Here is a 210,708-nt window from a genome sequence, read left to right on the forward strand (position 1 = left end):
GCCTGCGATAGCATCACCTCGGTGTACCTGATGTACCGAGGTGTCTGCATCGCAGGCAAGCCAGCTCCCACATTTTAATAGCCGGGGCGGGCCTTGAGCTGTTCGGCAGCGGCTTTGGCCAGGTCCGGCGGCAGGAAGTCTTTGTCCGGGTTGTAGTCAGCCTTGAGATAGCGCGCCAGATCCTGCAAATCCCCCGGGTTGAGCGTGCCGGCCGCCTGCTTCAAGCGCAGGCTGTCGAGGATGTAGTCGTAGCGGCTGTTGTTGTAGTTGCGCACCGACGCGTACAGCTGGCGCTGTGAGTCCAGCACGTCGACGATGTTGCGCGTGCCCACCTGATAGCCGATTTCCGTGGCTTCCACTGCGCTCTGGTTGGAGATGATCGACTGGCGGCGCGCTTGCACCTGCTCCACATCGGTGTTGACTGCACGGTGCAGATTGCGGGTGTTTTCCACCACTTGGCGGCGCAGGCCTTCACGTTGTTGCTCGGTCTGATCGAGGCGCGAATAGGATTCGCGCACTTGCGAGCTGGTGAGGCCGCCGCTATAGATCGGGATGTTCAAGCGCAGGCCGACGGTGCGTTGCGACACATCGCCACCGTACGGGATGGGCAACTGATTCGGGTTGCTGAAACCCAGGGCGTCGTTGTCGCCTTTTTCGTATTGCGCAACCGCATCGAGGGTCGGCAAGTGGCCGGCCTTGCGCTGCCGAAGGGTTTCTTCGGCGGCGGTTACCGCGTAATTGCTGGCGAGCAGGTTGAGATTCTGGCGCCCGGCGGTTTCGACCCAGGCCTTGGCGTCGTTCGGCGCCGGCGGCAGCACCGGCAGCGTATGAACGATGCCCTGGATCGAATTGTATTGGCGGTTGGTCAGGGTGATCAGCGCTTCGAAAGCGTCGTCCACCTGACGCTGGGCCAGGATGCGGTTGGCCCGGGCAGTGTCGTAGCTGGCCTGGGATTGCAGCACATCGGTCTTGTCCGACAGGCCCACATCGAAGCGTTCGTTGGACTGGTCGAGCTGGCGCTTGAAGGCATTTTCTTCGGCTTTGGTCGACGCCAGGTTGTCCTGGGCGCGCAGCACGGCGAAGTAGCTCTCGGCACTTTGCAAAATCAGGTTCTGCTCGGAGGCCGACAGTTGCAGCGAGGCTTGCTCGTTGACCGCTTGGGCGGCTTGCAGCTGGAACCAGCGGTCGGCGCGAAACAGCGGCTGGCTCAGGGTGGCGCGCCAGGAGTGGGCGTCGCGGTTGGCCGTGGCGGCCGGTTGATCGATCTGGGTGCGCACGTTATTGCTATCGGCACCGGCCGACAGATTCGGCAGCAAACCTGCGCGGGCCTGGGGCACCACTTCTTTTTGCGCGCCGTACTGCGCACGGGCAGCGGCCAGGTCGGCGTTGTTGTGCGCCGCTTCCTGATAGACGCTGACCAGGTCGGTATTGGCGGACAAGGGCGCTTCAGCTGCCCAGACCAGTCCGTTGGTCGCACAAGACACGGCAACAGCCAGTGAGAGTTTGCGCAGCATGAGGCGATCCCTAATTTTAATATTACGACTATAATTTAGCGCTCAAGGCTAAGGCTGGCCATTCCTGGCGTCAAGCCTTGAAGCAGTGCCCGAGTGTAGTGGCCGGACCTGCGCACAACAATCCCACGATCGCGCCATTCATCACGCTGAATGCACCGCTATTGGCAATTTGCCCACGCCATGGTCTAGACTGGCCGCGTTCTTGTCGGGGTGCCTTGTTGGAAGGCTGAGATCGGTAAATACCGGATCCCGTTGAACCTGATCAGGTTAGCGCCTGCGTAGGGAACAAGATTTCTCGTCACCCGGCGAGTCCTCTTGTGCTTCGTCCGGGATGTTGTTCGACAATCGAACAGCCCTCGTGCGCCAAGCACAGCACTGGTTACAGTGCGTCCGTCCGTCACAGGTTCGCTCCGACAAAAATCCACCGCCTGGATAAGTTGGAGAGCCCGTGATGAGTACAAAACTAAAAAATACCGTGCACCTGAGTGAATCGGCCAAGGTCGACTCCGGCTCCGTGCAGCCGTTTACCCGCTCGCAAAAAATCTACGTGCAGGGCTCCCGCCCGGATATTCGCGTGCCGATGCGCGAGATCAGCCTGGACGTGACGCCCACTGAGTTTGGTGGCGAAATCAACGCCCCTGTAGTGGTCTACGATACCTCCGGCCCCTATACCGACCCCAATGTCATCATCGACGTGCGCAAAGGCTTGGCCGATGTGCGCTCGCCGTGGATCGAAGAGCGTGGTGACACCGAGCGGCTGGCCTGCTTGAGCTCACGCTACGGCCAGGAACGTCTGGATAACCCCGACCTGGCCTACCTGCGCTTTGCCCACCTGCAAAACCCGCGTCGGGCCAAGGCCGGCGCCAACGTCAGCCAGATGCACTACGCGCGCAAAGGCATCATCACGCCAGAAATGGAATACGTGGCCATCCGCGAAAACATGAAGCTTGAGGAAGCCCGCGCCAGCGGCCTGCTTAAGCAACAACATGCCGGGCACAGCTTCGGCGCCAGTATTCCGAAAATCATCACGCCCGAGTTCGTGCGCGAAGAAATCGCCCGCGGCCGCGCAATCATCCCGGCCAACATCAACCACACTGAGCTGGAGCCGATGATTATCGGCCGTAACTTCCTGGTGAAGATCAACGGCAACATCGGCAACAGCGCCTTGGGTTCGTCCATTGAAGAAGAAGTGGCGAAGATGACCTGGGGCATTCGCTGGGGCTCGGACAACATCATGGACCTGTCCACCGGCAAACATATCCATGAAACCCGCGAGTGGATCATCCGTAACTCGCCCGTGCCGATCGGCACCGTGCCTATCTACCAGGCCCTGGAAAAAGTCGACGGTGTTGCCGAAGACCTGACCTGGGAGCTGTTCCGCGACACCCTGATCGAACAGGCCGAGCAAGGCGTGGACTACTTCACCATTCACGCCGGCGTATTGCTGCGCTACGTGCCGCTGACCGCCAATCGCGTCACCGGCATTGTCAGCCGTGGCGGCGCGATCATGGCCAAGTGGTGCTTGGCCCATCACAAGGAAAACTTCGCCTACACGCACTTCGAAGAGATCTGCGAAATCATGAAGGCCTATGACGTCAGCTTCTCCCTGGGGGATGGTCTGCGTCCGGGGTCGGTGGCCGATGCCAACGACGCTGCGCAATTCGGTGAACTGGAGACTCTGGGCGAGCTGACCAAGATCGCCTGGAAGCACGACGTACAAACCATGATCGAAGGCCCCGGCCATGTGCCGATGCAACTGATCAAAGAGAACATGGACAAGCAGTTGGAGTGCTGCGACGAGGCGCCGTTCTACACCCTCGGCCCGCTGACCACTGATATTGCGCCGGGCTACGACCACATCACCTCAGGCATTGGCGCGGCGATGATCGGCTGGTTCGGTTGCGCCATGCTCTGCTACGTCACCCCCAAGGAGCACTTGGGCCTGCCGAACAAGGATGACGTGAAGACCGGGATCATCACCTACAAGATCGCGGCCCACGCGGCCGACCTTGCCAAAGGCCACCCTGGCGCGCAGATTCGCGATAACGCCCTGAGCAAGGCGCGCTTCGAATTCCGCTGGGAAGACCAGTTCAACCTCGGCCTGGACCCGGATACCGCACGGGCATTCCACGACGAGACGTTGCCCAAGGAATCTGCCAAGGTCGCGCATTTCTGCTCCATGTGTGGGCCTAAATTCTGCTCGATGAAGGTCACCCATGAGGTGCGTGAGTACGCGGCCAACCAGCGCATCGATGCGGTGGATGTGGACGTGGCCAAGGGCTTGGCCGAGCAGGCTGAGCGGTTCAAACAGGAAGGTAGCCAGCTCTACAAAAAGGTCTGATCCATAGGCGGCGGTGCCTGCACCGCCGTCATCGCGGGCAAGCCCGGCTCCCACAGTTGGCCTAAGTGGACACAGATTTTGTGTTCACAGCCGGTCCCCTGTGGGAGTCGGGCTTGCCCGCGATAGCGATCTGACAAACACCCAATCTCTCCCTGCAATAACAACCGATCAGCGGCGTGCCGGCACCAGCTCAGGCTTGATCACGCCGGTTAGGCGCGTATAGGGCAGGGTGATTTCGATCAGCCCCTGTGCGTAAGGGGCGATGGTGCTGACGTTGTACTTGAGCACCACGCCGCCGCTGGTCAGGGCCACGTTCGGGGTTTTCTGGAACGGCCAGCTCTTCACGAACTCCGGATCGCGATCCATCTTGGTGCTGATCAACCAGCTGTTGTGGGCAACTTTAGCGGTATTCCAGAAGGCCTGCTCCTGGCCGGGCAACAGCATGTCGGCCAGGGTCAGTTCCTTATGCAGAATCCGTGAATAGTTGATAAACCCACGGCCTGGCTCGCCGTGGGCGACGCCGGTGTCCAGGTAACTGGACACTTCAACGATCACCAGTCCGTCATGCTGGTCACGTACCTTGGCTTGCAAGTACATGCCATGGCGGTCCGGCGACTCACGCAGGAAGGTGTTCCGGTAGGCGTTCAGGCTCGCCGGGACGCTGGCGTCAGGCGTGGTGCGGGTCATTTGCAGCAAACGCTGTTCCACCAGGCTGTCGAGTTGTGGCTCGGTGGGGAAATGCACGGTGTCGATGTTCACCAGCGGGCAGGCCGGGCTGTCACAGCCGGGCTTGATCTGCTCGGATTTGTCGGTGGTAACGTCCAGCGGCTTGAGATAGGCCGGTTGGAACAGGCTCTGGCAAGCACCCAGGGTCAAGGCAATACAGGCCACGGAGGCGATTTTTAAAAGCGACATGTGTGTCCTTCGTAAATCGATGGAAAGCGAAAAGAGTAGCGCTTGGACTGCCAACGTGGCCGCCAGTTCGCCACTAAACTGATTGCAGTGAGTTTGACGCTCGCCGCCTCTCCCGGCAACCGCAAAGGGGCTGCATCAACGGGCGTCGGCGCGTTAGGATGGCGCCCATTGCACGAGCTTAACGAGGGACACCATGACGGACATCGCGAAGTCGACGCCGAACAAAATCGAGATTGTTCAGCGTGACAATGCCTATAAAGGCTTCTACAAGCTCGATCGCGTGCAACTGCGCCACGAAAAATTCGACGGCGGCATGAGCCGGGTGATCAACCGCGAGGTGTTCGTGCGTCATGACGCCGTATGCGTGCTGCCCTATGACCCGCTGCGCGATGAGGTGGTGCTGATCGAACAGTTCCGCGTCGGCGCCATGGGCCGCGCCGATAACCCCTGGCTGGTGGAGATGGTCGCCGGCCTGATTGACAAGGATGAGCAACCCGAGGAGGTTGCACACCGCGAGGCCGAGGAGGAAGCTGGGCTGACATTCTCCGCGCTATGGCCGATCACCAAGTATTTTCCATCGCCGGGCGGCAGCACCGAATTTGTCCACCTGTACCTGGGCCGTTGCGACAGCTCGGGCGCGGGTGGCGTCCATGGATTGGAAGAAGAAGCAGAAGATATCCGCGTCACCGCCTGGGCCTTCGAAGATGCCTTGCAGGCAGTGCGCGATGGCAAGATTTCCAACGCAGCCAGCATTATCGCCCTGCAATGGCTTGCGCTTAATCGCGCGGAAGTGAGGGGGTTATGGCAGTAAAGGCACGGGAACGTTATCGAGTAGACCTGATCGGGCTGCAAGCGGCCTGCGAGGCCAACTATGCGCGGCTGATGCGCCTGCTCCCGGACATGCGCCACGCCCCCCAGGCGCGGCGCATTGCTGTCACCCATGGCGACCAGATGCTCGGCGTGCTGACCCTGGAAGTCATTCTCACCTGCCCGTACACCACCACCCTGCGGGTGCGCCAGGAACACAGCCTGCCGTGGTTGCCGGTGCCGCAACTGGAAGTACAGGTCTACCACGACGCCCGTATGGCCGAAGTGATCAGCGCCGAGCACGCACGACGCTTTCGCAGCATCTATCCTTACCCGAATGTGTTCATGCACCAGCCCGATGAGAAAGCACAGCTCAATGTGTTCCTCGGTGAATGGCTCAGCCACTGCCTGGCCTTGGGCCATGAGTTTGAAGTGGTGCGGTAGAGGTGAACTGCGTCTGCTTCCTTGGGTTTCCTCTTTGTGTCCTGCCCCAGCATAATCGCGCCAAATGTCCATTCCTGTAGTTGCCAGGGAGAGCGCCTTGCCGAGCGTATCCGCCGTGAATCCTGATGCCGTGTTGCTGGTGCAGTTGTCCGACAGCCATCTGTTTGCCGACGCTGACGCCACGCTGCTGGGCATGAACACCCGTGAAAGCCTGCAGCGGGTGGTCGAGCTGGTGCGTGCGCAACAGCCGGCCATCGACCTGATACTGGCGACCGGCGACTTGTCCCAGGACGGCACGCTGGCGTCCTATCAACAGTTTCGCGATTTGACCGCTCCCCTTGGCGCCCCGGCGCGCTGGATTCCCGGCAACCACGACGAACCGCAGGTCATGGCCCAGGCTGCCATGCACAGTGATTTGCTCGAACCGGTGGTGGATATCGGCAACTGGCGTATCACCCTGCTGGATTCGGCGGTACCCGGGTCGGTGCCGGGTTACTTGCAAGACGAGCAACTGCAACGGCTGGCGCAGGCCTTGAGCGAAGCGCCGGATCGCCATCACCTGGTGTGTTTCCACCATCATCCGGTGCCCATCGGCAGTGCATGGATGGAGCCGATTGGCCTGCGCAACCCCGAGGCGCTGTTTGCCGTGCTTGAGCGCTTCCCGCAGACAAAGGCATTGCTTTGGGGCCATGTGCATCAGGAAATCGACGGCGAGCGCAACGGTGTGCGACTGCTGGCTTCGCCGTCCACCTGTATCCAGTTTGCGCCAGGGAGTGAGGATTTCCAGGTCAGCGAGCAGGCACCGGGTTATCGCTGGTTGCGCTTGCATGGCGACGGACGGTTGGAAACGGGGGTGGAGCGGGTCAAAGGCTTCGCTTTTACGGTCGATTACGGCAGCAACGGCTATTAAGGCCTGCAAACACTGAGCAAAAGGTGGGAGCTGGCTTGCCTGCGATGACGGTGTACCTGGCGCTGGCTCGTTGACTCAATCGCCGCCATCGCAGGCAAGCCAGCTCCTACATTGGGTCCGCTTCTGCCTGCATTCCCTGTAAACTGCGCCTCTTTGGCCCCAGCACGGAGAGCCCGGCATGTCCGCTTCGATCCTGTATATCCACGGCTTCAACAGTGCGCCGGCTTCCAACAAGGCCAGCCAGTTGACCACCGTGATGGGCACCCTCGGCCTGTCCGACCAGTTACGCGTACCGGCGCTGCATCACCACCCTCGTCAGGCAATTCTTCAATTGGAGCAAGCGATTGCGCAACTGGGCCGGCCACTGCTGGTCGGCAGCTCACTCGGCGGCTACTATGCAACCCATCTTGCCGAACGCCATGGTCTCAAGGCGTTGCTGGTCAACCCGGCGGTCAGTCCCCATCGGATGTTCGACGGTTACCTGGGCACCCAGAAGAACCTCTACACCGATGAGACCTGGGAGTTGACACAGGACCACGTCACGGCCTTGGCCGAGCTGGAAGTACCGGCGCCCCAGGATGCCGCGCGTTATCAGGTGTGGTTGCAGACCGGGGACGAAACCCTGGATTATCGCCTGGCCCAACAGTATTACCGGGCCTGCGCCTTGCGCATCCAGGCCGGTGGCGACCATGGTTACCAGGGGTTCGCCCAGCAATTGCCGGCACTGTTGTGCTTTGCCGGCATTGGCGCAGATCAGTTTCAATCCTTCGATTTTTCGTCACTGTAGAAAATCGCAGGTCACTTTTTAATCGAACGACTCACGACGAGACCCCATGGCCACTCCCAGCGCTAGCTCTTATAACGCCGACGCCATCGAAGTCCTCTCGGGCCTCGACCCGGTGCGCAAACGCCCCGGCATGTACACCGACACCAGTCGGCCGAACCACCTTGCCCAGGAAGTCATCGACAACAGCGTCGACGAAGCCTTGGCCGGGCACGCCAAGTCGGTGCAAGTCATCCTTCACGCCGACCATTCCCTGGAAGTGTCCGACGACGGTCGTGGCATGCCGGTGGACATTCACCCCGAAGAGGGTGTGCCGGGCGTCGAGCTGATCCTTACCAAGCTGCATGCCGGCGGCAAGTTCTCCAACAAGAACTACCAGTTCTCCGGCGGTTTGCACGGCGTGGGTATTTCCGTGGTCAACGCGCTGTCGACCCTGGTGCGGGTCAAGGTCAAGCGCGATGGCAACGAGTACCAGATGACTTTCGCCGATGGCTACAAAGCCACCGACCTGGAAGTGATCGGCACCGTGGGCAAGCGCAACACCGGCACCAGCGTGTACTTTGCGCCGGACCCCAAGTATTTCGATTCGCCCAAATTCTCCATCAGCCGCCTCAAGCACGTGCTCAAGGCCAAGGCTGTGTTGTGCCCGGGGCTGCTGGTCAGCTTTGAAGACAAAGGCACCGGCGAGAAGGTCGAATGGCACTACGAAGACGGCCTGCGCTCTTACCTGGAAGACTCGGTCAGCGACTTCGAGCGCCTGCCCAACGAGCCGTTCTGCGGCAGCCTGTCGGGTAATAAAGAAGCGGTGGACTGGGCGCTGCTGTGGTTGCCCGAAGGTGGCGACAGCGTGCAGGAAAGCTACGTCAACCTGATCCCCACGGCCCAGGGCGGCACCCACGTCAACGGTTTGCGCCAAGGCTTGCTGGATGCCATGCGTGAGTTCTGCGAATACCGCAGCCTGTTGCCGCGCGGCGTCAAACTGGCGCCGGAAGACGTGTGGGAGCGCATCGCGTTCGTGCTGTCGATGAAGATGCAGGAACCGCAATTCTCCGGGCAGACCAAGGAGCGCCTGTCGTCCCGCGAGGCAGCGGCGTTTGTCTCTGGCGTGGTCAAGGACGCCTTCAGCCTGTGGCTCAACGAGCATCCGGAACTGGGCCTGGCCCTGGCGGAGCTGGCGATCAACAACGCCGGCCGGCGCTTGAAGGCGAGCAAAAAGGTCGAGCGCAAGCGCATCACCCAGGGCCCGGCACTGCCGGGCAAACTGGCCGATTGCGCCGGGCAAGACCCGATGCGTTCCGAGCTGTTCCTGGTGGAAGGTGACTCCGCCGGCGGTTCCGCCAAGCAAGCGCGGGACAAGGAGTTCCAGGCGATCCTGCCGTTGCGCGGCAAGATCCTCAACACCTGGGAAGTCGATGGCAGCGAAGTGCTCGCCAGCCAGGAAGTGCATAACATCGCGGTCGCCATCGGCGTCGATCCGGGCGCGGCAGACATGAGCCAGCTGCGCTACGGCAAGATCTGTATCCTCGCCGACGCCGACTCGGACGGCCTGCACATTGCTACCTTGCTGTGCGCGTTGTTCGTCCAGCATTTCCGCCCGTTGGTGGATGCCGGTCACGTCTACGTCGCCATGCCGCCGCTGTACCGCATCGACCTGGGCAAGGAAATCTTCTACGCCCTGGACGAAGCCGAGCGCGATGGCATCCTTGACCGCCTGGTGGCCGAGAAGAAACGCGGCAAGCCACAGGTCACGCGATTCAAGGGCCTGGGTGAAATGAACCCGCCGCAACTGCGCGAAACCACCATGGACCCGAACACCCGGCGCCTGGTGCAGTTGACCCTGGAAGACTTCGCCGCCACCTCGGAAATGATGGACATGCTGCTGGCGAAGAAACGCGCTGGCGACCGCAAGACCTGGCTTGAATCCAAAGGCAACCTGGCCGAGGTACTGGGCTGATGCGCACAGGCTTCGCCCTGGCGATCCTGATGTTGAGCGGGCTAGCGGTCACCCAGGCGGCCGCAGCCAGCGTGGCAGAGCTCAAGCTGGTCTCGGAACACCCGGTTGACGGCATGCGCGGTGGGAACCTGTCGGGCCTGGCGTTGTGTGGCAACGAGCTGTGGACGGTTTCGGACCGCGATGACGACCAGATCTACCGCCTGGATACCCGTGCGCCGACCTGGAGCGCGCAAGCGCTGACGATCGACGTGCCGCCCGTGCCCGAGTCCGGCCTGCCTTGGGGCTTGCGTTCGCGCACCAAGGCCGCTTCGTTCATACGCGGCGGTGACCTGGACTTTGAAGGCATCAGCTGTGATGCCGCAGGCAACCGCTACATTGTCAGCGAAGCCCATGCCGCGGTGTTGCAGGTACCCGCAACGGGCGCCCCGGAGTGGTTGAAAATCGCACCGGGCATGGTGCGTGAAGCCAGGGCTAGTGGCATGTTGCTGCACTTTAATGCCTTGTTCGAAGGCCTGGCGGTAAACCCTGAAGGCAATCAGATCTGGCTGGCTGCCGAGCGCGAACGCCGTGGCCTGGTCTCGATCAAGCGTGGGCAGAGCGTATGGGATTGCGATGGCCGTTGTGTATTGTTGAGCGAGGCCGGCCAGGAAGTGCAACCGGCGCAGTTCCCCAACGCCAAGGCCGTGTCCAAGGACTTTGCCGACTTGTCGCTGTTCAACGGCAAGCTGTTTACCCTGGAGCGCAATGCGTTCCAGATCTGCCGGCGCGACCCGCTCACGGCCAAGGTTGAGCTGTGCTGGTCGTTTGCCGACGAAGCCCTGACGCCGCAGCGACGTTACCCACAGTCGTATGGCCTGGCTGAAGCCCTGTTGGTGGATGCCGACGGTGCCTGGGTCGGGATCGACAACAATTTCGGCCCGCGTGCCGATGGTGAAAAACGTCCGATGGTCTATCGTTTTGCCGCTCCGGATGGCGGCTGGAGTGCCCAGCCATGAGTCGAGATTTTTTTGAATTGAATCAGCGCAGCGGCAGTTCCGCTGCGCCTTACCCCATGATGAGGCCCGCATGAGTGACATCCTCGCAGACAGCTTAGATGGCGTAGAGCGCCGGTCGCTGGCTGAATTCACCGAAAATGCCTATCTCAACTACTCCATGTACGTGATCATGGACCGTGCCTTGCCGCATATCGGCGACGGCCTGAAGCCCGTGCAACGGCGCATCATCTACGCCATGAGTGAGTTGGGCCTGGACGCCGATTCCAAGCACAAGAAATCGGCGCGTACCGTCGGTGACGTGCTGGGTAAATTCCACCCCCACGGCGACTCGGCGTGCTATGAAGCCATGGTGCTGATGGCCCAGCCGTTCAGCTACCGCTATACCCTGGTGGACGGCCAGGGTAACTGGGGTGCACCGGATGACCCCAAATCCTTCGCCGCCATGCGTTACACCGAGGCGCGGCTGTCGCGTTATTCCGAAGTGCTGCTCAGCGAGCTGGGCCAGGGCACTGCCGACTGGGGGCCGAACTTTGACGGCACCCTCGACGAACCCCTGGTGTTGCCGGCGCGTTTGCCGAATATCCTGCTCAACGGCACCACCGGTATTGCGGTCGGCATGGCCACCGATGTGCCGCCGCACAACCTGCGCGAAGTCGCCACTGCCTGCGTGCGCTTGCTGGATGAGCCCAAAGCTACGGTCGAGCAGCTCTGCGAGCATATCCAGGGCCCGGATTACCCGACCGAAGCAGAAATCATCACGCCGCGCGCGGACCTGCTGAAGATGTACGAAACGGGCAAGGGCTCGGTGCGTATGCGCGCGGTGTACCACATCGAGGACGGCGACATTATTGTGACCGCGCTGCCGCACCAGGTATCGGGTGCCAAGGTGCTGGAGCAGATCGCCGCGTTGATGCAGGCCAAGCCGTCGAAATTGCCGCAAGTGGCCGACCTGCGTGACGAGTCCGACCATGAGAACCCATGCCGCATCGTGATCATCCCGACTAACAGCCGGGTGGATCACGAAGTGCTGATGCAGCACTTGTTCGCCAGCACCGACCTGGAGTCCAGCTACCGGGTCAACGTCAACATCATCGGCCTGGACGGCAAGCCGCAGTTGAAGAACCTGCGCAATCTGCTGGTGGAATGGCTGGAGTTCCGCGTACAAACCGTGCGTCGCCGCCTGCAATTTCGCCTCGACAAGGTCGAGCGCCGCTTGCATCTGTTGGACGGCTTGCTGATCGCCTACCTCAACCTGGATGAAGTGATCCATATCATCCGTACCGCCGAGCATCCGAAAGCCGAGCTGATCGCGCGTTTCGAGCTGAGCGAAATCCAGGCGGACTACATTCTAGACACCCGCTTGCGCCAGTTGGCACGCCTGGAAGAAATGAAGCTGCGCGACGAGCAGGATGCACTGCTCAAGGAACAAGCCAAGCTGCAAGCCCTGCTGGGCAGCGAAGCCAAGCTCAAGAAGCTGGTGCGCAGCGAACTGATCAAAGACGCCGAAACCTATGGCGATGACCGTCGCTCGCCTATCGTCGAGCGCGCTGAAGCCAAGGCGCTGACCGAAACCGAGCTGTTGCCCAACGAGAAAATTACCGTCGTTCTGTCGGAAAAGGGTTGGGTTCGCTCCGCCAAAGGGCATGATATTGACGCCACCGGCCTTTCGTACAAAGCCGGTGATGGCTTCAAGACCGCTGCCGCCGGACGTTCCAATCAATTCGCGGTGTTTATCGACTCGACCGGGCGCAGTTATTCGGTGCCGGCCCACACCCTGCCGTCTGCACGGGGGCAGGGCGAGCCGTTGACCGGGCGCCTCACGCCGCCACCGGGGGCGAATTTCGAGTGCGTGCTGTTGCCGGACGATGATTCGCTGTATGTCATCGCCTCCGACGCCGGTTACGGTTTCGTGGTCAAGGGTGAAGACCTGCAGGCCAAGAACAAGGCGGGCAAGGCGCTGTTGAGCCTGCCGAACAATGCCAAGGTGATCCTGCCAAGGCCGGTGGAGGATCGGGAGAGTAACTGGCTGGCGTCGGTGACCACCGAAGGGCGCTTGCTGGTGTTCAAGATCAGCGACTTGCCGCAGCTGGGCAAGGGTAAAGGCAACAAGATAATCGGGATTCCCGGTGACCGGGTGGCCAGTCGCGAGGAGTATGTGACTGACATCGCCGTGGTCCCGGAAGGTTCTACCCTGGTGCTCCAGGCCGGCAAGCGCACGTTGTCATTGCGCCCTGACGACCTTGAACACTACAAGGGTGAGCGTGGCCGGCGAGGTAACAAACTGCCACGAGGCTTCCAGCGAGTGGATGCCTTGCTGGTCGAAACGCCGGTTTAAGCGGTACTAGAGGCCTCGATCTACGATTTAACGCGTAGATCGATGCTTTCGCGCTGGAGTCATGGCGCATATTCACGGATGATATGGCCTTTCCAGCGCCGGCGTGGCCGAGCGTGTTCAGGTTATTTTTAGTATTACATTGTGGTTCGCCTTGTGGCAGCCACTTGGATGGGATGATGACTGCTCCACGCCTTCCTCTATTTTTGATGCTCGCTGGCCTTTTGGGGTTGGCGGGTTGCAGCACACATCAACCGGTGTCGCTGTACCAGCTGGACAGCGGAAGTCCGGCTCAGCCAGCCCAAACCGCTGGCATGGCCGTATTGCTGGGGCCGGTAGTCGTTGCCGATTACCTGCAACGCGAAACCCTGCTTCAACGTCAGAACGACGGCAGCCTGCAAGGTTCCACAGATGGTCGTTGGGCCGGTAGCCTGTCGTCGGATATCAACCAGTTGATGTTGCGTCAGGTCGCCGGCCAGCTGGACAGCCAGCGTGTGGTCCTGGCACCGGGACCCTCCGGGTTCACCCCGGATGTACAGGTGTTGCTGACCATTACGCGGCTGGATTCCGGCAAGTCGCAACCGGCGATCCTGGATGCACAGTGGCGCCTGATCGACCGTCGCGGGCAGGTGCGGGACAACCGCATTGTGCATCTGCAGGAAGAGCACGCCGGCACCACTGCGTCCCAGGTCCAGGCTCAGGGTGTGCTGTTGCAGCACTTGGCACAGCAGTTGTCGGTGGCGCTCAAACCATTGGCCAACCAGCCGCCGATTGCCGAAGCGCAGCCGCGTAAGCAGGCCCCCGCCCAGGCCAAGCCTGCGGCCCCGGAAAAACCGAAGATGCCGATGGCCACGCCGATTCGTACGGACTTGGAAGTGTTCAGATTCTGATCTGAATGGCGCACAAACAAAAGGCCCGCTGAATAAGCGGGCCTTTTTGTTGGGCTGCGATTTAAGCTGCACCACAACCCAAATGGGGGGCGGGCTTGTGTGTGAGCGAGCTTGCTCGCGAATCAGGTGTGTCAGGGGCGCATCAGCTGAGTGACACGCCGCCTTCGCGAGCAAGCCCGCTCCCACATAAGCCCAGCTCCACAGTAGGTATAACGCTATGCCTCAGGGCTTACGGGTCTCATGCATCCGCGCCAACTGACGCTCCAGCATCGACGGATACGGCTCCATCAACCGCTCCACACAACTGGCCCCTTCAGGGCTGGCAATCGGGCGGATACGTGCGCGTTGGCGGATCAGCGTGTCTTCGCTGATCTTGCGCTCCACCAGCAGGAGGTTACGGCTGTGCTGGGACAAGGCCAGAGCATCCTGGGCGATTTCGGTCAGCAGCAGGTCGATCTGGCTGATGCCAAACAGGTCGTCACCCACGGTTAGACCCAGCTGCAGTTGCAGGGTAATGCCGCTGTCGGCTACTTCGATCTGCAGGGCATGGCCCAGGGCGCGCAACAGCTCGCCGCAGCAGATGGCATTGGTCAGGTAGTCCTCGCCGCTGTCTTCGCTGTGGAACAGCATCAGCGTGCTGCCATCGTTCAGGGTGTGCAGTTCGCTCTGGTAGAGCGAAGCGGCCTGGTCGAGGCAGTCACGGTAGCGTTCGAGCAGTTCGGTCAGGCGGGCGCGGGGCAGGCGGCGCAGTTGCTCCTGGGCACCCAGTTGCACGGCGAGTACAGCACTGTGCTGTGGCTCGGCGTTCTTGACCGCAACCGGTTTGGGCGCAGCGACTGGGGCGGCTGCCGAGGTGTCGCGCAGGTCGGCGAACGGGTCTTCGTCGTCCAGCTCGTCTTCCTCGGCCTTGATCACATGGCGCGGCGCAGGCTTGAGGCCGGCCACCGGGGCGCTTTCGTCGAAGCCTGGGTCGCGCAGGTCGCGCACTTCAAACTCAGGCTCGTCGTTGTAGTCCTCGGTGTCGTCGTACTCAGGCTCGGGCTCGACTTCAGGCGCTTTCGGCTCCGGGGCAAAGCTGGTGTGGAGCTGGCGCGCGAGGTCGCCGATTTCGTCCTGGCGATCGGTGGCCGGAGTGTGTTCGTCGATATCCCGCAGCCAGATGCGCAGTTGCATCAACGGCGTGGAGATATGCCGGCCCAGGCGCAGGCTCAAGGCCAGGGCCAAGGCCAGCAGGATCGCGCTCAGGATGCCCATGCTTTGCAGGCTGATGGTCATCGGCTGCTGGAACTGTTGCATATCAAGGCTGATACGCAGTTGGCCGGCCTTCACGTCCTGGAACGTGATATTGCTCTGATACAGGCCTTCGGCCTCACCGAGCAGGCCGTTTTTCGGGCGCTGCCCGGCCTCGGCCATGATCCGGTTGTCCACGCTATAGATGGCGGCGTGGGCCACCAGCGGGTTCTTGGTCAGGTTGTTGAGCAATACGTTGAGGCTGAGGATGTCGTTGGACACCAGCAACTCAGTCGCCGAAGTGGCAGTCTGGGTTGTCAGGCTCGCGCCCAGGGCGTCAGCTTGCTCGTGCATGGCCTGCTTGAACTGCAAACCCATCACGCAGGCGTAGATCACCAGGGCCAGAGCGACCAGGATCACGTTATGGCTGGCGATGCGCAATGCAATCGGTACACGGCGATGGCGCAGTGCCCGGAAGATCAGCAGGAAGAAGTTATCGGTTTTTACTGGCGTGGGCCGGTTCACTTGCGCTCGGCTCTTGGTCCGTGAAGTTGACGCGCAGTATAGCGACAGGCCCCTGGCCGGCAAAGCGCTGCCTGTGCCCGATGGTCACTGAAAGTGGGTAGAATGCGGTTTTTTTCCAGCCTGGGGGTGCGCTTTGCGCGAAATTGTCCTGATCAACATCACGGGTGAAGACCGACCGGGTCTCACCGCAGCCATTACCGGCGTCCTGGCCCAGGGTGGTGTGAACATTCTCGACATCGGCCAGGCAGTGATCCACGACACCTTGTCGTTCGGCATCCTGGTGGAGATCCCCAGTACCGAACAGGCCTCCTCGGTACTCAAGGACATCCTGTTTACGGCGTATAAGCTTGATCAACAGGTACGTTTCACCCCGGTGTCCGAAGCTGACTACCAGCACTGGGTCGAAGGCCAGGGTAAAAAGCGCCATATCGTCACCCTGTTGACCCGCAAGGTAACGGCTGAGCAGCTGCAGCGCGTCAGTTCGATCACCGCGCAATACGGATTGAATATCGACCATATTGACCGTCTGTCGGGTCGCATGCCATTGGACACCCCGGCTGACAAAGGCAAGGGCTGCATCGAGTTCTCCGTGCGCGGTGAACCGGCTGACGCGCAAGCGCTGCGCGCCGACTTCCTGAGCGTGGCCCAGGAACTGAATGTCGATATCGCCTTCCAGGAAGACTCCCTGTTCCGTCGCAACCGCCGCTTGGCGGTGTTCGACATGGACTCCACCTTGATCGAAGCCGAAGTCATCGACGAGCTGGCCAAGGCGGCCGGTGTGGGCGAGCAAGTTTCTGAGATTACTGAGCGCGCGATGGCCGGCGAGCTGGATTTTCGTGCCAGCTTCAAGGAGCGTCTGGCGCTGCTCAAAGGCTTGGACGTGGGCGTGCTGGACTCGATCGGCGCGTCGCTGCGCCTGACTGAAGGCGCCGAAACCCTGTTCGCCGAACTCAAGCGACTGGGCTACAAGACCGCCATCCTGTCCGGCGGCTTCACGTACTTCGCCAAGCAGTTGCAGGCCAAGCTGGGCATTGACTATGTATTCGCCAACGAGCTGGAAGTGGTGGATGGCAAAGTGACTGGCGTCGCGGTGGAGCCGATTGTCGACGCCCAGCGCAAGGCCGACCTGCTCAAGGAATTGGCCCATAAGGAAGGCTTGCGTCTGGAGCAGACCATTGCGGTCGGCGACGGCGCCAATGACTTGCCGATGCTGGCGATTGCCGGGTTGGGCGTGGCGTTCCGTGCCAAACCGTTGGTCAAGCAGTCGGCCAAGCAGGCGATTTCGACACTGGGGCTGGATGGCGTGCTGTATCTGCTGGGCTTGCGTGACCGCGACGGTCAGCTATAAGCCGATCTCACTGTCACTGATCATTCCCACGCTCCGCGTGGGAACGCCTCCAGTGACGCTCTGCGTCACGCTTTGGGCGCAGAGCGCCTCGGGCTGCATTCCCACGCGGAGCGTGGGAACGATCAATCTCACCAGCAATGTCAGGCTTTAGCTGCGGCGATACCCTGGCCCATCTGCACCGGCGTACCCGCTGCCAGTTCTTCAGCCCACTTCACCTGGTCCGGCCCGAACAGCACGATGGCAGTGGAGCCCAGTTTGAAACGACCCAGTTCCGCACCCTTCTCCAGATGAATCGGCGCGCGGGCCGCTTCGTCGTAGCGGAAGGTTTTCAGCTCGCGTTTCGGCGGCGTTACCAAACCGGCCCACACGGTTTCAATCGACGCAACGATCATCGCACCTACCAACACCACGGCCATCGGGCCGCGTTCGGTGTCGAACAAGCAGACAACGCGCTCGTTACGGGCGAACAGTTCCGGCACGTTTTCGGCGGTGGTCTGGTTGACCGAGAAAATCCGCCCTGGCACATACACCATCTCGCGCAGGGTACCGGCCAGTGGCATGTGCACCCGGTGGTAGTCCTTGGGCGACAGGTAAATTGTCGCGAACTCGCCGCCCATGAACGGCGCAGCCATTGCCGCATCGCCACCGAGCAGTTCCAGCACGCTGAAGCTGTGGCCCTTGGCCTGGAAGATACGGCCATGTTCGATCGGGCCTAGCTGGCTGACCGCGCCATCGGCGGGGCTCAGGACTGCGCCAGGGGTTGGATCCAACGGGCGGGCGCCGTCTTTCAACGCACGGGTGAAGAAGGCGTTGAAGTGCTCGTAGGCGGTCAGGTCTTCCACCAGGGCCTGGGACATGTCCACCTGGTAGCGCTTGGCGAACCAGGCAGTGAAGGCGTTCTTGAACCAGCGCACGCGGCACTCGGCGATACAACCGGCCAGGCGCGACAGCAAGTGGTGCGGCAGCAAGTACTGGCTGAGGATAAACAACTGCTTTTTCATAACTGTCCTTAAACCTTAAATCTCAACGGGGGTGTCGGGGTGATTGCCCCATTCGCCCCAGGAACCGGCATAACCTTTGACTCGCGGATAACCGAGCGCCTTGGCCACCAGGTAGGTGAAGCCAGAGCGGTGGTGAGTCTGGCAGTGGGTGATGATTTCTTTGTCTTTGGTCAGCCCGAGGTCTTCGAGGATTTGCGGCATGTCACGGCGGATACGCAGGTTGCGCGCCTTGTCCATGCCGGCAGTCCATTCGAAGTTCACCGCGCCGGGAATGTGGCCGCCCTTGGCTGCGAGCACTTTCTCGCCGGAATACTCCAGCGGGCCACGAGCGTCCCAGATCCCCAGGTCGGCCGCGCCGAGACGGCTTTGCAGGTATTCACGGGTGGCGGTAGGGCCGTCGTGCAGCGTAAGGCTGACCGGGCCGCCGGCTGCTGCGGGCACATCGGTGGAAAGCGGGTGCCCTTCCTCCAGCCAAGCCAGCAGGCCGCCGTCGAGGTAGTGATATTTCTGGTGGCCGATCACGTCGAGCATCCAGATAAAACGCCCGGCCCAACCGCCGCCTTCGTCGTCGTAGACCACATAGGTGGCGTCCGGGGTGTGGCCCAGTTCGCCGAACAGTTTTTCCAGGTCGGCCTTGCTTGGTAGCAGGCCGGGTGCCGGTGGCTGTCCCAGTTGGGTGCGCTTGGGGTCAACGAAATGCGCGCCGGGGATATGCCCTTCGGCGTAGCGGGCGACACTGGTGAGGTCTACCAGTATCAAGTGCTTGGAATCGAGGCGACCCAACAGGTCGGCGGATTCGATCACCAGCGGCAAGCCAGAGAAGTCAGGCATGTGAGGTCTCCTGGGCACAAATGTTGGCGATAAAGGCCGGTGATTGTAGCGCAAGCATCAGGCGCTGCGGTTGGTAAAGCTGTGCAGGGCTTTCTCGATGCATTGGGCGGTTTTGCCGAACGCTTGCACGGTGGTTTCCGAGAACGGCCCGCCGCCCTGGTCCGCCACGATCAGCATGACCACACGGCCGTTGCAGCTCAGTGAGCGCAGTAGCAGATGCTCGCCAATAAACAGACGACGCAGGATCGGTGGCAGCAATGCGGAAAACTGCGCATGGTTGTCGGGGTTCAGGCGTACCTGGGCGGACTTTTCCAGCAGGCGTTGCAGCAGTGTGCTGTTCACCACATCCAGACTTAGGTGAGCCGCGTCCTTGGGCAGGCCGTCGGCCTGGTGTACACGCAAGGTGCTCAAGGCGCGATCTGCCATGAATATCAGTACCCGCTGCATGCCACTGGCGACCAGGGCTTCCTTGGCGCAAGTGGTCAGGTGCATGGCGTTGGCAAAGCGGCTCGGCTCCACCAGCAACTCGGTGCAGCGCGTGCGCCACACGGCCAAGGCTTCGGCCGTGGGCGGTGGTGCAGGCAGCAAGCCGCGATGGACTTTCTGCACATGCCACGGCCATATCAGCGATAGCGCCGGGTGCCAGAGGTCGGGCATCAAGGTGGTACGCGCGCTGGTCACCGCTTGCTGGTGGGCTTGCTGTTGCACATCGCTCAATGGCGTTTGCAGGTACAGCGCCGTCAGGTATTGCCAGCGCTCTGTGTGCGGGCAGGTCCAGGATTCCTGGGCCGACATCGCCAGGCCATTGGCCAGCAACACGGTATTGGCCGGCTGGTTCAGCCAGCGTCGCAGGTTGGGCTCGGCATCGAGCAATTGCTGGTGACGCAGGGCATCGTCTTGACGGGCAATGTGCAGCGCCTTGACCAGCAGGCGTTGCTCGGCCAACAGCAACTTGTAGCCCTGTGAAACCCAGATCGGCAGGTGCCAGGCTTCGGTCAGGCCCAGGCACAGGTCGAGCAAGCGCACGCCGAACAGCTGTTGCTCGACCTGGCGTGCCGATTGGCCTTTATGGATCACCCGCAACTCCCACTCTTCCAAAAGCTTGGGGTAGGCGACGGCCATCGGCCACAGTGGCGACAAAAACAGCAGGCTGCCCCAGTGGATGTCCTGCCACAACCGCGCCAGGCGACTGCCGAACAAACCGTTAGCTTGCTGGGATGCGTGCTGGCTGATCAGCAACAGCTGACGCAAGGCTACGGGGATTTCCTGGGCGGGTACCGAAGGCAGGCGCGCCAACAGCTCTTCGGCACGTTTGAGGCCAAGACGGTTAAGTGCGACTTCAAGGTTTTCCGCAGGTTCGGCCAGGCTGCCGTGGGCTTGGCTGTTGGCTTCGCGCATCACACTCAGCACCAGGGCCGGACTGTTTTGCATCAACTCAGCAATATCTCGCAATGAACTGCGGCTATCGCGAATAGCTTTGCACACGCGTTCATGGCTGGCCTGGGGCACGGGCAGCAGCACGTCGTCCAGGCACTTGATCCAAGCGGCGAGGGTAGTGGGGCGGTTTGTTGGGGTTGTCGTTTCAATTGCCATGATTGGGGCGCGATCATCACTTGCGTTCAACACGCCCGGAACGGGCCGAATTGGCTTTTCGCCTTAACGGGCTATAGTCTGGCGCAGTTTTGCCGATAAGTAGAACAAGAGTTTTCTGCTGCACCCAATATGTCCATGAACCCGACGGCGCAAGTACCCCTCTCCTATGGCTAAAATTATCGGCATCATTGTCGTCATCGCAAGTGTGCTCGGAGGGTACGTCCTCTCCCACGGTAAAATCGCCGCACTGATCCAGCCTTTCGAAGTGCTGATTATCGGCGGTGCCGCGTTCGGCGCATTTTTGCAGGCCAACCCAGGCTATATGACCATGCACGTGGTCAAGAAGTCCCTGGGCATGTTCAGCTCGCGCTTCTCCCACACGTTTTATCTGGAAGTGCTGGGGCTGATCTACGAGATCCTCAACAAAAGCCGCCGCGAAGGCATGATGGCGATCGAAGGCGATATCGAAGACGCCGCGGCCAGCCCGATTTTTGCCAAGTACCCGGCCGTGCTCAAAGACGAGCGCATGACCGCGTATATCTGTGATTACCTGCGCATCATGTCCTCCGGCAACATGGCGCCCCACGAGCTGGAAGGCCTGTTCGACATGGAGTTGTTCAGCCTCAAGGAAGAGCTGGAGCATCCTTCCCACGCCGTGACCGGCATCGCCGACGGCATGCCCGGTTTCGGTATTGTCGCGGCGGTACTGGGTATCGTGGTGACCATGGCGTCCCTGGGCGAAGGCGATCAGGCGGCCATCGGCATGCACGTAGGTGCGGCGCTGGTGGGGACCTTCTTCGGTATTCTCGCCGCCTATGGTTTCTTCGGGCCGCTCGCCACCTCCCTGGCCCACGATGCCAAGGAAGAAATCAACCTCTACGAAGCGATCAAGGCGTGCCTGGTGGCATCGGCCTCGGGCATGCCGCCGTCGCTGGCTGTGGAGTTCGGGCGCAAGGTGCTGTACCCGAAACATCGCCCAAGCTTCTCCGAGCTGGAACAAGCGGTTCGCGGTCGCTAAGCCATGGAAAACAACCAGCCGATCATCATCAAGCGCGTCAAGCGCTTCGCTGCGGGGCACCATGGCGGCGCCTGGAAAATTGCCTTCGCCGACTTTGCCACGGCGATGATGGCGTTCTTCCTGGTGTTGTGGCTGATGTCCACCGCTACGCCAGAACAGAAAATCGCCATCGCCGGCTACTTCAAAGACCCGATTGGCTTTTCGGAAAGCGGTACGCCGTTTGTCATTGACCTGGGCGGCTCGCCGGAACTGGCGCCCGAGCGCACCATCAACCCGGAAGTGCAAACTGAATCGCCTCAGGAAAAAATCCCGATCGAGCGCGACACTGTCGAATCCATGGCCGAGCAGGTCGAACAGGAGCGACTGGAACTGTTGCTGCAGGAATTGCAGAACAAGGTTGAAGAAAACCCACAGTTGCTGAAGTTCAAGGACCAGATTTCCTTCGAGATCACCCCCGAGGGGCTGCGCATCCAGATTACCGATGCCGCCAACCGGCCGATGTTCGACTCGGGCAGTGCGCGCTTGAAGCCGTACTTTGAAGACATCCTGCTGGCCATGGCTGACACCATCAAGGCGGTGCCCAACAAGATCAGCATCAGCGGGCACACCGACGCCAAGCCCTACGCGGGCCAGGGTGATTTCGGCAACTGGGAACTCTCGGCCAACCGCGCCAATGCTGCCCGGCGTGCGCTAGTGGCCGGCAGCTACCCGGACCCGCAAGTGGCGCGGGTGGTGGGCTTTGCCTCCTCGCAGCTGTTTGATCCCAAAGACCCGTACAACCCAGTCAACCGCCGTATCGACATCGTGGTGCTGACCAAAAAAGCCCAGCGTGCGATTGAGGGCGATCAACCACCGCTACCGGCACCGACCCAGGGCGACGGTGCGCCAGGCGAAGTGCCGGCCGACCCGAACGCGCTGCCTCCGGAGCAGGAACCGCTGCCAGCCCATGAGCTGCGCCAGAAGCTGAACCTGTTTGATGACGGGGGCGTCAAGGATCCTACGGCGCCTGCACCGGGGTCGTAAGCTCCAGATACAACAAGGCCGCGATGATCGCGGCCTTGTTGTATCTCGCTGAGTGGCTCAATAACTGCTCTCAGGCAAGCTCGCAATAATCGACCGATAGCTGTTCATCCGCTGCTGCTGCACGCGCCCATCTTCCAGTGCCTTGAGCAACGCACAACCCGGCTCGCGGTCGTGTTTGCAGTCGCGGAAGCGGCAGGTGCCGATCAGGTCGTTGAACTCGATGAAGCCCGCTTCCACATCGCTGCGGCTGACGTGGCCCAAGCCGAATTCACGGATACCCGGTGAGTCGATCAACTCGCCGCCGCCCGGGAAGTGGAACAACCGCGCGGTGGTGGTGGTGTGGGTGCCCTGGCCGGACAGTTCCGACAGCGGGCCCACGCGGGTTTCGACTTCCGGCAACAGGCTGTTGACCAGCGACGACTTGCCCACGCCTGACTGGCCGACGAACACGCTGATCCGCCCGTCCAACTGCTGTTGCAGCTGTTCCATGCCGTTGCCGTGGTGAGCCGACACTTCCAGCACCGGGTAGCCCAGGGTGCGATAGACCGCCAGCAGCGCATTGAGCGCCGGGGCGTTCTGCTCGTCGATCAGGTCGAATTTGTTCAGCAGCAGCAACGGGCGGATGCCAGCATGCTCGGCCGCGACCAGGTAACGGTCGATCAGGTTGGCATGGGGCTCGGGCAGCGGCGCGAACACGATCACGATCATGTCGACGTTGGCCGCCACCGGCTTGAGCTGCCCACGGCTGTCGGGGCGGCGCAGCTCGGTACTGCGCGGCAACTGGGCGACGATGACGCCGATGCCCTGGTTGCCGGCACGCCACACCACCTTGTCGCCGGTGACCAGCGCGGGCAGGTTGGCGCGCAAGTGGCAACGGAACACCTGGCCCGCGAGTTCGCCTTCGAGCGCCTCGACTTCGACCTGCACACCAAAGTGCGCGATCACCAAGCCGGTTTGTTCGGGCCCCAGGTCGCCGCCCTCGAGCGCTTCCACGGCGGAGGATTCACGTTTGGCGGCGCGGGCGGCGCGTTCACCTTGAATCTTTTCGATGCGCCAGTTTTGGCGACGGTTGAGCTGGCGTTTGGCCATTGGTGTTCCGTGTCGATAATGCAAAAGTTGGGTAAAACGGTCGCGAGTCTAGCACGCCCCCGCCTGCTAAACTGCCCGGCTACGCCAAGGTGCCAAGAGAATCAAGCCATGCAAAACCCACAGAACCTGATTTGGATCGATCTGGAAATGACCGGTCTGAACCCCGACACCGACGTCATCATCGAGATGGCGACCATTGTCACCGACAGCAACCTCAACACCTTGGCCGAAGGCCCGGTGATCGCCATCCACCACAGCGACGCCGTACTCGCCACCATGGACGAGTGGAACACCCGCACCCATGGTAACTCCGGGCTGACCCAGCGCGTGCGCGACAGCCGCATCAGCATGGCCGAAGCCGAGGCCGAAACCATCGCCTTCCTGGAAAAATGGGTGCCCAAGGGCAAATCGCCGATCTGCGGCAACAGCATCTGCCAGGACCGTCGCTTCCTTTATACGCACATGAAGGGGCTGGAAAGTTACTTCCACTACCGCAACCTGGACGTGTCGACCTTGAAGGAACTGGCTGCGCGTTGGGCGCCGGAAGTCAAAGACAGCTTCCATAAAGGCAGCACGCACCTGGCGCTGGATGATATTCGCGAGTCGATTGCCGAGTTGCAGCATTACCGCAAGCATTTCATCAAGGCTTGATTCTGCGGCGCCAGTGAGTGCGCTATCGCAGGCGACGCGGTTTATCGCCAAGCGCCCCCTTTTGGTGCCCTCGGCAAATGATTAGACTGCCGGCCTCTCTGTCAGGATCGCCATCATGTTGCTGATGCTCTACCTCGTCGCCATCACCGCCGAAGCCATGACTGGCGCCCTGTCCGCGGGTCGGCGTGGCATGGACTGGTTTGGCGTGGTACTGATCGCTTGCGTGACAGCCCTGGGCGGCGGTTCGGTGCGCGATGTGTTGCTCGGCCACTACCCGCTGACCTGGGTCAAACACCCGGAATACTTGGTGCTGACCTCTGTTGCGGCGCTGGTGACGATCTTTATCGCACCGCTGATGCGCCACCTGCGCTCGCTGTTCCTGGCGCTGGATGCGGTGGGGTTGGTGGCCTTCACCCTGATCGGCTGCATGACCGCCCTGGAAATGGGCCACGGCATGTTGGTGGCGTCGGTCAGCGGAGTCATCACCGGGGTATTCGGCGGCATCCTGCGGGATATCTTCTGTAACGACATCCCGCTGATCTTCCGCCGCGAGCTGTATGCCAGCGTGTCGTTCCTGGCTGCCTGGTTCTACTTGCTGTGCCTGTACCTGGAGCTGCCCAGCGAGCAAGCGATTCTGCTGACGCTGTTCAGTGGCTTCCTGTTACGCCTGCTGGCGATCCGGTTTCACTGGGAAATGCCCAAGTTCGTCTACAACGACGATGTGCACTAGCGCGCAGCGTGTTGCTCCAGCGCCCATTCCACGTGTTCGCGTACCAACTCCGACGGGTAGTCCCGCCGCGCCTTCAAGGCTTCCAGCACTGGAATGCTGGAGGGCGCATTACCCAGGCCCACCGCCAGGTTGCGTAACCAGCGCTCGTAACCGGCGCGGCGCAGGGGCGAGCCCTCGGTGCTGCTGAGGAATTTATCCTCGTCCCACATAAACAATTCGGCCAGTTCTGCGTTATCCAGATTGTGCCGTGGCTTGAAATCGCTTTCGGCGGTAGGTCGAGCGAAACGATTCCACGGGCAAACGATCTGACAGTCATCGCAGCCAAATACCCGGTTACCAATCAGTGGGCGCAGATCTTCGGGGATGGCACTCTTGAGTTCGATGGTCAGGTACGAAATGCAGCGTCGCGCGTCCAGCACGTAAGGGCCAACGAAGGCGTTGGTGGGGCAGATGTCCAGGCACGCCGTGCAGCGGCCGCAGTGTTCTGTGGCGTGGGGTGGGTCTACCGGCAACGGTAGATCGACAAACAGTTCGCTCAGGAAGAAATAACTGCCGGCCTTGCGGTTGAGAACCAGGGTGTTTTTACCGATCCAGCCCAGGCCCGCTTGCTCGGCAATGGCTTTTTCCAGGACGGGCGCGCTGTCGACGAAGGCGCGAAAGCCGAACGGCCCGATCTGCGCCTGGATGCGGTCGGCCAGTTGCTGCACGCGCTTGCGGATCAGCTTGTGGTAATCGCGGCCCAGGGCGTAGCGCGAGATGTAGGCTTTTTCCGGCTGGCCGAGCAGTTGCGCCATCTGGGTGTCGCCGGGCAGGTAGTCCATGCGCAGTGACACCACGCGCAAGGTACCGGGCACCAGCTCGTCCGGGTGGGAGCGTTTGCTGCCGTGGGCGCCCATGTACTCCATCTCGCCGTGGTAACCCGCGTCGAGCCAGCGTTGAAGGTGCTGTTCATGCTCAGCCAGGTCGAGGCCGCTGATGCCCACTTGTTGAAAGCCCAGCTCGCGACCCCAGTCTTTGATCGATTGGGCGAGAGCGGGCAGATCGGAGGTAATAGCAGGCATGAGACACGGGAAACCACAGGTTAGATGCGTATAATTCTGCCAGACATCGGAGCTTGAAGACGCATGCCTCAGACAAAACACCCAATTACCGACGTGCAGCTGTTGTTGCCCGGCCATTTGCCGCAACTTGCTGCGCGTTCCCCGGACGCCCATAAGGGCCAGTTCGGCCACCTGCTGGTCATCGGTGGTGACCGTGGCGTTGGCGGCGCGGCGTTGCTGAGCAGCGAAAGTGCCTTGCGCAGCGGCGCCGGCATGGTCTCGCTGGCGACGCGGCCGGAACACGTGCCGGCCGCTCTGGCTCGGCTGCCGGAGGTCATGGCCGTCGGCGTGAGCTCGGCTAACCAGTTGATGGGCCTGCTGGAAAAAATCTCGGTGATCGTCATTGGCCCAGGCCTGGGCGATGACGCCTGGGGCAAGAGCCTGTTGTCGGTCGCGGCCAATGCCAGCGTGCCGCAGGTGTGGGATGCCGACGCGCTCAATCAACTGGCCACTGGCAGCGTCGAGCTGCCGGCCAACTGTGTGATTACCCCTCATCCGGGCGAAGCTGCGCGTTTGTTGGGGCTATCGACAGCCGAGGTTCAGGCAGATCGCCGTAAGGTGGCGCGCGCGTTGAGTCAGAAATTCAATGCAGTGGCTATCCTCAAGGGTGCTGGCAGTTTGATTGCCAGCCCGGATGGACGGCTTGCCCGTTGTGATCAAGGCCACCCGGCAATGGCGGCGGCGGGGCTCGGTGATGTCTTGGCCGGCCTGGTCGGGGCACTATTGGCTCAGGGTATGCCCGCGTACGAAGCGAGCTGCCTGGCCGTGTGGTTGCACGCGACCGCCGGAGACCGCCAGGGTAGTTTTGGTCGCGGCTTGGCTGCCAGCGACCTGATCCCCGCCATTCGTCAATTGCTGGAGGAGCAGTCGCCGTGCCTGAAGTAATTCTTTTCCTGGCAGATGAAGAGGCCATGGTCGCGTTGGGCCAGCGTATTTCGCAGGTCACGCAAGGGGCCGGGTTGATCTTTCTCGAGGGTGATCTGGGCGCAGGCAAAACCACACTGTCCCGGGGGATTATTCGCGGCCTGGGCCATACCGGCGCGGTAAAAAGCCCGACCTTCACGTTGGTCGAGCCCTACGAAATCGGCGACGTGCGTGCTTTCCACTTCGACCTCTATCGCCTGGTCGATCCTGAAGAGTTGGAGTTCATGGGCATCCGTGATTACTTCGACGATGATGCGCTGTGCCTGATCGAGTGGCCAAATAAAGGCACAGGCTTTTTGCCAAAGCCGGACCTGACCATTACCATTACGCCGCATGAGCACGGACGTCAGCTGAAGTTGTTGCCCCAGAGCCCACGCGCTGAGTCGTGGTGTGCTGCTCTGGCATTGGAATTCAAATAATTGGTGGGGTTAGGTATGCGCTTTCGCGCGTTGGTTGCTGTCGTGGGGGTGTTGCTTGCGGCAATGACTGTCAATGCTCTGGCTGCTTCACAGGTGAAAAGTGTTCGCCTGTGGCGAGCGCCGGATAACACGCGACTGGTGTTCGACCTGTCTGGCCCGGTCCAGCACAGCGTCTTTACCTTGACGGCGCCTGATCGCCTGGTGATCGACATCAACGGTGCCAGCTTGGCCGCGCCGCTGAAAGTCTCTACCGCCAACACGCCCATCACCGCCATGCGCTCGGCCCAGCGTACGCCGACCGACCTGCGTGTGGTCATCGACCTGAAAAAGGCCGTGACCCCCAAAAGCTTCTCCCTGGCCCCCAACGCCCAGTACGGCAACCGCCTGGTGGTCGACCTGTTCGACAACCCCGCCGACGCCGCACCGCCGCCTGCGCCAACGCCGAGCGTGGCGACGGTGCCTGCGGTGCCGGTCAACCCTTCGCAACCCCAGGTCAAGCTGCCACCGCCGCCGCCTGCACCGGCAGGCAAGCGCGACATTATCGTGGTGATCGATGCCGGCCACGGTGGCGAAGACCCGGGGGCTTCCGGCTCACGCGGCCAGCATGAGAAAGACGTGGTGCTTGCCATCGCGCGTGAACTGCAGCGCCAGGTCAACGGCATGAAAGGCTACCGCGCCGAGCTGACCCGTACCGGTGACTACTTCATTCCGTTGCGTGGCCGTACCGAAATTGCCCGTAAGAAGGGCGCTGACCTGTTCGTGTCCATTCACGCCGACGCCGCGCCTTCAACCGCTGCCTTTGGCGCCTCGGTATTTGCCCTGTCGGATCGCGGCGCTACCTCCGAGACTGCGCGCTGGCTGGCCGACAGTGAAAACCGTTCCGACTTGATCGGCGGGGCCGGCAACGTGTCCCTTGATGACAAGGACAAGATGCTCGCAGGCGTACTGCTCGACCTGTCGATGACCGCCTCGCTGACCTCCAGCCTCAACGTGGGCCAGAAAGTCCTGAGCAATATCGGCCGCGTGACCTCGCTGCACAAGCAGCGCGTAGAACAAGCCGGGTTCATGGTGTTGAAATCGCCGGATATCCCGTCGATCCTGGTGGAAACCGGGTTTATCTCCAACGCCAACGAAGCGTCGAAACTGGCCAGCGCCAGCCACCAGCAAGCGCTGGCGCGCTCGATCAGCGCCGGCGTGCGCCAGTTCTTCCAGCAGAACCCGCCGCCGGGCACCTACATCGCCTGGCTGCGTGACTCCGGCAAAATCGCCCAGGGCCCGCGTGACCATCGTGTGCAACCCGGTGATACCGTTGCCATGCTGGCGGTCCGTTTCCAGGTCACGCCTGCAGCCTTGCGCAGCGCCAATAACCTGAAAACCGACGAGTTGAAGATCGGCCAGGTGTTGACCATCCCCGGCACCTCATTGGCGGCGCAGTGATGAGCGAATCCACCTTGAACAGCGGCTCGCGCATTGAATTGCTCAGCCCGCGCCTTGCCAACCAGATCGCTGCGGGTGAGGTGGTTGAGCGCCCGGCGTCGGTAATCAAGGAGTTGCTGGAAAACAGCATCGACTCCGGCGCCAAACGCATTGATGTCGATGTGGAGCAGGGCGGCGTCAAGCTGCTGCGGGTACGTGACGATGGCAGTGGCATCTCTTCGGATGACCTGCCCCTGGCCCTGGCCCGTCACGCCACCAGCAAAATCCGCGACCTGGAAGACCTGGAGCGGGTCATGAGCCTGGGCTTTCGTGGTGAGGCCCTGGCCTCCATCAGCTCCGTGGCCCGCCTGACCCTGACCTCCCGCACCCGCAGCGCCGAGCAGGCCTGGCAGGTGGAAACCGAAGGCCGCGACATGGCGCCTCGGGTCCAGCCTGCGGCGCATCCGGTGGGCACCTCGGTGGAAGTGCGCGACCTGTTCTTCAATACCCCGGCGCGGCGCAAATTCCTAAAGGCCGAGAAAACCGAATTCGATCACCTGCAAGAAGTCATCAAGCGCCTGGCCCTGGCCCGTTTCGACGTGGCCTTTCACCTGCGCCACAATGGCAAGACCATCCTCAGCCTGCACGAAGCCAACGACGACGCCGCGCGTGCTCGGCGGGTGGCAGCGGTGTGTGGCAGCGGGTTCCTGGAACAGGCGCTGCCGATTGAGATCGAGCGCAATGGCTTGAGGTTGTGGGGCTGGGTCGGGTTGCCGACGTTCTCCCGCAGCCAGGCCGACTTGCAGTATTTTTTTGTGAACGGCCGGGCGGTCCGCGACAAACTGGTGGCCCATGCGGTACGCCAGGCTTATCGCGATGTGCTGTTCAACGGGCGACACCCGACCTTTGTACTGTTCTTTGAGGTTGACCCTTCGGTGGTCGACGTCAATGTGCACCCGACCAAGCATGAGGTGCGCTTCCGTGACGGGCGCATGGTGCATGACTTCCTGTATGGCACGCTGCACCGTGCCCTGGGTGATGTGCGCCCGGATGATCAATTGTCGGCGCCGATCGTCACCGCGGTGGTGCGCCCGAGCGGTCCCGAGGCCGGTGAGTTCGGGCCGCAAGGTGAAATGAGCCTGGCGGCCAACCTGCTGCAATCGCCGCAGGCGCAGCCAGCCTACACGGCGCCGAATTCGGGTGCCGGTGCGGGTTATCAGTATCAGTACACGCCACGTCCGCAATCGACGGTGCCGGTGGCCGAGGCCCAGGCGGCGTACCGTGAGTTTTTCGCGCCGTTGCCGGGTGCCGAGCCGGGTGCTGCTGTGGCGTTGCCCGAAGGCGGCGGTGATATTCCGCCGCTGGGCTATGCCCTGGCGCAGCTCAAAGGCATTTATATCCTCGCCGAAAACGCCCATGGCCTGGTGCTGGTGGACATGCACGCTGCCCATGAACGGATCATGTACGAGCGCCTGAAGATCGCCATGGCCAGCGAAGGCCTCAGCGGCCAGCCGCTGCTGGTGCCCGAATCCCTGGCGGTGAGCCAGCGTGAAGCCGACTGCGCAGAAGAACATCACAGTGTGTTCCAGAAGCTGGGCTTCGAACTGCAACGCCTGGGCCCGGAAACCCTGGCGATCCGCCAGATTCCCGCGCTGCTCAAGCAGGCCGAGGCCAACCGCCTGGTGGCCGACGTACTGGCAGACCTGATGGAGTACGGCACCAGTGACCGTATCCAGGCGCATATCAACGAATTGCTCGGCACCATGGCCTGCCACGGCGCCATCCGCGCCAACCGCCGCCTGGCCCTGCCGGAAATGAACGGCCTGCTGCGCGACATGGAAAACACCGAGCGCAGCGGCCAATGCAACCATGGCCGACCGACCTGGACCCAGATGGGCCTGGATGATCTGGACAAACTGTTCTTGCGCGGCCGCTGATGAGTGCCTTGCCCCCCGCCATTTTCCTGATGGGCCCCACGGCCGCCGGCAAGACCGACCTGGCCATCGAGCTGACCAAGGTGCTGCCCTGCGAATTGATCAGCGTCGACTCTGCCCTGGTTTACCGGGACATGGATATCGGTACGGCCAAGCCGTCGAAGGCGCTGTTGGCCCAGTATCCGCACAAGTTGATCGACATCATCGATCCGGCGCAGAGCTATTCGGCGGCGGATTTTCGCACCGACGCCCTGGCGGCCATGGCCGAGATCACCGCGCGCGGCAATATCCCGCTGCTGGTGGGCGGCACCATGCTCTACTACAAGGCGTTGCAGGAAGGCCTGGCCGATATGCCGCCTGCCGATACCCAGGTGCGCGCCGAACTTGAAGAAGAGGCTGCGCGCCTTGGCTGGCAGGCCCTTCATGACCAGTTGGCGGCGGTAGATCCGGTGTCTGCGGCACGTATTCACCCCAATGACCCCCAGCGGCTCACACGCGCCCTGGAAGTCTGGCGCGTCAGTGGCCAGACCATGACTGAACATCGGCTGAAACAAAGTGCGCAAAGTACTGATGCAGGCGCATCTGGACAGTCACAATTGCCCTATACTGTGGCGAATCTGGCCATCGCTCCGGCAGATCGCCAGGTGCTGCATGAACGAATTGCACAAAGATTCACAATTATGTTGGAACAGGGGTTTGTGGACGAGGTCGTAGCACTGCGTTCAAGAGGTGACCTGCATGCAGGGCTGCCTTCGATACGTGCTGTAGGCTACCGCCAAGTCTGGGATCATCTGGATGGCAAGCTGACGTCAGCCGAAATGCAGGAGCGCGGCATCATCGCCACGCGCCAGTTGGCGAAGCGCCAGTTCACCTGGCTGCGCAGCTGGAGCGATTTGCACTGGTTGGACAGCCTGGACAGCGACAATCTGTCACGCGCCTTGAAATACTTGGGAACGGTCTCCATATTGAGCTGAGTCCTTGCAATTGCCGTCTATCCTTGGGGGTGTGACGGCCATAAGCTATCTATTTTCCGATTTTTTATTATTGATCCTTAAAGGAGTGCGGCACATGTCAAAAGGGCATTCGCTACAAGACCCTTACTTGAATACTTTACGTAAAGAGAAAGTTGGGGTTTCCATCTATCTGGTCAACGGCATCAAGCTGCAAGGTACGATCGAGTCGTTCGACCAATTCGTTATCCTGCTGAAAAACACCGTCAGCCAGATGGTTTACAAGCACGCTATCTCGACAGTCGTTCCAGTTCGTCCAATCCGTCTGCCTAGCGCAGCAGGTGATGAACAGGGTGACGCTGAGCCAGGTAACGCCTGATAGGAGTCTCCTTTGTTCTTTGAGCGCCACGGTGGTGGTGAGCGAGTAATCCTCGTTCACTTGGATGGACAGGACCCTGAGGCGCGCGAAGATCCGCAGGAGTTTCAGGAGTTGGCAAATTCGGCCGGCGCCGAGACCGTTGCGTTTTTTAACGTACCGCGTCATCGGCCAACCGCCAAATACCTGATTGGCAGCGGCAAGGTCGAGGAACTGCGCGACCTGGTTCATGCCGAAGAAGCCGATCTGGTGATCTTCAATCACACCCTCACGCCCAGTCAGGAACGTAACCTCGAACGTGTTTTCGAGTGTCGCGTGATCGACCGTACCGGCCTGATTCTCGACATTTTCGCCCAGCGCGCCCGTACCCATGAAGGCAAGCTCCAGGTCGAACTGGCCCAGCTTGATCACATGAGCACCCGCCTGGTTCGCGGCTGGACTCACCTTGAGCGTCAGGGTGGCGGTATCGGCATGCGTGGCCCGGGTGAAACCCAGTTGGAAACCGACCGGCGTCTGCTGCGGGTTCGCCTGCGCCAGATCAAGGGCCGCCTGGAAAAAGTGCGCAGCCAGCGCGAGCAGTCGCGACGTGGCCGTTCCCGTGCGGATATCCCTACGGTGTCGTTGGTGGGCTACACCAACGCCGGCAAATCCACGCTGTTCAATAACGTGACCAAGTCGGATGTGTACGCGGCCGACCAACTGTTCGCCACCCTCGATCCGACCCTGCGGCGTCTGGACATCGACGACCTGGGGCCGATTGTGCTGGCCGATACCGTGGGTTTCATTCGTCACCTGCCCCACAAGCTCGTCGAGGCATTTCGGTCTACGCTCGAAGAGTCGAGCAATTCCGACCTGCTGTTGCACGTGATCGATGCGGCCGAACCGGATCGCATGTTGCAGATTGAACAGGTCATGGTGGTGCTGGGCGAGATTGGTGCCCAGGACTTGCCGATCCTCGAGGTCTATAACAAACTCGATTTGCTTGAAGGCGTTGAGCCACAGATCCAGCGCGACGAGAACGGCAAGCCCCAGCGGGTCTGGTTGTCGGCGCGAGATGGCAGTGGCTTGGAGTTGCTGGAACAAGCCATTGCCGAATTGCTCGGCAGCGATTTGTTCGTCGGCACCTTGCGCTTGCCGCAGCGTTTTGCTCGACTGCGTGCACAGTTTTTCGAGTTGGGCGCGGTACAGAAAGAAGAACACGACGAAGAAGGTGTCAGCTTGCTGGCCGTTCGATTGCCACGCTCGGAACTCAATCGGCTGGTCAGCCGAGAGGGTGTTGTACCGGCAGAGTTTATCGAACAACACACTTTGCAATAAAAGCCTGAGAAAGCGGTTGTGCCGCAGTAGCAGGCATTCTGTAGCATTGGTCGGCGCGCCGTGGGCGCGTCTTTGCTTTATCAGATGGAGAGCGCTATGGCTTGGAATGAGCCGGGTGGCAACTCGAATAATCAGGATCCTTGGGGTGGTAAGCGCCGCAATAACGGCGACCGCAAGGGGCCACCGGATCTCGACGAGGCCTTCCGAAAGCTGCAGGAAAGCCTGAATGGGTTGTTCGGTGGTGGAAAAAAACGTGGTGGTGACGACGGCGGTCGCACAAGCAAGGGCGGTGGCTATGGCCTGCTGGGCCTGGGTCTTGTCGTGCTCGCGGCCGTATGGCTGTACAGCGCGGTCTACGTGGTGGACGAGCAGGAGCAAGCCGTGGTGCTGCGCTTCGGCAAGTACTACGAGACTGTCGGGCCAGGCCTGAACATCTATTTCCCGCCGATCGACAAGAAGTACATGGAGAACGTGACGCGTGAGCGTGCGTACACCAAGCAGGGCCAGATGCTGACCGAAGACGAGAACATCGTCGAAGTGCCGCTGACCGTGCAGTACAAGATCAGCAACCTGCAGGACTTCGTGCTGAACGTTGATCAGCCGGAAATCAGTCTGCAACACGCAACCGAAAGTGCCCTGCGCCACGTGGTGGGTTCCACCGCCATGGACCAGGTGCTGACCGAAGGTCGTGAATTGATGGCCAGCGAAATCAAGGAGCGCCTGCAACGGTTCCTCGATACCTATCGCACTGGTATTACCGTCACTCAGGTGAACGTACAGAGCGCAGCGGCACCGCGTGAAGTGCAGGAAGCCTTTGACGACGTGATCCGTGCCCGTGAAGACGAGCAGCGTTCGCGCAACCAGGCTGAAACCTACGCCAACGGCGTTGTGCCGGAAGCCCGTGGTCAGGCCCAGCGCATCCTTGAAGATGCCAACGGTTACCGCGATGAAGTGGTCTCCCGCGCCAAGGGTGAGGCAGATCGTTTCACCAAGCTGGTCGCCGAGTACCGCAAGGCTCCTGAAGTGACCCGCGAGCGTCTGTACCTGGACACCATGCAGGAAGTCTTCAGCAACACCAGCAAGGTTCTCGTGACCGGCAGCAAAGGTGGGCAGAACAACCTGCTGTACCTGCCGCTGGACAAGATGATCGAAGGTGGTCGTAGCGGCGCCAGTGCACCGTCCACCGGTTCGAATGCCGCTGCCAATGAAGCGAGCGCCCGTGCGGCCGCTGACTTGCTGCAACAGCAAACACGTACCAGGGAGAGCCGTTGATGAGCAATAAATCGCTGACCGCCCTGATTGTGGGCGTCGTCGTGGTCATCGCTGCCTGGAACTGCTTCTACATCGTCGCTCAGACCGAGCGTGCGGTGCTGCTGCAATTCGGTCGCGTGGTCCAGGCGGATGTCCAGCCGGGCCTGCATGTGAAAGTCCCCTACGTCAACCAGGTGCGCAAGTTCGACGCCCGCCTGATGACCCTGGATGCACCGACACAGCGCTTCCTGACCCTGGAAAAGAAAGCCGTGATGGTTGACGCCTACGCCAAGTGGCGCGTCAAGGATGCCGAGCGCTTCTACACCGCGACTTCCGGCCTCAAGCAGATTGCCGACGAGCGTTTGTCCCGTCGTCTGGAATCGGGCCTGCGTGACCAGTTTGGTAAGCGCACCCTGCACGAGGTGGTATCCGGTGAGCGTGATGCGTTGATGGCTGACATCACCCGTTCGCTGAACACCATGGCGGAAAAAGAGCTGGGTATTGAAGTGGTCGACGTTCGCGTCAAGGCCATTGACCTGCCCAAGGAAGTGAACCGCAGCGTGTTCGAGCGTATGAGCACCGAGCGTGAGCGTGAAGCGCGTGAGCACCGCGCCAAGGGTAACGAGTTGGCTGAAGGTATCCGTGCCGATGCCGACCGTCAGCGTCGTGTACTGCTGGCAGAAGCCTATCGTGAGTCTGAAGAGGCTCGTGGTGACGGTGATGCTCAAGCCGCGGCGATCTACGCCAAGGCCTATGGCCAGGATCAGGAGTTCTACGCGTTCTACCGTAGCCTGCGTGCCTACCGTGAAAGCTTCGCGAACAAAACCGACGTACTGGTGCTGGACCCAAGCAGCGACTTCTTCCGCTACCTGGAAAAGTCCAAGTAACCAGCCCGTGATTCTGTAAGGCGCACTCCGTCGGGCGGCTAAAATGCCTGGCGGGGTGATCCTTTCAGAAAACGGGTGTATGATGCGGCAGCCGGGAAATTCCCGGCTTTTTTGCGTCTGCATGTTTGATTCGGCAGGCGTGACAGGTTTTTCGAGGAAAGTGCCCGACGAGGCCGTTTGCAGGCCGTTCGTCACGTTGCTCTTGCGCGTGGTTTATGCAAGGGGCGGGTATTTTCTGCTTCACTCAAGGCTCGGCCGAGGGCTGGCCGCCCGGATCAAAGGGGAATGGCGTAATGGCAACGGTAGACCGCTGGCTGCTGCCAGATGGCATCGAAGAAGTACTGCCACCAGAAGCTGCGCGCATTGAAGTAGCGCGTCGCCAGGTGTTGGATCTGTTCCAGAGCTGGGGTTACGAGTTTGTCGTGACTCCCCATATCGAGTACCTGGAATCCCTGCTGACCGGCGCGGGCCAGGACCTGGATCTGCGCACCTTCAAGGTCATCGACCCGCAATCGGGCCGGCAAATGGGGTTCCGTGCCGACATCACGCCGCAAGTGGCGCGCATCGATGCGCACACCCTGCGGCGCGAAGGCCCGAGTCGCCTGTGCTACGCCGGTAGCGTACTGCATGCCCAGCCGCGTGCGTTGTCGTCTTCCCGTAGCCCGATCCAGTTGGGCGCCGAGTTGTACGGCGATGCCAGCCCGAGCAGCGATGTTGAAGTGATCAGCCTGATGCTGGCCATGCTGCAACTGGCGGATGTGCCGGATGTGCACATGGACCTGGGCCATGTCGGTATCTACCGTGGCTTGGCGCGCGCTGCCGGGTTGTCCGGTGAAGTGGAGCAGCAGTTGTTCGATGCCCTGCAGCGCAAGGCGATCGATGAAGTGATCGCTCTCACCGAGGGTGTGCCTGCTGAGCTGGCTGGCATGCTGCGGGCGCTGGTAGACCTGTGCGGCGGCCGTGAAGTGCTGGTGGCTGCGCGTGAGCGCCTGGCCAATGCGCCGGCACCGGTATTGGCAGCACTGGACGATGTGCTGGCAATTGCCGAGCGCCTGTCGGCACGGTTCCCGGAGCTGCCGCTGTATTTTGATCTGGGTGAATTGCGCGGCTACCACTACCACACCGGTGTGGTGTTCGCGGTATTCGTCCCGGGTGTTGGCCAGGCCATCGCCCAAGGTGGTCGCTATGACGATATCGGCGCCGACTTCGGTCGTGCGCGTCCGGCCACTGGTTTTTCCACCGATTTGAAAACCCTGGTGACCCTGGGGCGTGCTGAGGTCGAGCTGCCGTCTGGTGGCATCTGGATGCCCGACAGTACGGACGCAGCGCTCTGGCAGCAGGTTTGCCAGTTACGCCGTGAGGGTCAGCGTGTAGTCCAGGCCTTGCCTGGGCAGCCATTGGCCGCCGCCCGTGAAGCGGACTGCGACCGGCAATTGATTCAGCAGAACGGGCTTTGGCAAGTATCGCCACTGGCTTCTTGAGTTTTCCTGCCGGCCATCGCCGGCACCAAGTTTGCGCGAATGAGGACAAGTGTTATGGGTAAGAATGTCGTAGTCCTGGGCACCCAATGGGGTGATGAGGGCAAAGGCAAGATCGTTGATCTGCTGACCGAACATGCTGCCGCCGTAGTGCGCTACCAAGGTGGCCACAACGCTGGCCACACCCTGGTCATCGATGGCGAAAAAACCGTCTTGCACCTGATCCCGTCGGGTGTTCTGCGCGAAGGCGTGCAGTGCCTGATCGGCAACGGCGTGGTGGTTGCGCCTGACGCCCTGCTGCGCGAGATCACCAAGCTGGAAGAAAAAGGCGTACCGGTGCGCGAGCGCCTGCGTATCAGCCCGTCCTGCCCGCTGATCCTGTCCTTCCACGTTGCGCTGGACCAGGCCCGTGAAAAGGCGCGTGGCGAGCTGAAGATCGGCACCACCGGTCGCGGCATCGGCCCGGCCTACGAAGACAAGGTTGCACGTCGTGGCCTGCGTGTGGGCGACCTGCTCAACATGCCGCGCTTTGAAGACAAGCTGCGTGAACTTGTGGATTACCACAACTTCATGCTGGTCGGTTACTACAAAGAGCCAGCCATCGAGTTTGAAAAGACCCTGGCCGAGTGCAAGGAATACGCTGAGCTGCTCAAGCCGCTGATGCTGGACGTGACGGCCGAGCTGCACGACCTGCGTCGCGCTGGCAAGGACATCATGTTCGAAGGTGCCCAGGGTTCGTTGCTGGACATCGACCACGGTACCTACCCGTACGTGACCAGCTCCAACACTACTGCTGGCGGCGTTGCCACCGGCTCGGGCGTTGGCCCGATGTTCCTGGACTACATCCTGGGCATCACCAAGGCTTACACCACCCGTGTAGGTTCGGGCCCGTTCCCGACTGAGCTGTTCGACGACGTCGGCGCGCACCTGGCCAAGCAAGGCCACGAATTCGGCGCCACCACTGGCCGTGCTCGTCGTTGCGGCTGGTTCGATGCCGTTATCCTGCGTCGCGCTATCGATGTGAACAGCATCTCGGGCATCTGCCTGACCAAGCTGGACGTACTCGACGGTCTGGAAGCCATCAATATCTGCGTCGGCTACAAAGACGCCCAAGGCAACGATGTTGCCCCGACTGACGCTGACAGCTACGTGGGCCTGCAGCCTGTGTACGAAGAAGTGCCAGGCTGGACCGAATCGACCGTGGGCGCCAAGACCCTGGAAGAACTGCCAGCCAACGCCCGCGCCTACATCAAGCGTGTGGAAGAGCTGATCGGTGCACCGATCGACATTATTTCGACCGGCCCGGACCGCAACGAGACCATCGTTCTGCGTCACCCGTTCGCGTAATAAGCTATTGATGTAAAAAGCAAAGGGCTCCTTCGGGAGCCCTTTGTCGTTTCTGCATGGCAAGCGGCACGACCCTTGCTGTGTTTCCCTCTTTCGAGGTGCTATCAAATTAATGGCACCCGTGGTGGAGGGATTTCCAGTGTCTGCCGTTCTCTCGTTGTTACAAAGCCGTCTGTTGCGGCCGGTGTTCGTTACCCTTGGTATCGCTCTTTTGGTGCAAGTGCTGGTGGCCGTCGCGCTGACGCGGAGCACGGTGACGGCGCTGGAAGCCGATTTGGGCAATCGCCTGGGCATAGATAGCCAGAAGTTGTCTGGTGAACTGGCCCAGGCTGGCAAGGAAGTCACGTCCAGCCTGGACAGCCTCTCCGCCAGCACGCGCCAGCGCCTCACAGCCGGGCTTTCCACGCGCTTGCAGGAAGAGCAAAAGCAGTTGCGTGCGACGCTGGAAAAAGACCTGCAGGACTCCGCCAATGACATGGCGCAACTGCTGGCCTCGGTCGCGCCCCGTGCCATGTGGGACAGTGACGTGCCGACCCTTTCTGAGTTTGCCCGCCGGGCCCAGCGCAACCCCAATGTGCTGTTTGTGGTGTATGACGACGCCGCAGGCGAGCACCTGACCCGATACCTGAACCGCGAAAACCCGATCAACCAGGCCCTGCTGGCAAAGGGCGCAGGGGAACGTGCCCTGGACAAGGTGCTGGACGCGGCCAAGACAGACCCCTCCGTGTATTACGTCGAAGCCTCCATCAGCCCCAACGGTGTGGAAATCGGCAAGGTGCGCATGGGCGTGTCGACCGCGACGGTTGAAGCCGACCTGCAAGCCTTGGATAAGCGCTTTGCCGCGCTGATCGCCAGCGGTGATCAACTGGTGGGTGACAGCCTCAAGGGAGCCGCCGCTGACAGCGCCAACGCCATGGGCGCCCGGCTGCAATCGGCGCAAGCCACTGCCACGCAAATGACGGCCAATACCGCCAGCGCCGTGCAAGACGCGGCGGGCACCCTGCGCTGGCGCATCGGCATGGGGCTGGCACTGGTGGGGCTTGGGGTATTGCTGCTGATCGCCATTGTGCTGGGGCGACGCGTGGTCAATCGCCTGAAGTTGCTGATTGCCGCGATGGATGATCTGGCGGCCGGCGAGGGCGACCTCACCAAGCGCGTGCAGATCAACAGCAAGGATGAAATCGGCGATATGGCCTCGGCGGTCAATCGCTTTGTGGATAAGTTGCAGCCCATCGTGCGGGAGGCAGGCGACGTGGCCCAGCGTACTGGCGTGGAAATCGGCGCCATGACGTTGCGCAATGCTGGCGCCGATGCGGCGGCGGGCTTGCAGCGTGATGAAGTGGCCGAGAGTTTGCGCGCTTTGTCGCAAATGGCCGATGAGGCCCAGGCCGAAAGCCACGCCATGCAGGCGGCCCTGCAGCAGGTGGTGGATATTCGCCAGGCCACGGATGAGAACTCACGGACCTCGGCCGAAGTTGGCAGCTTGATCGAGGCGTTGGCGGGGCAGGTGCAGGCCGGTTCCCAGGTGATCGAACGGCTGGCGCAGCAAAGCGAACAAATTGAAGTGGTGTTGACCGTGATTCACGGTATCGCCGAGCAAACCAACCTGCTCGCTCTCAACGCGGCCATTGAAGCGGCACGGGCTGGCGAGACTGGGCGCGGCTTTGCGGTGGTGGCCGATGAAGTGCGTGCGCTGGCCAGCAAGACTCAAAGCTCCACTGGCGATATCCAGGCGCATATTGTTGCGTTGCAGCAGGGCGCGCGTGAGGCCGTAGAAACCATCGGCAAGGCGGGGCGCCAGGCCAGTGAGGGCTTGCTGGTGCTGCGCGACAGCGTGCGCTTGCAGCAGACGGTGCAGGCTTCTGTGGAGCAGGTGCATGCGGCGATTGGCCTGGCGACGCGTGCGGCCGAGCATCAAGCCCAGGGCGCGCATGCGGTGCGTGGGCGCGTGGAGGTGATCCATGCCCAGGCCGAGCGTGCGGCGCAAGCGGTGGTGGAGACGACGGCCAGTGGCAAGGTGCTGGATGGGTTGGCGGCGCAGTTGAAGGCGAGCTTGGGGCAGTTCAGGGCTTGAGGTTGTCTGGACGGGCCTCATCGCAGGCAAGCCAGCTCCCACGTTCAACTGCATTCCAAAGTTGGAACTCGGTCACTGTGGGAGCTGGCTTGCCTGCGATAACTGTTTCAGCGACTCAGATACATCCGAGTCGTGAGCAGATACACCGGCAACCCCGACACCAATATCAACAACGCCGCATACGGTGCCGCCGCCGCAAATTCCACATTCGAGGTATGCGCCCAGACGGCCGTCGCCAAGGTATTCAGCCCGGTCGGGCTCAACAGCAATGTCGCCGTCAATTCCTTCATCGCATCCAGGAACACCAAGGCAAACGCCGCCCCCAGCGCCGGAAAGATAATTGGCAGCGTCACCCGGCAAAACGCACTGAAGGACGATGCGCCTAACGTGCGCGCAGCCTCTTCCAACTGAGGCGCCGCCTTGTTCAGCGCTGTACGAATCGGCGCCTGTGCCAACGGCAAAAACAGCAGCGCATAAGCAATCAGCAATAACGCCGAGGTCTGGTACAGCGCAGGCACGTAATGCAGGGCGAAATACACCAGGGTCAGCGCAATCACCAGGCCGGGCAGGGCATGCAGTAGATACGGCAAGCGTTCGGCCCAGATTGCCAACTGTCCTTTGTAGCGCACCACCAGCAGCCCAACCGGCACTGCCAGTACCAGGCACAGTGCGGCGCCGCCCAGGGAGAGCGCCAGGGATGACAGCAGCGCCTCGCTGATCTCGGCCATCGGAAACGCCGCTGACGAACCGACGGCCAACCAATAGCCGAGCATGCCCAGCGGGATGCCGCTGCCGATGATCGCCAATGCCAGGCAATACACCTGGCCCAATGGCGCCCACTTGCCGAGTCGAACCTGCTCGGCGTGCCGCGCCGCGCCCTGGCCGATGCGCACGTGCCGGCCTTTGCCGCGTACGCGCAGTTCCAGCCATAGCAGGGTCAGGCACATCACCAGCAGCACTGCCGAGAGCATTGCCGCATTGGCATTGCTGAATTCCAGTTCGAACTGCTGGTAGATCGCGGTGGTGAAGGTCTGCAGCCCAATGATCGACAGCGCGCCGAATTCCACCAGCATGTGCAGTGCGATCAATAGTGAGCCGGCCAGCAGCGATGGCCACAGCAGCGGGAGTGTGATGCGAAAGAATACGCCCCAGCGGTTGAGTCCCAGGGTGCGGGCCGATTCTTCCAGGGAGGGGTCCAGATTGCGCAGCGTTGCCGCCACCGGCAGAAACACCAGTGGGTATTTGGACAGGCTCATCACCAGGATCGCGCCGCCGAGCCCCTCGAACTGAGCGCTCAGCGACACCCAGGTAAAACTGCTGACAAACGCCGGCACCGCAAACGGCAGGCACAGGATCACGCCCCAGATGCGCCGTCCTGGCAGGTTGCTGCGTTCCAGCAGCCAGGCCAGGGACAGGCCGATCACGCCGCAGGTCAGGGTCACGCCGACCATCAATGCCAGCGTGTTGCGCAGCAGCCCGAACACGTAAGGCCGCCACAGGAGATGCACCGCCTCCGTCCAGCCTGCCTGCCAGGCTTTGAGCCCCACATAGGCGAGCGGCAACAGGCTCAGGCCAACCAGCAACAGCACAGGTAGCAGCAGCCAGATCGACGGGCGTTTGCGACGGGGGGTGAACCCCGCGACGGAAAGCGATGGGTTCATCAGTTCAGGCCAACGTCACGTTCCAGTTCCAGGGCTTCTTCGGCGTTGCCCAGGTCTGCGGGGGTGACCGTTGGTGGCTGCAGCTCGCTAAATGGCTTGAGGCCGCGGTTCGATTCCATGCCCTTGCGCAGCGGGTACTCGGCCGACGTGTTGGTGATCACGCGCTGGCCCTCTTCGCTGGCCATGAATGCCAGCAATTGCTGAGCTTCTTTGGGATGCTTGCTGGATTTGAGTGCGGCAGCGGAGGACACGGTGATCAGACCGCCAGCATCACCATCGGTGAAGTAATGCAGCTGGGAATCCAGGTTGGTTTTTTCCTTTTTCAGGGCGAACCAGTAGTAGTTGTTTACCAGCACGGTGGCCACTTCGCCGTTTTCCACGGCTTTGAGGGCGACCATATTGTTGCTGTACACCTTGCCGAAGGCGCGCAGGCCGGTCAGCCATTCTTCCGCGGCTTCGCGACCGTGCAGCTTGATGATTGCCACGGCTTGTTCCTGGAACGCGCCGCTGGTGGGCACGAAACCGACCTTGCCTTGCCATTCGGGGCCGGCGAAATCCAGTACCGATTTGGGCAAGTCTTTTTCCGCAATCAATTTGGGGTTGAAGGCTACGACGCGGGTGCGTGCGGTCACGCCCATCCAGTTGCCGTTTTTGCCCACGTAATCCTTGGGCAGGACATCGAGGGTGCTGGCATCGATTTTTGCCAACAGGCCTTGCTCGCCGAGTTTGTTCAGGGGCGGTGATTCTTCGGTGTAGATGACGTCGGCAGGGGAGCGCTCACCTTCTTCGACGACTTGGCTGGCCAACTGGTTGCTGCTGCCTTTGCGCACGTTGACGTGGATGCCGGTCTTGGCTTCGAAGGCCTTGGCGAGTTCATCGCCGACTTCTTTGTGTTGGCCGTTGTATAAGGTCAGGGAGACCTTGTCGGCAGAATGGGCGGCGGGCGAGAGCAGGGTCAGGCTGAGTAGGGTGAGGGTCAGGCCGCGCAGAAGGGATGTCTTGAGTCGGTTGTCACGGATCATCATCCGAAGTGTTCCTCGCTTATATGCAACAAATCATTGCAAGGATAAACGATAAATCTTCTCAAGTGCGGATGAGGGGGAAATCACTGGGGAAGTTTTCAAACCCCGGAAACGAAAAAACCCGCTTTCGCGGGTTTGATCTGAATTTGGTGCCCAGGGAGAAGACTCGAACTTCCACGACCTTGCGATCACCAGCACCTGAAGCTGGCGTGTCTACCAATTTCACCACCTGGGCATTATCTAACAACGTTGCCGCTGTTGATGGGGCGAACTATACGGCGGGGCTTTTGATCTGTAAACCCCTGATTCGAAAAATATAAATCAATTTTTCCGTTAAAAATCAGATGCCTGAAACGAAAAAACCCGCTTTCGCGGGTTTGATCTGAATTTGGTGCCCAGGAGAAGACTCGAACTTCCACGACCTTGCGATCACCAGCACCTGAAGCTGGCGTGTCTACCAATTTCACCACCTGGGCAGCATCAACAACGTTGCCGTCGTCGATGGCGCGCACTATACGGAGCGATATTTGAGCTGTAAACCCCTGCCATGAAAAAAGCCTGGAAAATTTCCCCAGTGGTCGTGCAAGGTGCGCGCCGGGGGTCGCAAAGGGCTTTTAAACGCTTGTTGATACCTGAAATTTCCCGTTTCAATACGCGTATGCCAAACTAACCCGCATATAGACAAGGTGAAAACTCTCTAATGGCCGATTGGCAGTCCCTCGATCCCGAGGCCGCTCGTGAAGCGGAAAAATATGAAAACCCTATTCCTAGCCGCGAACTGATCCTGGCGCACCTCGCCGATCGTGGTTCGCCTGCTAGCCGTGAGCAACTGGTTGAAGAGTTCGGTCTGACCACCGAAGACCAGCTCGAAGCCCTGCGCCGCCGTCTGCGTGCGATGGAGCGCGATGCTCAATTGATCTACACCCGTCGTGGCACTTATGCGCCGGTCGACAAGCTGGACCTGATCCTGGGTCGCATTGCCGGCCACCGTGACGGCTTCGGCTTCCTGATCCCGGACGATGGCAGCGACGACCTGTTCATGAGCCCGGCGCAAATGCGTCTGGTGTTCGATGGCGACCGTGCCCTGGCGCGGGTTTCTGGCCTCGACCGCCGTGGTCGTCGTGAAGGCGTGATCGTCGAAGTGGTGTCCCGCGCCCACGAATCCATCGTCGGCCGTTACTTCGAAGAAGGCGGCATCGGCTTCGTTGTGCCGGATAACCCGAAGGTCCAGCAGGAAGTGCTGATCACCCCGGGCCGCAATGGCGCCGCCAAGGTCGGCCAGTTCGTCGAGGTGAAAATCACCCACTGGCCTACTGCACGCTTCCAGCCCCAGGGCGATATCGTGGAGGTGGTCGGCAACTATATGGCGCCGGGCATGGAAATCGACGTTGCCTTGCGCACCTACGATATTCCTCACGTCTGGCCTGATGCCGTGCTCAAGGAAGCCGCCAAGCTCAAGCCGGAAGTCGAAGAGAAAGACAAAGAAAAACGTATCGACCTGCGCCATCTGCCGTTCGTCACTATTGACGGCGAAGATGCCCGCGACTTCGACGATGCGGTCTACTGCGAAGCCAAGCCTGGCAAGCTGCGCCTGTTCTCCGGCGGTTGGAAGTTGTACGTCGCGATTGCCGACGTCTCCAGCTACGTGAAGATCGGTTCGGCCCTGGATAACGAAGCCCAGGTGCGCGGCAACTCCGTGTACTTCCCAGAGCGCGTGATCCCGATGCTGCCCGAGCAGCTGTCCAACGGCCTGTGCTCCCTGAACCCGAAAGTCGACCGTTTGGCCATGGTGTGCGAGATGACCATCTCCAAAACCGGCGAAATGACCGACTACCAGTTCTACGAAGCGGTGATCCACTCCCAGGCACGCCTGACCTACAACAAGGTCAGCACCATCCTGGAAACGCCGAAGACCAGCGAAGCCAAGGCCCTGCGTACCGAGTACGCTGGCGTGGTGCCGCACCTCAAGCAGCTGTACTCGCTGTACAAGGTGTTGCTGGGTGCCCGTCATACCCGTGGCGCGATCGATTTCGAAACCCAGGAAACCCGCATTGTCTTCGGCTCCGAGCGCAAGATTGCGGCGATCACCCCGACCACCCGTAACGACGCGCACAAGCTGATCGAGGAGTGCATGCTGGCGGCCAACGTGGCCACTGCCGAGTTCCTCAAGAAGCACGAAATTCCTGCGTTGTACCGTGTGCACGACGGCCCGCCGCCGGAGCGCCTGGAAAAACTTCGCGCCTTCCTCGGCGAACTCGGCCTGTCCCTGCACAAAGGCAAGGACGGCCCGACGCCGAAGGATTACCAGGCCCTGCTGGCCAGCATCAAGGACCGTCCGGATTACCACGTGATCCAGACCGTGATGCTGCGCTCGCTGAGCCAGGCGGTGTACAGCGCCGATAACCAGGGCCACTTCGGCCTGAATTACGAGGCGTACACCCACTTCACTTCGCCGATTCGCCGCTACCCGGACTTGCTCACGCACCGGGCGATCCGCAGCGTGATCCATTCCAAGCAGAACACCCCGCATGTCAAGCGCGCCGGTGCCATGACCATTCCGAAAGCACGGATCTACCCGTACGACGAAGCGGCCCTGGAACAGCTGGGCGAGCAGTGCTCCATGAGCGAACGCCGCGCCGACGAAGCCACCCGCGACGTGGTGAACTGGCTCAAGTGCGAGTTCATGAAGGATCGCGTGGGCGAGTCGTTCCCGGGTGTGATCACCGCCGTGACCGGCTTTGGCCTGTTCGTCGAGCTGACCGACATCTACGTCGAGGGCCTGGTGCACGTCACCGCCTTGCCGGGTGATTACTACCACTTCGATCCTGTGCATCACCGCCTGGCGGGCGAGCGCACCGGTCGCAGCTTCCGCTTGGGCGATACCGTTGAAGTGCAGGTCATGCGTGTCGATCTCGACGAGCGCAAGATCGACTTCGGCATGCCTGACAAGCCGGCTGAGCCTGCGGGTCGTAAAAAGCGTGGTGAAACCACAGCGCCTGGGTCCAAAGGCAAAGCGGCCACCGCAAAAGCCACGGCCGAGCCTGCGCCTGCCAAGGCTGGTCGTCGTTCTTCCGCCAAGGACAAGGCCCCTGAAGCTTACCGCCCAAGCGACGCGGCGGCGAAAAACGCCGAGCTGCGCAAGAGCCGCGAGTTGAAGCAGCAGTTGCTCAACGAAGCCAAAAGCGGTGGTAAAGCGGCGTCTGGGGGAAAGTCCCACGGGGCGGAAAAGCCGTCGAGCAAGCCAAGTAAACACCGTAAAGGCCCGCCAAAAGCGGGTTCGACTCCCGCAAAAAGCGGCGGGTCGCGCAAACCTAAGGCCAAGTCATGAGTCTGGAAAAAATCTACGGCGTGCACGCCGTAGAAGCACTGCTGCGTCACCATCCCAAGCGCGTCAAGCAGGTGTGGTTGGCCGAAGGTCGCAGCGAGCCGCGCGTACAGGCGCTGGTCGAGTTGGCTACGCAGAATAAGGTTGCCATCGGCCAGGCCGAGCGTCGTGAAATGGACGTGTGGGTCGAAGGCGTTCACCAAGGTGTGGTGGCTGACGTCAGTCCGAGCCAGGTGTGGGGCGAGGCGATGCTCGACGAGCTGCTCGACCGTACCGAAGGTGCACCGTTGCTCTTGGTGCTGGACGGCGTGACCGACCCGCACAACCTCGGCGCCTGCCTACGCTCGGCAGATGCTGCCGGCGCGCTGGCGGTGATCGTGCCTAAAGATAAGTCGGCGACCCTGACGCCGGTGGTGCGCAAGGTCGCCTGCGGTGCGGCGGAAGTGATTCCGCTGGTGGCCGTGACCAACCTTGCGCGTACCCTGGAGAAGCTCCAGCAGCGCGGCCTGTGGGTCGTGGGCACGGCGGGGGAGGCTGAGGTCAGCATTTATGACCAGGACCTCACTGGCCCGACCATCTTGATCATGGGCGCCGAAGGCAAGGGCATGCGTCGCCTTACCCGTGAGCATTGCGATTACCTGGTGCACCTGCCGATGGCCGGTAGCGTCAGCAGCCTCAATGTGTCGGTGGCGACGGGCGTGTGCCTGTTTGAAGCCCAGCGTCAGCGTGGCGCGAAAGCCAAGGCCAAGCCCAAGAAGTGATCAAGATGTGGGAGCGGGCTTGCCCGCGATGACGGAGCGTCAGGTGGCAGAGATGTTGCCGGTGCCAGGGTCATCGCAGGCAAGCCCGCTCCCACATTGGTTTTGTGGTGTTTATTCAGGATTGTTCAAATAATCACCAATTACCTTGCGCCGCTTCTCCCCCTTCTCTACAATTGCGCCCCTTGCCTTCCTGGCAGGCACCGATGTGCCTCCCCTGCGGCAAGATCCATAAGTGTCATTCACTCCTTGTCTGACCGTTTTTGAGCGGCAGGCTACAACCCGTAAGGAGCATTCATGCGTCATTACGAAATCATCTTTTTGGTCCACCCGGATCAAAGCGAGCAAGTCGGCGGCATGGTTGAGCGTTACACCAAGCTGATCGAAGAAGACGGCGGCAAAATCCACCGTCTGGAAGATTGGGGCCGTCGTCAACTGGCCTACGCAATCAACAATGTTCACAAGGCTCACTACGTGATGCTGAACGTTGAGTGCACTGGCAAGGCCCTGGCCGAGCTGGAAGACAACTTCCGCTACAACGATGCTGTGATCCGTAACCTGGTCATCCGTCGCGAAGAAGCCGTTACTGGCCAATCCGAGATGCTCAAGGCTGAAGAAAACCGCAGTGAGCGCCGTGAGCGTCGCGACCGTCCTGAGCACGAAGGCGCTGATAGCGCTGATAGTGATGACAGCGACAACAGCGATAACGCTGACGAGTAATCCACGGACCTTTTAAGGAGCCTATCAAATGGCACGTTTCTTCCGTCGTCGTAAATTCTGCCGCTTCACCGCTGAAGACGTGAAAGAGATCGATTACAAAGATCTCAACACTCTGAAAGCCTACGTATCCGAGACCGGCAAAATCGTTCCAAGCCGTATCACCGGTACCAAAGCACGTTATCAGCGTCAGCTGGCCACCGCTATCAAGCGCGCCCGCTTCCTGGCCCTGCTGGCCTACACCGACAGCCACGGCCGCTGAGACCGGGCAGTCGACAAGTAGTAAGGGATTGAATGCATGCGCGCCTTAGCTGAGTTCATCATGCGCGGTCGCGTGCAGGCCACTCTGGTAGTGGCTGGATGTGCGGCATTGCCGTTGCTTTATTGGTTGGGTGCTGCCGCAGGTTGCCTTGTGCTGCTGCGGCGCGGTTTGAAGGACGCCGTTGGCGTTCTTGCCCTGGGTTTGTTGCCGGCCTTGATCTGGTGGCTGCAAATGGGTGATCCACGGGTACTTCTGGTACTGCTGGGGTCATCGAGCCTTGCGTTGGTTTTGCGCGCAAGTGAGTCCTGGGTCCGTACGCTGCTGGTCAGCGTGGCATTGGGGTTGGTGTACTCAGTGATGCTTGGCGCGGCTTTCCGCCCGCAAATCGAGGCGCTGGCGCAGGAGATCGTCAAGATCCTGCCGTTGGCCCTCGGGGATCTCTACCAGCAGTTGTCGGTAGATGAGCGAGCGCGGTTTGCGTCACTGATTGCCCCGGTCCTGACTGGCCTGATTGCGGCTTTGTTGCAGGTCGTCAGCGTGCTGAGCCTGATTCTTGGGCGTTATTGGCAGGCGTTGTTGTACAACCCGGGTGGTTTTGGTCGCGAGTTTCGCAGTATCAGAATCCCAGCGGGGCCGGCGATGTTGCTGCTGGCGTGCATGGTTGTCGGGCCGAACTTCGGCCCACAGATGGCCTTGCTGGCGCCGATTTGCAGTGTACCGCTGGTGTTTGCCGGGCTGGCCCTGATTCATGGGCTGGTTGCGCGAAAGCGCCTGGCCAGGTTCTGGCTGGTGGGGTTGTACGTCACGCTGTTGCTGTTCATGCAGCTGATCTATCCGTTACTCGTGGTCTTGGCCATTGTTGACAGCCTGATTGATTTTCGCGGTCGTCTGGCGTCGAAAGACGCCGATAACGCGAACGGTGAAGGTTAAAAGTTAGAGGATTTTCACATGCAACTGATCCTTCTGGAAAAAGTCGCCAACCTGGGCAACCTGGGCGACAAAGTGAACGTTAAGGCCGGCTACGGTCGTAACTACCTGCTGCCATACGGCAAAGCCACCGCTGCAACCGCTGCCAACCTGGCTGCGTTTGAAGAGCGTCGTGCTGAGCTGGAAAAAGCCGCAGCAGACAAAAAAGCGTCGGCCGAAACTCGCGCTGCCCAACTGGCTGAGCTGGAAGTGACTATCACTGCCACCGCTGGTGACGAAGGCAAGCTGTTCGGTTCGATCGGTACCCACGACATCGCTGATGCACTGACCGCCTCCGGCGTTGAAGTGCAGAAGAGCGAAGTTCGTCTGCCGAACGGCACCATCCGCAACGTAGGCGAATTCGACGTAGCCGTGCACCTGCACGCCGAAGTTGAAGCCACCGTACGCGTTGTCGTGGTAGCAGCTTAAGTCGCACCTAACTGACTGGCACCTCGCGTGCCAGCCGGTTAACATCGGGCACGATCCTGTTTACAGGTCGTGCCTTTTGTTTTTCTACACACCCCAAATTCCAAGTGGCCATGAACGAAATCTCCGCTCCTGAGCAATACGATCTGCAAACCGCTGCCCTGAAGGTGCCGCCGCATTCCATCGAGGCCGAACAGGCCGTGCTCGGTGGCTTGATGCTGGACAACAACGCCTGGGAACGCGTGCTGGATCAAGTCTCGGACGGTGACTTCTACCGACATGACCACCGCCTGATCTTCCGCGCCATCGCCAAGCTGGCCGACCAGAACTCACCGATCGACGTGGTCACTCTGGCCGAGCAGTTGGACAAGGAAGGCCAGACCTCCCAAGTGGGTGGCCTGGGCTACCTCGGTGAGCTGGCAAAAAACACGCCGTCCGTCGCCAACATCAAGGCCTATGCCCAGATCGTCCGCGAGCGGGCCACGCTGCGCCAGTTGATCGGCATCAGCACTGAAATCGCCGACAGCGCCTTCAACCCCGAAGGCCGCACTGCTGCCGAGATCCTTGACGAAGCCGAGCGGCAGATCTTCCAGATTGCAGAAGCACGGCCCAAGACCGGCGGCCCGGTCAGCGTCAACGACCTGTTGACCAAAGCCATCGACCGCATCGACACCCTGTTCAACACCGACGCGGCTATTACCGGTATTTCCACCGGCTACACCGACCTCGACGAAAAGACCAGCGGCCTGCAGCCGTCCGACTTGATCATCGTCGCCGGCCGTCCGTCGATGGGTAAGACCACCTTTGCGATGAATCTGGTGGAAAACGCCGTTCTGCGCAGCGACAAGGCGGTGCTGGTGTACTCCCTCGAGATGCCAGGCGAATCGTTGATCATGCGTATGCTCTCGTCGCTGGGGCGTATCGACCAGACCAAGGTGCGTTCCGGTCAACTTGAGGATGACGACTGGCCGCGCCTGACCTCGGCGGTCAACCTGCTCAACGACCGCAAGCTGTTTATCGATGACACCGCCGGTATCAGCCCGTCCGAAATGCGCGCGCGTACCCGGCGCCTGGTGCGTGAGCATGGCGACATCGCCCTGATCATGATCGACTACCTGCAGTTGATGCAGATCCCCGGTTCCAGTGGTGACAACCGTACCAACGAGATTTCTGAAATCTCTCGTTCCTTGAAGGCGCTGGCCAAGGAATTCAACTGCCCGGTGGTAGCGTTGTCGCAGCTCAACCGCTCCCTGGAGCAACGTCCCAACAAGCGTCCGGTGAACTCCGACTTGCGGGAATCCGGAGCGATCGAGCAGGACGCCGACGTGATCATGTTCGTGTACCGCGACGAGGTGTACCACCCCGAGACGGAACACAAGGGCATTGCCGAAATCATCATCGGCAAGCAGCGGAACGGCCCGATCGGGTTTATCCGGTTGGCGTTCATCGGCAAGTACACGCGTTTCGAGAACCTGGCGCCGGGTAGCTACAACTTCGACGACGACGAGTAGTTTCAAGCACCTGTAAGGGCCTCATCGCAGGCAAGCCAGCTCCCACATGTGGAATGCGTTCTCCTGTGGGAGCTGGCTTGCCTGCGATGGGGTCACCACAATTCCGACTACTACCGTCGGAATTGGTTAAAATTTGTGCTATATTCCGCGCCCGCGATTTTTCATCTTCACACCGGTCACCGTCATGCAAACAGCCAAGCCGTTATTTGACTATCCCAAGTACTGGGCCGAATGTTTCGGTCCTGCGCCATTCCTGCCGATGAGCAGGGAGGAGATGGATCAGCTTGGCTGGGATTCGTGCGACATCATCATCGTCACCGGTGATGCCTATGTTGACCACCCATCGTTCGGCATGGCGATCATCGGCCGGCTGCTGGAGTCCCAGGGCTTTCGCGTCGGGATCATTGCGCAGCCGAACTGGCAGTCCAAAGACGACTTCATGAAGCTCGGCGAGCCGAACCTGTTCTTCGGCGTCGCGGCCGGCAACATGGACTCGATGATCAACCGCTACACCGCCGACAAGAAAATCCGCTCTGACGACGCCTACACCCCCGGCGGCATGGCTGGCAAACGCCCCGACCGTGCGAGCCTGGTGTACAGCCAGCGTTGCAAGGAAGCCTACAAGAACGTGCCGATCGTACTCGGCGGCATCGAAGCTTCCCTGCGCCGCATCGCCCACTACGACTACTGGCAAGACCGTGTGCGCAACTCGATCCTGATCGACGCCACTGCCGACATCCTGCTGTACGGCAACGCCGAGCGGGCCATCGTCGAAGTTGCCCAGCGTTTGTCGTGGGGCCACAAGATCGAAGACATCACCGATGTGCGCGGCACCGCGTTCATCCGCCGTGATACGCCAGCCGGTTGGTACGAAGTGGATTCCACGCGCATCGACCGTCCGGGCAAGATCGACAAGATCATCAACCCGTACGTCAACACCCAGGACACCCAGGCCTGCGCCATCGAGCAGGAAAAAGGTCCAGTCGACGATCCGGAAGAAGCCAAGGTTGTGCAGATCCTCGCCAGCCCGCGTATGACCCGTGACAAAACCGTGATCCGCCTGCCATCGGTGGAAAAGGTCCGCGGCGACGCGGTGCTCTATGCCCACGCCAACCGCGTGTTGCACCTGGAAACCAACCCAGGCAACGCCCGTGCCTTGGTGCAGAAGCACGGTGAAGTGGACGTGTGGTTCAACCCGCCGCCCATTCCCATGACTACCGAAGAAATGGACTACGTGTTCGGTATGCCTTACGCCCGCGTGCCGCACCCGGCATACGGCAAGGAAAAGATTCCGGCCTACGACATGATCCGCTTCTCGGTGAACATCATGCGTGGCTGCTTCGGCGGCTGCACCTTCTGCTCAATCACCGAGCACGAAGGCCGCATCATCCAGAACCGTTCCGAAGAGTCGATCATTCGCGAAATCGAAGAGATCCGCGACAAGGTGCCGGGCTTTACCGGGGTGATCTCCGACCTCGGCGGCCCGACTGCGAACATGTACCGCATTGCCTGCAAGAGCCCGGAAATCGAATCCGCGTGCCGCAAGCCGTCGTGCGTGTTCCCTGGCATCTGCCCGAACCTGAACACCGACCACTCGTCGTTGATCCAGCTGTACCGCAGTGCCCGTGCGTTGCCGGGTGTGAAGAAGATCCTGATCGCTTCCGGCCTGCGCTACGACCTGGCCGTCGAGTCGCCGGAATACGTCAAAGAGCTGGTCACCCACCACGTCGGTGGCTACCTCAAGATCGCCCCGGAACATACCGAGGAAGGTCCGCTCAACCAGATGATGAAGCCGGGCATTGGCAGCTATGACAAGTTCAAGCGCATGTTCGAGAAGTACACCAAGGAAGCGGGCAAGGAGCAGTACCTGATCCCGTACTTCATCGCCGCCCACCCCGGCACCACCGATGAAGACATGATGAACCTGGCCCTGTGGCTCAAGGGCAATGGCTTCCGTGCCGATCAGGTGCAGGCGTTCTACCCGTCGCCGATGGCCACCGCCACCGCGATGTACCACTCGGGCAAGAACCCGCTGCGCAAGGTCACCTACAAGAGCGACGCGGTGACCATCGTCAAGAGCGAGGAGCAGCGCCGCCTGCACAAGGCGTTCCTGCGTTACCACGACCCGAAGGGCTGGCCAATGCTGCGTGAAGCATTGACCCGCATGGGCCGTGCCGACCTGATCGGGTCGGGCAAGGACCAGTTGATCCCGCTGCACCAGCCGTCCACCGACAGCTACCAGAGCGCCCGGCGTAAGAACTCGACGCCGGCCGGCAGCCATAAGGTCGCCAAGGAAACCACCACCAAGATCCTCACCCAGCACACCGGCCTGCCACCCCGTGGCAGCGACGGCAGCAACCCGTGGGACAAGCGCGAGCAAGCCAAGGCTGCGGCCCAGGCGCGCAATAAGCAGGCGGCCAAAGAGCGCAGCGATGCGGCCAAGGGCAAGGGCGGCAAGCCTACGCGCAAGCCGGTTGTGCCGCGTTGATCGACGCCTGAAATGCAAAACGCCAGCCTCGTGCTGGCGTTTTGCTTTCTGGTCGGTGGTGAGTCTGTTTGGTAAGGTGGCGCCCATTAGATTGCTATCGCAGGCAAGCCAGCTCCCACACTTGGAATGCATTCCCCTGTGGGAGCTGGCTTGCCTGCGATGAGGCCGGTCTGGGCACTCTCGATTTCAAGGAAGAACACTTATGGGCAACCCCTTGCTCAACATCGGCATGGACTCCAACCGCTCCCAATTCATGGCGCGCCAGCGCATTGAGAGCCAGATCAACCTGCCGCGGCTGTTCGCCGTCATTGACGCCGACCCCAGCATCGTCGGCGCTGGCGTGGTGTACATCGACGCCGACTTCAACGTGATCACCCTGCGCGAATTCAAGCCCATCTGCAGCATCAAACCCAAGCGCGTCATTTTGCGCGAGGCGCAGAAGTACATCTCGCCGGCGCAGTTTGTCGAGCAGGTGAAGACCGACCCCCGTGAAGGGCGACTCCAGAAGGAGGCCTTTGATATGGGGCTTTCCTGTGGGGCGGCGGTGATCGGTTGGATCGTGGTGTTCAGTGGCAGCGTCGCCGTACCCTTCACCGCCGGCGCCAGTGCTTTTGTGGTGGGTATTGGTGTCACAGCGGCGCTGGCCAGCAGTGCTCAGTGCGGGTTTGGCGTGGCCCGTACCTATAACGAGATCCTTGACCCGCAAGCCAACGACCGTATGGACGACGCCCAGTGGTACGGCGCGGTGTCACCGATTCTCGATGCCGCGTCGTTGGTCGGGATCGGAACGGGAGCCTTCACCACATTAAGGCTGCTCAAGGCCAAAAAAGCCGCTGCGTTGGGCAAGAGCTGGTATGAATTGCTCAAGGGCTTGAATCGCCAGGAGCGCAAGAAGTTGACCCAGGAATTGCTCAGTCTCAAAGACCCAAGCCTGACCCCCAAGCTGCTCAAGTTGCAGCAGCGCGCCGGCACATTGCCCAAGCGCTACAGCTCCACGGAAATTCGTCATGCCACGCTCACCCAGCTCAAGGACGCCTTGGGCGGCATGTTGGGTATCTGGGGCAGCTATCGAACCGGTCACGTCGGCTCGGCGTCGACGCTTGCCATTGGCCTGTATGAGGAACTGACGGAATGAAGGGGTTTCCCGATAGGCGCAGTTTCCTTGCGCGTTATTTTCCGGTGTTCATGGGCACCATCTTCATGGCGATTTTCTCTGGTTCGGTGGCTGTCTCCACGGCGGGCGTAACCTATTTGCGCGGGGTTGAACCGGCGCTCAAGGCCAACTACTCCGGGGCTGCAATCCTGGTGCTGGTGGCAGTGTTGGTGTTTGGCAATGTGATGATTGCACGCGGGTATCCCTGGGCGACCCGGCTGGTGGCGGGCTACCTGGTGTGTTGCCTGCTGTTCGTGTTGCCGATGATTCAATACGGCCTCAATACCCTGGTGTACGGCTCGGCGGTGCTGTTTCCGCTGCTGGGCTTGCTGCTGCTCAACAGTAAGCGCCATCGTGAAATGCGCCAGCGGTTACTCGAAATACGTCACCTGCGTCGGGCGGTGATTGCGCAACGCAAGGCCCGTTGATTAGGTAGGTTTATTGGCGGTAGGTGGCCTGTTTGTTAGGGTGGCGCCCATCAGATTGCTATCGCAGGCAAGCCAGCTCCCACAGGGGAATGCATTTCAAGTGTGGGAGCTGGCTTGCCTGCGATGAGGCCGGTCTGGGCACTTTCAATGTCAAGGAAGAACACTTATGGGCAACTCCTTGTTCAACATCGGCATGGATTCCAACCGCTCTCAATTTATGGCGCGCCAGCGCATCGAGAGCCTGATCAATCTGCCACGGCTGTTTGCGGCCATCGATGCTGACCCCGGCGTTGTCGGTGCTGGCGTGGTGTATATCGATGCCGATTTTAATATCGTCACTCTGCGCGAATTCAAGCCCATCTGCAGCATCAAGCCAAAGCGTGTCATCCTGCGCGAGGCGCAGAAATACATCGCGCCGACACAATTCGCTGATCACGTAGTAAACAATCCACGGGAATCCAGGCTGATCGGCGAGGCCGTAAATACCGGAATCTCTTGCCTGGGTGCTGTCATCAGTTGGGCTGCGATTGCCAGCGGTACTATTCTGGTTCCTTTCAGTGCCGGCGCGAGCTCAGTCATTGTGGTGGTGGGGTACGCGGCCGCAGGCGCGAGTTCGCTCCAGTGCTTCAATGGCATTGCCCGAACGACCCTTGAGGTGGCCAAGCCTGAGGTAAACGATTGGCTCGACAGTGAAGGCTGGTACCAGAATGCATCCATTGTGCTGGACGCGGCATCGTTGGCCGGTGTGGGCGCTTCAGCCCTGACGACGGTCAAGCTGGTCAAGGTCGCTAAGGCATCGACGGGCAAGAGCCTGCGGGAAGTGCTACGCGGCTTGAACCGTCAGGAGAGGGCCAAGCTGACCAAGGAACTACTGAGCATCAATGATCCCAGCCTGACCTCGAAGATGCTCAAGCTCAGGCAGGCATCGGGTGAGCTCTCCAAGCGTTTCACCCCGACGCAACTCAAGCAAAGCACCAGTACTCAGATCAAAGATATCCTGGGAGCGACCGTCGGGTTCGGAGGCAGCGCCTACTCTGGGAACGTCAATACCATTGCGATAGGCTTGTACGAGGAAATAAACGAATGAGTGAGCTGATGACGCTGCGCGACTTCTTCAGGCGTCACTTCTTGACGTTTCTGGGCGGGGTATTTGCTGCGTACTTTTCGCTGGCACTTGCAGTGGCGCTGGCTTTCGTTACCTATTTTCGTGATGCGCCCCTTGCTCAAGTCGGGCTCAAGATCCTGGTCGCAGGTGCATTGCTTATCTTGTTGACGGTCCATAGCAACTTTATGATCCTGCGGGGCAAACCTTCATGGGCATGGGTGATGGTCGCCATCTACGCTGCCTGTCTGTTGTTTGTGCTCCCAATGATTCAGTACAACCCACACAGGGTTCTCTATAGCCTGTCGCTGATTTTCCCGCTGTTCGGCCTGCTGGTGCTCAACAGCAGCGGGCAGCGAGAGATGCGGGCAAAACTTGTGCAAATCCGTCAACTGCGCCAAGCCCTGAATACCAGGCGTACTACGCCTTAACTGGGTAGATTCACCACCTGCACTCAGCCCGGCGCTACAAATGTGTGCAGCGCCTGCACCATAGCCGCAACGTTGGCGCTGTTTTGGTGCTGTACTGCACCGGGCCTTACGTTTTAGTGCAATGACTGCTGCTGTGGCATAAGTCTTGCGCGCGTTGTGCTTATGCCCTGGCTCGCAGGAGGCCGCCGTGTCGATTCATGTCGCGTTGCACCACGTTACGCATTACCGCTACGACCGTGCAGTTGAACTCGGCCCGCAGATCGTGCGGCTACGCCCGGCGGCCCATAGCCGTACGCGGATACTGTCCTACGCGTTGAAGGTGTTGCCCGAGCAGCATTTCATCAACTGGCAGCAAGACCCCCAGGGCAATTACCTGGCGCGCCTGGTGTTCCCGGAAAAGACTGACGAGTTGCGCATTGAAGTCGACCTGGTCGCCGAGATGGCGGTGTTCAATCCGTTCGATTTTTTCCTGGAGCCCTACGCCGAAAATATCCCGTTCAGCTACGCCGCCGATGAGCAGCGCGAGCTGGCGCCGTATCTGGAAACCTTGCCGCTGACGCCAAGGTTGGCTGCGTACCTGGCCGGTATCGACCGCACGCCGCTGCCTGCTGTGGATTTCTTGGTCGGCCTCAACCAGCGCCTGGCCGCCGATATCGGTTACCTGATTCGCATGGAGCCGGGCGTGCAAACTCCGGAATTTACCCTGGAAAACGCATCCGGCTCCTGCCGCGACTCGGCCTGGTTGTTGGTGCAATTGCTGCGCAACCTCGGGTTGGCGGCGCGATTTGTCTCTGGTTATCTGATTCAACTGACCGCCGACGTCAAAGCCCTCGACGGCCCGTCCGGTACCGAGGTGGACTTCACCGACCTGCACGCCTGGTGCGAAGTGTATCTGCCCGGCGCTGGCTGGATTGGCCTGGATGCCACGTCCGGGTTGTTCGCCGGTGAAGGGCATATCCCCTTGGCCTGTAGCCCCGATCCATCGTCCGCCGCGCCGATCAGCGGGTTGGTGGAGCCGTGCGAATGCGAATTTACCCACGAGATGTCGGTGGAGCGCATCTGGGAAGCGCCACGGGTGACCAAGCCCTATACCGAAGCACAATGGTTGGCGATCCAGGCCCTGGGCCGGCAGATCGACGGCGACCTGCTCAAGGACGACGTACGCCTGACCATGGGCGGCGAGCCGACCTTCGTCTCTATCGACGACCCAGACGGCGCCGAATGGAACACCGCAGCCCTGGGCCCGGACAAGCGACGCCTGTCGGCCGAGCTGTTCCAGCGCCTGCGCCAGCACTATGCGCCCAAGGGCCTGGTGCATTTCGGCCAAGGCAAGTGGTACCCCGGGGAGCAATTACCACGTTGGTCGCTCAACTGTTATTGGCGCCGCGATGGCGTGCCGATCTGGCACAACAGCGCGCTGATCGCCGATGAGCAAGAGGACTACGGTGCCGACGGGGTGATGGCCGGGCGTTTCCTGGCCAGCGTCGCCGAATGCCTGAAACTGCCGGCGCGCTTTGTGTTCCCGGCGTTCGAGGACAATTTCTACTACCTGTGGCGCGAAGGGGCGCTGCCCCAGAACGTCACCGCTCAGGACCCGCGTCTGAGCGACGACCTGGAGCGTGAACGCCTGCGTAAAGTGTTCAGCCAGGGCCTGGATAAAGTCATCGGCCAAGTGCTGCCGCTGGCACGGACTGCGGCCAATGACCGCTGGCAGAGTGGGCGTTGGTACCTGCGCGACAACCATTGCCGCCTGGTGCCGGGGGATTCGCCGCTGGGCTATCGTCTGCCGCTCGCTTCGCAGCCCTGGGTGACGGCGGCGGAGTATCCGTTTGTGCATCCGACCGACCCTAACCAGGATCAGCCGGATCTGCCGACCAGCGCCCAGTTGCAAAACCATGGCGAGCCCGCGCCGGGTGATGAGCGTGTGCCCAAGGTCGACGAGTCCGCCGACTGGCTGACCCGTACCGCGCTGTGCGCCGAAGCACGGGGAGGGCGCCTCTACCTGTTTATGCCGCCGCTGGAGCGCGTCGCGGATTACCTGGAGCTGGTGGCTGCCATTGAGGCCACCGCCGAAGAGCTGCATTGCCCGGTACTGCTGGAGGGCTACGAGCCGCCAGCGGATACGCGCCTGAGCAATTTCCGCGTCACGCCAGATCCCGGTGTCATCGAGGTCAACGTACAGCCGTCCGCCACCTGGGACGAGTTGGTAGAACGCACCGAATTCCTCTACGAAGAAGCCCGGCAAACCCGCCTGACCACCGAGAAGTTCATGATCGATGGGCGCCATACCGGCACCGGTGGCGGTAACCACTTCGTACTGGGCGGTGCGACGCCCAAGGATTCGCCCTTCCTGCGCCGACCGGACCTGCTGCGCAGCCTGATCAGCTACTGGCATAACCACCCGTCGTTGTCCTATTTGTTCTCCGGCCTGTTTATCGGCCCCACCTCCCAGGCACCCCGGGTGGATGAGGCGCGCAACGATGCGCTGTATGAACTGGAAATCGCCTTCGCGCAGATGCCGGCACCGGGCGAGGACTGCCCGCCATGGTTGGTGGATCGCCTGTTGCGCAACCTGCTGATCGACGTGACGGGTAATACCCATCGCGCCGAATTCTGTATCGACAAACTTTACTCACCCGACGGCGCCACTGGCCGCCTGGGGCTGCTGGAATTGCGCGCCTTTGAAATGCCGCCCCATGCGCGCATGAGCCTGACCCAGCAGTTGTTGCTGCGGGCGCTGGTCGCGCGGTTCTGGCGCGAGCCCTATGCGCCGCCGAAGCTGGCGCGCTGGGGCACTGAGCTGCATGACCGCTTCCTGTTGCCGCACTTTATCGAGCAGGACTTTGCCGACGTGATCGTCGAGCTGAACGCGGCTGGTTACCCGCTGCGTGCCGAATGGTTCGCGGCGCATCTGGAGTTCCGCTTCCCCAAGGTGGGCGACTACGCCGTCAGCGGTATCGAACTGGAACTGCGCCAGGCCTTGGAGCCTTGGCACGTGCTGGGCGAGGAGGGCGCAGTGGGGGGCACGGTGCGCTATGTGGATTCGTCCCTGGAGCGCCTGCAAGTGAAGTTGAGCGGGTTGCCGCCGCAACGTTACCTGCTGACCTGCAATGGCGTGCCGGTGCCGCTGCAACCAACCGGCCGCGTCGGCGAGTTCGTGGCGGGGGTGCGTTACCGCGCCTGGCAACCGGCCAACTGCCTGCAACCGACCATCCCCGTGCATGCGCCGCTGGTATTCGACCTGCTCGACACCTGGATGCAGCGTTCGTTGGGTGGTTGCCAATACCATGTGGCGCACCCGGGCGGGCGCAATTACGACAGCCTGCCGGTGAATGCCAATGAGGCGGAGAGCCGGCGCATGGCGCGGTTTTTCCGCTTGGGGCATAGCCCGGGCAAGCTTGTGGTGCCGACTGTAACGGTAAACGATGAGTTGCCAATGACCCTGGATTTGCGGCGTTTCACAAAAAATAAGGAATGAACATGATCCAAGTGTGGGAGGGCTTTTGTGGCGAGGGAGCTTGCTCCCGCTGGGGTGCGAAGCGCCCCCAATAGCAGGCGACTGCTGCGCAGTCGAGCGGGAGCAAGCTCCCTCGCCACAACAAGCCAGCCCCCCACATTGGATCGTAGTGAATTTGAGTTAACCTGACTTCCCTTGCCTCTGCCGAGCGTTCCATGTCCGACTTGCTCGACCGTTACCCGCTCACCGCGGGCACCTATCACGAACTGCTGGACGCCAGCGGCGCGGTGCGTGCCCATTGGCGACGCTTGTTCGATCACCTGCAACGCAGCACGCCCGCACAACTGGCCCAGCGCCAGGCGTTGTTGACGCGCCAGATCCAGGAAAACGGCGTGACCTACAACGTCTACGCCGACCCCAAGGGCGCCGACCGCCCCTGGGAGCTGGACTTATTGCCCCATGTGCTGGCCGCTGACGAATGGCAGCAACTGTCGGCCGGCATCGCCCAGCGTGCGCGCCTGCTCAATGCGGTGCTGGCCGACCTGTATGGCCCGCAGCGCCTGATCAAGGAAGGCTTGCTGCCGGCCGAACTGGTGTTCGGGCATAACAATTTTCTGTGGCCGTGCCAGGGCATCCATCCGCCCGACGGTGCGTTCCTGCATCTGTACGCGGTCGACCTGGCGCGCACGCCGGACGGCCGCTGGTGGGTCACCGCCGACCGTACCCAAGCCCCATCGGGCGCCGGCTACGCCCTGGAAAACCGCACCATCGTGTCCCGCGCTTTCCCGGACCTGTACCGGGATATGCAGGTGCAGCACCTCACCGGTTTCTTTCGCACGCTGCAGGAGACCCTGGCGCGCCAGGCCCCTGGCGATGACCAGCCGCCACTGATCGTGTTGCTCACGCCGGGGCGTTTCAACGAAAGCTATTTCGAACACCTGTACCTGGCGCGCCAGCTCGGCTACCCCTTGGTAGAGGGCGGCGACCTCACCGTGCGTGACAGCACTGTGTTCCTGAAAACGCTCAGCGGCCTGCGCCGGGTGCACGCGATCATGCGTCGCCTCGACGATGATTTCTGCGACCCGCTGGAACTGCGCACTGACTCGGCGCTCGGCGTGCCGGGCCTGCTCGACGCCGTGCGTCAAGGCAATGTGCTGGTGGCCAATGCCTTGGGCAGTGGTGTGCTGGAGTCCCCGGGGCTGCTGGGCTTTTTACCCAGGATCAATGAGTTTTTGTTCGGTGAAGCCTTGATCCTGCCGTCGATTGCCACCTGGTGGTGCGGTGAAGCGCCGGTGCTTGCCGAAGCCTTGGAAAAACTCCCGGAACTGCTGATCAAGCCGGCATTTCCCTCACAAAGTTTCGCTCCGGTGTTTGGTCGCGACCTTGACGACGAACAGCGCCAGGCCCTGGCCGAACGCATGCGTGCGCGGCCCTATGCCTATGTCGCCCAAGAGCTGGCGCAACTGTCTCAGGCGCCGGTATGGCACACCGTGGATGACCACTTGCAACACCGTGCCATTGGTATGCGTGTCTACGCCGTGGCCAGTGAAGACGGTTATCGGGTACTGCCCGGCGGCCTGACTCGCGTGGCGGCCGACGCCGATGCCGAGGTGGTGTCGATGCAGCGCGGCGGGGCGAGCAAGGACACCTGGGTACTCGGTGAACGCGTGCCGGGTGGCGAGCAATGGCGCGCCCAACGCACCATTGGCGCCTATGACCTGGTGCGCCGCGATCCCTATTTGCCCTCGCGCGTGGTGGAAAACCTGTTCTGGTTCGGTCGTTACTGCGAGCGCTGCGACGACAGTGCGCGCTGGCTGCGCATTGTGCTGGCGCGGTATGTCGATGGCGACGATCCGCTGGCGTTGCAGGCCGCCGTCGAACTCGGCGAAAGCCTGCGCCTGTTGCCGGAGGAGGGCGAGCTGCCGGAGCGTCTGCTCGCCGCCTTGCTGGGTGATGACTGGCCTTCAAGCCTGCGCGCCAATTTGCAGCGCTTGCAGTGGGCGGCGTCCCAGGTGCGCGGCAAGTTGTCCAGGGAAAACTGGCAGGCCCTGGTGGAGCTGCAACGCGAAGCCATGGAACTGGAAAGCGACACTGCAGACTTTGGCGAGCTGCTCGACTTTCTCAACCGCCTGGTGATGTCCCTGGCGGCACTGTCCGGGTTTGCCCTGGACGACATGACCCGCGATGAAGGCTGGCGCTTCTTGATGATGGGCCGGCGCATCGAGCGTCTGCAATTTCTGAGCAGCAGCCTTGCGGCGTTCCTGCGTGGCGTGGCGGTGTTTGATCAGGCCGGGTTGGAATGGCTGCTGGAGCTGGGCAACAGCAGCATCACCTACCGCTCGCGCTACCTGGCGGTGCCGCAGTTGATCCCGGTGCTCGACTTGCTGCTGCTCGACGAGCAGAACCCCCATGCGGTGCTGTTCCAGCTCAAGCTGGTGAGCCGCACCCTGCGCCGTCTCAATGATGATTTTGGCGTGCCCCGTGAAACCGGGCTGGCGCCGTTGGTCGAGCGCCTGGCGCGTTTTGACCTGGGCTGCCTGGAGGACGGCCTGTTTGGCGAAACCAGCGTGCGTGCCGCGCTGGACGGCCTGGCCGACCTGTTGCAAGCGGTGGCCGATGAAAGCGGGCAGGTGTCGGATCGCCTGGCGCTGCGCCATTTTGCCCACGTGGATGATGTCAGCCAGCAAACGGTGTCGGTGTAATGAGCGCGCGCTACCAGATTTTCCACGATACCCATTACCACTATGACAGCCCGGTGTCCCTGGCCCAGCAACTGGCGCACCTGTGGCCAAGGCCGTGCGCCTGGCAGAAGTGCACCTGGCAGCAGTTGGATATCAGCCCGGAACCCACCTCGCGCCGCGACGAACTGGACGTATTCGGCAACCCGATCACTCGCCTGGCGTTCGAACGGCCCCATGATGAATTGCTGGTGAACGCCGGGCTCACCGTGGAAGTGCTGGCGCGACCCGCTCTGGACTTCCAGCGGTCGCCGCCCTGGGACCACACCCGCGACAGCCTGATTTACAGCAGCCAGGCATTGAGCGCCGAACTGATCGAAGCCTGTCGTTATCGCTTCGAGTCGCCCTATGTCCATCTGAAGAAAACTTTCGTCGAGTTCTCCGAAAGCTGCTTCCCGCCCGGCGAGCCTTTACTGCTGGGCACGCAGGCATTGATGGAGAAGATCTTCAGCGAATTTACCTTCGATGCCGAAGCCACCCAGGTCGCCACGCCGCTGGTTGAAGTGCTGGAGCGCCGTCGCGGCGTGTGCCAGGACTTCGCTCACCTGATGCTTGCCTGCCTGCGTTCCCGTGGCCTGGCGGCGCGCTATATCAGCGGCTACCTGCTCACCCAGCCACCGCCCGGCCAGCCACGGCTGATTGGCGCGGATGCTTCCCATGCGTGGGTTTCGGTGTTTTGCCCGGTATCAGGCTGGGTGGATTTTGACCCGACCAACAATGTGCAGCCGGCGCTGGAGCACATCACCCTGGCCTGGGGCCGGGACTTTTCTGATGTGTCGCCATTGCGGGGGGTGATTCTGGGGGGAGGCAGCCACGACCCGGAGGTGCGGGTGACGGTGATGCCGCTGGAATGAAAAACGATCATTCCCACGCTCTGCGTGGGAATGCCTGCTGTGACGCTCTGCGTCACCCTTGCGCTGGCTTCAAGCCTGGTGCGGGACGCGGAGCGTCCGGGGCTGCATTCCCACGCGGAGCGTGGGAACGATCATTCTGCTGGGTCTTTCGGGGTTTCGGTCTCGTCAGTTGCCGCTTCACCTTCGGCATCCGGGTTCAGCGCGCCGGCTTCTTCCTCTGCAGCGGCTTTCTTGCGTTGCAGCTTTTCCTCTTTCTTCTGTTCCTTGGCCAAGTCTCTCTGACGTTTGGCGAAGGAGTAATTAGGTTTGGCCATGGGCGATCCTCTAGGGTCGAAGGTGAGGGTGGGCGGCGCGCAGCTGCCTCGGGTCGTCATGGTAGCAGCTTCAGGGGGCCCTTTGCTTTCACTTACCGCAGGCGTAGGCAGCCAGAAGGCCGTTGAACAGGTGATTGAGGTGCATGGCATGAACTCCCGTGAGTGATGGGCCGATCATAATCAGGGTGCGGCAGTTTGGCTGGTTGATTGTGTTGATGAAGCTGATAGCCTAAAGTTGTATACAATCTGTTGATTCAGATCATAAGAACTCAAGCCTGATTGAGGCACCCTTACCGCAATCCGCGTTTTTAAAACCCTGCCTTGGAGATTCACATGTTTGCCAAACTCGTTGCTGTTTCCCTGCTGACTCTGGCGAGCGGCCAGTTGCTTGCTGCAGAGTGCAAGGTCACTGTCGACTCCACCGACCAAATGTCGTTCAACACCAAAGCGATTGAAATCGACAAGAGCTGCAAGCAGTTCACCGTTGAGCTGACTCACTCGGGTAACCTGCCCAAGAACGTGATGGGCCATAACTGGGTGCTGACTACCGAAGCCAATATGCAACCGGTGGCAACCGACGGCATGGCTGCGGGGATCGACAAGGATTACCTGAAAGCCGGTGATGAGCGCATCATCGCCCACACCAAGATCATCGGTGCCGGCGAGAAAGACTCGGTGACCTTCGACGTCTCCAAGCTGAAGGCCGATGAGAAATACAGCTTCTTCTGCTCGTTCCCAGGCCACATCTCGATGATGAAAGGTGCTGTGGTTCTGAAGTAAGACCGCGTTATCGTTCATCGCAGACAAGCCAGCTCCCACATTCGACCGCATTCCCATGTTGGAATCCGGTCAAGTGTGGGAGCTGGCTTGCCTGCGATGGCGATGTGACAATCAATGCAAAACCATCGGGTTCACCTCAAGGCGCAAACGGCATCACCCGCTTGTGCTCAGTCTTGCGATAGGTCTCGCAGATAATCCTGAACGCCTCCTCACGCACCGGCTCTCCCTGCAGGAACGCATCAATCTCGGCATAGGTCACGCCATGTGACGCCTCGTCCGGCTTGCCCGGCGACAGGTCTTCCAGGTCGGCGGTCGGCACCTTCTCCACCAGCGATTCCGGCGCGCCAAAGTGACGGGCAATGGCCCGCACCTGATGCTTCACCAGCCCGCTCAACGGTGCCAGATCGCACGCGCCATCACCGAACTTGGTGTAGAAGCCCATCACCGCTTCCGCCGCATGGTCGGTGCCGATCACCAGCCCACCGGCCGCGCCGGCGATGGTGTACTGCGCCACCATACGCATGCGCGCCTTGGTGTTGCCCAGCACGAAGTCACGGGACGCCGCGGCCTTGCCTTCAAAGGCGGCCACTTCATTGGCCAGGGCTTTAACCGCCGGGCCGATGTTCACGGTGTGACGTTCATCCGGCTCGATAAAGTCCACCGAGGCCTGGGCGTCGTGCTCGTCGAACTGGGTTTCGTAGGGCAGGCGCACGGCGATAAAGCGGTACGCCTCATCGCCGGTGCTGGCGCGCAGTTCCTGCACCGCACGTTGGGCCAACAGGCCTGCGGTCAGGGAGTCGACACCACCACTGATGCCGAGCACCAGGGTCTTGAGCCCGGAATTGCGCAGGCAGTCCTGGATAAAGGCCACGCGCCGGGCAACCTCGGCTTCGAGTGCGGCCTGGTCCTTGAACGGGGCTTGCACCTTGAGCTGTTGTGCAATCTCACGCTGTACGGCTTGCATGATTCACTCCTTGCTGGATAGGGCAGGTACTTTGAAAACGTGACGCAAATAGGCGACAAAATTCGGGTCGGTGCAATGGGTTTTTCCCGCTTCATCGGAAATCTTCGCGACGGGCTGGCCATTGCAGGCGGTCATTTTAAGCACGATGCTCATCGGTTCCACCCCTGGAATATCACAGGTCAGGTTGGTGCCGATGCCAAAGCTCACATTAATGCGACCGCGCAACGCCCGGAATATTTCCAAGGCTTTGGGCAATGTCAGACTGTCGGAGAACACCAGGGTCTTGCTCATCGGTTCGATGCCCAGCTTGTGGTAGTGAGCGATGGCTTTTTCTGCCCACTGGATCGGATCACCGGAGTCATGGCGCAGGCCGTCGAACAGCTTGGCGAAGTACAAGTCGAAGTCGTCCAGGAACGCGTCGGTGGTGATGCAATCGGTGAGGGCGATACCCAACAGGCCACGGTACTCGCGCACCCAGCAATCAAGGGCGGCGATCTGGCTGTCGATCAGGCGCGGGCCGAGTTGCTGGTGGGCCATGATCCACTCGTGGGCCATGGTGCCCAGCGGCTTCATATCGAATTCGCGCGCCAGGTGCACGTTGCTGGTGCCGACAAAACGGCCAGGGAAATCGTGCTTGAGCACGCTGACCACTTCCTTTTGCACCCGGTAGGAAAAACGCCGGCGCGTGCCGAAGTCTGCCACTTGCAGCTCCGACAGCTCATCGCTGCTGGCGTTGGCGGTCAACCAGTCGAACTTGCGATACAGCTGCTCGCGGGCCTGCTCGAGGATCACGGTCTGGTAGCGGTAGCGGTTACGCACCTCGCTGACGATGGCCAGCATTGGCACTTCAAACAGGATCACATGCAGCCACGGTCCGCGCAGGCGGATAAACAACTCGCCGTTCTCGATGCCGGTTTGCACATACCGCAGGTTGAAGCGAAACAGCCCGAGGAAACGCAGAAAATCCGGCTTCATAAAGCTGATGCGTTCCAGGAACCCCAGTTGATCGGGGCTCAGGCTCAGCTCGGCGAGGCGCTCGATCTGGTAACGAATCTCCGCCAGGTAAGGGCGCAGGTCTTCGCTGTTACGGCAACGAAACTCCCATTCAACTTCCACGTTCGGGTAGTTGTGCAGCACCGCCTGCATCATGGTCAGCTTGTAGAAGTCGGTGTCGAGCAGGTTCTGCACGATGCGATCGGCAAACACACTCTCGCTCATAACGGGAATCTCCAGACGGGTCGGCGATGGAGGCCGGCCTTTACGCACAATTGAGGAAGGGGGTTAGTGGCGCATAGACCTGTGGGGGATTGCCAGTGATTTTTTCAGTAAGGCCACTGGCGCCATCGCAGGCAAGCCAGCTCCCACATTTGAAGTGCATTCCAAACGGTGGGAGCTGGCTTGCCTGCGATGGCGATTCTCCAGGCGCTAAAGCACCTGCTCCATCATCCACTTCACAAACTCGCGCACCTTGGGCACCTCCGCCGAATGCTCGGGATACGCCAGGTAGTAAGCATCCTGGCTCGGCATCGCATGTTGCCAGGGGATCACCAACTTGCCCTCGGCCAATTCCTCCTCCACCAGAAAGCGCGGCAATAACGCCACGCCGCATCCCACCTGCGCCGCACGGATACACATATAAAACGTGTCGAACCGCGGGCCATGGTAGCTGTGCTCGGTATGGAAGCCCTGGCTGGCGAACCAGTCATGCCAGCCCTGGGGCCGCGAGGCGTTTTGCAGTAGCACCAGGTCGCTCAGTTGCGTGGGGTCGGTGAAAGGCTGGGCGGGCAGGCTGTCGGGCGAACACACCGGTACCAGCTCTTCACTGAACAGTTTCAGGCTCTCGGTGCCGGGACGTGCGCCCTGGCCGAAATAGAACGCCATGTCGGCCTTGCCTTGCAGTAACTCGTCCGGGTCCTGTTCGTTGCACAGGTCCAGGTGGATCTGCGGGTGGCGCAAACGCCAGCCTTTGAGGCGCGGCACCAGCCAGCGTGCTCCGAAGGTGTAGGGCGTGGACACGCGCAGCACTTCGGTTTCGCCCCCGTAGGAGCGCAGGTAGTGGGTGGACATTTCCACCTGGGTGAGGATCTTGCGCACCTCCACCAGGTACAGGTCGCCCGCCGGGGTCATCTGCAAGCGGCGGCGCACGCGGCGAAACAGCAGGTGTTGCAACAGTTCTTCCAGCTGCGCTACTTGTTTGCTCACCGCGCTTTGGGTGAGGTTCAGTTCCTCGGCGGCGCGGGTGAAGCTCAGGTGGCGGGTGGCCGCTTCGAAACACTGCAGGGCGGTGATCGAGGGCAAATATCTTTTGTTCAGCACGGCATGCCTCTTTTTATTCTTTGCATGAATAAAGGGAATGATATCTCGCCTAATCGTCGTTTGTTGGCAAGTCTTGGGCCAGCTACAAATAGGCTCAGGATCGCCGTGCAAGCAGCGGCGCGATTTTTCTACGCAGATTTGAAGGAGTGACCCATGGTTGCCGCATTGCTTGATCGTCTCGGGGTAAACCCGGCGCTGTACCAGGCCGGGAAACAACCCGTGCATTCACCGATTGATGGCAGCCGTATCGGCAGTGTCCATTGGGAAGGCGCCGCCGAGGTGGAGCAACAGGTCAGTCGCGCCGAGCATGCATTCGAAGCCTGGCGCAAGGTGCCGGCGCCGCGGCGTGGCGAGCTGGTGCGCCAGTTCGGCGACGTATTGCGCGAGTACAAGGCCGACCTGGGCGAACTCGTTTCCTGGGAAGCGGGCAAGATTACCCAGGAAGGCTTGGGTGAAGTGCAGGAAATGATCGACATCTGCGACTTCGCCGTCGGCCTGTCGCGCCAGTTGTACGGCTTGACCATCGCCTCCGAGCGCCCAGGCCACCATATGCGTGAAACCTGGCACCCGCTGGGCGTGGTCGGCGTGATCAGCGCCTTCAACTTCCCGGTGGCTGTGTGGGCGTGGAACACTGCGCTGGCCTTGGTGTGCGGCAACGCGGTGATCTGGAAACCGTCGGAAAAGACCCCGCTCACCGCACTGGCCTGCCAGGCCTTGTTCGAGCGCGTACTGAAAAAATTCGACGGTGCCCCCGAGTACCTCAGCCAAGTGATCATCGGCGGCCGCGACGCCGGCGCTGCGCTGGTGGATGACCCGCGCGTCGTCCTGATCAGCGCCACCGGCAGCACGCGTATGGGCCGTGAAGTGGCACCCAAAGTCGCCGCACGTTTCGCCCGCAGCATCCTTGAACTGGGCGGCAACAACGCGATGATTCTCGGTCCAAGCGCCGACCTGGACATGGCCGTGCGCGCCATCCTCTTCAGCGCGGTGGGCACCGCCGGCCAACGCTGCACCACCCTGCGCCGGCTGATCGCCCATGAGTCGGTCAAGGAAGAAATCGTCACCCGCCTCAAGGCCGCCTATTCCAAAGTGCGCATCGGCCACCCACTGGAAGGCAACCTGATCGGCCCGCTGATCGACAAGCACAGTTTCGACAACATGCAGGACGCCCTTGAGCAAGCCTTGAGCGAAGGCGGCAAGGTGTTCGGCGGCAAGCGCCAACTGCAAGACAAATTCCCCAACGCCTACTACGTATCGCCGGCCATCGTGGAAATGCCCGAGCAAAGCGACGTAGTGTGCAGCGAAACCTTCGCGCCGATTCTTTACGTGATCGGCTACACCGACTTCGCCGAAGCCCTGCGCCTGAACAACGCCGTGCCACAAGGCTTGTCATCCTGCATCTTCACCACTGACGTGCGTGAAGCCGAGCAGTTCATGTCGGCGGTGGGCAGCGACTGTGGCATTGCCAACGTCAACATCGGCCCGAGCGGCGCGGAGATCGGTGGCGCGTTCGGGGGTGAAAAAGAAACCGGCGGCGGGCGTGAATCGGGCTCGGATGCGTGGCGCGGGTATATGCGCAGGCAGACCAATACCGTGAACTACTCGCTGGAGTTGCCGTTGGCACAAGGCATCACGTTCGACTGAGCTGGCACAGTCAATGTGGGAGCTGGCTTGCCTGCGATAGCGGTGGTTCAGTCGATAGTTTCGGTGACTGATACACCGCTATCGCAGGCAAGCCAGCTCCCACAGGTGATTGGGTTTCCCATTCAAAAGAGTATTTGTTTGTTAGGTCTCATCGGAGTCTGGCAATGGCACTGCGCGAAACATGTTTATGGGAACACCTCACCCCAGGCCGTCCCGACCGAGCCGCGCTCAAGGGCGCGGTCAAGGTGGATGTGTGCGTGATCGGCGCCGGCATCACCGGTTTGTCGGCGGCCATTCATTTGCTGGAACAGGGTAAAAGCGTCGCCGTACTGGAAGCCCATCGCACCGGCCACGGTGGTTCGGGGCGCAACGTCGGGCTGGTTAACGCCGGCCTGTGGATTCCACCGGACGAGATCGAGGCCGGTTTCGGCACGGCGGTGGGCAGCCAGCTCAACCGCATGTTGGGTGCGGCGCCGTCCCTGGTGTTCAGTCTGATCGACAAGTACAACATCGACTGCCAATTGCGCCGTGAAGGCACCTTGCACATGGCGCACAACGCCCGTGGCGAGGCGGATTTGCGCAGCCGTGAGCAGCAGTGGAAACGCCGTGGCGCACCGGTTGAGTTACTCACCGGCCAGGCTTGCGAGCAAGCCACCGGTACTCGGAAAATCGCCGCCGCATTGCTGGATCGGCGCGCCGGCACCTTGAACCCCATGGCCTACACCACTGGGTTGGCGAATGCCGCCGCAGCGTTGGGCGGGCAGTTGTTCGATCATTCGCCGGTCACCCAGCTTGAACGCCAAGGCGCCGATTGGTCGGTGCAGACCGCCGAGGGCGCGGTGCAGGCCGCGCAGGTGGTGATCGCCTCCAACGCCTACACCGAAGGCGAATGGACCGAACTGCGGCGTAACTTCTTCCCCGGCTATTACTATCAGGTGGCCTCGGCGCCGCTGACCGATGACGCGGCCAAGCAGATCCTGCCCGGCGGCCAGGGTTCGTGGGACACGCGCCAGGTCCTGAGCAGTATTCGCCGCGATGCCGACGGGCGCCTGTTGCTGGGCAGCCTGGGTAACGGCAACCAGAAACCGGCATGGTTTCTCAAAGCGTGGGCCGATCGGGTGCAGCAACACTACTTCCCGTACCTCAAACCGTTGCAATGGGAATTCACCTGGACCGGCTGCATCGCGTTCACCCCCGACCACTTGATGCGCCTGTTCGAACCGGCCCCCGGCCTTGTGGCGGTTACCGGTTATAACGGGCGCGGGGTGACCACCGGCAGCGTAGTGGGCAAGGCGTTTGCCGACTACCTGTGTCACCAGGACCCCCAAGCCTTACCGATCCCTTTTGCCCCTATGCAACCTCTGGCCGCTGTGGGCCTGCGCAGTTGCCTGTATGAAGCCGGCTTCTCGCTCTATCACGCCGGGCAATGCCTGAGGATCGTGATCTGATCAGCGAAATACCCCTCAGAAGCCTGCGTTTTCTTAGCAGGCTACCCATCTGTATTGGTGCAAGTCGTAGCAATCACGCACTGTAAATGTGCAGTTCCGTTACGCACGTTGTTACAGCTGTAGGAACTGTCGTTTATGCCTGTGGTTGCAGGTGCGACCTACCAGGGTTGTACTTTTTTGCAGTGCTGGTTGCACCCGTAGACGCTAGACGGTTGCACGTCCTGGCAAAAGGCGTCGAAACGCCTGTAATAACAATGACACCGTGTCTTTTTGAAGAATAAAAAAGTAATGGCACGCGGCTTGCTCTGAGCTTTCAGTGAAAAGTTTGAATGCAAGTTGTCGTGCCAAAAATCAAAAATATCGGAGCACCACTCATGTCCCAGACGTTTTACAAGAAAGGTTTTCTGGCCCTCGCCGTTGCTGCGGCGCTGGGTGTTTCTACGTTTGTTCAAGCTGATGTGAAAATTGGTGTGGCAGGCCCGATGACGGGTGCCAACGCCGCTTTCGGTGAGCAGTACATGAAGGGTGCCCAGGCGGCAGCCGACGTTATCAACAAGGCCGGCGGCATCAACGGCGAGCAGATCAAGCTGGTAGCGGGCGATGACGCCTGTGAACCCAAGCAGGCCGTGGCCGTGGCCAACCGCCTGGCCGACCAGGACAAGGTGATCGGCGTGGTCGGGCACTTCTGCTCCTCCAACACCATCCCGGCGTCTGAGGTTTACGACGAAGCGGGCATCATCGCCATCACCCCAGGCTCCACCAACCCACAAGTGACCGAACGCGGCCTGGGCGCCATGTTCCGTATGTGCGGGCGTGACGACCAGCAAGGCATCGTCGCCGGCGACTACATCGTCGACGTGCTCAAGGGCAAGAAAGTCGCGGTGATCAACGACAAGGACACCTACGGCAAAGGCCTGGCCGACGCCACCGCCGCCCAGTTGACCAAGCGCGGCGTCAAGCCGGTGCTGGAAGAGGGCCTGACCCGAGGTGAGAAAGACTTCAGCGCCCTGGTTACCAAGATCCGTTCCCTGGGCGCTGACGTCGTGTACTTCGGCGGCCTGCATCCGGAAGCCGGCCCACTGGTGCGCCAGATCCGCGAAGCGGGCTTGAAAGACGTCAAGTTCATGTCCGATGACGGCGTGGTCACCGACGAGTTGGTAGCCACCGCCGGCGGCGCGCAGTACGTCGATGGCGTGTACATGACCTTCGGCGCCGACCCACGCCTGCTGCCGGACAGCAAGACGGTCGTGGAAGAGTTCCGCAAGAACGGCACCGAGCCTGAAGGCTACACCCTGTACGCCTACGCCTCGATCCAGGCCCTGGCCGCCGGCTTCAACGGTGCCAAGTCCAACAAGGGCGAAGACGCTGCCAAGTGGCTCAAGGCCAACCCGGTTAAAACCGTCATGGGCGAAAAAGCCTGGGATGCCAAGGGCGACCTGAAAGTCTCTGACTACGTGGTTTACCAGTGGGACAAAGACGGCAAATACCATCAGTTGGAAAAGCAGAAGTAAGTACAAGCACCACGGCCCTAAGGTTAGGGGGGGCTTGTTGTGGCGAGGGAGCTTGCTCCCGCTGGAGTGCGTAGCACTCCCAACCGCTTACCGAAATACATCTGATGTATCTCGATTGCCCAGTTTGGGGCTGCTTCGCAGCCCAGCGGGAGCAAGCTCCCTCGCCACATAAGCCAGCTCCCACAGAGGGCCTGGTTGCCTGCTCTATTGCAACAAACCTGTCTTTTCCTCCAGAAGCGCCGCACACCCACAGGTGTGCAGGTGCTCACCGCGTGAGATTGCGTTATGGATGGTATTTTCCTGCAGCAACTGGTCAACGGCCTGACCCTCGGGTCGGTCTATGGCCTGATCGCCATCGGCTACACAATGGTCTATGGCATCATTGGCATGATCAACTTCGCCCACGGCGAGGTTTATATGATTTCCGCTTACCTCGCGGCGATCAGTCTGGCACTGCTGGCTTACTTCGGCATCGAATCCTTCCCTCTGCTCATTCTCGGTACTTTGATCTTCACCGTAGTCGTCACCGGCGTGTACGGTTGGGTGATTGAGCGTGTCGCCTACAAACCCTTGCGTAACTCCACCCGCCTGGCACCGCTGATCAGCGCCATCGGTATCTCGCTGATCCTGCAGAACTACGCGCAGATCGCCCAGGGCGCCAAGCAACAAGGCATTCCCACCCTGCTGGCCGGCGCCTGGCGCGTCGATATCGGCACCGGGTTCGTGCAACTGACCTACACCAAAGTGTTCATCCTGGTCGCCGCTTTTGCCGGCATGGCCTTGCTCACCTACATCATCAAATACACCAAGCTCGGCCGCATGTGCCGTGCTACCCAGCAAGACCGCAAGATGGCCTCGATCCTGGGCATCAACACCGACCGCGTGATCTCCTACGTGTTTGTCATCGGTGCCGCCATGGCCGCCCTGGCCGGCGTGCTGATCACCCTCAATTACGGCACCTTCGACTTCTATGCCGGCTTCATCATCGGCATCAAGGCGTTTACCGCAGCGGTACTCGGCGGCATCGGCTCCCTGCCTGGGGCGATGCTGGGCGGGATCATCCTCGGTATCTCCGAGTCGCTGTTCTCGGGGTTGATCAACTCTGACTACAAAGACGTGTTCAGTTTCTCCCTGCTGGTGGTGATTCTGATTTTCCGTCCCCAGGGCCTGCTTGGTCGCCCACTTGTGGCGAAGGTGTAAACATGTCTGCTGCCAAATCCATTGATATCAAGAAAAGTGTGGTCGATACGGTCCTCGCGGGGCTGATTTCGCTGATCGTGTTCGGCCCGATTGTCGGCGTGGTGCTCGACGGCTACAGCTTCAACCTGGAACCTGCGCGGGTTGCCGTGCTGGTCGCCATCGTGATGGCCGGGCGCTTTGCCCTCAGCCTGTTCCTGCAAACACCCAAGGGCGTGAAGATCCTGCAGGGGTTCGAGAGCAGCGGCTCCGGCGTGCACGTGCTGCCACCGGATTACAAGTCGCGGCTGCGCTGGATCATCCCGGCGCTGATCGTGATCGCCATCGTGTTCCCGATCTTTGCCAACAAGTACCTGCTCACCGTGGTGATCCTCGGGCTGATCTACGTATTGCTCGGCCTGGGGCTGAACATCGTGGTGGGCCTGGCGGGCCTGCTCGACCTGGGTTACGTGGCGTTCTATGCCATCGGTGCCTACGGCCTGGCGCTGGGTTATCAATACCTGGGCCTGGGCTTCTGGACGGTGCTACCACTGGCGGCCATCGCGGCGGCGTTGGCGGGGTGCATACTCGGCTTCCCGGTGCTGCGAATGCACGGTGACTACCTGGCCATCGTGACCCTGGGTTTTGGTGAAATCATACGCCTGGTGCTCAACAACTGGCTGTCGTTCACCGGCGGCCCGAACGGGATGCCGGTGCCGTCACCGACCTTCCTGGGCCTGGAGTTCGGCAAGCGTGCGAAGGATGGCGGCATTCCGTTTCACGAGTTTTTCGGCATCGATTACAACCCCAACATCAAGTTCATGTTCATCTACATCGTGCTGTTTCTGGTGGTGCTGGCCGTGCTGTACATCAAGCATCGCCTGACGCGCATGCCGGTCGGTCGCGCCTGGGAAGCCCTGCGCGAAGATGAAATCGCCTGCCGTTCCATGGGCCTGAACCATGTGCTGGTCAAACTCTCAGCCTTCACCATCGGCGCGTCCACCGCCGGTTTGGCCGGGGTGTTCTTTGCCAGCTACCAGGGCTTCGTCAACCCGTCGTCGTTTACCTTCTTCGAGTCGGCGTTGATCCTCGCCATTGTGGTATTGGGCGGCATGGGCTCGACGGTTGGCGTGGTGATCGCAGCGTTCGTGTTGACCGTGGCGCCGGAACTGCTGCGTAGTTTTTCCGAGTACCGCGTGCTGCTGTTTGGGGTGTTGATGGTGGTGATGATGATCTGGCGACCGCGTGGCTTGATTCGGATTAGCCGTACCGGTGTGACGCCACGCAAAGGGGTAGCGCCATGAGCAAGGAAGTCGTGCTGTCCGTCGAACACCTGATGATGCACTTCGGTGGTATCAAAGCCTTGAGCGATGTAAGCCTCAAGGTTGAACGCAACTCGATCTTCGCCCTGATCGGCCCCAACGGCGCCGGCAAGACCACGGTGTTCAACTGCCTCACCGGCTTCTACAAAGCCAGTGGCGGCAAGATCGAGCTCAACGTGCGCGGCAAGCAAACCAACGTGATCCAACTGCTCGGCGAGCGCTTTGAGGCCACCGACTTCGTGTCGCCCAAAAGCTTCCTCAGCCGCGTGTACTACAAGATGTTCGGCGGCACCCACCTGGTAAACCGTGCCGGGCTGGCTCGCACCTTTCAGAACATTCGCCTGTTCAAGGAAATGTCGGTGCTGGAAAACCTGCTGGTGGCCCAGCACATGTGGGTCAACCGCAACATGCTTGCCGGCATCCTCAACACCAAGGGCTACCGCAAGGCCGAAAGCGATGCGCTGGACTGCGCGTTCTACTGGCTGGAAGTGGTCGACCTGGTGGACTGCGCCAACCGTCTGGCCGGCGAGCTCTCCTACGGCCAGCAGCGCCGCCTGGAGATCGCCCGCGCCATGTGCACGCGGCCGCAGATCATCTGCCTGGACGAACCGGCAGCCGGCCTCAACCCGCAGGAAACCGAAGCCCTCAGCGCGATGATTCGCCTGCTGCGCGACGAACACGACCTTACGGTGGTGCTGATCGAACACGACATGGGCATGGTGATGAGTATTTCCGACCACATTGTGGTGCTGGACCACGGCAACGTGATCGCCGAAGGCGGCCCGGATGCGATCCGCAACGACCCGAAAGTGATCGCCGCCTACCTGGGCGCGGACGAAGAGGAGCTGGTATGAGCGCACCTATCCTCGAAATGAAGGACCTGGACGTGTTCTACGGCCCGATCCAGGCCCTGAAAAAAGTCTCGCTGCACATCAACGAAGGCGAAACCGTCAGCCTGATCGGCTCCAATGGCGCGGGTAAGTCCACGTTGCTGATGTCGATCTTCGGTCAGCCTCGGGCCGAGTCGGGGCAGATCCTCTACAACGGCGTCGACATTACCCACAAGTCGTCCCACTACATCGCTTCCAACGGCATTGCGCAGTCGCCGGAAGGGCGGCGGGTGTTCCCCGACATGACCGTCGAGGAAAACCTGCTGATGGGCACCATCCCCATTGGCGACAAGTTCGCCAGCGAGGACATGCAACGCATGTTCGAGCTGTTCCCCAGGCTCAAGGAGCGACGCAACCAGCGGGCGATGACCATGTCCGGTGGTGAGCAACAAATGCTCGCCATCGCACGTGCGCTGATGAGCCGGCCCAAGCTGTTGTTGCTCGATGAGCCAAGCCTGGGGTTGGCGCCGATTGTGGTGAAGCAGATCTTTTCCACCCTGCGCGAGCTGGCGTCCACCGGTATGACCATCTTCCTGGTGGAGCAGAACGCCAACCATGCGCTGCGCTTGTCGGATCGGGCGTATGTGATGGTCAATGGTGAGATTCGCCTGACCGGCACCGGCAAGGAGTTGCTGGTGAACGAGGACGTGCGTAACGCCTACCTGGGCGGTCACTGACCTAAGATCCAGGCGCATCAACCCTGTGGGAACCGGGCCTTATGTGGGAGCCGGGCTTGCCCGCGATAGCATCACCTCGGTCTAGCTGACATACCCAGGTGGCCGCATCGCAGGCAAGCCAGCTCCCACCCAAAGCCGGTTCCCACATTTGTTTTTGCGGTGTCAACAAGCCCTCCACCAAATTGTGGAAAACAAATCCAGCCCACCTCAAAAGCGCGACATATAGCCGCCGCAAATCCCTGTTTTGTCACAGTTTTGACTTGTCCCCATCCACTGTGGAACCGGCTGTGGGTAACGTGGGAGTAGCTGGCTGAAAGCCTTTAACCACGTGGCTTGTAGCGTGTTGGTTGTTTTTCGATCAGGGTGTTTTTCGCGACCGTATCAAGGGTTTGTCAACCTGTTTAAAGACACAGGTATATGAACGAAATAAGTCCTTTCAGCCTGTGGATAAGTCTGTGACTAAACTCTGGAAAGACTTGCGCAGGGGCCGGAATGACTGGCCTGGAGCCATCGTTGTGTTTTTCCGCCTTTGTCAGCGGCTACATAGGCGCTCGCCCAGGTCAAGCAAAAAACTTTATAAAATCGCCTGCAACCCTTGTACACAGCGGCTTTGAGCCGTTTGCACTTGCCCCCAAAGACTGTGGGCGCAGTTGTGGATAACCTGCGCGCATATGGCTGCAAGCTACGGTTTATAAGGCTTTGCGAGGATTGGTTAAAAAGTGATCAGCCAAGCATGCGTGTGTGTGCACAGCGGTTGCCGCAAACGCGGCGTAAGGGCATTCTGCTGGCTGTTTTTTTCCCGATGCCCGCAAGGAGAACCCCATGTCTGACACGCTGTTTATCACTGGCGCTACTTCAGGTTTCGGCGAAGCCTGTGCCCGTCGCTTTGCCGAGGCCGGTTGGAAACTGGTGCTCACTGGTCGTCGTGCCGAGCGCTTGAACGCCTTGGCCGAAGAGCTTTCCAAGCAGACCGAAGTGCATGGCCTGGTGGTGGATGTGCGCGACCGCAAAGGCATGGAGGAGGCCATCGCCAACCTGCCGGCGTCGTTCGCCACGCTGCGCGGCCTGATCAACAACGCCGGCCTGGCCGTGGGCACCGACCCTGCGCCCAAGTGCGACCTCGACGATTGGGAAACCATGGTCGATACCAACATCAAGGGCCTGCTGACCACCACTAACCTGCTGTTGCCGCGCCTGATTGCCCATGGCCGCGGTGCCGGGATCATCAACCTGGGTTCCATCGCCGGTAACTACCCGTACCCGGGCAGCCACGTATACGGCGGTTCCAAGGCGTTCGTGAAGCAGTTTTCGCTGAACCTGCGCTGCGACTTGCAAGGCACCGGCGTGCGTGTGACCAATATCGAGCCGGGCTTGTGTGAAAGCGAGTTCTCCCTTGTGCGCTTCGGCGGTGACCAGGCGCGTTATGACGCCACCTACGCAGGTGCCGAGCCGATCCAGCCGCAGGACATTGCCGATACGATTTTCTGGGTGATGAACACCCCGGCCCACGTGAACATCAACCGCCTGGAGCTGATGCCGGTGAGCCAGACCTGGGCTGGGTTTGCGATTGAGCGTGGGGCCAAAGGCTAAGACCGCGTCGCTGCCATCGCAGGCAAGCCAGCTCCCACATTTGACGGTATTCACACATCCAAGTGTGGGAGGGGGCTTGCCTGCGATGGCGGCAAATCGGCCAAAATGCGGCATAAGGTACACTGCCCGCCTGAAAACCCCACCGCACCCAGCGGTTTAAAGGTTTTGACAGGAGGCAATGTGAGTAACCGAGGTGAGCAGGCACTGCTCAAACAATCGACTATCCTGATGTTCGCAGTCGCGATCGCCGGGATTGTCACGGGTGTGATATCCGGCGCCCAATCCATTCTGTTCGACGGCTTTTTTTCGCTGATCGCCACCGCCATCAAGGTGTTGATGCTGATCACGGCCAAGCTGATCGCCAAGAAAAGCAACGAGCGTTTCCAGTTCGGCTATTGGCACCTGGAGCCAATGGTGCTGTTGATCGAAGGCAGTTTCCTGCTGCTGATCGCCATCTACGCGTTCCTCAATGGCGTGTTCGGCATTATCAATGGCGGGCGCGAAATCGAGTTGGGGCTGGTGATCATTTATGCGGCGGTGTTTACCGTCGTGGAGTTCGCCTACTTCTTCTATGTGCGCTACCGCAATCGCACACTCAAATCGTCATTGATCCAGTTCGACAACATCAGTTGGCTGGTGGACGCGATGCTGTCGGTGGGCTTGCTGATCAGCTTCCTGGCCGCGCTGTTGCTCAAGTCCCAGGGCTATGGCGAGTGGGCGGTCTACGTGGACCCGTTGATCCTGATCCTGCTGGCCCTGAGCATGCTGGCGCCGGCCTTCAAGATCCTGCGCCCGGCGCTGCGCGAAGTGTTGGGGATCGCGCCGGATCACTTGGACGACAAGGTCCGCGAAGTGATGGACGCGGCTCAGGCCAAGCATGGTTTCGACGACTACGTGTCCTATGTGCAGAAGCACGGGCGTGCACGGTTTATCGAGATTCATGTGGTGCTGCCAGCGGATTACCCGGTGGATAACGTCGCCACCCTCGATGGGCTGCGTGAAGAGATATCCACAGGGCTGGGGGCGGCGGATGCGGCGCGGTGGTTGACGATCAGTTTTACCGGTGACCGCAAGTGGATTGCCTAAAGTCTGTTAGAGCGAGGTGAGGCTATCGCAGGCAAGCCAGCTCCCACATTTAAATGTGCGAACACTATCAACTGTGGGAGCTGGCTTGCCTGCGATGAGGCCCTGCAGGTCAGCCCAGATGCCGAACCAAACCCTGATAGCAAGTCGCCAAATGATAAGGCGTAGTCGAAGGCATATCCCGTCGGCTCACCTTACCCTCGGCATCCAGGCATTCATGCCAACCCTTGGCATGCAAAAAGCGCTGTTGCAGCGCCTGCAACTGACGCTGCAGCACCGCTTCGCTGCCTGGCCGCAAGGTCAGTGCCCGTAGGTACTCCGCCTGCGCCCAGATCCGTTGGGTACCGTCGCGCACCGTGCCATCCAGCGCGAGCATGCCGCTGACCGCCCCGCTTAACTTATCCACACCCTTTTGCTCGGCATAGGCAAATGCCCGTGTCAGCGAGCCATGCAGCGCGGTGCCGCGCAGCACAGCTGAAGACTCGAGCAAAAAGAACCATTCGAACTGGTGCCCCGGCTCAAACCAGTTATCCACAGCGCCCACAGGTTTTTCCATCATCACGCCGTGCTTGCGGTCGATGAAGCGTTGCTGCATGGCCGTCGCCAGTGCCAGCAGGGCCGCTTGTACCTGGGCGTCCTCACGCACCGCGAGGGTGGCGAGGAAGCCTTCAGCCAGGTGCATCAACGGGTTTTGCAACGGGCCGGAGTCGAGCGAGGCCCAGTTGCGCTCCAGTACGGCCTCGTACAAGCCGTCACCGGTGGCAAAGCGTTGGGCGACGACTTCCAGGGCAGCGTTGAGCACCGATTCCACCAACGGCTCACGCACCTTGGCCCAGTAATGGGCGCAGGCAAAGATAATGAAGGCGTGGGTGTAGAGGTCTTTGCGCTTGTCCAGCGGCTGGCCGGCGGGGTCGATGCTGTAGAACCAGCCACCGTGTTCGGCATCATGAAAGTGCCGTTGCAGGGAGCGAAACAGCGCCGCCGCACGTTCTTCGGCGAACGCCGCGCCGGGTTCGCCGATCAGGCTGGCGAACAGGTACAACTGCCGGGCGCAGGCCATGGCGCGATAGCGCTGGGGGGGCAGTGGCTGGTGGTCGGCGTCCAGGGCCTCAAAGGGCAGTGCCAGGTCGGCATTCCAGCCCGGGCCTTGCCAGAGAGGCACGATCAGGTCATGGAAGTGCGTGAGCACAGGCGTCAGGGAAGAGGGGGAAGCGATGGGCATTGGCTGGCGTCGTCACGGCAGGGGTGTAGGCGCGCATGGTAGCAGGCTGATCGTTCCCACGCTCTGCGTGGGAATGCATTTTATGACGCTCTGCATCATGCTTTGGGACGCAGAGCGTCCTCGGCTGCGTTCCCACGCGGAGCGTGGGAACGATCTTTTCCTCAGCCCGCCAACAACCACACCCCAGTCGCCGCCGAAGCCGCCCCGGCCACGCGCACCAAGGGTGCCGCAGTTGCCGGCAAAAAGCGCACCACTGCATAACCGGCTGCATGCAACACGGCAGTCGCCCCCACAAACCCAGCGGCATACGCCCAAGGGCTGGTCATATCCGGCAGTTCCAGGCCATGGGCCACGCCGTGAAACAGCGCAAACAACGCCGTGGCGCCCACGGCCACGAACAGTGGCGGCCGCACCGCCAACGCTACCGCCAGGCCCAAGGCCAGCACCGATGCAGCAATCCCGCTTTCCAGCGCCGGCAATTGCAGCCCTTCGAAACCCAACACCCCGCCGATCAGCATGGTGCCGACAAAGGTGCATGGCAGCGCCCAGCGCGCGGCGCCTTTTTGTTGGGCCGCCCAGAGGCCTACCGCAAGCATGGCCAGCAAGTGATCGAGGCCGCCCAGGGGATGGCTGATACCGGCCACCAGGCCATTGTCGCCATGGCCAGGATGGGCGAAGGCCAGGGCAGGCGCGAGCAGCAGCACGGCGGCGGCGAAAAGTCTGTTGAGTCTCATGGACAGGTTCCTTATGGGTTGATCAGGCGGCGGTCAGCAGGCCCTGGCGTTCGATGAAGGCGACGATGTCGTCCAGGCCGACCCCGGTTTTCTGGTTGCTGAACACAAAGGGTTTGCCGTTGCGCATGCGTTGAGTGTCGCTGTTCATCAGGTCCAGCGACGCGCCGACCAGCGGGGCCAGGTCGATTTTGTTGATCACCAGCAGGTCGGATTTGCAAATACCAGGCCCGCCCTTGCGCGGCAGCTTGTCGCCCGCAGACACATCGATCACATAGATGGTCAGGTCCGACAGTTCCGGGCTGAAGGTGGCCGACAGGTTGTCGCCGCCGGACTCCACCAGAATCAGGTCCAGGCCCGGAAAACGGCGGTTGAGTTGGTCCACGGCCTCCAGGTTGATCGAGGCGTCTTCGCGAATCGCGGTGTGCGGGCAGCCACCGGTTTCCACGCCGATGATGCGCTCCGGCGCCAGGGCCTGGTTACGCACCAGGAAGTCGGCGTCTTCGCGGGTATAGATATCGTTGGTCACCACCGCCAGGTTGTAGCGATCGCGCAGCGCCAGGCACAGGGCCAGGGTCAGGGCGGTCTTGCCCGAGCCTACAGGGCCGCCGATACCTACGCGCAGGGGTTGTGTGTTCATGTGCTTCTCCAGAATCAGGAACGGAACAGGCGGCTGTACTGGCGCTCGTGGGCCATGCACGCCAGGGACAGGCCAAAAGCAGCGCTGCCCAAATGGTTAGGGTTAATGCGCTCGGCATCCTGCTGGGCTTGTTGCAGCAGCGGCAGCAGTTCACTGGTTAGACGCTGGGCGGCTTGCTGGCCCAGTGGCAGGGTTTTCATCAGCACGGCCAATTGGTTTTCCAGCCAGCTCCACAGCCAGGCGGCGAGGGCGTCGTCGGCGTTGATGTGCCAGGCGCGCGCGGCCAAGGCCCAGCCAAGGGCCAGGTGCGGTTCGTCGCGTTGAGCGAGAAAGTCACGGGCGCTGTCGTCCAGTTCCGGCAAGCCGCTGAGCAACTGTTGCAGGGAGTAGCCCATCTGGCGGCTTTCCTGATGCAGCTCCCGGGTCTCACGGCTGGCGCGATGCTCGTCGCACCACTGCGCCAGTTGTGCCCAGTCCTGCTCAGCAGCGGCGCGGCAATGGGCGAGCAACAGCGGCGCTTCGAAACGCGCCAGGTTGAGCAGCAACTGGTCACTGATCCAGCGTCGGGCGCTCGCGGCATCCTGCACGCGGCCGTTGTCCACCGCCATTTCCAGGCCCTGGGAATAGCTGTAGCCGCCAATCGGCAATTGCGGACTGGCCAGGCGTAGAAGCGCCCAGGCTGGGTTCATAGACGCACGCCGAACTGATGCAGCTTGGGCGCGTAGTTGAAGTCTTCATCACCATGCCGTGAATGATGATGGCCGCCGCCATAGGCGCCGTGCTCGGGTTGAAACGGCGCCTCGAGGGTCTGCGCATCGGCACCCAGTTGTTCGAGCATGGCCTTGAGCACGTAGTCATCGAGCAGGCGCAGCCAGCCGTCACCGACTTGCAGGGCCACATGGCGGTTGCCCAGGTGATAGGCGGCACGGGTGAGCTCGAAGGCGTTGCGGCAGGTGACGTGCAGCAGTTGTTCAGGGCGGGCGCACACCCGTACGACGCGTCCGTCTTCTGCCTGCAGGAATTCACCATCGTGCAAGGGCGGCTGGCCCCGCTCCAAAAACAGGCCGACGTCTTCACCGTCAGCACTGAAACAGCGCAGGCGACTTTTGCTGCGGGCTTCGAAGTTGAGCAGCAACTCGGCGGCCCAGAGGGCTTGGGGGGCGATTCGGCGGTGTATCACCAGCATCAGAGAGCTTCCAACTGTGAGCGATGAAAGACCTAGAGCAAGGGGCTTGCCAATCACGGAATTGAGTCGGAATTCCCTGTAGTCAGGCAGGCATGCTGCTCAATAGGGCGTAGGACGATTCGGTGTGTGTATCAATTTGGTGCGTGTCGATGTTTATAGCACCGGCGAAGGGCGTTTTGCGTTGACGGTTGTGCTCAGCTTGATGAAATTTCTTTCATCTTTTTCTCTGCAGGTATTTTTTAGGATTTTTCCTACGATTCATCAGGATTTGGAGCTCATGACATTACTTGCGGGTTCTTTAGGCTATGCGCCGTGTTTAATCCACCGCGACGTTCATCATGCTTCGATCAATTTTTTGTGTATGCCTTGTCAGCCTGACCTGCTTTATTTCATCGGCAAAGGCCACTTTCCAACCCCGCGCCACCTTCAGCTCTTCGCTGCAAAGCATCAAGCCGGCCTCTATCGACGATGTCATTGACCGCGCCCATGAGTTGCTGGGTACGCCCTATAAGTGGGGCGGCACGTCGGCAGAGCAGGGCTTCGATTGCAGTAGCTTCCTGGTTTACTTGTTCAAGACCCAAGCCAATATCCAGCTACCCCGCACCACTGCCGCCATGCACCGTTCATCGGCGGCGACCATCAAACGCAGTGCTTTAAAGCCAGGGGATGCAGTGTTTTTCAAAGGCAACGGGCGGGGCCAGGTCAGCCATGTCGGCCTTTATATCGGCCAGGGCAAATTCATCCATTCGCCGCGCACCGGCAAAACCATCCGTATCGATTCATTGAGCAATAGCTACTGGAACAAGCACTACACCACCGCCAAACGGTTCCACACGGCGGGTTGATTGACTTACTCGGTGCTGCCCAGCCCTTGCCAATGTTTGAGGCCAATAAAGATAAAACGCAGTTGCTGGGTGATTTTCGCCTGGGGCGTAAGGTGGGCCGGCAAGGCGTGGGCCGGTGGGTCGATGATATCGGGCAGGGTGGCGAACACACTCTTGACGATCAGGTCGGCCATCACATGCAAACCTTCGGCATCCAAGTGCTGAAGTTTGGGCATCAGTGTCAGGTCGGCGGCCAGGTCGCGAGTGATGTCTTCGCGCAGGGCGGCGATGGCTTGGCGCACGGCCAGGCAGCCGCCGTACTGTTCGCGAGCCAGGAACAGGAACTGAGAGCGGTTAGCCGAAACCACATCGAGAAAGATGCGCACCGAGGCATCAATGATGCCGCCCATCACGAATTCGTTGTGGCGCACCAGGCGGATCGTGGCGCGAAAGGTCTGGCCGACCTCGCTTACCAGTACCAGCCCAAGTTGGTCCATGTCGGCGAAATGGCGATAGAAACCGGTGGGCACGATACCCGCAGTCTTGGCGACTTCGCGCAAACTCAGGCTGCCAAACCCGCGGCCACACTCCATCAGATGGCGGGCTGCGTCCATCAGGGCGAGGCGGGTCTGTTGCTTCTGTTCGGCGCGGGGCAGCATGAGCGGATGAGCTTTGTCGGCAAGTACAGCGACGCACTCTAGCAAAAGCGCTTTGCCGGCGTCGAACTTGGCAGGGGCGGGGCGTGACGCGTTCTATATAAAAGCAAAAGCCCGATCGGCAGATCGGGCTTTTTTCTGGGCCACCACAGGCTTAGCTCTGTGCTTGATGCAGTTCTTGCAGACGGTCGGCACCGCCTTCAGCAACGCCTTCGGTGTAGGCGCGTTTGTTGGCTTGTTCAGCACCGCCTTCGACCAGACCTTTCTCTTGCAGGCGGTTGTAACCATTTTCAGCTACGGCGCCTTTGGCGTAATCACGGTTTTCGTCTTCTTGCGAACCGCTGCGAGCCACGGTTTGGCTGGTTTGCACGGCTTGAGCTTTGTTCTGCGGGGTGGCCTGTTCGGCAGCTGGCAGGGCAAAAGCGCTGGAAGCCAGGACAGATAACAGAACGGTAGCGAGTAATTGGCGTTTCATGTTGGTTGCTCCTAGGGAGGGCGATAAAGTGGGTACAGGGCTAATGTTACCCTTGATAAGTCGATATAAAAGTTCATAAACACAATGGTAATAATCAACAGAATTGATTGTTCTCGCCGGAGGCTCTAGATCGAGCCTCTCAAGCCCGCGGCTTTGCACCGATGTGGGTATTTTCGACACGAACCTGGGTAACAATGGTGCGTCGTCGATGGGGAAAATTGTCTGGTTGATCAGGAAAATCGCTTTTTTCGGCTAAATCCGCCGTTGCGTTAAACCCCCAGGCACTTTGCCAGTCGTAGTCCTATAAGCTGTTTAAAAGGCTGTTGCCCAGCCAGTCGTATTCAGGAGCCCTGTGCAATGACGCGCACTCGTAAAATTCTCGCTTGGAGCTGCGCCAGCTTCGTTCTGTTAATGGCCATCGTGGTACTGGTGTTGGTGTTCTTCGACTGGAACCGCATCAAGCCGCCCCTCAATGCCAAGGTCTCCGAAGAACTGCATCGTCCGTTCGCCATCAACGGCAACCTCGCAGTGGTGTGGCAGCGTGAGCCTGATGAAGGCGGCTGGCGCGCCTGGGTGCCGTGGCCCCATGTGATTGCCGAAGACCTGACCCTGGGTAACCCCGATTGGTCGCAACAACCGCAGATGGTCACGCTCAAGAAGGTTGAGCTGCGCATTTCGCCCCTGGCCTTGCTGGTGCAGCGTGTGGTGATCCCCCGCATCGACCTCACCGAACCCAGTGCCCAGTTGCAGCGCCTGGCGGATGGCCGCGCCAACTGGACGTTCAAGTTCGACCCCAAGGACCCCAACGCCGAACCGTCCAACTGGGTGGTGGATATTGGCGCCATCGGCTTCGACAAAGGCCATGTGACCCTTGACGATCAAAGCCTCAAGACCCAGCTGGATGTGATCATCGACCCGCTGGGCAAGCCGATCCCCTTCGGTGAAATCGTCGGCGACGCCGATGCCAAAAAGGCCCTGGAAAAAGGCTCGGCGCCTCAGGACTACGCGTTCGGCCTCAAGGTCAAAGGCCAATATCATGGTCAGAAGCTCGCGGGCACGGGCAAGATCGGTGGCTTGCTGGCCTTGCAGGACGCGGCCAAGCCGTTCCCGCTGCAAGCCCAGGTCAAGATCGCGGACACCAGCATCGCCCTGGCCGGCACCCTGACCGACCCGCTGAACCTCGGCGCCCTGGACCTGCGCCTGAAGCTTTCAGGCAGCAGTCTGGGCAACCTGTATCCGCTGACCGGCGTGACCCTGCCGGATTCGCCGGCCTATTCCACCGACGGCCACCTGATAGCCAAACTGCATGAGCCCAGCGGCGCCTCCTTCCGCTACGAGAACTTCAACGGCAAGATCGGCAACAGCGACATCCACGGCGACCTGGCCTATGTGGCCAGCCAGCCACGCCCCAAGCTCAGTGGCGCGCTGGTGTCCAACCAACTGCTGATGGATGACCTGGCGCCTTTGATTGGCGCGGACTCCAACGCCAAGCAAAAAGCCCGTGGCGGTGAAAGCAAGCAACCGGCGACCAAAGTGCTGCCGGTTGAGGAGTTCCGCACCGAGCGTTGGCGCGATATGGATGCCGACGTCGAGTTCACCGGCAAGCGCATCGTGCACAGCGCCGATTTGCCCTTTACCGATCTTTATACGCACCTGGTGCTCAACGACGGCCAACTGAGCCTCGAACCCCTGCGTTTTGGCGTGGCCGGTGGCAAGCTCGATGCGCAGATTCGTTTGAACGGCCGCACCACCCCGATGGAAGGCCGCGCCAAACTCACGGCGCGTAACTTCAAGCTCAAGCAGTTGTTTCCGACTTTCGAACCGATGAAAACCAGCTTCGGTGAACTCAACGGCGATGCCGATATTACCGGGCGCGGTAACTCGGTGGCGGCACTGTTGGGCACATCCAACGGTGACCTGAAGATGCTCATCAACGATGGTGCCATCAGCCGAAGCCTGATGGAAATCGCCGGGCTCAACGTGGGCAACTACGTGGTCGGCCGCCTGTTCGGCGACGAGGAAGTGAAAATCAACTGCGCGGCGGCGGACTTCGGCATCAAGACGGGCCTGGCGACCACACGGTTGTTTGTGTTCGATACCGAGAACGCGATCATCTACATCGACGGCACCGCGAATATGGCCACCGAGCAACTGGACCTGACCATCACGCCGGAATCCAAGGGCTTTCGCCTGTTTTCCCTGCGTTCACCGCTGTACGTCAATGGACCTTTCATCAAGCCCAATGCTGGGGTGAAAGCCATTCCGTTGGCGCTACGTGGTGCAGGCATGGTCGCCCTGGGCGTGATCGCCGGGCCGGCCGCCGGCTTGCTCGCCTTGGTTGCCCCAAGCGGTGGCGAGCCCAATGAGTGCGCACCGTTGCTGCAACAGATGAAGGAAGGCAAGGCGCCCAAGACCGTGAAGTAATTGTGGGAGCGGGCTTGCCCGCGATAGCGGGGTATCAGTCAATGATTTATCAACTGATCCAACGCTATCGCGAGCAAGCCCGCTCCCACAGGGGGATGTTGCGGTGTTAGTTATTACAGATCCTGCAGAATATCCGCCATATCGTCCGCGTGTTCTTCTTCCTGAGCCAGGATGTCTTCGAAGATGCGGCGGGTAGTCGGGTCTTTGTCACCGATGTACTGGATGATCTCGCGGTAGCTGTCTACTGCGATCCGCTCGGCCACCAGGTCTTCGTAGACCATTTCCTTCAAGGTGTTACCCGCCACGTATTGCGCATGGGAGTTTTTCGACAGCAGGTCGGGGTTGAACTCCGGCTCGCCGCCCAGTTGCACGATACGCTCGGCCAGTTTGTCAGCGTGCTCGGCTTCCTGGGTCGCATGTTCCAGGAACTCATCGGCAGCCACGCTGGCCTTGAGGCCGTTGGCCATGAAGTAGTGACGCTTGTAGCGCAACACGCAGACCAGTTCAGTGGCCAGCGACTCGTTGAGCAGTCGGATGATTTCCTGACGGTCGGCGTCGTAGCCTTCGGTCACGGCACCGTTTTCGACGTTCTGGCGGGCGCGGCTGCGCAGGGTCGCAACGTCAGTCAGTTGTGCTTGAGTCATTTCAATCTCCTGGGGCTAATCCGGTTGTACGCCACGCTCTGCCGGCGTGATCGCTATTGGTTGTGAGTCCCGGGCCAGGCGAAAAGTTTTATCGGATTTAACAGGATGTGTCCTGAGGGCGTCTGACCGGTGTGGTCCAGCGCTCCGACAGGATCACTCCACCCAGGGTCAGCAAGCCACCCACCAGGTGATACCGCGCCAACTCTTCCTTCAACACCACCGCCGCAATCAGCGCGGTAATCAAAGGCAGCAGGTTGAAAAACAGTGTGGTACGGCTTGGCCCCAGGGTCTTGACCGAGTGCATCCACGCCAGCGGTGCCAGCATCGAAGCCAGCAGGCAGGCATATAGCACCAGCGGAATATTCGCCCAGCCCAAACCGGCCTTGGCCGAGAACAGATACAGCGGCAGCAGCACCATCACCGCGACCAGCACCTGCAAATACAGCAGCACCAACGGCGGCAGGCGCAGCTGCCATTTTTTCAGCAGGGTGCTGTAGACCGCATAAGCCAATGTTGCCACCAGCATCATGCCGTCGCCCAGGTTGACCCCATGTTGCAGCAACGCGCCCAGGCTGCCGGCCGACACCACCACGACCACGCCTGCGAACGACAGCACCGCGCCGGTCAGCGCACCGAAGGTCAGGCGTTGGCCAAGGCTGATGATCGCGGCGGTCAGCGCCATCAACGGCATCAGAGACAGGATGATGCCCATATTGGTGGCGCTGGTCAGCGTTGCGGCGTAATAGGCCAGGCTCTGATACACCGCCATGCCGAGCACGCCGAGGATAAAGATCTTGCCCAGGTTGGGACGGATCTGCGGCCAGTGGGCGACCACCGGTTTGAGCATGAACGGCGTGAACAGCAACGCAGCGAACAGCCAGCGGTAGAAGCCGATTTCAGCCGGGAAGATCGAGCCCACGGCCAATTTGTTGACCACGGTGTTGCCGGCCCAGATAAAGATAGCCAGCAGCGGATACGCGTATTGCATTGAAAAGAAACCCAGTGTGTTGACGAGGCAGGATTATCCTCTGTCTGGATCGAAGCCTATACTGCGATCCAGACAACTGAGCGTTGAATCCAGACAATATGTCCCGACACACCGTACGCCTGCCCGATTTCGCCCGCCTGCCAAGCCCGGTGTACTTTCGGTATTCCGATTTTGCCCCGGACACCGAATGCACCCCCCACCAGCACACATGGGGCTCGCTGGATTACTCGGCCAGCGGTGTGATGCGCATGGAAGTGGCGGGCAATCGCTTCATGTCGCCACCGCAATACGCCGTGTGGGTGCCGCCGCTTACCGAGCACAGCTCCTACAATGCCGAGGCGATTGTCTACCACTCCGTAGGGCTGGCGCCGCAGCTGTGCGAGCAGTTGCCGCAGCAGCCTTGCACCCTGGCGATCAGCGACATTCTCAAGGCGATCCTCAAGGATTTCGCCCTGCGCGATGTCAATGCACCGCGCACCGATGCCGACATCCGCCTGGCCCAGGTGCTGGTGGACCAGCTCAGGCAGGCGCCGGTCCACGACTGCTTCCTGCCCTACGCCCGCCACCCGGGATTGCTTGGGGTCTTGGAGGGCATGCAGGCAGAACCGGGAGACAACCGCCCTCTGGCGCAATGGGCCGAGCAGGTGCATGTGAGCGAGCGCACCCTGGCGCGCCAGTTTGTGCGCGAGCTGGGCATGAGCTTTGGCGAATGGCGCCAGCGCCTGCGCTACCTGGCGGCCATCGAGGCGCTGGACAGCGACCGCAGTGTGCAACACGTGGCGTTTGATCTGGGCTACAGCACCGCCTCGGCGTTTATCGCCATGTTCCAACGCCACGCCGGCTGTACGCCGGAGCAATACCGGCGGGCGAATATTCGTGGCCGGTGAAGTTGTAACAGGTTTTGACTACACTGCGCTGTAGGCCGTGCCCGTCGGCACGGTAACAGGGAGAAAACTCCATGAAGATGCTGCGTATTCCGTTGTTGATGATGGGCCTGCTGATGTGTGCCCAGGGTTTTGCCGCCACTGCCCAGCAGAACAAAATGACCACCTGCAATGCCGAGGCCACCACCAAGACGCTCAAGGGCGATGACCGTAAGGCCTTCATGAAGACCTGCCTGTCGGCACCTGCCGCCAACGACGCCAAGACCCTGACCCCGCAGCAGCAGAAGATGAAAGACTGCAATGCGTCGGCGAAAACCCAAGCCTTGGCCGGTGATGCGCGCAAAACCTTCATGAGCACTTGCCTGAAGAAATAATAGCCCCGGGCCATAGAAGGCTGCGACACTCGCACACAGCCCCTTTGTAGGAGCGAGCAAGTGTGGCGAGGGAGCTTGCTCCCGCTGGAGCGCGAAGCGCTCCCAAACCGAACAGACGAGTATGCCTGGTGCACACCGGCTCAATGGTTTGGGGCTGCTTCGCAGCCCAGCGGGAGCAAGCTCCCTCGCCACAGTAAGCTCGCTCCTACAACATCCTTCAACGCCGTTTGTTTTGAGGCTGTATGCCAACGTTTTCTCAGCGTCATGTGTTGTTGCTGTCCAGCTACATCATCATTTTCGGCGGGTTGCTGCTGGTACTGCCGCTGAAATTGCTGCCCAGCCTGCTGGCCGGCCTGTTGGTCTATGAACTGGTCAACATGCTCACCCCTCAACTGCAACGCCTGATCGAAGGCCGGCGCGCGCGTTGGCTGGCGGTGGCCTTGCTGGGCACCCTGATCGTCAGCGTGTTGGCCTTGATCTTCGCCGGCGCCATCAGCTTCCTGCTCCACGAAGCGGAAAACCCCGGGGCTTCCCTGGACAAATTCATGGGCGTGGTCGACCGCGCGCGCGGGCAATTGCCGCCGTCCATCGATGCTTACCTGCCCGCCAGCGCCGCGGAGTTTCGCGTGGCCATCGGTGATTGGCTAAGCAAGCACCTGAGCGAACTGCAACTGGTTGGCAAAGACGCCGCCCACATGTTCGTCACCTTGCTGATCGGTATGGTGCTGGGTGCGATCATCGCCTTGCAGCGCGTGCCCGACTTGACCAAGCGCAAACCCTTGGCCGCCGCGCTGTTCGACCGCCTGCACCTGTTGGTCCAGGCGTTTCGCAACATCGTCTTCGCCCAGATCAAGATCGCCGCGCTCAACACCGCCTTCACCGCGGTGTTCCTGGCAGTAGTGCTGCCGCTGTGTGGCATTCACCTGCCGTTGACCAAGACGCTGATCGTGCTGACCTTCCTGCTCGGTCTGCTGCCCGTGATCGGCAACCTGATCTCCAACACGCTGATCACCATCGTGGCGCTGTCGCTGTCGATCTGGGTGGCGGTGGCGGCGCTGGGGTATTTGATCGTGATCCACAAGGTCGAGTACTTCCTCAACGCGCGAATCGTCGGCGGGCAGATCAGTGCCAAGTCATGGGAGTTGTTGTTGGCGATGCTGGTGTTTGAGGCAGCGTTCGGCCTGCCGGGGGTGGTGGCGGGGCCGATTTACTATGCCTATCTGAAGAGCGAGCTGAAGCTGGGTGGGATGGTTTAAAGACAGGTTCGGTGCCTGAACTGGCCTCTTCGCGAGCAAGCCCGCTCCCACATTCGGCTGCATTCCAAAGATGGAACGTGGTCAAGTGTGGGAGCGGGCTTGCTCGCGAAGGGCGCGCCACGGTTTCAGCTGAAACTCAGCTGCCGTAACGCTTGCTCGCCTCAATCGCCAAACCACTGCCAATGCTGCCGAAGATATTGCCTTCCACATGCCGCGCATTTGGCAGCATTGCCGAGATGCTGTGGCGCAGCGCCGGGATGCCGCTGGAACCACCGGTAAAGAACACCGTGTCCACCTGGGCCACGCTCACCGAGGCGTCATTGAGCAACTGTGTGACACTGCCGCGCACGCGTTCGAGCAGGTTGTCGATCGACGATTCGAACAGTGCGCGACTCAGGTCGACGCTCAAGCCCGCTTCGATACGGTCCAACGGCACATGGCGGCTGTCTGCCTGGGTCAGATGGATCTTGGTTTCCTCCACCTCCATCGCGAGCCAGTGCCCAGCACGCTGTTCGATCAGCTTGAACAGGCGGTCGATGCCGCCGGTGTCTTCGATGTCGTAGCGCATGCTGCCCAGGGCCAGCTGGGATTTTTGCGAGTACACCGAGTTGATGGTGTGCCAGGTCGCCAGGTTCATGTGGTGGCTGGTGGGCATGTAGGCGCCGCTCTTCATGCGGCTGCCGTAGCCGAACAGCGGCATCATGCCAGCCAGCGAGAGTTGTTTGTCGAAGTCGGTGCCGCCGATGTGCACGCCGCCGGTGGCGAGGATGTCGCTCTGGCGGTTGTCGTTGTGACGACGATCCGGCGACAGGCGCACCAAGGAGAAGTCGGAGGTACCACCGCCGATATCGACGATCAACACCAGCTCTTCTTTCTCGATGGTGGACTCGTAGTCGAACGCCGCTGCAATCGGTTCGTACTGGAACGAGATGTCCTTGAAGCCGATCTTGCGCGCCACATCCACCAGGGTGTTTTCCGCTTCCTGGTCGGCCATCGGGTCGTCATCGACGAAGAATACCGGGCGGCCCAGTACCACTTCTTCGAATTCACGACCGGCGTTGGCTTCGGCGCGACTCTTGAGTTGGCCGATAAACAGTGCCAGCAGGTCGGTGAAGGGCATGGCAGTGCCGAGCACGCTGGTGTCGTGCTTGATCAGCTTGGAACCCAGCAGGCTCTTGAGCGAGCGCATCAGGCGGCCTTCGTAGTTCTCCAGGTATTCGTGCAGCGCCAGGCGACCGTACACCGGGCGGCGTTCCTCGAAGTTGAAGAAGACCACTGACGGCAAGGTGATTTTTCCGTCCTCCAGCGCGATCAGCGTCTCCTCGCCGGGGCGGATCCAGCCGACGGTGGAGTTGGACGTGCCGAAGTCAATGCCGCAGGCACGGGCTGGAGATTCGTTTTTCATGTCTAACAGGTTCCGGTCAAAAAACGGCCGCGCAGTGTATGTCACTCGCGAGCGGATGCGTAGACCGGTGATCCGTAAATCAGTGCGTAATCGCGCTACATAGCTACGTCTTGAACCGGCGGGGGCTTGGTTAGGCTGCGGTTTTACTGCCCTCACGGACGAACTGCTATGCCTGATGCAACCTTCAATGCCGACCTGCGCGGCGTGCATTACGACTTTCTCAAACAACGTGTGCCGAACTGGTTCAAGGAAGGTACGCCGCAACGCCAGGAAGAACTGGGCAAGCACGAGATGGATATTCCTGCCTGGTACCTGGCCGCCACCCACACGGACAAAACCACCCTGGCGGCGCAGCATTCACGCTTTCGTGAAACGCTTAATTCGATTGAGGCGCACCTGGGCCAGATTGAAGACGTCCTGACATTCGCCGAGCAACCGCTGAAAGATGCGATCAAAAACGAGTTCAATCTGGAGCTGGATGTACGCAATGTGTTCTTCGTGCGCAAGTATGGCTCCAAAGGCGCTCGCGATGACTTCTACGGTGCCTTTGTTTTCGAACAACAAAATGACTCATCGCTGACCTACACATACCGCGGCATTTCATTGCTGGAAGCCGCCCTGGCCAATTTCGAGGCCGATGAAGAACAGCCCAGCGCATGCACCGATTGCCAACTGATCACCACCTTCAACCCGCAAAACCCCAACATCATTGCGACCTTCGCGGCGGTCAATGCCCAAGCTGTAGCAATCGCCCCCCACGCGTTCGCCAAGCTCTGCCGCACACTGGACCTGGGCGCGCTGTACCAGGCGCATATCAAGGCGGTGGTTGAACCTGCAGACGCCAGCGAGCGCCAGGCACTGCAGCAGCTACTCGAGGAGCACCAGCGCCAGCAGCTAGCAGTGTGCATCGAGATCGCCAGACTGCAGTTGAACGGAGCGCTGAGTGCCGATGCCTATCGAATGCTCAAGCAGGTGGTGACCGGTTCTGATATCCCCAGGCTTGGTGGGAAACCGGTAACTTATGCCGCACTTAAGGTATTCGATAGCGTGCTGGTAGGGCCGCTGTTGATCGGGCCCGATCGTCAGAATACGAGCCGCTCCGAGCCGCTGGTGGTGTACATCCCCGGAGACCCCCAGCAGCCCGTCAAGGAATATGCGTCAAGTAGCGAGTTCATGGCTGACTTGCGCACACGCCTGCATAGCGCATCGTATCGACGCTTTTTCAGCCGCTTTGTGCCGGTGCGCGACCAAGGCGGTTTTTTCGCCCGGTTCAATCGGTTGTACCAGCCTGCCAACAACGGAAATGGCGGGGCAGACTATCCGCTGCGCACACCGTTGGCGCGGTTGCCGATGCAAGACTGGGTCGTTGCCGGTGACCTGTGGCAGCGCAGTCGCCAAGCACATATCAGCAAGATTTTGAGTGATGCACGTGCCGTGGCCGTGCCCACTGAAGATGAAGACCGCAAGGCTCGGCTCGAACGTTTGGAGCGCTTTTTCGACGCGGCTGTCAGCGTGTTCAACCTGGCCGCTTTTGTAGTGCCGGGGCTCGGGCCGATCATGCTCGCGGTGGGTGCTTCGCAAATGTGCTACGAAGTGTTCGAGGGCATTGAGGCCTACGAACAGGGCGAGCCGCGCCAGATGTGGGCGCATTTCGCTTCCGTGGCGCTGAACGTTGCCTTCATCGCCGCCGGTTCCAAGGTGTTGCCTGCCGTCAAATGGCAGAGTGCGGTGGATCATCTCAAACCGGTGACGCTGCCAACAGGCAAGCAGGTGCTGTGGAACCCTGATCTTGCGCCCTATGCATCGCCACTCAAACCCGCGCCCGAGGCCAAGCCCGATGCGTTGGGCCTGTACGAGCACGAAGGCCAACAGTTGGTGCCGTTCGACGACTCCCATTATCAGGTCAAGCAAGACCCACACACAGGTCAATACCGCATCCAGCATCCGAGCCGTCCCAATGCCTATGCGCCGGAACTGGAGCACAACCATAACGGGGTCTGGAGCCATGAACTGGAGCAACCGCTGACATGGGACGAGCCCACGCTGCACAAGCGCCTGGGCATCGCCGGACAGTCCGAACCGCTGCGTATCAGCGGCGTCGAGACCGATGCGTTGCGCCAGACCATGGTCGATCATGAGCCGCTGCCGCTCTTGCTGGACGACACCATCAAGCGCCTCGAACTGCACCGGCAACTCAGCACCTTTGTCGAACAAATCAAAAGCAGCGACCCGCTGGTGTATCAGAAAGCCGATCCTGTGCTGCAATTTGACATGCTCCAGCGCCGCGGTTTGCTGCCCGATAACGTACCGCTCAAAGTCATTGGCCCCACCGGCGACGTGCTGTGGGAAACCGCCGATGCGCCGACTTCAGTGCGCAAGCGTGTGATAGTGCTGACCGAAAGCACCGTGGCTCAGGGCCGCTTGCTCAGGGAGTTGCTGTACACCTTGCAGGGGGTCGACCCGCAGCTCAAGGAGTTCCCGGGTAGCCCCGATCAATCCCTGGACGTTCGCTGCGGCCAACTGCGCCAGTACCTCGGCGATGCCGTGCAGAGCCTCAAGGGTCCGTTGCTGGAAGAACGCTACCGAGCGCTGAACCCTGCGCCCGATGCGGATGTACAACGTGTGCTGGACGCATTCCCGGCCTTGCCGACCCTGGCGGCCGAGCGGCTGTTGCAAGGGGCTGCGGCAAACGAACTGGAGGCCTTGCGCAGCAGCGGTCGTCTGCCTGAGCGATTGGCCGAGCAGGCGAAATGGTGTGCCCAGCAAACCCGTGTGGCGCGTGCCTACGAGGGCCTGCACCTTGACACTCAGACCGGGCTCGACAGTCACCGCTTGGCCTTGCGCACCCTGGAAACGTTGCCAGGATGGCACCGAGGTTCGCGGCTGGAGTTACGCCAGTATTCCCCAGAGGGCACGGTGCTCGATGCCATCGGCTCACCCGATTTTCCGCACAAGCGAACCTTGGTGCTGCTCGAGAGCGGCGAATTCCAGGCTTCCATGCCCGGCGATTTCTACAGTGCCATCTGGGAGCAACTGGCGCTCGACGAGCGTCAGCGCCTGGGCCTGGGCAGCGCCGCTGAGCTCAAGCAGGCGATTCAGCGCAGCCCTTTACCACGCACGGAGCTGCTTACGGTGCTGGAGGCCAACCCACTGCGCAAACCGGACTATGACCCGATGGTTCGTCTGTTGGGTGGCGGGCCGGGGTTTCGTCTGTTCAGGAAAATTGGCAACGCGTTGCGCACGGACAGAGGGCGCGTACGGCAGTTGTTTCCCAGCTTCAACGAGGAGCAAATCACCGCGTTTATCCAATCCCTGGGTGATGACGTGACTGGGGGACTAGCGCGGCGGGAGGAAGAGTTTCGGGCACTGAAAAAAACCTTGAAGGTATGGTGGCGCGCCCAAGGGCCGCAAGCCATGAATGCCTACAGCGTTCAGACAGAGCTGGTCAATCAAGTCGTGCGTTGCTGGCGGCGGGAAACCGGGTCGTCACTGAAGCTGCATTACGGCAGGGGGGAACGGTTTGATTTGCCGCCAGTGAGTGCAGATTTCAGTCATGTGCAACACCTTGAGCTGTCCGACATCAGTTGGTCGAGCAACGCGGGCAAGTTTTTCGACAACTTCAGGCATCTGGAGAGTTTGAAGATCTTCAATGGCGACGTTGCCGAATTTCCGCCTGTGATCGGGGAAATGAAAAATCTGACCTCGTTGAACATCACCTTCAGCGGGCTTCGATTGACACCGCACAGTGCGCACTTGTTAAGCCGGCTCAGCGCGCTTGAAAACCTGGACCTGATGCATAACCCGTTAGGTACATTGCCCGACTTCAGCGGTATGCCAAACCTCACGGAGTTGAACTTGCGCGGTACGCAGATTGACCAGTGGCCTTCTGGATTAACCAGCCTGACCGGATTGAAGCGTGTCGACCTGTCGAATAACCGACTGCAGGAGGTCCCTGCGCAACACTTGACGCCGCCGGCGGATCAGCTCGAAGCGGTCGTGCGCACGAATAACGTCACCATTGTGCATGGCAACCCCTTTGCGGCCGACTATTGGCAGAAGTTCGACCAGTATTGGAAGAACCTGACGCAAAACCATCCGCGCCTCCTGCGAGGCGCCCTTGATGACGCCTTTGATAGCGGAAATCCAAGGCTTCGGGTCATGCAGAAAATATACCCGAACAACAGCGTGCAGTTTTCCAGGGGGATGATTTGGGCGTTGGGCGAGGCCGCCGAGGCAGAGCTGGCGTCGCGTGAGCAAGCATTTGACACGCTGCTGCGTCAGTTGGAGGGCTGGCGGTTCTCCGGCGGCGGTGAGCGCCAGCGCTATGTGCGGGTTGGGCAACGTTCCACCGAGGTGGCGGCACTGAGTGATCGCGCAACGGCCCAGCAACGTATCTTGAGTTGCTGGCGCAGGGAAACCCCGCAGCAACTCACCCACGCGGGTGACCCCTTCGGTCTGGAGCTGGACCTCAGTGGCCTGAACCTGCCGAGCCTGCCTGATCTGGATGCGGATTTCAGCCATGTCGGTTCACTCAAATTGAGCAACATGAACCTCAATACGTCGCCTGAGGGGTTTCTCTCTGGCTTTCGAGGCGTGCGCTGGCTGGACCTGTCGAGTAACCGGTTGCGCGAATTGCCACCGGCGCTGGGGCAGATGCAGGACTTGACCCGGCTGTCCCTGCAAAACAACCGGATACGCCTGACCCCCGATTCTGCAGCGACGCTGTCGTCACGCACCACGCTCAGGGCGTTGCTGCTCAATTCAAACCCACTGGGTATCACGCCGGATTTCAGTCAAATGTCGGATCTGCGTTCATTGGGCATGGGGGCAACCGGCATTGATAGCTGGCCGACGGGCTTGGGTGGCCAACCAAGCCTGGATGCGGTGTACCTCAGAGGTAACAATATTTCCACATTGCCCGATTCGCTGATAGCCCCGCCGGACGAGCAACTGGCACAGACCCTGCGCGTCACCCGTGTGACCGATCTGGATTTGAACCCGTTGTCGGTCGAGACGCGACAACGCATAGTCGCTTACGGCAACCGGCTAAGTGCGGGAGAACGAGCCACTAACAGGCTGGTCGCCAGCGTCATGCGGGTGGCTGATCGTCCTGTGGTGTTGGCTGCCACTGATGCTCCGTTCCGGCGCTGGTCCATCGGGTTCTCCACGCAACAGGTTGCGCAGCGCAGACTTCAATGGGCCGCCCTGCAGGCCCTGCCCGGTGCGCAAGGTTTCTTCGAAGTGCTGCGTGACCTGGAAGTCGCACCAGCAGGCCATGCAGACTTGCAGCGGCGCGTGTGGGACGTGATCGATGGCATCACGCAAAACAGCTCCGAGTCCGAGCAGTTGCGCAAGGAAATGTTTGAATGGGCGGGCCGGGCGGCCTGTTGTGATCGTGCGGCCCTGACCTTCAGCAACCTTGAGATCCTGCTGATGACCCACAACGCCAGGACCCTCGCACTGGACGCGTCCCAGGGAGCGGCGCTGCTGAAACTGTCCAGGGGGCTGTTGCGCCTGGAGGAGCTGGAGAAGATCGCACTGCAAGATATCGACCGGCGTAGAACTGCGATCCGCAAGCGCGACGACTTGACCCCCGCTCAGCGCGAGGTGGAGTTCAGCCGCTTGGAAGAGGTGGAGATTCGGCTGGCGTATCGTCATGGCCTGAAGGATCGCCTTGAGTTGCCGGGCCAGCCGCAACAGCCACGGTTCGCTCGTCTGGGTAATGTCTCCTTGGAGATGCTTAATGATGCCTATCAGCGAGTCATCAGCCTGGATAACTCCGCACAGGAGTTTCAAGCCGTGCTTTCAAGGGACTTCTGGAAAGATTATGTGGCGAACAAATACCGCGCACGGTTTGAAGTACAGAACGAGCCCCACCACGAAAAAATGGATACGTTGCGGCGTGATTTCGAGGCTGGGACATTATCGCGCGCAGCCTACGATGCCAAGGCCGAGGAGTTGCAGGCACAGTTTGCGATTGAAGAAGCGCAGTTGATTGAAACCTTGACCCGCGATGAAGTGGCGCAGGCGCTGGTACCCACGGCAACTCTCGAAGCGCTGGGGGAAAGCACCTCCGTGAACCTGCAACTTTCCCAGGCGCAAGCCATTGAATTCAATGGCAAGCAATATTTTGTCGCGAGCATGCCCGATGCGGGCGACGGTGAGCACTACGTGCTGTGGGTACAGGCGGTGGACAATCCGTTGCTGTTGACCAGCAGCGGCGTAATTGCCAAGCCTGATGTCAGCGGGGTATGGAAGCGTCGGGGTCTGGTGGGCGGGATGGCGCCGCAAGGTTCGGACGATGAGTTTGTGGAGGCCTCGGAGTCCATGCCGGTGCGGCCATACACGGCGGGCGAACTCAGCTATATGCGCCGTGAAATCCATTTCACGGCCAATCCCAATCCGGCCGGCAGCTACATCCGTGCCAACAACGGCAAGTATCCGCTGAGGGATTATCAGGGACGGCCTATTCGAATCAGGTCTCTGGAGAAGCAGGTGATCCAGGACTCGGGCGCCCACTACACCTCGGCGCAGATCAAGCCTTACATCCAGTTCGAGGGATATGAACAGGTCGGCGCGCGCTATGAAGCGCAACTGCAACTGCGCACGTTCACCGAACAAGACGTGAAAGTGCCGGGCGAGAAAGCGTTGATCGGCCAGTCGATGGTGGTGGCCAACCGCCGAATCGCCAAAGGCGAAATCGTCGGTGTGTACGGCGGTACCGTGCTGCCGTTCGGTATCTTCGGGCCTGGCGAACAGACCTATACCATGAAGGTGGGCAGCCAGATGGTTGCCCACGGGAACACGCTGGTGGAAGAACCGATTCACATATCGGGGGACAACATCCTGTCGCGAATCAACACCCACTTTGAGTACGACGCCAACGGCACACCCCTGCGCCAGGCGTTGGGAGGCTACAACGTTGAGACCGTGGCTTTCGACGTCGAGGCCGACATGTGGCTGGGCGTGGGGCCTGACGCGCAGATCAAGCGCAAGCCATTTTTACTCAATGCCATTTTCGCTACCGAAGATATCGCCGCTGGCACCGAGTTGCGTTTGGACTACCAGTACACCGAAGACATGATAAGAGGCCGATTTGCCTGATTCTTGCGTTGCGGGTAACGCGTCTGTCGTCGTAAATAGACGCGTCCTATCTTGAAAGTCCATGTTTTGCCCCAATCTTGTGGGCATATCCAGGCGGTACACCGCGTTTGCATTGATGCCGTGTATCGCCGCTTAACTTAGACGCGCCCTGACATCAATTCCCAGGCTGCCAGCCATGGCGTGCCGTGTGGCGGGCTGCGCGATATCGATAACGGATGGTGATGCCCCCATGGATTTCAAAGACTACTACAAGATTCTCGGTGTCGAGCCAACGGCTGACGACAAGGAGATCAAGTCGGCTTATCGCAAGCTGGCGCGTAAATATCACCCGGACGTGAGCAAGGAAAAGGATGCCGAAGCCAAGTTCAAGGACGCGTCCGAAGCCTATGAAGCGCTGAAAAGCGCCGACAAGCGCGCCGAGTACGACGAGCTGCGTAAATACGGCCAGCATGGTCAGCCGTTCCAGGGCCCGCCTGGCTGGCAGAGCCGTGGCGGCTTTGGCGGTGGCCAGGATGCGGGCGATTTCTCGGACTTCTTCAGTTCGATCTTCGGCTCGCGCGGTGATGCCTTCGGTGGCGGCCAGCGCCGTCCTGCCGGGCGCAAGGGCCAGGATGTGGAGATGCAGTTGACGGTGTCGCTGGAAGAAACCCTGTCGACCGAGTCCAAGCAGATCAGCTTCCAGGTGCCCCAGTACGATGCCTCCGGCCGGCACGTCAGCAATACCGTCAAGAGCCTGAACGTGAAGATCCCGGCCGGTGTGGCCGATGGCGAGCGCATCCGCCTCAAGGCCCAGGGTGCGCCTGGCATTGGTGGCGGGGCCAATGGCGACTTGTACCTGATCATCAAGTTTGCACCACACGCCAAGTTCGAGGTGGACGGTGAAAACCTGATCATCAACCTACCGCTGGCGCCGTGGGAGTTGGCGCTGGGCACGGAAGTGGCCGTGCCGACCCTCACCGGCAAGATCAACCTCAAGGTGCCTGCCGGTAGCCAGAACGGCCAGCGTATGCGTGCCAAGGGCCATGGTTTGCTGAACAAGGCCGGGCAACGCGGCTATCTGTTCATCCAGCTCAAGGCCGTCATGCCCAAGGCGGCGGATGATGAGGTCAAGGCATTGTGGGAGGCCCTGGCGCAAAAGGCTGCGTTCAATCCGCGCGAGCAGTTCTGAACGGGTCATTGATTTAGTTAGCGCCAGCCGCAAAAACGGCGTGCCTAGGATGACAACCTCTTCCAAGAAAAGGTTGTCATCCCATGCCGGACCTTCAAGTCACCGACCCCGCCACCCCGCCTCCTGGTGAGCAGGGCCAGCATTACGAACTGATCAAGCAGGCGATCCCCACTTGCCTGGTCAACAGTTCGCCCTCCCGTCGCAAGGCCCTCAAGGACACGCCGCCGGCTATTCCCCGCTGGTATGACGCCGCTTCCCAGGCACGCAAAGATCAGCTCAAAGTGCTGCTGGACGCCCGTTGCGAGTCGCTCAACGAACTGGAGAAAACTTTCAGTCACATACGCTCGGAGCAAGCGTTTGCCCAACCCTTGCTGGAAGCCGAGCTAAAGGCTATCGGCCACGAGCTGGACGTCAATCAAACCTGGTTGCGCCTGTATGTACCGGTCGAAGATGCCTTTGGCGTGAAGACCGGTGGCTTCAGGGTCAAAACGTTCTCCCTGCTGCACGCTGCCCTCGGCAACTTTGAGCAACGGGAGACTCGAGAGGGCTATTTCAACAGCGCCTCAGGTTTCATTACCCAACCGGACGTGCGCGATCATTTCGAGCGCCACACCACGACCCTGAAGATTCATGCGTTCACCCAGCTGTGCCGAGACCTGGACCTGGGCAAGCAGTACCAGGCTCACCTCAAGGCACAGTTGAAACCTGACGACGCCAAATCCCAAGCCGAACTGCGCGAACGTTACGTCCGGCATCAGAAAGCCGCCTTCAAGGCGGCGGCGTACCTGGCGTTGCTCAAAGGCGACATTGGCGACAGCGACCACGCGCTGCTGATGCGGGTGGCGGCCGGGGAAAAACATATTCTCAGCGACGGTAAGCCCATCGGGTATCGCAGCCTGAGCCTGATGAACCTGCATGTGCACGATTGCCTGGTCATCGACACTTGCGCCAAGCCTGGCTACACCTGCTGGGTCATCGTCTATATTCCCGATGACCCCGACCATCCCATCAAGCGTTATGAAAGCTTCAATGACTTTCGCAATGATTTGACCGAGCGCCTGAGCGCGAAAACCACCCAGCAAGCTGACCGCTCCCAAGGCTGGAAGGCTACGCCGAACCAGCATTTTTTTGCCCGGTTCGTTGCCGACAAAGACCGCGCCTACTACTACAAACGACTGACCGAACTGGTGCTGGACGCACCTCCCCAGCCGTTTGGTGCACAGGCCTTGCGATCGGAGTGGGGGCGCTTGCTGACTTCTCCGTCCTTTGCCACGCCTTCGGCACTGGGCGAACCCCAGCCCTACGTGCGCGTGCATGCCACTGCCCCTGAATTCAACATTCGCGCCCACACCCTGACGGACCTATGGCAAGTTGCAGACCTGTGGACCTATCGCCTGGGCAGCCTGCGTACGCGGCTGTTCGAGAACGCCCGGCATCGTGCGGTGAGCACCGCCGATGTCGATGAGGCCTCGCGTTCACTGCGCGCTGCGCATTACCTGAGTATCGGCCTGTTCGGCCTGAACCTGGTGGCCATGGCGGTGCCGCCGCTGGGTGTGGTGATGGCTGTGGCGATGGCCGGGCAATTACTTTACGAAGTCATCGACGGTGTTATCGAGCTGAGCGAAGGCGACCGCGAAGCGGGCTGGGCGCACATCACCGACGTGGTGGAAAACCTGGCGGCGCTGGCGGTACAGGCAGCCGTGGTGCACTTCACCGTGTCGCCGTTTATCGAGCAGCTCAAGGCCGTTACCCTGCCCAGTGGCAAGACTCGGCTCTGGAAACCCGACTTGTCGGCCTATGAGCACACCGCGTCCCTCCCTTCAGTGGCGGCGGATGAGCAAGGCCTGCACCGGCACAACGGCCAGACCGTGCTGCCGTTGGAGGGCAAACGCTATGCCGTGCAACAAGACCCGCTGACCGAGCAATATCGCATCCTGCACCCCACACGTGCCGAGGCCTATCAACCGATATTGAAGAGCAACGGCACTGGCCTCTGGAACCATGAAGTGGAACGCCCGCACACCTGGGAAGGCGCCACGTTGATGCGGCGATTGGGCCCGGTGACGGAGGGCTTCAGCGATGCCGAGTTGGAGCAGGCGCGCAGCGTGGCGGCTGTGAGTGAGGACGTGCTGCGCCGCGTGCATGTGGAAGGCGAGCCGGTACCGGCGATCCTGCTCGACACCCTGCGCCAGTTCAGGGCGTATCGCGATGCGGTGAACGTCGCCGAGGGCATTCGCCAGGGCTCGCTCAGCAGCGCACTGTGCAGCTATGCCGCATCCCTGGCGGTGGAGTTGCGGGGATGGCCAGCGAGCAAGGCGATCGAGGCATTTGCCGGCACCGAGTTGAGCGGACCGTCGATCAAATACGGTAATCAGCAGGCCGCGGCGGCGGACACCGTGCAGGTCCACCGCGCCGATTTGATGAGCGGCCAGTTGCCCATACGCATTATCGAAGCGCTCAGCGAACCTCAGCGAGATGCTCTGGTGGGCAGTTACACCGCCCGCACACCCGAGGCGAGAACCGAGGCCCTGAGATTGAAACTCGAACAAAGGGCCATCGAGGTGCGCGAGCGGTTGATGAAGAGTATCTACGTCGAGCAGCAGCCACCCTCCGACACCGCGATTATGCTGATCCAGCGCGACTTCAGTGGCGTGCCGACGATTTTGGCGCGCGAAGTGCTGGCGGACGCGACGCCGAGCGAGCGCGACACGATGAACCGCGCCAAGCGCATTCCCCTGCGGCTCGCTGAAAAGGCGCGCCGGGCGCAGCAGCAAATGCGCCTGACCCTCGCGTATGAAGGCTTGTACCTCGACGCGTTGGCCGGTCCAGACACCGAAACCCTGGCCCTCCACACACTGCCGGCACTGCCCGGCTGGTCGGACAATTTGCGCCTGGAAGTTCGCGAAGGCCGGTTTGAAGGCCCAGTGCGCGCCAGCTTCGGCCCCCTGGAGGCGAGTAGTCGCAAGGTGTTGGCACGCATGGAGGATGGGCGTTACCAAGCCTTCGATGAGCGCGGCCAGCACCTGCATGGGCTCAATGGTTTCTATGGTGCTTTGCAGCATGCGTTGACCGATGCCCATCGCAACGCGATTGGCGTGCCCCACGTCGGCCAGGGTGAGCAATTGAAGGGGTTGATCAAGCAGCATGCAATAGGCCGAGTACCGTTGCGCAAAGCCTTGGGCATGTCGCCGGAAAAACTGCCTTTTTTTCGACCGCCCAGCGTGTTGCCGGGTGAGCGTCGCGGCTATCCATTGAGCGGGCGGGGTGGCACTGAGTGGGAAAAAATCACGCGCGAGCGGGTCCGCAGCCTGTACCCGCAAATCACCCGGGACGAAATGCTCGCCCTGATCAACGAGCGCGGCGCGCTGGATCTGAGCTGGCTGCGTGCGTTGGAGCAAGAGTACAAGACCCTGCAGGCCGCCTTGCACAACTGGTTGAGCACACCGCCCCGGGGCATGGAGGCGTTCGGTGACCAGCAACGCCAGGTGCTGAGGGCCAGGCGCAAGATTTATACGGCGCTGGATGACGCCTGGAGAAAGGTCGGCCCACGGCACTACGATCGAAATGGGCGCCTTTTGGGGCAGAAAATCGAATGGTTGGAAGACGACCTGGCGCAGCAGCTCAGAACCTTGCCCGCACTGACTGCAAACTTCGACCATGTCAGCTACTTGGGCATTGTGGGAACCGAAGGCACGCAGTTGACGGATGCGGATGTGCAGCCACTGCTCGCCAACTTTCGCGGTCTGCGTCGATTAGGGATCGAGGCTGCTCAACTGACAAGCGTGCCGTCAGCCATCGAACAGATGCCGCATTTGCAGCGGTTGCATTTGGGCGGCAACGATATTGTCCTGACGCCTGAAGACGTCCTGCGCTTGAAAGATCGGGTGCGTCTCAAGGAGTTGTTTTTGGACATGAACCCACTCGGCTTGCCACCCGATGTCGGGCGCATGCCGCGCTTACAGACCTTGCTGCTCAATGACACAAGCCTGGAGGAGTGGCCTGCCAGTGTGTTCCGTGTGCCCAGGCCGGAAAATTTCATTCTGGATATGCGGCAGAACCCAATAGCGCGGATTCCCGAGTTCGCGCCGGGCTCGGATAAGGCACTGATTGTGGCGAAAACCTTCCTCACCCGTGAAGAGCTGACGCCTGAGCTGCTTGCTCAATTCAAGCGGTACATCGAGGCCGCTGGCCGCGATCCGGATCGCCAATTGCCGAAAAGGGGGGCGCTCGACAGCGAGCAGTGGAAAACCGGTTATTCGGCGCAGGAATGGCCCTCCAGGCAAGTGTTATGGGACATGCTTGAAGGCTCGTTTGGCTCTGAGGGCTTTTTCAATCTTCTTCGTGCCGTCAGGCACTCCGGGGACTCGACAGGCAGGGGCGGCGTATGGTTGCCGGAATTGACCGCCAAAGTCTGGCGCATGCTTGAGGCGATGGGCGAAGACGCCGAATTACGCGAACACTTGTTCCTGATGGCCCGGGACCCAGCGGCCTGCGTGGACGCCGGGGCGCAGTTGTTCAATTCGATGGGCGTTGCCGTGCTGCATTGGTCAGCCTACTTCAGCGAGGATGTCGACGCCGTGCGCAGGGCCGTGTTCAACCTGGCCAGGAGGAAATGGCGCCTTGATGAGCTGGGGCGTATTGCCCATGCTCGCGTCGCCGAGTTGCAGGAGCAGGGCGCCAGGTTTCCCGAGTATGATGCCCAGGGCCTGCGCATTGAGCATTACGATGGCGCCGGTAATGTGATCGCCGATATCGACGAAGTCGAAATCTATCTGGCGTATACGGTGCCGCTGGCCACCCGGCTGGACTTGCCCTGGCAATCCAGAAGCATGATGTTCCGCGAGGACTATGTCACGGCGCCGATGGTGGAGGCGGCATTCCAGCGCGTACAGCTGCAGGATCAGGGCGCGCAGTTGCGTGACAATCTGCTGGAGCAGCCGATGTGGACTGACTTCCTGCAGCGTGCGCATCAAACTGATTACGCGCTGATTGCCGAAAAATTCGACGCCCTGATCGACTATGAGGCCGCGCAGGCACAATGGGCCGCCGCTGCCCACCTCCCCGAGAGAGCGAGGCAGGCCCTGCGTCAAACCATCAGCCAGACGGCCCGGCGCCTGGGCCGATCGGCTTCGGAAAGTGAACCGGGGCAACTGATGCCCCAGCAAGACTACGATGACACCTTTGGCCGCATCAATGCCGAGCTGATCACCTTGAACCAGACACTGACCGATCAAGCGATCAGCGCCATTCTCTAGAACAGGAAGTACCGCTGGGCCATCGGCAACACCTCGGCCGGTTCGCACCACAGCAACTGACCGTCAGCCTTGACCTGATAGGTTTGCGGGTCAACCTCGATATCCGGCAGGTAATCGTTGTGGATCAGGTCGGTTTTCTGCACATCGCGGCAACCCTTGACCACCGCGATCTGCTTCTTCAGGCCCAGGGCCTCGGGCAGTCCGGCCGCCTGCGCGGCCTGGCTGATAAACGTCAGGCTGGTGGCGTGCAGGGAGCTGCCGAAGCTGGCGAACATGGGGCGGTAATGCACCGGCTGCGGCGTCGGGATCGAGGCGTTGGCGTCGCCCATCAGGCTCGAAGCAATGGCGCCGCCCTTGAGGATCAGCGTGGGCTTGATGCCGAAAAAAGCCGGCCGCCACAGCACCAGGTCGGCCCATTTGCCGACTTCGATGGAGCCGACGATATGGCTGATACCGTGGGTGATCGCCGGGTTGATGGTGTATTTGGCGATGTAGCGCTTGGCGCGGAAATTGTCGTTGCCGGGGCCGTCGCCGGGCAGCGGGCCACGCTGTTTTTTCATCTTGTCGGCGGTCTGCCAGGTGCGCGTGATCACTTCGCCGACACGGCCCATGGCCTGGCTGTCGGAGCTGATCATCGAGAACGCGCCGAGGTCGTGCAGGATGTCTTCGGCGGCGATGGTTTCGCGGCGGATGCGGCTTTCGGCGAAGGCCACGTCTTCGGCAATGCTCGGGTCCAGGTGGTGACACACCATCAACATGTCCAGGTGTTCGTCGATGGTGTTACGCGTGAACGGCCGCGTCGGGTTGGTGGAGCTGGGCAGCACATTGGGGAAACCGCAGGCCTTGATGATGTCCGGTGCATGGCCGCCACCGGCACCTTCGGTGTGGTACGTGTGGATGGTGCGGCCCTTGAGCGCGGCGAGGGTGGTTTCGACAAAGCCCGACTCATTGAGGGTGTCACTGTGGATGGCCACCTGCACGTCGTAGGCATCGGCGACGCTCAGGCAGTTGTCGATGCTCGCCGGCGTGGTGCCCCAGTCTTCGTGCAGCTTCAAGCCGATCGCACCGGCCTTGACCTGCTCGATCAGCGGCTCGGGCAAACTGGCGTTGCCCTTGCCGGTAAAGCCAATGTTCATCGGGAACGAATCGCTGGCCTGCAGCATCCGCGCAAGGTGCCACGGGCCGGAGGTGCAGGTGGTGGCGTTGGTGCCGGTAGCCGGCCCCGTGCCGCCGCCGATCATGGTGGTGACGCCGCTGGTCAGGGCCTCTTCGATCTGCTGCGGGCAGATGAAGTGCACATGGGAGTCGATGCCGCCCGCCGTGAGGATCATGCCTTCCCCGGCGATCACTTCGGTGCTGGCGCCGATGGCCATGGTCACACCGGGCTGAATGTCCGGGTTGCCAGCCTTGCCGATAGCGTGGATGCGGCCGTTCTTGAGGCCCACGTCAGCCTTGACGATGCCCCAGTGGTCGATGATCAGCGCGTTGGTGATCAGCGTGTCGACCACTTCATGGGCGAGCAATTGGCTCTGGCCCTGGCCGTCACGGATCACCTTGCCGCCGCCGAATTTGACCTCTTCGCCGTAGACGGTGAAGTCCTGTTCCACTTCGACGAACAGTTCGGTGTCGGCCAGGCGCACCTTGTCACCGACGGTGGGGCCGTACATGTCGGCGTAGGCTTGTCTAGATATCTTCATGGGTGTGTCCTCGATCGTTCCCACGCTCTGCGTGGGAATGCATCCTGTGACGCTTTGCGTCACGACGTAAAGAGCGGACGCAGAGCGTCCCTGGCGGCGTTCCCACGCGGAGCGTGGGAACGCTCTATGCATTTCAACGTGGGAGCTGGCTTGCCTGCGATGAGGCTCTAAAGGTCGCCCATGACTCGCCCTGCAAACCCAAATACCCGCCGCCCACCACCCAAATCCACCAACTCCACCTCCCGACGCTGCCCCGGCTCAAACCGCACCGCCGTGCCCGCCGGAATATTCAGGCGCATGCCACGGCTGGCCGCTCGGTCGAATTCCAGCGCGTCATTGGTCTCGAAAAAGTGGTAATGCGAGCCCACCTGGATCGGCCGGTCGCCGCTGTTGGCCACGCCGAGGGTGAGGGTGCGGCGGCCGACATTCAGTTCGATCTCGCCAGGCTGGATCTGATATTCACCAGGAATCATGCAGGTTGCCCCAGGGTCTTGAAGTAGATGGCGGTCGGGCTGTAGCGCCCGTCCGGGCTTTGGCAATAGTCGGGCAGCTCACCGATTTTGGTGTAGCGCAGCGACTGGTAAAAGGCTTCGGCGCCGGAGCCGGCCTCGGTGTCCAGGTACAGCAGGCCACGCTTGTGCTGGCGCGCGGCGAGTTCCAGGGTATTCATCAATTGCTGGCCCAGACCATGGCGACGGGCGCTGCTGTGCACCAGCAACTTTTGCACCTCGGCGCGGTTCAGACCGTTGGCTTTCTGGCACAACGCCAATTGCACGCTGGCGATCACCTGCTCGTCGCGCACCACCACCCACAGCAGCAGGCTGGTGTCCTCGACACCGGCTTGCACGCCGCTCAGGTAGTCCCGGGCCTGGGCCTCATCGAAGTCGGCCATGAAGCCCACCGACGCGCCGTGCTGCACCGCGTCCAGCAACAGCTCGATCAAGCCCCGGCGGTAGTGGGCAAAACTTTCCGCATTGACTCGACGCAGTTGTGCAGCGCTCATCGATGTCACTCCTTGGGCGGTTGTGCGCCCGGGTTCAAGGTCAGTTGCATAAAGGTCAGGTCCAGCCAGCGGCCGAACTTGATGCCCACTTGCGGCATTTGCCCGGTAGTCACGAAGCCCAGGCGCTCATGCAGGCGGATCGAGGCCAGGTTGCCGCTTTCGATGGCGGCGACCATGACGTGCTTGCCGCAGCTGCGGGCGCGCTCGATCAGGGCCTGCATCAGGTGTGGGCCGAGGCCTTTGCCACGCTGGTCATTGCGCACGTATACCGAGTGTTCGACGCTGTAGCGGAAGCCTTCGAAGGGGCGCCAGTCGCCGAATGAGGCGTAGCCGGTGACTTCGTCGTTGTCCACCGCTACCAGGATCGGGTATTGCTGCGCCTGGCGCGCACTGAACCAGGCCTGGCGGTTGGCCAGGTCCACCGGTTGCTCGTTCCAGATCGCCGTGGTGTTCAACACCGCGTCGTTGTAAATGGCGCGGATTGCCGGCAGGTCGTGTTCGGTTGCATCACGAATCATGGCTGCGCCTCAGGCAATGGGCTGGTGGACGGTGACCAGCTTGGTGCCGTCGGGGAACGTGGCTTCCACCTGGATATCCGGGATCATTTCCGGGATGCCTTCCATAACCTGTTCGCGGCTGAGCAGGGTGGTGCCGTAGTGCATCAGGTCGGCCACCGTGCGGCCATCGCGGGCGCCTTCCATCAGGGCGGCGGAGATATAGGCGATGGTCTCCGGGTAGTTGAGCTTCACTCCGCGTGCCAGGCGCCGTTCGGCGACCAGGCCTGCGGTGAAGATCAGCAGTTTGTCTTTTTCCCGAGGGGTCAGGTCCATGGTTCAGGGTCCTTCATAAAATTCATTCTTAAATACATAGAAGATCCCATGTGAAGCTGATTTATGTGGGAGCTGGCTCCACAGTTTGATCTTCATGTGCTCCAGATTCTTGGTGATATCGCTTCCCTGCCGAGTACGGCCGGTCGCAAAAGCCGCCATAAATCAATCAACCACCCCCGCGCCAGCAGCGCTTCACTGGCCAGGCACCGCGCCACCAGCAAACCGGGCAGTTGGGTCAGGTCACCGCGCACCGCGTGGGGCAGTGAGCGGCATTGTTCCAATAATTCAGGTTCGATCTCACCGGTCACCAACAATGTGGCAAACACCGGCTGCCCATCCAGCCCGATAGGCGAATCCAGCAACCCATCGGCGCCCACAATGCGCTGGCGCTCATGCCAGAGCAACTGGCCGTCGCGGCGAATGTCCAGGTGCGATTGAAAGTGGCCAAGGTCGAACCGTTCGCCACTGGCCGGGCGGCCCAGAGCGACCACATCCCAATAGAACAACCGCGCATCGCCCGACAGCTCCACTCGCGTGGTCAGTTCGGCCTGGGCGGCGCTGAATACGATGGTTTCCTGGGGCAGCCATTCCAGCGTCGCGCCGGCCTCGACGGTCAACTTGACGTGTTGAAACGCCGGGCCGCTGGCGCGGTACCACTTGGCGGCGCCGGGGCTGGTCAGTTGTGCCCAGGCACCCGTGCCCACATGGGCGCTGATGTCCAGGCGATCGCCACCGGCAATCCCGCCGGGTGGGTGCACGATGATGTGCTGGCACACCTCGGGGCCTTCGGCGTACAGGTGTTTTTGCACCCGCAGCGGGCCAAGGTGGCGGCGCAATACCGGGCGTGTGGTGTCTTTGACACGCGCGTAGCCGAGTTCCAGCTCGGCGTGCCAGCTGGGCGTGAACAGGGCAGGGGTAATGGGCAGGTTCATGGCGTGTGCTTATCGTTAGGAGGCTACAGATTAGATGGTTACCAGCCCACGCACACCCTCGCTTTCCATATTTTCACCACGGCCCTGCTGCACGATTTCGCCACGGGACATCACCAGGTACTGGTCAGCCAGTTCAGCGGCAAAGTCATAGAACTGCTCCACCAACAGGATCGCCATGTCGCCGCGCTCCGCGAGCTTCTTGATCACCGCGCCGATTTCCTTGATGACCGACGGCTGGATGCCTTCGGTGGGCTCATCGAGAATCAACAGGCGCGGGCGGCTCGCCAGGGCGCGGCCAATCGCCAACTGTTGTTGTTGGCCCCCGGATAAATCGCCGCCGCGGCGGTGCTTCATTTGCAGCAATACCGGGAACAGTTCGTAGATGAAGGCTGGCACCTCTTTGGCTTCGGAACCGGGGAAACGCGATAGTCCCATCAGCAGGTTTTCTTCTACGGTCAGCCGCCCGAATATCTCCCGGCCCTGGGGCACGTAGGCGATGCCGGCATGTACGCGCTGGTGCGGCTTGAAGCCGGTGATGGCCTTGCCTTCCCAGTTCACCGCGCCTTCCTTGGCTGGCAGCAGACCCATCACGCACTTGAGCAGGGTGGTCTTGCCCACGCCGTTACGCCCGAGCAGGCAGGTGACTTCGCCGACCTTCACGTCGAAGGACAGCCCGCGCAGAATGTGGCTACCGCCGTAATACTGGTGCAGCTTGTCGACTTGCAGCATGTTCGATTCTCCTCAATGATCGTTCCCACGCTCTGCGTGGGAATGCATACCGTGACGCTCTGCGTCACCGTTGCTCAGCGGGACGCGGAGCGTCCAACTTGGCATTCCCACGCGGAGCGTGGGAACGATCAGCCGTTCGTGTCAGCGTTAGCGGCCGAGGTAAACCTCGATCACCCGCTCATTTTCCTGCACCTGTTCCAGCGACCCTTCGGCCAGCACGCTGCCCTGGTGCAACACAGTCACATGGTCGGCAATCGAGCCGACAAACCCCATGTCGTGTTCCACCACCATCAACGAGTGCTTGCCGGCCAGGCGCTTGAACAGTTCGGCGGTGAACTCGGTCTCGGCGTCGGTCATGCCCGCCACTGGTTCATCGAGCAGCAACAGTTGCGGGTCTTGCATCAGCAACATACCGATTTCCAGGAACTGCTTCTGGCCGTGGGACAGCAAGCCGGCGGGGCGATGCACCGAGGCGGTGAGGCGGATGGTGTCGAGCACTTCCTCGATGCGGTCCTTCTGCTCACCGTTCAGGCGCGCACGCAGGCTGGCCCACACCGACTTGTCGGTCTTCTGCGCCAGCTCCAGGTTTTCGAACACGCTGAGGGCTTCGAACACCGTGGGCTTCTGGAATTTGCGCCCGATGCCGGCCTGGGCGATTTGCACTTCGCTCATGCGCGTCAGGTCCAGGGTTTCGCCAAACCAGGCCTTGCCGTGGCTGGGTCGGGTCTTGCCGGTGATCACGTCCATCAGCGTGGTCTTGCCCGCGCCGTTGGGGCCGATGATGCAGCGCAATTCGCCAACGCCGATGTACAGGTTCAGGTCGTTGAGGGCCTTGAAACCGTCGAAGCTGACGCTGATATCTTCCAGGGTCAGAATGGTGCCGTGGCGGGTGTTGAGCCCTTTGCCCGCGACCTGGCCGATGCCAATCGCATCGCGGCCGCTGCCTGCGTCGAAAATAGGTTCAAGCATGACGTTCCTCATTTCTTCAGCAGGCCGATAACGCCCTTGGGCAGGTACAGGGTGACGATGATGAACAGCGCGCCCAGGAAGAACAGCCAGTACTCGGGGAAGGCCACGGTAAACCAGCTCTTCATGCCATTGACCACACCAGCGCCGAGCAACGGCCCGATCAACGTGCCACGCCCGCCCAGCGCTACCCACACAGCGGCTTCGATGGAGTTGGTCGGTGACATTTCACTGGGGTTGATGATGCCCACCTGCGGCACATACAGCGCACCGGCAAGGCCGCACAACACTGCGCTCAACACCCACACGAACAGCTTGAAACCGCGTGGGTCGTAACCGCAGAACATCAGGCGGTTCTCGGCATCGCGCAGGGCGGTGAGCACACGCCCGAACTTGCTCTTCGCCAGGCGCCAGCCGATGTAGAGGCTCGCCACCAGCAACAGCACCGTGGCGATAAACAACACCGCCCGCGTGCCCGGTTCAGTGATGCCAAAGCCGAGGATGCTGCGGAAATTGGTAAAGCCGTTGTTGCCACCGAACCCGGTCTCGTTGCGAAAGAACAACAGCATCCCCGCGAACGTCAGGGCCTGGGTCATGATCGAGAAATACACGCCCTTGATCCGCGAGCGGAAGGCGAAGAAACCGAACACCAATGCCAGCACACCGGGGGCCAGTACCACCAGGCACAACGCCCAGAGGAAGTGGTCGGTGCCGGCCCAGTACCAGGGCAATTCGGTCCAGGACAAAAAGGTCATGAACGCCGGCAACTCGCTGCCTGCCGCCTGGCGCATCAAGTACATGCCCATGGCGTAGCCGCCCAGGGCGAAGAACAAACCGTGGCCCAGGGACAACATCCCGGCGTAACCCCACACCAGGTCCAGCGCGAGGGCGACGATGGCGTAACAGAGAATTTTGCCCACCAGGGTCAAGGTGTAGGCCGACACATGCAGCGGGTTGTCGGCAGACAAGAGTGAACACAGGGGCAAGGCCAGCAGCAGGAGCAGGATGACTGCACCGACTGCAATCGTGACTTTGGGGCCGGCCTTTTGCGTGGCCGTAAGCATCAATGGCTGGTTCATCAGTCGATCACCCGTCCTTTCAGTGCGAAGAGTCCTTGCGGGCGTTTCTGGATAAACAGAATGATCAGCGCGAGGATCAGGATCTTGCCGAGCACGGCGCCGATCTGGGGTTCGAGGATTTTGTTGGCTATTCCTAAGCCAAAGGCGGCCATGACACTGCCGGCCAACTGGCCGACGCCGCCGAGCACCACCACCAGGAACGAGTCGATGATGTAGCTCTGGCCCAGGTCCGGGCCGACGTTGCCGATCTGGCTCAGCGCCACGCCGCCCAAACCTGCGATACCGGAGCCGAGGCCAAAGGCGAGCATGTCCACGCGCCCGGTGGGCACGCCGCAGCAGGCGGCCATGTTGCGGTTCTGGGTGACGGCGCGCACGTTCAGACCCAGGCGCGTCTTGTTCAGCAGCAGCCAAGTGAGCACCACCACGAACAGCGCAAAGGCGATGATCACGATGCGGTTGTACGGCAGCACCAGATTGGGCAGTACCTGGATGCCGCCAGACAGCCAGGCCGGGTTCGACACTTCGACGTTCTGCGCACCGAACACCAGGCGCACCAGCTGGATCAGCATCAGGCTGATGCCCCAGGTGGCGAGCAGGGTTTCCAGTGGGCGGCCATACAAGTGACGGATGACTGTGCGTTCCAGCGCCATGCCGATGGCCGCGGTGACAAAAAACGCCACCGGCAACGCGATCAACGGGTAGAACTCGATGGCCTGGGGCACATAGCGCTGCATCATCAACTGCACCACATAGGTGGAGTAGGCGCCGAGCATCAGCATCTCGCCGTGGGCCATGTTGATCACGCCGAGCAGGCCGAAGGTGATCGCCAGGCCCAGGGCCGCCAGCAGCAGGATCGAGCCCAGGGACATGCCGCTGAACGCCTGGCCGAGGATCTCACCCATCATCAGTTTGCGTTTGACCTGGGCCAGGCTGGTTTCAGCGGCGGTGTGCACGGCGGCGTCGGCTTCCACGCCTGGCGCCAGCAGCGCTTCAAGGCGCGTGCGGGCCAGCGGGTCGCCGGTGCTGCCGAGCAAGCGCACGGCCGCCAGGCGCACTACCGGGTCGGGGTCGACCAATTGCAGGTTGGCCAGGGCCAGGCTCAGGGCGCTGTGCACCTGCTCATCCGTTTCGGCGGCGACCTGCTGGTCGAGGAATTTAAGTTGTGCAGGCACCGCGCTTTTTTGCAGGGTGCGCGCTGCGTCCAGGCGCACCTTGGGGTCGGCGGCGAGCAGTTGCTGGCTGGCTTGCACGTTATTGATCAAACCGCGCAGGCGGTTATTCAGGCGCACGGTCTTGGTTTCACCGTTGAGCGTGAGTTGGCCTTGCTCAAGGGCATCCACCAACTCGATACGCGTTGGGTCGGGGTGGGCGGCCCAGTCCTGCAGGAGTTTGGCTTGCTGCACCGGGTTGGCGGCAAGGAAGTCTTCGGCGTCGCTGGCGTGTGCGCCAAAGGGCAGCACCAGCAGCACGGCGAGGATGAGGCGGTGGAGGGCAGTGGGCATAGCAAAATGTCCTGATCATGCGGGGACAGTGTGGGAGCAGGCTGTGTGGGGGCTGGCTTGCCTGCGATGGCATCGCTGCGGTGTGTCAGGCACACCGAGTTGTTTGCATCGCAGGCAAGCCAGCTCCCACAGTGACCATGTCCCACATTCGAGCTGTGGGGGCGTTAGTTGCTCTTCACGGCATAGTCCGGCTTTTTGTCATTGCCCGGAATGTAAGGGCTCCATGGCTGCGCACGAATCGGCGCTTCGGTCTGCCACACCACCGAGAACTGCCCGTCGGCCTGGATCTCACCGATCATCACCGGCTTGTGCAGGTGGTGGTTGGTCTTGTCCATGGTCAGGGTGAAGCCCGACGGCGCGGCGAAGGTCTGGCCGCCCAGGGCTTCACGCACTTTGTCGACGTCGGTGGACTTGGCTTTTTCCGCCGCCTGCGCCCACATATGGATGCCCACATAGGTGGCTTCCATCGGGTCGTTGGTCACGGCTTTGTCGGCGCCCGGCAGGTTGTGTTTCTTGGCGTAGGCTTTCCAGTCGGCCACGAACTTCTGGTTCACCGGGTTTTCCACCGACTGGAAGTAGTTCCAGGCCGCGAGGTTGCCCACCAACGGCTTGGTGTCGATGCCACGCAGTTCTTCTTCACCCACCGAGAACGCCACCACCGGTACCTCGGTGGCTTTCAAGCCTTGGTTGGCCAGTTCTTTGTAGAACGGCACGTTGGAGTCGCCATTGACGGTGGAGACCACAGCCGTCTTGCCACCGGCGGAGAACTTCTTGATGTTGGCGACGATGGTCTGGTAATCGGCGTGGCCGAACGGGGTGTAGACCTCTTCGATGTCTTTATCCGCCACGCCTTTGGAATGCAGGAACGAGCGCAGGATCTTGTTGGTGGTGCGCGGGTACACATAGTCGGTGCCGAGCAGGAAGAAACGCTTGGCGCTGCCGCCTTCTTCGCTCATCAGGTATTCCACCGCCGGGATCGCCTGCTGGTTCGGCGCCGCACCGGTATAGAACACGTTGGGCGACATCTCTTCACCTTCGTACTGCACCGGGTAGAACAGCAAACCGTTGAGTTCTTCAAACACCGGCAACACCGATTTACGCGACACTGAGGTCCAGCAGCCGAACACCACGGCGACCTTGTCCTGGGTCAGCAGTTGGCGGCCTTTCTCGGCGAACAGCGGCCAGTTGGACGCTGGGTCTACCACCACCGGTTCGAGCATCTTGCCGTTCACCCCGCCTTTGGCGTTGATCTCGTCGATGGTCATCAGCGCCATGTCTTTGAGCGAGGTTTCGGAGATCGCCATGGTCCCGGACAACGAGTGCAGGATGCCGACCTTGATGGTCTCGGCGGCCTGGACGGTCCAGGTCAAACCCATGGCGGCAATGGATGCCGACAAAGTGAAAGCCTTGATCAAGCTGCGACGCTTCATGGTGCGATCTCCGTGTACCGATAATTGTTGTGGGGCAGATACACAGGGCTTTGCAAGGGCTGTGCCTGCTACGCCAGACACGGGTTTACCGGCGGGTTCGGGAGGTAAAGCCGCTCCGTGGCGCACCAGGTTGGCGCCACGGAGGCCGTTGGGTGCACGGCAGGCTTCAAAAGAGGGCGTTGGGCGACAATGCTTCAGGCGTTTGCGCTAATGCGTGACAGCAGCAAGCGATCCAGCGCCCACACCAGGACCAACGAAGCCCCTACCAACGGGAAAATGATCGCCAGCCCGAGCATGATCGCCATCGCGGTTTTCCACTTGGGCAGGTCGTGGCGCAGCGGCGGTACACCCAGTCCACCCTGGGGCCGGCGCTTCCACCAGATCACCACGCCGCTGACCGCACTGAGCAGAATCATCAGGCAGATCACCAGCACGATCAGTTGGTTGACCCAGCCGAACATCTTGCCTTCGTGCAGCATCACGCCGGTCTCGGTGGCGCGTGCGACCAGGTTGTAATGATCCCAGCGTACATCGGCCAGGACCTTGCCGGTGTACTGGTCCACGTGCAGGGTGGCGTCGTTGCGCGGGTCGTCGGCGAACACCGCGACGGTGAATACACCGGAGGCGGTGGTGGGGAAGGTAATGCTGTAGCCGGGCTCGACCTTGCGTGTGTTGGCCAGGTCGACCACCTGTTGCAGGCGCACCGTGGGTGCGGCCGGGCCTGCGTGCATTGCGCCGTGATTCATATGCTCGGCGTGGTCGCCGGACATTGGCATCGGCGTGTTTTCCAGGGCCCAGGGCACGGTTTGCTGGGTGGCCGTGTTGAGCACACGGGCCTGCTGGTCGGACTGCGGCACGCTGTTCCACATCGCGGCTGGGAAGGTGTTCCACAGGTCGGCGTATTGCTTGCCCCAGAAGCCGGTCCAGGTCATGCCGCTGAGCAACATCACCAGCAGGAACGCTGCGCCCCAGAAGCCGGCGACAGCGTGCAGGTCACGCCAGAACAAGCGGCCACGGCTGCCGATGCGCGGCCATAACACGCCGCCCGAGGACTTGCCCCGCGGCCACCACAGGTACAGGCCGGACACCACCAGCATCACGCCCCAGCCAGCGGCGAGTTCGATCAGGCGATCGCCGACGGTGCCGATCATCAGTTCGCCGTGCAGGGCGCGGACGATGGCTTGCAGGTTGTTGTTTGCGTCCTGCTCACCGAGGACGGTGCCGCGATAGGGGTCGATGAACACCGTCACTTCGTGGGCATCGTTGCGCATCACGAACTGCGCGCTGCGAGTGGCGTCGGCAGGGGGCAGGTATTTGCTGATCGCGGCGTGGGGGTAGGCGGCCTGGACGCGCTGCAGTTGCTCGTCGGCGCTCAGCGCGTGTTCGGCGGCGGGCACGGTGAGCAGATGGCCGTACATCAGCGGGTCGAGCTGGGGTTTGAACAGGTAGATGATGCCGGTGAGGGCCAGCAGCACCATGAAGGGGGCGACGAAGAGGCCGGCGTAAAAGTGCCAGCGCCAGGCCAGGTTGTAGAAGGAAGTTTTTTGTGTGGTCATCGGGTGCTCCGCATAAGGCTTTTGATTTTTCTTGGTCTGTTACACCGCCATCGCAGGCAAGCCAGCTCCCACAGGGGACTGTAATCCACCTGTGGGCGCAGGCTTGCCTGCGACGCTTTTAGAAGCTCATGTCCACCTTGGTCCAGAGCGTACGCCCCGGCTCCTTGATGGCCTGCGGGTCGTTGGCTGGGTAACCGAAGCCTGCGTTACCGGCCAGATTCAGATGCTCGGCATAAGCCTTGCCGAACAGGTTGTCGACCCCGGTACTGACCTTGAAGTGCTTGTTGATGCGGTAGGCCGCGTTCAGCGAGAACACGCCGAAGCCGCCGCTCTTGTCGTAGTCCTTGCCGACCACGTTGCCTTTGTTTGGATCGATACGGTGTTGCGCCGCGACCACCCTCCACAACGCACCAGCGCTCCAATCGTCTTCGCTGTAGGTCAGGCCCAGGCGCGTGTCCAGCGGTGGCATTTGTGGCAGGGCCTTGCCGTCGCTGCTGTTCTTGCCCCAGGCATAGGCGAGGCTGGCGTCGGCTTTCCAGTGTTGGCTCAGCTTGTACGCTGCGCCCACTTCGCCGCCCATGATGCGTGCGTCCACATTGCGCGCCTGGGAGGTGGTGCCCATCATGCCGGGCCTGTAGTCGAACAGGATGAAGTCGCGCACCTGGCCGACATAGCCCGACACCCAGGCTTCCAGGTCGGCGCTCTTGTACTGGGCACCGAAGTCGAGCTGAGTGGTTTTCTCCGGCTTCACGCCGTCGAAGGCATTCACCGAGCCGGCCGCGCCGGTGTTGGGGGAGAACAGTTCCCAGTAATCCGGGAAACGTTCCGCGTGGCCCAGGCCGGCATACAGCGTGGTGGGGCTGTCCGCCAGGTCGTGCTCATAACGCACAAAGCCCGAGGGCAATGTATCGGCGCGGGTGTCGCCGGCGGTCGGGTTCGGGCGCGACATCATTCCCGAGCCGGTGCGTTGACGGAAGTCCTTGGCCGAGGCGCGGTCCAAGCGCGCGCCGGTGATCAGGCGATCGTTGTCGGCGGCGTACCAGGTCAGTTCGCCGAACACACCGTAGTTGTGGAAATTGGCGTCCTTGTTGCGCGGCAAATCCTTATACGTGTCGATGCCCATGCTGCTGCGCGCACGGTGTTCATTGGTCTGCGCATCCAGGCCGCTGATCAATTGCACATCCGCCCAGCGCCAGGTGGCCTTGATGCGTGCGCCAAGGGTGCGGCGGTCGACGTTGGACGCCATGGGGCCCGCCATCATGCCGGTGCCCGAAGGGACACGCAGGCTGTAGTTGTCCATCACATGGTCGGCGTAGTTGTAGTAGACCTGGGCCTCGACCTTATCCAGCACCTCGCCGATATTGGATTTCTCGAAACGCAGCCCCAGGCTTTCGCGCAGGAACTGCGAGCCGTCCATGCCGCGACCGGCGTAGCGCGCTTCACCATCGCCACGCCCGGCGGTGAGTTCCAGCAGGGTGTCGGCATCGGGCGTGAAGCCCACAGCGACGTCACCGTTCCACTTGTCATAGCGCGAGGCGACGGTGTCGTTGTTGCCGTCCTTGTAGTCGTCGGCATGGGCCTGGTTGCCGATCACGCGCACATAGCCCAATGGGCCGCCAGCAGCAGCATCGATGACCTTGTCGAAACGCCCGTTGGAACCGGCCAATACGCTGGCGTTGACCCGCGTGCCCAGCTCGCCGAATTGCTCGGGTTCACGGTCGAACAGGATGGTGCCCGCTGACGCGCCCGGGCCCCAGAGCACGGTTTGCGGGCCTTTGATCACGGTGAGCTTGTCGTAGGTTTCCGGCGAAATATACGAAGTTGGCGCATCCATGCGGCCCGGGCAGGCGCCGAGCATCATGCCGCCGTTGGTGAGGATATTCAGGCGCGAGCCGAACATGCCGCGCAGCACCGGGTCGCCGTTGGTGCCGCCGTTGCGCACCAGGGCGAAGCCGGGGATGGTCTTGAGGTAGTCGCCGCCATCGCTGGCGGGCACCGGTTGGCGCGGGTCTTTGGGGTTGGTGACCACGGTCAGCGGTGAGCTGGGGGCAATAGCGGTGATGACCGTGGGGCTCAGCTCATGCTCGTCGGCGTGAGCGTGGGCAGCCAATAGTGCACCGCATAACGCGGTGAGCAGGGCAGTACTTCCCAAACGGGTGTCAGCAGAAAACCTGGACATGACAAATTCCATCAATCAATCGTAAACAACACGGCCAGCAGCCTGCGGCTGTCTGTCTAAAGTCGGCCGGGGTGAAGTAACGCTGTGAAGGGCTTACGAAACGATGGGCGGCGCACGGCTACGGGCGCCGGGGAAGATGCTCTGCCGGGCATGGCCCAGGCGCGTGGCGGGTGTGAGGGCGTTGGCGGGCGGCGGGGTGCCGAGGGTTACGTAGGAGACGCTGCCGGGCAGGGCCGGGCAACTGAACAGCAAGCTGCAATAGCCGCATTTTTCCCAGAGAACATGATGCTCGTCGGGGGCTTTGCTGTGCTGCGCAGGTTCACCATGGCAGTTGGGCATGTCCATGGTCATGGACATGCTGGCGTGATGATCCATTGGCATCGCTTGGGAAATCAGCGGACCGATAAAGATCATCAGCATGGCGAACAGGCTGATCCAACTGCCGCGCATCAGGCGGCGGTGGGGAGACAACCTGGCGCGAGGGGCGCCCATCGAGGTTGGCTTACTGGGCGTGCATGTGCTCGTGGCCGGCCATCGGTGGCATTCTCTGTACCGACACTTGCACCTCGACCTTGCCGGCTTTTTCGAAGGTCAGGGTCAGCGGGAATTGCTTGCCGTCGGCCAGCAGGCTGCGGTCTTTGAGGCCAAGCAGCATGACGTGATAGGCCATCGGCGCGAAGGTCAGTTCACCCTTGGCCGGTACGGCGACGCTGGGCACTTGTTGCATCTTCATCAAATCGCCTTGCATTACGTGCTCATGCAATTCGGCTTTCTCCGCCAAGGGCGTCTCGGCACTGAGCAGGCGATCCGGCGTCTCGCCAGTGTTATGAATCACAAAGTACGCCGCGACGGTTGGCGCATTCGGCGGCAATTCCTGGGACCAGGGATTGCTGACCTCCAAGTCTCCGGCCTTGTAGTCTTCGGCATTGGCAGCACTGAACACCGGCAGCAGCAACGCAGCCAGAAGCAGGGAAGATTTAAGCATGGCAGTTCTCCAGAACGGTTCTAAACGCAGTTCACTTGCGAAGAAGATCAGACCGTTGGAGAAGCGCGGGGGTTAAGGCTCGGCCATTGCTGGCGCGGGGTTGGATTGCGCAATAAGCGCGGCGGCAAGTTCTGCACCGCCTCGAAGCGCGTCACATACAACTGCGGCACATGCCCCGGCAGCGCCACCAACGGCGCCGAACCCGAGCAACACCAGCAATGCTGCATGGCGGAGTGATCGTCCGGCGGTGCGGGAATTTCCAGCTTGCCCAGGGCAATCGCCTTGAGGCTCGCGCCATTGGACGAACAGAACCCGCCCCACATCAGACGCTTGACCGGGTCATCGGTCTGCTGCATCGCACTGGCCAACGGCATGGCAAACGCATTGAACAGCACTGCAAGGCAGGCGATCCAGGCAATTGCAAAGCGTTGACGGGCCATGGCGGATAATCCGTAGGGTTAAACGATCAGGCGGGTATTTAGCCTGATCGGGGGGGATAAGTAAAAAGGGCGGGTGTGGTTTGGTGTCGCAGTGTTGGGTTTGAGGATAGACGAGAACGGCCGCTTGCCAATTTTGCAGAAAGGACGCGGCGCACCAGGCGGGCTGATCGTTCCCACGCTCTGCGTGGGAATGCCGCGTTGGACGCTCTGCGTCCGCTTTTAAAGCCGTGACGCGGAGCGTCACAGGATGCATTCCCACGCGGAGCGTGGGAACGATCAAGTCAGGTATAGGGCTTTTTCCAGCCAATGGTTGCGCAGTTGATTGAGCTAGCGCCTTGGCTGGCTGATCTACTACCGTCATTTGATAACGCAATTCCAAAGTGTGTGCGGGCTTGCTCGCGAAAGCGGTGTGTCAGTCGCTGGATGTTTTGGCCGACACACTGCCTTCGCGAGCGAGCCCGCACACATTGGATAGGTGGTGTTTAGAGAACAGCGATTGCCTGTAGCAACGCTGGCACTGCCGTAAATTCTCGATGCACCGCCGCCAACACCGGCCGCTTCAACACCAATACCGGCACCCCACGCTCACGCGCCACTTCCAGCTTCGGCTCGGTGGCGGTGCTGCCGCTGTTCTTGCTGATCAGCACATCAATTCGCCGTTCTTCGAATAACGCCCGCTCGTCCTCGATGAGGAACGGCCCGCGTGCGCCGATCACTTCACAGCGCTTGTTGCCCGGATACACATCCAGCGCGCGCAATGTCCAGAACTGCTCGGCGGGGATTTCGTCGAGGTGCTGCAAAGGTTCGCGACCCAAGGTGAACAGCGGGCGCTTGAAGGGTTTGAGCGCTTCGACCAGTTCGGCCCAGTCGGCGACCTCTCGCCAGTCATCCCCCGGCTGCGGCTGCCAGGCCGGGCGGCGTAATGCCCAGCAAGGTACGCCGCATGCCCTTGCAGCCTCGGCCGCGTTGCGGCTGATCTGCGCCGCATACGGGTGCGTAGCATCAAGGATCAGGCTGATGCGTTCGGCACGTACAAACTGCGCCAGGCCTTCACTACCGCCGTAGCCGCCGACCCGCACCTGGCAGGTGAGGTCGGTGGGTACGCGGCCCACGCCGGCCAGGCTGTAGACGTGTTCAGGCCCCAAGGTGCGGGCGATGGCCAGCGCTTCCGTGACGCCGCCCAGCAGCAGAATTCTTTTCATAGCGGCTTGATCACTTCCAGCAACGTGATCGGCAGCGCCTGGCGCCAGGTATCGAACTCGCCCAAGGGCTGCGCCTGGGCCACATGGATGCGGGTCAGTTCGCCGCCATGCTCGGCACGCCAGTTCATCAAGGTCATTTCGCTTTGCAGGGTCACGGCATTGGCAACCAGGCGGCCACCGGGGCGCAGGTGTTGCCAGCAGGTATCGAGCACGCCGTCGCGGGTGACGCCGCCGCCGATGAAGATGGCGTCTGGTGTTTCCAGGCCGCTTAACGCCTCCGGCGCCTTGCCGCGAATCAGTTGCAGACCGGGCACCCCGAGGGCGTCGCGGTTGTGTTCGATCAGGCCTTGGCGGCCGGTGTCGGCTTCAATCGCCAAGGCACGACAGCTGGGATGGGTGCGCATCCATTCAATACCGATGGAGCCACTGCCCGCGCCCACGTCCCATAACAGTTCGCCCGGCATGGGCGCGAGGCGGGCGAGGGTCATGGCGCGCACATCGCGCTTGGTCAGTTGGCCATCGTGTTTGAAGGCTGAGTCCGGCAAGCCGGCAAGACGCGACAGACGCGGTGCGTTCGCATCCGCCAGGCAGTCGATGGCGACCAGGTTCAAATCGGCAACCGTAATGTGCTCCCACGCTTGCGCGTGCCCGTCGATACGCCGTTCAGCCGGGCCGCCCAGGTGTTCAAACACACTGATGCGGCTGGGGCCAAAACCGCGCTCGGTTAACAACGCAGCAATCAAGGCGGGACTGCTGCCGTCATTGCTCAATACCAACAAGCGCACGCCACTGGCCAAATGCGCGTTGATTGCCGCCAATGGCCGCGCCACTACCGACAATGTCACCACCTCCTGCAACGGCCAGCCCAAGCGCGCCGCCGCCAGGGATACCGACGAGGGCGCTGGCAAAATCGTCAACTCCTCAGCCGCCACTTGCCGGGCCAGGCTGGCGCCGACGCCATAGAGCATCGGGTCGCCACTGGCCAATACGCACACAGGCTCTCCACGCCGCGACAACACCGGCTCCAGGGAAAACGGGCTCGGCCACAGCTGGCGCTCGCCACCAATACACTGCGGCAGCAGGTCCAACTGGCGCTGAGCACCTATAATCCGCTTGGCGCGCAGCAAGGCATGCCGGGCATTCCTGCCCAGGCCTTTGAAGCCGTCTTCACCGATGCCTACAACCGTCAGCCAGGGCGACATATCAATTCCTTGAACGACATCCGACGGGCAGGCTTTTCATGCCGCCGGACAAAGCAGGCATAATACCGCGCCTTTACCCGTCAACCGGTAGCCCCGTGAACCCAACGCCCGCTGTGAATACCTTGCGCCCCTCGGCTTGTCCGGGGTTGCTGCGTATTGTGCAGGCGTTGGACGGCGGCATTTGCCGAGTCAAATTGGCGGGCGGCGCGATCACTGCCGCCCAGGCCCACGCCGTGGCGGACGCGGCCCAGGCGTATGCGGGCGGGGTGATCGAGGCGACCAACCGCGCCAACCTGCAGATCCGCGGCATCGGCGCCGAGCAGGAGGCGTTGATCGCCCGGCTGCTGGCGGCGGGCCTGGGCCCTAGCAACGCGGGCGGTGACGACGTGCGCAACCTGATGCTCAGCCCCAGCGCCGGCATCGACCCGCAGATGTTGTTCGACACCCGCCCTCTGGCCGCGCAGATCCTCGCCACCCTGGAGAACCATCCGCGTTTCCATGAGCTGTCGGCCAAGTTCGCGGTGCAACTCGATGGCGGCGAAGACCTGGCGATGCTCGAGCATCACCACGACCTGTGGTTGTCGGCCTTCATACGCCATGGCGAAACCCTGCTCGCGTTTGGCCTGGCCGGCTGTCCGGGCCTGGATGCGCCCCTGGCCGCCGTGCCATTGGGCCAAGGCCTTGAGTTGGTAGTGGCAGTGCTGGAAGCCTTTCTGGACCTCGCCACCCCAGAGCAAACGCGCATGCGCCATTTGCCGGTGGATAACGTGCTGAACCATTTGCGCTTGCCGTTGCTGCCAGCCGACGGCTTCACACGCCCGCCCAGCGACGCGTCGCTCCAGGTGGGCACTTATCCACAAGTGCAAAAGAATCAGTTCTACGTCGCCGCCCTCGCGCCCTTGGGCCGCCTGGCCCCGGCAATGCTCAAGGGCGCCGCACAACTGGCCAGTGACTATGGGGACGGCACCTTGCGCTTCACCCCTTGGCAAGGCGTGCTGGTGCCCAACGTCGAAAAGCCTCACGCCGTGACCGAGCGCCTGGCGCAACTGGGCTTTATCTGCTCGCTCGGCCACCCGCTGGCGCGCATGATTGCCTGCACCGGTTCCAGCGGCTGCGCAAAAGGCCTGGCCGACACCAAGGCCGACGCCGTGCAACTGGCCGCTCTGCAACCGGGCGTTGAGGTGCATCTGTCCGGCTGTCCGCGCTCCTGCGCTGCCGCGCACACCGCGCCAGTCACCTTGCTGGCGGTGAGCCCCGGCCACTACGACCTCTATTTTCGCGATGCAGCCCAGCCTGGTTTTGGCCGGCTGCACGCGCGCACTCTTTCCATTGAAGCGGCGGGCGCCCTGTTGCGCGCTCGTCCACGGAGCAACACCGATGATTGATTACATCCGCGACGGTCAGGAGATCTATCGCAACTCCTTCGCCATTATTCGCGCGGAAGCCAAGTTGGACCGCATCCCGGCTGATTTGGAAAAACTCGCGGTGCGGGTGATTCATGCGTGCGGCATGGTCGAAGCCATCGACGGCCTGCAATTCTCCGAAGGGGCCGGCAAGGCCGGGCGTGACGCGTTGGCCGCTGGCGCGCCGATTCTGTGCGATGCGCGGATGGTCTCCGAAGGCGTGACCCGCGCACGCCTGCCAGCCAATAACCCAGTGATCTGCACCCTGCGCGACGACAGCGTGCCGGAGCTGGCGCGGGAGTTGGGCAACACCCGTTCGGCCGCCGCCCTTGAACTGTGGCGCCCGCACCTGGAAGGCAGTGTGGTGGTGATCGGCAACGCGCCGACCGCGTTGTTCTATCTGTTGGAAATGCTCGACGCCGGCGCGCCGAAACCGGCGTTGATCCTGGGTTTCCCGGTGGGCTTTGTCGGCGCCGCCGAATCCAAGGCCATGCTCGCCGCTGACAGCCGTGGGGTGCCGTACGTGATCATGCAAGGTCGCCTGGGCGGCAGCGCCATGGCTGCTGCCGCCGTCAATGCCCTGGCCACGGAGGTCGAATAATGCAGGTGCGCGGACGTTTGCTTGGCCTGGGCGTAGGCCCCGGCGACCCGGAACTGATCACCGTCAAGGCTCTGCGCTTGCTGCGCGAATCGCCGGTGGTGGCGTACTTCGTGGCCAAGGGCAAGAAGGGCAACGCCTTCGGCATCATCGAGGACCACCTGGTGCCACAACAGACCCTGATGCCGCTGGTGTACCCGGTGACCACCGAAGTGCTGCCCGCGCCGCTGTCCTACGAGCAAGTGATCAGCGACTTCTACGACAACGCCAGCCTCGACGTGGCCGCGCACCTGGACGCGGGCCGCGACGTGGCGGTGATCTGCGAAGGTGACCCGTTTTTCTACGGCTCCTACATGTACCTGCATGACCGCCTGGCCGAGCGCTACGACGCCGAGGTGATTCCAGGCGTGTGCTCGATGCTCGGTGGTGCCTCGGTACTCGGCGCGCCGTTGGTGTATCGCAACCAGAGCTTGTCGGTGCTTTCGGGCGTATTGCCCCACGACGAACTCAAGCGTCGCTTGGCCGATGCCGATGCCGCCGTGGTCATGAAGCTGGGGCGCAACTTTCCGAAAGTGCGCCAGGTGCTGGAAGAACTGGGTCTGGCCGAGCGGGCGCTGTATGTGGAGCGCGCGACCATGGCCAACCAGAAGATTGTGCCGCTGGACCAGGTGGACCCGGCGTCTTCGCCGTACTTCTCACTGATCATCGTGCCCGGTGAACGGTGGCAAGGTTGATGACCCCGGCGATTGTGATTCTGGGCCAGGGCAGCCTGGCGACTGCGCGCAAGCTCCAGCAGGTTTACCCCGGCGCGTTGATCCACGGTTTGGCCACACGGGTTGAAGGTGCAGACCGTACCTACAGCGAATTCGGCGCGACCTTGCGTCAGCTCTATCAGCAGGGCACACCACTGATTGCCCTGTGTGCTGCGGGCATTGTGATCCGCACCCTGGCGCCGTTGCTGCTGGAAAAGGGCGAAGAGCCCGCCGTGCTGGCCGTGGCTGAAGACGGCAGCGCCGTGGTGCCATTGCTCGGTGGCCTGGGTGGCGTGAACCTGATGGCGCGCGACATTGCCGCAGCGCTCGGCGTGCCTGCCGCCATCACCACCAGCGGCGAGTTGCGCTTTGGCACCTGCCTGCTCAACCCACCAGCGGGCTATCAATTGGCCGATATCGAGTTGGGCAAACGCTTTGTCTCCGACCTTCTGGCCGGCGAAAGCGTGCGTATCGAAGGCACGGCGCCATGGCTGGAGGACGCTAACCTGCCTCAGGATCAACAAGCGCGCCTGGCGATTCATGTAGGCAGTGCCGAGCGCACACCGACAGCCAACGAGTTGCTGATTTACCCGCAGAATGTCTACGTTACCTGCCGGCCGGGTGCGCAGTTGGCCGAGCGTGTGCGCACGGCGTTGCAGAAGGCGGGCGTGGCCGTGCAATCTCTGGCCTGCCTGCTGGCCAGCGACCTGCAGATGGCTGACGCGTCCTTGCATGAGGCCGCGTCGGCCTTGGGTGTACCGTTGCGCTTTGCCGCGCTGACACCCGTTGCGGACATCAGTATTACCGTGGCCGAGCAGCCCTTGGACCTGTCACAGGTTGGGCGCCCTCGCGGGCGTCTGGCGGTGATCGGCCTGGGCCCCGGTGCCGCTGAACTGATGGTTCCGGCGGTGAAGGCGGAACTGGCGCGTTGCACCGATGTGCTGGGCTATGAAACCTACGTGCGCATGGCCGGGCCGTTCCGTGACGATCAAGTGCAACACTGCACCGACAACCGCGAAGAAATGCAGCGCGCCCGCCACGCCTTCGAGCTAGCTGCGCAAGGCCGCTCGGTGGTGGTGGTGTCCTCTGGTGACCCGGGTGTATTCGCCATGGCCGCGGCGGTGATCGAGGCGCTGCACGAGTCCAGCGAGCCGGCCTGGCATCAGGTCGACCTGGAAATCCTGCCAGGGGTCTCCGCCTCGCTGGCCACCGCCGCCCAGGCAGGCGCGCCGCTTGGGCATGACTTCTGTGTGATGTCGCTGTCGGATAACCTCAAGCCTTGGTCGATCATCGAAAAACGCCTGGACCTGGCTGCCCAGGCCGACCTGGCCTTGGCGTTCTACAACCCGATCTCGCGGTCGCGGCCTTGGCAACTGGGGCGCGCCCTGGAGATCGTCGCGCTGCATCGCACGCCGCAGACGCCGGTAGTGCTGGGCCGTGACATCGGCCGTCCAGGCCAGACGCTGCGCGTCACTACCTTGGGGCAACTGACGCCCGAGCAGGTGGACATGCGCACCATGGTGCTGATCGGTTCATCCACCACCTGTGTGTTCCCGCGCGCGGGTGGCGGCGAGTGGGTTTACACACCACGTTGGTATGGCGATAAACCCAACTCCTGAAAACAGCCCCGTTGGCTGCCGGAAAGCTCCGAATAACCCAGGGATTCCCCTGGCGTTGTTCGGAGCTTTTTCTTTTTTATGCGATGAAAACCGCACGCCTGCCCGCTGCGCCTTGTCATTGCTGGACGCTGGTTTTGGGCGGGGCAGGCCAAGGGATGTTTGTCGCATGGAAACCCCGCCGCTCCCTGGACTAGTGTGGAAGCAAGCCCCATGTGGGGTGCTTGTGGAGAACAGAAAATGGAGCGACGTCACAAAAGGATCAACAGCAAAAAAAGGCGCAAGTTGATTGCCGCCTACAAGTTGCCGGGCGCACCTGCCAGGCAGGCCACGGCAGTGTTGGATAGCGAGGATGATTGCAATGCGGCCGTGGTCAACAACGGCGTGATTTCGTTTGCCGAAGGCTTGTCGGCGTTGAATCGGGAATACGTGCGCAAAAGCTATCTGCTGGCCAGCAGTTATGTGAGCGATGTGCTGAACGTCCAGCGAGGCAGCGAGGCGTGGTACGAGGAATTTATCAAGGTGATGGTCAGCCTGGGGTGGCTGCCGCTGCGCAGTCGCTTTGAGCGAGTCTCGCGTGCGGGCAAGGGCCTGACGGTGCAACTGGCGGCGCTGAGTATCATCGCCTCGATGCTGACGTCTACCGCGCTGTCCGGGCCATTGCTCAGCGCATTGCCAAAGCTGGCCGCCGATGCGCTGGACGCTCTGAAGCGCCAGCCAGCGTCTTTCGAGCTGTTCAAGCGCAATTGCGCGGTGCGTGAAGGCGGCGATTTCGGCCTGGCCTCCTGCGCTGAAACAGACGGCGAGTTGATCATGGTGCTGGTGACTTACAGCACCCATGGTGTGGATAAACAGGTGGGCCTGCCCTTTCTGGAGTGGGACAGCTCCTCGTTCGAGGCCTTCAGCGGGCAGACTTGCCTGGTGCTCAATACCTCGATGGTCAACGAGAAAACCATCCAACTGATGCGCGAAAGCGCCGGTGACAAAGTGGAAATGGCTATCGCCAAATACCGGATCTAGGGCACCAGGTAGCCGCGTACCCCGGTAAAAATGATTTGCGCGGCCAGGGCGCAGACGAACAGGCCCATCAACCGGCTGACAATCTGCAAGCCCTGGTCGCCGAGAATGCGTTCGATACGGTTGGACAGGTACAGCACCACGCCCACCGTCAGGCTGGCCAGGGCAATACTGAGGATGGCGGTGAGCTTGTCGTCCCAGTGCGGTTGGCTGACGCCCATCACCAGCAAGGCGCCAATGGTGCCGGGGCCGACGGTGAGGGGGATGGTCAGCGGCACGATGGTCACGTCCTGCTGCACGTTGTCGGTCTGCACCGCCGACTTGCCCTGGGCCATGCCTAATGCGGAGATAAACAACACGCTGCCGGCGCCGATACGGAACGCGTCGACGGTAATGCCGAACACACTGAAAATCACCCGTCCAAACAGGTAGAGCAGCACGCTCGATACCAGGGTGGCCAGTGCAACTTTCCACGCCAGGCGCCGACGCTCCTTGCTGGAATAGCCACGGGTCAGGCTGATAAAGCAGGACAGCACAAAGAACGGGCTGTAGAGCACCAGCATCTTCAGGTAAACGCTGAACAACACATGGAGCATGTGGGGCGGCTCGCGGGCGGGGAAAGTGTGGAGGAGTCTATCCGACACAGATCAAATGTGGGAGCTGGCTGATCGTTCCCACGCTCTGCTGATCGTTCCCACGCTCTGCGTGGGAATGCATCCAGTGACGCTCTGCGTCGCGTTCAAGCAGGACGCGGAGCGTCCCGGGCGGCGTTCCCACGCGGAGCGTGGGAACGATGATCAGGAAAGGGTGCTGTGCTCAGGGCGCTCTTGGCGCTGCGCCACCCAGTAGTCCACCAGCTCGCGCAGTTGCGACAGTTCCACCGGCTTGGCCATATGCCCGTCCATGCCCGCCTGGCGTGCGCGTTCTTTGTGTTCCGACAGGATATGCGCGGTAAGCGCCACCACCGGCGTGCGCACGCGTTGATGGCTGATTTCCCACGCCCGCAGTTGCTGCGTGGCGGAGAAACCATCGAGGATCGGCATCTCACAGTCCATCAATACCAGGTCATAACGCTGGGCTTTCATTGCCTGCAGCGCTTCTTCGCCGTTGCTGGCGGTGTCCGGGTTGAGGTTGAGCTTGCCGAGCATGCCGCGAATCACTTTGGTGGAGATACTGTTGTCTTCGGCTACCAGGATGCGGAAATCGCTGGGCACGGTAATGGTTGCCGGTGCGCTGGGGGCCGGGCGTGCAACGAGGGCGCCTTTGCTGCGCTGGGTCAGCTCATCGGCCAAGGTGGTCTTGAGGGTATAACCCGCCACTGGCTTGGCGAGAATGCGTTTGATCCCACAGTTGCGCGCAATGATCTTGCTCGGCGCGTTACTGATGCCGGTGAGCATGATCAGCAGTATGTCGTGGTTCAGGCTCGGATCTTCCTTGATCTTCGCCGCCAGTTGCATGCCGGTCATGCCGGGCATGTTCTGGTCCAGCAGCACCACGTCAAAGTAATCACGCAGGTGCGCCTTGGTACGCAGCAGCGCCAGGGCCTCCTTGCCCGAAGGCGCGGCGCTGACGTTCAGGCCCCAGGCCGTGCACTGCTGCACCAGCACTTTGCGGCAGGTGTCGTTATCGTCCACCACCAGTACGCGGGCGTCCTTGAGCGGGCCGTCGAGGTCGCTGGTCGGATGCTCCAGGCGCTCCGGGTCCAGGGGCAGGGTCAGCCACAGGGTGCTGCCCTGGTGACTGCCGCTTTTGATGCCGAACTCGCCGTTCATCAACAGGATCAATTGGCGGGCAATGACCAGGCCCAGGTGGCCGCTCAAACGCGTCGCCGAGAGGAAGTTCTTGCTGTGCAGTTCGCTGTGCAGCAGGGCGTCGCGTTCGGCGGCTTCCATGGGCACGCCGCTGTCTTGCACGGCAATGCGCAGGCGTGGCTTGGGGCTGCGCTCATCCAGGGCGACGACGATCAGCACTTCGCCTTCATCGGTTTTGTGCAGGGCGTTTTCCAAAAGGCTCAGCAGCGCCTGGCGCAGCCGCGTCGGATCACCGCTGATCACCCGTGGCACCTGAGGCTGGATAAAGCTGATCAGCTCGACATTCTGCTGCTCGGCCTTGGCGCGGAAGATGCTCAGGCAGTCGTCGATCAATGCATTGAGGTCGAACTGCACATCATCGAGTTCGATCTGACCGGATTCGAGCTTGGAAATGTCGAGAATTTCGTTGATCAGGGTGAGCAACTCATTACCGGCGCTGTGGATGGTCTGCACATAGTCGCGTTGCTTCACCGACAATGGCGTGCCCAGCAGTAACTCGGTCATGCCCAGCACACCGTTCATGGGCGTGCGGATTTCGTGGCTGATCTTCGCCAGGAACTCGGCCTTGGCGGCGATTTCGGCGTTGCTGGCCGCCAGGTCGCGGCTCAGGCTGAAGCGGGTTTCGACAATGGCGCGCTGGCGCTCGCCGAGGGCCAGGCTCATCAGCAGGCCGCTGAGGCAGATAAAGCTCAGCAGGGTGACGATCAGGCCTTGTGGCGCCACCAGGGTGAGGCCGAGCAGGGCGGGCAGGATGATCAGCGTGCCGATGTTGAACACCACCATGGCCGCCACGAACAAGCGCGCCGGGCGGTAGCCTTTTTGCCAATGATAGGCCGAGACGAACAGCATGCTCAGGCCCGCCAGCGCGACCAGGGCATAGGTGATGATGTTCAGCGGCAAGGTGTTGACGAACAACAACAGCAAGCCGCACAGGACGATCAGCAGGATGTCCGCCATCAACACTTTGTTCAGCGGATGCGGGCCCAGTGGCATGAAAAAGCGGTAGGCAAACATCAACCCGCAGGGTGCGGTCAGCAGTAGGGCCAGGTAGGCGCCAGGGGTCTGGATCGCGTGCCAGTTCGGCAGCCACGGCCCCACCAGGTTGAGCAGTAGCGCCAGGCTGAGCATCAACAGGAATTCGCACGCGGCCAGCCACAGGCTACTGCGCGAGCGGTGGTAGGCGAAGCGCGTGAGGTTGTGCAGGATCAGCATCGACAGCACGCCGAACAGCAGACCGTAGATCAATGTCTGGTTCTGGTTGGCAGCGGCCAGCACCGCCGGTTCCAGGGTGATGTAAGGGCGCAGTTCGTGCTCCGAGACCAGGCGCAAATACACCTCCAGGGGCCGCGGGCTCTGGGGCATCGGTAACATGAAGTCACTGCTGGGCAACGGGCGCTCAGCCTGGGGTTGGCGAGTGCCGGTGATTTGCTGCTCCACCAGGGTGTCGCCGTCCAGCACGTACAGGCTCAGGCTGGACAGGTCCGGGGCAAACACCCGCAGCACTTGTTCGTGCTTGCCGGGTTGCAGTCTGAAGCGCACCCACAACGCACCGTCCGGCTGCGCGGCAGTGATCCGGTCCAGTTCGATGGGGCTGAATTGATTGGTATAGCGGGCGGAACGGATGTCGCTCAGTTGCAGGTCGGCCTGTTCATCAAGCAATACCGCCCAGCCACTGCCTTGTGCGGCGGCCTGGGCCGGTAGCAAGCAGAGCAGGGTCAGTAGACTGATTGTGAAACCTATGGCGATCCTGAGCCAGCGCACGGCGAAATCCCTTCGGTAGGTGAATGCACGGGTTAACTATGCGCGGGGCGACAGGGTACGGCAAGGGCCAAAGGCCCTTACCTAACCGAACGGATAGCTACTGCAAGTGTAGCTGCTCAGTTGTTCTCACCACGTTCGCGGGCAATGGCACGGTAGCCAATGTCGGTGCGGTAGAAGCAGCCTTTCCAGTCGATTTTCGCCGCCAGTTTGTAGGCCTGTTGTTGCGCGGCATCGACACTGGCACCCATCGCGGTTGCGCACAATACGCGGCCACCGGCGGTTACAACTTTGCCGTCCTTGAGCGCGGTGCCCGCATGGAACACCTTGCCTTCCAGCGCAGCGGCGGCGTCGAGGCCTTCGATCACATCGCCCTTGGCGTAGTCGGCAGGGTAGCCACCGGCCGCCAGTACAATGCCGACGCTCGGGCGTGGGTCCCACTGCGCTTCGACCTTGTCCAGGGCCTGGGCGAGGGCGGCTTCCACCAGCAGCACCAGGCTCGATTGCAGGCGCAGCATCACCGGTTGGGTTTCCGGATCGCCGAAGCGGCAGTTGAACTCGATGACTTTGGGGTTACCTGCTTTGTCGATCATCAGGCCGGCATAGAGGAAACCGGTGTATACGTTGCCTTCATCCGCCATGCCGCGAACGGTTGGCCAGATCACCAGGTCCATGACGCGCTGGTGCACGTCGGCGGTTACGACGGGTGCCGGGGAGTAGGCACCCATGCCGCCGGTGTTCGGGCCGCTGTCGCCGTTGCCGACGCGCTTGTGGTCCTGGCTGGTGGCCATCGGCAATACGTTCTTGCCGTCGACCATCACGATAAAGCTGGCTTCTTCGCCATCGAGGAATTCCTCGATGACCACCCGCGAGCCGGCGTCACCAAAGGCATTGCCGGCGAGCATGTCGCGCACGGCGTCTTCGGCTTCCTGCAGGGTCATGGCGACTATCACGCCTTTACCGGCAGCCAGGCCATCGGCCTTGATCACGATCGGTGCACCTTTCTCACGCAGGTAAGCCAGGGCCGGCTCGATCTCGGTGAAGTTCTGGTAGTCGGCCGTGGGGATCTTGTGGCGAGCCAGGAAGTCCTTGGTGAAGGCTTTCGAGCCTTCCAGCTGGGCGGCGCCCGCGGTAGGCCCGAAGCAGTCCAGGCCACGGCTGCGAAACAGATCGACGACGCCTGCCACCAGTGGCACTTCCGGGCCGACGATGGTCAAGGAAACATTCTTCTCGGCAAAATCTGCCAACTGCTCCAGGGCCAGCACGTCGATGGCGACGTTTTCGCACTTGGCTTCGATGGCGGTGCCGGCGTTGCCGGGGGCCACGAAGACTTTCTGCACGCGTGGGTCCTGGGCTACTTTCCAGGCCAGGGCGTGTTCACGGCCACCGCTGCCAATGATCAAAACATTCATTTCAAAAACCTCGTTAGGATGATCGTTCCCACGCTCTGCGTGGGAATGCCTCTACGGACGCTCTGCGTCCGAGGGACGCGGAGCGTCCCTGGCTGCGTTCCCACGCGGAGCGTGGGAACGATCAATCAGTGGCGGAAGTGGCGCATGCCGGTGAAGACCATCGCAATGCCAGCTTCATCAGCGGCGGCGATGACTTCTGCATCACGCATCGAACCGCCCGGTTGGATCACGGCGGTCACGCCGGCTTTTGCAGCGTTGTCCAGGCCGTCACGGAACGGGAAGAATGCATCGGAAGCCATCACCGAACCCACCACCTGCAAACCGGCGTGCTCAGCCTTGATCGCGGCGATACGCGCCGAGTTCACGCGGCTCATCTGACCAGCGCCGACACCGATGGTCTGGCGGTTCTTGGCGTAGACGATGGCGTTGGACTTGACGTATTTGGCCACTTTCCAGGCGAAGATCAGGTCGTTGATCTCTTGCTCGGTCGGTGCGCGCTTGGTCACGACTTTCAGGTCCTGGCTGCCGATCATGCCGATGTCGCGGCTCTGTATCAGCAGGCCGCCATTGACGCGTTTGTAGTCCCAGGCTGCTGCACGGTCTGCCGACCACTCGCCACAGGCCAGCAGGCGCACGTTGGCTTTGGCGGCGACGATGGCGCGGGCTTCTTCGCTGACGCTTGGGGCGATGATGACTTCGACGAACTGGCGCTCGACGATGGCCTTGGCGGTCTCGGCATCCAGTTCGCGGTTGAAGGCAATGATGCCGCCGAATGCGGATTCGGTGTCGGTGGCGTAGGCCAGTTCGTACGCCTGGCGGATACCGCCTTCAGCGTCCGGGCTGACGGCCACGCCGCACGGGTTGGCGTGCTTGACGATCACGCAGGCCGGTTTGACGAAGCTCTTCACGCATTCCAGCGCGGCATCGGTATCGGCCACGTTGTTGTAGGAAAGTTCTTTGCCTTGCAGTTGGGTCGCGGTGGCAATGCCCACTTCGGCAGGCTTGGCTTCCACGTAGAACGCCGCGCTCTGGTGCGGGTTCTCGCCGTAGCGCATTTCCTGGGCCTTGATGAACTGGCTGTTGAAGGTGCGCGGGAACTGGCTGCGGCCTTCGGTGCTGAGGGTGTCAGCCGCCTGGTTCACGGTGCCCATGTAGTTGGCGATCATGCCGTCGTAGGCGGCGGTGTGTTCGAACGCCTTGAGCATCAGGTCGAAGCGCTGGGCGTAGGTCAGGCCACCGGCCTTGAGGTTTTCCAGGACGTTGGCGTAGTCACTGGCGTTGACCACGATGGCCACGTCTTTATGGTTCTTGGCCGCCGAGCGCACCATGGTCGGGCCGCCGATATCGATGTTTTCGATGGCGGTCGGCAGATCGCAGCCTGGCTTGTTGATGGTGGCTTCGAACGGGTACAGGTTGACGGCCACCAGGTCGATCGGCTTGATGCCGTGCTCGGTCATGATGGCGTCGTCGATGCCGCGACGGCCAAGGATGCCGCCGTGGATTTTCGGGTGCAGGGTCTTGACGCGACCGTCCATCATTTCTGCGAAACCGGTGTAGTCCGCGACTTCCACTGCGGCCACGCCGTTGTCCTGCAGTAGTTTGAAGGTCCCGCCCGTGGAGAGGATTTCCACACCCAGGGCTTCCAGCTCCCGGGCAAATTCAAGGATCCCGGTCTTGTCGGAAACACTGATCAAGGCACGGCGGATCGGCAGGCGGGTGGTCTGGTCGGTCATCTCAATTTCCATCAAAAGCAAAGGAAGTCAGCAAAAAAGGCGACCGGTTTTACGCGGGCGCCTTTCTGGTTTGATTGAATGCTTACAGCAAATCGTACTGCTTGAGCTTTTTGCGCAAGGTGCCACGGTTGAGGCCCAGCAGCTCACTGGCTTTGGTCTGGTTGCCCTTGACGTAGTTCATCACGCTTTCGAGCAAGGGCGCCTCGACTTCGGAGAGCACCAGGTTGTACACATCCGTGACGGAAGCGCCCTCAAGGTGGGCGAAATAATTGTGCAGCGCCTTCTCGACACTCCCGCGAAGGGTCTGGCCTTCTTCGCTGGGCGTGTTGAGGTGCTGTTTCAAATTGACGTTGTCGCTCACGGGTGTTGTTCCACTCACTAAAGTCTCGGTCATCATCGTCATGCGGCCACCCCTTCTCCATCCCCTGTTCCCAGGCTCTTGTCGCGTCCGGCGAAGAACTCACGAACGGTGGCGACCTGTGCCTGCGTTTCATCCAAACGATTGAACTGAGCGCGGAATTCCTTGGCGCCCGGCAAGGTGGCGAGATACCAGCCGACATGCTTGCGAGCAATGCGTACTCCCATCACGTCCCCATAGAAGGCGTGCAGGGCGGTCAGATGCTCTAGCAGAATACGTTCCACCTCGACCAACTCTGGTGCCGGCAAGACTTCACCAGTACGCAGGAAATGCTCGATTTCACGAAAAATCCACGGCCGCCCCTGGGCGGCCCGGCCAATCAACAAGCCATCGGCACCGGTCGCGTGCAGCACGCGCCGGGCTTTCTCGGCACTGTCGATGTCGCCATTGGCAAAGACGGGCATCGACACGGCCTGCTTGATCGCGGCAATGGTGTCGTACTCGGCTTCACCGGTGTAAAGGTCGGCGCGGGTACGGCCATGCACCGCCAGCGCTGTAATTCCTGCCTGTTCAGCGATCTTCGCCACCGTCAGGCCATTCTTGTTGTCCCGGTCCCAACCGGTACGAATCTTCAGGGTCACCGGTACATCCACTGCGCCAACAACGGCCTGCAGGATCTCGGCGACCAACTGCTCATCTTTCAACAGCGCGGAACCGGCGGCCTTGTTGCAGACCTTTTTGGCCGGGCAGCCCATGTTGATATCGATGATCTGTGCACCCAGCTCCACATTGGCCCGGGCTGCATCCGCCAGCATCTGCGCATCGCCACCGGCGATCTGCACCGAGCGTGGCTCGGGATCACCTTCGTGGATCATGCGCATCCGCGACTTGCGGGTGTTCCACAAACTCATGTCGCTGGTAACCATTTCAGAGACTACTAGACCCGCGCCCAAACGCTTGCACAGCTGACGAAAGGGCTGGTCGGTGACACCCGCCATCGGGGCGAGGATCAAGCCGTTCTGCAATGTGTATGGGCCGATGCGTACCGCCGACATAGGACTTCCCTGTTGTGGGGCCGGATCATTAGAGTTCGAAAAAGGGTTGGCATGATACCCGCTCTCGATGACTGGTTAAAGGCTGAATTGGATAAAATCTGAACAGTTACTTTTTTATCGCCATCGGTTTGGTCGACGGCGGCCAAGTCAATAATCCGCCGTCAAACCTCGGTGGGCACGCCGTTTTACTCGGGCGAATGGAAGCTCAGGCTGTAGTTCACGGCTCTATTGCCCGGATCAAGAATGTCCAGGGAGATGTGGATAGGCGTTTGCGAGGGCATTTCGCTCACGCCGGCCAACTCGCCGCTGAGGTATTCGGCGGGCTTGAAGCGACGACTGGCAATCAGGCTGCCGTTCAAGTCCGCAAAGCGCAGCTCCAGCAGCGGGAAGGGCTGGGAGAAGGTCGCGCGGTTATAGAGGATGGCATCCACCACCAGTGCCCCGGCGAACTCGGGGTGGCTGCGCACCACCAGGTTGCTGCTCTTTATGTGGGTAATGTCGACCCGCGATGGCACGGTGCACCCCAGTTTCGGGCATAGCGTCTGGAACCAGGGACGGTAGGCGTCCTGGCGGGCCAGGTCGTCGAACTGGTAGGCGATGTATTGGCCGGCCAGACCTGCGGCGGCGAATACTACCAACAGTATCCAGACCAGACGGCGGCCCCAGCCTGACGGACGCTTCTGCGCATACAGGTGCAGGGGGTCGTCTTCCAGGTCCTGGAGTAACTCGTCGTGTACACCAGCCTCCGTTCGCGGGCGCTTGCGGCGCGCGAACGCGCGGTCTTCGGGTTCAGGTTCATCGTGCTCGTCGCGAGTGGGTGTCAGCGGCGGGTCGAGGTCGTCATCCACGGTAGTGGCGTGCAGAGCTGGTTCGTCATCGAGTTCGTCGACGTGGGCGGACATGGACGGTTCGGTGCGCTGTTTGGACGCAGGTGCCTTAACCGGCTCGGGCTCTTCTTCTGGTGCCTGGGCGCGCTCTTCGGGTGGCTCACTGAACAGGCTGGCCGCCCATTTTTCTTCCTCGGCCTTGACCGTGTCGCGGCTGGCACTGAAGGACTCTTCCTTTTGCCGACGGTCGGCGCCTGGCTGGCGACGTTCTGCGCCCACTGCCTGGGTGTGCTGGATCTCGCGACGTTCCAGCCTGGCCAGTTCCTTGTCCAGGTTATCCAGGTCCAGCTCTTCGGCCGTCCACTGCTTCTGGCTGATGGCCCGCGGTGGCTCGGGAGACGTTTCGACAGTCGGTTCGGCGGCCGGCTCGGCGGTGGTCGGCACTTCAGACTCCGGCGCAGACGCCTGGGCCCGTTGCTCCAGCAACTGGCGAGCGGCGTTGAACACTTGCAGGCACGAGCCGCAACGCACCACGCCGCGGGCAACGCTCAACTGAGCGTGGTTGACGCGAAAACGCGATTGGCAATGTGGGCACTGGGTGACGAAACTGTCGGTCATGCGGTCATCCGATTCAGGCAAGCGCTCATTCTAGCGCCGACGACCGCTAATGCGTACCCAGCCATCACGGTTGGCGATCGGGTCCAGCTCGAAGTCCTTGGCGTAGGCCGCAGCCACGTCTTCACCTTGCTCGGCCAGGATGCCCGAGAGCGCCAGGCGCCCGCCCGGCTTGACCAGGCTCGACAGTTGCGGCGCCAGCGACACCAGTGGCCCGGCGAGGATATTGGCGACCAGTACGTCGGCCTGAACCTGGGGAAGGTCCTCAGGCAGGTAGAGTGGGAATTTGCCTTCGGCAATGTTGTTGCGCCCAGCGTTATCGCGGGAGGCTTCCAGGGCCTGCACGTCGATATCGGTGCCCACGGCCTCCTTGGCGCCCAGCAGCAGGGCGGCGATTGCCAAAATCCCCGAGCCGCAGCCGAAGTCCAGTACGTTGCTGTCGGTCAGGTCCTGGCCGTCCAGCCATTCCAGGCACAGGGCGGTGGTCGGGTGCGTGCCGGTACCGAACGCAAGGCCCGGGTCCAGCAGCAGGTTGACGGCGTCTGGCTCGGGAGCGGCGTGCCAGCTTGGCACGATCCACAGGCGCTGGCCGAAGCGCATGGGCTGGAAGTTATCCATCCAGCTGCGTTCCCAGTCCTGGTCTTCGATGACTTCGCTGTGATGCTCGGGCAGCGGGCTGCCGGTGAGCAGTTCCATATGGGCCAGCACGGCAGCGGCGTCGGTGCCGTCCTCGAACAGGGCCAGCAAGTGGGTGTGGGACCACAGCGGCGTGGTGTTGAGTTCCGGCTCGAAAATCGGCTGGTCTTCGGCGTCCATGAAGGTCACCGACACGGCACCCACTTCGAGGAACGCGTCTTCGTAGGTTTCGGCTTGTTCTGGGCTGATGGCGAGACGGACTTGCAGCCAAGGCATGGCGGGCACCTTTGAAAAAATGAATGTGCGGCGGGCAGGCCGCGAAAGCGCGCAAGTTTACGCGAGAGCAAGCCAGAAGACGACTGCGCCGACGATCGTTCCCACGCTCGGCGTGGGAATGCCGCCTCGGACGCTCCGCGTCCGTTGTTAAGGCGTGGCGCGGAGCGCCACAAGAGGCGTTCCCACGCCGAGAGTGGGAACGATCAGGGGCCGGTGGCCCATAAACAACAAAACCGCCCGAAGGCGGCTTTGTTGGGTGGAGCACTTACTGGTTGGCCAGCTTGTGTTCCAGGTAGTGAATGTTCACACCACCTTCGCAGAAGCCTTCATCACGAACCAGATCCCGATGCAGCGGGATGTTGGTCTTGATGCCGTCGACCACGATTTCGTCCAGGGCGTTGCGCATACGGGCCATGGCCTCGTCGCGAGTGGCACCCCAGGTGATCAGCTTGCCGATCAGCGAGTCGTAGTTGGACGGAACCTTGTAGCCGCTGTACAGGTGCGAATCCACACGTACGCCGTTGCCGCCGGGCGCGTGGAAATGCTTGACCAGGCCAGGGCTTGGGATAAAGGTTTTCGGGTCTTCGGCGTTGATGCGGCACTCCAGGGAGTGGCCGTGCATCTTCACGTCGTCCTGGGTGAAGGACAGCACGTTACCGGCGGCGATGCTCAGCATCTCCTTGACGATGTCGATACCGGTGACCATCTCCGATACCGGGTGCTCTACCTGCACACGAGTGTTCATCTCGATGAAGTAGAAACGGCCGTTCTCGTAGAGGAACTCGAAGGTGCCGGCACCACGGTAGTTGATATCGATGCAAGCCTTGACGCAGCGTGCCAGGACTTCCTGACGCGCCTTTTCATCCAGGCCCGGAGCCGGAGCTTCTTCCAGGACTTTCTGGTGGCGACGTTGCAGCGAGCAATCGCGGTCGCCCAGGTGGATAGCGTGGCCCTGGCCATCGGACAGTACCTGGACTTCCACGTGACGTGGGTTGGTCAGGTACTTCTCCAGGTAGACCATCGGGTTGCCGAACCAGGCGCCCGCTTCGGAGCGGGTCTGCTTGGCGGCTTCGATCAGGTCTTCTTCCTTGTGCACCACGCGCATGCCGCGACCACCACCGCCACCGGCGGCCTTGATGATCACCGGGTAGCCGACTTCGCGACCAATGCGCAGAGCGGTTTCCTCGTCTTCAGGCAGTGGGCCGTCGGAGCCTGGAACGGTTGGCACACCGGCCGCGATCATGGCGTCCTTGGCCGAGACCTTGTCGCCCATCAGGCGAATGGTTTCGGCTTTCGGGCCGATGAAGGCAAACCCCGATTTTTCCACTTGTTCGGCGAAGTCGGCGTTTTCCGCGAGGAAGCCGTAGCCCGGGTGGATGCCATCGGCGCCGGTCACTTCTGCCGCGGCGATGATATTCGAGACTTTCAGGTACGAGTTCGTGGCCAGTGGCGGGCCGATGCAGATGCTTTCGTCCGCCAGTTTCACGTGCATCAATTCGGTATCGGCCGTCGAGTAAACAGCGACGGTCTTGATGCCCTCTTCCTTACAGGCGCGCAGGATACGCAGCGCGATCTCGCCGCGGTTGGCGATCAGGACTTTTTGCAGTTTCTTCGCAGGTTTCAACATCGAAGGCGCTCCGCGGTTCAAACGATGGTGAACAGCGGCTGGTCGTACTCAACCGGCTGACCGTTTTCTACCAGGATGGATTCAATGACGCCGGCTTTTTCCGCGGTGATGTGGTTCATCATTTTCATCGCTTCAACGATGCAGATGGTGTCGCCCACTTTCACGGTCTTGCCCACTTCAACGAAGGCGGGCGAGGTCGGTGCCGGGGTGCGGTAGAAAGTACCGACCATTGGCGACTTGACCACGAAGCCGTTCAGCGCAGGAGCGGCTGGGGCGGCAGGTGCAGCGGCGGCGGCAGGTGCGGCAGCTGGAGCTGCAGCGGCTGGAGCCGGTGCTTGCATCTGTGGCGCGTAGAACTGTTGGGCCGGGGTCTTGCTGTGACGGCTGATCCGTACGGACTCTTCGCCTTCCTTGATTTCCAGCTCGTCGATACCGGATTCTTCCAGCAGTTCGATCAGTTTCTTAACTTTACGGATATCCATGAATCATCAACTCCCAAGGGTCGGTCAGGGGCGTTTAGCCTGTTCTTCAATGTGTTCCAGGGCGGCCTCCAGGGCCAGTCGGTAACCGCTGGCGCCAAGGCCGCAGATCACTCCTACCGCTACGTCGGAGAAGTAAGAGTGATGGCGGAAAGCTTCGCGTTTGTGCACGTTCGATAAATGCACTTCGATGAATGGGATGCTCACCGCCAGCAGCGCGTCACGTAATGCAACGCTTGTGTGCGTAAAAGCGGCGGGATTGATCAGAATAAAGTCCACGCCTTCGCCACGCGCGGCGTGGATGCGATCAATCAATTCATACTCGGCATTGCTTTGCAGGTAGAGCAAATGGTGGCCGGCTTCACGTGCCCGTCGTTCCAGGTCGAGGTTGATCTGATCGAGGGTTACTGCCCCGTAGACGCCCGGTTCGCGGGTGCCAAGCAGGTTCAGGTTGGGTCCGTGAAGAACCAGTAAGGTCGCCATTGGCTGTTCCTTGTTATTGGTGTGGGTACGTCAGAACCCGGCGACTATGCCGCAAAGCCTTTGTGACTGTCCAGTTCTACGCAGTAGCCGGCACGATTAGCGAGGATTGCGCAAAATTTGTGACCAAGACCCTGCATCTGGTCAGTGTGGGAGCTGATCGTGCCCACGCTCCGCGTGGGCACGCATCCAGTGATGCTCTGCGTCACGGCTTTAAAGCGGGATGCGGAGCGTCTGGGGCGACATTCCCACGCGGAGCGTGGGAACGATCAGCCAGCTCCCACATTAGATCGGGTCAGACGCGGAAGGCTTGCACGGCGGTAGTCAGTTGCCCGCCCAGTACCAGCAGGTGTTCGCCCTGGCTACGGCCCTGGCCAATGCGCAGTAAATTATCCTCACCCAATTGATGTATCCGTTCACTGTTGTCGCGAATCTCGCTCACGGCTCCACTTTGCTGCGCGGTCACATCGGCAATGCGCACGGCAGTGTCGGAGATGGTCTGGATCGCGCCGACGATTTCATCCAGCGCGCCATCCGCCGCCTGGGCCTGCTGGGCGGTGGCTTCGGCGTGTTCGACCTGGGCGCGCATGCCTTCTACCGACTGGTGCGCGGCGCTTTGCAGGCCGGCGATCAGGCCCTGGATTTCGGCGGTGGCGCCGGCGGTACGCTGGGCCAGGGAACGCACTTCGTCGGCTACCACGGCGAAACCACGTCCGGCTTCACCGGCGCGGGCGGCTTCGATAGCGGCGTTGAGCGCAAGCAGGTTGGTCTGGTCGGCAATCGAGCGAATCACCGTGAGCACGCCGCCGATGGTGGCGGACTCTTCGGCAAGTTTCTCGATCATCTGCGCATTTTGCTGCACTTCGCCCACCAGCGCATGCAGCCCGGTGAGGCTCAGGCCGATCACACGCTGGCCTTGCTCCACGGCCTGGCCCGCACTGCGGCTGGCGCCGGCCGCCTGGCTGGCATCCCCGGCAACTTGCTGGATGGTGGCTTCCAACTCACCCAGGGAATCACGGATTTGCGCGGTGTCGCCGGCCTGGCGTTCGGCACCGTCGTGCAGGCCGCTGCTCAGTTCGGCCAGGGCGCGGCTGCTGCCCGCCACTTCTTCGGCATTGCCGCGGATGGTGCTTACCAAGTCCACCAGGTAGGCGCGCAGGCGGTTGAGAGAGGCCTCGATATCGTGCAGTTCACGGTTGGTCTTGCCCAGGGCAATCGGTTGGCTGAAGTCGCCTTCGGCCCAGGTCGACAAGGCGGGTGCCAGGTTGGTCAGTACGCGCGCCAGGCGCCGTTGCAGGGTGTCGATCAGCAATGCGATCAGCAGGATCAGGCCAATCATCACGCCCTGCATCACGCGTACTTCGCCCTGGATCCTGGCATGTTGCGCGCGCACCACGGGTTCCAGGCCGGCGATGGCTTGTTGCACGTTAGTGATTTTAAGGTGGGTGCTGGCGGCGAGATCGGCGCGTTGCTGGATCTGTTCACGGGTGCGCTGCAGCTCGGCGGGGTAGCGGGTCAGCAGGCTGTTGAGTTCGCGCTTGAGGTCGACGCCGGTGTCCTGAGCTTCGGTTTTTTCGGTGTTTTCCAGTCCCATCAGCGCGGAAAAATCGTCGGTGTTGGATTCTGCGCTGGCCTTTATTCCCAATAAGGGCAGTTGCGCGAGCAGGTCGGCCTGGGTTCGCAGGTTAGTCACTTCGCGCTCGACATCCGTAGCCAACTCGGCGCGCCCGCTGCTCACCAGTTTGTCGCGGGCCAGGGACAGTTTGCCCAGGTGCTGTGAGCCGGCGAGCAATGGCGGCATATAGCGCGCAGCCTCCGGGGAATTGACACCGCTGGCGTACTGGCTCAATTGCTCCAGGTTCGCGCCCAGCTCACGCTCGGCTTGCAGCAACAGGGCTTGCGGGTCGCCAGCCAATTTACCGGCGGCCAACAGGTCGGTCTTGCTGAAAGTCTCCAGGTCCATGAGGCTGGGGCGCAGGTTTTTCGCCAGGTCGGGCGGCAGTTCGCCCAGCTGAAGCTGCAGGCTTTCCAGGCTCTGGGTGGCACTGCTCAGGCGCAGGGCATCGCCGCTGGCCAAGTAGTCCTCGATGTTACGGGCAGCCTGGTTTTGAAAGACCTGGGACAACCCGAGGTAGCGCTCCATCAACAAGTACGGGCGCTCCAGCGCCCGTTGCGACCACCACAGTGTCGCCCCGAGGGCCAGGCACACAGCCACCAGCAGAAGGGTATTGAGATTGGTCAGCAGCTTCAGGCGCATGCGGGGTTTCAACCGACGGCAAGAGATAAGCGCCTGAATTTATTGCGTTTGTATTACAGCGTTATGACCGAATCGGTGGATTCTGGTGAAAAGATGGCACTTTGCTTTGATGTGCGAGCGGCTTGCACGCGGTTGCGTCCGGCGTCCTTGGCGCGGTACAGCGCTTCGTCAGCCTGGGCGGCCATCATCAAACTGTCGGAACCGTCGCACAACTCCACCAGGCCGGCGCTGAAAGTGCACCACAAATCCTGCGGTTGGGCAGGGTAGTGGATTTCTGCAAAGCGCCGACGAATGTCGTCCAGCACCTTGCAGGCCGATTCCAGGTCGGTGTCGGGCATCACGATGGCGAACTCTTCACCGCCGTAGCGACCGATGTAATCGGTCTTGCGCAAACGCTGCTTGAGAAACAGGGCCAGGCTCTTGATCACCCGGTCGCCCATGGGGTGCCCGTGGCTGTCATTGACGCGCTTGAAGTGGTCGATATCGAGCATGGCAAAGCTCAAGGGTTTGTTCTCGCGGCGTGCGCGGAAGCTGCAATCTTCGAGCAGTTGCAGGATATGCGTGTGGTTGTACAGCCCGGTCAGGCTGTCGCGCACCATCCGTGCCTTCAGGTTGCGTGCACGTGAAGCACGGTTGCGCACGGTGGTGATCAGGTGACGCGGCTTGATCGGCTTGGTGAGGAAATCGTCACCGCCCTCGCTCATCGCATCCAGCTGTTTATCCAGGTCGTCCTCAGCCGACAGATAGATGATCGGCACGCTGACGTAGCGGTCGTTGTGGCGAATCACCTTGGCCAGTTCGGTGCCGGTACAGGCAGGCATATACATGTCGAGGATGATCAGGTCGGGCTGGAAATCCGCCAGCTCGGCCATGGCCTGGATCGGTTCGGTCAGGGTGCGGGTGACAATGCCGGCACTGTTGAGCAGGCGTTCGGTGTGCAGCGCCTGGGCCCGCGAGTCGTCGATGATCAGCACTTTGTAAGGTTCGTACTGGGCCGCGCAGGTCAGCACTTCGATCTTTTCCAGCAGGCTTGAGGCCTCCAGGGTGCCGGTCAGGAACTCTTCGCCACCGGCGCGTACGGCGGCCAGGCGTGTCGGGGTGTCGGTTTCGTGCAGGCTGAAAAACAGCAGCGGCAGCTTTTGCTCCAGGCCCTCCTGGGCCTCTGCCGCGAGCTTCAGGCCCAGGCCCGTGCCGCAGAAGTCCACGTCCATCACGATCGCCGACGGCAAACGCTCGGCCATGGACGCGCGAAAGGCGGCGACGCTGTCCAGGGCGTGGGCGCCCATGCCAAAGAACTCCAACTGCTTGGCCAGGCGTTCGGCGCGGTCATGGTCGGCCAGCATCACATAGATCGGCTTGCGCATCGGCGGCAGGAAGGTTTGCTCAAGCTGATCGCCCTGGCGCAGGCCGGTGCGGGACAGGCGTTGCATCAAGCGGTTGAGCTCGGTGATCAGTTGGCTGCTCAGACGGCCACGGTTCTCGTCCACGGCCTGCAAGGATTGACTGATATGCCGTGCCAGTTGTGTGTGTTCGGGCTGTTCGAAGCGTTCGGCGAAGCGTTGCAGGCGCAGGTTGGCTTCGCTGAGTTCGGAAAAGTCGGCGTTCGACCACTCGCTGCGTTGCAGGCGCTGCCAGATCTCAAGAATTTGACGTGCCTGATGAATTACCCGCTGGGCAAAGTGCTGCTTGAGACGCTCGCGGCTGGGGTCTTCTGACTCGGTCATATCCTGACTACTGTGAGGGTGCATGCTGAGGTCGACTGATGGCTCTATGCTAGCACCTCTTTTCTGATAGATGAGTGTCATACGTCAATTAAGTCTGCGTGCCTGCCATTCAGTTATTGACCAGTGGGTCGCGCAGCGTAAATCGCGTGCATCCTTTATAGTCCAAGCGCGCTGGTGCGCCAGTTTCGTGTAAAAGCCCCGCACCGATGGGCACGATGGGGTAGGGTTGTGGTCGGAATGTCTGAACGCACCCGGACAATTGACGTGCATGAACTCAAGTGATTGAAAGGATATCGCCATGCTGGACTGGAAAAACCGCGAAGGCAGTGCCAAAGGCCCCGCCCCTGAGCCCAAGTCGGCCAACCGCAGCTATTTTCGCAACCTGCTGATGAGTCGGGCGCTGCTTAGCATCATCGGCCTGTACCTGCTGGTCACCGGTGGCCTGGGTTGGTACTGGAGCCAGGAGCCGGCGCTGTTTCCGGTGCAGCAAAATGCCCAGCTTGCCGCCGAGAAGGAAGGCAAGCAGATGGTGGTGGGTTACACCACCGTCGAAACCCTCAAGACCGTGGTTGGCACCTTGCTGAACAAGCCAGGCGGCTACATCTCCAACGATCGTTTCCCGCCGGGCTTGTGGATGGACAATATGCCGAGCTGGGAGTACGGCGTGCTGGTGCAGGTGCGTGACCTTACCCGCGCCCTGCGTAAAGACTTCGCCCGCTCCCAGTCGCAGTCGGCTGAAGACGCTGACTTGGCCAAGGCCGAGCCGCGCTTCAACTTCGATAACAAGAGCTGGGTGCTGCCTTCCAGTGAGTCGGAATATCAGGAAGGCATCAATTCCCTGAGCCGCTACGAAGCGCGCCTGTCTGACCCGAACCAGCGCGGCGCGCTGTTTTATGCGCGTGCCGACAACCTCAACAACTGGCTGGGCGATGTGGCCACACGTTTGGGCTCGCTGTCCCAGCGTCTGTCTGCCAGCGTAGGCCGGGTCAAGTTGAACACTGCGCTGAAAACCGAGGCGCTGGCGCCGGGTGAAGTGCCGCAGGTCGATGAAGAAGTGGTGGAAACCCCATGGATGCAGATCGACAACGTGTTCTACGAAGCGCGCGGCCAGGCGTGGGCCCTGTCCCATCTGCTGCGTGCCATCGAAGTCGATTTTGCCGACGTACTGGCCAAGAAAAACGCCACCGTCAGCGTGCGCCAGATCATTCGGGAGCTGGAGGCCTCGCAGGAACCGGTATGGAGTCCTATGATTCTTAACGGCAGTGGCTTCGGCGTACTGGCGAACCATTCGCTGGTGATGGCCAACTATATTTCCCGGGCAAACGCTGCAGTGATCGACTTGCGTCAGCTCCTCAACCAGGGTTGATGATGGACGCTACTCAAAAGGAGGCCGCACACCGCGTGGCCTCCGATGCTGAACTGATCTGCTGGGTCGACGAGCAGGACAACCTGCTCGGCCACCTGGTCAGGTCCGACCTGCGCCAGCGCGGCTTGATTGGCCGCTGCACTTTTATCTTCCTGTTCAATTCCAAAGGCGAGTTGTGTGTGCACCGGCGCACGCTCAGCAAGGCGTTGTATCCAGGGTATTGGGATACGGCGGCGGGTGGGATGGTGGCCGAAGGTGAGAGTTATGCCGTTTCGGCAGCCCGCGAGCTGGAAGAGGAATTGGGCGTCAGCGGTGTGCCCTTGACCGAGCATGACCATTTCTATTTTGAGGATGGCGACAGTCGGCTTTGGTGCAAATCCTACTCTGCCGTCTGGGACGGCCCCCTGCGCCTGCAGCCCGAGGAGGTCATGGAAGCGCGGTTTTTAAGCATCGAAATCATCCAGCAAGAGGCCGAACAAAAGCCCTACTGCCCGGACGCCCAGGAAGGCTTGCGGCGCTATCTGGCCTCGCGTCGCTAAAGTTGCAAAAAATGGCGCCATTTGGCTCTTAGCAAGTCGGCTTTTTGCCGTTACACTGCGCGCCTTTTCACCCGAACCACATTAGCGGTTCGGTAGCGCTGCCCCTGCCTGAGTGGGGCTTCGCGGTCGGTCACCGCCTTGTGCGGCGCCGATCAGTCTTCATCCTCCCAAGAGGATTGCCGGTGGCCAAAAAAGCCGCATCCTTCGCCGCCCTTGGTGGCCTGGTATTTTCCACCGATGCAGGTCGACACTGCCCGGACTGTCGTCAGCCCGTGGATTCGTGCACCTGCAAACAGACCCTGATCCCCGAAGGCGACGGTATTGCCCGCGTGCGTCGCGAGAGCAAAGGCCGTGGCGGCAAGACGGTGACCACTATCACCGGCGTGCCCCTGGCTGAAGAGGCCCTGAAGGAATTGGCCACCTCGCTGAAAAAGCGCTGTGGCACCGGTGGCGCGTTGAAAGACGGGGTTATCGAGATCCAGGGCGATCACGTCGAGTTGCTGTTGGCCGAGCTGATCAAGCTCGGGTACAAGGCCAAGAAGTCCGGCGGCTGAAAGCCTCTTCCCAACCTGTGGCTAAACTCTGTCCTGCCAGTGGGGTCTACTTCCCTTGCAGGCAAATCGTCATTTTCATTCTTTAGACTGCGCCAGCCTCCGCGAGAGGTGGCGCCTTCGCCTTCATTAATAGGGGACTTCGATGTCCGTACGACGCACACGCAAAGACGATGGCAGCCAATGGACAGTTGCGGACAGCCGCAGTGTTTACGGGATTCGCCATTGGGGGGCCGGGTATTTCGCGATCAATGAAGCCGGTCGCGTAGAAGTCCGTCCGAACGGCCCGAACAGCACGCCCGTCGACCTGTACGAGCAAGTCGATGAGTTGCGCAAAAGCGGCCTGTCGTTGCCGCTGCTGGTGCGCTTCCCCGATATCCTGCAAGACCGCGTGCGCCAATTGACCGGTGCATTCGATGCCAACATCGAGCGCCTGGAATACCAGAGCAAGTACACCGCGCTATACCCGATCAAGGTGAACCAGCAGGAAGCGGTGATCGAGAACATCATTGCCACCCAGAACGTTTCCATCGGCCTGGAAGCCGGTTCCAAGCCTGAGCTACTGGCCGTGCTGGCCCTGGCGCCGAAGGGCGGCACCATCGTCTGCAACGGTTATAAAGACCGTGAGTTCATCCGCTTGGCGCTGATGGGCCAGAAGCTCGGCCACAACGTGTTCATCGTGATCGAGAAAGAGTCCGAGGTGGGGCTGGTGATCGAAGAGGCGGCGAGCCTCAAGGTCAAGCCGCAGGTGGGCCTGCGTGTGCGCCTGTCGTCCCTGGCATCGAGCAAGTGGGCGGACACCGGTGGCGAGAAATCCAAATTCGGTCTGTCGGCAGCGCAGTTGCTGTCAGTGGTCGAGCGCTTCCGCGCAGCCGGCCTGGACCAGGGCATCCGCCTGCTGCACTTCCACATGGGCTCGCAGATTGCCAACCTGGCCGACTACCAGCACGGGTTCAAGGAAGCCATTCGTTACTACGGCGAACTGCGCAACCTCGGCCTGCCGGTGGACCACATCGACGTCGGCGGTGGCCTGGGCGTGGACTACGACGGTACCCACTCGCGCAACGCCAGTTCGATCAACTACGACATGGACGACTACGCCGGCGTGGTAGTGGGCATGCTCAAGGAATTCTGCGACGCGCAGAGCCTGCCGCACCCGAACATCTTCTCCGAAAGCGGCCGCTCCCTGACCGCTCACCACGCCATGCTGGTGGTGCAGGTGACGGACGTCGAGAAGCACAACGACGAAATCCCGACCATCGAAAACAAGGAAAGCCTGCCGGAAACCGTGCAATGGCTGGTGGACCTGCTGGGCCCGACCGACATCGAGATGGTCACCGAAACCTACTGGCGCGCCACCCACTACATGAGCGACGTGGCCACCCAGTACGCCGACGGCAAGCTGACCCTGGCCGAAAAAGCTCTGGCCGAACAGTGCTACTTCGCGGTGTGCCGCCGCCTGCACAACTCGTTGAAAGCCCGCCAGCGCTCGCACCGCCAGGTGTTGGACGAACTCAACGACAAGCTGGCCGACAAGTACATCTGCAACTTCTCGGTATTCCAGAGCTTGCCGGATACCTGGGCCATCGGCCAGGTCTTGCCGATCCTGCCGCTGCACCGCCTCGACGAAGAGCCGCTGCGCCGCGCCGTGCTGCAAGACCTGACCTGCGACTCCGACGGCAAGATCAAGCAATACGTCGACGAGCAGAGCATCGAAACCAGCCTGCCGGTGCACGGCTTGAACGAAGGCGAGGACTACCTGCTGGGGATCTTCCTGGTCGGCGCCTATCAGGAAATCCTGGGCGACATGCACAACCTGTTCGGTGACACCGACTCGGTGAACATCTACCAGCGTGAAGACGGTTCGGTGTACAGCGCCGGGATCGAGACTCACGACACCATCGAAGACATGCTGCGCTATGTGCACTTGTCGCCGGAAGAGTTGATGACGCACTACCGCGACAAGTGCGCGAGCGCGAAGATCTCGGCGTCCGAGCGTACCCAGTTCCTGGATGCGTTGCGTCTCGGGTTGACTCGTTCGTCTTACTTGTCTTCTTGAGTCGTACAGCCTCACAGGCGCTGAGCGAGCGTTCGTTCAGCTCCGGTGAGGCTGACTGCATTGGCACGACGTTGATCAATTCACCTTACCAGCAAGCATTGCGTCACTGGGCATTTGCTCTCTGAGTGAGCGCTGAGGGCTATCTGCGCTATGGTGCCTTGACTGTTGAGACGCGACAGGATGACTTCTTTTCCATCGATCATCAGGTCCTTTGATTCGCCTTTGGTGATTCTGTGCTGCTCAAACCCATGTATCACCACGAGTGTGTACTCACCGGCCATTTGGTTCTCCACCCGCAGTGTCCCGGTCGGCTGCGCTGTTGAGTTCGATGGCGCCGTGCAGCTTGTGGTAGTCAGCGTGGCGATTACCCAAAGGGTGGCGATGCCTGTTTGTCGTTTGATATTCATAGCGATTTTCCTTGGCGTAAGCAGGAGAGGTTACCCACCGCTATTCAACGCTTGAAAAATCGGCTTGTAACCTGTCAGAAGTAACAGGTAGGGGCTCGTGTCAGCGGGTATCGCTTAGCCAGCGATTCTGCGTGCTCAACCACCAGGCAATCGCCCCCAGGATCAAGCTGCGTACCGCCATGAATAGCAAAAAAGTTATCCACAGTCCGTGGTTGCCCAAGCCCTGCAAGGCCCAGGCAATCGGCAGTACCAGCATCACCGTCAGCAACATCCCATCGCGCATTTCCCGCGCCCGCGTTGCACCGATAAACAGCCCATCGAGCAAATAACTCCACACCGCAATCAACGGCAATACCGCGAGGTAGGGCAGGTAGATATCGGCGGTTTCGCGCACGCTGGGGATATCGGTTTGCATGGCGATGAACAGATGGCCGCCGAAGGCGAACAGCAGGGCGAAACCCACGCTGGCGATCAGCGACCAACCACAGGCAACCACCAATGACCGCCGTAACGCTTGCCGGTCACGTGCGCCGATGGCGTGGCCGCACAGGGCCTCGACCGCGTGAGCCAGGCCATCCAGGGCATGTGCCGTCAGTAACAGCCCATTGAGCAGCAAGGCATTGGCTGCGACTGTGGCATCTCCCAGCCGTGCGCCTTGCACCGTGATCATGAAAAACACCGACTGCAACGCCAGGCTGCGGATAAAAATGTCGCGGTTGACCGCCAGTAACGGGCGCCAGCTTTGCCACAGCTTCAAGGCGGCCCAAGCGATATGCCCAGGATAGGCGCGCAGGGCTTTTTGCGTAAGCGCCAGGCCGAGCAGGGCGCCGGTCCACTCTGCGATCACCGAGGCTCGGGCGGAGCCGACCACGCCCCAGTCCAGTCCGAGGACGAACCATAGGTTAAGCGCGATGTTGACCAGGTTGGTGGTCAGCAAAATCGCCAATGGCGCTCGTGCATTCTGGGTGCCGAGGAACCAGCCGACCAGTGCATAACTGGCGAGGGCGGCGGGCAGGCCGAACAGGCGGGTGTGGAAAAACTCGCGGGTAAGTTGGTTCAGTTCGGGCGAGGGCTGCATCCATTCCAGGGCCAGATGGCTCAGGGGAATGCCCACGGTACCCAGTAAAATCGCCAGCCCCAGCGCCAACAGCAAGCCTTGCAACAGGATTTGCCGCAACGCCGCGCCATCGTTGCGCCCGGCGGCTTGGGCGGCGAAGCCGGTGGAGCCCATGCGCAGGAAGCCCATGGCCCAGGCGAGGAATGTATACAGGCTGGCGCCGACAGCCACGGCGCCCAGTTGGTGGGCGTGGGGCAGGTGGCCGATGACCATGCTGTCCACCAGGGCCACCAAGGGCACCGAGATATTCGACAGGATCATCGGCGCGGCCAGCGCCCAGACGCGGCGATGGGTAGGGCGGTGGCGCCAGTCGGTCAGCAGGGCGGTCATGAAGGCTCCTTGGTGGAGCGGCATTGTAACCGTCAACCCGCCACACAGCAGAACCAATGTGGGAGCTGGCTTGCCTGCGATAGCAGTGGGTCAGCCAGTGAAGATATCGGCTGAAAGACCGCTATCGCAGGCAAGCCAGCTCCCACTGTTTGATCTCCAGTGGCTGTGGGATTTGGCTTGGCTTCATGCCCTCCTAGAACCAACCGCCCCTCTGTCGGTCAATGTGACCGGCGCCGCAGCGGCTTGGTCGGCGCTGATATATAGTTCACCCCTCGGTTCCCTCTGACGATGAGTGCCCCATGCTTAACAAAGGACTGTTCCTGGCCTGCGCGCTGGCCCTGCTGAGCGCTTGCGATTCTTCCGATAAACCCGCTGCACCGCCTGCGCCCACCGTGGCGGCAGCGCCGAAGCCGGTGAAAGCGGCGGTGGACGTGGCAGCGTTGAAGCAACGCTATGCCGGGCGTGAGCTGAACGTGGTGGATGTGTCCGAGGTGCAGTTGGACGGGGCCAGCACGCTGTCGGTGAGTTTTTCCATTCCGCTGGACCCCGAGCAGAAATTCGCCGACAAGCTGCACCTGGTAGACAGCAAGTCCGGCAAGGTCGATGGCGCCTGGGAACTGTCCGATAACCTGATGGAATTGCGCCTGCGCCACCTTGAACCGCAGCGCAAACTGGTGCTGACCGTGGACGCCGGGGTGAAGGCAGTCAACGGCAACACCCTCGCCGCCGAATACAGCGCCCGCCTGGAAACCCGCGACCTGCAGGCCACCGTCGGCTTCGCCAGCCGCGGCACCCTGTTGCCGACGCGCCTGGCCGAGGGCCTGCCGGTGATCGCGTTGAACGTCGACAAGATCGACGTGGAATTCTTCCGGATCAAACCCGAATCCCTGCCGTCATTCCTGGCGCAGTGGGGGCGTAATACCAGCCTGCAAAGCTATGAGTCCCGTGAACTGCTGCCGATGGCCGAGCTGGTCTACGGCGGGCGTTTCGACCTGAACCCTGCGCGCAATACCCGCGAAACCCTGCTGCTGCCGATTGCCGGCCTCAAGCAGTTGCAGCAGCCGGGCGTGTACCTGGCGGTGATGCGTGCTTCGGGCACCTACAACTATTCGCAACCGGCCACCCTGTTCACCTTGAGTGATATCGGTCTGTCGGTGCACCGCTATGCCAATCGCCTGGAGGTGTTTACCCAGGCGTTGGAAGGCGGTAAGGCACTCAACGGCGTCGAACTGGAAATCCTCGATGCCGAAGGCCGTGTGCTCGGACAGGGCAAGACCGAAGACGGTGGCCACGCCGAGTTGCCACTGCCGAAAAAAGCCCAGGTGTTACTGGCCAAGCAGGGCGAGCAAACCAGCCTGCTGCGCCTGGACAGCGCCGCGCTGGACCTCGCCGAGTTCGATATCGGCGGGCAGCCCTCTCACCCGTTGCAGTTCTTTGTGTTCGGCCCGCGTGACCTGTATCGCCCTGGCGAAACCGTGCTGCTCAACGCGCTGTTGCGTGACAAGGATGGCAGGGCGGTAAAGCCGCAACCGGTCAGCGTCGAAGTACGGCGCCCGGATGAACAGGTGAGCCGCAAGTTCGTGTGGGAGGCCGACGCGTACGGCCTGTATCAATACCCGTTGCAACTGGCCGGCGAGGCGCCGACCGGTCGCTGGCAGTTGGTATTCGACCTCGGTGACGGCAAGCCGCAACTGTATGAATTTCTCGTCGAAGACTTCCTGCCCGAACGCCTGGCGCTGGAACTCAAGGGCAGTGACACGGCGTTGAGCCCGGCGGATAACCCGATCATCCAGGTCAACGGTCGTTACCTATACGGCGCGCCCGCATCCGGTAACCGCGTCAGTGGCCAGGTGTACGTGCGCCCACTGCGTGAGGCGGTCAAATCCCTGCCGGGCTACCAGTTCGGTTCCGTCACGGAAGAAGAGCTGAGCCAGGATTTCGAGCTGGACGAAAGCGTACTCGACGCCAATGGCGAGCAAGCGCTGACCCTGGAAAGCAAGTGGGCCGAGGCCAAATCGCCGTTGCAATTGATCGTGCAAGCCAGCCTGCAAGAGTCCGGCGGGCGGCCGATTACCCGGCGCCTGGTGCAGCCGATCTGGCCGGCCGAGCAGTTGCCGGGCCTGCGTGGCCTGTTTGATGGCAAGGAAACCAACGGCGATGGCCCGGTGGAATTCGAAGTGCTGGTGGCCAACCAGGACGGTCAGAAACTGGCCGCACAAGACCTCAAGGTGCGCCTGGTGCGTGAGCGCCGCGACTACTACTGGAACTACTCGGAGAATGACGGCTGGAGCTACCACTTCAACGAGAAATTCCTCAATCTCGATGAGCAGAGCCTGAACATCAAGGCTGGCGACACCGCCAAGGTCAGCTTCCAGGTGGAGTGGGGCCCTTACCGCGTGGAGGTCGAAGACCCGCAGACCGGGCTGGTCAGCAGCCTGCGTTTCTGGGCCGGCTACCAGGCCCAGGACAACACCGAAGGCGGTGCCGTGCGCCCCGACCAGGTCAAGCTGGCGTTGGACAAACCCGCCTATGGCGATGGCGACACCGCCAACGTCACCGTCACGCCACCGGCTGCCGGTAAAGGCTACCTGTTGGTGGAGTCTGCCGAAGGTCCGCTGTGGTGGCAGGAAATCGACGTGCCGGCCGAAGGCAAAAGCTTTGCGGTGAAGCTCGATCCGAAATGGTCGCGCCACGATCTGTATGTAAGCGCCCTGGTGATTCGTCCGGGCGAGCGCAAAGCCAACATCACGCCTAAACGCGCCGTGGGCTTGCTGCACCTGCCGCTGGATCGTACCCAGCGCAAACTCGGCCTGACCCTCACCGCGCCAGAGAAAATGCGCCCCAAACAACCGCTGACGGTGAAGATCGCCGCCAAAAACGCCGATGGCAGCGTGCCCCAACAGGTGCACGTACTGCTGGCGGCGGTGGACGTGGGCATCCTCAATATCACCGAATTCCCAACGCCCGATCCGTACGCCAGCCTGTTTGGCCGCAAAGCCTATGGCGTCGACCAATTCGACATCTATGGGCAACTGATCGAAGCCGGTCAAGGGCGCCTGGCCAGCCTGGCATTTGGTGGCGACGCGGCATTGGCCAAAGGCGGCAAGCGCCCGGACACCAGCGTTACCATCGTCGCCCTGCAAAGCGCCCCGGTGACTCTGAACGACAAAGGCGAGGGTGAAGTCAGCGTCAATATCCCCGACTTCAACGGCGAACTGCGCCTGATGGCCCAAGCCTGGAGCGATGATCGCTACGGTATGGCCGAAGGCAAGACCGTGATCGCCGCCCCGCTGATTGCCGAGTTGTCGGCGCCGCGCTTCCTGGCAGGAGGCGATCAGACCACCCTGGCCCTGGACCTCTCCAACCTGTCGGGCAAGGCCCAGAAACTCGATGTGCAATTGACCGCGCAAGGTCAGTTGCAGTTGGTCAACAGTGGCGCGCAATCGGTTGAGCTCAAGCAAGGTCAGCGCACCACCCTGCGTATTCCGGTACAAGCCTGGGGCGGGCTCGGCCAGGGCAAGGTCACGGTCACCGTCAACGGCCTGGACTTGCCGGGTGAAAACCTGCCGCCGTTCAGCCGCGAATGGACCTTGGGCGTACGCCCGGCGTACCCGGCCTTGCTCAAGCATTACCGCGCAGTGCTCAAGGATCAGCCGTGGAGCTTGCCGTCGGGCGCACTGGATCAATTCGATGCATCGGGACGTGAGGCGTTGTTGAGCCTGTCGAGCCGGCCGCCGTTGAACCTGGGCGCGCAGATCAGTGCACTCAAGGCGTACCCCTACGGTTGCCTGGAGCAAACCGCCAGTGGCTTGTACCCGTCGCTGTACGCCGACGACGCGCTGCTCAAGCGCCTGAGTATCAAGGGCGAGCCGGATGCCGAGCGCAAGCGCAAGATCGAGTTGGGCATTGAGCGCCTGCTGGGCATGCAGCGCTACAACGGCAGCTTTGGTTTGTGGGGCGCCGATGGCGAGGAAGAATATTGGCTGACCGCCTATGTCACCGACTTCCTGCTGCGCGCCCGCGACCAGGGTTTTGCCGTCCCGCCTGAAGCCTTGAAGAAGGCCAGCGAGCGCCTGTTGCGGTATGTGCAGGAACGTAATCTGATCGAGGTGGATTACAGCGACAACGCCGATCACACCCGGTTTGCCGTGCAGGCGTATGCCGGCATGGTGTTGGCACGCAGTCAGCAGGCGCCATTGGGCGCGTTGCGCAGCCTGTTCGAACGGCGCAGCGACGCACGCTCCGGCTTGCCGCTGGTGCAGTTGGCCATTGCCCTGCAGAAAATGGGTGACCAGCCCCGTGCGGATCAGGCGTTGTTGGCCGGCTTGGCGGCGCAGCGCAATGCCAATGAGTGGCTGGCCGACTACGGTAGCCCGCTGCGCGACCAGGCGATGATCCTGGCGTTGCTGGAGGAGAACGACTTGGCCAAGGGCCAGCGCGAGGAGCGGTTGTTCACCTTGTCGGATCAGTTGGCCGCCAGCCCGTACCTGTCGACCCAGGAGCGTAATTCCCTGTTCCTGGCCGGGCGCCTCGGGTTCGCCAAGCCCCAAGCGAACTGGCAAGTGTCGCTCACCGGCAGCGGCGGTGTGCGTGAGTTGAACAACCAGCAATCGACGTTGGAGTTGGACGGTAAGTTGTTGTCCAGCGACCTGGCCTTGAGCAATCAGGGTGAAGCGCCGGTGTACCAGCAATTGACGGTCTCGGGTTATCCACAAGTGCCGCCAGCGGCCGGGGGCAACAACCTGAGTATCCGCCGCGAATACCTGGGCATGAACGGCCAGCCGTTGAACCTGCGTAACCTCAACAGCGGTGATCTGGTGCTGGTGCACTTGGCGGTCAGCGCCAAGCAACGGGTGCCGGATGCCCTGGTAGTCGACCTGTTGCCTGCCGGCCTGGAATTGGAAAACCAGAACCTGGCCCAAAGCGCGGCGAGCCTGGAGAACGCCAGCAGCCAGGTGAAGGAGTGGCGTGAGTCGATGCAGAATGCCTCGCTCAAGCATCAGGAGTTCAGGGACGATCGCTATGTGGCCGCGATGAATCTGGATGGCTATGGCACCACGCACTTGCTGTACCTGGCGCGCGCGGTGACACCGGGAACCTACCGCGTGCCGCCGCCGCAGGTAGAGTCGATGTATCGGCCGAACTGGCAGGCGGTGGGCGAGACGCCGGTGGATATGGTGATCAAGGGCCGCTGAAAGACAATGGTTCGATCCCTGTAGGAGCGAGCAAGCTCGCTCCTACAGGGGGAATCGAGCGTTTGCCTGTCAGTGCACAACCCAACTCAGCAACCACAGCCCCAGCATCAGCCAGATGATCCCCACGATAATCGAGGCCCGCATAAAGGCGCGTACCGCCGAGTAGAGGAACAACAGCCCGACGATCAGGGTAATGATGCTGATGATCGAGGTGTCCATGCCCAAGGTGCGTGACAGGCCGTCGATAAAGTTGCCGCCGGCGTGGGTCAAGGCCCCGAACAAACCGCTGAGCCCGTCGACGATAAAACGGATGACGGAACCGAGCGCCTGGCCCAACCATTCGAAAAAGCTTTCTACCTGCATGTGCGTGTCCTGATGAGAAGGTGGGCGTAACTGTGCCTTTGGTTGTCGATAACGCAGGCGAGTTCCCTGCAAGCATAGAGGTTTGCCCGTTTGAGTTTTAGTTTAATCACGTCCGGATGTACGCGGCCCAATGTGGGAGTTGGCTTGCCGGCGATAGCGGTGGGGCAGTTGTGGATAAGTTGACTGATCCTGCGCTATCGCAGGCAAGCCAGCTCCCACAGTTATTGCGCTGGGCTTTGGGTTGTGTGGTGTTGGTGGTTGCCCTGCTATGGCTGGCCGATCGTATCTGGCCCTTGCCCCTGCCCCAGGATGACCTGGCCCGGGTAGTGCTGGCCGAAGATGGCACACCACTGTGGCGATTTGCCGATGCCAATGGCGTATGGCGCTACCCGGTACACACCAGCGAAGTATCGCCTTATTACCTCGACGCGTTGCTCACCTATGAAGACCGTTGGTTCTACCAGCACCCCGGCGTAAACCCGTTGGCGCTGGTGCGTGCGACCTGGCAAAACCTGAGCGGCGCGCGGGTGGTGTCCGGCGGCAGCACCTTGTCGATGCAGGTTGCGCGCCTGCTCGACCCACATTCACGCACCCTGCACGGCAAGTTACGCCAGCTGTGGCGTACCGCGCAGTTGGAGTGGCACCTGTCCAAGGACGAAATCCTCAACCTGTACCTGAACCGCGCACCTTTCGGCGGCACGCTGCAGGGCGTGGCGGCGGCAAGCTGGGCGTACCTGGGCAAGTCACCGTCTCAGCTGACTCACGCCGAAGCCGCGTTGCTCGCGGTGTTGCCCCAGGCGCCAAGCCGTTTGCGCCCGGACCGTCATCCGCAGCGCGCCCAGGAGGCCCGCGACAAAGTGCTGCGCCGCCTGGCCGAGTTTCAGGTATGGCCGCAATCGGCGGTTGATGAAGCCTTGGAAGAACCCCTGCTGCTCGCCCCACGCCTGGAACCTAGCCTGGCGCCTCTGCTCGCCCGCCGGCTGAACCGCCCCGACAGCCCGCCGCTGATCCGCACCACCCTGGATGCCACCTTGCAACGCCGTCTGGAAGACCTGTTGCTGGGCTGGCGCGCACGCCTGCCGGAACACACCTCGGCGGCCATCCTGGTGGTGGAAGAAGAAAGCATGGCGGTGCGCGCCTACCTGGGGTCGGTGGATATCAACGACACCAAGCGCTTTGGCCATGTGGACATGATCAGCGCGCTGCGTTCGCCCGGTTCCACCTTGAAACCTTTTCTCTACGGGATGGCGTTGGACGACGGCCTGATTCACTCCGAATCGCTGTTGCAGGACGTGCCTCGACGCTATGGTGACTACCGCCCTGGCAACTTTTCCATGGGCTTTACCGGGGCAGTGCCGGCGAGCACGGCGTTGTCCAGCTCGTTGAACCTGCCGGCGGTGCAGCTGCTGGAAGCCTACGGGCCCAAGCGCTTTGCCGCGCAGATGCGCATCGGTGGCATGCCGTTGGCGTTGCCGGCATTGGCCGAGCCGAACCTGGCGCTGATCCTCGGCGGTGCGGGCAGTCGCCTGGAGGACCTGGTGAGTGGCTACAGCGCCCTGGCCCGCGATGGCAAGAGCGCCACCCTGCGGTTGCAACCGGACGATGCGCTCAGGGAGCGGTCGTTGCTGTCGCCCGGCGCCGCGTGGATTGTGCGGCGCATCCTCAGCGGCCAGGCGCGGCCCGACCGCGACCCGCGTGCCGAGCTGGTCCAACGCCCGGTGCTGGCGTGGAAGACCGGTACCAGCTACGGCTTTCGCGATGCCTGGGCGATTGGCGTAGGCCCGCGTTACCTGATCGGCGTATGGATCGGCCGGCCCGATGGCACGCCGGTACCCGGGCAATTCGGCCTGGCGTCGGCAGCGCCGTTGATGCTGCAGGTGCACGACGTGCTGACCAACCGCGACAGCCAGCGCGGCATCAGTGCGCCGGTCAAACCGGTGCCTGCCAATATCGGCGTGGCGGCGATCTGTTGGCCGCTGGGCCAGCCCATGAGCCGCAGCGACCCCAACTGCCGCCGCCAGCGTTTTGCCTGGACCCTGGACAACACCACGCCGCCGACCTTGCAGGCATTGGATCAACCCTTGAGTGTGGGTTTGATGGAAAGCATCTGGGTTAACACCAAAGGCTTGCGGGTCGATGCCCATTGTCCTGGCGCAACCTCCAAAAGCATTGCCCTATGGCCGGCACCGCTGGAGCCTTGGTTACCCAGGGTTGAACGCCGCGAAGCGCGCATCCCGGCGGCTGACCCGGACTGCCCGCCACCGGCGCTGGCCGCGTCATCGCCGTTGTCCATCGTAGGCGTACGCGAGGGCGATCAATTGCGTCTGCCCGCTGCCAGTCAGCAAGCCTTGCGCCTGAACATCTCCGCCTTGGGCGGCAGTGGCCGGCGTTGGTGGTTCCTCAATGGTGCGCCGTTGGGCGACAGCGCCAATCAGGACAGCATCAATGCCAGTTTTGAACGGCTGGGCCGCTATCAGCTCAGCGTATTGGATGAAGCCGGTCAAACCGCCAGGCTCGAATTCAGCGTTGTCGACTGATCGTTGCTGATCGTTCCCACGCTCTGCGTGGGAACGCCGCCTGGGACGCTCCGCGTCCCGTCATGGGGTAAGCTATACCCATTCAGGAGCCCCCGCATGAACCTCGAACACCTCACCGAACGCCTGCACCGCATCCGCGATACCAATGACTGGAAACAGTTTCACAGCCCGAAAAACCTGGCCATGGCTGCCAGCGTGGAAATGGCCGAGCTGGTGGAAATCTTCCAATGGCTCACCGAAGACCAATCCCGCCAACTGCCCGCCGATAAACTCGCCCATGCGGGCCAGGAGGTCGGTGATATTGTCCTGTACCTGCTGCTGCTGTGCAGTGAACTGGGCCTGGATATGAACGAAGTGGTGCGCGCCAAACTGGCCGATAGCGAACGGCGGTTTACCCATGAGTGATCGTCATTTCGACCAGTTGGCCACGCGCTTTGCCGAAAAGATCTACGGCGGCGCCAAGGGCGCGATTCGCCTGGCGGTGCTCCAGGCCGACCTGGTAGAAGCCTTGCCGCAACGCCCATTGCGCGTGCTGGATATCGGTGCAGGCCTGGGGCATATGTCGCTGTGGCTGGCCGAGCAGGGCCACGAGGTAACCCTGGCCGAACCCGCTGCGCCGATGCTTGAAGGGGCGCGTCAGCGCTTTGCTGACGCCGGCCAGACCGCGACCTTTATTCATGCACCGTGGCAGGACTTGCTCGGCCAACTCACCGAGCCTTACGATCTGGTGCTGTGCCATGCCGTGCTGGAGTGGTTGGCCGAGCCCCACGCCATCCTGCCGGTGCTGCACCAACTGACGCTGCCGGCGGGCTGGTTGTCCCTGGCCTTCTACAACCGTGATGCGTTGATCTACCGCAACCTGCTCAAAGGCCACTTCCGCAAAATGCGCAAGAACGACATGGCCGGCGAAAAGCAGAGCCTGACGCCGCAACAACCCCTGGACCCACGGGAGTTGGCGACGCAACTCGAAGGGCTGTGGCAGGTCGAAAGCCAAAGTGGTGTGCGGGTGTTCCACGACTATATGCCGGTGGAGTTCCAGGCGCGCGCCAACCTGCAGGACTTGTTGGAGATGGAGCTCGCTCACCGTCGTCACCCAAGCTTTGCCGGGCTTGGGCGATATTTGCACTGGATCTGCCGCCCGGTTTAAGCGGCCCAGCGTGGGAGGTCGACATGCGTCGTCTCGGTTTAATCCTGTTGTCTTTAGGTCTTGGGGCTTGTTCGAGCCCCAACCCTTACGTCGCCAGTTCGGCACCGATGCCGCCGGCGCCCGCCCAGGCAGCCACTACCTTTGATGCCAGCGCTTACCCCGCGCCGGTACGCGACTATGGCGCCTACCGCAGTTGGGGCTGGCTCAACGGCCAGTTGCCGGCGGGTACGGCCTGGGCCGATTCGGCGCAGATTGCCGAGGCGGTCAGCGGCGCCCTCGACCAGCGTGGCTTGCGCCCCTTGCATGACAAGCGTGCGCCCGACCTGCTGGTGAGCGCCGATGTACGCCTGGAAAAACGCCTGCGCCAGGTCCAGGATGATTACGGGTATGGCTACGGTGGCTACAACCGTTATGGCAATGGTTATGGCATGTACAACAGCGTGCCGGTGGTGCGTACCTATGAAGTGACAGTGGCCGTGGCGCGTATCAGCCTGTTCGATGCGCGCACCCGCCAGCCGGTGTGGAGCACCAGCGCCGAAACCACCAGCCAGGGCAGCCTGAGCGAACGCGCCGATAGCTTGCGCAAGGCGATGCAGAAGGCAATGGCCGCCTATCCACCCAGTTAGCAGCTATTCTCATTACAGGCCCACGTTGTTTTTTGGAGAACACCATGCTTCGTCGCATCGCTGCACTTGCTGTTGTCATGTTGCTGGGCGGTTGCCAGAGCAACCAGGTCAACCATGATTTCGACGCCAGCCGAGACTTCGGCGCCTATCGCAATTGGGCCTGGAAAGACCCGGCGTTGCAGTACCGTCCCGATGACCCGCGAATCAAGAGCGACCTCACCGAGCAACGCATCCGCCAGGCCGTGGGCGAGCAACTCGACCAACGCGGCCTGCGCCCGGCAGCGGCAGGTACCAAGGCCGACCTGAATGTACAGGCGTACCTGATCGTCGAAGACCGCCAGCAACAAGTCACCACCAACTATGGCGGCGCCTGGGGCGGCCCATGGAATGGCTACTGGGGCGCGCCGATGTACAACGAAACGCGCAACATCACCTATAAAGTGGCGACCATCCAGATCGACCTGCTCGACGGCAAGGACGGCAAACTGGTATGGCGCGGCAGCGACGAACAAATGATGGCCAGCACGCCAAACCCCGAGGATCGCAACCAGGCCATCCGTAGCACCGTGACCAAGATTCTTTCCAACTACCCGCCACGCTGATCCCCCGTACCCGCTGTGGGAGCGGGCTTGCTCGCGAAAGCGGTGTGTAAGTCACTGCTTCAGTTACTGCACTACCGCTTTCGCAGGCAAGCCAGCTCCCACATTTGATCTTCAGTGTTTTGAGCATAGCGTTCGCTTAGCTGAGTTGTATTAGGGGGCCGACATTCTGGGCATCTCCGCCAGTCGCCAATGTGGCGAGTTGCCAGCAACCTGTCGAAGCCTTGTCTACACTCCAGTGCAACGGAGAGTTAGCGCAGGAGTGCTTCGATGTCTCCCCGATTCGGTTCCAGACAGCGTGGTGCAATAGGCTTGATGGCGGCAGGCACCTTGGCCTTGGCTCTGGTGTTCACGTTGCTGGCGGTCGACAGCGGGCGCTTGTATCTGGAAAAGCGCAAGCTGCAATCCGTCGCCGACACCTCGGCGCTGGAAGCGGCCGGTCTCGGTGGCCAATGCGGTACCAACACCACCGCGAACGCCTATGCCACGCAAAATGCGGCGCGCAACGGTTTTACGGTTGGTAATGGCAGCACCCTGGCCGTGACGTGCGGCACCCTGGCGACCAATGCTCTGAACACCCGTGTGTTTACCGCTGATGCCACCAAGAGCGACGCCATCCGCGTGGTGGCTTCCCGCACTGTGATGACCAGTGTTGCCAATGGGCTGTGGAACCTGTTCAGTGGTGCGCCGATTACCCCGCAAATCAACTTGAGCGCCACCGCCGTCGCGGCGACACCGCCGCCCGTGGCGCAGTTGTCGATCCGCAGCAGCCTGGCCAGCGTCGATTCAGGCAAATCCCCGCTGCTCAACCTGGTGATCGGCAACCTGCTCGGCGGCAACCTTTCGCTCACGGCGGCGGGTTGGAACGGCTTGCTGCAGACCAACGTCAACCTGCTCAGTTACCTCGACCAACTAGCGATCAACCTGAACGTGAAGGCCGGTGACTACGATGCCTTGCTCAGTACCGCGGTCTCGGCGACTCAACTGATCGACGCTGCTGTGAAGGTCTTGCAGAAAAACGGCGCGGCGGCTACGGCGGTCATCAATGACGTGATTTCGATTCAAGCCATTGCACCTAACAGCAAGCTGTTAACGGTGGGAGACCTGGTCGACATCGCCACCGGCACGCCGACAGCGGCGCTGAACAGCAACGTGCAATTGTTTCAACTGCTGGAAGCGGTAGCGCAGTTGTCCAGTAGCAAGAATGCGGTGAGTGCGGCGGCGCAGGTCGCGATTCCGCTAGTGGGCAATGTGTCGATCCAGACCAAGGTCATCGAACCGCCGCAGCTGTCGGCCATTGGCAATCCAGCGTTGGCGAAGAAGGGCTTATTGAATACCCCGCCGACCGATCAGATTTTTGTACGCACTGCGCAAGTGCGTACGTTGGTGACTGTACAGGCGCCGATCATCAAGGCGGTTTCTGGCGTGGCGTCCATATTGACAGGCCTGGGCACGCCGGTGTCCCAGGTGGTCAAGGGCTTGTTGAATCTCAACCTGCCGGCGGTGGTTGGCGGTGTGTTGTGCCTGGTGGCCTGCAATGTGGCTGACGTGGATGTCACAACATCGCTGGCCATTTACATCGAAGCCGGCAGTGCGCAAACCAATGTCACGGATTTCAATTGCGACTCGCCGGCCTCCAAATCCTTGACGGTGAAAACCACTACGTCCCTGGCGACCCTGGCGGTCGGTACGGTGGATCCGGTGGCGGCTTTTTCTTCCTCGGCAGCAGTCAATGTGCAGCCGGTCAGGCTGATTGATTTTGGCGAGCGCTACTGTGTGGTCCTGACGCTGCTGTGCAGCCCCAACCGTACACCCAATGTGGGTGGCGGTTTGCTGTTGAAAGCCAACTCCACCATTGCCGCGCAAACCAGCACGATGGTGTTTGCGCCGGTGGCCGAGATGAATGCGCCGCCCACCTACAAGTTCGCGCCGGGCACCGCCAATATCGTCGGCAGCCTGGCGGCGACCCTTAATGGCTTGCAGGTGACTTACGCACCACCCAGCGGGAGTGTCTCCAATGGTGCGTTGGCTGGGGTCGCCGGGCTGTTGGCGACTATCACTACGGCGGTGGTGGGGTTGATCCAGAACGTGCTGTCGCCGATTCTCGACCCCGTCGTCAACACTTTACTCAGCGCCTTGGGCATCAACTTGGGTAACGCCGAAGTCGGTGCCAATCTCTCTTGCCATATGGGCCGGGCTTATCTGGTGATTTAGCCTGTTGGTCTATCTGACGCGCCGCGTTCCAAATGTGGGGGCTTGTCTGGGATGGCGGCCTGACAGCCGACGCCTATCTGGCTGACACCCCGCGTTCCAAATGTGGGAGCTGGCTTGCCTGCGATGGCGGCCTGACAGCCGACGCCGATCTGGCTGACACCCCGCGTTCCAAATGTGGGAGCTGGCTTGCCTGCGATAGCAGCCTGACAGCCGACACAGGTATACCGAGTACATATCCATTCCTGCGGTAACGGCCACTTAGGGTTCCGCTTTTACAGCGGCTCACTTTTGAAAAGCCCAAAAGTAAGCAAAAGGCTCTTGCCCCACCACTCGGCACCTCGCTTAGGCTCGGTGTGCCCGCAATCCGCCAGTGATTTGGGGGGGCGCCGCCACGCGCCATCCATGGCGCGGGGCGGCTAAACCGGCATCCCTGCCGGTTTACCCCCCAAATCACTGTCGAATTCCGGCCAGCGTGGTTTGACGGGGCGCTTAAGATCAAGATCACAAGCAGATCAAAAGCAAGAGCAAGAGCAAGAGCGGCTCGCTTCGCATCGTGGTTAGCTGATTGAGTGCTGCGCGATGGGTAACTCGACGCAGAATTTCGCGCCGGCCTCGCCGTTGGTGACGCTCAGGCGCCCACCCATGTTTTCCACAATCCCATAGCTCACCGAGAGCCCCAATCCGGTGCCGACGCCGATTGGCTTGGTGGTAAAGAACGGTTCGAAAATCCGCTCCAACAGGCGCGGGTCGATCCCGCCGGCGTTGTCTTCAACCCAGATACGCACATGGCGGCTGTCGTGCTCGCTGTGCAGGGCAATCCAGGGGCGCAGGGCAGGGTCTTTTTCTCGCTGGCTGAGCAATGCGTCACGGGCGTTGACCATCAGGTTGATCAGCACCTGTTCCAGCTGGTCGACATAGCCTTTGACCTGCACCGAGAAGTCCGCAGGGCTGATGCGCACGTCCACACCTTTGCCGCGCAGGCCTTCGCTGAGCAGGGACAGGGTGCCCTCCAGCGCCTGCGCCGGGTCGAACGGTTGCTGCTCGATTTCCGAGCGGCGGCCGAAGACGCGCATATGGTCGACCACCCGTGCCGCGCGTTGCACCTGGGCGTCGATACGCTGCAGTTTTTCCGTGAGGTAGTCGATTTGCACATCGCCATTGCCCAGGCGCTTGAGCACATTGGTGATGGCCATGTGCATCACGTTCAGCGGCTGGTTGATCTCATGGGCCAGGCCGGTGGCCATTTCGCCGAGGGTGGCCATTTTCGCGCTTTGGGTCAGTTGCTGCTGGGAGCGGCGTACTTCGGTGTTGTCGCGGCCCACGGCCTGCACTTCGATCAGAGCGCCTTGTTCATCGAAGACGCCACGGTCCGACCACACCCACCAGGCATGTTCGCGCCCCGGCAGTTGCAGGCTGATTTCCGCGGTGCTCACCGGGAATTCCGGGGTCAGTTGCTGAATGCGTTGCATAAAGGCGGCGCGCTGTTCATCCGACAGCCACTGGCCCAAGTCGATGCCTGGCAATTGGTCGGGCCGGCATTCCAGGTAATTGGCCAGCGGCGTGTTGCCGAAGGTGAGGATCAGGTCGGGACGGTAGCGACAGATCATCGCTGGCGAGTCTTCCACCAGGATACGGTAGCGCTCTTCACTTTGGCGCACCTGCTCGGCGGCCAGGGTCGCCTCGGTGACGTCCAGCCAAAGGCCCACGGCTTCGACCGGCAAGCCCAGGTCGTCGCGCAAAAGCTTGGCTTCGTCGAGCAGCCAGTGGTAGTTGCCTTGCTTGTCGCGCAGGCGGTAGCGGCTGCGCACGTTGCCTTCGCGCAGCAGCTGGCGGGTGCGTTCGAAGTAGCGTTCTCGGTCGTCGGGGTGGATCAGCGCCGCCAGGTTGTCGTGGTTGCAATCGGCCAAGGTCCAGCCCAGCAGCGGCAACAGGCTGGCGCTGAAAAACGCTGGGTGCAGCGCGCCGTTGACGTAGCGCTGCACATAGATGACGGCCGGTGAGCTGGCGATCAGGTTGTCCAGGCGCGCATGGGCGGCGGCGGCTTGCAGTTGCTGGTTCTGGATGTCGCTGATGTCGAGCATGAAGCCGATCCAGCGCCGTTCATTGCCGGCGCCCAGCACTTGGCCGTGTATGCGGTACCACAGGGGCGACTGCTCAGGCTCGGTGCGTTGCAGGCGCACGCTGGTCAGCAGTGGCTTGCCCAGGGCTTGCAGGTCTTGCAGGCGGCTGTCGAGGGCCTGACGGTCGGCGGGGTGGATGAGTTCGAGCCAGGTGCCGAGGGGTTGGCGGGTGGGGCCTTCGTCCAGGCTCAGGTTGCGCAGCAATTGTGGCGCCAGTTGGATTTCCTGGGTGGCGGGCAACAGTTCCCACCAGCCAGTGCCGAGCAGGCCTTGCAGGGCTTCTACCCGTTCCAGTTGCTGGTGGTGACGCTGTTCGCGCAGACGGCCCAGCAGCGGCGCGGCGAGTGCCGCGCACAGGTTCAGCCAGTCACGCTCGCCGGTGTGGTGTGCCTGGCCGTTATAGAAGCCACACAGCAGCCACGCGGCGGCGCCATGGCTGTCGCGGTACGGCACCAGGAAGCCGTCGGCATTGCCAAATACACTGTGCAGGCGCGGGTTGTCGCTGCGCCCCTGGGCAATGTCCAGGCTAAGTGGTGTGTTGCCGTTGATGCTGTCCAGGCTGGTGCCCAGGTGTTGCCCGGTCTGCCACAAGGCCGGGGCGTCGTGAGCGGCGTAGTGGCTGTAGATGCGCCAGCCCTGGTCATCTTCGTCGAGCAGTGCCATGGCGACGCAGGGAATGCGCCAGCGCTGGGCCACGCTGCGCAGGTGTTCGCTGAACACCTGGGGCAAGCGGTTGAGGCTGCACACGCGCAGCTGTTCGCTCATCAGGGCGGCGAGTTGGTGGTTCTGTTCGCGTTGCTGCACCCGTACTCGGTCGGCCAGCAGGTCAGTGATGTCCAGCAGGTGCAGGGCCCAGCCGTCACCCTCCGGCTCGATCCAGCCGCGGGTATGCAGGACCTGGCCGGCAGCGCCCTGAAGGTCGAGATCCAGGCCGTGTCGTTGCCACTCCTGCGGCGTGCCCTCGACACTCAGTGCGCTATCGGCACACAGCAAGGTCTGCAAGGGCGGGTTGGGCGCGTTGGCAAGATGCTGGGCAAGCAAAGGCCTCAAGGTGCCTGAGATGCTCAGCACCCGACCCAGGTTGTCCAATTGCACTTGCAGGCCCGGTGCGGGTGTTGCTGGCGCGTCCAAGGCCAGGGCGCTGCTGCGTCCGCGCAGGCGTGCGAACAATTTATCCCCCGTCGTCAAAACTGAAGGCTCGAGGTAGCAGTGAGGTTGGTGGGCAGGTTGGGTACGGTGCCCACCCCGGGCAATACCAGGGCCGGCAAGACCGCTTTGATATTGGCCGAGGGGTAGGTGATTTTCACTGTCAGCAAATTATTGGTGTAGGTGGCGGTGATATAGCCGGGCAAGAATTTCAATGAGCCGGGGATCCAGTTCAATTGGGCCTGGGCGGCATCCTTGGCGCGTTGCACCACCAGGGCCGAATAGCCTGCGGTGCTGGGGTCCAGGGACACACTGCGGCGTACCCCTTCAGCCGCCGCCTGGTGAAATGACTGCATCAACAGCAATGGCAAGCTGTAGCTGAGCATGCCGTAGAACACTGCAAAGAAAATCACGAAGACCAAGGCAAACTCGATCGCCGCAGCGCCTTTTTGCTTTCTCGGGAGGCTCGATTTCATGACTGCGTCTACCCTGAGTCGAGTACTTGATATCAGCATAGAATCATTCAGCCAAAAGGGATGTTTTTTACGTGATCCAGACGCTAGTGATTGTGCTGTGGTTGGGCGTATGTGCTGTGCAGGATATTCGCCAGCGCCAAATTTCCAATACGCTGACCCTGGGCGTAGGCCTGCTGGCGTTGATCTACCTGCTGTGGGCGGGGTCGACCTGGCTGGGCGCGCCTCGCAGCGAGGGCGGCCTGGCCTTGGCTTTGGCACTGGTACTGACCTTGCCGGGCTATGCGTTGGGCCGCTTTGGCGCGGGGGATGTGAAGTTGCTAGCCGCCTTGGGGCTGGCCTCCAATATCGAGTACCTGCTGGGGTCGCTGATCGGTGCGGGCATCGCTATGGTGGCCTGGACACTTATGCATCAAGGGCTTAGCTCAAACCGCGTTGAACGGGGAGGGCAAGCGTCAACAAAACAGCCTTTTGCGCCCTTCGTTTTGACAGGTTTTGCCGGCAGCTGGTTTTGGATCCATCAGTCGCGCGAGTTGATTAATGCTATGTACATAGTCGGAAAGTACGTCTACGTTTAATCAGGAGTTGTGTAGGAATTTTCGTCAGAAAGGATAGGTCATCATTTGGCTTGCCAGGCATGGAGTAGCGCGTGAACAAGCTTACGTCTGCAGTAAAAGTGCTCGTAGTCGACGATCAACCCTTAATCGTAGAGGAGCTCTGTGAATTTCTTGAAAGCAGCGGGTACCGTTGTGTCCCGTGCGAGTCCAGCCAGCAAGCTGTCCAGCGTTTCAAGGAAGACCTTCAGATCGGTTTAGTGCTGTGTGACCTGCATATGCCGGACATGGACGGCATCGAGCTGGTGCAGGCGCTGCAACGCATCGCCGGCAAACATCGCGCGTTCGAAGCGATCATGCTTACCGGGCGCGCCGACAAGCAGGATGTGATCAAGGCCCTGCGTGCGGGCATCGCTGATTACTACCAGAAGCCGATCAACCTCGATGAATTGCTCGAGGGCCTCAAGCGCCAGGAAGCGGCATTGGAGGAGCGGCAGAAAGACCTGCAGTTGGGCACGCTCAACCAGAAGTTGCAGTACCTGTCCGAATCCATCAACGACTTGTATATGGACTTGGACAAGGTGCGCCGCAACCCGACGCCCCAGGACCATGACGGGGACCCTTCGGCCGATGAAGCCGGGCCGTTGGAGATCCCGGCGATCTTCAATCAACTGTCACCGCGCCAGTTGGATGTGGCCCGCCTGGTGGGCAAGGGCCAGACCAACTACCAGATTGCCTGTGAGCTGGGGATTACCGAGAACACGGTCAAGCTGTATGTGTCCCAGGTGCTGCGCCTGACCCATATGCACAACCGCACGCAGTTGGCGCTGGCGTTGTCACCGAGCAACTCGGCGATGCGCCAGCGGGTGACTGCGCACTAAAGGCCCAGGCAAACCTTGCAGGAGCCATCTTTCTGTGGCGAGGGAGCTTGCTCCCGCTCGACAGCGCTGCTGGAGTCGGCTTTTCTTGGGGGCGCTTCGCACCCCAGCGCAAGCAAGCTTGCTCGCCACAGTAGCTTTACTTGCTTCCACTTTGCGCAGTCCCGCCTACTTTCTGATCAAAAAACTCCGGGATTGGATGCTTGTTGCTGTCCAGCCAGCGCTTGAGCGCCTGTTCGCGTTCTGCCGGCGTGGTTTTTTGCGGGTTGGCCGAGGCTGCACGCCCGCTCAGTTGCAGCGCCATCCAGTTTTCCGTTTCTGCCTGCCGGGGTGAAGATGGCCCCGCTTCGATGGCCGAAGCAAGGAGGGGCAGCGCCAGGCAGGCAAGGCCGGCAAGGTGGTGGAATTTCATCATCGACTCCCTATTTCACAGAGGCCGGCAGCGCGTCGCTGACCGCCGCTACCTGATCTTTGACTGGACGCTGCGGTGCCGTGCCAGCCTCCTTGAGGTGTTGCGCCCGTGCCTGGGCCCGGGTCACCTGATCAGGGCTCAACCCGAGTTGGCCGACCACTTTCGCGGCTTGCTCCCAATTGTCCTGATAGATCAGCAAGGTCACCAGGTTCACTGCCGCCAGTTGATCGCTCTGCTTGAGCTCGATGGCGGTCATGAATTCAAAGCGTGCGTCGTCCAGGCGCCGTTGATCGAGGTACACCACGCCCAGGTCATTGCGGATTTTTTCGTCGGTGGGCGCCAGCCGTGCTGCGCGTTGCAGGTGAGCCATGGCCTGGCCGTTGTCGCCCTTGGCCGACGCCAGTTGCCCCAGGCCGTGCTCACCGTCGGCGGCCAGGCAGGTGCCCAGCAGGCTGCGGTACAACGGCTCGGCGTCGGGACGGCCTAGCAAGCGATAGGCACGGGCCTGGCGCTGACGAACCTGGGGCAGGGTGCTGGGCAGGTTCTGCAGGTTGGCGAGGCTGGCGTGCAGCTTGCCTTCGTTGGCCATGTCATCGGCCAGGTTCAGCGACAGCTCCTGGTCGGCGCTGGGCTTGGGGCAACTGCCCGGCGCCAGCAACCCGGCCCACGGAACCTGGCCATTGCTGGCACAACCGCCCAGCATCAGCAGGCTCAAGGCGACGATCAGTGGTTTCATGGCAGGCTCCTCAAAAATTATTCAAGGCTCGGGAGATGGCGATCATGGCCGGCCCCCCCAGCACGATCAGCAAGGCGGGAAACAGGAACACCATCATCACCACGGACATCTTCGCGGACATCTTCGAGATGTATTCCTGCAGGCGGGTCAGGCGGCGGTCGTCGAGCAACTGCTTGAGGGCCAGCAGGGATTTCATCGCACCGCCGCCTTGGTGGATCAACTGCTGAAGGATGATGCAGGTGTCGGTGAACTCATCCACGGCCAGCAGGCGTGCGGTCTTGCCCAACTCTTCGGACAGTTCCAGACCCGAGTCGACCCTTGCCAGGACCAGCCGCAGTTCATGGGTCAGGTCTGGCAGCAAGCGCTGGGCTTCGGTGCTCAACACCCGCAGCGATTGCTCAACTGCCATGCCGGATTCGAACAGGATGCGCAGCAACGGAATGAAGGTGGAAATTTCCCGAGCGATGCGCTCCTGGCGGTATTTCGCGCTGAGGGCGAGGATGCGTTTGGGCAGCAGGTAACCGATGCCCAGGGCAATTGCCGGGGCAATCCAGGGCGAGCCAGCATGGGGGAACAGCAGTTGCTGGCCGAGCAGGGTCAAGCCCAGTAGCACGATGGGCACGCCGATCTGGAAAGCCGCAAACATGGAGCGCTGGTTGGCTTTGCGCCAGCCGACGCGGTTGAGCAGGGTCTGGGTTTCGTTGTCCAGGCTGACCGAACGCTGGGCCACGGCGCTGGCGCCCAACTGGCGCATCAGGCTGCCGAGTTTGTCCTCGCGGGTCAGTTGGCCTTGCAGACGTTGGCTGACCAGGCGCTGACGGCGCCTTTGCTCCAGCAGGTTGCCGACGATCAAGGCGACGGCGGCGAGCGACAGCAGGATGCAAATCAGGATGGCCATCTCAAATACTCCGCAACATGCGCCACATGACGAAGGTGCCCGTGATGTCGAGCGCCACCGCGGCCAGCAGCAGGTGGCGCCCGGTTCCGTCATTCCACATGCTCATCAGGTAGCCCGGGTTGACCATCAGGAAGTAGCCGACCATGACGATAGGCAAACCCGCCAGCACATAGGCGGTCATGCGCGTTTCGCCGGTCATGGCCTTGAGTTGGCGCGCACCCTGTTCGCGCTCGCGGATCATCTTGATCAGGTTTTCCAGCAGCTCGCTGGCGTTTCCGCCGTAGCGGTGGTTGACCTTCAGGCCGAGGGCAAACAGGCGGAACTCATCGCGTTCGTAAAACTCGGCAAAGTCGCTGACCGACTCCGGCAGGCTCACGCCCATTTGCACGTTGCGCTGGATGCGGCTCATCGCCTGTTTGAGCGGCGCTTCGGTGCTGTCGATCGCACCCAGCACAGCGTCCGCCAGGGTGCGCCCAGACTTGAGGCTGCGCACGCTGTGGTCCAGCAGCTGCGGCAATTGTTCGACCATGCGCTGCACTCGCCGTTGGTAGCGCCAGGCGATATACACCCGCAGCAGCAGCGGCGGCAGGATCAGCATGGCCAACAGTCCCAGCCCGCCGGCCAGCAGATAGCCCAGCAACATGCCCAGCGCCCAGCCGCTCAACCACAAACCCAGGCGGTCGGTGGGTTTGCCCAGGCCGGCGCGCTGGAACATGCGCTCCAGCGCGACCCAGCTGCCGTTCGGCTCCTGGGGCACCGGCTGGCCGTCGCTGAGCCGCTCCAGCACCCGATCGGTACCGGCCTGGCGCAGCCCTCGCTGGAACAGCCAGACGGACAGGCTGATCAGCAGGATGCAAATGAGCAGCAAGACAAGTCCGGTCATAAGCCCTCTCTACAACGGCAATGCCGATTCACGCCGCAGCTTGTCGCCGGCCGGGTTGAGCGCTTCGCGCAGGAAGCCAAAACCGGTACGGCGGTCGAGGCGGAACAGGGTGTTGGTGACATACACGTCGTCGCGTACGCCCACCACTTCTACCACCTCGCTGACGCAACGGCGCCCATCGGGCAGGCGCGTCAGTTGGATCACCACATCCAGTGCGGCGCAGATCATCTGCCGCAGGGTTTTCTCCGCCACCACACGGCCGGTCAGACCCACCAGGGTTTCCAGGCGCAATAGCGCGTCCTGGGCATTGTTGGCGTGCACCGTGCTCATGGAACCGTCATGGCCGGTGTTCATGGCCGTCATTACGTCGAGCACTTCGACGCCACGGATCTCGCCAAGGATGATGCGGTCCGGGCGCATCCGCAGGGCGTTGCGAATCAGGTCGCTGGCCTTGACCTCGCCATGCCCCTCGGCATTGGGCGGGCGGGTTTCCAGGCGCACCACGTGGGGGTGGCCCAGTTGCAGCTCGGCCACGTCTTCGATGGTGACCAGGCGTTCGTGGGGGTTGATCAATTGGCTGAGGATATTGAGTAGCGTGGTCTTGCCGGTGCCTGTGCCGCCACTGATGAGGATATTGCAGCGCTTGCCCACCGCTTCCTGGAAGAACTCGAAAATAGGGTGGTCGATGGTCTGCATCGCCACCAGGTCGCTGCTCTTGAGCATGTCCTTGCGAAACTTGCGGATCGACAGGCAGGGGCCGTCCAGGGCAATCGGCGGGATGATCGCATTGACCCGGCTGCCATCTGGCAAGCGCGCATCGACCATCGGTGACGACTCATCCAGGCGCCTTCCAAGGGGCGCGAGAATGCGCTGCATGACGCGTTCTACATGGTGCGCGTCGATAAAACGCAGATCGCTCTGATGGAGTACTCCGTCACGCTCGATAAACACCCGGTGCGGGCCGTTGACCAGAATCTCGGTGATCGACACATCGCGCAGCAGCACTTCCAGCGGGCCGAAGCCAGTCAGCTCGTCGACGATTTCCTCGGCCAGGCGCTCCATTTCATAGCGCGAGATCGCCAGGTGCATGCGCGTGATGTATTCGGCCACTTTGTCGATGACAAATTGCGCCAGGGATTGGCGCGAGCCTTCCAGCAGATTCTGGCCCGACTCTTCGATGGCATCGATGATGTAGCGATGCAGCACCAGTTTCAGGCCATCATGGTCGTTGTGCGCGGCGCTTCCACGGGCCGGGGCGCCGAAGAGTTTTTCGCCGTTCATCGACTCGCCCCCAGCAGGCGTTCGAACCAGCGTGTCGAGGGTTTATCCAAGCCTTCGGTACGTTTGGCCAGGCGCTCGCCCAGGTGGCGCAGGGCTTGGGTCAAGGCTTCGCGGGGGGCCAGGGTGAACAGGCTTTGCCCCTGGTTTTTGGCGTTCAGGCGCACTTCGGGGCTCAGGGGCAACACGGCGATGCACTCCAGGCCGAAGCTTTTTTCCAGGGCTTCGGTGCCGGGGGCACAGCCTTTGATGTAGCGATCGACCAGTAGCTTGGCATGGTCGAGCTTCATGCCTTTTTCGCGCCACAGGTTCAGCACCGCCAGGTTACGCCGACAGTCGAGCACGCCCTGGTCTGTGCACCACAACAGCTTGTCGCAGTGGCTGACAAAGGTGCGCAGGGCTTCGCTGTCCGCTTGCCCTGTGAGGTTGACCACGATGTGCTGGAAATGCTGGCGCAAGGCGCTGAGCAACATGTACAGCTCGGCGGCGCTGGTCATTTCCAAGGGGTCATCGCTGGTGGCGTAGGAAAGGATCCGCAGGCCGTCGTCGGTGCTGGTGAACGCGCTGTTGATGAGCGTGGCGTCCAGGCGTCGCAGGTGGCGCAAGGCGTCGCCGAAATTGAAGGTGCTGTCCAGGCCCAGCAGCGCGAGGCTGTCGCCCCTGGGAAGGCCTAGGTCGAGCATCAGCGTCTGCTGGCCGCTCTTTTGCACCACCATCGCCAGGTGGCTCGCCAGCAGGGCGCCATCGGTATTGCCCTGGGCACCGTAGAGCACGGTGAGGCCGCCGAGATGGGCGTTCGGCGCGCTGGGCGGCAAGCGCTTGCTCAGGCGCCGCACCAGCCCGGCCACTTCGCTGGAGCGTGAACCATAGGCGACAAAATCCCGCGCACCGGCACGCATGGCGTTGAGTACCAACTGGTTGTCCATGCCGTCGCCCAAGGCCACCACCGCCAACATCGGCTTGGCTTCCAGGGCGCCTTCGATCAAGGCGCTCTGGGCTACCAGGTGCTCGCGGTCCAGGCCCACGAACACCAGGTTGGCGAAGGTCACGTCCACCAGTGCCAGCAATTCGTCGAGGCTGCCGCCGCCCACGTTGATCACTTGGCCAAGAGGGGCCAGGGCACCCTGGAGCCATTCCAGATCGGTGCTGTTACGGGTGATTGCCAGGAAGGTCTGGCTCAGGCTATCGCTCATTGGGAAAGTCCACTGCGACGGTCGAAGTTGCCATTCTCCAGGAAGAACAGCCGGAACCAATTCGGGTCATAGGTGCGCAGTTTTTCGCCGGGCAGCGACGGCAACTGCGCATTGGCAGCCAGTGGCTGGACCAGATGCGGCGTGACAATCATCAGCAGTTCTTTTTCTTCGCTGTTGATATTGGAGTCGCGGAAAAACGCACCAAGGATCGGGATATCGCCCAGGCCCGGGAGCTTGGCGATGGTGGAGCGGTTGGTGCTGCTGATCAGGCCGCTGATCACAAAGCTTTCGCCATCGGCCAGTGACACGCTGGTGTCGGTGCGCCGGACGGTCAGGGCGGGCACCTGAATGCCTTCGATGCGGATTGCATTGTTGTAATCCAGCTCGCTGACTTCCGGGGCGACCTTCAAGGCGATGCGGTTGTGGTCGATGACCGTGGGCGTGAGGGTCAGGCGAATGCCGAATTCCTTGTACTCAATGGTGATGGTATCGCTGCCGGCACTGGGCACTGGAATCGGCACTTCGCCGCCGGCCAGGAAGGTCGCGCTCTGGCCGCTCATGGCCACCAGGCTCGGGCGCGCCAGGGTATAGGCGAAGCCGCTGCTTTCCAGGGCGTTGATCAGTGCCTTGACCCGGCCACCGCCAAAACCGATGTTGAAGTTGTCGGCACTCACCGGCAATTTGAAAATGCCCTCTGACGGGGACAGCAAGTCGGGGCTGCCGAGGAAGAAGTTTTTACCCATGCCCAGGATTTTGGTGCTGGCTTCCTTGAGCTTGGTGCGGCTGACCTCGACAAAACGAATATCGGTCTGCACCTGGCTGGGCAGCGTCGGGTCTTCGGAGGGCGACAGCGATTGGCTGGTGAGCGCCGAAGTAGCCTTGCCCTTGACGAACACCATGCTCTGGCGCGGCGTGGTCGAGCAGCCGGTCCACACCATCAGGCTGGTAGCGCCGCTGCCGACGCCAGTGAGCAGGAAATGGCGGTCGCCGTTGACCCGCACATCGGCAATTTTCGGGTCGCCGATAGCCAGGCGCGTAATCGCTACCGGCGATTGCAGCTCGGTCTGCAAGCCTTCGCCCACCTCGATCACGGCGGGCAGTTGGCCCAGGGTGTTGCAGTTGCCCGATGCGCCCATCGCCATGCCCAGGGGCAGGCACGGCAGCATCAAGGCCAAGGCCAATTGAGCGTAGCGTTGGCTCATTCAAGGCATCCTTGTTCAATCAGGGGGTAGGTTGTGCTGCCGCCGCGCCGCGAATCACTTCGATACCCTGACGCTGGCCGGTGACGGCCACCGCGGGGGTGATTTTTTTCGGCGGGCCGCTGAGGGCCAATTGGGTGAATTGGTAGAGGTCGCGGTTGGCGCTTTGCACCTTGTCCGGGGTGTCGCTTTCACCGGCCCAGTAGCGGCTGAGCAATTGTTCGTCGGCACTGCGCACGGCCAGGCGCAGCGTGCCGGCTTGGGAAGCGAGCATCAGCCGACTCAGCAATTGTTCGGGCACCGCCAGCACCACACTGCGCGCGGCGGTGCGACGTTGAGCCGCCTGGGCGCGTTCTTCGGCGGTGGCGGGTGGCGGTACTGCCGGGGTGCCGTCGTTGGCCAGCCCCAGTTGGTCGCCGACGCTGAGCAGGCGAATCGCCGGGATGACCACCTGCGCCGATTGCTCGGCATTGGCATTGTCCTGGCGCAAGAACAGCAAGACATCCACGTAATCGCCGGGGCTCAACTGGCCACCGGCACCGATGACCTCGTCGACGGCGACGGCGAGGGCGCGTTCATCTGCACGAATCATGCGGGCCAGGGGGCCGCCGGCGGTGAAGCTTTCATCATTGAGCCAGGTGCCGGCACCCAGAGCCCGCAAGGGCGTACGACCGATGGCCTGGTCAACGCTGGTCAGGCTGCCAGCCGGCACGGTGCGCAGTTTTTCCACGGCTACATCGGCAGCGGTGAGGGGCACAAAAGGCGCAACTGCGTGCACCAGTACCACGACGGGCTGGCGGGTGTGGTCTTCCACGACTGCAACGGTTTTTTCAACGGAAATGACAGGTTGTGGAGAGGGTGCTAGCGCGGGTGCCGGTGGACGGCTCAGCACCAGGCCCCAATACCCTGCCACCAGGGCTCCGATAAGCAGCAAGCCAGCCAAGACCATGCTGATGCGACTGTTCATGACGGCGCTCCCTATCCTGTTGCACTGCTTTTATTCCCGTTAATCCAAACGAGTTAAATTCGCAACTGGGCTGTGATGAACAACTAACGATTTGGCTATTTGAAGGTAGCTCAGCTAGGACAAATTGCCATTACTGAATGAAAAATTTATCTGCGCGGTTAAAGCAGGGGCTGTAAATAACGGATTTGTGGGGCTGGCGCGGCGACTAATACTTTATGATTAATTCATTCTTACAGTTGTGAGTGTTAAATTTGTTGACAATGCTCTAGTGGCACACGGCAATCATTGTGCGGGCCAGCTGTATCGGCGCTTTTTGGCGCATGAAGGAGATCTCAACATGATCCTTGACCTGTTCTTGAAATTTTATGTTCACGCTCAGTTATTCCTGCGTCGCAGAGATGGGGCGTCGGCTATTGAATATGTGATTATCGTCGCGATAATTGCGTTGGTGATAGTCGGCATTGGTACTGGGCTTGGCGATAAGATAAAAGGCATCTTCGAGCAAGTGTCCGATGCGCTGCCAGCTGCGACTTAGCCGTCATTGCGGTATTCTTTCGTTCCGGTGATTCTTTTTATCAGGTACCGCCCATGACCCACCCTTCGTCATCCCGCCAGCAAATCCTATTGGTGGACGACGAGGAGGATGCGCTGGTGGAGTTGGCCGAATCCCTCGAAAACGAGGGATTTGTCTGTTTCACGGCGACCTCCGTCACCTTCGCCTTGCAAGAATTGACACTTCACCCTGATATCGCCCTGGTTATCACCGATCTGCGCATGCCCGAGGAAAGTGGTATCTCCTTGATCAGGCGCCTGCGCGAACACACCTCACGCTCGCATTTGCCTGTGATCGTGATGTCTGGCCATGCAGAAATGGACGATGTCAGCGATATGCTGCGCTTGCAGGTGCTGGACTTGTTTCGCAAGCCGATCTACCTGGTGCGCTTGCTCGATACCCTCAACAGCCTGTTTCCCCTCACCAAACCTGACCGGTAATGTTCGCGCGCCATTAAAAAATGTGGGAGCTGGCTTGCCTGCGATAGCGGTAGTTCAGTTAAAGATTCATTGGCTGATGCACCGCCTTCGCGAGCAGGCCCGCTCCCACAGTTTGATCGCGGGGGCTCAGGTAGGGAGGTTTCGGCTGTCAGGCCGCAGGGATCTGTGCCATGCACTGATTCTGTGAGCAATACAGGCCTGTGTGGGAGCTGGCTTGCCTGCGATGACGTCATGACAATCAACGACTAACAGCCAGACACTCCGAAACCCAACTGTGGAGCGGGCTTGCTCGCGAAGGCGGTATGGCAGACAACCGAGATATGTACTCATTCCAACCCAATTAAATGGTCGACCCGAAGAGCGCCATCGCAGGCAGGCCAGCTCCCACATTGATTACAGGTGCCCTCGTCACAGTTGATAACTGAAGCTCAGCGTATACCGCGGCCTGCGGTTAAAGCTGTCGAGGGCGATATCCGACATTGGCTTGGCCGCTTCCAGCGCGATGTTGTAATACTTGTTGTCGCCAAAGCGTAAACCTACCGCCGCCGACGACATGTCGTTGGCCTTGACCGGCAGGTCGTTGAACCAGGATTTGGCGCGATCGACTACGACGTAGGGTTGCAGGATTTTCACCCAGTTGCCGGCGCGGTTGAAGCTGTAGTTGACCTCGTACGCCACCCCCCAGCCCTTGTCGCCCGAGCCTTGGTCGTCCGGGTAGCCACGGCCGAAATTTTGCCCACCGAAGGTGGCGCGTTCGCTGTCGGGCAGGGTGTTGTTGCTCCAGTACAGCGCGCCGGAAAGTACGCCTTGCCAGTTGTCGAAGAACTTGTCGCTTTGCACGCCGGAGAGGCGCAGGCGGAAGAAGTCGAGGTCGGGTTTAGCCACGTCCAGGTCACTGCGGGCCTTGGCGCCCAGGCCATCGATGCCCTGGTACAGGCCACCGCTGATGATGCGTAGGCGTCGCGCGTCGGCTTTGCGCCAATCACCTTCGAAGGCCAGGGCGCGCAGGTTGGATTCGATGTCGAAACGCAGCGGGTAACCCACCAGTTTATAGCGCGTGGTCTGGTCGACCGCGTACAGGCGTGTGCCCAGGGTGAAGGACTCGGTCGGGGAGGCAATGAACGGGTGGCTCAGGCCGATGGAGTAGCGGTCGATGGACTGGTGCGGCTTGAGTTCGAAACCGCCGTCCAGTTGCACGCTGCTGCTGGGGTCGGCGCGATAGCGCTCGGCGGCGAGCGCCAGTTGAGTGCCTTCGGCATTGATGAATTGGTTGTAGTCCACGCGGTAGTAATGCTCTTTGTCCTCGCCGGGTGGGAACAGGCCGCTGACGCTGAGCTGCTCGCCCATGGACGTCTGGGAATTGCTGGTGGCGCTCAGCAACGCTTGCGTGCCGCCACGGCTTTTCTGCACCAGGCTCATGCTGGTGGTGAAAGGTTTGCGGCTGGCCTGGATCTGCATGTGCGTGGCGCCATCGGTGGTGCCTGGCGGCGGTACTTGCGCTTGTACGCTGAGGCCGGGGATGCGGCTCATCAGCGTGGTATAGCGCTCGAAGGTCTTGCGAGTCAGTGGGCGTTCGGCCAGGAGCTTTTGCGCGAGTTTATCGACGTAGGCCGACACCGAACCAATGTCGCCGGTTTGTTGATAGTCCTTGATGTAGCCTTCCACCAGTACCACGCGGACCAGGCCATTTTCGAAGTTCTGTTGCGGCAGGAAGGCGTAGGACAGCAGGTAGCCATTCTCCTGATAACGGCGGGTGATGCCACGGGTCGCTTCAATCAGTTGCGCAAGGTTGGTTTCACGTCCAATCAACGGCGCATACACCTGCGCCGTCTCGGCGAGCGGGTAGACCGTTCCGCCTTCGATCTGCAATTTTCGAATAGTGACCTTGGTGTCCATCAACAGCGGCTGGCCGGCAGTCGGCGGCGCCTCGGGTACCTGGGTTTTCGACGTGGGCGGTCGATAGGCGTCGGCGGGCAGGTTGGGCACCGGCAGGGTGCGGACAGTGTCGTTGCTGTTAAGAAAGCTGGGAAGGGTCTCGGCCTGGGCGTAAGCACTGAGGGTGAGCAATAACAACGGGGTCAACACGCGCATAGGACACTCCATGGTCAACTGCAGCAGCGCTTCGGGCCCGCCGGGTTCTGGGACTCGGTTCGGGAGGGCGGCGACTGATCACAGGTGTCGCTGCCCATAAAAAAGACGAGAGACTTATTAAAGTTCTCTCGTCTCAACCAAGCGTAGGCGCTGTAGGGGAGGCCGTCTAATCGGCCAGGTGCATTTCTATTTGCCGGTCAGGCCATTCAACAAACCGCCCAGACCGCCTGTGGCCGTAGTGCCGCCCGTGGTGGTGGCAGTGCCGGTTGCTGTGGCGGTGGTGCCGATATTCAGGCCGCCGAGCAAACCACCGCTGGTGCCGCCAGTCGTGCCGCCGGTTACCAGGCCACCCACCGAGGCGACGGTGCCGCCGACCGCTGTGACGGTGGTGCCTACCGCGTTGGTGATCGGGTTGGCATTGGCTGCCGTCAAGTTAGTGCCCACGCTGCTCACAGCGCCGCCGACTTGAGTCACCAGACCATTGACCGGAGCACCCACACCGGTAGTGGTGCCGATGGTTTGGGTCAGGTTGGTGACGCCGCTGGTCATAGGGTTGAGCGCTGCGCCGACATTGGCCGCTACGGTGGCGACCGGTGCGGTAGCTGCGGTGTTTGCTACACCTGTGCCACCCAGCACAGTGCCCAGCGACGCAACGGTGCCGCCGACTGCACCACCGGTCACACCCGTTGCACTGACTGTGCCGTTGGTATTGCCCACGTTCAGGCCGGTACCCACGTTAGCCACCAGGCCACCCACCAGTTCCGGAATGCCGGGAGCCGAGGTGCCACCGGTTGGGGCGACATAGCCACCTGATTTATCCAGTGTGCCACCGACGCCGGTGAGTACGGTGCCGACAACGCCGGTGACCGGGTTGCCCGTGCCGCCCGTGCTGGCGACTTGAGTACCCAGGCCAGTGACAGCCGAACCGACCTTATCCAGTACGCCATTGAGTGGAGTGCCCAGGCCGGTTGCGTTACCCAGGTTGCCGGTGGTGTTTTCCACCAGCGACACCACAGGCACCACGACTTTGCTGCCCAAGGTGTTGGTCAACGAACCCAGCGGGCCGGTGGTGCTGGCCGTACTGAGGGTATCGCCGAGCATGGTGACGGTGGTGCCGACTTTATCCACAACGCCACCTACCGCAGTGCCCACTCCGCCTGTCGCGCCGCCGACCACAGGTATTCCGCCGAGAGTGGTTGACAGTGTTTGGCCGGTGGTCGAGAGGCCGCCGCCCAGGTCGGCCACGCCGTTACCTACGCCTGCCACCGTGGTGCCCAGGGAGTTGGTGTTGGTGCCCAGTGAGCCCAGGCCGGTGGTCACACCTGTGCCGATGCTGTTAACAGCGGTGCCTGCCGAGGTGACCAGGCCGCCAGCGGTTGCGCCGACGATGGGTACGCCATTCAACGTCGAACCCAAGTTACCGACCGCTGTGCCGACATTGCCCACAGTGGTGCCAAGGGTGCCGGCAATCTGGCCGGTGACCAGTGGGGTGGTTGTCGAACCAGTACCGCCGCCGGTGCCGCCACCAGTACCACCGCCGGTGCCGCCGCCGGTGCCGCCACCAGTACCACCGCCGGTGCCGCCGCCAGTACCACCGCCGGTGCCGCCACCAGTACCACCGCCAGTGCCGCCGCCGGTGCCGCCACCAGTACCACCGCCAGTGCCGCCGCCGGTGCCGCCACCAGTACCACCGCCGGTGCCGCCGCCGGTGCCGCCACCAGTACCACCGCCAGTGCCGCCACCAGTACCGCCGCCGGTGCCGCCACCAGTACCACCGCCGGTGCCACCGCCAGTTCCGCCGTCACCACCGCCCGTGCCACCACCGGTCCCACCGCCAGTGCCGCCGTCACCGCCACCTGTGCCACCACCGGTCCCACCGCCTGTACCGCCATCACCGCCACCTGTGCCGCCTCCGGCGCCTGCACCCGCATCCGGCGATGACGCCGCCACGCTGGATTTATGCCCGCCACCACCGCTGCTGCAGCCGCCCAGGCTCATTGCCAGAACGAGGGCCAGCGCGGTACTTGCTTTCCAAAACACGACTTGAGTTTTCATGATTGAGTTCCTTGCACCTGGTACAACCTTGGTTGTTTCAAACCCTCGTTATTTCTTTGGATAACGATAGATTTGTCCGTGTGGCTATCTCAGGCCAGGGCACTCTTTCACGCAATGCTCAATTTGGTATTAACGATTTATATACACCCGGGTTTAGTCGGCTTAGGAACTAATACCAAAGGTGTAATGGGACGGTGTTTCGGAATTTTTAGATGATTAAAATCAAAGGCTTGTAAAAAATCTGCGGACCTTTCAAGGTCCGCTATAACTTAGGGTGTATATATACAATTAATCAGGGGGTTTTCAGGAAGTCGGCTGCCACTTGCCCCGCATATGTTGAATATCCCCAGCGCCTTTGAGTTCCAACCCTCCGCTGGAACCGGCCGCGCTACTTATTAATATCACTTCACTGGGCAGGCGTACCGGCTTCATGAACTCGACGTCAATTTCAATATTGGCGGCCGGCAAGTGTTCTGCCAGCGCCGCGAGGGTGCGCGCCTTGTTCCACAACCCGTGGGCGATGGCCTGGGGAAAACCGAAAAGCTTGGCGGTAGGCGCACTGAGGTGGATAGGGTTGTAGTCGCCAGACACGCGTGCGTAGCGGCGGCCTATGTCAGTGGGCGCTTTCCAGCGCGTCAATTCGGTGAGCGTGTCTGGGGTTTGCAATCCGCTCTCCAGGGCTTCGCCTTCCAGCTTCACGCCCCGGCATAACATTTGGCTTTCGGCTTCCCACAAGAGCCCAAGGGCATCCTCTATAACGGTGACGATGTCAAAGGTGGCCCCCTTGGGATGGGGGCTGAGATTGCGTGCGTAGACACCGACACTCACGTCACCGACTCCACCTAAAGGCCGATGAATCCGGATGCGATTGCGCAGGTGGATCAACCCCAGCAGCGGAAATGGAAAAGTCCTGTCCGTCAGCAATTGCAGTTGCAGGCCGAACGCGAGGATATGCGGATAAGTCGCGGGCAGCATCGGGCTGTCAGCAAAGCCGCATACCTTGCGATAAGCCGCAACCGCGCCGGGATTGACACTTATCGGGCAGCGCAACCCACGTTCGGGCAATGTGCTGCCGGTGATCTTGCGCTTGAGCGCCGCGCGCCAATACAGCGGCAGTAGAGACGGGGTGCTGTCCAACGTTTGCCATTGCATGCTTACGCTCCCAGAAGACTTTGCCCACACACTCGCAGCGTCTGGCCGCTGACCGCACCGGAGCCCGGCTGGCTCAGCCAGGCGACGGCTTCGGCCACATCCTGGGGCAAGCCACCTTGACCCAGGGAACTCATGCGGCGCCCGGCCTCACGCAGGGCGAAGGGGATATGCGCGGTCATCTGGGTTTCGATAAACCCAGGCGCAATGGCGTTGATGCTGATCCCACGTTCCTTCAACAGCGGCGCCCAGGCTTGAGCCAGGCCGATCAATCCGGCCTTGCTTGCGGCATAGTTGGTTTGCCCTCGATTGCCGGCGATGCCACTGATGGAGGCCAGCAACACCACCCGAGCGTTGTTTTGCAGGGTGCCGTTGTCGAGCAGGGCCTTGGTCAGCACTTGCGCAGCCTTGAGGTTGACCGCCAGCACTGCGTCCCAGTATTCCGGGGTCATGTTGGCCAGGGTTTTGTCGCGGGTGATGCCGGCGTTGTGCACCAGGATGTCGAGCCCGTCTGGCAGGTGCTCGATCAGTTGGCGTGCGGCATCTTCAGCGCAGATATCCAGCACCACCGTGCGCGCATTCAGGCGTGCGGCCAGGGCTTCAAGGTCGGCCTTGGCCTGGGGCACATCGAGCAGAATGACCTCGGCGCCGTCGCGGGCCAGGGTTTCGGCGATGGAGGCACCGATGCCTCGAGCGGCGCCGGTAACCAATGCCTTGCGCCCGGCCAGCGGGCGCGTCCAATCTTGCACCGGGGTATCGCAGGCCGCCAGGCGAATCACCTGGCCGGAGATATAAGCGCTTTTGGGCGAGAGGAAAAACCGCAGCGCGCCTTCCAACTGGTCTTCGGCGCCGTCGCCCACGTACAGCAACTGCAGCACGCCACCGCTGCGCAGCTCCTTGGCCAGGGAGCGGCTGAAGCCTTCCAGGGCGTGCTGGGCGCTAGCGGCGAAGGGGTCGCTGAGGCTTTCCGGCGCTCGGCCAAGGATTACCAGGTGTGCACTGTGGTCGAGATTTTTCAGCAGCGGCTGGAAGAATTCGCGCAGTTGCTTGAGCTGGTCGGTGTGCTGCAAAGCACTGGCGTCGAACACCACCGCCTTGAGCTTGGGGCCGTGTCCTGGAATCCACGCGGGCGCTGTCGAGGCTTCGGCGCCGTAGCTGTAGACGGCGTCGGTGAGTCGGTTGGCAAACGCCAGCACCTGGGTTGCCAATGCGCCACCGCCCAGCAGCAGGGCGCCTTCGACCGGGCGCAGGCGCCCGGCTTGCCAGCGTTCCAGGCGTACCGGTGACGGCAGGCCAATGGCGGCGACCAGGCGATGGCCGAGGCTTGAGTTGGCGAAGTCGATATAACGGTCAGACATGGAACGCTCTCCGAAGGCTGGGGTTCAAAGGTTGACCACCCTGGGGTGGCAGTCGTTCGATTGAGCCTAGGCTAGGCTTGATGATTCCACCCACCACCACAAGGGAGCTTTCCATGACTCAATTGCGCCGTGTAGCGATCATTGGCGGTAACCGCATTCCTTTCGCCCGTTCCAATGGCCCCTATGCCACGGCGAGTAACCAGGCGATGCTGACTGCCGCGCTGGAGGGCCTGATCGAGCGCTACAACCTGCACGGCCTGCGCATGGGCGAGGTGGCCGCCGGCGCGGTGCTCAAGCATTCCCGTGATTTCAACCTGACGCGTGAATGCGTGCTCGGCTCGCGCCTGTCACCGCAAACCCCTGCGTACGACATTCAGCAAGCCTGTGGCACGGGGCTGGAGGCGGCGCTGCTGGTGGCCAATAAAATCGCCCTGGGCCAGATTGAATGCGGCATTGCCGGCGGGGTGGACACCACCTCGGATGCACCGATTGGTGTGAATGAAGGGCTGCGCAAGATCCTGCTGCAAGCCAACCGCAGCAAATCCCTGGGAGATAAATTAAAACTCCTGTTACAACTTCGTCCTCATCACCTCAAGCCGGAACTGCCGCGCAACGGCGAACCGCGCACCGGTTTGTCCATGGGTCAGCACTGCGAGCTGATGGCCCAGACCTGGCAGATCCCCCGCGCCGAGCAGGACCAGCTTGCGCTGGAGAGCCACCAGAAGATGGCGGCGGCCTACGCCGAGGGCTGGCACAACGATTTGCTCACGCCCTTTCTCGGCCTCACCCGCGACAACAACCTGCGCCCCGACCTGACCCTGGAAAAACTCGCCAGCCTCAAGCCGGCCTTCGAGCGCAGCGAAAAGGGCACGCTCACCGCCGGTAACTCCACGCCGCTGACCGATGGTGCCTCTCTGGTGCTGCTGGGCAGCGAGGCGTGGGCCAAGGAGCGCGGCCTGCCGATCCTGGCTTACCTGCGCGATGGCGAAGCAGCGGCGGTGGATTTCGTCCACGGCGCCGAGGGCCTGTTGATGGCGCCGGTGTATGCGGTGCCACGCTTGCTGGCGCGCAACGGCCTGACCTTGCAGGACTTTGATTACTACGAGATCCACGAGGCCTTCGCCGCCCAAGTGCTGTGCACGCTCAAGGCCTGGGAAGACGCCGACTATTGCAAGACCCGCCTGGGCCTGGACGCACCGCTGGGGTCGATCGACCGCAGCCGGCTCAACGTCAAGGGCAGTTCCCTGGCGGCGGGCCATCCGTTTGCCGCCACCGGTGGGCGAATCGTCGCCAACTTGGCTAAATTGTTGGATGCGGCGGGCAAGGGCCGTGGGCTGATTTCCATTTGTGCCGCCGGTGGCCAAGGCGTGACGGCGATTATCGAACGCTGATTGCCGACAAAATTGGCCCATTGAATGCATTCTCAAGGGGTCAGAGGTCAGTAGCCTCTCCCCCCGGCGAGCCGATTGCCGTATAACGAGTTCCACACGCGTGTTTGGTAATACAGGACCCACAATAAAAGCTGATGAAGACTCCTAAACGCATTGAACCCCTGATCGAAGACGGTCTGGTCGACGAAGTGCTGCGCCCTCTGATGAGTGGTAAAGAAGCAGCTGTTTATGTGGTGCGCTGCGGCAATGAATTGCGTTGCGCCAAGGTTTACAAGGAGGCGAATAAACGAAGTTTTCGTCAGGCATCCGAATACCAGGAAGGCCGTAAGGTCCGTAACAGCCGCCAGGCACGAGCCATGGCCAAGGGCTCCAAGTTCGGCAAGAAAGAAACCGAAGATTCCTGGCAGAACGCGGAAGTGGCGGCGCTGTTTCGCCTGGCCGGTGCGGGCGTTCGTGTGCCCCAGCCGTTCGACTTTCTCGAAGGCGTACTGTTGATGGAACTGGTGGCCGACGAATACGGCGATGCGGCGCCGCGTCTGAATGACGTAGTGCTGGAGCCGGACCAGGCGCGCGAATACCACGCCTTCCTGATCTCCCAGATCGTGCTGATGCTGTGCACCGGCCTGGTGCACGGTGACCTGTCCGAGTTCAACGTACTGCTCACGCCTACGGGCCCGGTAATCATCGACCTGCCCCAGGCGGTGGATGCGGCGGGCAACAACCACGCGTTCAGCATGCTGGAGCGCGATGTCGGCAACATGGCTTCCTACTTCGGGCGTTTTGCCCCGGAGTTGAAGAAAACCAAGTACGCCAAGGAAATGTGGGCGCTGTATGAAGCCGGCACCTTGCACCCGGCCAGTGTATTGACCGGTGAGTTCGACGAACCGGAAGAACTGGCGGATGTGGGCGGTGTGATCCGTGAGATCGAAGCGGCGCGGCTGGATGAAGAGCGTCGCCAGGCGATTCGCGCGGCGGATGACGCGCCACCGAGCAAAGTGCCGGACGAGCCACCGCCGCCGCCTTGGATGCAGTAACTCACTGTGGCGAGGGAGCTTGCTCCCGTTCACCCGCGCAGCGGGTGCTGGCTTTTTTGGGGTGCGCTTCGCACCCCAGCGGGAGCAAGCTCCCTCGCCACAAGAGCCAGCTCCCACATTGGGTTTTGCGTTTGTCCAGTCAGGCGCAGCAGTTGCCCGCTGCCAACTCCTTGAGGATCGGGCAATCGGGCCGGTGATCGCCCTGGCAGTGCTCCATCAGGTCCTGCAAGGTATCGCGCAGTTGCCCCAGCTCGCGAATCTTGTGGTTCAGCTCGTCGATGTGCTGGCGCGCCAAGGCTTTTACGTCGGCGCTGGCCCGCTGCCGGTCCTCCCACAGGGTCAGCAACTTGCCGACTTCTTCCAGTGAAAACCCCAGGTCCCGCGAGCGCTTGATGAACGTCAGGGTGTGCAGGTCGTCGTGGCTGTACACCCGGTAGCCGCTGTCGGTGCGGTGGGCGGTTTTCAGCAGGCCAATGGCTTCGTAGTAGCGAATCATCTTCGCGCTTAGCCCGCTGGTGCGGGCGGCTTGGCCGATGTTCATGGGCGTTGATCCTCCAAGTCCTTGGGTTTCCAGGTTTTCAACAGCAGGGCGTTACTCACCACGCTGACGCTGGACAAGGCCATGGCGGCGCCAGCCAGTACCGGGTTGAGCAGGCCGAAGGCGGCCAGGGGAATGCCGATCAAGTTATACACAAAGGCCCAGAACAGATTCTGTCGAATTTTCGCGTAGGTTTTGCGGCTGATCTCCAGGGCGGCCGGCACCAGGCGCGGGTCGCCACGCATCAAGGTGATACCGGCGGCGTGCATGGCCACGTCGGTGCCGCCGCCCATGGCGATGCCGATATCGGCAGCGGCCAGGGCTGGTGCATCGTTGATACCGTCGCCGACCATGGCCACCACGCCGGTTTTTTTCAGCTCGGCCACGGCAGCGGCTTTATAGGCGGGCAGTACTTCGGCATGCACATCGTCGATGCCCAGGGCCTCGGCCACCACCCGTGCACTGCCGTGGTTATCGCCGGTGATCAGGTGGCTGCTGATGTGCTGCGCCTTGAGTTGTTGCACGGCTTGCAACGCGCCGGGCTTGAGCGTGTCGCCAAAGGCAAACAGCCCCAGCACACGAGGTTGCGCGCCTTGTTCGATCAGCCAGGACAAGGTGCGGCCTTCGGCTTCCCATTCCTTGGCACGCGGGCCTAAATCGCCTGCGTCCAGGCCGGTCTCTTCCAGCAAGCGGCGATTGCCCAGCGCCAGTGGCCGACCATCGAGCGTACCGGCAATGCCGCGCCCGGTCAGGGATTGGCTGGCGCTCACATCGGCCACGTCCAAGCCTCTTTCGCGGCAAGCATCCAGCACGGCTTTGGCCAGTGGGTGCTCACTGCCGCGTTGCAGGGCGCCGGCCTGTTGCAACAATAGGGCTTCGTCACCATCCACGGCCGCCAAATGCGCAATCTTGGGCGCGCCTGAGGTGAGGGTGCCGGTTTTGTCGAACACCACGGCGCTCACGGCATGGGCGCGCTCCAGGGCTTCGGCGTCCTTGATCAGGATGCCATGGCGTGCGGCGACGCCAGTGCCGGCCATGATCGCGGTCGGTGTGGCCAGGCCCAGGGCACAAGGGCAGGCGATCACCAATACGGCCACCGCATTGATGATGGCGGTTTCCAGGGATGCGCCATACAGCCACCAGCCAACTACGGTGATCAGCGCCAATACCAGCACGGCCGGCACGAACACCTGGCTGACTTTATCCACCAGTTTCTGGATCGGTGCCTTGGCGGCCTGGGCGTCTTCGACCAGGCGGATGATGCGCGCCAGCACACTTTCTGCGCCCAGGGCCAGGGTGCGCACCAGCAAACGGCCTTCACCGTTGATGGCGCCACCGGTGACCGCGTCGCCGGGTTGTTTGGGCACCGGCAGGCTTTCGCCACTGATCAGCGCCTCATCGGCATGGCTCTGGCCTTCCACCACCTCACCGTCCACCGGGAAGCGTTCGCCGGGTTTGACCAGCACCAGGTCGCCGTGCTTCAACGCACTGATGGCGACGTCTTCTTCGCGGCCGTCCTGCACGCGAATCGCCCGCTCCGGCCGCAAGGCTTCAAGGGCGCGGATGGCGCTGGCGGTCTGGCGCTTGGCGCGGCTTTCCAGGTATTTGCCCAGCAGCACCAGGGCGATTACCACCGCCGAGGCTTCGAAGTACAGGTGCGGCGTCACGCCTGGGGCGGCGGTGAGCCATTCATAGATACTCAAGCCGTAGCCGGCACTGGTGCCGATCGCCACCAGCAGGTCCATATTGCCGGCGCCGGCGCGCACGGCTTTCCAGGCGGCGACATAGAAGCGCGCACCCAGGATGAATTGCACTGGCGTGGCCAGGGCAAACTGTATCCAGGCCGGGAGCATCCAGTGCAGGCCGAAGGGTTCTACCAGCATCGGCAGCACCAAGGGCAACGCCAGCAAAATGCCCGCCACCAGCGACCAGCGCTCGCGGCGTAGGCGCCGGGCTTGATCGGCGTCGGTGGCGGTTTCGCTTTGGGGCAGGGTGGCGGTGTAGCCGGCTTTGTCGACAGCTGCGATCAGCACGCTGGGGTCCATCTGGCCCTGTACTTCGATGTGCGCGCGCTCATTGGCCAGGTTGACGCTGACACGTTGCACACCCGGCACTTTGCCCAGCGCGCGTTCGACCCGCCCGGCACAGCTGGCACAGGTCATGCCGCCGATGGGCAGGTCAAAGGTGGTGGATCCATTCATGGGGCAGTCCTCCAGAAGAAGTTGCCACTAGGATCAACCTTAACCTGTGGGGAAGGTCAAGCCCGATCGTTCCCACGCTCTGCGCCGATCGTTCCCACGCTCTGCGTGGGAATGCAGCCCGTGACGCTCCGCGTCACCCTGGCGTTGAAGTAGCGCCTTGTACCCGGGACGCAGCGCGTCCGATGAGGCGTTCCCACGCAGAGCGTGGGAACGATCGTGGGGTTACTCAGTATTCCAGTGCCGCGGCTTTGAGGTACATGCCGTCCGGGCCCTGGGCAATGCGTAATTTGCGTACGTCACCGGCTTTCAAGGTGATGTTCTGCGCGGGTGGCGCGAGCATGCCTGGCAGACAGCCGGGGGCCTGGCTCGGCAACACTTTCAGGCGCAACGACACATCGCCAGGGGGAAGGTTGAAGGAGGTGGCCTGTTCCTGGAACAGACGCCCGGCCAGTTGGTCCTGGATATACAGGCCGATCTCGCAGTGGGTCGGCACTTCCAGGCGTTCGCGGGAAATAATCAGCACCGCATAATCTTCAGCAGCGAGGGCCTGGGGCGCAGCGGCAGGCAAACTCATCAGGCCGGCAAGGGCAAAAAACAACCAGCGCATGGCGAATGCTCCGTGGTTCACAGCTAGGAAGGTTGAAGCTTGGCCGACGTCGCCGCCGAATACCAGCCCGGCAGAAATACTGAGAACTTGACCTTGCCATCATGGCAAGCTCGACACTGGGCTCAACCTCATCAAAGGAGTCATGTCATGCAAATATTCAGCGTTGAAGGAATGACCTGCGGCCACTGCGTTAAAGCGGTGACCCAGGCGGTACAGAGCAAGGATCCGGCGGCGAGTGTAAAGGTGGATTTGGCAGCGAAAGAAGTGGGTGTGGAAAGCCGCTTATCTGCAGATGACGTGATCGGCCTGATAACCGAAGAAGGCTACAGCGCCAAGCTGGCGTGATTTTTCTGATCGTTAGCCACCTAACGTAATGTTCATGGCACCCAAGCGCGGCTAGACTGTTGAGCTGCCGACTCACTTGGGTGTCTGATGAACCTTCGCATAATCCTGATTCTGGGCGCCTTGAGCGCCTTCGCGCCGTTGGCGATCGACTTTTACCTGCCGGGCTTTCCGGCAATGGCCTCAGCCTTCGCCACTGACGAAAAACATATCCAGCTGACCCTGGCGGTGTATTTCGCGGGCCTGGCTATTGGCCAATTGATCTACGGGCCGCTGGCCGACCGCTTTGGCCGGCGCGTGCCGCTGCTCAGCGGCGTCACCCTGTTTACCCTCGCGTCCTTCGCCTGCGCCTATGCGCCGTCCCTGGAATGGTTGATTGGTGCACGCTTCGTGCAGGCCCTTGGCGGGTGTGCGGGTATGGTGATTTCCCGGGCGGTAGTCAGTGACAAATGCGATGCTGTGGGCTCGGCCAAGGTGTATTCGCAACTGATGCTGGTGACCGGCCTGGCCCCGATCCTGGCGCCATTGGCCGGTGGCCTGATGGTCGGCGTGTGGGGCTGGCAGTCGATTTTCCTGGCGTTGTCGTTGTTCAGCGTGATGGCGGCCATCGCCGTGGCGGTCGGGTTGCCGGAAACCTTCCCGGCCGATCAGCCGCGCCAGCCGTTGTCGGGCTCGTTGCGCCGCTACGGCTCGCTACTGTCAGACCGGGTGTACCTGGGCTATGCCTTGACCGGCGGCATCTCGATTGCCGGGATGTTTGCCTACATCGCCGGCTCCCCCTTCGTGTTTATCAAGCTCTATGGCGTGCCGGCCGAGCATTACGGCTGGTTGTTCGGCTCCAACGCCGCGGGCTTTATCCTGGTGGCGCAACTGAACGCAAGATTGCTCGCCAAGCGCGGCCCGGCGTTTTTGTTGTCGCGCACCGTGTGGGTGTACGTGGCGGCGGCGTTGACGCTGTTGGGAATTGCCGCGTTGCGCACTGAGGCACTATGGCCGTTATTGGTGCCGCTGTTTATCTGCATCGCCAGCCTGGGCTGCATTTTGCCGAATACCTCGGCCTGTGCCATGAGCGGGCAGGGGGCTCGGGCCGGCAGCGCATCGGCGTTGCTCGGTTGCATTCAGTTCGGTGTGGCGGCAGGCGCGGCGTCGTTGGTCGGTGTGTTGCACGACGGCACGGCAATGCCGATGGCCATGGTCATCTGCCTCTGCGGGGTGCTGGCGGTGACCATTGCCATGGCGACCCAGCGCCTGCAACGGGCAAGGGCCGTACAGGCGCAGGTCTGACGTTCGGTTCAGCCAGCGGAACGTTGCTGGTTGAGGGGGAAGCGGTGGGGAGCCTGGATCCGGGCCTGCAGCGTGTCGGCGAAGGCGCGGGCCTCGGCTTCACTGCGAAAGGTGATGGCCTCGCCGTCGAGACGAACTTGCCATTGGCTGCCTGGGGATTTTGCTAACGCTTTTATCAGGATTTTCATTGCTGACTTCCTCACGTAAAAGAATCGTGGCAAAGGCGGCCAATATAAACCTGAACGGGCGCATAAATATGACAAGGATCAACTCTCGGACTAATGGTGTCGTCCGTTACCTACGTGGATAACGGACGACACTGACAGCCGTTTTTTCAGAACCCTGCCAGCACAATCTTGCCCTTGGCCTTGCCGCTTTCCAGCAGGGCGTGGGCGCGGCGCAGGTTCACCGCATTGATCACGCCGAAGTGCTCGCCCACCGTGGTTTTCAGGGTGCCGGCGTCGATCAGTTCGGCCACGCGGTTGAGCAGGTTGTGCTGCTCGATCATGTCTGGGGTCTCGAACATCGAACGGGTGTACATGAACTCCCAGTGCAGCGACAGGCTCTTGCGCTTGAGCTTGCTCACATCCAGGGCCTTGGGATCGTCGATCAACGCCAGCTTGCCTTGGGGTTGCAGTGCTTCGACCAATTGGTCCAGGTGTTGCTCGGTCTGGGTCAGGCTGGCGACGTGGGTCACTTGCCCGTGCCCGGCCTGTTTCAACACTTCGCTCAGCGGCTGGCTGTGGTCGATCACCACGTGTGCTCCCAGGGCCTTGGCCCATGCGTGAGTCTCGGGGCGCGAGGCGGTGCCGATAACCTTCAACGCGGTGAGCTGGTTGGCCAACTGAGTCAGGATCGACCCCACACCACCGGCAGCGCCGACGATCAGCAGGCTCTGGCCTTGATCGTCTTTGCCTTCAGTCACCTGCAAACGTTCGAACAACAGCTCCCACGCAGTGATAGCGGTCAGCGGCAATGCGGCCGCTTCGGCAAACCCCAGGCTTCGGGGCATATGGCCGACGATGCGCTCGTCAACAGTGTGCAATTCGCTGTTGCCGCCTGGGCGTACCAGGGAACCGGCGTAGTACACCTTGTCGCCGGCCTTGAACAACGTCACGTCACTGCCGACCGCCTTGACCACACCCGCCACGTCCCAACCCAGCACCTTGGCGGCGCCATTTTCCGGGGCGACGTTCTGGCGCACCTTGGTGTCCACTGGGTTGACCGAGATGGCTTTGACTTCCACCAACAGGTCACGGGGGCCGGCAACGGGGGCTGGTAATTCGATGTCTTGCAGGGATTCTGGATCGTTGATCGGCAGTGAGGCGTAGTAGGCAATGGCTTTCATGATGACTCCAAGTGAATACGGTCAAGGTAGGAGCGAGCTTGCTCGCGAAGATCGTTAACGATGACGCGGTGTTTCTGGTTTCGCGCCTCGTCGTTGGGGTTTTCGCGAGCACGCTCGTTCCTACAAAAAAGGCGGGATCAGGCGAGAAATTTCAGGCGCTTGAGTTCGAAGTGTTCGATCACATCGGCGGCCTTGGCGCGAAAGCTCTGGATATGCGCGCTCTGGTCGTGGTCGGCCAGCGCAGCGTCGTCGCTCCAGCGCTCGAGCATGTAGAAGGTCTCGGGGTGCTGCAGGTCCTGGTGCAGGTCGTACTGCTCGCAACCGGCTTCCAGGCGGGTCGGTTCCAGCAGGCCGCGCAGCAGGGTTTCCAGGGTGGCGTGCTGGCCGGGTTTGGCGATCAGCGTGGCGATGACATTAAAAGCGGTGGACATAGTCGACTCCGGGCACGGGCTAACGGGATGGGCAGATGATTGGCTATTTCCCACGCCGATAAAAGCGGCTAAAACAGCAGGCTGTTTCAACTAAATATTGATAATGAGCGGAAATGCATGCTGCGTTTTGATGATTTGCAGTTGTTTGTGCGGGCCGCCGACTTGGGTAGCCTGTCGGCTGCGGCGCGGGTCATGGACCTGTCACCGGCGGTGGCCAGTGCCGCGCTCAAGCGTATCGAACAGCAACTGGGTACGCGCTTGCTGGCGCGCTCCACCCGCAGCCTGCGCCTGACAGCCGAAGGCGAGGGCTTCCTTGCGTACGCGCGGGCGTCACTGAGCGCGCTGGATGAAGGGCGGCGCCTATTGGCCAGTGGCCAGGATCATGTCAGTGGTGTGCTGCAATTGTCGGCGCCCTCGGATTTCGGTCGCAACCAGCTGTTGCCGTGGCTGGATGCGTTCCAGCAGGAGCATCCGCAACTGAACGTGCGCCTGTTGCTCGGTGATCGCATCGCCGACCTGTTCCGCCAGCCCGTGGACATTGCCCTGCGTTACGGCGAACCCGAAGACTCCAGCCTGATTGCGCTGCCCATTGCTCCGGACAATATTCGCGTACTCTGCGCCGCCCCCAGTTACCTCGCCCGGCATGGCGAGCCGCGCCATCTGGAGCAATTGGCCCAGCACAATTGCCTGCTGTACATGCTCGGCAGCCGCGTCCACGACCACTGGGTTTTTTTCGATGGCAAGCGTCATGTGGGTATGACGGTGAGCGGCGATCGCTTCAGCGATGACGCCGATGTGGTACGCCGCTGGGCGGTGGCGGGCATGGGCATTGCCTACAAGTCGTGGCTGGATGTGAGCACCGATGTGCTGGCCGGGCGCTTGCGTCTGATCCTGCCGGAACTGCAGGGTGAGCGCACCCCGCTCAACCTGCTGTGCGCCCACCGTGCGCAATTGAGTAAACCCATCAATCTGCTGCGGGACATGCTCGTGTCCCGTTGTGCGACATTGACGGCGCAGCGACCGGGACGAATAGCTTCTCGTCAATAGCCTGCGCCACGCTCGGAAGTTTCACTCATATCCTGTCCTGATCTGCACTGTCAGACACCGCGGAACCTATTGCCTGCGCACCTATACTTGGGCGTCAACCGCAGCAGAAAAATGGTTTAACAGGGAGTGAATACATGGGAGCAGCACCTTGCATCAGTCAGATCGCCAGCTTGCTCGCCGAGCCTAAACGCACGGCCATGCTCTGGGCCTTGATGGACGGTTCGGCGAAGACTTCCGAAGAGCTGGCGACGCTGGCCGGGCTGTCGCCGGCGTCAGCCAATGCACATTTGGCGCGGCTGTCCGGCAGCGGCCTGTTGCGGATCGAGGCGCGGCGGGGCCAGCGCCTGTTTCGTGTAGCGGCGGCCGATGTCAGTGCCGCCATTGATGCGCTGGCCAGCACCACTATGGCCAGCGCGGCCCGCAGCACACCTGATGTTTTGCCAGCGGCGCTGCGCGCACCGCCATTGCTGCGCCGTGCCCGCTGGTGCCATGGCCACCTCGGCGGCGAGCTGGCGGCGCAGTTGTATCAACGGATGCTTGAGGCCGGGTGGATCGAGCGCCATGAGCCGCGTACAGAGGTGACACCCAAGGGCGTGCAGGCGTTGGCGCAGCTGGGCATTTTTACCCAGGCATTGGCATCGCCGCTGGCCTGCGACTGTTTCGACTGGAGCCAGCAACAACCCCACCTGGGCGGTGCGTTGGGGTCGGGCTTGATGCAACTGTTTCTGCAGGCGAACTGGATCAGCGTAATCAACGAGTCACGTGCCTTTTCTGTTACTGATGTGGGGCTGGAGCACATAGCCCGCATCGCCAAACTGTAGGAGCGAGCTTGCGCGCGAAAAACTCGAGTGCGCCGCGTTTTATCCAGAAGCCCGCGTTATGGTTGACGATCTTCGCGAGCAAGCTCGCTCCTACAGGCGCTGGCGTCGTTCTGAGCTGTCGTCAGGTCGCATCCAGCAATAGCCAGCGCAAACGATGCCGCACACTCGCAAGGGGGATTTTTCATACGAGGGGTGTGGCATGGGTAGGCAGGGTTATAGCGCGGCGGAACGCCTGGAACGGTTGCCCATCAGCGGTTACCACCGAATCATTTTCATCATCATCGCCCTGGCGTTTTTCTTTGACTCCATGGACCTGGCGATGATGACCTTCCTGTTGGGCTCGATCAAAACCGAGTTTGGCCTGAGCACGGCCCAGGCCGGGTTGCTGGCCAGTTCGAGTTTTTTCGGCATGGTGGTGGGCGCTTCGCTGTCCGGGATGCTTGCTGATCGCTTCGGTCGCAAACCGGTGTTTCAGTGGAGCATCGTGCTCTGGGGCCTGGCGAGCTACCTGTGTTCCACGGCCCAGACGGTGGAGACGCTGACGTTGTTTCGGATCCTGCTGGGCATTGGCATGGGCATGGAGTTTCCCATTGCCCAGTCGATGCTGTCGGAACTGATCCCCGCCAAAAGGCGCGGGCGCTATATCGCCTTGATGGATGGTTTCTGGCCGTTGGGCTTTGTGGCTGCGGGCGTACTGTCTTACTTCTTGTTGCCGGTGATTGGCTGGCGCGACATCTTCCTGGTGCTGGCGGTACCGGCGGTGTTCGTGCTGGCCATCCGCTTCTTCATCCCGGAGTCGCCGCGTTGGCTGGAACAGGCTGGGCGTCATGAGGCGGCGGACAAGGTCTTGCTTGGCATCGAGCAGAAGGTGCGCGATTCCCTGGGCCGCGCCGAGTTGCCGGAGCCGATTGCCCTGCCACGGATCGAGAGTGCGCCGGGGACGTTTTTCTCCGCGTTCCAGCAGCTGTGGTCGGCGCAGTACCGCCAACGCACGATGATGATCTGGAGTGTGTGGTTCTTCGCCCTGCTCGGGTTCTACGGGCTGACGTCGTGGTTGAGTGCGTTGTTGCAGCAATCGGGTTTTGCCGTGACTCAGTCGGTGTATTACACGGTGATCATTTCCCTGGGCGGAATCCCAGGTTTTTTGATGGCAGCGTGGTTGGTGGAGCGCTGGGGACGCAAGCCTGTGTGCGTGGTGACCCTGCTGGGCGGCGGGGTAATGGCGTTTCTGTATGGGCAGAGCGCAGTGTTTGGCGGCAACGTGGGCCTGCTGATCACCTCGGGGTTATTGATGCAGTTTTTCCTGTTTGGCATGTGGGCGGTGCTGTACACCTACACGCCGGAGTTGTATCCCACCTCGGCACGTGCAACCGGCTCGGGGTTTGCGTCGGCGATTGGGCGGGTTGGTTCGTTGCTGGGGCCGTTGGTGACCGGGTTGGTGTTCCCGATAACCGGGCAGGGCGGGGTATTTGCCTTGGGCGCGCTGTGCTTTGCGGTGGCGGCGCTGGTGGTGTGGCTGTTCGGGATGGAGACCAAGGGCAAGACCCTGGAAGAACTCACCCAGGCTTGAAGCTGATGGGGCCATGTGGGAGCCGGGCTTGCCCGCGATAGCGGTAGGTCAGGCAATAAGAGGCTGGCTGATACACCGCTATCGCAGGCAAGCCAGCTCCCACAGTTTGAGTCCAAGTCTATTCAGTTATGGCTTCACGAGCCGCGCATCCAGGCTGTTCTGCGCCAGGCGTTTGGCCTGGTCCTGGGTCATGCCCAGGCTGGTGTACAGCGCATGGAAGTTCTCGGTGACGTAGCCGCCGAAGTACGCCGGGTCATCCGAGTTCACGGTGACTTTCACGCCACGCTCGAGCATGTCGAGGATGTTGTGCTGGGCCATGTCGTCGAACACGCAGAGCTTGGTGTTGGACAGCGGGCACACGGTCAACGGGATCTGCTCGTCGATGATGCGCTGCATCAAACGCTCGTCTTCGATGGCGCGCACGCCGTGGTCGATGCGCTGGATTTTCAGAAGGTCGAGGGCTTCCCAGATGTACTCGGGCGGGCCTTCTTCGCCAGCGTGGGCGACGGTGAGGAAGCCTTCGTGGCGGGCACGGTCGAACACGCGCTGGAACTTGCTCGGTGGGTGGCCCATTTCCGAGCTGTCCAGGCCCACAGCCACGAACGCGTCACGGAACGGCAGCGCCTGGTCGAGGGTTTTCTGCGCTTCGTCTTCGCTCAGGTGGCGCAGGAAGCTGAGGATCAAACCGCTGGTGATGCCCAGTTGCTGCTCGCCGTCTTTAAGCGCAGCGGCGATGCCGTTGAGCACCACTTCGAACGGCACGCCACGGTCGGTGTGGGTTTGCGGGTCGAAGAAGGGTTCGGTGTGGATCACGTTCTGGGCCTTGCAGCGCAGCAGGTAGGCCCAGGTCAGGTCGTAGAAGTCCTGGGACGTGCGCAGCACATCGGCGCCCTTGTAATACAGGTCGAGAAACTCTTGCAGGTTGTTGAAGGCGTAGGCCTTGCGCAGGGTTTCGACGTCGTTCCATGGCAGCGCAATCTTGTTGCGCTCGGCCAGGGCGAACAGCAACTCAGGCTCCAGCGAGCCTTCCAGGTGCAGGTGCAATTCAGCCTTGGGCAGGGCGTTGAGCCAATCGTACATTTTTAAAATCTCATCAGGTGCAATGGCGGCATTCTACAGGCCATGGCTGAAATAATCGGCAAAACCTGACCAGCAGGAGAGTATTTGTGTCACTCACGCAAGGGCGGCCTGAACTAAGGTGTAACGAAACGTTAGCGGCTCGGCGCAGTCTGTACCCCATCAATGACTGATTCGCTGTACGAAAAGGCCCGGAATGCTCACATCCCTCAAGCAAGAAAAATTCATGCTGCTGGCGCTGATTGCCGCCATCGCCGCCTACCCGCTGGAACACTGGATGCTCCACAGCGGCCAACTGGTTGCGCTGTTGGCCGGCTTTGCGCTGATCGCGTTTATCGTGATGGCGTCGATGCGCGTGGCCCATCACGCCGAGCAGTTGGCGGAAAAAGTCGGCGACCCCTACGGCACCATGATCCTGACCCTCGCCGCGGTATTGGTGGAAGTGGTGATCCTGGCGATCATGATGAGTAACGAGCCATCGCCCACCCTGGTGCGCGACACCATCTACTCAGCGGTGATGCTCGATATCAACGGTATCCTCGGCCTGGCTGCGCTGATGGGCGGCATCAAGCATGGCGAACAATCCTACAACGATGACTCGGCGCGCACCTACAGTGTGATGATCCTTACCGCCATGGGTGTGTCGATGGTAGTGCCGGAATTTATCCCCGAAGCGGACTGGAAAATTTACTCGGCCTTCACCATTGGCGCGATGGTGGTGCTTTACACCTTGTTCCTGCGCATGCAGGTGGGGCCGCACAGTTACTTCTTCAGCTACAGCTACCCGGAAAAACGTCGTAAGAAACAGCCGGAAGACGAGCACGCGCCGTCTGTCAGCCTGACGTTTTCCATTGCGACCCTGGTGTTTGGGGTGATCGTGATTGGCGCGCTGGCCGAGGTGATGTCCAAGACGCTCGACCTGGGCCTGGAAGGCACAGGCGCACCACCAGTGATTACCGCGATTGTGGTGGCGGCTATCTCGGCCGCTCCGGAAATCCTCACGGCATTGCGCGCCGCGTTGGCCAACCGTATGCAATCGGTGGTCAACATCGCGCTGGGGGCTTCGTTGTCCACGGTGATCCTGACGGTGCCGGTGATGGAAGCCATGGCACTCTACACCGGGCAGCCGTTCCAGATGGCGATGACGCCGGTGCAAACGGTGATGGTGTTTATCACGCTGATCGTCAGCGCGATCAACCTCAACGATGGTGAAACCAATGCGATAGAAGGGATGACGCATTTTGTGTTGTTTGCGACCTTTATCATGCTGTCGCTGTTGGGGCTGTAACCCGATTTGAAAGGCGCCGCAGATCCAATGGGGGAGCCGGTTTTTGGGGGCGCTACGCACCCCAGCGGGAGCAAGCTCCCTCGCCACAGAAGCCCGCTCCCACATTTTGATTGGCGCCTGGCTTAGGTGCCCGCGATCAAATGGCGCGCGGCCTGGCTGTGATCGGCGATCAAGCCCTTGAGGTCCAGGCCTTCGACTTGGCCGTCGATCACCCGCCATTGACCCGCGATCATCACCCGGTCTGCACGGTCCGCGCCGCACAGCAGCAGTGCGGAAATGGGGTCATGGCTGCCGGAAAAGCGCAGCTCATCGAGCTTGAACAGTGCCAGGTCCGCCTGTTTGCCTACTGCCAACTCGCCAATATCCGTGCGCCCCAGCAACTGCGCCGAGCCCTTGGTGGCCCAGCCCAATACACCTTCGGGGGTGATCTTTTCCGCGCCGTAGCGCAGGCGCTGGATGTACAGGGCCTGGCGGGCTTCAAGGATCATGTTCGAAGCGTCGTTGGAGGCCGAGCCGTCCACGCCCAAGCCGATCGGGGCGCCGGCGGCAAGCAGGTCCAGGGTTGGGCAGATGCCGGAGGCCAGGCGCATATTCGAGCTTGGGCAATGGCAGATGCCGGTGCCGGCTGCGCCCAGGCGCGCTATTTCGTCCGGGTTGAAGTGAATGCCGTGAGCCAGCCAGGTGCGCGGGCCGAGCCAGCCGACGCTGTCGAGGTAATCCACGGTACGCAGCCCGAAGCGTTGCAGGCAGAAATCTTCCTCATCGAGGGTTTCCGCCAGGTGGGTGTGCAGGCGTACGTCCAACTGATTGGCCAGCTCGGCGCTGGCTTGCATGATTTCGGGGGTGACGGAAAACGGCGAGCACGGCGCCAGGGCGATCTGGATCTGCGCACCGTCACCGCGCTGGTGATATTCGCGGATCAGGCGCTGGCTGTCTTCGAGAATCACCTGGCCTTGCTGCACGGTTTGCTGAGGTGGCAGGCCGCCATCGGCTTCGCCCAGGCTCATGGAACCGCGGGTGAGCATGGCGCGCATCCCCAGTTCACGCACGCTGCCTACCTGCACATCAATGGCGTTTTCCAAACCATCGGGGAACAGGTAGTGGTGGTCGGCCGCCGTGGTGCAGCCCGAGAGCAGCAATTCGGCCAGGGCGACTTTGCTGGCCAGGGCGAGTTTTTCCGGGGTGAGTCGCGCCCATACCGGGTACAGGGTTTTCAGCCAGGGAAACAGCGGTTGGTTGACCACCGGGCCCCAGGCACGGGTCAGGGTTTGATAGAAGTGGTGGTGGGTATTGATCAGCCCAGGCAGCACCACATGCTCGCGGGCATCGAACACCTGGGCGCAAGGCTGCGCAGGCGCTTGCCCTTGGGCCAGCACTTCGGTGATGACACCGTCTTGCAGCACCAGGCCGCCACGGGCATCGAGGCCATTGGCAGTGAAAATCGCGAGGGGGTTTTTTAACCAGATACGGGTCGCAGGCATTGGCCGGCTCCTCTGAATGATGGGTTCAGGTTTGCCAGCTCAGTGTTGCCCTGTCTGCTGATCCAGGGTCGCCGGGGAGGGCGAGGTGGGCAGTTTACCTCTGTGGGAGCGAGCTTGCTCGCGAAAATCGTCAACGATGACGCGGGCAGTCTGGTTTAACGCAGTGCCTGGGCGTTCTTCGCGAGTAAGCTCGCTCCTACAGTTGAGGGTGGTTACCAGGTGATGGTGTTGCCCTTGTAGTCGACGAAGTGATGGCCGCCTTTGCCGGTGTAGGCATTTACCTGGTCCACCAGGCCGCGCACGCTGGTCTCGACGTCGATGTGGGCGTTTTCGCCGCCCATGTCGGTCTTCACCCAGCCTGGATGCAGCGACAGCACCGTCGGCTTGGGCTCGCCCAGTTGCGTGATAAAGCTATTGGTCATCGAATTGAGTGCGGCCTTGCTGGCCTTGTACAGCGCCAGGTCCGAGCCGTCGGGAATGGTCACGCTGCCCAGTACCGAACTCATGAAGGCCAGCACACCGGTGTCTTTGCGGATCTGTCCGACAAAACGCTGGGCCAGGTTGATTGGCGCCACGGCGTTGGTGAAGAACAACTGGCCGACTTCCGCCAGGGTCGCGTGGCCGGGCTCCTGGTTGGCCGGGCCCTTGACGCCGGCGTTGACGAACAGCAGGTCGAAGGTGCGGTCTTTCAGGCGTTGGGCTAGGGCGATCACGGCTTGCTGATCGTCCATATCCAACTTCTCGATCTGCACCGGCCCCACGGCTTTCAGGGCATCGGCCTTGTTCGGATCGCGCACGGTGGCGGTCACGTCCCAGCCGTCCTGGAGCAGTTGCTTGACCAGGCCAAGGCCCAGCCCGCGCGAGGCGCCGATGATCAGTGCGGTTTTTGGCGTAGACATGAAAGGCTTCCTTTGAAATCGCGGTTCAGGGAGTTCAGCGCATAACAGTAGCAGTTTCAGCGTTCGAGCAGGATGCGCCCACGGCTGAGGTCGGCGAGCTGGGTTTGCAGGGTGTCGATGTGCGCCTCCCCCAGGGCGAGCTGCAGTTCTACGCCGTTGGCGGTAAAGGTTTCTTCCACCACAAGTCCGCCGAGTTCAGCGACACGCAGCTTCACCAGGTTCAGTTCGGAGAAGCCACAGGCGCAACGCAGGGGCACTCGGCTGATCAGCTCGATGCGCTCGGCATTTTGCAGGCATTTATTGGCCCCGCCGCCATAGGCGCGGGCCAAGCCACCAGTGCCCAGTTGAATGCCGCCGTACCAGCGGATCACCAAGACGGCCACCTGATCAAAGCCCTGGGCCTCGATGGCTGCAAGAATCGGGCGCCCGGCGGTGCCTCCGGGTTCGCCGTCATCGCTGCTGCGGTATTGATCGCCCAGCTTCCAGGCCCAGCAGTTGTGCGTGGCGTTGAGGTCGCTGTGTTGCTCGAAAAACGCCTGGGCGTCCTGCGGGCTGGTAATCGGCGCCGCCAAGGTGATAAAGCGACTTTTGCGTATTTCTTCACGAAACTCGCAAAAGCCGGTGAGCGTAAAAGACATAAATCGCTTCGTTTATAGGGCTGGCTTGATGCCGCAGCCTTTGAGAATGATATGGATCAGGTTGGTGCCGGCATCTTCCATGTCCTGCTTGGTCAGCTTGGTGCGACCGGTGACGCGGCAGATCTGGGTGGCGAAGTCAGCGTAGTGCTGGGTGCTGCCCCACAGCAGGAAGATCAGATGCACGGGGTCGACGGGGTCCATTTTGCCGGCGTCGATCCACGCCTGGAACACTGCGGCACGGCCACTGAACCAGGCTCGATAGTCCTGGCCGAAATATTCCGTGAGGCATTCGCCACCGCTGATGATCTCCATGGCAAAGATCCGCGAGGCTTGGGGTTGGCGGCGCGAGAATTCCATCTTGGTGCGGATGTAGCGAGCGAGCGCCACGGCCGGGTCATCCTCGGCGGTCAGCGCGTTGAAGGTGCTGTCCCAGAGTTCGAGGATGTTGCTCAGCACTGCGATGTACAGGCCCAGCTTGTTGGTGAAGTAGTAATGCAAGTTGGCCTTGGGCAGCCCGGCGCTGGCAGCGATGGTGTTCATGCTGGTGCCTTTGTAGCCATGGCGCGCGAATTCATCTTCAGCAGCCTGGAGAATCGCTTGTTCATTCTTTTGCCGAATGCGGCTGGCGGGTTTACCGCCGTGGTTGCTGTGGGCAGGAACTTCGAGGCTCATGGAGGTTTCCGTGCTGATCGATAGAGACGACGTGTGCACAGATAACCCACCCTCAAGCCTCAGACAAGTCCTGATGCAATAAAACCGTCAAAGCGGTTCCAGGCTGTCGCGTTCCGGGGTGTGGTTTGCGGCGGTGGTACTTGCCTTGGCCTCCGGCAGTAACAGGCACAGGAGGATGGCGGTGATACCGCCGCTGGTGATGGCGGAGTCGAACAGGTTCTGCACCAGTGTCGGCATCAGGTGCAGCAGGTTAGGTTGCGCGGCGATACCCAGGCCAACACCGAACGAGGTGGCGATAATCAGCATGCTGCGTCGATCCAGCGGTGCCTGGGCGAGAATGCGCACGCCGGCCGCGGCCACACTGCCGAACATCACCAGCGTCGCGCCGCCCAGCACCGGCTTGGGGATTTGCTGCAGCACGGCGCCAATCAGCGGAAACAGGCCCAGACAGAACAGCAACACGCCGATGTATAAACCGACGTAACGGCTGGCCACGCCGGTGAGCTGGATCACACCATTGTTCTGCGCAAACGTGGTGTTGGGGAAAGCGCTGAAAGTGGCGGCGATCATGCAGCTCACCCCATCGCCGAGGACGCCGCCCTTGAGCCGGCTTATATAAGAAGGGCCGCTGATAGGCTGGCGGGCAATCATGCAATTGGCGGTGAGGTCGCCGACGGTTTCGATGCTGCTGATCAGATAAATCAGCGCAATCGGCAGGAAGGCGCTCCAGTCGAAGTTGAAACCAAAGCGGAATGGTGTAGGCAGGCTGACCAATGGCAGGTCAGGCAAAGCCTGGGGAATCAGTTTACCGCTGAACCACGCCGCGAGGCTGCCCAGGGCCAGGCCGATGATGATGGCCGACAGGCGTACCCAGGGCGTGTTCGAGCGGTTGAGCAGGATGATCGTCAGTACAACGAACAGGCCCAGCGCCAAGTTGGCGGGGGCGCCGAAGTCCGGTGCATTGAAACCGCCGCCGAGGTCGGTGATGCCCACTTTGATCAGGCTGATGCCGATCAGCGTAATCACAATGCCGGTCACCAGCGGTGTGATCACGCGGCGCAGCTGGCCGATAAAGCGGCTCAATACAATCTGTACCGCCGCGCCGAAGAAGCACACGCCGAAAATCATCGCCAGAATGTCTTCCGGGCTGCCGCCGCGTTGTTTCACCAGAAAGCCTGCAGACAACACCGCGCCGAGAAACGCAAAGCTGGTGCCTTGCAGGCAGATCATGCCGGCACCGATACCAAACGGCCTGCGTGCCTGGATGAAGGTGCCTACGCCGGAAACCATCAACGCCATACTGATCAGGTAGGGCAAGTGGGCGGTGAGGCCGAGGGTGGAGCCAATAATCAGAGGCGGCGTGATGATGCCGACGAACGCCGCCAATACATGTTGCAGGGCCGCGAGGAAAGCGGGCAGTGGTTTCGGCCGGTCGTTGAGGCCGTAGATCAGGTCGCTGGGGCTGGAGGATTCTGGGGGCATGGCGGGTCAACTCAAGGCGGACGGTTCAAGGTCCTTGAGTCCTTGCAAAAAGCTGTCCATATGCTCAGCTTTTTGCGCGAGGCCCGAATCAGCGGGTGGCGGCCAGGCTTTCGAGGAAGCTTTCCAGCACCAAATGAGGGCGACGGCCCTTGCGCGTGACCGATGCCAGGCTCAAATCGTAAAAACGTGTAGCCGGTTTCAGCGCACGCAGTCGGCCTTGTTGTACCCACAGGCTGGCGTAGTGATCGGGCAAGTAGCCGATATAACGCCCGGTGAGAATCAGGAACGCCATGCCTTCCCGGTCTGAGGCACTGGCGGTGCAGTTGAGCGCCTGGTAATGGGCTTGGATTTCCGCAGGTAAGCGGAAGGTGGGGGCGATGGCGTCCTGGCTGTCGACGCGCTCGTCGTCGAGTTGCTTGTTGTCGGCGTAAAACAGCGGGTGGCCGACCGCGCAATAGAGCAAGGAACGTTCGCTGTACAACGGCTGGTATTCCAGGCCCGACAGTGCGCTGGCCTGGGGCACCACACCGACGTGCAGGCGACCGTCGAGTACGCCTTGCTCCACTTCATTGGGGGCGATCATGCGGATCTGGATCTGTACGTCCGGGCCGCGTTCTTTCAACTGCGCCAATGCGTGGGTGATGCGCATATGGGGCAGAGTGACAAGGTTATCGGTGAGGCCAATGATCAACTCGCCGCGCAAATGTTGGTGCAGGCCGTTGACCTCGGTGCGAAAACTTTCCAAGGCACTCAGCAGTTGCAGGGCAGATTGATAGACCTCGCGGCCTTCTTCCGTCAGGGAAAAACCGGCGCGGCCGCGTTGGCAGAGTCGTAGCCCGAGTCGTTGCTCAAGGTCGCTCATCTGCTGGCTTATGGCCGAGCGCCCGATGCCGAGAACGGTTTCCGCTGCCGAGAAGCCGCCGCACTCCACCACGCTGCGAAAGATGCGCAGCAGGCGAATATCGAAGTCACTGACTTGGGCCAAAGGGTCGGGACGACGGCTGCTCATAGTTTAGTGAAGTCCTGACTGAAGGTTAGAAGAGTTGGATTTCACCGACTTTATCCCCGTGGCAATTTAGCTGCAACAACGCTTTTTCAATCCCGACGCTGCCTTTTGCCCTGCGAGGTTTTGCTGATGAACATGCCCGAAAACGCCCCATCGTCCCTGGCCAGCCAATTGAAGCTGGATGCACACTGGATGCCTTACACCGCCAACCGCAACTTCCAGCGCGATCCACGCCTGATCGTGGCCGCCGAAGGTAGCTGGTTGACCGATGACAAGGGGCGCAAGGTCTATGATTCGTTGTCGGGCCTTTGGACCTGTGGCGCCGGGCATACGCGCAAGGAAATCCAGGAAGCGGTCGCCAAGCAATTGGGCACCTTGGACTACTCCCCGGCGTTCCAATACGGGCATCCGTTGTCCTTCCAATTGGCGGAAAAGATTACCGACCTGACCCCAGGCAACCTGAATCATGTGTTCTTCACCGATTCGGGCTCTGAATGTGCCGATACGGCGGTGAAGATGGTACGGGCCTACTGGCGTCTGAAAGGCCAGGCCACGAAGACCAAAATGATCGGTCGCGCCCGTGGTTACCATGGCGTGAACATCGGCGGCACCAGCCTGGGCGGTGTGAACGGCAATCGTAAGATCTTTGGTCAGGCGATGATGGACGCTGACCATCTGCCTCACACCTTGCTGGCGAGCAACGCTTTTTCCCGAGGCATGCCGGAGCTGGGCGGCATCGCGCTGGCCGATGAGTTGCTCAAGTTGATCGAGTTGCATGACGCTTCCAACATCGCGGCAGTGTTTGTCGAGCCAATGGCTGGCTCTGGTGGCGTACTGCCGCCGCCACAGGGTTACCTCAAGCGTCTGCGTGAGATCTGCGATCAGCACAATATCTTGCTGGTATTCGACGAGGTGATCACCGGCTTTGGTCGTACGGGCTCGATGTTTGGTGCTGACAGCTTTGGTGTGACGCCGGATCTGATGTGTATTGCCAAGCAAGTCACCAACGGTGCGATCCCGATGGGCGCGGTGATTGCCAGCAGCGAGATCTACCAGACGTTCATGAACCAGGCGACGCCGGAATACGCAGTGGAATTCCCCCACGGCTACACCTACTCGGCGCACCCGGTGGCTTGCGCGGCGGGCTTGGCGGCATTGGACCTGTTGCAGAAAGAAAACCTGGTGCAGAGCGTAGCCGAAGTCGCACCGCACTTTGAGAATGCGCTGCACGGTTTGAAGGGCAGCAAGAATGTGATCGACATTCGCAACTACGGCCTGGCCGGTGCGATTCAGATTGCCCCGCGTGATGGAGATGCCATCGTGCGTCCATTCGAGGCCGGCATGGCGTTGTGGAAAGCTGGTTTCTATGTGCGTTTTGGCGGCGACACCCTGCAGTTCGGGCCAACCTTCAACAGCAAGCCGCAGGACCTGGACCGTCTGTTTGACGCGGTCGGCGAAGTGCTGAACAAGATCGACTGATTTCTCCATCTATATAGAACAACTTTTCAGGAACCCTGCATGAGCCTTATCCAGCATTTGATTAACGGCGAGCTGGTCAACGACAGCGGTCGTAGTGCCGACGTCTACAACCCGTCTACCGGCCAGGTGATTCACCAGGTGCCTTTGGCCAGCCGTGAAACTATTCAACAGGCGATTGACTCAGCCAAGGCGGCATTTCCGGCTTGGCGCAATACGCCGCCGGCCAAGCGTGCCCAGGTGATGTTCCGTTTCAAGCAACTGCTGGAGCAGAACGAAGCACGGATCTCGCAGTTGATCAGCGAAGAACATGGCAAAACCCTGGAAGACGCCGCGGGTGAACTCAAGCGTGGGATCGAGAACGTGGAGTACGCGTGCTCGGCGCCGGAGATTCTCAAGGGTGAATACAGCCGCAACGTAGGGCCGAACATTGATGCGTGGTCGGACTTCCAGCCATTGGGCGTGGTGGCAGGTATTACTCCGTTCAACTTCCCGGCGATGGTGCCGTTGTGGATGTACCCGCTGGCGATTGTCTGCGGTAACTGTTTCATCCTTAAACCTTCAGAGCGCGACCCGAGTTCGACGCTGTTGATCGCGCAGCTGTTGCAGGAAGCCGGGCTGCCCAAAGGCGTGCTCAGCGTGGTGCATGGCGACAAGGGCGCGGTGGACGCATTGATCGAAGCGCCTGAAGTCAAAGCCTTGAGCTTTGTAGGCTCGACGCCGATTGCCGAGTACATCTATTCCGAAGCGACCAAACGTGGCAAGCGTGTGCAGGCGCTGGGCGGGGCGAAAAACCACGCGGTGCTGATGCCGGATGCAGACCTGGATAACGCTGTGAGTGCCCTGATGGGCGCGGCGTATGGTTCCTGCGGTGAGCGTTGCATGGCGATCTCGGTGGCTGTGTGCGTGGGCGATCAGGTGGCGGATGCATTGATTGCCAAGCTGGTGCCACAGGTCAAGGCGTTGAAGATTGGTGCGGGCACTTCTTGCGGGCTGGATATGGGCCCGTTGGTGACGGGGCAGGCGCGAGATAAAGTCAGTGGCTATATAGAAGACGGTGTGTCGGCGGGGGCTGAGCTGGTCGTTGATGGCCGTGGCTTGAGTGTTGCCGGGCATGAGCAAGGTTTTTTCCTCGGTGGCAGCTTGTTTGACCGCGTCACCCCTGAGATGCGTATCTATAAAGAAGAGATCTTTGGGCCGGTGCTGTGCGTAGTGCGGGTGGATAGCCTGGAAGCGGCGATGCAACTGATCAACGATCACGAATACGGCAACGGTACTTGTATCTTCACCCGCGATGGCGAAGCTGCGCGTCTGTTCTGTGATGAGATTGAAGTCGGCATGGTGGGTGTTAACGTGCCGCTGCCGGTGCCGGTTGCGTATCACAGCTTTGGTGGCTGGAAACGTTCGCTGTTTGGCGACCTGCATGCCTATGGGCCGGACGGGGTGCGTTTCTATACCCGTCGCAAGGCGATCACCCAGCGTTGGCCGCAACGGGCCAGCCATGAAGCGTCGCAATTCGCCTTTCCTAGTCTGTAAGGCTCAGTAGGCAGAAGGCCGGACCCTTGGGGCCGGCCTTTGCGTTATTGGGCTTTTTTGACTTATATGACAGAAATGTGAAAAAGAAGGTTGACGGCAGATTCTGGACGCCTATAATTCGCCCCACTTCCGGCGCAGTCGAAACGGAAAACTTCTTGGTAAACAATAAGTTACGCAGTTCTCGACAGCAAGTTGCTTCAGTTCATCGAAGCCAGAAGGAAGTTGAAAAAGAGGTGTTGACAGCAGCGTGTAACGCTGTAGAATTCGCCTCCCGCTTACGAGAGATCGCAAG

Annotated in this window: 174 protein-coding genes, 2 tRNA genes, 1 pseudogene and 1 riboswitch; of the genes and pseudogenes, 90 read left to right on the forward strand and 87 right to left on the reverse strand. The window is 61.4% G+C overall.

Annotated elements, in window-relative coordinates; all coding sequences use genetic code 11:
- Positions 1 to 74: 74 nt before the first annotated feature.
- A complete protein-coding gene (locus AC07S6_RS13960) occupies positions 75 to 1,514 on the reverse strand; it encodes a TolC family outer membrane protein (RefSeq protein WP_495112495.1) in 1,440 nt (479 codons plus the stop codon).
- A 196-nt stretch (positions 1,515 to 1,710) separates the two neighbouring features.
- Positions 1,711 to 1,816: riboswitch (TPP riboswitch) on the forward strand.
- A gap of 149 nt (positions 1,817 to 1,965) precedes the next feature.
- Between AC07S6_RS13960 and thiC the strand changes: the two genes are divergently transcribed.
- Positions 1,966 to 3,855 (forward strand): phosphomethylpyrimidine synthase ThiC, encoded by a 1,890-nt coding sequence (thiC, locus tag AC07S6_RS13965; RefSeq protein WP_034125634.1) that lies wholly within the window; start codon positions 1,966 to 1,968, stop codon positions 3,853 to 3,855.
- Positions 3,856 to 4,023: 168 nt separating this feature from the next.
- On the opposite strand, the gene AC07S6_RS13970 is transcribed toward thiC, so the two are convergent.
- Positions 4,024 to 4,770 (reverse strand): RsiV family protein, encoded by a 747-nt coding sequence (locus tag AC07S6_RS13970; protein ID WP_495112496.1) that lies wholly within the window; start codon positions 4,768 to 4,770, stop codon positions 4,024 to 4,026.
- 193 nt (positions 4,771 to 4,963) lie between these two features.
- Here AC07S6_RS13970 and AC07S6_RS13975 point away from each other — a divergent pair, with 193 nt between their 5' ends.
- The 8 genes from AC07S6_RS13975 to AC07S6_RS14010 all read left to right on the forward strand — a co-directional run bounded on the left by AC07S6_RS13975 (position 4,964) and on the right by AC07S6_RS14010 (position 13,886).
- Positions 4,964 to 5,581, forward strand: a complete 618-nt coding sequence (locus tag AC07S6_RS13975; RefSeq protein ID WP_032893869.1) for an NUDIX domain-containing protein — start codon at positions 4,964 to 4,966, stop codon at positions 5,579 to 5,581.
- Complete coding sequence (locus AC07S6_RS13980) at positions 5,572 to 6,021, forward strand: DUF1249 domain-containing protein (protein WP_003188022.1); 450 nt, start codon at positions 5,572 to 5,574, stop codon at positions 6,019 to 6,021. The genes AC07S6_RS13975 and AC07S6_RS13980 overlap by 10 nt, the downstream gene beginning before the upstream one ends.
- A gap of 97 nt (positions 6,022 to 6,118) precedes the next feature.
- Positions 6,119 to 6,931: a 3',5'-cyclic-AMP phosphodiesterase gene (gene cpdA / locus AC07S6_RS13985; protein ID WP_072434855.1), complete on the forward strand. Its 813-nt coding sequence runs from the start codon at positions 6,119 to 6,121 to the stop codon at positions 6,929 to 6,931.
- A gap of 178 nt (positions 6,932 to 7,109) precedes the next feature.
- Positions 7,110 to 7,718, forward strand: a complete 609-nt coding sequence (locus AC07S6_RS13990; protein WP_014716651.1) for a YqiA/YcfP family alpha/beta fold hydrolase — start codon at positions 7,110 to 7,112, stop codon at positions 7,716 to 7,718.
- A gap of 46 nt (positions 7,719 to 7,764) precedes the next feature.
- Entirely contained in the window at positions 7,765 to 9,669 is a 1,905-nt protein-coding gene (gene parE / locus AC07S6_RS13995; protein ID WP_003188026.1) for a DNA topoisomerase IV subunit B, read from the forward strand.
- Entirely contained in the window at positions 9,669 to 10,664 is a 996-nt protein-coding gene (locus tag AC07S6_RS14000; RefSeq protein ID WP_495112497.1) for an esterase-like activity of phytase family protein, read from the forward strand. Before parE ends, AC07S6_RS14000 begins: the two co-directional genes overlap by 1 nt.
- 70 nt (positions 10,665 to 10,734) lie before the next feature.
- Positions 10,735 to 12,999 carry a DNA topoisomerase IV subunit A gene (gene parC, locus AC07S6_RS14005; protein WP_020301636.1) on the forward strand — a complete coding sequence of 755 codons (2,265 nt, stop codon included), beginning with the start codon at positions 10,735 to 10,737 and terminating at the stop codon, positions 12,997 to 12,999.
- Positions 13,000 to 13,172: 173 nt separating this feature from the next.
- Entirely contained in the window at positions 13,173 to 13,886 is a 714-nt protein-coding gene (locus AC07S6_RS14010; protein WP_032873461.1) for a PqiC family protein, read from the forward strand.
- Positions 13,887 to 14,108: 222 nt separating this feature from the next.
- Here the strand turns inward: AC07S6_RS14010 and AC07S6_RS14015 are convergent, their stop codons facing one another.
- Positions 14,109 to 15,641 (reverse strand): HAMP domain-containing protein, encoded by a 1,533-nt coding sequence (locus AC07S6_RS14015; protein ID WP_014716655.1) that lies wholly within the window; start codon positions 15,639 to 15,641, stop codon positions 14,109 to 14,111.
- Between the two features lie 133 nt (positions 15,642 to 15,774).
- Here AC07S6_RS14015 and serB point away from each other — a divergent pair, with 133 nt between their 5' ends.
- Entirely contained in the window at positions 15,775 to 16,989 is a 1,215-nt protein-coding gene (serB, locus tag AC07S6_RS14020; RefSeq protein ID WP_003188034.1) for a phosphoserine phosphatase SerB, read from the forward strand.
- A gap of 140 nt (positions 16,990 to 17,129) precedes the next feature.
- Here the strand turns inward: serB and asd are convergent, their stop codons facing one another.
- From asd to AC07S6_RS14035, 3 genes are read right to left on the reverse strand one after another with little or no spacing between them, the layout of a single operon-like run.
- The gene (gene asd / locus AC07S6_RS14025; RefSeq protein WP_020301635.1) at positions 17,130 to 17,990 is read right to left on the reverse strand and encodes an archaetidylserine decarboxylase; all 861 of its coding nucleotides are present in this window, start codon (positions 17,988 to 17,990) and stop codon (positions 17,130 to 17,132) included.
- Between the two features lie 15 nt (positions 17,991 to 18,005).
- The gene (locus tag AC07S6_RS14030; RefSeq protein WP_323557735.1) at positions 18,006 to 18,821 is read right to left on the reverse strand and encodes a rhodanese-like domain-containing protein; all 816 of its coding nucleotides are present in this window, start codon (positions 18,819 to 18,821) and stop codon (positions 18,006 to 18,008) included.
- 57 nt (positions 18,822 to 18,878) lie between these two features.
- Positions 18,879 to 20,414: an HDOD domain-containing protein gene (locus AC07S6_RS14035; RefSeq protein WP_130175227.1), complete on the reverse strand. Its 1,536-nt coding sequence runs from the start codon at positions 20,412 to 20,414 to the stop codon at positions 18,879 to 18,881.
- A gap of 166 nt (positions 20,415 to 20,580) precedes the next feature.
- Between AC07S6_RS14035 and motA the strand changes: the two genes are divergently transcribed.
- The gene (gene motA / locus AC07S6_RS14040) at positions 20,581 to 21,432 is read left to right on the forward strand and encodes a flagellar motor stator protein MotA (protein ID WP_003188041.1); all 852 of its coding nucleotides are present in this window, start codon (positions 20,581 to 20,583) and stop codon (positions 21,430 to 21,432) included.
- 3 nt (positions 21,433 to 21,435) lie between these two features.
- Positions 21,436 to 22,455 (forward strand): flagellar motor protein MotB, encoded by a 1,020-nt coding sequence (gene motB, locus AC07S6_RS14045; protein WP_014716660.1) that lies wholly within the window; start codon positions 21,436 to 21,438, stop codon positions 22,453 to 22,455.
- A gap of 57 nt (positions 22,456 to 22,512) precedes the next feature.
- Here motB and rsgA read toward each other — a convergent pair whose 3' ends face one another.
- The gene (gene rsgA / locus AC07S6_RS14050) at positions 22,513 to 23,544 is read right to left on the reverse strand and encodes a small ribosomal subunit biogenesis GTPase RsgA (protein WP_003188044.1); all 1,032 of its coding nucleotides are present in this window, start codon (positions 23,542 to 23,544) and stop codon (positions 22,513 to 22,515) included.
- Between the two features lie 108 nt (positions 23,545 to 23,652).
- On the opposite strand from rsgA, the gene orn reads away from it, so the two are divergent.
- Together orn and AC07S6_RS14060 are read left to right on the forward strand one after the other, a co-directional pair.
- The gene (gene orn / locus AC07S6_RS14055) at positions 23,653 to 24,195 is read left to right on the forward strand and encodes an oligoribonuclease (protein WP_003171343.1); all 543 of its coding nucleotides are present in this window, start codon (positions 23,653 to 23,655) and stop codon (positions 24,193 to 24,195) included.
- A 112-nt stretch (positions 24,196 to 24,307) separates the two neighbouring features.
- Positions 24,308 to 24,925 (forward strand): trimeric intracellular cation channel family protein, encoded by a 618-nt coding sequence (locus AC07S6_RS14060; RefSeq protein WP_169913170.1) that lies wholly within the window; start codon positions 24,308 to 24,310, stop codon positions 24,923 to 24,925.
- Here the strand turns inward: AC07S6_RS14060 and queG are convergent.
- Complete coding sequence (gene queG, locus AC07S6_RS14065) at positions 24,922 to 25,986, reverse strand: tRNA epoxyqueuosine(34) reductase QueG (protein WP_038448633.1); 1,065 nt, start codon at positions 25,984 to 25,986, stop codon at positions 24,922 to 24,924. The two genes, AC07S6_RS14060 and queG, sit on opposite strands and share 4 nt — an antisense overlap.
- A 63-nt stretch (positions 25,987 to 26,049) precedes the next feature.
- On the opposite strand from queG, the gene AC07S6_RS14070 reads away from it, so the two are divergent.
- The 12 genes from AC07S6_RS14070 to AC07S6_RS14125 all read left to right on the forward strand — a co-directional run bounded on the left by AC07S6_RS14070 (position 26,050) and on the right by AC07S6_RS14125 (position 40,398).
- Positions 26,050 to 26,910 (forward strand): NAD(P)H-hydrate dehydratase, encoded by an 861-nt coding sequence (locus AC07S6_RS14070; protein ID WP_054918859.1) that lies wholly within the window; start codon positions 26,050 to 26,052, stop codon positions 26,908 to 26,910.
- Positions 26,898 to 27,368 carry a tRNA (adenosine(37)-N6)-threonylcarbamoyltransferase complex ATPase subunit type 1 TsaE gene (gene tsaE, locus AC07S6_RS14075; RefSeq protein ID WP_014716665.1) on the forward strand — a complete coding sequence of 157 codons (471 nt, stop codon included), beginning with the start codon at positions 26,898 to 26,900 and terminating at the stop codon, positions 27,366 to 27,368. Before AC07S6_RS14070 ends, tsaE begins: the two co-directional genes overlap by 13 nt.
- 15 nt (positions 27,369 to 27,383) lie before the next feature.
- Positions 27,384 to 28,805 (forward strand): N-acetylmuramoyl-L-alanine amidase, encoded by a 1,422-nt coding sequence (locus AC07S6_RS14080; RefSeq protein WP_003188054.1) that lies wholly within the window; start codon positions 27,384 to 27,386, stop codon positions 28,803 to 28,805.
- Positions 28,805 to 30,721, forward strand: a complete 1,917-nt coding sequence (mutL, locus tag AC07S6_RS14085) for a DNA mismatch repair endonuclease MutL (RefSeq protein ID WP_032893843.1) — start codon at positions 28,805 to 28,807, stop codon at positions 30,719 to 30,721. The genes AC07S6_RS14080 and mutL overlap by 1 nt, the downstream gene beginning before the upstream one ends.
- On the forward strand, positions 30,721 to 31,692 hold the full coding sequence (gene miaA / locus AC07S6_RS14090; RefSeq protein WP_032904044.1) for a tRNA (adenosine(37)-N6)-dimethylallyltransferase MiaA: 972 nt from the start codon (positions 30,721 to 30,723) through the stop codon (positions 31,690 to 31,692). The genes mutL and miaA overlap by 1 nt, the downstream gene beginning before the upstream one ends.
- Before the next feature lie 94 nt (positions 31,693 to 31,786).
- On the forward strand, positions 31,787 to 32,047 hold the full coding sequence (hfq, locus tag AC07S6_RS14095; protein ID WP_003188059.1) for an RNA chaperone Hfq: 261 nt from the start codon (positions 31,787 to 31,789) through the stop codon (positions 32,045 to 32,047).
- A gap of 12 nt (positions 32,048 to 32,059) precedes the next feature.
- On the forward strand, positions 32,060 to 33,361 hold the full coding sequence (gene hflX / locus AC07S6_RS14100; protein ID WP_003188061.1) for a ribosome rescue GTPase HflX: 1,302 nt from the start codon (positions 32,060 to 32,062) through the stop codon (positions 33,359 to 33,361).
- A gap of 96 nt (positions 33,362 to 33,457) precedes the next feature.
- Positions 33,458 to 34,633, forward strand: a complete 1,176-nt coding sequence (hflK, locus tag AC07S6_RS14105; RefSeq protein ID WP_003188062.1) for an FtsH protease activity modulator HflK — start codon at positions 33,458 to 33,460, stop codon at positions 34,631 to 34,633.
- Positions 34,633 to 35,499: a protease modulator HflC gene (gene hflC / locus AC07S6_RS14110; protein ID WP_003188064.1), complete on the forward strand. Its 867-nt coding sequence runs from the start codon at positions 34,633 to 34,635 to the stop codon at positions 35,497 to 35,499. Before hflK ends, hflC begins: the two co-directional genes overlap by 1 nt.
- A 293-nt stretch (positions 35,500 to 35,792) precedes the next feature.
- Complete coding sequence (locus AC07S6_RS14115) at positions 35,793 to 36,980, forward strand: ATP phosphoribosyltransferase regulatory subunit (protein ID WP_003188066.1); 1,188 nt, start codon at positions 35,793 to 35,795, stop codon at positions 36,978 to 36,980.
- Positions 36,981 to 37,034: 54 nt separating this feature from the next.
- Entirely contained in the window at positions 37,035 to 38,324 is a 1,290-nt protein-coding gene (locus AC07S6_RS14120; protein ID WP_014716669.1) for an adenylosuccinate synthase, read from the forward strand.
- Positions 38,325 to 38,463: 139 nt separating this feature from the next.
- Complete coding sequence (locus AC07S6_RS14125; RefSeq protein WP_058410306.1) at positions 38,464 to 40,398, forward strand: methyl-accepting chemotaxis protein; 1,935 nt, start codon at positions 38,464 to 38,466, stop codon at positions 40,396 to 40,398.
- Positions 40,399 to 40,505: 107 nt separating this feature from the next.
- Here AC07S6_RS14125 and AC07S6_RS14130 read toward each other — a convergent pair whose 3' ends face one another.
- The 4 genes from AC07S6_RS14130 to AC07S6_RS14145 all read right to left on the reverse strand — a co-directional run bounded on the left by AC07S6_RS14130 (position 40,506) and on the right by AC07S6_RS14145 (position 43,557).
- Positions 40,506 to 42,059: an ABC transporter permease gene (locus AC07S6_RS14130; RefSeq protein WP_495112498.1), complete on the reverse strand. Its 1,554-nt coding sequence runs from the start codon at positions 42,057 to 42,059 to the stop codon at positions 40,506 to 40,508.
- Complete coding sequence (locus tag AC07S6_RS14135) at positions 42,059 to 43,084, reverse strand: extracellular solute-binding protein (RefSeq protein WP_495112499.1); 1,026 nt, start codon at positions 43,082 to 43,084, stop codon at positions 42,059 to 42,061. Before AC07S6_RS14135 ends, AC07S6_RS14130 begins: the two co-directional genes overlap by 1 nt.
- Positions 43,085 to 43,228: 144 nt before the next feature.
- Positions 43,229 to 43,316 (reverse strand) — tRNA-Leu (locus AC07S6_RS14140).
- A gap of 154 nt (positions 43,317 to 43,470) precedes the next feature.
- A tRNA-Leu gene (locus AC07S6_RS14145) sits at positions 43,471 to 43,557 on the reverse strand.
- Between the two features lie 224 nt (positions 43,558 to 43,781).
- Here AC07S6_RS14145 and rnr point away from each other — a divergent pair.
- From rnr to AC07S6_RS14220, 15 genes are all read left to right on the forward strand, one after another.
- On the forward strand, positions 43,782 to 46,409 hold the full coding sequence (gene rnr / locus AC07S6_RS14150; protein ID WP_495112500.1) for a ribonuclease R: 2,628 nt from the start codon (positions 43,782 to 43,784) through the stop codon (positions 46,407 to 46,409).
- Positions 46,406 to 47,167 carry a 23S rRNA (guanosine(2251)-2'-O)-methyltransferase RlmB gene (gene rlmB / locus AC07S6_RS14155; protein WP_003188074.1) on the forward strand — a complete coding sequence of 254 codons (762 nt, stop codon included), beginning with the start codon at positions 46,406 to 46,408 and terminating at the stop codon, positions 47,165 to 47,167. The genes rnr and rlmB overlap by 4 nt, the downstream gene beginning before the upstream one ends.
- Positions 47,168 to 47,461: 294 nt before the next feature.
- Positions 47,462 to 47,884, forward strand: a complete 423-nt coding sequence (rpsF, locus tag AC07S6_RS14160) for a 30S ribosomal protein S6 (RefSeq protein ID WP_003236224.1) — start codon at positions 47,462 to 47,464, stop codon at positions 47,882 to 47,884.
- 28 nt (positions 47,885 to 47,912) lie between these two features.
- On the forward strand, positions 47,913 to 48,143 hold the full coding sequence (rpsR, locus tag AC07S6_RS14165) for a 30S ribosomal protein S18 (protein ID WP_002551829.1): 231 nt from the start codon (positions 47,913 to 47,915) through the stop codon (positions 48,141 to 48,143).
- A 36-nt stretch (positions 48,144 to 48,179) separates the two neighbouring features.
- A complete protein-coding gene (locus AC07S6_RS14170; RefSeq protein ID WP_495112501.1) occupies positions 48,180 to 49,073 on the forward strand; it encodes a hypothetical protein in 894 nt (297 codons plus the stop codon).
- An 18-nt stretch (positions 49,074 to 49,091) separates the two neighbouring features.
- Positions 49,092 to 49,538 (forward strand): 50S ribosomal protein L9, encoded by a 447-nt coding sequence (rplI, locus tag AC07S6_RS14175; RefSeq protein WP_003171376.1) that lies wholly within the window; start codon positions 49,092 to 49,094, stop codon positions 49,536 to 49,538.
- A 110-nt stretch (positions 49,539 to 49,648) separates the two neighbouring features.
- Entirely contained in the window at positions 49,649 to 51,046 is a 1,398-nt protein-coding gene (dnaB, locus tag AC07S6_RS14180; protein WP_003188079.1) for a replicative DNA helicase, read from the forward strand.
- A gap of 184 nt (positions 51,047 to 51,230) precedes the next feature.
- Positions 51,231 to 53,534 carry a YgiQ family radical SAM protein gene (locus AC07S6_RS14185; RefSeq protein WP_003188080.1) on the forward strand — a complete coding sequence of 768 codons (2,304 nt, stop codon included), beginning with the start codon at positions 51,231 to 51,233 and terminating at the stop codon, positions 53,532 to 53,534.
- Between the two features lie 202 nt (positions 53,535 to 53,736).
- Positions 53,737 to 54,669, forward strand: coding sequence for an Ssp4 family T6SS effector (ssp4, locus tag AC07S6_RS14190; protein WP_019818300.1), 933 nt, complete (start codon positions 53,737 to 53,739; stop codon positions 54,667 to 54,669).
- The gene (locus tag AC07S6_RS14195; protein WP_014716677.1) at positions 54,666 to 55,115 is read left to right on the forward strand and encodes a hypothetical protein; all 450 of its coding nucleotides are present in this window, start codon (positions 54,666 to 54,668) and stop codon (positions 55,113 to 55,115) included. The genes ssp4 (AC07S6_RS14190) and AC07S6_RS14195 overlap by 4 nt, the downstream gene beginning before the upstream one ends.
- Before the next feature lie 166 nt (positions 55,116 to 55,281).
- Positions 55,282 to 56,202, forward strand: a complete 921-nt coding sequence (gene ssp4 / locus AC07S6_RS14200) for an Ssp4 family T6SS effector (protein WP_014716678.1) — start codon at positions 55,282 to 55,284, stop codon at positions 56,200 to 56,202.
- On the forward strand, positions 56,199 to 56,648 hold the full coding sequence (locus tag AC07S6_RS14205; RefSeq protein ID WP_020301625.1) for a hypothetical protein: 450 nt from the start codon (positions 56,199 to 56,201) through the stop codon (positions 56,646 to 56,648). The genes ssp4 (AC07S6_RS14200) and AC07S6_RS14205 overlap by 4 nt, the downstream gene beginning before the upstream one ends.
- Before the next feature lie 187 nt (positions 56,649 to 56,835).
- Positions 56,836 to 60,126 carry a transglutaminase family protein gene (locus tag AC07S6_RS14210; protein WP_495112502.1) on the forward strand — a complete coding sequence of 1,097 codons (3,291 nt, stop codon included), beginning with the start codon at positions 56,836 to 56,838 and terminating at the stop codon, positions 60,124 to 60,126.
- Between the two features lie 194 nt (positions 60,127 to 60,320).
- A complete protein-coding gene (locus AC07S6_RS14215; RefSeq protein WP_495112503.1) occupies positions 60,321 to 62,807 on the forward strand; it encodes a circularly permuted type 2 ATP-grasp protein in 2,487 nt (828 codons plus the stop codon).
- Positions 62,807 to 63,697 (forward strand): transglutaminase family protein, encoded by an 891-nt coding sequence (locus tag AC07S6_RS14220; RefSeq protein ID WP_495112504.1) that lies wholly within the window; start codon positions 62,807 to 62,809, stop codon positions 63,695 to 63,697. Before AC07S6_RS14215 ends, AC07S6_RS14220 begins: the two co-directional genes overlap by 1 nt.
- A gap of 131 nt (positions 63,698 to 63,828) precedes the next feature.
- Here the strand turns inward: AC07S6_RS14220 and AC07S6_RS14225 are convergent, their stop codons facing one another.
- On the reverse strand, positions 63,829 to 64,011 hold the full coding sequence (locus AC07S6_RS14225; RefSeq protein WP_014716683.1) for a hypothetical protein: 183 nt from the start codon (positions 64,009 to 64,011) through the stop codon (positions 63,829 to 63,831).
- A 333-nt stretch (positions 64,012 to 64,344) separates the two neighbouring features.
- Between AC07S6_RS14225 and azu the strand changes: the two genes are divergently transcribed.
- Positions 64,345 to 64,791, forward strand: coding sequence for an azurin (gene azu, locus AC07S6_RS14230; RefSeq protein ID WP_014716684.1), 447 nt, complete (start codon positions 64,345 to 64,347; stop codon positions 64,789 to 64,791).
- A gap of 136 nt (positions 64,792 to 64,927) precedes the next feature.
- On the opposite strand, the gene nadE is transcribed toward azu, so the two are convergent.
- The 3 genes from nadE to AC07S6_RS14245 all read right to left on the reverse strand — a co-directional run bounded on the left by nadE (position 64,928) and on the right by AC07S6_RS14245 (position 68,071).
- Positions 64,928 to 65,755, reverse strand: a complete 828-nt coding sequence (gene nadE, locus AC07S6_RS14235) for an NAD(+) synthase (RefSeq protein ID WP_014716685.1) — start codon at positions 65,753 to 65,755, stop codon at positions 64,928 to 64,930.
- 3 nt (positions 65,756 to 65,758) lie between these two features.
- Positions 65,759 to 66,973, reverse strand: a complete 1,215-nt coding sequence (gene pncB / locus AC07S6_RS14240) for a nicotinate phosphoribosyltransferase (protein WP_495112505.1) — start codon at positions 66,971 to 66,973, stop codon at positions 65,759 to 65,761.
- A gap of 207 nt (positions 66,974 to 67,180) precedes the next feature.
- Positions 67,181 to 68,071, reverse strand: a complete 891-nt coding sequence (locus tag AC07S6_RS14245; protein WP_019818295.1) for a LysR family transcriptional regulator — start codon at positions 68,069 to 68,071, stop codon at positions 67,181 to 67,183.
- Positions 68,072 to 68,224: 153 nt separating this feature from the next.
- Between AC07S6_RS14245 and amaB the strand changes: the two genes are divergently transcribed.
- The 9 genes from amaB (at position 68,225) to AC07S6_RS14290 (ending at position 79,415) form a co-directional block, all read left to right on the forward strand.
- A complete protein-coding gene (gene amaB / locus AC07S6_RS14250) occupies positions 68,225 to 69,715 on the forward strand; it encodes an L-piperidine-6-carboxylate dehydrogenase (protein ID WP_495112506.1) in 1,491 nt (496 codons plus the stop codon).
- 164 nt (positions 69,716 to 69,879) lie between these two features.
- On the forward strand, positions 69,880 to 71,163 hold the full coding sequence (gene amaA / locus AC07S6_RS14255) for an L-pipecolate oxidase (protein ID WP_495112507.1): 1,284 nt from the start codon (positions 69,880 to 69,882) through the stop codon (positions 71,161 to 71,163).
- Positions 71,164 to 71,537: 374 nt separating this feature from the next.
- Positions 71,538 to 72,674, forward strand: coding sequence for a branched-chain amino acid ABC transporter substrate-binding protein (locus tag AC07S6_RS14260; RefSeq protein WP_005784282.1), 1,137 nt, complete (start codon positions 71,538 to 71,540; stop codon positions 72,672 to 72,674).
- A 285-nt stretch (positions 72,675 to 72,959) separates the two neighbouring features.
- Positions 72,960 to 73,874: an ABC transporter permease subunit gene (locus AC07S6_RS14265; protein WP_003188099.1), complete on the forward strand. Its 915-nt coding sequence runs from the start codon at positions 72,960 to 72,962 to the stop codon at positions 73,872 to 73,874.
- Between the two features lie 2 nt (positions 73,875 to 73,876).
- Complete coding sequence (gene livM / locus AC07S6_RS14270) at positions 73,877 to 75,154, forward strand: high-affinity branched-chain amino acid ABC transporter permease LivM (protein ID WP_003188100.1); 1,278 nt, start codon at positions 73,877 to 73,879, stop codon at positions 75,152 to 75,154.
- On the forward strand, positions 75,151 to 76,026 hold the full coding sequence (locus AC07S6_RS14275) for an ABC transporter ATP-binding protein (protein WP_005784285.1): 876 nt from the start codon (positions 75,151 to 75,153) through the stop codon (positions 76,024 to 76,026). The genes livM and AC07S6_RS14275 overlap by 4 nt, the downstream gene beginning before the upstream one ends.
- Positions 76,023 to 76,739, forward strand: a complete 717-nt coding sequence (locus tag AC07S6_RS14280) for an ABC transporter ATP-binding protein (RefSeq protein WP_003188103.1) — start codon at positions 76,023 to 76,025, stop codon at positions 76,737 to 76,739. The genes AC07S6_RS14275 and AC07S6_RS14280 overlap by 4 nt, the downstream gene beginning before the upstream one ends.
- Positions 76,740 to 77,561: 822 nt before the next feature.
- Positions 77,562 to 78,329 (forward strand): SDR family oxidoreductase, encoded by a 768-nt coding sequence (locus AC07S6_RS14285; protein ID WP_495112508.1) that lies wholly within the window; start codon positions 77,562 to 77,564, stop codon positions 78,327 to 78,329.
- Between the two features lie 180 nt (positions 78,330 to 78,509).
- Positions 78,510 to 79,415 carry a cation diffusion facilitator family transporter gene (locus AC07S6_RS14290; protein ID WP_003188105.1) on the forward strand — a complete coding sequence of 302 codons (906 nt, stop codon included), beginning with the start codon at positions 78,510 to 78,512 and terminating at the stop codon, positions 79,413 to 79,415.
- 109 nt (positions 79,416 to 79,524) lie between these two features.
- Here the strand turns inward: AC07S6_RS14290 and AC07S6_RS14295 are convergent, their stop codons facing one another.
- The 5 genes from AC07S6_RS14295 to ureE all read right to left on the reverse strand — a co-directional run bounded on the left by AC07S6_RS14295 (position 79,525) and on the right by ureE (position 83,191).
- Positions 79,525 to 80,634, reverse strand: coding sequence for an AGE family epimerase/isomerase (locus tag AC07S6_RS14295; RefSeq protein ID WP_495112509.1), 1,110 nt, complete (start codon positions 80,632 to 80,634; stop codon positions 79,525 to 79,527).
- Between the two features lie 161 nt (positions 80,635 to 80,795).
- Entirely contained in the window at positions 80,796 to 81,368 is a 573-nt protein-coding gene (locus AC07S6_RS14300) for a HupE/UreJ family protein (RefSeq protein ID WP_495112510.1), read from the reverse strand.
- A 22-nt stretch (positions 81,369 to 81,390) separates the two neighbouring features.
- Positions 81,391 to 82,005: an urease accessory protein UreG gene (gene ureG, locus AC07S6_RS14305; RefSeq protein ID WP_014716693.1), complete on the reverse strand. Its 615-nt coding sequence runs from the start codon at positions 82,003 to 82,005 to the stop codon at positions 81,391 to 81,393.
- 14 nt (positions 82,006 to 82,019) lie between these two features.
- Positions 82,020 to 82,694 carry an urease accessory protein UreF gene (locus tag AC07S6_RS14310; protein WP_495112511.1) on the reverse strand — a complete coding sequence of 225 codons (675 nt, stop codon included), beginning with the start codon at positions 82,692 to 82,694 and terminating at the stop codon, positions 82,020 to 82,022.
- A complete protein-coding gene (ureE, locus tag AC07S6_RS14315) occupies positions 82,691 to 83,191 on the reverse strand; it encodes an urease accessory protein UreE (RefSeq protein ID WP_054896372.1) in 501 nt (166 codons plus the stop codon). The genes AC07S6_RS14310 and ureE overlap by 4 nt, the downstream gene beginning before the upstream one ends.
- Positions 83,192 to 83,529: 338 nt before the next feature.
- Here ureE and AC07S6_RS14320 point away from each other — a divergent pair, with 338 nt between their 5' ends.
- Positions 83,530 to 84,036, forward strand: coding sequence for a C40 family peptidase (locus tag AC07S6_RS14320; protein ID WP_197881820.1), 507 nt, complete (start codon positions 83,530 to 83,532; stop codon positions 84,034 to 84,036).
- Positions 84,037 to 84,041: 5 nt separating this feature from the next.
- Here AC07S6_RS14320 and AC07S6_RS14325 read toward each other — a convergent pair whose 3' ends face one another.
- Positions 84,042 to 84,674, reverse strand: coding sequence for a TetR family transcriptional regulator (locus AC07S6_RS14325; RefSeq protein ID WP_003188114.1), 633 nt, complete (start codon positions 84,672 to 84,674; stop codon positions 84,042 to 84,044).
- Between the two features lie 151 nt (positions 84,675 to 84,825).
- Positions 84,826 to 85,146: a hypothetical protein gene (locus tag AC07S6_RS14330; protein WP_003188116.1), complete on the reverse strand. Its 321-nt coding sequence runs from the start codon at positions 85,144 to 85,146 to the stop codon at positions 84,826 to 84,828.
- Positions 85,147 to 85,503: 357 nt separating this feature from the next.
- Here AC07S6_RS14330 and AC07S6_RS14335 point away from each other — a divergent pair, with 357 nt between their 5' ends.
- Complete coding sequence (locus AC07S6_RS14335) at positions 85,504 to 87,570, forward strand: AsmA family protein (RefSeq protein WP_495112512.1); 2,067 nt, start codon at positions 85,504 to 85,506, stop codon at positions 87,568 to 87,570.
- A 113-nt stretch (positions 87,571 to 87,683) separates the two neighbouring features.
- Here the strand turns inward: AC07S6_RS14335 and AC07S6_RS14340 are convergent, their stop codons facing one another.
- Together AC07S6_RS14340 and AC07S6_RS14345 are read right to left on the reverse strand one after the other, a co-directional pair.
- Entirely contained in the window at positions 87,684 to 88,214 is a 531-nt protein-coding gene (locus AC07S6_RS14340; RefSeq protein WP_014716698.1) for a ferritin-like domain-containing protein, read from the reverse strand.
- 97 nt (positions 88,215 to 88,311) lie between these two features.
- Positions 88,312 to 89,202, reverse strand: a complete 891-nt coding sequence (locus AC07S6_RS14345) for a DMT family transporter (RefSeq protein ID WP_014716699.1) — start codon at positions 89,200 to 89,202, stop codon at positions 88,312 to 88,314.
- 98 nt (positions 89,203 to 89,300) lie between these two features.
- Here AC07S6_RS14345 and AC07S6_RS14350 point away from each other — a divergent pair, with 98 nt between their 5' ends.
- From AC07S6_RS14350 to AC07S6_RS14360, 3 genes are all read left to right on the forward strand, one after another.
- A complete protein-coding gene (locus AC07S6_RS14350; RefSeq protein ID WP_003188122.1) occupies positions 89,301 to 90,089 on the forward strand; it encodes an AraC family transcriptional regulator in 789 nt (262 codons plus the stop codon).
- A 71-nt stretch (positions 90,090 to 90,160) separates the two neighbouring features.
- Positions 90,161 to 90,460, forward strand: coding sequence for a PsiF family protein (locus tag AC07S6_RS14355; RefSeq protein ID WP_003188123.1), 300 nt, complete (start codon positions 90,161 to 90,163; stop codon positions 90,458 to 90,460).
- Between the two features lie 242 nt (positions 90,461 to 90,702).
- Positions 90,703 to 91,716: an AI-2E family transporter gene (locus tag AC07S6_RS14360; protein WP_003188124.1), complete on the forward strand. Its 1,014-nt coding sequence runs from the start codon at positions 90,703 to 90,705 to the stop codon at positions 91,714 to 91,716.
- A gap of 136 nt (positions 91,717 to 91,852) precedes the next feature.
- Here the strand turns inward: AC07S6_RS14360 and AC07S6_RS14365 are convergent, their stop codons facing one another.
- Positions 91,853 to 93,121: an Hsp70 family protein gene (locus tag AC07S6_RS14365; RefSeq protein WP_072434891.1), complete on the reverse strand. Its 1,269-nt coding sequence runs from the start codon at positions 93,119 to 93,121 to the stop codon at positions 91,853 to 91,855.
- 168 nt (positions 93,122 to 93,289) lie between these two features.
- Here AC07S6_RS14365 and AC07S6_RS14370 point away from each other — a divergent pair, with 168 nt between their 5' ends.
- The 3 genes from AC07S6_RS14370 to AC07S6_RS14380 all read left to right on the forward strand — a co-directional run bounded on the left by AC07S6_RS14370 (position 93,290) and on the right by AC07S6_RS14380 (position 106,648).
- Positions 93,290 to 100,225, forward strand: coding sequence for a dermonecrotic toxin domain-containing protein (locus tag AC07S6_RS14370; protein ID WP_495112513.1), 6,936 nt, complete (start codon positions 93,290 to 93,292; stop codon positions 100,223 to 100,225).
- Between the two features lie 229 nt (positions 100,226 to 100,454).
- The gene (locus AC07S6_RS14375; protein ID WP_014716703.1) at positions 100,455 to 101,393 is read left to right on the forward strand and encodes a DnaJ C-terminal domain-containing protein; all 939 of its coding nucleotides are present in this window, start codon (positions 100,455 to 100,457) and stop codon (positions 101,391 to 101,393) included.
- A gap of 83 nt (positions 101,394 to 101,476) precedes the next feature.
- The gene (locus tag AC07S6_RS14380; RefSeq protein ID WP_495112514.1) at positions 101,477 to 106,648 is read left to right on the forward strand and encodes a dermonecrotic toxin domain-containing protein; all 5,172 of its coding nucleotides are present in this window, start codon (positions 101,477 to 101,479) and stop codon (positions 106,646 to 106,648) included.
- Here AC07S6_RS14380 and ureC read toward each other — a convergent pair.
- The 18 genes from ureC to cbiE all read right to left on the reverse strand — a co-directional run bounded on the left by ureC (position 106,645) and on the right by cbiE (position 124,380).
- Positions 106,645 to 108,345, reverse strand: a complete 1,701-nt coding sequence (gene ureC, locus AC07S6_RS14385) for an urease subunit alpha (RefSeq protein ID WP_073845642.1) — start codon at positions 108,343 to 108,345, stop codon at positions 106,645 to 106,647. The two genes, AC07S6_RS14380 and ureC, sit on opposite strands and share 4 nt — an antisense overlap.
- A 167-nt stretch (positions 108,346 to 108,512) precedes the next feature.
- The gene (locus AC07S6_RS14390) at positions 108,513 to 108,818 is read right to left on the reverse strand and encodes an urease subunit beta (RefSeq protein ID WP_003188134.1); all 306 of its coding nucleotides are present in this window, start codon (positions 108,816 to 108,818) and stop codon (positions 108,513 to 108,515) included.
- Positions 108,815 to 109,348: a GNAT family N-acetyltransferase gene (locus AC07S6_RS14395; protein ID WP_020301611.1), complete on the reverse strand. Its 534-nt coding sequence runs from the start codon at positions 109,346 to 109,348 to the stop codon at positions 108,815 to 108,817. Before AC07S6_RS14395 ends, AC07S6_RS14390 begins: the two co-directional genes overlap by 4 nt.
- 5 nt (positions 109,349 to 109,353) lie before the next feature.
- Positions 109,354 to 109,866 carry a GNAT family N-acetyltransferase gene (locus AC07S6_RS14400; protein ID WP_019818288.1) on the reverse strand — a complete coding sequence of 171 codons (513 nt, stop codon included), beginning with the start codon at positions 109,864 to 109,866 and terminating at the stop codon, positions 109,354 to 109,356.
- Positions 109,867 to 109,875: 9 nt separating this feature from the next.
- Positions 109,876 to 110,178 (reverse strand): urease subunit gamma, encoded by a 303-nt coding sequence (gene ureA, locus AC07S6_RS14405; protein ID WP_003171437.1) that lies wholly within the window; start codon positions 110,176 to 110,178, stop codon positions 109,876 to 109,878.
- 92 nt (positions 110,179 to 110,270) lie between these two features.
- A complete protein-coding gene (locus tag AC07S6_RS14410; RefSeq protein ID WP_495112515.1) occupies positions 110,271 to 111,110 on the reverse strand; it encodes an urease accessory protein UreD in 840 nt (279 codons plus the stop codon).
- 30 nt (positions 111,111 to 111,140) lie between these two features.
- Positions 111,141 to 111,839, reverse strand: a complete 699-nt coding sequence (urtE, locus tag AC07S6_RS14415; protein WP_495112516.1) for an urea ABC transporter ATP-binding subunit UrtE — start codon at positions 111,837 to 111,839, stop codon at positions 111,141 to 111,143.
- A 147-nt stretch (positions 111,840 to 111,986) separates the two neighbouring features.
- Positions 111,987 to 112,820 (reverse strand): urea ABC transporter ATP-binding protein UrtD, encoded by an 834-nt coding sequence (gene urtD / locus AC07S6_RS14420; RefSeq protein WP_014716710.1) that lies wholly within the window; start codon positions 112,818 to 112,820, stop codon positions 111,987 to 111,989.
- Complete coding sequence (gene urtC / locus AC07S6_RS14425; RefSeq protein WP_072434902.1) at positions 112,817 to 113,884, reverse strand: urea ABC transporter permease subunit UrtC; 1,068 nt, start codon at positions 113,882 to 113,884, stop codon at positions 112,817 to 112,819. Before urtC ends, urtD begins: the two co-directional genes overlap by 4 nt.
- Positions 113,884 to 115,386, reverse strand: a complete 1,503-nt coding sequence (urtB, locus tag AC07S6_RS14430) for an urea ABC transporter permease subunit UrtB (RefSeq protein ID WP_060764605.1) — start codon at positions 115,384 to 115,386, stop codon at positions 113,884 to 113,886. The genes urtC and urtB overlap by 1 nt, the downstream gene beginning before the upstream one ends.
- A 164-nt stretch (positions 115,387 to 115,550) precedes the next feature.
- The gene (urtA, locus tag AC07S6_RS14435) at positions 115,551 to 116,816 is read right to left on the reverse strand and encodes an urea ABC transporter substrate-binding protein (RefSeq protein WP_003188149.1); all 1,266 of its coding nucleotides are present in this window, start codon (positions 116,814 to 116,816) and stop codon (positions 115,551 to 115,553) included.
- Positions 116,817 to 117,010: 194 nt separating this feature from the next.
- On the reverse strand, positions 117,011 to 118,372 hold the full coding sequence (locus tag AC07S6_RS14440) for a PepSY-associated TM helix domain-containing protein (RefSeq protein WP_495112517.1): 1,362 nt from the start codon (positions 118,370 to 118,372) through the stop codon (positions 117,011 to 117,013).
- Between the two features lie 118 nt (positions 118,373 to 118,490).
- On the reverse strand, positions 118,491 to 120,551 hold the full coding sequence (locus AC07S6_RS14445) for a TonB-dependent copper receptor (protein ID WP_198791518.1): 2,061 nt from the start codon (positions 120,549 to 120,551) through the stop codon (positions 118,491 to 118,493).
- A gap of 93 nt (positions 120,552 to 120,644) precedes the next feature.
- Positions 120,645 to 121,043, reverse strand: coding sequence for a DUF2946 domain-containing protein (locus tag AC07S6_RS14450; RefSeq protein WP_072445925.1), 399 nt, complete (start codon positions 121,041 to 121,043; stop codon positions 120,645 to 120,647).
- 10 nt (positions 121,044 to 121,053) lie between these two features.
- A complete protein-coding gene (locus AC07S6_RS14455; RefSeq protein WP_495112518.1) occupies positions 121,054 to 121,536 on the reverse strand; it encodes a copper chaperone PCu(A)C in 483 nt (160 codons plus the stop codon).
- 47 nt (positions 121,537 to 121,583) lie between these two features.
- Positions 121,584 to 121,976, reverse strand: coding sequence for a DUF2946 domain-containing protein (locus tag AC07S6_RS14460; protein WP_034126406.1), 393 nt, complete (start codon positions 121,974 to 121,976; stop codon positions 121,584 to 121,586).
- A gap of 482 nt (positions 121,977 to 122,458) precedes the next feature.
- Positions 122,459 to 123,178 (reverse strand): cobalt-precorrin-6A reductase, encoded by a 720-nt coding sequence (locus AC07S6_RS14465; RefSeq protein WP_495112519.1) that lies wholly within the window; start codon positions 123,176 to 123,178, stop codon positions 122,459 to 122,461.
- Positions 123,175 to 124,380, reverse strand: a complete 1,206-nt coding sequence (gene cbiE, locus AC07S6_RS14470; protein ID WP_495112520.1) for a precorrin-6y C5,15-methyltransferase (decarboxylating) subunit CbiE — start codon at positions 124,378 to 124,380, stop codon at positions 123,175 to 123,177. The genes AC07S6_RS14465 and cbiE overlap by 4 nt, the downstream gene beginning before the upstream one ends.
- A 38-nt stretch (positions 124,381 to 124,418) precedes the next feature.
- Between cbiE and cobG the strand changes: the two genes are divergently transcribed.
- From cobG to AC07S6_RS14495, 5 genes are all read left to right on the forward strand, one after another.
- Positions 124,419 to 125,765: a precorrin-3B synthase gene (cobG, locus tag AC07S6_RS14475; RefSeq protein ID WP_495112521.1), complete on the forward strand. Its 1,347-nt coding sequence runs from the start codon at positions 124,419 to 124,421 to the stop codon at positions 125,763 to 125,765.
- A complete protein-coding gene (locus AC07S6_RS14480) occupies positions 125,758 to 126,384 on the forward strand; it encodes a precorrin-8X methylmutase (RefSeq protein ID WP_197881164.1) in 627 nt (208 codons plus the stop codon). The genes cobG and AC07S6_RS14480 overlap by 8 nt, the downstream gene beginning before the upstream one ends.
- Positions 126,384 to 127,115 carry a precorrin-2 C(20)-methyltransferase gene (locus AC07S6_RS14485; RefSeq protein WP_197881162.1) on the forward strand — a complete coding sequence of 244 codons (732 nt, stop codon included), beginning with the start codon at positions 126,384 to 126,386 and terminating at the stop codon, positions 127,113 to 127,115. Before AC07S6_RS14480 ends, AC07S6_RS14485 begins: the two co-directional genes overlap by 1 nt.
- Complete coding sequence (gene cobJ / locus AC07S6_RS14490; protein ID WP_197881160.1) at positions 127,115 to 128,752, forward strand: precorrin-3B C(17)-methyltransferase; 1,638 nt, start codon at positions 127,115 to 127,117, stop codon at positions 128,750 to 128,752. The genes AC07S6_RS14485 and cobJ overlap by 1 nt, the downstream gene beginning before the upstream one ends.
- A 237-nt stretch (positions 128,753 to 128,989) precedes the next feature.
- Complete coding sequence (locus tag AC07S6_RS14495) at positions 128,990 to 129,769, forward strand: hypothetical protein (RefSeq protein ID WP_197881158.1); 780 nt, start codon at positions 128,990 to 128,992, stop codon at positions 129,767 to 129,769.
- Here AC07S6_RS14495 and AC07S6_RS14500 read toward each other — a convergent pair.
- From AC07S6_RS14500 to AC07S6_RS14560, 13 genes and pseudogenes are all read right to left on the reverse strand, one after another.
- Positions 129,766 to 130,362: a MarC family protein gene (locus AC07S6_RS14500; protein ID WP_003171467.1), complete on the reverse strand. Its 597-nt coding sequence runs from the start codon at positions 130,360 to 130,362 to the stop codon at positions 129,766 to 129,768. The two genes, AC07S6_RS14495 and AC07S6_RS14500, sit on opposite strands and share 4 nt — an antisense overlap.
- 201 nt (positions 130,363 to 130,563) lie before the next feature.
- Positions 130,564 to 133,338, reverse strand: coding sequence for a hybrid sensor histidine kinase/response regulator (locus AC07S6_RS14505; protein ID WP_495112522.1), 2,775 nt, complete (start codon positions 133,336 to 133,338; stop codon positions 130,564 to 130,566).
- Positions 133,339 to 133,454: 116 nt separating this feature from the next.
- The gene (gene purD, locus AC07S6_RS14510) at positions 133,455 to 134,747 is read right to left on the reverse strand and encodes a phosphoribosylamine--glycine ligase (RefSeq protein WP_014716727.1); all 1,293 of its coding nucleotides are present in this window, start codon (positions 134,745 to 134,747) and stop codon (positions 133,455 to 133,457) included.
- Between the two features lie 125 nt (positions 134,748 to 134,872).
- Positions 134,873 to 136,480 (reverse strand): bifunctional phosphoribosylaminoimidazolecarboxamide formyltransferase/IMP cyclohydrolase, encoded by a 1,608-nt coding sequence (gene purH / locus AC07S6_RS14515; RefSeq protein ID WP_127882089.1) that lies wholly within the window; start codon positions 136,478 to 136,480, stop codon positions 134,873 to 134,875.
- 82 nt (positions 136,481 to 136,562) lie between these two features.
- Positions 136,563 to 136,883 (reverse strand): DNA-binding transcriptional regulator Fis, encoded by a 321-nt coding sequence (gene fis / locus AC07S6_RS14520; RefSeq protein ID WP_002555375.1) that lies wholly within the window; start codon positions 136,881 to 136,883, stop codon positions 136,563 to 136,565.
- Positions 136,880 to 137,893, reverse strand: coding sequence for a tRNA dihydrouridine synthase DusB (dusB, locus tag AC07S6_RS14525; RefSeq protein WP_181124984.1), 1,014 nt, complete (start codon positions 137,891 to 137,893; stop codon positions 136,880 to 136,882). Before dusB ends, fis begins: the two co-directional genes overlap by 4 nt.
- 185 nt (positions 137,894 to 138,078) lie before the next feature.
- On the reverse strand, positions 138,079 to 139,338 hold the full coding sequence (locus AC07S6_RS14530; RefSeq protein WP_495112523.1) for a DUF3426 domain-containing protein: 1,260 nt from the start codon (positions 139,336 to 139,338) through the stop codon (positions 138,079 to 138,081).
- A gap of 30 nt (positions 139,339 to 139,368) precedes the next feature.
- Positions 139,369 to 140,247 (reverse strand): 50S ribosomal protein L11 methyltransferase, encoded by an 879-nt coding sequence (prmA, locus tag AC07S6_RS14535; protein ID WP_034126418.1) that lies wholly within the window; start codon positions 140,245 to 140,247, stop codon positions 139,369 to 139,371.
- A 265-nt stretch (positions 140,248 to 140,512) separates the two neighbouring features.
- On the reverse strand, positions 140,513 to 141,874 hold the full coding sequence (gene accC / locus AC07S6_RS14540) for an acetyl-CoA carboxylase biotin carboxylase subunit (RefSeq protein WP_003188188.1): 1,362 nt from the start codon (positions 141,872 to 141,874) through the stop codon (positions 140,513 to 140,515).
- A gap of 17 nt (positions 141,875 to 141,891) precedes the next feature.
- On the reverse strand, positions 141,892 to 142,356 hold the full coding sequence (gene accB, locus AC07S6_RS14545; protein ID WP_003188191.1) for an acetyl-CoA carboxylase biotin carboxyl carrier protein: 465 nt from the start codon (positions 142,354 to 142,356) through the stop codon (positions 141,892 to 141,894).
- 24 nt (positions 142,357 to 142,380) lie between these two features.
- Positions 142,381 to 142,836, reverse strand: coding sequence for a type II 3-dehydroquinate dehydratase (aroQ, locus tag AC07S6_RS14550; protein ID WP_014716732.1), 456 nt, complete (start codon positions 142,834 to 142,836; stop codon positions 142,381 to 142,383).
- Positions 142,837 to 143,128: 292 nt separating this feature from the next.
- A pseudogene (locus AC07S6_RS14555) lies at positions 143,129 to 143,644 on the reverse strand (methyl-accepting chemotaxis protein); the annotation flags it as partial.
- A 1,499-nt stretch (positions 143,645 to 145,143) separates the two neighbouring features.
- Positions 145,144 to 146,814: a response regulator gene (locus AC07S6_RS14560; RefSeq protein WP_034126420.1), complete on the reverse strand. Its 1,671-nt coding sequence runs from the start codon at positions 146,812 to 146,814 to the stop codon at positions 145,144 to 145,146.
- Between the two features lie 298 nt (positions 146,815 to 147,112).
- Between AC07S6_RS14560 and AC07S6_RS14565 the strand changes: the two genes are divergently transcribed.
- From AC07S6_RS14565 to speA, 4 genes are all read left to right on the forward strand, one after another.
- Positions 147,113 to 148,180 carry a DUF2333 family protein gene (locus tag AC07S6_RS14565; protein WP_003188197.1) on the forward strand — a complete coding sequence of 356 codons (1,068 nt, stop codon included), beginning with the start codon at positions 147,113 to 147,115 and terminating at the stop codon, positions 148,178 to 148,180.
- Between the two features lie 2 nt (positions 148,181 to 148,182).
- Entirely contained in the window at positions 148,183 to 148,719 is a 537-nt protein-coding gene (locus tag AC07S6_RS14570) for an NUDIX hydrolase (RefSeq protein ID WP_197881146.1), read from the forward strand.
- 182 nt (positions 148,720 to 148,901) lie between these two features.
- Positions 148,902 to 149,273 carry a translation initiation factor Sui1 gene (locus tag AC07S6_RS14575; protein WP_003188201.1) on the forward strand — a complete coding sequence of 124 codons (372 nt, stop codon included), beginning with the start codon at positions 148,902 to 148,904 and terminating at the stop codon, positions 149,271 to 149,273.
- A 142-nt stretch (positions 149,274 to 149,415) separates the two neighbouring features.
- Positions 149,416 to 151,329 (forward strand): arginine decarboxylase, encoded by a 1,914-nt coding sequence (gene speA, locus AC07S6_RS14580; RefSeq protein ID WP_034126423.1) that lies wholly within the window; start codon positions 149,416 to 149,418, stop codon positions 151,327 to 151,329.
- An 80-nt stretch (positions 151,330 to 151,409) separates the two neighbouring features.
- Here the strand turns inward: speA and AC07S6_RS14585 are convergent, their stop codons facing one another.
- Both AC07S6_RS14585 and AC07S6_RS14590 read right to left on the reverse strand, forming a co-directional pair.
- A complete protein-coding gene (locus tag AC07S6_RS14585) occupies positions 151,410 to 151,736 on the reverse strand; it encodes a hypothetical protein (protein ID WP_197881144.1) in 327 nt (108 codons plus the stop codon).
- Positions 151,737 to 151,836: 100 nt separating this feature from the next.
- Positions 151,837 to 153,183, reverse strand: coding sequence for an MATE family efflux transporter (locus tag AC07S6_RS14590; protein ID WP_495112524.1), 1,347 nt, complete (start codon positions 153,181 to 153,183; stop codon positions 151,837 to 151,839).
- A 299-nt stretch (positions 153,184 to 153,482) separates the two neighbouring features.
- Between AC07S6_RS14590 and AC07S6_RS14595 the strand changes: the two genes are divergently transcribed.
- Positions 153,483 to 158,378 (forward strand): alpha-2-macroglobulin family protein, encoded by a 4,896-nt coding sequence (locus AC07S6_RS14595; RefSeq protein WP_495112525.1) that lies wholly within the window; start codon positions 153,483 to 153,485, stop codon positions 158,376 to 158,378.
- 69 nt (positions 158,379 to 158,447) lie between these two features.
- On the opposite strand, the gene AC07S6_RS14600 is transcribed toward AC07S6_RS14595, so the two are convergent.
- The gene (locus tag AC07S6_RS14600) at positions 158,448 to 158,741 is read right to left on the reverse strand and encodes a hypothetical protein (protein ID WP_003188208.1); all 294 of its coding nucleotides are present in this window, start codon (positions 158,739 to 158,741) and stop codon (positions 158,448 to 158,450) included.
- A gap of 224 nt (positions 158,742 to 158,965) precedes the next feature.
- Between AC07S6_RS14600 and pbpC the strand changes: the two genes are divergently transcribed.
- The 6 genes from pbpC (at position 158,966) to AC07S6_RS14630 (ending at position 165,864) form a co-directional block, all read left to right on the forward strand.
- Positions 158,966 to 161,278, forward strand: coding sequence for a peptidoglycan glycosyltransferase PbpC (gene pbpC, locus AC07S6_RS14605; RefSeq protein WP_495112546.1), 2,313 nt, complete (start codon positions 158,966 to 158,968; stop codon positions 161,276 to 161,278).
- A 96-nt stretch (positions 161,279 to 161,374) separates the two neighbouring features.
- Positions 161,375 to 161,683 carry a MazG-like family protein gene (locus tag AC07S6_RS14610; protein WP_122308095.1) on the forward strand — a complete coding sequence of 103 codons (309 nt, stop codon included), beginning with the start codon at positions 161,375 to 161,377 and terminating at the stop codon, positions 161,681 to 161,683.
- Entirely contained in the window at positions 161,676 to 162,425 is a 750-nt protein-coding gene (locus AC07S6_RS14615; RefSeq protein WP_197881138.1) for a methyltransferase, read from the forward strand. Before AC07S6_RS14610 ends, AC07S6_RS14615 begins: the two co-directional genes overlap by 8 nt.
- Before the next feature lie 23 nt (positions 162,426 to 162,448).
- On the forward strand, positions 162,449 to 163,051 hold the full coding sequence (locus AC07S6_RS14620) for a DUF4136 domain-containing protein (RefSeq protein ID WP_003188213.1): 603 nt from the start codon (positions 162,449 to 162,451) through the stop codon (positions 163,049 to 163,051).
- Between the two features lie 44 nt (positions 163,052 to 163,095).
- Positions 163,096 to 163,653 carry a DUF4136 domain-containing protein gene (locus AC07S6_RS14625; protein ID WP_122300893.1) on the forward strand — a complete coding sequence of 186 codons (558 nt, stop codon included), beginning with the start codon at positions 163,096 to 163,098 and terminating at the stop codon, positions 163,651 to 163,653.
- Positions 163,654 to 163,920: 267 nt separating this feature from the next.
- Positions 163,921 to 165,864, forward strand: a complete 1,944-nt coding sequence (locus AC07S6_RS14630) for a pilus assembly protein TadG-related protein (protein WP_495112526.1) — start codon at positions 163,921 to 163,923, stop codon at positions 165,862 to 165,864.
- A 557-nt stretch (positions 165,865 to 166,421) separates the two neighbouring features.
- Here AC07S6_RS14630 and AC07S6_RS14635 read toward each other — a convergent pair.
- Together AC07S6_RS14635 and AC07S6_RS14640 are read right to left on the reverse strand one after the other, a co-directional pair.
- The gene (locus AC07S6_RS14635) at positions 166,422 to 169,172 is read right to left on the reverse strand and encodes a PAS domain-containing protein (RefSeq protein ID WP_495112527.1); all 2,751 of its coding nucleotides are present in this window, start codon (positions 169,170 to 169,172) and stop codon (positions 166,422 to 166,424) included.
- The gene (locus AC07S6_RS14640) at positions 169,169 to 169,606 is read right to left on the reverse strand and encodes a TadE/TadG family type IV pilus assembly protein (protein WP_003188217.1); all 438 of its coding nucleotides are present in this window, start codon (positions 169,604 to 169,606) and stop codon (positions 169,169 to 169,171) included. The genes AC07S6_RS14635 and AC07S6_RS14640 overlap by 4 nt, the downstream gene beginning before the upstream one ends.
- Before the next feature lie 71 nt (positions 169,607 to 169,677).
- Between AC07S6_RS14640 and AC07S6_RS14645 the strand changes: the two genes are divergently transcribed.
- Both AC07S6_RS14645 and AC07S6_RS14650 read left to right on the forward strand, forming a co-directional pair.
- Positions 169,678 to 170,181 (forward strand): prepilin peptidase, encoded by a 504-nt coding sequence (locus AC07S6_RS14645; RefSeq protein ID WP_490613758.1) that lies wholly within the window; start codon positions 169,678 to 169,680, stop codon positions 170,179 to 170,181.
- A 71-nt stretch (positions 170,182 to 170,252) separates the two neighbouring features.
- Complete coding sequence (locus AC07S6_RS14650) at positions 170,253 to 171,038, forward strand: response regulator transcription factor (RefSeq protein WP_490613757.1); 786 nt, start codon at positions 170,253 to 170,255, stop codon at positions 171,036 to 171,038.
- A gap of 136 nt (positions 171,039 to 171,174) precedes the next feature.
- On the opposite strand, the gene AC07S6_RS14655 is transcribed toward AC07S6_RS14650, so the two are convergent.
- From AC07S6_RS14655 to cpaB, 8 genes are read right to left on the reverse strand one after another with little or no spacing between them, the layout of a single operon-like run.
- The gene (locus AC07S6_RS14655; RefSeq protein WP_032901580.1) at positions 171,175 to 171,447 is read right to left on the reverse strand and encodes a DUF3613 domain-containing protein; all 273 of its coding nucleotides are present in this window, start codon (positions 171,445 to 171,447) and stop codon (positions 171,175 to 171,177) included.
- Positions 171,448 to 171,457: 10 nt separating this feature from the next.
- The gene (locus AC07S6_RS14660) at positions 171,458 to 172,183 is read right to left on the reverse strand and encodes a tetratricopeptide repeat protein (protein WP_495112528.1); all 726 of its coding nucleotides are present in this window, start codon (positions 172,181 to 172,183) and stop codon (positions 171,458 to 171,460) included.
- 10 nt (positions 172,184 to 172,193) lie between these two features.
- The gene (locus AC07S6_RS14665; protein ID WP_495112529.1) at positions 172,194 to 173,081 is read right to left on the reverse strand and encodes a type II secretion system F family protein; all 888 of its coding nucleotides are present in this window, start codon (positions 173,079 to 173,081) and stop codon (positions 172,194 to 172,196) included.
- 1 nt (position 173,082) lies between these two features.
- Positions 173,083 to 173,964 carry a type II secretion system F family protein gene (locus tag AC07S6_RS14670; RefSeq protein ID WP_034125885.1) on the reverse strand — a complete coding sequence of 294 codons (882 nt, stop codon included), beginning with the start codon at positions 173,962 to 173,964 and terminating at the stop codon, positions 173,083 to 173,085.
- A gap of 9 nt (positions 173,965 to 173,973) precedes the next feature.
- Positions 173,974 to 175,245 carry a TadA family conjugal transfer-associated ATPase gene (locus AC07S6_RS14675; RefSeq protein WP_014716751.1) on the reverse strand — a complete coding sequence of 424 codons (1,272 nt, stop codon included), beginning with the start codon at positions 175,243 to 175,245 and terminating at the stop codon, positions 173,974 to 173,976.
- Positions 175,242 to 176,435 carry a CpaE/TadZ family protein gene (locus AC07S6_RS14680; protein ID WP_495112530.1) on the reverse strand — a complete coding sequence of 398 codons (1,194 nt, stop codon included), beginning with the start codon at positions 176,433 to 176,435 and terminating at the stop codon, positions 175,242 to 175,244. Before AC07S6_RS14680 ends, AC07S6_RS14675 begins: the two co-directional genes overlap by 4 nt.
- The gene (locus AC07S6_RS14685; protein ID WP_495112531.1) at positions 176,432 to 177,637 is read right to left on the reverse strand and encodes a type II and III secretion system protein family protein; all 1,206 of its coding nucleotides are present in this window, start codon (positions 177,635 to 177,637) and stop codon (positions 176,432 to 176,434) included. The genes AC07S6_RS14680 and AC07S6_RS14685 overlap by 4 nt, the downstream gene beginning before the upstream one ends.
- A 19-nt stretch (positions 177,638 to 177,656) precedes the next feature.
- Positions 177,657 to 178,601 (reverse strand): Flp pilus assembly protein CpaB, encoded by a 945-nt coding sequence (gene cpaB / locus AC07S6_RS14690; protein ID WP_495112532.1) that lies wholly within the window; start codon positions 178,599 to 178,601, stop codon positions 177,657 to 177,659.
- 337 nt (positions 178,602 to 178,938) lie between these two features.
- On the opposite strand from cpaB, the gene AC07S6_RS14695 reads away from it, so the two are divergent.
- The gene (locus AC07S6_RS14695; protein WP_495112533.1) at positions 178,939 to 179,136 is read left to right on the forward strand and encodes a Flp family type IVb pilin; all 198 of its coding nucleotides are present in this window, start codon (positions 178,939 to 178,941) and stop codon (positions 179,134 to 179,136) included.
- Between the two features lie 53 nt (positions 179,137 to 179,189).
- Positions 179,190 to 179,594 (forward strand): response regulator, encoded by a 405-nt coding sequence (locus AC07S6_RS14700; protein WP_495112534.1) that lies wholly within the window; start codon positions 179,190 to 179,192, stop codon positions 179,592 to 179,594.
- 408 nt (positions 179,595 to 180,002) lie between these two features.
- Here the strand turns inward: AC07S6_RS14700 and AC07S6_RS14705 are convergent, their stop codons facing one another.
- The 4 genes from AC07S6_RS14705 to AC07S6_RS14720 form a co-directional block, all read right to left on the reverse strand.
- Entirely contained in the window at positions 180,003 to 181,685 is a 1,683-nt protein-coding gene (locus AC07S6_RS14705; RefSeq protein WP_495112535.1) for a ShlB/FhaC/HecB family hemolysin secretion/activation protein, read from the reverse strand.
- Positions 181,686 to 181,871: 186 nt separating this feature from the next.
- Positions 181,872 to 183,740, reverse strand: a complete 1,869-nt coding sequence (locus tag AC07S6_RS14710; RefSeq protein ID WP_495112536.1) for a collagen-like triple helix repeat-containing protein — start codon at positions 183,738 to 183,740, stop codon at positions 181,872 to 181,874.
- Positions 183,741 to 184,043: 303 nt separating this feature from the next.
- Positions 184,044 to 184,892, reverse strand: a complete 849-nt coding sequence (locus AC07S6_RS14715; RefSeq protein WP_495112537.1) for a MaoC family dehydratase — start codon at positions 184,890 to 184,892, stop codon at positions 184,044 to 184,046.
- A 2-nt stretch (positions 184,893 to 184,894) separates the two neighbouring features.
- Positions 184,895 to 186,247 (reverse strand): 3-oxoacyl-ACP reductase, encoded by a 1,353-nt coding sequence (locus tag AC07S6_RS14720; RefSeq protein ID WP_495112538.1) that lies wholly within the window; start codon positions 186,245 to 186,247, stop codon positions 184,895 to 184,897.
- A gap of 113 nt (positions 186,248 to 186,360) precedes the next feature.
- Here AC07S6_RS14720 and AC07S6_RS14725 point away from each other — a divergent pair, with 113 nt between their 5' ends.
- The gene (locus tag AC07S6_RS14725; RefSeq protein ID WP_032902907.1) at positions 186,361 to 187,638 is read left to right on the forward strand and encodes an acetyl-CoA C-acetyltransferase; all 1,278 of its coding nucleotides are present in this window, start codon (positions 186,361 to 186,363) and stop codon (positions 187,636 to 187,638) included.
- A 134-nt stretch (positions 187,639 to 187,772) separates the two neighbouring features.
- Entirely contained in the window at positions 187,773 to 188,672 is a 900-nt protein-coding gene (locus AC07S6_RS14730; RefSeq protein ID WP_495112539.1) for a PA4780 family RIO1-like protein kinase, read from the forward strand.
- Positions 188,673 to 188,811: 139 nt separating this feature from the next.
- On the opposite strand, the gene cueR is transcribed toward AC07S6_RS14730, so the two are convergent.
- The 3 genes from cueR to AC07S6_RS14745 form a co-directional block, all read right to left on the reverse strand.
- Positions 188,812 to 189,213 carry a Cu(I)-responsive transcriptional regulator gene (gene cueR, locus AC07S6_RS14735; RefSeq protein WP_495112540.1) on the reverse strand — a complete coding sequence of 134 codons (402 nt, stop codon included), beginning with the start codon at positions 189,211 to 189,213 and terminating at the stop codon, positions 188,812 to 188,814.
- Positions 189,210 to 191,411: a heavy metal translocating P-type ATPase gene (locus AC07S6_RS14740; protein WP_495112541.1), complete on the reverse strand. Its 2,202-nt coding sequence runs from the start codon at positions 191,409 to 191,411 to the stop codon at positions 189,210 to 189,212. Before AC07S6_RS14740 ends, cueR begins: the two co-directional genes overlap by 4 nt.
- A gap of 226 nt (positions 191,412 to 191,637) precedes the next feature.
- Complete coding sequence (locus tag AC07S6_RS14745) at positions 191,638 to 192,018, reverse strand: hypothetical protein (RefSeq protein ID WP_197881114.1); 381 nt, start codon at positions 192,016 to 192,018, stop codon at positions 191,638 to 191,640.
- 147 nt (positions 192,019 to 192,165) lie between these two features.
- Here AC07S6_RS14745 and AC07S6_RS14750 point away from each other — a divergent pair, with 147 nt between their 5' ends.
- Entirely contained in the window at positions 192,166 to 192,363 is a 198-nt protein-coding gene (locus AC07S6_RS14750) for a heavy-metal-associated domain-containing protein (protein ID WP_014716765.1), read from the forward strand.
- Between the two features lie 87 nt (positions 192,364 to 192,450).
- Positions 192,451 to 193,644: a multidrug effflux MFS transporter gene (locus AC07S6_RS14755; protein WP_105225627.1), complete on the forward strand. Its 1,194-nt coding sequence runs from the start codon at positions 192,451 to 192,453 to the stop codon at positions 193,642 to 193,644.
- Between the two features lie 8 nt (positions 193,645 to 193,652).
- Here AC07S6_RS14755 and AC07S6_RS14760 read toward each other — a convergent pair whose 3' ends face one another.
- The 3 genes from AC07S6_RS14760 to AC07S6_RS14770 form a co-directional block, all read right to left on the reverse strand.
- Positions 193,653 to 193,832 (reverse strand): hypothetical protein, encoded by a 180-nt coding sequence (locus AC07S6_RS14760; RefSeq protein WP_014716767.1) that lies wholly within the window; start codon positions 193,830 to 193,832, stop codon positions 193,653 to 193,655.
- A gap of 146 nt (positions 193,833 to 193,978) precedes the next feature.
- Positions 193,979 to 194,992 carry a zinc-binding alcohol dehydrogenase family protein gene (locus AC07S6_RS14765; protein WP_495112542.1) on the reverse strand — a complete coding sequence of 338 codons (1,014 nt, stop codon included), beginning with the start codon at positions 194,990 to 194,992 and terminating at the stop codon, positions 193,979 to 193,981.
- 137 nt (positions 194,993 to 195,129) lie between these two features.
- Positions 195,130 to 195,423 (reverse strand): putative quinol monooxygenase, encoded by a 294-nt coding sequence (locus AC07S6_RS14770; protein ID WP_003188253.1) that lies wholly within the window; start codon positions 195,421 to 195,423, stop codon positions 195,130 to 195,132.
- A gap of 117 nt (positions 195,424 to 195,540) precedes the next feature.
- On the opposite strand from AC07S6_RS14770, the gene vimR reads away from it, so the two are divergent.
- The 3 genes from vimR to AC07S6_RS14785 all read left to right on the forward strand — a co-directional run bounded on the left by vimR (position 195,541) and on the right by AC07S6_RS14785 (position 198,861).
- Positions 195,541 to 196,470 carry a transcription regulator VimR gene (vimR, locus tag AC07S6_RS14775; protein ID WP_197881108.1) on the forward strand — a complete coding sequence of 310 codons (930 nt, stop codon included), beginning with the start codon at positions 195,541 to 195,543 and terminating at the stop codon, positions 196,468 to 196,470.
- 134 nt (positions 196,471 to 196,604) lie between these two features.
- Positions 196,605 to 197,291, forward strand: a complete 687-nt coding sequence (locus tag AC07S6_RS14780) for an ArsR/SmtB family transcription factor (RefSeq protein WP_495112543.1) — start codon at positions 196,605 to 196,607, stop codon at positions 197,289 to 197,291.
- 199 nt (positions 197,292 to 197,490) lie between these two features.
- Complete coding sequence (locus AC07S6_RS14785) at positions 197,491 to 198,861, forward strand: MFS transporter (RefSeq protein ID WP_197881104.1); 1,371 nt, start codon at positions 197,491 to 197,493, stop codon at positions 198,859 to 198,861.
- A gap of 126 nt (positions 198,862 to 198,987) precedes the next feature.
- On the opposite strand, the gene AC07S6_RS14790 is transcribed toward AC07S6_RS14785, so the two are convergent.
- Positions 198,988 to 199,941 (reverse strand): adenosine deaminase, encoded by a 954-nt coding sequence (locus tag AC07S6_RS14790; RefSeq protein ID WP_133633993.1) that lies wholly within the window; start codon positions 199,939 to 199,941, stop codon positions 198,988 to 198,990.
- Between the two features lie 193 nt (positions 199,942 to 200,134).
- On the opposite strand from AC07S6_RS14790, the gene AC07S6_RS14795 reads away from it, so the two are divergent.
- Positions 200,135 to 201,226 (forward strand): calcium:cation antiporter, encoded by a 1,092-nt coding sequence (locus AC07S6_RS14795; protein ID WP_003188263.1) that lies wholly within the window; start codon positions 200,135 to 200,137, stop codon positions 201,224 to 201,226.
- Between the two features lie 122 nt (positions 201,227 to 201,348).
- On the opposite strand, the gene AC07S6_RS14800 is transcribed toward AC07S6_RS14795, so the two are convergent.
- From AC07S6_RS14800 to AC07S6_RS14825, 6 genes are all read right to left on the reverse strand, one after another.
- Positions 201,349 to 202,707 (reverse strand): 8-oxoguanine deaminase, encoded by a 1,359-nt coding sequence (locus tag AC07S6_RS14800; protein WP_490615493.1) that lies wholly within the window; start codon positions 202,705 to 202,707, stop codon positions 201,349 to 201,351.
- 212 nt (positions 202,708 to 202,919) lie between these two features.
- Entirely contained in the window at positions 202,920 to 203,606 is a 687-nt protein-coding gene (locus AC07S6_RS14805; protein WP_495112544.1) for an SDR family oxidoreductase, read from the reverse strand.
- Positions 203,607 to 203,662: 56 nt separating this feature from the next.
- Positions 203,663 to 204,244: an IMPACT family protein gene (locus AC07S6_RS14810; protein WP_014716775.1), complete on the reverse strand. Its 582-nt coding sequence runs from the start codon at positions 204,242 to 204,244 to the stop codon at positions 203,663 to 203,665.
- 12 nt (positions 204,245 to 204,256) lie between these two features.
- Complete coding sequence (locus AC07S6_RS14815) at positions 204,257 to 204,916, reverse strand: TetR/AcrR family transcriptional regulator (RefSeq protein WP_034125910.1); 660 nt, start codon at positions 204,914 to 204,916, stop codon at positions 204,257 to 204,259.
- An 87-nt stretch (positions 204,917 to 205,003) separates the two neighbouring features.
- A complete protein-coding gene (locus AC07S6_RS14820) occupies positions 205,004 to 206,398 on the reverse strand; it encodes a uracil-xanthine permease family protein (RefSeq protein ID WP_197881098.1) in 1,395 nt (464 codons plus the stop codon).
- 88 nt (positions 206,399 to 206,486) lie between these two features.
- Positions 206,487 to 207,407 carry a LysR family transcriptional regulator gene (locus AC07S6_RS14825; protein ID WP_034125912.1) on the reverse strand — a complete coding sequence of 307 codons (921 nt, stop codon included), beginning with the start codon at positions 207,405 to 207,407 and terminating at the stop codon, positions 206,487 to 206,489.
- A 126-nt stretch (positions 207,408 to 207,533) separates the two neighbouring features.
- On the opposite strand from AC07S6_RS14825, the gene aptA reads away from it, so the two are divergent.
- The 3 genes from aptA to AC07S6_RS14840 all read left to right on the forward strand — a co-directional run.
- The gene (gene aptA, locus AC07S6_RS14830; RefSeq protein ID WP_490615492.1) at positions 207,534 to 208,883 is read left to right on the forward strand and encodes an omega-aminotransferase AptA; all 1,350 of its coding nucleotides are present in this window, start codon (positions 207,534 to 207,536) and stop codon (positions 208,881 to 208,883) included.
- Positions 208,884 to 208,922: 39 nt separating this feature from the next.
- Positions 208,923 to 210,416 carry a CoA-acylating methylmalonate-semialdehyde dehydrogenase gene (locus AC07S6_RS14835; RefSeq protein ID WP_014716778.1) on the forward strand — a complete coding sequence of 498 codons (1,494 nt, stop codon included), beginning with the start codon at positions 208,923 to 208,925 and terminating at the stop codon, positions 210,414 to 210,416.
- Positions 210,417 to 210,493: 77 nt separating this feature from the next.
- Positions 210,494 to 210,708: hypothetical protein (locus tag AC07S6_RS14840; RefSeq protein WP_495112545.1), on the forward strand; the 215-nt coding region annotated here is incomplete at its 3' end.

Source organism: Pseudomonas sp. GW821-FHT07B01 (assembly GCF_059419065.1).

Excerpts from the sequence above, each read along its gene's own strand:
- AC07S6_RS13960 (WP_495112495.1), bottom strand. The coding sequence starts at position 1,514 with ATGCTGCGCAAACTCTCACTGGCTGTTGCCGTGTCTTGTGCGACCAAC.
- thiC (WP_034125634.1), top strand. The coding sequence starts at position 1,966 with ATGAGTACAAAACTAAAAAATACCGTGCACCTGAGTGAATCGGCCAAG.
- AC07S6_RS13970 (WP_495112496.1), bottom strand. The coding sequence starts at position 4,770 with ATGTCGCTTTTAAAAATCGCCTCCGTGGCCTGTATTGCCTTGACCCTG.
- AC07S6_RS13975 (WP_032893869.1), top strand. The coding sequence starts at position 4,964 with ATGACGGACATCGCGAAGTCGACGCCGAACAAAATCGAGATTGTTCAG.
- AC07S6_RS13980 (WP_003188022.1), top strand. The coding sequence starts at position 5,572 with ATGGCAGTAAAGGCACGGGAACGTTATCGAGTAGACCTGATCGGGCTG.
- AC07S6_RS13990 (WP_014716651.1), top strand. The coding sequence starts at position 7,110 with ATGTCCGCTTCGATCCTGTATATCCACGGCTTCAACAGTGCGCCGGCT.
- parE (WP_003188026.1), top strand. The coding sequence starts at position 7,765 with ATGGCCACTCCCAGCGCTAGCTCTTATAACGCCGACGCCATCGAAGTC.
- AC07S6_RS14000 (WP_495112497.1), top strand. The coding sequence starts at position 9,669 with ATGCGCACAGGCTTCGCCCTGGCGATCCTGATGTTGAGCGGGCTAGCG.
- parC (WP_020301636.1), top strand. The coding sequence starts at position 10,735 with ATGAGTGACATCCTCGCAGACAGCTTAGATGGCGTAGAGCGCCGGTCG.
- AC07S6_RS14010 (WP_032873461.1), top strand. The coding sequence starts at position 13,173 with ATGATGACTGCTCCACGCCTTCCTCTATTTTTGATGCTCGCTGGCCTT.
- asd (WP_020301635.1), bottom strand. The coding sequence starts at position 17,990 with ATGAAAAAGCAGTTGTTTATCCTCAGCCAGTACTTGCTGCCGCACCAC.
- AC07S6_RS14030 (WP_323557735.1), bottom strand. The coding sequence starts at position 18,821 with ATGCCTGACTTCTCTGGCTTGCCGCTGGTGATCGAATCCGCCGACCTG.
- AC07S6_RS14035 (WP_130175227.1), bottom strand. The coding sequence starts at position 20,414 with ATGGCAATTGAAACGACAACCCCAACAAACCGCCCCACTACCCTCGCC.
- motA (WP_003188041.1), top strand. The coding sequence starts at position 20,581 with ATGGCTAAAATTATCGGCATCATTGTCGTCATCGCAAGTGTGCTCGGA.
- motB (WP_014716660.1), top strand. The coding sequence starts at position 21,436 with ATGGAAAACAACCAGCCGATCATCATCAAGCGCGTCAAGCGCTTCGCT.
- rsgA (WP_003188044.1), bottom strand. The coding sequence starts at position 23,544 with ATGGCCAAACGCCAGCTCAACCGTCGCCAAAACTGGCGCATCGAAAAG.
- orn (WP_003171343.1), top strand. The coding sequence starts at position 23,653 with ATGCAAAACCCACAGAACCTGATTTGGATCGATCTGGAAATGACCGGT.
- queG (WP_038448633.1), bottom strand. The coding sequence starts at position 25,986 with ATGCCTGCTATTACCTCCGATCTGCCCGCTCTCGCCCAATCGATCAAA.
- AC07S6_RS14070 (WP_054918859.1), top strand. The coding sequence starts at position 26,050 with ATGCCTCAGACAAAACACCCAATTACCGACGTGCAGCTGTTGTTGCCC.
- AC07S6_RS14080 (WP_003188054.1), top strand. The coding sequence starts at position 27,384 with ATGCGCTTTCGCGCGTTGGTTGCTGTCGTGGGGGTGTTGCTTGCGGCA.
- mutL (WP_032893843.1), top strand. The coding sequence starts at position 28,805 with ATGAGCGAATCCACCTTGAACAGCGGCTCGCGCATTGAATTGCTCAGC.
- miaA (WP_032904044.1), top strand. The coding sequence starts at position 30,721 with ATGAGTGCCTTGCCCCCCGCCATTTTCCTGATGGGCCCCACGGCCGCC.
- hfq (WP_003188059.1), top strand. The coding sequence starts at position 31,787 with ATGTCAAAAGGGCATTCGCTACAAGACCCTTACTTGAATACTTTACGT.
- hflK (WP_003188062.1), top strand. The coding sequence starts at position 33,458 with ATGGCTTGGAATGAGCCGGGTGGCAACTCGAATAATCAGGATCCTTGG.
- hflC (WP_003188064.1), top strand. The coding sequence starts at position 34,633 with ATGAGCAATAAATCGCTGACCGCCCTGATTGTGGGCGTCGTCGTGGTC.
- AC07S6_RS14115 (WP_003188066.1), top strand. The coding sequence starts at position 35,793 with ATGGCAACGGTAGACCGCTGGCTGCTGCCAGATGGCATCGAAGAAGTA.
- AC07S6_RS14120 (WP_014716669.1), top strand. The coding sequence starts at position 37,035 with ATGGGTAAGAATGTCGTAGTCCTGGGCACCCAATGGGGTGATGAGGGC.
- AC07S6_RS14130 (WP_495112498.1), bottom strand. The coding sequence starts at position 42,059 with ATGAACCCATCGCTTTCCGTCGCGGGGTTCACCCCCCGTCGCAAACGC.
- AC07S6_RS14135 (WP_495112499.1), bottom strand. The coding sequence starts at position 43,084 with ATGATGATCCGTGACAACCGACTCAAGACATCCCTTCTGCGCGGCCTG.
- rnr (WP_495112500.1), top strand. The coding sequence starts at position 43,782 with ATGGCCGATTGGCAGTCCCTCGATCCCGAGGCCGCTCGTGAAGCGGAA.
- rlmB (WP_003188074.1), top strand. The coding sequence starts at position 46,406 with ATGAGTCTGGAAAAAATCTACGGCGTGCACGCCGTAGAAGCACTGCTG.
- rpsF (WP_003236224.1), top strand. The coding sequence starts at position 47,462 with ATGCGTCATTACGAAATCATCTTTTTGGTCCACCCGGATCAAAGCGAG.
- rpsR (WP_002551829.1), top strand. The coding sequence starts at position 47,913 with ATGGCACGTTTCTTCCGTCGTCGTAAATTCTGCCGCTTCACCGCTGAA.
- AC07S6_RS14170 (WP_495112501.1), top strand. The coding sequence starts at position 48,180 with ATGCGCGCCTTAGCTGAGTTCATCATGCGCGGTCGCGTGCAGGCCACT.
- rplI (WP_003171376.1), top strand. The coding sequence starts at position 49,092 with ATGCAACTGATCCTTCTGGAAAAAGTCGCCAACCTGGGCAACCTGGGC.
- dnaB (WP_003188079.1), top strand. The coding sequence starts at position 49,649 with ATGAACGAAATCTCCGCTCCTGAGCAATACGATCTGCAAACCGCTGCC.
- AC07S6_RS14185 (WP_003188080.1), top strand. The coding sequence starts at position 51,231 with ATGCAAACAGCCAAGCCGTTATTTGACTATCCCAAGTACTGGGCCGAA.
- ssp4 (WP_019818300.1), top strand. The coding sequence starts at position 53,737 with ATGGGCAACCCCTTGCTCAACATCGGCATGGACTCCAACCGCTCCCAA.
- AC07S6_RS14195 (WP_014716677.1), top strand. The coding sequence starts at position 54,666 with ATGAAGGGGTTTCCCGATAGGCGCAGTTTCCTTGCGCGTTATTTTCCG.
- ssp4 (WP_014716678.1), top strand. The coding sequence starts at position 55,282 with ATGGGCAACTCCTTGTTCAACATCGGCATGGATTCCAACCGCTCTCAA.
- AC07S6_RS14205 (WP_020301625.1), top strand. The coding sequence starts at position 56,199 with ATGAGTGAGCTGATGACGCTGCGCGACTTCTTCAGGCGTCACTTCTTG.
- AC07S6_RS14215 (WP_495112503.1), top strand. The coding sequence starts at position 60,321 with ATGTCCGACTTGCTCGACCGTTACCCGCTCACCGCGGGCACCTATCAC.
- AC07S6_RS14220 (WP_495112504.1), top strand. The coding sequence starts at position 62,807 with ATGAGCGCGCGCTACCAGATTTTCCACGATACCCATTACCACTATGAC.
- AC07S6_RS14225 (WP_014716683.1), bottom strand. The coding sequence starts at position 64,011 with ATGGCCAAACCTAATTACTCCTTCGCCAAACGTCAGAGAGACTTGGCC.
- azu (WP_014716684.1), top strand. The coding sequence starts at position 64,345 with ATGTTTGCCAAACTCGTTGCTGTTTCCCTGCTGACTCTGGCGAGCGGC.
- nadE (WP_014716685.1), bottom strand. The coding sequence starts at position 65,755 with ATGCAAGCCGTACAGCGTGAGATTGCACAACAGCTCAAGGTGCAAGCC.
- pncB (WP_495112505.1), bottom strand. The coding sequence starts at position 66,973 with ATGAGCGAGAGTGTGTTTGCCGATCGCATCGTGCAGAACCTGCTCGAC.
- amaB (WP_495112506.1), top strand. The coding sequence starts at position 68,225 with ATGGTTGCCGCATTGCTTGATCGTCTCGGGGTAAACCCGGCGCTGTAC.
- amaA (WP_495112507.1), top strand. The coding sequence starts at position 69,880 with ATGGCACTGCGCGAAACATGTTTATGGGAACACCTCACCCCAGGCCGT.
- AC07S6_RS14260 (WP_005784282.1), top strand. The coding sequence starts at position 71,538 with ATGTCCCAGACGTTTTACAAGAAAGGTTTTCTGGCCCTCGCCGTTGCT.
- AC07S6_RS14265 (WP_003188099.1), top strand. The coding sequence starts at position 72,960 with ATGGATGGTATTTTCCTGCAGCAACTGGTCAACGGCCTGACCCTCGGG.
- livM (WP_003188100.1), top strand. The coding sequence starts at position 73,877 with ATGTCTGCTGCCAAATCCATTGATATCAAGAAAAGTGTGGTCGATACG.
- AC07S6_RS14275 (WP_005784285.1), top strand. The coding sequence starts at position 75,151 with ATGAGCAAGGAAGTCGTGCTGTCCGTCGAACACCTGATGATGCACTTC.
- AC07S6_RS14280 (WP_003188103.1), top strand. The coding sequence starts at position 76,023 with ATGAGCGCACCTATCCTCGAAATGAAGGACCTGGACGTGTTCTACGGC.
- AC07S6_RS14285 (WP_495112508.1), top strand. The coding sequence starts at position 77,562 with ATGTCTGACACGCTGTTTATCACTGGCGCTACTTCAGGTTTCGGCGAA.
- AC07S6_RS14295 (WP_495112509.1), bottom strand. The coding sequence starts at position 80,634 with ATGCCCATCGCTTCCCCCTCTTCCCTGACGCCTGTGCTCACGCACTTC.
- AC07S6_RS14300 (WP_495112510.1), bottom strand. The coding sequence starts at position 81,368 with ATGAGACTCAACAGACTTTTCGCCGCCGCCGTGCTGCTGCTCGCGCCT.
- ureG (WP_014716693.1), bottom strand. The coding sequence starts at position 82,005 with ATGAACACACAACCCCTGCGCGTAGGTATCGGCGGCCCTGTAGGCTCG.
- AC07S6_RS14310 (WP_495112511.1), bottom strand. The coding sequence starts at position 82,694 with ATGAACCCAGCCTGGGCGCTTCTACGCCTGGCCAGTCCGCAATTGCCG.
- ureE (WP_054896372.1), bottom strand. The coding sequence starts at position 83,191 with ATGCTGGTGATACACCGCCGAATCGCCCCCCAAGCCCTCTGGGCCGCC.
- AC07S6_RS14320 (WP_197881820.1), top strand. The coding sequence starts at position 83,530 with ATGCTTCGATCAATTTTTTGTGTATGCCTTGTCAGCCTGACCTGCTTT.
- AC07S6_RS14325 (WP_003188114.1), bottom strand. The coding sequence starts at position 84,674 with ATGCTGCCCCGCGCCGAACAGAAGCAACAGACCCGCCTCGCCCTGATG.
- AC07S6_RS14330 (WP_003188116.1), bottom strand. The coding sequence starts at position 85,146 with ATGAAACGCCAATTACTCGCTACCGTTCTGTTATCTGTCCTGGCTTCC.
- AC07S6_RS14335 (WP_495112512.1), top strand. The coding sequence starts at position 85,504 with ATGACGCGCACTCGTAAAATTCTCGCTTGGAGCTGCGCCAGCTTCGTT.
- AC07S6_RS14340 (WP_014716698.1), bottom strand. The coding sequence starts at position 88,214 with ATGACTCAAGCACAACTGACTGACGTTGCGACCCTGCGCAGCCGCGCC.
- AC07S6_RS14345 (WP_014716699.1), bottom strand. The coding sequence starts at position 89,202 with ATGCAATACGCGTATCCGCTGCTGGCTATCTTTATCTGGGCCGGCAAC.
- AC07S6_RS14350 (WP_003188122.1), top strand. The coding sequence starts at position 89,301 with ATGTCCCGACACACCGTACGCCTGCCCGATTTCGCCCGCCTGCCAAGC.
- AC07S6_RS14355 (WP_003188123.1), top strand. The coding sequence starts at position 90,161 with ATGAAGATGCTGCGTATTCCGTTGTTGATGATGGGCCTGCTGATGTGT.
- AC07S6_RS14360 (WP_003188124.1), top strand. The coding sequence starts at position 90,703 with ATGCCAACGTTTTCTCAGCGTCATGTGTTGTTGCTGTCCAGCTACATC.
- AC07S6_RS14365 (WP_072434891.1), bottom strand. The coding sequence starts at position 93,121 with ATGAAAAACGAATCTCCAGCCCGTGCCTGCGGCATTGACTTCGGCACG.
- AC07S6_RS14370 (WP_495112513.1), top strand. The coding sequence starts at position 93,290 with ATGCCTGATGCAACCTTCAATGCCGACCTGCGCGGCGTGCATTACGAC.
- AC07S6_RS14375 (WP_014716703.1), top strand. The coding sequence starts at position 100,455 with ATGGATTTCAAAGACTACTACAAGATTCTCGGTGTCGAGCCAACGGCT.
- AC07S6_RS14380 (WP_495112514.1), top strand. The coding sequence starts at position 101,477 with ATGCCGGACCTTCAAGTCACCGACCCCGCCACCCCGCCTCCTGGTGAG.
- ureC (WP_073845642.1), bottom strand. The coding sequence starts at position 108,345 with ATGAAGATATCTAGACAAGCCTACGCCGACATGTACGGCCCCACCGTC.
- AC07S6_RS14390 (WP_003188134.1), bottom strand. The coding sequence starts at position 108,818 with ATGATTCCTGGTGAATATCAGATCCAGCCTGGCGAGATCGAACTGAAT.
- AC07S6_RS14395 (WP_020301611.1), bottom strand. The coding sequence starts at position 109,348 with ATGAGCGCTGCACAACTGCGTCGAGTCAATGCGGAAAGTTTTGCCCAC.
- AC07S6_RS14400 (WP_019818288.1), bottom strand. The coding sequence starts at position 109,866 with ATGATTCGTGATGCAACCGAACACGACCTGCCGGCAATCCGCGCCATT.
- ureA (WP_003171437.1), bottom strand. The coding sequence starts at position 110,178 with ATGGACCTGACCCCTCGGGAAAAAGACAAACTGCTGATCTTCACCGCA.
- AC07S6_RS14410 (WP_495112515.1), bottom strand. The coding sequence starts at position 111,110 with ATGAACCTGCCCATTACCCCTGCCCTGTTCACGCCCAGCTGGCACGCC.
- urtE (WP_495112516.1), bottom strand. The coding sequence starts at position 111,839 with ATGCTGCAAGTCGACAAGCTGCACCAGTATTACGGCGGTAGCCACATT.
- urtD (WP_014716710.1), bottom strand. The coding sequence starts at position 112,820 with ATGAGGAACGTCATGCTTGAACCTATTTTCGACGCAGGCAGCGGCCGC.
- urtC (WP_072434902.1), bottom strand. The coding sequence starts at position 113,884 with ATGAACCAGCCATTGATGCTTACGGCCACGCAAAAGGCCGGCCCCAAA.
- urtB (WP_060764605.1), bottom strand. The coding sequence starts at position 115,386 with ATGCCCACTGCCCTCCACCGCCTCATCCTCGCCGTGCTGCTGGTGCTG.
- urtA (WP_003188149.1), bottom strand. The coding sequence starts at position 116,816 with ATGAAGCGTCGCAGCTTGATCAAGGCTTTCACTTTGTCGGCATCCATT.
- AC07S6_RS14440 (WP_495112517.1), bottom strand. The coding sequence starts at position 118,372 with ATGACCACACAAAAAACTTCCTTCTACAACCTGGCCTGGCGCTGGCAC.
- AC07S6_RS14445 (WP_198791518.1), bottom strand. The coding sequence starts at position 120,551 with ATGTCCAGGTTTTCTGCTGACACCCGTTTGGGAAGTACTGCCCTGCTC.
- AC07S6_RS14450 (WP_072445925.1), bottom strand. The coding sequence starts at position 121,043 with ATGGGCGCCCCTCGCGCCAGGTTGTCTCCCCACCGCCGCCTGATGCGC.
- AC07S6_RS14455 (WP_495112518.1), bottom strand. The coding sequence starts at position 121,536 with ATGCTTAAATCTTCCCTGCTTCTGGCTGCGTTGCTGCTGCCGGTGTTC.
- AC07S6_RS14460 (WP_034126406.1), bottom strand. The coding sequence starts at position 121,976 with ATGGCCCGTCAACGCTTTGCAATTGCCTGGATCGCCTGCCTTGCAGTG.
- AC07S6_RS14465 (WP_495112519.1), bottom strand. The coding sequence starts at position 123,178 with ATGAAAAGAATTCTGCTGCTGGGCGGCGTCACGGAAGCGCTGGCCATC.
- cbiE (WP_495112520.1), bottom strand. The coding sequence starts at position 124,380 with ATGTCGCCCTGGCTGACGGTTGTAGGCATCGGTGAAGACGGCTTCAAA.
- cobG (WP_495112521.1), top strand. The coding sequence starts at position 124,419 with ATGCCGCCGGACAAAGCAGGCATAATACCGCGCCTTTACCCGTCAACC.
- AC07S6_RS14480 (WP_197881164.1), top strand. The coding sequence starts at position 125,758 with ATGATTGATTACATCCGCGACGGTCAGGAGATCTATCGCAACTCCTTC.
- AC07S6_RS14485 (WP_197881162.1), top strand. The coding sequence starts at position 126,384 with ATGCAGGTGCGCGGACGTTTGCTTGGCCTGGGCGTAGGCCCCGGCGAC.
- cobJ (WP_197881160.1), top strand. The coding sequence starts at position 127,115 with ATGACCCCGGCGATTGTGATTCTGGGCCAGGGCAGCCTGGCGACTGCG.
- AC07S6_RS14495 (WP_197881158.1), top strand. The coding sequence starts at position 128,990 with ATGGAGCGACGTCACAAAAGGATCAACAGCAAAAAAAGGCGCAAGTTG.
- AC07S6_RS14500 (WP_003171467.1), bottom strand. The coding sequence starts at position 130,362 with ATGCTCCATGTGTTGTTCAGCGTTTACCTGAAGATGCTGGTGCTCTAC.
- purD (WP_014716727.1), bottom strand. The coding sequence starts at position 134,747 with ATGAATGTTTTGATCATTGGCAGCGGTGGCCGTGAACACGCCCTGGCC.
- purH (WP_127882089.1), bottom strand. The coding sequence starts at position 136,480 with ATGACCGACCAGACCACCCGCCTGCCGATCCGCCGTGCCTTGATCAGT.
- fis (WP_002555375.1), bottom strand. The coding sequence starts at position 136,883 with ATGACGATGATGACCGAGACTTTAGTGAGTGGAACAACACCCGTGAGC.
- dusB (WP_181124984.1), bottom strand. The coding sequence starts at position 137,893 with ATGTCGGCGGTACGCATCGGCCCATACACATTGCAGAACGGCTTGATC.
- AC07S6_RS14530 (WP_495112523.1), bottom strand. The coding sequence starts at position 139,338 with ATGACCGACAGTTTCGTCACCCAGTGCCCACATTGCCAATCGCGTTTT.
- prmA (WP_034126418.1), bottom strand. The coding sequence starts at position 140,247 with ATGCCTTGGCTGCAAGTCCGTCTCGCCATCAGCCCAGAACAAGCCGAA.
- accC (WP_003188188.1), bottom strand. The coding sequence starts at position 141,874 with ATGTTGAAACCTGCGAAGAAACTGCAAAAAGTCCTGATCGCCAACCGC.
- accB (WP_003188191.1), bottom strand. The coding sequence starts at position 142,356 with ATGGATATCCGTAAAGTTAAGAAACTGATCGAACTGCTGGAAGAATCC.
- aroQ (WP_014716732.1), bottom strand. The coding sequence starts at position 142,836 with ATGGCGACCTTACTGGTTCTTCACGGACCCAACCTGAACCTGCTTGGC.
- AC07S6_RS14560 (WP_034126420.1), bottom strand. The coding sequence starts at position 146,814 with ATGACCGAGTCAGAAGACCCCAGCCGCGAGCGTCTCAAGCAGCACTTT.
- AC07S6_RS14565 (WP_003188197.1), top strand. The coding sequence starts at position 147,113 with ATGCTGGACTGGAAAAACCGCGAAGGCAGTGCCAAAGGCCCCGCCCCT.
- AC07S6_RS14570 (WP_197881146.1), top strand. The coding sequence starts at position 148,183 with ATGGACGCTACTCAAAAGGAGGCCGCACACCGCGTGGCCTCCGATGCT.
- speA (WP_034126423.1), top strand. The coding sequence starts at position 149,416 with ATGTCCGTACGACGCACACGCAAAGACGATGGCAGCCAATGGACAGTT.
- AC07S6_RS14585 (WP_197881144.1), bottom strand. The coding sequence starts at position 151,736 with ATGAATATCAAACGACAAACAGGCATCGCCACCCTTTGGGTAATCGCC.
- AC07S6_RS14590 (WP_495112524.1), bottom strand. The coding sequence starts at position 153,183 with ATGACCGCCCTGCTGACCGACTGGCGCCACCGCCCTACCCATCGCCGC.
- AC07S6_RS14595 (WP_495112525.1), top strand. The coding sequence starts at position 153,483 with ATGCTTAACAAAGGACTGTTCCTGGCCTGCGCGCTGGCCCTGCTGAGC.
- AC07S6_RS14600 (WP_003188208.1), bottom strand. The coding sequence starts at position 158,741 with ATGCAGGTAGAAAGCTTTTTCGAATGGTTGGGCCAGGCGCTCGGTTCC.
- AC07S6_RS14610 (WP_122308095.1), top strand. The coding sequence starts at position 161,375 with ATGAACCTCGAACACCTCACCGAACGCCTGCACCGCATCCGCGATACC.
- AC07S6_RS14615 (WP_197881138.1), top strand. The coding sequence starts at position 161,676 with ATGAGTGATCGTCATTTCGACCAGTTGGCCACGCGCTTTGCCGAAAAG.
- AC07S6_RS14620 (WP_003188213.1), top strand. The coding sequence starts at position 162,449 with ATGCGTCGTCTCGGTTTAATCCTGTTGTCTTTAGGTCTTGGGGCTTGT.
- AC07S6_RS14625 (WP_122300893.1), top strand. The coding sequence starts at position 163,096 with ATGCTTCGTCGCATCGCTGCACTTGCTGTTGTCATGTTGCTGGGCGGT.
- AC07S6_RS14630 (WP_495112526.1), top strand. The coding sequence starts at position 163,921 with ATGTCTCCCCGATTCGGTTCCAGACAGCGTGGTGCAATAGGCTTGATG.
- AC07S6_RS14640 (WP_003188217.1), bottom strand. The coding sequence starts at position 169,606 with ATGAAATCGAGCCTCCCGAGAAAGCAAAAAGGCGCTGCGGCGATCGAG.
- AC07S6_RS14655 (WP_032901580.1), bottom strand. The coding sequence starts at position 171,447 with ATGAAATTCCACCACCTTGCCGGCCTTGCCTGCCTGGCGCTGCCCCTC.
- AC07S6_RS14660 (WP_495112528.1), bottom strand. The coding sequence starts at position 172,183 with ATGAAACCACTGATCGTCGCCTTGAGCCTGCTGATGCTGGGCGGTTGT.
- AC07S6_RS14665 (WP_495112529.1), bottom strand. The coding sequence starts at position 173,081 with ATGGCCATCCTGATTTGCATCCTGCTGTCGCTCGCCGCCGTCGCCTTG.
- AC07S6_RS14670 (WP_034125885.1), bottom strand. The coding sequence starts at position 173,964 with ATGACCGGACTTGTCTTGCTGCTCATTTGCATCCTGCTGATCAGCCTG.
- AC07S6_RS14675 (WP_014716751.1), bottom strand. The coding sequence starts at position 175,245 with ATGAACGGCGAAAAACTCTTCGGCGCCCCGGCCCGTGGAAGCGCCGCG.
- AC07S6_RS14680 (WP_495112530.1), bottom strand. The coding sequence starts at position 176,435 with ATGAGCGATAGCCTGAGCCAGACCTTCCTGGCAATCACCCGTAACAGC.
- AC07S6_RS14685 (WP_495112531.1), bottom strand. The coding sequence starts at position 177,637 with ATGAGCCAACGCTACGCTCAATTGGCCTTGGCCTTGATGCTGCCGTGC.
- cpaB (WP_495112532.1), bottom strand. The coding sequence starts at position 178,601 with ATGAACAGTCGCATCAGCATGGTCTTGGCTGGCTTGCTGCTTATCGGA.
- AC07S6_RS14695 (WP_495112533.1), top strand. The coding sequence starts at position 178,939 with ATGATCCTTGACCTGTTCTTGAAATTTTATGTTCACGCTCAGTTATTC.
- AC07S6_RS14700 (WP_495112534.1), top strand. The coding sequence starts at position 179,190 with ATGACCCACCCTTCGTCATCCCGCCAGCAAATCCTATTGGTGGACGAC.
- AC07S6_RS14705 (WP_495112535.1), bottom strand. The coding sequence starts at position 181,685 with ATGCGCGTGTTGACCCCGTTGTTATTGCTCACCCTCAGTGCTTACGCC.
- AC07S6_RS14710 (WP_495112536.1), bottom strand. The coding sequence starts at position 183,740 with ATGAAAACTCAAGTCGTGTTTTGGAAAGCAAGTACCGCGCTGGCCCTC.
- AC07S6_RS14715 (WP_495112537.1), bottom strand. The coding sequence starts at position 184,892 with ATGCAATGGCAAACGTTGGACAGCACCCCGTCTCTACTGCCGCTGTAT.
- AC07S6_RS14720 (WP_495112538.1), bottom strand. The coding sequence starts at position 186,247 with ATGTCTGACCGTTATATCGACTTCGCCAACTCAAGCCTCGGCCATCGC.
- AC07S6_RS14725 (WP_032902907.1), top strand. The coding sequence starts at position 186,361 with ATGACTCAATTGCGCCGTGTAGCGATCATTGGCGGTAACCGCATTCCT.
- AC07S6_RS14730 (WP_495112539.1), top strand. The coding sequence starts at position 187,773 with ATGAAGACTCCTAAACGCATTGAACCCCTGATCGAAGACGGTCTGGTC.
- cueR (WP_495112540.1), bottom strand. The coding sequence starts at position 189,213 with ATGAACATCGGCCAAGCCGCCCGCACCAGCGGGCTAAGCGCGAAGATG.
- AC07S6_RS14740 (WP_495112541.1), bottom strand. The coding sequence starts at position 191,411 with ATGAATGGATCCACCACCTTTGACCTGCCCATCGGCGGCATGACCTGT.
- AC07S6_RS14745 (WP_197881114.1), bottom strand. The coding sequence starts at position 192,018 with ATGCGCTGGTTGTTTTTTGCCCTTGCCGGCCTGATGAGTTTGCCTGCC.
- AC07S6_RS14750 (WP_014716765.1), top strand. The coding sequence starts at position 192,166 with ATGCAAATATTCAGCGTTGAAGGAATGACCTGCGGCCACTGCGTTAAA.
- AC07S6_RS14755 (WP_105225627.1), top strand. The coding sequence starts at position 192,451 with ATGAACCTTCGCATAATCCTGATTCTGGGCGCCTTGAGCGCCTTCGCG.
- AC07S6_RS14760 (WP_014716767.1), bottom strand. The coding sequence starts at position 193,832 with ATGAAAATCCTGATAAAAGCGTTAGCAAAATCCCCAGGCAGCCAATGG.
- AC07S6_RS14765 (WP_495112542.1), bottom strand. The coding sequence starts at position 194,992 with ATGAAAGCCATTGCCTACTACGCCTCACTGCCGATCAACGATCCAGAA.
- AC07S6_RS14770 (WP_003188253.1), bottom strand. The coding sequence starts at position 195,423 with ATGTCCACCGCTTTTAATGTCATCGCCACGCTGATCGCCAAACCCGGC.
- vimR (WP_197881108.1), top strand. The coding sequence starts at position 195,541 with ATGCTGCGTTTTGATGATTTGCAGTTGTTTGTGCGGGCCGCCGACTTG.
- AC07S6_RS14780 (WP_495112543.1), top strand. The coding sequence starts at position 196,605 with ATGGGAGCAGCACCTTGCATCAGTCAGATCGCCAGCTTGCTCGCCGAG.
- AC07S6_RS14785 (WP_197881104.1), top strand. The coding sequence starts at position 197,491 with ATGGGTAGGCAGGGTTATAGCGCGGCGGAACGCCTGGAACGGTTGCCC.
- AC07S6_RS14790 (WP_133633993.1), bottom strand. The coding sequence starts at position 199,941 with ATGTACGATTGGCTCAACGCCCTGCCCAAGGCTGAATTGCACCTGCAC.
- AC07S6_RS14795 (WP_003188263.1), top strand. The coding sequence starts at position 200,135 with ATGCTCACATCCCTCAAGCAAGAAAAATTCATGCTGCTGGCGCTGATT.
- AC07S6_RS14800 (WP_490615493.1), bottom strand. The coding sequence starts at position 202,707 with ATGCCTGCGACCCGTATCTGGTTAAAAAACCCCCTCGCGATTTTCACT.
- AC07S6_RS14805 (WP_495112544.1), bottom strand. The coding sequence starts at position 203,606 with ATGTCTACGCCAAAAACCGCACTGATCATCGGCGCCTCGCGCGGGCTG.
- AC07S6_RS14810 (WP_014716775.1), bottom strand. The coding sequence starts at position 204,244 with ATGTCTTTTACGCTCACCGGCTTTTGCGAGTTTCGTGAAGAAATACGC.
- AC07S6_RS14815 (WP_034125910.1), bottom strand. The coding sequence starts at position 204,916 with ATGAGCCTCGAAGTTCCTGCCCACAGCAACCACGGCGGTAAACCCGCC.
- AC07S6_RS14820 (WP_197881098.1), bottom strand. The coding sequence starts at position 206,398 with ATGCCCCCAGAATCCTCCAGCCCCAGCGACCTGATCTACGGCCTCAAC.
- AC07S6_RS14825 (WP_034125912.1), bottom strand. The coding sequence starts at position 207,407 with ATGAGCAGCCGTCGTCCCGACCCTTTGGCCCAAGTCAGTGACTTCGAT.
- aptA (WP_490615492.1), top strand. The coding sequence starts at position 207,534 with ATGAACATGCCCGAAAACGCCCCATCGTCCCTGGCCAGCCAATTGAAG.
- AC07S6_RS14835 (WP_014716778.1), top strand. The coding sequence starts at position 208,923 with ATGAGCCTTATCCAGCATTTGATTAACGGCGAGCTGGTCAACGACAGC.